The sequence below is a fragment of the Prevotella sp. 10(H) genome (assembly GCF_000711235.1).
In the GTDB taxonomy this organism is placed as follows: Bacteria; Bacteroidota; Bacteroidia; order Bacteroidales; family Dysgonomonadaceae; genus Dysgonomonas.
Map to the genome: position 1 here is coordinate 1 of NZ_JOMI01000002.1, position 230686 is coordinate 230686.

The 230686-nt window shown below is 40.0% G+C and carries 212 protein-coding genes and 1 pseudogene (1 of these 213 cut by a window edge); 130 read left to right on the forward strand and 83 right to left on the reverse strand.

The annotated features are described in order from the left end of the window. The 3 genes from K348_RS18310 to K348_RS0103425 form a co-directional block, all read right to left on the reverse strand. On the reverse strand, positions 1–711 hold a 711-nt coding region (locus tag K348_RS18310; RefSeq protein ID WP_036930169.1), incomplete at its 3' end, for a phage integrase SAM-like domain-containing protein. A 197-nt stretch (positions 712–908) separates the two neighbouring features. Further along, positions 909–2429, reverse strand: a complete 1521-nt coding sequence (gene guaA / locus K348_RS0103420) for a glutamine-hydrolyzing GMP synthase (protein ID WP_029902955.1) — start codon at positions 2427–2429, stop codon at positions 909–911. A 119-nt stretch (positions 2430–2548) separates the two neighbouring features. Next, positions 2549–3196 (reverse strand): hypothetical protein, encoded by a 648-nt coding sequence (locus tag K348_RS0103425; protein ID WP_029902956.1) that lies wholly within the window; start codon positions 3194–3196, stop codon positions 2549–2551. 526 nt (positions 3197–3722) lie between these two features. Between K348_RS0103425 and rpoN the strand changes: the two genes are divergently transcribed. The 4 genes from rpoN to purE are packed head-to-tail and all read left to right on the forward strand — an operon-like array spanning position 3723 to position 6852. Further along, positions 3723–5183, forward strand: coding sequence for an RNA polymerase factor sigma-54 (gene rpoN, locus K348_RS0103430; RefSeq protein WP_029902958.1), 1461 nt, complete (start codon positions 3723–3725; stop codon positions 5181–5183). Further along, positions 5180–5935: a hypothetical protein gene (locus K348_RS0103435; RefSeq protein ID WP_029902960.1), complete on the forward strand. Its 756-nt coding sequence runs from the start codon at positions 5180–5182 to the stop codon at positions 5933–5935. Before rpoN ends, K348_RS0103435 begins: the two co-directional genes overlap by 4 nt. A gap of 25 nt (positions 5936–5960) precedes the next feature. Continuing rightward, positions 5961–6341 (forward strand): glycine cleavage system protein GcvH, encoded by a 381-nt coding sequence (gcvH, locus tag K348_RS0103440; protein ID WP_029902962.1) that lies wholly within the window; start codon positions 5961–5963, stop codon positions 6339–6341. Between the two features lie 4 nt (positions 6342–6345). Next, on the forward strand, positions 6346–6852 hold the full coding sequence (purE, locus tag K348_RS0103445; RefSeq protein ID WP_029902963.1) for a 5-(carboxyamino)imidazole ribonucleotide mutase: 507 nt from the start codon (positions 6346–6348) through the stop codon (positions 6850–6852). 63 nt (positions 6853–6915) lie between these two features. Here purE and K348_RS0103450 read toward each other — a convergent pair whose 3' ends face one another. From K348_RS0103450 to K348_RS0103485, 8 genes are all read right to left on the reverse strand, one after another. Beyond that, a complete protein-coding gene (locus K348_RS0103450) occupies positions 6916–7647 on the reverse strand; it encodes a GIN domain-containing protein (protein ID WP_029902964.1) in 732 nt (243 codons plus the stop codon). Beyond that, positions 7625–8986 carry a hypothetical protein gene (locus K348_RS0103455; RefSeq protein ID WP_197027628.1) on the reverse strand — a complete coding sequence of 454 codons (1362 nt, stop codon included), beginning with the start codon at positions 8984–8986 and terminating at the stop codon, positions 7625–7627. Before K348_RS0103455 ends, K348_RS0103450 begins: the two co-directional genes overlap by 23 nt. 8 nt (positions 8987–8994) lie before the next feature. Beyond that, positions 8995–9543, reverse strand: a complete 549-nt coding sequence (locus tag K348_RS0103460; protein WP_029902968.1) for a hypothetical protein — start codon at positions 9541–9543, stop codon at positions 8995–8997. Positions 9544–9558: 15 nt separating this feature from the next. After that, complete coding sequence (locus K348_RS0103465) at positions 9559–10089, reverse strand: RNA polymerase sigma factor (RefSeq protein WP_029902970.1); 531 nt, start codon at positions 10087–10089, stop codon at positions 9559–9561. A gap of 443 nt (positions 10090–10532) precedes the next feature. After that, positions 10533–11039, reverse strand: coding sequence for a DNA-deoxyinosine glycosylase (locus K348_RS0103470; protein ID WP_029902972.1), 507 nt, complete (start codon positions 11037–11039; stop codon positions 10533–10535). An 82-nt stretch (positions 11040–11121) separates the two neighbouring features. Then, a complete protein-coding gene (locus K348_RS0103475) occupies positions 11122–12882 on the reverse strand; it encodes a peptide MFS transporter (RefSeq protein ID WP_029902973.1) in 1761 nt (586 codons plus the stop codon). A 64-nt stretch (positions 12883–12946) separates the two neighbouring features. Next, a complete protein-coding gene (locus tag K348_RS0103480; RefSeq protein ID WP_029902975.1) occupies positions 12947–14317 on the reverse strand; it encodes an MFS transporter in 1371 nt (456 codons plus the stop codon). A 123-nt stretch (positions 14318–14440) separates the two neighbouring features. After that, the gene (locus tag K348_RS0103485; protein ID WP_029902978.1) at positions 14441–15892 is read right to left on the reverse strand and encodes a TlpA disulfide reductase family protein; all 1452 of its coding nucleotides are present in this window, start codon (positions 15890–15892) and stop codon (positions 14441–14443) included. Between the two features lie 170 nt (positions 15893–16062). On the opposite strand from K348_RS0103485, the gene coaBC reads away from it, so the two are divergent. Together coaBC and K348_RS0103495 are read left to right on the forward strand one after the other, a co-directional pair. Continuing rightward, positions 16063–17256: a bifunctional phosphopantothenoylcysteine decarboxylase/phosphopantothenate--cysteine ligase CoaBC gene (coaBC, locus tag K348_RS0103490; RefSeq protein WP_029902980.1), complete on the forward strand. Its 1194-nt coding sequence runs from the start codon at positions 16063–16065 to the stop codon at positions 17254–17256. An 88-nt stretch (positions 17257–17344) separates the two neighbouring features. After that, a complete protein-coding gene (locus K348_RS0103495) occupies positions 17345–21250 on the forward strand; it encodes a hypothetical protein (protein WP_051697597.1) in 3906 nt (1301 codons plus the stop codon). 2 nt (positions 21251–21252) lie between these two features. Here the strand turns inward: K348_RS0103495 and K348_RS0103500 are convergent, their stop codons facing one another. The 7 genes from K348_RS0103500 to K348_RS0103530 form a co-directional block, all read right to left on the reverse strand. Continuing rightward, entirely contained in the window at positions 21253–22176 is a 924-nt protein-coding gene (locus K348_RS0103500; RefSeq protein ID WP_029902983.1) for a TIGR01212 family radical SAM protein, read from the reverse strand. Between the two features lie 1330 nt (positions 22177–23506). Continuing rightward, complete coding sequence (gene tsaE / locus K348_RS0103505; RefSeq protein WP_029902985.1) at positions 23507–23917, reverse strand: tRNA (adenosine(37)-N6)-threonylcarbamoyltransferase complex ATPase subunit type 1 TsaE; 411 nt, start codon at positions 23915–23917, stop codon at positions 23507–23509. Between the two features lie 52 nt (positions 23918–23969). After that, positions 23970–25514, reverse strand: a complete 1545-nt coding sequence (locus K348_RS0103510) for a PglZ domain-containing protein (protein ID WP_029902987.1) — start codon at positions 25512–25514, stop codon at positions 23970–23972. 134 nt (positions 25515–25648) lie between these two features. Continuing rightward, a complete protein-coding gene (locus K348_RS0103515; protein WP_029902989.1) occupies positions 25649–26776 on the reverse strand; it encodes a glycoside hydrolase family 18 protein in 1128 nt (375 codons plus the stop codon). Between the two features lie 9 nt (positions 26777–26785). Then, on the reverse strand, positions 26786–29302 hold the full coding sequence (locus K348_RS0103520; RefSeq protein ID WP_029902991.1) for a zinc-dependent metalloprotease: 2517 nt from the start codon (positions 29300–29302) through the stop codon (positions 26786–26788). A 113-nt stretch (positions 29303–29415) separates the two neighbouring features. Beyond that, on the reverse strand, positions 29416–29988 hold the full coding sequence (locus K348_RS0103525; RefSeq protein ID WP_029902993.1) for a hypothetical protein: 573 nt from the start codon (positions 29986–29988) through the stop codon (positions 29416–29418). Between the two features lie 141 nt (positions 29989–30129). Continuing rightward, entirely contained in the window at positions 30130–31590 is a 1461-nt protein-coding gene (locus tag K348_RS0103530) for a tryptophanase (RefSeq protein ID WP_029902995.1), read from the reverse strand. 224 nt (positions 31591–31814) lie between these two features. Here K348_RS0103530 and K348_RS0103535 point away from each other — a divergent pair, with 224 nt between their 5' ends. Next, positions 31815–32636, forward strand: coding sequence for an aldo/keto reductase (locus K348_RS0103535; RefSeq protein ID WP_036930192.1), 822 nt, complete (start codon positions 31815–31817; stop codon positions 32634–32636). A 71-nt stretch (positions 32637–32707) separates the two neighbouring features. Here the strand turns inward: K348_RS0103535 and K348_RS0103540 are convergent, their stop codons facing one another. Further along, the gene (locus K348_RS0103540; protein WP_029902998.1) at positions 32708–35428 is read right to left on the reverse strand and encodes a TonB-dependent receptor domain-containing protein; all 2721 of its coding nucleotides are present in this window, start codon (positions 35426–35428) and stop codon (positions 32708–32710) included. A gap of 265 nt (positions 35429–35693) precedes the next feature. Here K348_RS0103540 and K348_RS0103545 point away from each other — a divergent pair, with 265 nt between their 5' ends. Further along, complete coding sequence (locus K348_RS0103545) at positions 35694–37232, forward strand: glycine--tRNA ligase (protein WP_029903000.1); 1539 nt, start codon at positions 35694–35696, stop codon at positions 37230–37232. A 34-nt stretch (positions 37233–37266) separates the two neighbouring features. Then, positions 37267–37866 (forward strand): FKBP-type peptidyl-prolyl cis-trans isomerase, encoded by a 600-nt coding sequence (locus K348_RS0103550; protein WP_036930173.1) that lies wholly within the window; start codon positions 37267–37269, stop codon positions 37864–37866. 66 nt (positions 37867–37932) lie between these two features. Here the strand turns inward: K348_RS0103550 and K348_RS0103555 are convergent, their stop codons facing one another. From K348_RS0103555 to K348_RS0103570, 4 genes are all read right to left on the reverse strand, one after another. Further along, positions 37933–38664 (reverse strand): hypothetical protein, encoded by a 732-nt coding sequence (locus tag K348_RS0103555; protein WP_029903004.1) that lies wholly within the window; start codon positions 38662–38664, stop codon positions 37933–37935. 159 nt (positions 38665–38823) lie between these two features. Further along, a complete protein-coding gene (cdaA, locus tag K348_RS0103560; RefSeq protein ID WP_029903006.1) occupies positions 38824–39609 on the reverse strand; it encodes a diadenylate cyclase CdaA in 786 nt (261 codons plus the stop codon). A gap of 97 nt (positions 39610–39706) precedes the next feature. Continuing rightward, positions 39707–40483 (reverse strand): GNAT family N-acetyltransferase, encoded by a 777-nt coding sequence (locus tag K348_RS0103565; RefSeq protein WP_029903007.1) that lies wholly within the window; start codon positions 40481–40483, stop codon positions 39707–39709. Between the two features lie 68 nt (positions 40484–40551). Then, complete coding sequence (locus K348_RS0103570; RefSeq protein WP_029903009.1) at positions 40552–41451, reverse strand: DUF2156 domain-containing protein; 900 nt, start codon at positions 41449–41451, stop codon at positions 40552–40554. A gap of 188 nt (positions 41452–41639) precedes the next feature. On the opposite strand from K348_RS0103570, the gene K348_RS0103575 reads away from it, so the two are divergent. Further along, positions 41640–42248, forward strand: a complete 609-nt coding sequence (locus K348_RS0103575; RefSeq protein WP_029903011.1) for a response regulator transcription factor — start codon at positions 41640–41642, stop codon at positions 42246–42248. Between the two features lie 12 nt (positions 42249–42260). Beyond that, positions 42261–42959, forward strand: coding sequence for a hemerythrin domain-containing protein (locus K348_RS0103580; protein WP_029903013.1), 699 nt, complete (start codon positions 42261–42263; stop codon positions 42957–42959). Between the two features lie 6 nt (positions 42960–42965). Here K348_RS0103580 and K348_RS0103585 read toward each other — a convergent pair whose 3' ends face one another. Next, entirely contained in the window at positions 42966–44447 is a 1482-nt protein-coding gene (locus tag K348_RS0103585) for an O-antigen translocase (RefSeq protein WP_029903015.1), read from the reverse strand. A 505-nt stretch (positions 44448–44952) separates the two neighbouring features. Between K348_RS0103585 and tatA the strand changes: the two genes are divergently transcribed. From tatA to K348_RS0103605, 4 genes are all read left to right on the forward strand, one after another. Further along, positions 44953–45150: a twin-arginine translocase TatA/TatE family subunit gene (gene tatA, locus K348_RS0103590; RefSeq protein ID WP_029903017.1), complete on the forward strand. Its 198-nt coding sequence runs from the start codon at positions 44953–44955 to the stop codon at positions 45148–45150. Between the two features lie 87 nt (positions 45151–45237). Next, complete coding sequence (locus tag K348_RS0103595) at positions 45238–45717, forward strand: GNAT family N-acetyltransferase (protein WP_051697599.1); 480 nt, start codon at positions 45238–45240, stop codon at positions 45715–45717. 21 nt (positions 45718–45738) lie between these two features. Further along, positions 45739–46161, forward strand: coding sequence for a hypothetical protein (locus tag K348_RS0103600; RefSeq protein ID WP_029903022.1), 423 nt, complete (start codon positions 45739–45741; stop codon positions 46159–46161). 11 nt (positions 46162–46172) lie between these two features. Next, a complete protein-coding gene (locus K348_RS0103605) occupies positions 46173–47123 on the forward strand; it encodes an NAD(P)-dependent oxidoreductase (protein ID WP_029903024.1) in 951 nt (316 codons plus the stop codon). Here K348_RS0103605 and K348_RS0103610 read toward each other — a convergent pair whose 3' ends face one another. Beyond that, the gene (locus K348_RS0103610; RefSeq protein WP_029903026.1) at positions 47124–47603 is read right to left on the reverse strand and encodes a low molecular weight protein-tyrosine-phosphatase; all 480 of its coding nucleotides are present in this window, start codon (positions 47601–47603) and stop codon (positions 47124–47126) included. It abuts the gene before it with no gap. Between the two features lie 152 nt (positions 47604–47755). Here K348_RS0103610 and K348_RS0103615 point away from each other — a divergent pair, with 152 nt between their 5' ends. Genes K348_RS0103615 through K348_RS18320 form a run of 3 tightly spaced genes read left to right on the forward strand, consistent with a single transcriptional unit; the run spans position 47756 to position 50514 of the window. Beyond that, on the forward strand, positions 47756–49195 hold the full coding sequence (locus K348_RS0103615) for an MBOAT family protein (RefSeq protein WP_029903028.1): 1440 nt from the start codon (positions 47756–47758) through the stop codon (positions 49193–49195). A 12-nt stretch (positions 49196–49207) separates the two neighbouring features. Beyond that, complete coding sequence (locus tag K348_RS18315; RefSeq protein WP_036930175.1) at positions 49208–50134, forward strand: hypothetical protein; 927 nt, start codon at positions 49208–49210, stop codon at positions 50132–50134. Between the two features lie 14 nt (positions 50135–50148). Further along, positions 50149–50514: a DUF3795 domain-containing protein gene (locus tag K348_RS18320; RefSeq protein WP_051697601.1), complete on the forward strand. Its 366-nt coding sequence runs from the start codon at positions 50149–50151 to the stop codon at positions 50512–50514. A gap of 72 nt (positions 50515–50586) precedes the next feature. Here K348_RS18320 and K348_RS0103625 read toward each other — a convergent pair whose 3' ends face one another. Then, on the reverse strand, positions 50587–51489 hold the full coding sequence (locus K348_RS0103625; protein ID WP_029903030.1) for a DUF6268 family outer membrane beta-barrel protein: 903 nt from the start codon (positions 51487–51489) through the stop codon (positions 50587–50589). A gap of 37 nt (positions 51490–51526) precedes the next feature. Between K348_RS0103625 and K348_RS0103630 the strand changes: the two genes are divergently transcribed. Next, on the forward strand, positions 51527–52663 hold the full coding sequence (locus K348_RS0103630) for a sensor histidine kinase (RefSeq protein WP_051697603.1): 1137 nt from the start codon (positions 51527–51529) through the stop codon (positions 52661–52663). A gap of 38 nt (positions 52664–52701) precedes the next feature. Continuing rightward, the gene (locus K348_RS0103635; protein WP_029903035.1) at positions 52702–53403 is read left to right on the forward strand and encodes a LytTR family DNA-binding domain-containing protein; all 702 of its coding nucleotides are present in this window, start codon (positions 52702–52704) and stop codon (positions 53401–53403) included. A gap of 46 nt (positions 53404–53449) precedes the next feature. Here K348_RS0103635 and K348_RS0103640 read toward each other — a convergent pair whose 3' ends face one another. The 6 genes from K348_RS0103640 to K348_RS0103665 form a co-directional block, all read right to left on the reverse strand. Then, positions 53450–54058 (reverse strand): porin family protein, encoded by a 609-nt coding sequence (locus tag K348_RS0103640; protein WP_029903036.1) that lies wholly within the window; start codon positions 54056–54058, stop codon positions 53450–53452. Between the two features lie 121 nt (positions 54059–54179). After that, positions 54180–55064 carry a class A beta-lactamase, subclass A2 gene (gene bla / locus K348_RS0103645; protein WP_029903037.1) on the reverse strand — a complete coding sequence of 295 codons (885 nt, stop codon included), beginning with the start codon at positions 55062–55064 and terminating at the stop codon, positions 54180–54182. Positions 55065–55068: 4 nt separating this feature from the next. Beyond that, positions 55069–55356, reverse strand: coding sequence for a chaperone modulator CbpM (locus K348_RS0103650; RefSeq protein WP_029903038.1), 288 nt, complete (start codon positions 55354–55356; stop codon positions 55069–55071). An 18-nt stretch (positions 55357–55374) separates the two neighbouring features. Further along, the gene (locus K348_RS0103655) at positions 55375–56298 is read right to left on the reverse strand and encodes a DnaJ C-terminal domain-containing protein (RefSeq protein ID WP_029903039.1); all 924 of its coding nucleotides are present in this window, start codon (positions 56296–56298) and stop codon (positions 55375–55377) included. A gap of 105 nt (positions 56299–56403) precedes the next feature. Next, positions 56404–56988 (reverse strand): 3'-5' exonuclease, encoded by a 585-nt coding sequence (locus tag K348_RS0103660; protein WP_029903041.1) that lies wholly within the window; start codon positions 56986–56988, stop codon positions 56404–56406. Then, complete coding sequence (locus tag K348_RS0103665; RefSeq protein WP_029903043.1) at positions 56982–57557, reverse strand: DUF5063 domain-containing protein; 576 nt, start codon at positions 57555–57557, stop codon at positions 56982–56984. Before K348_RS0103665 ends, K348_RS0103660 begins: the two co-directional genes overlap by 7 nt. A 269-nt stretch (positions 57558–57826) precedes the next feature. Between K348_RS0103665 and K348_RS0103670 the strand changes: the two genes are divergently transcribed. Next, positions 57827–58423, forward strand: a complete 597-nt coding sequence (locus K348_RS0103670; protein WP_051697635.1) for a hypothetical protein — start codon at positions 57827–57829, stop codon at positions 58421–58423. Positions 58424–58633: 210 nt separating this feature from the next. After that, entirely contained in the window at positions 58634–59701 is a 1068-nt protein-coding gene (locus tag K348_RS0103675) for a glycoside hydrolase family 43 protein (protein ID WP_029903047.1), read from the forward strand. 72 nt (positions 59702–59773) lie between these two features. Here the strand turns inward: K348_RS0103675 and K348_RS0103680 are convergent, their stop codons facing one another. Continuing rightward, the gene (locus K348_RS0103680) at positions 59774–60496 is read right to left on the reverse strand and encodes a DUF5131 family protein (protein WP_029903049.1); all 723 of its coding nucleotides are present in this window, start codon (positions 60494–60496) and stop codon (positions 59774–59776) included. A gap of 119 nt (positions 60497–60615) precedes the next feature. Here K348_RS0103680 and ffh point away from each other — a divergent pair, with 119 nt between their 5' ends. Next, on the forward strand, positions 60616–61935 hold the full coding sequence (gene ffh, locus K348_RS0103685; protein WP_029903051.1) for a signal recognition particle protein: 1320 nt from the start codon (positions 60616–60618) through the stop codon (positions 61933–61935). A gap of 85 nt (positions 61936–62020) precedes the next feature. Here the strand turns inward: ffh and K348_RS0103690 are convergent, their stop codons facing one another. From K348_RS0103690 to K348_RS0103710, 5 genes are all read right to left on the reverse strand, one after another. Continuing rightward, positions 62021–63232 carry a vWA domain-containing protein gene (locus K348_RS0103690; protein ID WP_051697605.1) on the reverse strand — a complete coding sequence of 404 codons (1212 nt, stop codon included), beginning with the start codon at positions 63230–63232 and terminating at the stop codon, positions 62021–62023. Between the two features lie 187 nt (positions 63233–63419). Continuing rightward, positions 63420–64220, reverse strand: a complete 801-nt coding sequence (locus tag K348_RS0103695; RefSeq protein WP_029903054.1) for a M48 family metalloprotease — start codon at positions 64218–64220, stop codon at positions 63420–63422. 235 nt (positions 64221–64455) lie between these two features. After that, entirely contained in the window at positions 64456–65193 is a 738-nt protein-coding gene (gene ubiE, locus K348_RS0103700) for a bifunctional demethylmenaquinone methyltransferase/2-methoxy-6-polyprenyl-1,4-benzoquinol methylase UbiE (protein ID WP_029903058.1), read from the reverse strand. Positions 65194–65211: 18 nt separating this feature from the next. Beyond that, the gene (locus K348_RS0103705; protein WP_029903060.1) at positions 65212–65778 is read right to left on the reverse strand and encodes a zeta toxin family protein; all 567 of its coding nucleotides are present in this window, start codon (positions 65776–65778) and stop codon (positions 65212–65214) included. Between the two features lie 16 nt (positions 65779–65794). Beyond that, positions 65795–66736: a phosphoribosylaminoimidazolesuccinocarboxamide synthase gene (locus K348_RS0103710; protein ID WP_029903061.1), complete on the reverse strand. Its 942-nt coding sequence runs from the start codon at positions 66734–66736 to the stop codon at positions 65795–65797. A gap of 217 nt (positions 66737–66953) precedes the next feature. Between K348_RS0103710 and K348_RS0103715 the strand changes: the two genes are divergently transcribed. From K348_RS0103715 to K348_RS0103740, 6 genes are all read left to right on the forward strand, one after another. After that, a complete protein-coding gene (locus tag K348_RS0103715; RefSeq protein WP_029903063.1) occupies positions 66954–67481 on the forward strand; it encodes an O-acetyl-ADP-ribose deacetylase in 528 nt (175 codons plus the stop codon). 77 nt (positions 67482–67558) lie between these two features. Continuing rightward, positions 67559–70765, forward strand: coding sequence for a S41 family peptidase (locus K348_RS0103720; protein ID WP_029903065.1), 3207 nt, complete (start codon positions 67559–67561; stop codon positions 70763–70765). A 151-nt stretch (positions 70766–70916) separates the two neighbouring features. Then, positions 70917–71447, forward strand: coding sequence for a hypothetical protein (locus K348_RS0103725; protein ID WP_029903067.1), 531 nt, complete (start codon positions 70917–70919; stop codon positions 71445–71447). 40 nt (positions 71448–71487) lie between these two features. Beyond that, positions 71488–72375, forward strand: a complete 888-nt coding sequence (locus K348_RS0103730) for a DMT family transporter (RefSeq protein ID WP_029903069.1) — start codon at positions 71488–71490, stop codon at positions 72373–72375. Positions 72376–72506: 131 nt separating this feature from the next. Beyond that, a complete protein-coding gene (locus K348_RS0103735) occupies positions 72507–73328 on the forward strand; it encodes an enoyl-ACP reductase (protein WP_029903071.1) in 822 nt (273 codons plus the stop codon). A gap of 119 nt (positions 73329–73447) precedes the next feature. Continuing rightward, positions 73448–74056 (forward strand): L-threonylcarbamoyladenylate synthase, encoded by a 609-nt coding sequence (locus K348_RS0103740; protein WP_029903073.1) that lies wholly within the window; start codon positions 73448–73450, stop codon positions 74054–74056. Between the two features lie 91 nt (positions 74057–74147). Here K348_RS0103740 and K348_RS0103745 read toward each other — a convergent pair whose 3' ends face one another. Beyond that, positions 74148–75875, reverse strand: a complete 1728-nt coding sequence (locus K348_RS0103745) for a RagB/SusD family nutrient uptake outer membrane protein (RefSeq protein WP_029903075.1) — start codon at positions 75873–75875, stop codon at positions 74148–74150. A gap of 14 nt (positions 75876–75889) precedes the next feature. Beyond that, complete coding sequence (locus K348_RS0103750; protein ID WP_081852506.1) at positions 75890–78883, reverse strand: SusC/RagA family TonB-linked outer membrane protein; 2994 nt, start codon at positions 78881–78883, stop codon at positions 75890–75892. Positions 78884–79714: 831 nt separating this feature from the next. Here K348_RS0103750 and K348_RS0103755 point away from each other — a divergent pair. Together K348_RS0103755 and thrA are read left to right on the forward strand one after the other, a co-directional pair. After that, positions 79715–81232: a S41 family peptidase gene (locus K348_RS0103755; RefSeq protein WP_029903079.1), complete on the forward strand. Its 1518-nt coding sequence runs from the start codon at positions 79715–79717 to the stop codon at positions 81230–81232. 31 nt (positions 81233–81263) lie between these two features. Further along, positions 81264–83705 carry a bifunctional aspartate kinase/homoserine dehydrogenase I gene (gene thrA, locus K348_RS0103760; protein WP_029903081.1) on the forward strand — a complete coding sequence of 814 codons (2442 nt, stop codon included), beginning with the start codon at positions 81264–81266 and terminating at the stop codon, positions 83703–83705. A gap of 58 nt (positions 83706–83763) precedes the next feature. On the opposite strand, the gene K348_RS0103765 is transcribed toward thrA, so the two are convergent. Beyond that, on the reverse strand, positions 83764–84075 hold the full coding sequence (locus K348_RS0103765) for a PEGA domain-containing protein (RefSeq protein ID WP_029903083.1): 312 nt from the start codon (positions 84073–84075) through the stop codon (positions 83764–83766). Between the two features lie 179 nt (positions 84076–84254). Here K348_RS0103765 and K348_RS0103770 point away from each other — a divergent pair, with 179 nt between their 5' ends. The 4 genes from K348_RS0103770 (at position 84255) to K348_RS0103785 (ending at position 87923) form a co-directional block, all read left to right on the forward strand. Then, on the forward strand, positions 84255–85466 hold the full coding sequence (locus tag K348_RS0103770; protein WP_029903085.1) for a cofactor-independent phosphoglycerate mutase: 1212 nt from the start codon (positions 84255–84257) through the stop codon (positions 85464–85466). A 195-nt stretch (positions 85467–85661) separates the two neighbouring features. Continuing rightward, a complete protein-coding gene (locus tag K348_RS0103775; protein WP_029903086.1) occupies positions 85662–86069 on the forward strand; it encodes a hypothetical protein in 408 nt (135 codons plus the stop codon). 115 nt (positions 86070–86184) lie between these two features. Continuing rightward, positions 86185–86790, forward strand: a complete 606-nt coding sequence (locus tag K348_RS0103780; RefSeq protein WP_029903088.1) for an SIS domain-containing protein — start codon at positions 86185–86187, stop codon at positions 86788–86790. Between the two features lie 158 nt (positions 86791–86948). Next, the gene (locus K348_RS0103785) at positions 86949–87923 is read left to right on the forward strand and encodes a PhoH family protein (protein ID WP_029903090.1); all 975 of its coding nucleotides are present in this window, start codon (positions 86949–86951) and stop codon (positions 87921–87923) included. A 55-nt stretch (positions 87924–87978) separates the two neighbouring features. On the opposite strand, the gene dacB is transcribed toward K348_RS0103785, so the two are convergent. Then, on the reverse strand, positions 87979–89421 hold the full coding sequence (gene dacB, locus K348_RS0103790) for a D-alanyl-D-alanine carboxypeptidase/D-alanyl-D-alanine-endopeptidase (RefSeq protein ID WP_029903092.1): 1443 nt from the start codon (positions 89419–89421) through the stop codon (positions 87979–87981). Positions 89422–89499: 78 nt separating this feature from the next. Here dacB and K348_RS0103795 point away from each other — a divergent pair, with 78 nt between their 5' ends. From K348_RS0103795 to K348_RS0103825, 7 genes are all read left to right on the forward strand, one after another. Continuing rightward, the gene (locus K348_RS0103795; RefSeq protein ID WP_029903094.1) at positions 89500–90636 is read left to right on the forward strand and encodes an AI-2E family transporter; all 1137 of its coding nucleotides are present in this window, start codon (positions 89500–89502) and stop codon (positions 90634–90636) included. Positions 90637–90691: 55 nt separating this feature from the next. Beyond that, positions 90692–91063, forward strand: coding sequence for a DUF3127 domain-containing protein (locus K348_RS0103800; protein ID WP_029903096.1), 372 nt, complete (start codon positions 90692–90694; stop codon positions 91061–91063). 83 nt (positions 91064–91146) lie between these two features. Continuing rightward, positions 91147–91416 (forward strand): 30S ribosomal protein S15, encoded by a 270-nt coding sequence (gene rpsO, locus K348_RS0103805; protein ID WP_029903098.1) that lies wholly within the window; start codon positions 91147–91149, stop codon positions 91414–91416. 93 nt (positions 91417–91509) lie between these two features. Then, on the forward strand, positions 91510–92283 hold the full coding sequence (argB, locus tag K348_RS0103810) for an acetylglutamate kinase (protein WP_029903099.1): 774 nt from the start codon (positions 91510–91512) through the stop codon (positions 92281–92283). Between the two features lie 99 nt (positions 92284–92382). Then, positions 92383–93033, forward strand: coding sequence for a porin family protein (locus K348_RS0103815; RefSeq protein ID WP_036930179.1), 651 nt, complete (start codon positions 92383–92385; stop codon positions 93031–93033). Between the two features lie 199 nt (positions 93034–93232). Further along, positions 93233–93898 (forward strand): porin family protein, encoded by a 666-nt coding sequence (locus tag K348_RS0103820; RefSeq protein ID WP_029903102.1) that lies wholly within the window; start codon positions 93233–93235, stop codon positions 93896–93898. A gap of 201 nt (positions 93899–94099) precedes the next feature. Continuing rightward, on the forward strand, positions 94100–94738 hold the full coding sequence (locus tag K348_RS0103825) for a porin family protein (RefSeq protein ID WP_029903104.1): 639 nt from the start codon (positions 94100–94102) through the stop codon (positions 94736–94738). Between the two features lie 748 nt (positions 94739–95486). Here K348_RS0103825 and K348_RS0103835 read toward each other — a convergent pair. Further along, positions 95487–97010 (reverse strand): family 43 glycosylhydrolase, encoded by a 1524-nt coding sequence (locus tag K348_RS0103835; RefSeq protein ID WP_029903105.1) that lies wholly within the window; start codon positions 97008–97010, stop codon positions 95487–95489. Between the two features lie 378 nt (positions 97011–97388). Here K348_RS0103835 and K348_RS0103840 point away from each other — a divergent pair, with 378 nt between their 5' ends. Both K348_RS0103840 and K348_RS0103845 read left to right on the forward strand, forming a co-directional pair. Further along, positions 97389–98342 (forward strand): nitronate monooxygenase family protein, encoded by a 954-nt coding sequence (locus K348_RS0103840; protein ID WP_029903106.1) that lies wholly within the window; start codon positions 97389–97391, stop codon positions 98340–98342. Positions 98343–98414: 72 nt separating this feature from the next. Further along, a complete protein-coding gene (locus K348_RS0103845; protein WP_029903108.1) occupies positions 98415–99800 on the forward strand; it encodes a transporter substrate-binding domain-containing protein in 1386 nt (461 codons plus the stop codon). 47 nt (positions 99801–99847) lie between these two features. Here the strand turns inward: K348_RS0103845 and pnp are convergent, their stop codons facing one another. From pnp to K348_RS18725, 3 genes are all read right to left on the reverse strand, one after another. Further along, complete coding sequence (pnp, locus tag K348_RS0103850; protein WP_029903110.1) at positions 99848–102016, reverse strand: polyribonucleotide nucleotidyltransferase; 2169 nt, start codon at positions 102014–102016, stop codon at positions 99848–99850. A gap of 232 nt (positions 102017–102248) precedes the next feature. Beyond that, positions 102249–103241 (reverse strand): hypothetical protein, encoded by a 993-nt coding sequence (locus K348_RS0103855; protein WP_029903112.1) that lies wholly within the window; start codon positions 103239–103241, stop codon positions 102249–102251. 133 nt (positions 103242–103374) lie between these two features. Continuing rightward, on the reverse strand, positions 103375–105018 hold the full coding sequence (locus K348_RS18725) for a hypothetical protein (RefSeq protein ID WP_081852507.1): 1644 nt from the start codon (positions 105016–105018) through the stop codon (positions 103375–103377). A 202-nt stretch (positions 105019–105220) separates the two neighbouring features. Here K348_RS18725 and K348_RS0103865 point away from each other — a divergent pair, with 202 nt between their 5' ends. After that, positions 105221–105808 (forward strand): hypothetical protein, encoded by a 588-nt coding sequence (locus K348_RS0103865; RefSeq protein WP_029903116.1) that lies wholly within the window; start codon positions 105221–105223, stop codon positions 105806–105808. A 57-nt stretch (positions 105809–105865) separates the two neighbouring features. Here K348_RS0103865 and fsa read toward each other — a convergent pair whose 3' ends face one another. Then, a complete protein-coding gene (gene fsa / locus K348_RS0103870) occupies positions 105866–106522 on the reverse strand; it encodes a fructose-6-phosphate aldolase (protein ID WP_029903118.1) in 657 nt (218 codons plus the stop codon). A 128-nt stretch (positions 106523–106650) separates the two neighbouring features. Here fsa and K348_RS19275 point away from each other — a divergent pair, with 128 nt between their 5' ends. The 6 genes from K348_RS19275 to K348_RS18730 all read left to right on the forward strand — a co-directional run bounded on the left by K348_RS19275 (position 106651) and on the right by K348_RS18730 (position 111648). After that, positions 106651–106824, forward strand: a complete 174-nt coding sequence (locus K348_RS19275) for a hypothetical protein (RefSeq protein ID WP_197027629.1) — start codon at positions 106651–106653, stop codon at positions 106822–106824. Positions 106825–106926: 102 nt separating this feature from the next. Then, positions 106927–108084, forward strand: a complete 1158-nt coding sequence (locus K348_RS0103880; protein ID WP_029903120.1) for an MFS transporter — start codon at positions 106927–106929, stop codon at positions 108082–108084. Positions 108085–108362: 278 nt separating this feature from the next. Then, entirely contained in the window at positions 108363–109136 is a 774-nt protein-coding gene (locus K348_RS0103885) for a class I SAM-dependent methyltransferase (protein ID WP_029903122.1), read from the forward strand. A 95-nt stretch (positions 109137–109231) separates the two neighbouring features. Further along, complete coding sequence (locus K348_RS0103890; RefSeq protein ID WP_231496743.1) at positions 109232–109777, forward strand: GNAT family N-acetyltransferase; 546 nt, start codon at positions 109232–109234, stop codon at positions 109775–109777. A gap of 77 nt (positions 109778–109854) precedes the next feature. Beyond that, positions 109855–110760, forward strand: a complete 906-nt coding sequence (locus tag K348_RS0103895; protein WP_029903126.1) for a DMT family transporter — start codon at positions 109855–109857, stop codon at positions 110758–110760. Between the two features lie 6 nt (positions 110761–110766). Further along, entirely contained in the window at positions 110767–111648 is an 882-nt protein-coding gene (locus K348_RS18730; RefSeq protein ID WP_051697610.1) for a hypothetical protein, read from the forward strand. A 210-nt stretch (positions 111649–111858) separates the two neighbouring features. Here the strand turns inward: K348_RS18730 and K348_RS0103910 are convergent, their stop codons facing one another. From K348_RS0103910 to miaA, 8 genes are all read right to left on the reverse strand, one after another. Next, the gene (locus K348_RS0103910; RefSeq protein ID WP_029903130.1) at positions 111859–113322 is read right to left on the reverse strand and encodes a hypothetical protein; all 1464 of its coding nucleotides are present in this window, start codon (positions 113320–113322) and stop codon (positions 111859–111861) included. A gap of 3 nt (positions 113323–113325) precedes the next feature. After that, complete coding sequence (locus K348_RS0103915; RefSeq protein ID WP_029903132.1) at positions 113326–113796, reverse strand: CYTH domain-containing protein; 471 nt, start codon at positions 113794–113796, stop codon at positions 113326–113328. A 77-nt stretch (positions 113797–113873) separates the two neighbouring features. Next, positions 113874–114953 (reverse strand): DUF4831 family protein, encoded by a 1080-nt coding sequence (locus tag K348_RS0103920; protein WP_029903134.1) that lies wholly within the window; start codon positions 114951–114953, stop codon positions 113874–113876. Between the two features lie 367 nt (positions 114954–115320). Next, positions 115321–116028: a DNA alkylation repair protein gene (locus K348_RS0103925; RefSeq protein ID WP_029903137.1), complete on the reverse strand. Its 708-nt coding sequence runs from the start codon at positions 116026–116028 to the stop codon at positions 115321–115323. A gap of 9 nt (positions 116029–116037) precedes the next feature. Continuing rightward, positions 116038–117375 carry a dihydroorotase gene (locus K348_RS0103930; RefSeq protein WP_029903139.1) on the reverse strand — a complete coding sequence of 446 codons (1338 nt, stop codon included), beginning with the start codon at positions 117373–117375 and terminating at the stop codon, positions 116038–116040. A gap of 120 nt (positions 117376–117495) precedes the next feature. Continuing rightward, positions 117496–118998, reverse strand: a complete 1503-nt coding sequence (locus tag K348_RS0103935) for a glycoside hydrolase family 125 protein (RefSeq protein ID WP_029903140.1) — start codon at positions 118996–118998, stop codon at positions 117496–117498. A gap of 32 nt (positions 118999–119030) precedes the next feature. Next, on the reverse strand, positions 119031–121316 hold the full coding sequence (locus tag K348_RS0103940) for a GH92 family glycosyl hydrolase (protein WP_029903143.1): 2286 nt from the start codon (positions 121314–121316) through the stop codon (positions 119031–119033). 458 nt (positions 121317–121774) lie between these two features. Then, positions 121775–122695, reverse strand: coding sequence for a tRNA (adenosine(37)-N6)-dimethylallyltransferase MiaA (miaA, locus tag K348_RS0103945; protein WP_029903145.1), 921 nt, complete (start codon positions 122693–122695; stop codon positions 121775–121777). Between the two features lie 264 nt (positions 122696–122959). Between miaA and rsfS the strand changes: the two genes are divergently transcribed. The 3 genes from rsfS to K348_RS0103960 all read left to right on the forward strand — a co-directional run bounded on the left by rsfS (position 122960) and on the right by K348_RS0103960 (position 126394). Continuing rightward, positions 122960–123319, forward strand: a complete 360-nt coding sequence (rsfS, locus tag K348_RS0103950; protein WP_029903147.1) for a ribosome silencing factor — start codon at positions 122960–122962, stop codon at positions 123317–123319. Positions 123320–123399: 80 nt separating this feature from the next. Then, entirely contained in the window at positions 123400–125436 is a 2037-nt protein-coding gene (gene ftsH, locus K348_RS0103955) for an ATP-dependent zinc metalloprotease FtsH (RefSeq protein ID WP_029903149.1), read from the forward strand. A 130-nt stretch (positions 125437–125566) separates the two neighbouring features. After that, positions 125567–126394: a phosphatidate cytidylyltransferase gene (locus K348_RS0103960; protein ID WP_029903152.1), complete on the forward strand. Its 828-nt coding sequence runs from the start codon at positions 125567–125569 to the stop codon at positions 126392–126394. 6 nt (positions 126395–126400) lie between these two features. On the opposite strand, the gene K348_RS0103965 is transcribed toward K348_RS0103960, so the two are convergent. Beyond that, positions 126401–127372, reverse strand: a complete 972-nt coding sequence (locus K348_RS0103965; RefSeq protein WP_029903154.1) for a polyprenyl synthetase family protein — start codon at positions 127370–127372, stop codon at positions 126401–126403. A gap of 431 nt (positions 127373–127803) precedes the next feature. Between K348_RS0103965 and K348_RS0103970 the strand changes: the two genes are divergently transcribed. The 14 genes and pseudogenes from K348_RS0103970 (at position 127804) to K348_RS0104040 (ending at position 145688) form a co-directional block, all read left to right on the forward strand. After that, positions 127804–128853 (forward strand): TlpA disulfide reductase family protein, encoded by a 1050-nt coding sequence (locus K348_RS0103970; RefSeq protein ID WP_081852508.1) that lies wholly within the window; start codon positions 127804–127806, stop codon positions 128851–128853. 130 nt (positions 128854–128983) lie between these two features. Further along, on the forward strand, positions 128984–130021 hold the full coding sequence (locus tag K348_RS0103975) for a hypothetical protein (protein WP_156032765.1): 1038 nt from the start codon (positions 128984–128986) through the stop codon (positions 130019–130021). 202 nt (positions 130022–130223) lie between these two features. Then, positions 130224–133025: a DNA polymerase I gene (gene polA / locus K348_RS0103980; protein ID WP_029903160.1), complete on the forward strand. Its 2802-nt coding sequence runs from the start codon at positions 130224–130226 to the stop codon at positions 133023–133025. A 29-nt stretch (positions 133026–133054) separates the two neighbouring features. Beyond that, positions 133055–133750: a hypothetical protein gene (locus tag K348_RS0103985; RefSeq protein ID WP_029903162.1), complete on the forward strand. Its 696-nt coding sequence runs from the start codon at positions 133055–133057 to the stop codon at positions 133748–133750. A 6-nt stretch (positions 133751–133756) separates the two neighbouring features. Then, entirely contained in the window at positions 133757–134401 is a 645-nt protein-coding gene (locus K348_RS19370) for a hypothetical protein (protein WP_156032768.1), read from the forward strand. 4 nt (positions 134402–134405) lie between these two features. After that, positions 134406–135122, forward strand: a complete 717-nt coding sequence (locus K348_RS0103995; protein WP_029903166.1) for a hypothetical protein — start codon at positions 134406–134408, stop codon at positions 135120–135122. Positions 135123–135209: 87 nt separating this feature from the next. Further along, positions 135210–136919, forward strand: coding sequence for a hypothetical protein (locus K348_RS0104000; protein WP_029903168.1), 1710 nt, complete (start codon positions 135210–135212; stop codon positions 136917–136919). After that, on the forward strand, positions 136906–138594 hold the full coding sequence (locus K348_RS0104005) for a 6-pyruvoyl-tetrahydropterin synthase-related protein (protein ID WP_029903170.1): 1689 nt from the start codon (positions 136906–136908) through the stop codon (positions 138592–138594). The genes K348_RS0104000 and K348_RS0104005 overlap by 14 nt, the downstream gene beginning before the upstream one ends. Further along, entirely contained in the window at positions 138595–140286 is a 1692-nt protein-coding gene (locus K348_RS0104010; RefSeq protein ID WP_029903172.1) for a hypothetical protein, read from the forward strand. After that, positions 140279–141964 carry a hypothetical protein gene (locus K348_RS0104015; protein ID WP_029903175.1) on the forward strand — a complete coding sequence of 562 codons (1686 nt, stop codon included), beginning with the start codon at positions 140279–140281 and terminating at the stop codon, positions 141962–141964. Before K348_RS0104010 ends, K348_RS0104015 begins: the two co-directional genes overlap by 8 nt. Before the next feature lie 79 nt (positions 141965–142043). Continuing rightward, the gene (locus K348_RS0104020) at positions 142044–143633 is read left to right on the forward strand and encodes a hypothetical protein (RefSeq protein WP_156032770.1); all 1590 of its coding nucleotides are present in this window, start codon (positions 142044–142046) and stop codon (positions 143631–143633) included. Between the two features lie 4 nt (positions 143634–143637). Beyond that, positions 143638–143847 carry a hypothetical protein gene (locus K348_RS0104025; RefSeq protein ID WP_029903179.1) on the forward strand — a complete coding sequence of 70 codons (210 nt, stop codon included), beginning with the start codon at positions 143638–143640 and terminating at the stop codon, positions 143845–143847. Beyond that, positions 143848–144267: pseudogene (locus tag K348_RS19285) on the forward strand (YqaA family protein); the annotation flags it as partial. A gap of 641 nt (positions 144268–144908) precedes the next feature. Continuing rightward, the gene (locus K348_RS0104040; protein WP_029903183.1) at positions 144909–145688 is read left to right on the forward strand and encodes a radical SAM protein; all 780 of its coding nucleotides are present in this window, start codon (positions 144909–144911) and stop codon (positions 145686–145688) included. Between the two features lie 38 nt (positions 145689–145726). Here the strand turns inward: K348_RS0104040 and K348_RS0104045 are convergent, their stop codons facing one another. Continuing rightward, on the reverse strand, positions 145727–147241 hold the full coding sequence (locus tag K348_RS0104045; protein WP_197027630.1) for a TlpA disulfide reductase family protein: 1515 nt from the start codon (positions 147239–147241) through the stop codon (positions 145727–145729). 121 nt (positions 147242–147362) lie between these two features. On the opposite strand from K348_RS0104045, the gene K348_RS0104050 reads away from it, so the two are divergent. Continuing rightward, positions 147363–147917, forward strand: a complete 555-nt coding sequence (locus tag K348_RS0104050) for an NAD(P)H-dependent oxidoreductase (protein WP_029903186.1) — start codon at positions 147363–147365, stop codon at positions 147915–147917. 60 nt (positions 147918–147977) lie between these two features. Here K348_RS0104050 and K348_RS0104055 read toward each other — a convergent pair whose 3' ends face one another. The 3 genes from K348_RS0104055 to K348_RS18340 are packed head-to-tail and all read right to left on the reverse strand — an operon-like array spanning position 147978 to position 149334. Then, entirely contained in the window at positions 147978–148322 is a 345-nt protein-coding gene (locus K348_RS0104055) for a hypothetical protein (protein WP_029903188.1), read from the reverse strand. 53 nt (positions 148323–148375) lie between these two features. After that, positions 148376–148933 carry an RNA polymerase sigma factor gene (locus K348_RS0104060; protein ID WP_029903190.1) on the reverse strand — a complete coding sequence of 186 codons (558 nt, stop codon included), beginning with the start codon at positions 148931–148933 and terminating at the stop codon, positions 148376–148378. Positions 148934–148941: 8 nt separating this feature from the next. Continuing rightward, a complete protein-coding gene (locus K348_RS18340; protein ID WP_051697617.1) occupies positions 148942–149334 on the reverse strand; it encodes a DUF6249 domain-containing protein in 393 nt (130 codons plus the stop codon). A gap of 658 nt (positions 149335–149992) precedes the next feature. Between K348_RS18340 and K348_RS0104075 the strand changes: the two genes are divergently transcribed. Continuing rightward, positions 149993–150649: a helix-turn-helix domain-containing protein gene (locus tag K348_RS0104075; protein WP_036930181.1), complete on the forward strand. Its 657-nt coding sequence runs from the start codon at positions 149993–149995 to the stop codon at positions 150647–150649. A gap of 179 nt (positions 150650–150828) precedes the next feature. On the opposite strand, the gene uvrB is transcribed toward K348_RS0104075, so the two are convergent. Both uvrB and K348_RS0104085 read right to left on the reverse strand, forming a co-directional pair. Beyond that, positions 150829–152844 (reverse strand): excinuclease ABC subunit UvrB, encoded by a 2016-nt coding sequence (gene uvrB / locus K348_RS0104080; protein ID WP_029903196.1) that lies wholly within the window; start codon positions 152842–152844, stop codon positions 150829–150831. 199 nt (positions 152845–153043) lie between these two features. Further along, a complete protein-coding gene (locus tag K348_RS0104085) occupies positions 153044–153664 on the reverse strand; it encodes a porin family protein (RefSeq protein ID WP_029903198.1) in 621 nt (206 codons plus the stop codon). Between the two features lie 272 nt (positions 153665–153936). Here K348_RS0104085 and K348_RS0104090 point away from each other — a divergent pair, with 272 nt between their 5' ends. The 6 genes from K348_RS0104090 (at position 153937) to K348_RS0104115 (ending at position 158755) form a co-directional block, all read left to right on the forward strand. Next, a complete protein-coding gene (locus K348_RS0104090; RefSeq protein ID WP_029903200.1) occupies positions 153937–154668 on the forward strand; it encodes a 1-acyl-sn-glycerol-3-phosphate acyltransferase in 732 nt (243 codons plus the stop codon). A gap of 79 nt (positions 154669–154747) precedes the next feature. Next, positions 154748–156514 (forward strand): LysM peptidoglycan-binding domain-containing protein, encoded by a 1767-nt coding sequence (locus K348_RS0104095; RefSeq protein WP_029903202.1) that lies wholly within the window; start codon positions 154748–154750, stop codon positions 156512–156514. Between the two features lie 2 nt (positions 156515–156516). After that, positions 156517–157203 (forward strand): porin family protein, encoded by a 687-nt coding sequence (locus tag K348_RS0104100; protein ID WP_029903204.1) that lies wholly within the window; start codon positions 156517–156519, stop codon positions 157201–157203. Between the two features lies 1 nt (position 157204). Then, a complete protein-coding gene (locus K348_RS0104105) occupies positions 157205–157894 on the forward strand; it encodes a class I SAM-dependent methyltransferase (RefSeq protein ID WP_029903206.1) in 690 nt (229 codons plus the stop codon). 12 nt (positions 157895–157906) lie between these two features. Beyond that, positions 157907–158467, forward strand: coding sequence for a cob(I)yrinic acid a,c-diamide adenosyltransferase (locus K348_RS0104110; protein WP_029903207.1), 561 nt, complete (start codon positions 157907–157909; stop codon positions 158465–158467). Positions 158468–158533: 66 nt separating this feature from the next. Then, positions 158534–158755, forward strand: coding sequence for a DUF2795 domain-containing protein (locus K348_RS0104115; RefSeq protein WP_006800744.1), 222 nt, complete (start codon positions 158534–158536; stop codon positions 158753–158755). A gap of 145 nt (positions 158756–158900) precedes the next feature. Here K348_RS0104115 and K348_RS0104120 read toward each other — a convergent pair whose 3' ends face one another. After that, a complete protein-coding gene (locus tag K348_RS0104120; RefSeq protein WP_029903210.1) occupies positions 158901–159515 on the reverse strand; it encodes a hypothetical protein in 615 nt (204 codons plus the stop codon). Between the two features lie 472 nt (positions 159516–159987). Here K348_RS0104120 and gltX point away from each other — a divergent pair, with 472 nt between their 5' ends. The 4 genes from gltX (at position 159988) to K348_RS0104140 (ending at position 166129) form a co-directional block, all read left to right on the forward strand. Continuing rightward, entirely contained in the window at positions 159988–161505 is a 1518-nt protein-coding gene (gene gltX / locus K348_RS0104125) for a glutamate--tRNA ligase (protein WP_029903212.1), read from the forward strand. A 4-nt stretch (positions 161506–161509) separates the two neighbouring features. Continuing rightward, positions 161510–162748 carry a 3-deoxy-D-manno-octulosonic acid transferase gene (locus K348_RS0104130; protein ID WP_029903213.1) on the forward strand — a complete coding sequence of 413 codons (1239 nt, stop codon included), beginning with the start codon at positions 161510–161512 and terminating at the stop codon, positions 162746–162748. Between the two features lie 70 nt (positions 162749–162818). After that, positions 162819–164906, forward strand: coding sequence for an HD family phosphohydrolase (locus K348_RS0104135; RefSeq protein WP_029903215.1), 2088 nt, complete (start codon positions 162819–162821; stop codon positions 164904–164906). Between the two features lie 41 nt (positions 164907–164947). Then, entirely contained in the window at positions 164948–166129 is a 1182-nt protein-coding gene (locus tag K348_RS0104140; RefSeq protein WP_029903217.1) for an aminopeptidase C, read from the forward strand. 95 nt (positions 166130–166224) lie between these two features. On the opposite strand, the gene K348_RS0104145 is transcribed toward K348_RS0104140, so the two are convergent. Beyond that, positions 166225–167433, reverse strand: coding sequence for a glycoside hydrolase family 99-like domain-containing protein (locus K348_RS0104145; RefSeq protein ID WP_081852511.1), 1209 nt, complete (start codon positions 167431–167433; stop codon positions 166225–166227). 199 nt (positions 167434–167632) lie between these two features. On the opposite strand from K348_RS0104145, the gene K348_RS0104150 reads away from it, so the two are divergent. From K348_RS0104150 to trxA, 4 genes are read left to right on the forward strand one after another with little or no spacing between them, the layout of a single operon-like run. Further along, positions 167633–167992 carry a MarR family winged helix-turn-helix transcriptional regulator gene (locus K348_RS0104150; RefSeq protein WP_029903222.1) on the forward strand — a complete coding sequence of 120 codons (360 nt, stop codon included), beginning with the start codon at positions 167633–167635 and terminating at the stop codon, positions 167990–167992. A gap of 16 nt (positions 167993–168008) precedes the next feature. Then, a complete protein-coding gene (locus tag K348_RS0104155) occupies positions 168009–168233 on the forward strand; it encodes a DUF6132 family protein (protein WP_029903225.1) in 225 nt (74 codons plus the stop codon). After that, positions 168214–168387, forward strand: a complete 174-nt coding sequence (locus K348_RS19180; protein ID WP_156032774.1) for a hypothetical protein — start codon at positions 168214–168216, stop codon at positions 168385–168387. Before K348_RS0104155 ends, K348_RS19180 begins: the two co-directional genes overlap by 20 nt. After that, positions 168388–168861: a thioredoxin gene (trxA, locus tag K348_RS0104165; protein ID WP_029903227.1), complete on the forward strand. Its 474-nt coding sequence runs from the start codon at positions 168388–168390 to the stop codon at positions 168859–168861. A gap of 56 nt (positions 168862–168917) precedes the next feature. Here the strand turns inward: trxA and K348_RS0104170 are convergent, their stop codons facing one another. Continuing rightward, a complete protein-coding gene (locus tag K348_RS0104170; protein ID WP_029903229.1) occupies positions 168918–169514 on the reverse strand; it encodes a MarC family protein in 597 nt (198 codons plus the stop codon). Positions 169515–169638: 124 nt separating this feature from the next. On the opposite strand from K348_RS0104170, the gene K348_RS0104175 reads away from it, so the two are divergent. The 3 genes from K348_RS0104175 to K348_RS0104185 all read left to right on the forward strand — a co-directional run bounded on the left by K348_RS0104175 (position 169639) and on the right by K348_RS0104185 (position 172831). Further along, complete coding sequence (locus K348_RS0104175) at positions 169639–171579, forward strand: NAD(+) synthase (RefSeq protein WP_029903231.1); 1941 nt, start codon at positions 169639–169641, stop codon at positions 171577–171579. A gap of 29 nt (positions 171580–171608) precedes the next feature. Beyond that, positions 171609–172187: a DUF1444 family protein gene (locus tag K348_RS0104180; RefSeq protein ID WP_029903232.1), complete on the forward strand. Its 579-nt coding sequence runs from the start codon at positions 171609–171611 to the stop codon at positions 172185–172187. A gap of 86 nt (positions 172188–172273) precedes the next feature. Continuing rightward, entirely contained in the window at positions 172274–172831 is a 558-nt protein-coding gene (locus tag K348_RS0104185; protein ID WP_029903233.1) for an NAD(P)H-dependent oxidoreductase, read from the forward strand. 58 nt (positions 172832–172889) lie between these two features. Here K348_RS0104185 and K348_RS18345 read toward each other — a convergent pair whose 3' ends face one another. Both K348_RS18345 and K348_RS0104195 read right to left on the reverse strand, forming a co-directional pair. Next, positions 172890–173432 (reverse strand): DUF2867 domain-containing protein, encoded by a 543-nt coding sequence (locus tag K348_RS18345; protein WP_051697620.1) that lies wholly within the window; start codon positions 173430–173432, stop codon positions 172890–172892. Positions 173433–173534: 102 nt separating this feature from the next. Further along, the gene (locus K348_RS0104195) at positions 173535–174761 is read right to left on the reverse strand and encodes an MFS transporter (RefSeq protein WP_029903235.1); all 1227 of its coding nucleotides are present in this window, start codon (positions 174759–174761) and stop codon (positions 173535–173537) included. Positions 174762–175166: 405 nt separating this feature from the next. On the opposite strand from K348_RS0104195, the gene K348_RS0104200 reads away from it, so the two are divergent. From K348_RS0104200 to rplQ, 34 genes are all read left to right on the forward strand, one after another. Continuing rightward, a complete protein-coding gene (locus K348_RS0104200) occupies positions 175167–176660 on the forward strand; it encodes an aromatic hydrocarbon degradation membrane protein (RefSeq protein WP_029903236.1) in 1494 nt (497 codons plus the stop codon). A gap of 330 nt (positions 176661–176990) precedes the next feature. Next, the gene (gene rpsL, locus K348_RS0104205; RefSeq protein WP_029903238.1) at positions 176991–177401 is read left to right on the forward strand and encodes a 30S ribosomal protein S12; all 411 of its coding nucleotides are present in this window, start codon (positions 176991–176993) and stop codon (positions 177399–177401) included. 165 nt (positions 177402–177566) lie between these two features. After that, complete coding sequence (gene rpsG, locus K348_RS0104210) at positions 177567–178043, forward strand: 30S ribosomal protein S7 (protein WP_029903239.1); 477 nt, start codon at positions 177567–177569, stop codon at positions 178041–178043. A 24-nt stretch (positions 178044–178067) separates the two neighbouring features. Beyond that, complete coding sequence (fusA, locus tag K348_RS0104215; protein ID WP_029903241.1) at positions 178068–180191, forward strand: elongation factor G; 2124 nt, start codon at positions 178068–178070, stop codon at positions 180189–180191. 88 nt (positions 180192–180279) lie between these two features. Beyond that, complete coding sequence (gene rpsJ, locus K348_RS0104220; protein WP_006800262.1) at positions 180280–180585, forward strand: 30S ribosomal protein S10; 306 nt, start codon at positions 180280–180282, stop codon at positions 180583–180585. A gap of 35 nt (positions 180586–180620) precedes the next feature. Continuing rightward, on the forward strand, positions 180621–181235 hold the full coding sequence (gene rplC / locus K348_RS0104225; RefSeq protein ID WP_029903243.1) for a 50S ribosomal protein L3: 615 nt from the start codon (positions 180621–180623) through the stop codon (positions 181233–181235). Beyond that, positions 181235–181864, forward strand: coding sequence for a 50S ribosomal protein L4 (rplD, locus tag K348_RS0104230; RefSeq protein ID WP_029903245.1), 630 nt, complete (start codon positions 181235–181237; stop codon positions 181862–181864). The genes rplC and rplD overlap by 1 nt, the downstream gene beginning before the upstream one ends. A 12-nt stretch (positions 181865–181876) precedes the next feature. Then, positions 181877–182170: a 50S ribosomal protein L23 gene (gene rplW / locus K348_RS0104235; protein ID WP_029903247.1), complete on the forward strand. Its 294-nt coding sequence runs from the start codon at positions 181877–181879 to the stop codon at positions 182168–182170. A gap of 7 nt (positions 182171–182177) precedes the next feature. Next, complete coding sequence (rplB, locus tag K348_RS0104240; protein WP_029903249.1) at positions 182178–183002, forward strand: 50S ribosomal protein L2; 825 nt, start codon at positions 182178–182180, stop codon at positions 183000–183002. A 25-nt stretch (positions 183003–183027) separates the two neighbouring features. Next, the gene (gene rpsS / locus K348_RS0104245; protein WP_029903251.1) at positions 183028–183297 is read left to right on the forward strand and encodes a 30S ribosomal protein S19; all 270 of its coding nucleotides are present in this window, start codon (positions 183028–183030) and stop codon (positions 183295–183297) included. A 43-nt stretch (positions 183298–183340) separates the two neighbouring features. Further along, positions 183341–183748, forward strand: a complete 408-nt coding sequence (gene rplV, locus K348_RS0104250) for a 50S ribosomal protein L22 (RefSeq protein WP_029903253.1) — start codon at positions 183341–183343, stop codon at positions 183746–183748. Positions 183749–183755: 7 nt separating this feature from the next. Then, complete coding sequence (gene rpsC, locus K348_RS0104255; protein ID WP_029903254.1) at positions 183756–184517, forward strand: 30S ribosomal protein S3; 762 nt, start codon at positions 183756–183758, stop codon at positions 184515–184517. Between the two features lie 22 nt (positions 184518–184539). Next, positions 184540–184971: a 50S ribosomal protein L16 gene (gene rplP / locus K348_RS0104260; RefSeq protein ID WP_029903255.1), complete on the forward strand. Its 432-nt coding sequence runs from the start codon at positions 184540–184542 to the stop codon at positions 184969–184971. A gap of 5 nt (positions 184972–184976) precedes the next feature. Beyond that, a complete protein-coding gene (gene rpmC, locus K348_RS0104265; RefSeq protein WP_029903257.1) occupies positions 184977–185174 on the forward strand; it encodes a 50S ribosomal protein L29 in 198 nt (65 codons plus the stop codon). Positions 185175–185180: 6 nt separating this feature from the next. After that, positions 185181–185438 carry a 30S ribosomal protein S17 gene (gene rpsQ, locus K348_RS0104270; protein WP_029903260.1) on the forward strand — a complete coding sequence of 86 codons (258 nt, stop codon included), beginning with the start codon at positions 185181–185183 and terminating at the stop codon, positions 185436–185438. A 2-nt stretch (positions 185439–185440) separates the two neighbouring features. Then, entirely contained in the window at positions 185441–185806 is a 366-nt protein-coding gene (gene rplN, locus K348_RS0104275) for a 50S ribosomal protein L14 (protein ID WP_029903261.1), read from the forward strand. 19 nt (positions 185807–185825) lie between these two features. After that, positions 185826–186143 (forward strand): 50S ribosomal protein L24, encoded by a 318-nt coding sequence (gene rplX / locus K348_RS0104280; RefSeq protein WP_029903263.1) that lies wholly within the window; start codon positions 185826–185828, stop codon positions 186141–186143. Continuing rightward, positions 186143–186706 carry a 50S ribosomal protein L5 gene (gene rplE, locus K348_RS0104285; RefSeq protein ID WP_029903265.1) on the forward strand — a complete coding sequence of 188 codons (564 nt, stop codon included), beginning with the start codon at positions 186143–186145 and terminating at the stop codon, positions 186704–186706. Before rplX ends, rplE begins: the two co-directional genes overlap by 1 nt. Before the next feature lies 1 nt (position 186707). Then, complete coding sequence (gene rpsN / locus K348_RS0104290; RefSeq protein ID WP_029903266.1) at positions 186708–186977, forward strand: 30S ribosomal protein S14; 270 nt, start codon at positions 186708–186710, stop codon at positions 186975–186977. 148 nt (positions 186978–187125) lie between these two features. Then, a complete protein-coding gene (gene rpsH, locus K348_RS0104295; protein ID WP_029903268.1) occupies positions 187126–187521 on the forward strand; it encodes a 30S ribosomal protein S8 in 396 nt (131 codons plus the stop codon). A gap of 21 nt (positions 187522–187542) precedes the next feature. Next, positions 187543–188097 carry a 50S ribosomal protein L6 gene (gene rplF, locus K348_RS0104300; RefSeq protein WP_029903270.1) on the forward strand — a complete coding sequence of 185 codons (555 nt, stop codon included), beginning with the start codon at positions 187543–187545 and terminating at the stop codon, positions 188095–188097. Between the two features lie 18 nt (positions 188098–188115). Next, positions 188116–188460, forward strand: a complete 345-nt coding sequence (gene rplR, locus K348_RS0104305; protein ID WP_029903272.1) for a 50S ribosomal protein L18 — start codon at positions 188116–188118, stop codon at positions 188458–188460. 5 nt (positions 188461–188465) lie between these two features. After that, positions 188466–188984 (forward strand): 30S ribosomal protein S5, encoded by a 519-nt coding sequence (gene rpsE / locus K348_RS0104310; RefSeq protein ID WP_029903274.1) that lies wholly within the window; start codon positions 188466–188468, stop codon positions 188982–188984. 18 nt (positions 188985–189002) lie between these two features. After that, complete coding sequence (rpmD, locus tag K348_RS0104315) at positions 189003–189179, forward strand: 50S ribosomal protein L30 (protein WP_029903276.1); 177 nt, start codon at positions 189003–189005, stop codon at positions 189177–189179. A 31-nt stretch (positions 189180–189210) separates the two neighbouring features. Further along, on the forward strand, positions 189211–189660 hold the full coding sequence (gene rplO / locus K348_RS0104320) for a 50S ribosomal protein L15 (RefSeq protein ID WP_029903278.1): 450 nt from the start codon (positions 189211–189213) through the stop codon (positions 189658–189660). Between the two features lies 1 nt (position 189661). Beyond that, positions 189662–190978 carry a preprotein translocase subunit SecY gene (gene secY / locus K348_RS0104325; RefSeq protein WP_029903280.1) on the forward strand — a complete coding sequence of 439 codons (1317 nt, stop codon included), beginning with the start codon at positions 189662–189664 and terminating at the stop codon, positions 190976–190978. 13 nt (positions 190979–190991) lie between these two features. After that, complete coding sequence (gene map, locus K348_RS0104330; protein WP_029903282.1) at positions 190992–191774, forward strand: type I methionyl aminopeptidase; 783 nt, start codon at positions 190992–190994, stop codon at positions 191772–191774. Between the two features lie 18 nt (positions 191775–191792). Then, entirely contained in the window at positions 191793–192011 is a 219-nt protein-coding gene (gene infA, locus K348_RS0104335; protein WP_029903284.1) for a translation initiation factor IF-1, read from the forward strand. A gap of 12 nt (positions 192012–192023) precedes the next feature. Further along, a complete protein-coding gene (ykgO, locus tag K348_RS18975; RefSeq protein WP_006800238.1) occupies positions 192024–192140 on the forward strand; it encodes a type B 50S ribosomal protein L36 in 117 nt (38 codons plus the stop codon). A gap of 33 nt (positions 192141–192173) precedes the next feature. Next, entirely contained in the window at positions 192174–192554 is a 381-nt protein-coding gene (gene rpsM, locus K348_RS0104340; protein ID WP_029903287.1) for a 30S ribosomal protein S13, read from the forward strand. 10 nt (positions 192555–192564) lie between these two features. Next, positions 192565–192954 carry a 30S ribosomal protein S11 gene (gene rpsK / locus K348_RS0104345; RefSeq protein ID WP_029903289.1) on the forward strand — a complete coding sequence of 130 codons (390 nt, stop codon included), beginning with the start codon at positions 192565–192567 and terminating at the stop codon, positions 192952–192954. Between the two features lie 108 nt (positions 192955–193062). Then, positions 193063–193671: a 30S ribosomal protein S4 gene (rpsD, locus tag K348_RS0104350; RefSeq protein WP_029903291.1), complete on the forward strand. Its 609-nt coding sequence runs from the start codon at positions 193063–193065 to the stop codon at positions 193669–193671. A gap of 8 nt (positions 193672–193679) precedes the next feature. Next, complete coding sequence (locus K348_RS0104355; protein ID WP_029903292.1) at positions 193680–194672, forward strand: DNA-directed RNA polymerase subunit alpha; 993 nt, start codon at positions 193680–193682, stop codon at positions 194670–194672. A gap of 8 nt (positions 194673–194680) precedes the next feature. Continuing rightward, positions 194681–195298: a 50S ribosomal protein L17 gene (rplQ, locus tag K348_RS0104360; protein ID WP_029903294.1), complete on the forward strand. Its 618-nt coding sequence runs from the start codon at positions 194681–194683 to the stop codon at positions 195296–195298. Positions 195299–195613: 315 nt separating this feature from the next. Here the strand turns inward: rplQ and pbpC are convergent, their stop codons facing one another. After that, a complete protein-coding gene (gene pbpC / locus K348_RS0104365) occupies positions 195614–198007 on the reverse strand; it encodes a penicillin-binding protein 1C (RefSeq protein ID WP_029903296.1) in 2394 nt (797 codons plus the stop codon). Continuing rightward, positions 198004–198537 (reverse strand): GNAT family N-acetyltransferase, encoded by a 534-nt coding sequence (locus tag K348_RS0104370; protein WP_029903298.1) that lies wholly within the window; start codon positions 198535–198537, stop codon positions 198004–198006. The genes pbpC and K348_RS0104370 overlap by 4 nt, the downstream gene beginning before the upstream one ends. A 505-nt stretch (positions 198538–199042) precedes the next feature. Between K348_RS0104370 and K348_RS0104375 the strand changes: the two genes are divergently transcribed. The 5 genes from K348_RS0104375 to K348_RS0104395 are packed head-to-tail and all read left to right on the forward strand — an operon-like array spanning position 199043 to position 203267. Next, positions 199043–200074: a lysylphosphatidylglycerol synthase transmembrane domain-containing protein gene (locus tag K348_RS0104375; RefSeq protein ID WP_029903300.1), complete on the forward strand. Its 1032-nt coding sequence runs from the start codon at positions 199043–199045 to the stop codon at positions 200072–200074. Positions 200075–200084: 10 nt separating this feature from the next. After that, entirely contained in the window at positions 200085–200915 is an 831-nt protein-coding gene (locus K348_RS0104380; protein ID WP_029903302.1) for an alpha/beta hydrolase family protein, read from the forward strand. Positions 200916–200926: 11 nt separating this feature from the next. Further along, positions 200927–201757, forward strand: coding sequence for an alpha/beta hydrolase family protein (locus K348_RS0104385; RefSeq protein WP_029903304.1), 831 nt, complete (start codon positions 200927–200929; stop codon positions 201755–201757). Between the two features lie 3 nt (positions 201758–201760). After that, the gene (locus K348_RS0104390) at positions 201761–202579 is read left to right on the forward strand and encodes an alpha/beta hydrolase family protein (protein ID WP_029903306.1); all 819 of its coding nucleotides are present in this window, start codon (positions 201761–201763) and stop codon (positions 202577–202579) included. A 37-nt stretch (positions 202580–202616) separates the two neighbouring features. After that, a complete protein-coding gene (locus tag K348_RS0104395; RefSeq protein WP_029903307.1) occupies positions 202617–203267 on the forward strand; it encodes a response regulator transcription factor in 651 nt (216 codons plus the stop codon). On the opposite strand, the gene K348_RS0104400 is transcribed toward K348_RS0104395, so the two are convergent. Together K348_RS0104400 and K348_RS0104405 are read right to left on the reverse strand one after the other, a co-directional pair. Then, positions 203264–203914, reverse strand: coding sequence for a helix-hairpin-helix domain-containing protein (locus K348_RS0104400; protein WP_029903308.1), 651 nt, complete (start codon positions 203912–203914; stop codon positions 203264–203266). The two genes, K348_RS0104395 and K348_RS0104400, sit on opposite strands and share 4 nt — an antisense overlap. Before the next feature lie 152 nt (positions 203915–204066). After that, positions 204067–206064, reverse strand: coding sequence for a hypothetical protein (locus K348_RS0104405; RefSeq protein WP_231496744.1), 1998 nt, complete (start codon positions 206062–206064; stop codon positions 204067–204069). A 350-nt stretch (positions 206065–206414) separates the two neighbouring features. Here K348_RS0104405 and K348_RS0104410 point away from each other — a divergent pair, with 350 nt between their 5' ends. Then, a complete protein-coding gene (locus K348_RS0104410; RefSeq protein WP_029903312.1) occupies positions 206415–207407 on the forward strand; it encodes a helix-turn-helix domain-containing protein in 993 nt (330 codons plus the stop codon). A 58-nt stretch (positions 207408–207465) separates the two neighbouring features. Here the strand turns inward: K348_RS0104410 and trxB are convergent, their stop codons facing one another. Together trxB and K348_RS0104420 are read right to left on the reverse strand one after the other, a co-directional pair. After that, entirely contained in the window at positions 207466–208407 is a 942-nt protein-coding gene (gene trxB / locus K348_RS0104415; protein ID WP_029903314.1) for a thioredoxin-disulfide reductase, read from the reverse strand. Positions 208408–208518: 111 nt separating this feature from the next. Beyond that, positions 208519–209157, reverse strand: coding sequence for a LolA-like putative outer membrane lipoprotein chaperone (locus tag K348_RS0104420; protein ID WP_036930215.1), 639 nt, complete (start codon positions 209155–209157; stop codon positions 208519–208521). Between the two features lie 255 nt (positions 209158–209412). On the opposite strand from K348_RS0104420, the gene K348_RS18350 reads away from it, so the two are divergent. Then, on the forward strand, positions 209413–209898 hold the full coding sequence (locus tag K348_RS18350) for a hypothetical protein (protein WP_036930182.1): 486 nt from the start codon (positions 209413–209415) through the stop codon (positions 209896–209898). A gap of 98 nt (positions 209899–209996) precedes the next feature. Here the strand turns inward: K348_RS18350 and K348_RS0104435 are convergent, their stop codons facing one another. Beyond that, the gene (locus K348_RS0104435) at positions 209997–212489 is read right to left on the reverse strand and encodes a DNA translocase FtsK (protein WP_029903317.1); all 2493 of its coding nucleotides are present in this window, start codon (positions 212487–212489) and stop codon (positions 209997–209999) included. Positions 212490–212787: 298 nt separating this feature from the next. Between K348_RS0104435 and K348_RS0104440 the strand changes: the two genes are divergently transcribed. Continuing rightward, complete coding sequence (locus K348_RS0104440) at positions 212788–215529, forward strand: TonB-dependent receptor (protein ID WP_231496745.1); 2742 nt, start codon at positions 212788–212790, stop codon at positions 215527–215529. A gap of 198 nt (positions 215530–215727) precedes the next feature. Here the strand turns inward: K348_RS0104440 and K348_RS0104445 are convergent, their stop codons facing one another. The 3 genes from K348_RS0104445 to K348_RS18355 are packed head-to-tail and all read right to left on the reverse strand — an operon-like array spanning position 215728 to position 219759. Next, a complete protein-coding gene (locus K348_RS0104445; RefSeq protein ID WP_029903322.1) occupies positions 215728–217092 on the reverse strand; it encodes a putative oxidoreductase C-terminal domain-containing protein in 1365 nt (454 codons plus the stop codon). Positions 217093–217116: 24 nt separating this feature from the next. Continuing rightward, the gene (locus tag K348_RS0104450; RefSeq protein WP_029903324.1) at positions 217117–218493 is read right to left on the reverse strand and encodes a Gfo/Idh/MocA family protein; all 1377 of its coding nucleotides are present in this window, start codon (positions 218491–218493) and stop codon (positions 217117–217119) included. A 21-nt stretch (positions 218494–218514) separates the two neighbouring features. Next, entirely contained in the window at positions 218515–219759 is a 1245-nt protein-coding gene (locus K348_RS18355; protein ID WP_029903326.1) for a PmoA family protein, read from the reverse strand. A 463-nt stretch (positions 219760–220222) separates the two neighbouring features. Here K348_RS18355 and K348_RS0104460 point away from each other — a divergent pair, with 463 nt between their 5' ends. Further along, the gene (locus K348_RS0104460; RefSeq protein ID WP_051697622.1) at positions 220223–221140 is read left to right on the forward strand and encodes an AraC family transcriptional regulator; all 918 of its coding nucleotides are present in this window, start codon (positions 220223–220225) and stop codon (positions 221138–221140) included. 93 nt (positions 221141–221233) lie between these two features. Here K348_RS0104460 and uxuA read toward each other — a convergent pair whose 3' ends face one another. From uxuA to K348_RS0104490, 6 genes are all read right to left on the reverse strand, one after another. Further along, on the reverse strand, positions 221234–222445 hold the full coding sequence (gene uxuA, locus K348_RS0104465) for a mannonate dehydratase (protein ID WP_029903329.1): 1212 nt from the start codon (positions 222443–222445) through the stop codon (positions 221234–221236). A 34-nt stretch (positions 222446–222479) separates the two neighbouring features. Then, entirely contained in the window at positions 222480–223769 is a 1290-nt protein-coding gene (locus tag K348_RS0104470; protein ID WP_029903330.1) for a glycoside hydrolase family 99-like domain-containing protein, read from the reverse strand. Between the two features lie 125 nt (positions 223770–223894). Continuing rightward, the gene (locus K348_RS0104475; RefSeq protein WP_029903331.1) at positions 223895–225676 is read right to left on the reverse strand and encodes a RagB/SusD family nutrient uptake outer membrane protein; all 1782 of its coding nucleotides are present in this window, start codon (positions 225674–225676) and stop codon (positions 223895–223897) included. 29 nt (positions 225677–225705) lie between these two features. Further along, positions 225706–228771 (reverse strand): SusC/RagA family TonB-linked outer membrane protein, encoded by a 3066-nt coding sequence (locus K348_RS0104480; RefSeq protein ID WP_231496746.1) that lies wholly within the window; start codon positions 228769–228771, stop codon positions 225706–225708. A gap of 141 nt (positions 228772–228912) precedes the next feature. Next, a complete protein-coding gene (locus K348_RS0104485; protein WP_029903335.1) occupies positions 228913–229716 on the reverse strand; it encodes an SDR family oxidoreductase in 804 nt (267 codons plus the stop codon). Between the two features lie 566 nt (positions 229717–230282). After that, positions 230283–230686: the 3' portion of a DUF3836 domain-containing protein gene (locus tag K348_RS0104490; RefSeq protein WP_029903337.1), read on the reverse strand. Its footprint extends 100 nt past the window's final position; 404 of the gene's 504 nt are visible here — the last part of the coding sequence; its start codon lies off the right edge, out of view — the gene reads right to left on this strand; the stop codon is at positions 230283–230285.

Below are 230686 nucleotides of genomic sequence, written 5' to 3' on the forward strand. Positions count from 1 at the left end.
AGATTTCCAAGAGTGAAAACATCTATCAGTTATTAAACCTTCTTCTTCGGCTTTAGTAAGCCATACTTTCATAACAGACAAAGAAGCAGCAACTGTATTAGGTTCATGCTCTTTAGTTTTGTAAGACCAAAACTCAAATTTTCCCTCAAAATCCTTATCAAAAATTGAAAAGTTGTTTATCAATTTACTATCAGCTAAAAACGATTTAAACCGTTTTAAAATAATTTCATGGTGTTTCTTTGTCCTAAGATTTGTAAATGTTCCTGTTCTACGAACTACCCGTGAAGTCATATTTTCGATATAATTTTCAAAATATTCTGATGGAGTAATCTCCTTCTGTGCTATTTCCTCTCTTTGTCTATTCTCATATTGATTGATATATGATTTGACTATTTGTTTGACAGAGCTTATTATCTGATTTTCATTTTCTTTTTGGAGTTTCCATTCTGCATGTTCTTTAAGAAAAAAATCTGTCTGACTGTTCATATAACTCAGAAAATTGTTAATCTTTTTTGCGTGTTGGTTCTGTACTCTTGTAAACATCGTGCCTGTATAGCAGAGTTCATTTTCCTTATCCCACATTTTAGGTAAGACACTCTTACCAATGCTTAGCTTTATCGGCTTTATGAAATAAAACCTGATATAAATTAACTGTGGTTTATATCCTTTAGTTTCTTTCAGGTAAAAGTGAATTTTAGTATCGTTTGCCATAAGATTTCATTTTTCACAAATGAACAAAAAAAAGTGTCCCGAACCAAATAGAAGGGGACACTTTTAGGGGACTATTTTATATTTTTTACCGAGATTCCATTTTTTAGAATTTTCTTATTTCTTATCGTAAATCACTGTTTATAAATAAATTAAAATTAAAAATAAAGATAAACGTATGATAATCAAATACTGAAAATTTATTCCCACTCGATAGTTGCAGGCGGTTTTGATGAAATATCATAAACGACGCGGTTCACACCTCTTACTTTATTGATAATTTCGTTTGAAACTTTAGCAAGGAAATCATACGGAAGATGTGCCCAGTCGGCTGTCATTGCATCTGTAGAAGTTACGGCGCGGAGCGCTACCGTATTTTCGTAAGTGCGTTCATCTCCCATTACACCTACCGATTTCACCGGAAGAAGTATTGCTCCTGCCTGCCATACTTTATCATACAAGTTGTATTCACGAAGTGTACGGATAAAGATATCGTCGGCATTCTGTATAATTTCCACTTTCTCAGGAGTGATATCTCCAAGTATGCGGATACCAAGTCCGGGGCCCGGGAACGGGTGACGCTTGATAAGGCTTTCTTTCATGCCCAGTTCGAGACCTACACGGCGAACTTCGTCTTTGAAAAGCAGACGTAGCGGTTCAACCAGTTTCAGGTTCATTTTTTCGGGCAGGCCGCCTACATTGTGATGCGATTTTATCACATGTCCTGTAATGGAAAGCGACTCGATAATGTCGGGGTATATGGTACCCTGACCGAGCCATTTTATATCTTTCAGCTTATGCGCCTCTTCGTCGAAAACCTGAATGAATCCTTTACCTATGATTTTACGTTTGGTTTCGGGATCGGTAACACCTGCAAGCTCTTTGTAGAAACGTGCTTTGGCATCTACACCGATAACATTCAGACCGAGATGTTCGTAATCTTTCAGTACGGTTTCGAATTCATTTTTTCGTAACAGACCATGATCAACAAAAACACAAGTAAGATTTTTACCGATAGCCCTGTTCAGCAATACTGCTGTTACCGAAGAATCTACTCCGCCGGAAAGGGCAAGAATAACTTTATCGTTGCCTAAAGTAGCTTTTAATTCAGCTACCGTAGAATCGATGAAAGAAGCAGGGCTCCATTCTCTGTTCACTTTGCAAATATTGAGAAAGTTACTCAATAAGCGTGTGCCGTCGGTAGTGTGGAAAACTTCGGGATGGAACTGTACCGCCCACGTTTCTTCACCTTTTATTTTATATGAAGCAACCGCAACATCGGCAGTGCTTGCTATTGTTTCAAAGTTATCAGGAATTACGGTAATCGTATCTCCGTGGGACATCCATACCTGTGTGCCTTCCGATATGCCGTCAAATAAAGGTACATTCGTATTTATCTTTGAGAGATGCGCCCGTCCGTATTCACGGAAATCTCCTTTTTCTACTTTGCCTCCTGAACTGTAAGCAAGATACTGTGCGCCGTAGCAAATGCCTAGCACAGGATATTTTCTCCTTATCTGGCTGAGTTCGGGTTTGAAAGCATCGGCATCATTTACCGAAAAAGGACTTCCCGAGAGGATAACCCCTTTTACACTTTCATCGCCGAAAGGAAACTTGTTGTAAGGAACGATTTCGCAGTAGGTGTTTAATTCTCTGACTCTGCGACCAATCAGCTGGGTGGTTTGTGACCCGAAATCGAGGATAATGATTTTTTCCTGCATAAAAATAACTAGTATAGGTTATTGATTTTAATGCGCACAAAGGTACATCTTTTTTCTGATATTTTCTTTATGCATATAAGTCATTTAACATCGATAAAGCATTCACTGCCTGATGTACTTCAATATTCCTCTTCTTCGCTTTCTTCATTATCATATACGACAGAATTCTGTTCCGTCCACCTTACAGCCGGCGGCCGTGTAATATGTCCGTCGGGCAATGACCTTTCGAAACGGGAAACATATTGCCGGAAAGATTTGGTATCATTTATTTTCAGGCCTGTATAGCCGTCGCTATAGTTTTCATATACATTTTTAGCTACAAATTTCCATTCGTCCGTCAGCCTGTCGGGTAAATATAGATCTATCAACAGAGGTTTGTTGTAATCCCTTTCGGCCCATATAAAATAATAGTAGCCTTTGTACTTATTTATGTCGTGCTCTTCATTTCCTCTGAAAACAAAGGAAGTGTCGCGCGGATATTGTTTGATAATGCCGGAAATCCGGTTCTTTATACTATCGGATAATGTAAACATTAATGAATGGTATTTTTCTGTGCGGGGATTGTATCGGGTGGTTTTTATATTACAAAGTTTATCGATCTCGCTTATTCCGTTTACATAAAATTTCCATTCCGTCTCGGGAGGGGTGGGATGATTGAAACGGTATTCTACCAGATACATTTTGTTTACAGGCAATTCTTTTATTTTCTCTTTTTTGCATGCAATAAATAGAGTTGGCAGCAAGGCAAGTAATAATAGTTTCTTCATAGTAAAGTCATGCTTGTTTGAATTAGCGTTTAAAACTACAATTTATTTTTTAGATACATATTTTGAGGGGGTGGAAAATGAATAAATTGGTTATAAGTTTATCTATGTTATTTTTAGACGTTAGCTATTAGCGGATGGCTGTTAGCTCTTTGGCATAGGTTTTTAGTTACAAGTTACTGCGCCCTGCGGCCAGTGACAAGTTACGGGATTATTAATTGTTCATTTTTAATTATTAATTAGTTCCTGTTACTTTTGTTACCTTTTGCGGCTTGGCGTCTTTTCGAGAGATCAGAACATTTTATGCTAAGGGCTAAAAGCTATCAGCTAATAGCTATAAATTCGTTACTTTTGTTACCTTTTAACTATTTATGGTTAAAAAATGTAAATATGATTTCATTAAGGGTTATTAAATATATTAGGTAAAAATTAAAAGGATATTTTCGTTTATCGCAATATGGTTGTTGAACCATTGGGATGAAATATTGTTTTTATTATTATCTTTGCCTTAGTAGAAATTCATTATCATATGGCTCTTAAACAGTCCCTACAACTCAAACAGCAACAGAAGCTCTCGCCTCTTCAGATGCAGGTTATTAAGTTAACCGAACTGCCTGTTGTGGAATTGGAAGACCGTATAAAACAGGAACTAGAGGATAATCCGGCGCTCGAAGAAGGGCTGGATCCGACCGATAGTACTTCCGAATTCGATGATGACTACAGTTCGGAAGATGAGGGGAATATTTCACAGGAAGAACTGACCTTGGGCGATTATCTGAACGAGGACGAGATACCCGATTACCAACTTCGGGATAATAACAAACAGGCAACGACTAAGCATGAAGAAATACCATTTTCGGTAGCTGCTTCGCTTCACGAATATCTTATAGAACAGTTGGGGGAAAGCGAACTGGAAGGTGACGATGAAAAAGTAGCAGAATACATAATCGGTAATATCGATGAAAACGGCTATTTAGACAGGTCCTTATCTGCCATATCGGATGACCTTGTTTTCCAGCAGAATATAGATGTACCTGTATCGCGGCTAGAAGAGATACTGAAAATAATTCAGGAGTTTGAGCCTGCCGGGATTGGTGCACGTAATCTTCAGGAATGCCTGTTGCTACAATTGGAGCGTAGGGAGAAATCTGATGCTGTAGTCCATGCAACCCGTATAATTGCCGATTATTTCGAAGAATTTTCGAAAAGGCACTATGAAAAGATTATCAGGCAACTGGGAATCGATGAAACGGAGTTAAAAACAGTTATTCAGGAGATCACTACCCTAAATCCCAAGCCGGGGAATAATTGGGGCGATTCTTTATCTCTTACTCTAAGTACCATTATACCCGATTTCATCGTAGAGTCATACAACGGAGAACTTATTCTCAGCATGAATAACCGCAATATTCCTGATTTGCGTGTCAACCGGGAGTATTCCGACCTGCTGAGAGGATATGCCGACAATAAAGACAGCATGTCTTCGGATAGTAAGAATGCGGTACTTTTTGTAAAGCAAAAACTGGATTCGGCGCGCTGGTTTATTGATGCTATAAAGCAACGGCAGGATACACTTCAACGCACTATGCAGGCCATTATGGATATGCAATACGATTTCTTCCTTACCGGAGACGAAACGCAGTTGAGGCCCATGATATTGAAAGATGTTGCTGAGCGTACAGGTTATGATATATCGACTATCTCGCGCGTAAGCAACAGTAAATATGTGCAGACTAATTTTGGGGTCTATTCGCTAAAATACTTCTTCTCAGAATCGATGCAGATGGATACGGGCGAAGAAATATCTTCCCGCGAGGTAAAGGCTATACTTAAAGACTGTATTGAGAACGAAGATAAAAAAAGACCACTCACAGACGACAGGCTTTCTGAGATACTGAAAGAGAAAGGATATATTATTGCCCGCCGCACTGTAGCAAAATACCGGGAGCAGATGAACCTGCCTGTTGCCCGTTTAAGAAAGGAAATATGATAGAAGAAATAGACAATGCACTGGATGCGGTCAATAACCTGAGTAGTATAAGCGGAGATTCCGGATCGGGCAAATCTTCATTTTCATATGAGCCCCCGAAGAAAAAGGAGCCGGTTCTTGCAAAAATAGTATCGGTTGTTCTTCATCCTCTGCTAATGGGTGTATATTGCATTGCTCTTCTGTTCTTGTATACGGATTTCAGCCTGTTGTTTTCAGGTCAATTTATCCGTTTCATTACTCCTGTATTTTTCCTTACATGTGTTGTGCCGGCAAGCAGTATATACTTTCTGAGAAAGGGTGGGTTGATAAAAGATTATGATCTTAAAGACCGTGACGACAGGTTAATTCCCTTTATCGCACTCTTTCTTTCTTATAGTTTGCTGGTCTATTACTTTGCTGCAGCTGGCCTTTACGCATGGTTTATCGGAGTACTGGCTGCCCCGCTCATTTTGATAGTGATAGCTGCTATTGTAACAAAGCGTTGGAAGATAAGCCTTCATATGATGGGGATTGGAGCCCTTATCGGTAGCACATTGTCAATATGCTATAATGTAAAAGGGCTGAATCCTTTCATTTTGTTCATCATTTTATTTATCTTAGCAGGGTGCCTGGGAGTTTCACGTCTGGTGCTTCAGCGACATACTCCTGCTCAGGTATATTTAGGTTTCGTTGTAGGCTTGTTAGTTTCATATATCAGTGTATTTATAGGAACATATTGGGCGTTTATAGTATTCTACTTCAAGAACTTATAATTTAATAACATATAATAAAAAGATTATGAATTTTCCTGAAAATCTGAAGTATTCAAAAGATCACGAATGGATCAAAGTTGAAGGCGACAATGCAGTGGTTGGTATTACAGAGTTTGCACAAAGCGAACTGGGTGAAATCGTCTATGTGGATGTTACCACCGAAGGTGAAACGATCGATAAAGACGGAGTGTTCGGCAGTGTAGAAGCTGTGAAAACCGTATCCGACCTTTTAATGCCTGTAACCGGAGAAGTGCTTGAAGTAAATGCCGAGCTGGAAGATAAGCCGGAACTGATAAACGAAGATCCTTACGGTAAGGGATGGATTATCAAAGTTGCCGTTAGCGATGCTTCACAACTCGATGCTTTGCTATCAGCTGCAGATTACAAGAAACTAATCGGTAAATAATCAGATGAGACCTATTGTCAGCATAATTATGGGGAGTACATCTGATCTCCCCGTAATGGAAAAGGCCGCCAAGTTCTTCGATGAAATGGAGATTCCATTTGAGATTAACGCTTTGTCGGCTCACCGCACTCCCGAACGTGTGGAAGCTTTCGCTAAAGCAGCACACAAAAGAGGTATAAAAGTAATCATCGCCGCAGCAGGCATGGCTGCACATCTTCCGGGAGTTATTGCATCTATGACCTCAATACCTGTTATCGGAGTGCCTATCGATGCATCTCTCGATGGAATGGATGCCTTACTAGCCATTGTACAGATGCCTCCGGGAATTCCTGTTGCCACTGTAGGCATCAACGGATCACTGAATGCTGCCATCCTTGCCCTTCAGATGATAGCTACAGGAGATGAGGAACTGCAAAAGAAACTCATTGCCTATAAAGAAAGCCTCAAAAGTAAGATTGAGAAAGCGAACGAAGATCTGGCAAAAGTGCAGTACAAATTCAAGACAAACTAAGAGGATTAAGATATTACAGAATGGAGAGATGTAATTGTACATCCTCCATTCTATTTTAGTCTATTACTTCTTAATACTGGATTCTCCTGAACTATGAGAATCTATGTCATCTCCTGTCAATCCTGATATATCACCTTTTGAGCCGCCGCTGCAATTAATTGACGCTTCCTTAACCTTTCCCTTAACTATTAGCTTTGAGCCAGCACTTGCATTTATCTCGGCCTCGTCTACATTATTCAACGTTACATCAGCATTACTTCCGGCCGACAAGTCCAGATCAAGTGATTCTGCCTTTAGATTTTTGATTCTACAATTTGAACCGCTAGAAATCGAAAGGTCGATTTCAGATGCTTCGAGTTTGTCAATATCTAAATTTCCTCCGGCGTGGGCAGATATGGAAAAGTCACCTTTGTATTTTACTGAGCCTGATTCAAACCGACCACCAGTATCTAGCATTATTTCATCCAGAGTGGGTGCCGATACATAGGCAGTAATTGTAGAATTGCGGATATGAGCGTCTTGTTTCAGCGTTATTATAAACGTGTCGTCTTCTACTTTGAAGTCAACCTTCGAGATATTCTCTTGTTGGGCTTCTATTTCCAGTGAATGAGAATTTCCTTGTGTAAATTTGACTACTATTCCCAAACTGGATGAGATCTTAGTGAAGGGGCTTACGGATTTTTTCTCCTTAACTATCTGTGCTGAGGCTCCTAAATAGGAAATACAGCATAAAACAAGCACAATAATATTCTTCTTTTTCATAATATAATATTTATCTGAATTGTATATCTGCATAACGGTTAGACACTTCTATCTTAGCTGTAGGGTTTCCCTTACCAATCTGTCCACGCATAATCACTCTGTTATTTTTTTCAGATGATTCGGTAAACTTTGTAGTATAAGATCGTGGGATATTGAGGTCTCCATAAATTATGTTTGCATCGAGTGTTGCAGACAAGCCGGATGGCAAACCTATCTCTACATCGCAATAGCTGCCCTTTATATAGATATTCTTAACTTTAGACGATACCGATTTTATTGTAATATCCCCATAATTACTGGTTACATTGATATCGGACAAAAGATTTTCTATAACGAGATCAGCATAATATATCTTTCCGCTAAAGCTATTTATTGTTCCTATCTCAAGGTCACCGTATGTGCTTTTTTCATCTATAGTCAAAGTATTTATCTCGTCGAATTGACAGTCGTTATAATCTCCCGATGATATAACATTGCGAACTTTTGTGATTGTATAATCCGAATATGCTCCCGAAAGGTTCATATCCTGAGCTTCCGCAATTTCGACATCACTGTAACGGGCTTTTATAGTAGCGTTTGAAATTTTTTGAGCTGATAAATTACTATAAGACAGATTCGCATTTAGCGCTCCATTGAAATTATCTATCATCTTCACATCACCGTAGTTTATGTTCACATCGAAGGCTGTTCCACGAGGGATACTTATAATATAATTAATTTTGGCATTCGATCTTTTGCCTCCGGTCTTTACGGTTAATATAGATAATTGCCCGCCTGTGTTTGAGATCTGGCATTCTCCGATACTACCGTCTTTTTCGAAATACTGTATTTCCACTTCAACCTGCTTGGAGGAAGACTCACGGGTAACAATATTACCATATTTATGAGTAACATCTATCGCTGAAATATTAGAAAAAGTTTTCTTATCAGTCTTTGCCGGCTTATCGGACGATTTGTCATTTTTTCCGGATGATGAGCGGGTATTAAAAACAAATTTCTTTTTCTGATTATTATTAGTAACAATTTCTAATTCAGTATAATTCCTCAACTCTGCCAGATTCTTCACCTCTTCCAAAGACTCGAAAGATTCCGGAGAACTAAGATCCAAATCATTCAGAAGATCCAAAGAACTTAGATTTAAATCCTGCAAAGATTGCAGCGAATTTAAACTGTTCAGGGAATCGAAAGACAATAGATCCCCGTCTATTGATTGAATATCGGAATAGTAGATCCTTTCTCCCTTTTGGCCGATTTCCAATTTCTTTTTGATTATCCTTACCGAGTCCTGTAATTGATAATCTGTCCTATCATCTGCTTTGCCATAAGATGATGTAAGGACGATGGCTAGTAATAATATAATTTTTTTCATCATATCCTTGTTTAACATTTTGTGTATTTACCTAGTTTCTGATTTATATTCTCTAATCTTTGAATATTCGTTTTATAATTTTTTACGAGATAGCGTATAGCCACTTCCTGATTCTCATTTCTTGCCATTTCTTCGACAAAAGCCTTATTCCTTTCGATAATCTCCTGAATATCGGTTGTAAGTTGCGCCTGATTATTAGTATCTGTATAAGCCAACTTACACATGATGTCTGCGATTTGCTCTTCCATCTGCTGACTGTAATAATCATTGGTTGCCTGAAATTCTCCGGTAGAAATCGCATTTTCATTAGCAGGAGCAGGCGCGACTTCGATGCTTTGCGGTGCATAGAGTGTAACCGCAACTCCAATTAAAATTGCTACAGTGGCAGCCACAGAGATAATATTAAAAATCTTTATCTTTTTCGGCTCCTTTTCCTCAACGGGTCCGGTCTTTTCCTGTTCTTTCAGCAATGCTTCAAAACGTTCCATATGGCCTGCCGATGGTTCCTTTTCATCGAATAAATCCCTATTTTCAGCTATAAATTTTCTTATATCCTTCATTTCTAACTCCTCCTTTCAGATAAGTTCGACTAATTTTTGTTTCGCTCTCATATATTGTATACGGGCTGTACCCGGTGCTATATTCAGTATTTCGGCGATCTCTTCATGATCGTATCCTTCTATAAGGTATAAATTGACAATCAAACGACTCGATTCGGGCAATCTTTCTATTGCTTCTTTCACCTTGCCAACTTTTTCCAATACGTTTTCCCAATCTTCATTGTCATCGTTGTCGATAACATCATAATTAAAATTATCAAAGAGTTCCATTGTTTCCAGATTTTTCTTTCTCAGTTTATCAATGGACGCATTGATTGCTATTCTCACCAGCCACGCTTCGAAAGGTATATTGATATTATAACTATCAAGGCTCGAAAATGCCTTCAAAAAAGCTTCCTGCATGACATCTTCAGCCTCGCCCGAATCGTGAAGGATACGAAGACAGGTATTGTAAACTCTCTTGTAGAAAGTTTTATACAGCTGCATCTGGGCCCTACGATCGCTCTTCTTGCATTGCTCTATTATACCGGTGTCGAAGCTTATCATTTACTGTTTTTGATTAACCCTTCAATTATATATACGTACCTTAAATCAGGGTGTTACAAAAAGAATAAAATATTTTTTTAAAAACTAAAATTAATAATAAAAGAGATAGAACATAACCCTGCTTAAAGTTTTATTTGTTTACATTTTTTAACAATATATAGTTAAAAGGTAACAAAAGTAACGATTTTATAGCTATTAGCTGATAGCTTTTAGCCCTTAGCATAAAATGTTCTGATCTCTCGAAAAGACGCCAAGCCGCAAAAGGTAACAAAAGTAACAGGAACTAATTAATAATTAAAAATGAACAATTAATAATCCCGTAACTTGTCACTGGCCGCAGGGCGCAGTAACTTGTAACTAAAAACCTATGCCAAAGAGCTAACAGTCATCTGCTAATAGCTAACGGCTAAAAACAATATAGATAAAGTTTTAAAGAACTTGTCTTACGGCTTATCCCTATAAAAATCAACGGTTTCTAAAAGGATTTTCCATTTCTCGGTTTTCTCAGCTAGCGACATTCGGGCATTGGCTGGACTGGGGGAAGGGAGTGTGATAAATATCCTGTTTTCGTCGAACCCGACGTACTTCTTATAGAATTCTTCGGCTTTCTTACTTGTAAAAAAGACATGCTTTATTTGTGGATATTTCTTGAAGAATTTTTTGAAATCGTTTGCTTTTTCGTTTTTAATACAACTATCGAGACTGCCTTTTCCTTCACAGGATTCAAGCACATCCCATATAGCTATGTTATTCTCTGCAAGCAAAGCATTTTTTTCGGAATAATCTTCCGGCAGCGGCTTATCGAAAAGAGCAAAAAGGATTTTCCAAAACTGATTGCTTTTATGCCCGTAACGCTCCTGTTTTCGCAAAGATTCTTCGCTGGGCATCGTTCCCAGTATCAGAATGCGGGATTTATCATTTGCAATCGGCTCAAAAGCTATTTTTCTCATGATGTCAGTTACAAGTTACTTCGCCCTATGGGCAGTTACGAGTTACATTATTAATTGTTCATTTTTAATTATTAATTGACAGCTATCTTATTCCGTGCATCATTTTCATCAGACGTTTCAACAAAAAGAATAGTATAACAGAAGCGGCTCCAGCCATGAATACAAAGAGCATAAAGAAATCGTACAGGTTTGAAATCTGATAACCCAGAAATGATTTGGGATTTTCCATTTGCTGCTTTTCCAGTTCGCTCTGAACAGTGGTCTTTAATTCTTTATTTTCTATTTTTCCGAATGCAATCTGTCCGAAAGGAATAACTTCCGTTCCTTCTTTCAAAGATACCGATTCTTTAAAATTCTCCGGTAAAAGTGTTAACTGGTTCTCTTCCTCTGCCGATTGCACGGCCGACAGTTCGATCAATGGCTCCGGATAATAACCGCTCAAGGTTCCTGAGAACTTATTTGCTGCCGAAGTGCTCATATACCATGTTGCCATAAGCAGTGAGGCAAAGCGGATAGGCGCCAGTTTATTTACCATCGACAAGCCGATAGGAGACAGGCATAATTCCCCGAAAGTATGAATCGTATAAAGGCTAATCAGCCATAGCATACTCACTTTCACGCCCGGTGCAAGGCCTCTCACACCAAAAGCGATAATGAGGTAACCCATTGCAAGCAAGAAAAGGCCTATCGATTGCTTATAAGGCGAAGCGGGTTCTTTTCCTTTCCTGCTGAGCTTCGTCCATATAGCTACGAATATTGGAGCAAATATAATAATGGCAACAGCATTCACAGACTGAAAATAAGATGTAGGAATCGTCCAATTGAAAATGCCGATATGCCTGTTTGTTTGCTCTTCGGCAAAATAGGTCAGCGATGCACCTGCCTGTTCAAATGCCGCCCAGAAGAATATGACGAAAAACGCGATAATGTATATTACCCAGATGCGTGAACGTTCGATTTTAGTAAGTGAAGGGTCGGAAATAATATATCCCGGCGCGGCGATAGCCATAGAGAATATAATAGCGCCGATAATATCGGTATCGAACACCTTATAAAGGAGAAAAAACAGTCCTATCCACACAGCGCCCCATATAGCCGCAAGTCTGAAGCCTGCATTCTTATGTTCTGTTTTGGGCGTTTCTTCTTTCTCTTCTTTTTCCATCCTCGCAGTATCCTTACTGTTTGGAATTACGCCTATGGCTTCCCCTGCAGGAGTTACCAGATACTTATCTTTGAGCATGGTGAAAACAACGACCCCGAACAGCATACCGACACATGCCGCCAAGAATCCCCATTTAAAATCGGCAGGATGACCTGTATCGCCAAGTATACCACAGACTAGAGGTGCAAAGAACGAGCCTGTATTTACACCCATATAGAATATTGTATATGCAGAGTCTTTACGAGTGTCTTCCGGCTTATATAATTGTCCTACCATAGTAGAAATATTCGGCTTGAAAAAACCGTTGCCTAAAATAAGAAATCCGAGTCCGGAGAACATCAGAGTAGTGGCCAAATCGACATTTTCGAAGAAATGACCCGAAAGAAACATCAGAAACTGTCCCAAAGCCATTAACAGACCGCCTACAATAATGGAACGGCGGTTGCCCCAATAGCGGTCGGCAATATATCCGCCGATAAGTGGTGTGAGATAGACAAGTCCGGTATAACTACCGTATATCTGTGAACTGTAAGCTTTATCGAATAGCAGGGCTTTCGTCATATATAGAACAAAAAGCGCACGCATACCGTAATAGCTGAATCTTTCCCACATCTCGGTGGCAAAAATCAAATAGAGGCCTGTAGGATGTCCTTTTTGAACAATTTCTTTTTCGTTAGTCATTTATCAAAAATCTCTGAATATAGAAAAATGAAAAAATCCGGCCTTTGAGAACCGGATTTATATATTATTTCTTAATGTTCGGTAGTTCCAAACCGTAGCCTTTTTTCTTATCTTCCGCTTTCAGTAGCAGGGCTACAACAAGGGCGAGGATGCCGAAGCAGGTGAATATTATCATTGGTAATGTATAATCATACATATTAACGGCTTTTCCATCTACCATGCGTTGACCTGTAATACAATATTTTTCCAGAACGAGGCCGATTACATATGGTACACCCATTAGCCCCCAGTTTTGTACCCAGAAGATAAGAGCGTATGCTGTACCGAGCTTGTTCTCAGGAATGATTTTAGGCACAGAAGGCCACATTGCCGAAGGAACAAGTGAAAATCCGATACCGAGAAGCACCATCAAGCCTGTTGCAAACCACCAGTAGTTTAGCACAGGAGCTGCAAATAAAGAATGTACAATTATTAATAATACTGCTCCTATTATCATTATAGTGGCGCCTTTTCCTTTCTTATCGTATATTCCTCCGAAGAGCGGGGTTAATAATATCGCTCCGAAAGGTAGTATTGCCGGGATATTTCCCGCAAATTCAGGTTCGATATTGTATTTGTTTATCATTAAATCCACTGCATATTTAAGGAATGGAAATACAGCAGAATAGAACAATACGCAAAGGAATGCTATTAGCCAAAACCCTCTGTTTTTCACAATGAAAAGAATATCCGATACTTTAAACGGCTCTTCTTTTTCTTCATTTGTTTCTGTCATAGATGCATCCAGCTTCTTATCCATTACAGAGAATACAAGGAAAGCGATCAATCCGATGCAAAGTAATACAAGCCCAAACAGTATAGGCGCCGATACACTATTGAAATGCTTTGCAATAGGGAATGATGCAGATAAAGCAAGGGTGGTACCGATACGGGCAACCGAAACCTGTAAACCCATCGCTAAAGCCATCTCATGTCCTTTAAACCACCGTACAATCACTTTTGTCACCGTTATACCTGCTATCTCGACTCCCATTCCGAAAATAGCAAATCCGACACTCGCCAGCATTACCTGTGTATTAACACCGAGTATGGTCCCCTCAAAACCCGAACCATATGCTATAGCATAGTATTTCAGGGAACAGCCTGCCACCATCAGTATACATGCTCCTAATCCGGTGAAGCGAACGCCCATTTTATCAAGGATAATTCCCCCTAAAATAAGCATCACAAGAAATACATTGAACCAGCCGTAGGCGCTGGTGAAAAATCCGTAATCGGAACTTTGCCAGCCGAATTCGCTTTCGAGCATTGGTTTTAACGGTGCCATGACGTCTGTGATGTAGTATCCACAGAACATCGTCAGTGCAACAACCCCCAGCACCATGAATCGGGCAGCCTTAGAGTCGCTTAGTTTTTGCCTTAGTATTTCGGTCATTTCTGTTTAATAATTAAATGTTTGTTTGAATTTTGAATGCAAAAGTATGGAAAAGAATTAGAAATCTATAATCCAATGCTTTAAAACATAGCTATCCGGCAGATTAAATATCACTCAAGTGGGTTATAATAAACTGTCTATCTTCTTTCTGACTGACTCCGGTTCATCGGGTCCCGATACCGATGTGTGTACTTTCTTGTCTTTGTCAATTATAATATATGAAGGGTATCCCGGAAGATTGTTTTCCGATCTGAATAATAGCGATGCATTAGTATCTAAATAGTAATTTTCCCCTCCGATATTATGCTTCTTTATTGTTTTTGGCCAGTTTTCTGCTGAAGATTCTACACACAAATTGATGAATACAACGTCTTTTTCTTTATAATAATTATGTAGTTCCGGTACAAACTTCATTGCTTCTATACAAGGCCCGCACCATGTCGCCCACACATCGATATACAGGACTTTATTTCCATATTTTTCGGATAGATAATTCAGCAGTTTTACATCGCGCAGAGTATCTGTTTCATTATCATTAATCATATAAACCAACTCGTTCAATGGTTTTTCTGTTTCCGGCAGTTCCTGTATTTGTTCGGCTTGTCTGATTTTCTCTAATTTATCCACAAATAGCCTTTGTGAAAAGGCTGTTCTTATTTCAGGTACAGAATCATATAAATTAGAATCTTTGCTCACTACTTCTTTCAGAAAATTATATAGCATGACATCTCTGACTACACCTTCGGGCGCTTTTTCCGATAATCGTTTAATTATTAGTGGTATAGCATGAGGGAAGTCTTCTTCTTTTAACAATCGCGAGATTTCGGGTTCGCCTTCAATTACTGTTCTCAAACAAGAACTCAGGTGATACTGGAAATACATTGTCTGGAAATTACTTTCATTAAACACATCGAATATAGAATCTGTAAAGACATCCCATTTATCCGCTTCGTTGGCATTATAATCCATAATGTAATTCGCTGCAATGTATTTATAATCGGTAAATGCCCACTGCCTTAGAAAGTCGCTTGAATTATTCCTATCCGAATATGCATCGATAGAATCCTTGCCTATGTTGAACTGCTGTTTGAGATGCGTTAAAAATTCTTGGGGAGGAGCGTCATTGTCAAAATTGAATGAAAGAATCTGATATGAATAATTTGTCCATAGAAATATTTCCCTGTTGAGTTCCGGATTGTCACCTGAAAAAGTAACGCTATTATCCAAATCAGGCCCGATCTTATCCGCATCGATATTTACAAATACAGAATCTCCCGGATGCACAAACAGATTAATAAACCTGTTGGCGATACGGATAGTCAGGTTTTGAGCAAAAGTGTATTCATGCTCAGTGTGAAAAGAGCCGTTTGTTTCGGATAGAATCTGGGCCGATTGACGGTCATTATCCAATGGGTCACAGAAGTTTACCACTATAAGGCTTGATTTATCGGAATAATTATTCACAATGCCCGCAATAACTGTTCTTTTGGGCTTTAATTCGTTGTTTTTGGAAGAACAGGAGATAATGCAAACAGATGTCAGTAGAATGTAAAGGGCATTTATAAGATTTTTCATAATGATATAGATTATAGGTTATTTAGCCTGATTACCTTAGTGTTAAAAACTACGAATATATGGATTTTTTATAAATGCAGGTCATCAAAAAGTACTTAATTAGTAATTTTTAGATACATTAAGTCACTAATATTTCGATTAGATGTATCTTTGCGTAAAATATCGAAATTATGACATTGAAAGATAAGCATATCGTATTGGGAATCACGGGTAGTATAGCCGCTTATAAAGCAGCTTCACTGGCAAGGTTATTGATCAAAGCAGGTGCGGAAGTACAGATCGTAATGACTCCGTCCGGTAAAGAATTTATTACCCCCGTTACCCTTTCGGCATTGACAGGCAAACCCGTAGTCAGCGAGTTTTTCACTGCTAACGACGGCACATGGCACAGTCATGTAGACCTCGGGCAGTGGGCAGACCTGATGCTGATAGCTCCCGCAACAGCCGCTACAATTGGTAAAATGGCAAACGGTATAGCCGATAATATGCTTATCACGACCTATCTGTCGATGAAATCGCCTGTAATGATTGCTCCGGCGATGGACCTGGATATGTTTGCACATCCTTCTACCACACGGAATATCGAATTGTTGAGATCGTATGGCAATATTATTATAGAGCCTGCTGCGGGTGAACTTGCCAGCCACCTCATAGGAAAGGGGCGGATGGAAGAACCGGAAAAAATACTCACAGTTGTCGAGGATTTCTTTGCAGGAGAGGAATCTCTTTCAAAAAAAAAAGTACTGATAACGGCAGGGCCTACTTATGAGCGTATAGACCCTGTACGTTTTATCGGCAATTACTCTTCCGGTAAAATGGGCTTTGCTCTTGCTGAAGAATGCGCTCGTCGCGGCGCACAGGTGACTTTGGTTGCAGGGCCTGTATCATTGAAAATAAATCATCCGAACATAACCCGTATAGATGTGGAGTCGGCAGAGGAGATGTATAATGCTTCTGTCAAAGCTTTCCCCGAAATGGATGCTGCTTTATTGTGCGCGGCCGTTGCCGATTTTCGTCCTGCGGAACAGTATAAGGAAAAAGTAAAGAGGGGAGAGGATATATTAAATATTTCGCTTGTGCCGAATAAAGATATTGCTGCATCGCTTGGTAAAATGAAAAAATCAAGCCAGATTCTTATCGGTTTTGCGCTGGAAACCAATGATGAAGAAACTAATGCCCTGAAAAAAATGGCTAAGAAAAATCTCGATTTCATCGTACTTAATTCACTGAATGATGCAGGAGCGGGCTTTAAATATGATACCAATAAAATAGCGATACTAACCAGCAGTGGAGAGAGGAAAGATTTTGCCTTGAAATCGAAAAAAGACGTTGCAACGGATATAATAAACGAGACATTGGGATAAAAGCGCTATTGTCTGTTTTATATACAGAAAACAAAAGATATTTTTATTTGTTAATAACAATGCAGCTAAACAAAACCGCATTGTTTAAATGGATAGAAAAGGAAAAAAAGCGCTAAAAATCATATTTACCGTACTTGCGTTGGTGATCGTAGGAGGTTTTGCCTTGAACTGGTACCTCAGATACCGGCTCGAAAACAGCTTGCGGGAAAAATTCAGGGAAGAAATTTCTAAAGCTACAGACGGTTTCTACACTTTTTCTTACGATAAATTATCTGTCGGCCTTTTCAGCGGTGAACTCGCTCTTAACGGAGTAGTGCTCAATCCCGACTCTGCCGTTTATGAAAAATGGAAGAAAGGCGACAGCCTGCCTGATCTTTATTACAAAATCAAGCTCGAAGAAATACGTTTCAGAGGAATAAATCTGACATGGCGCAGGGATTTTAAGAATCTGGACTTTAGCTTGTTCGAAATTAAAACGCCTGATATACAGATTTTTCAGCCTGTACTGAATTCTTCATTAAAGTCTCCGTTGGATAAGGAAGAAACTAAAGAGTCGAAAACCTTGTATCAACTAATCTCGACTTATATCGACGAACTTACCGTAAAGGAAATAAATCTGGAAAATGCAAAGATTCATTACACCATACAAGACCCTTATTCTGCTGTGGTTTATTCTCTGATCGATGCGAATTTCAGGGCTTACGGCTTTCTACTCAATAAAGACTCCTATTCATCGGGAAAATTGCTGTATTGCGACGACTTTGAATTTATAGCTAATACACCTCAGAATCTGCTATATAGTGATCAGTTGATTCTGAATACAAACAATATTAAACTCAGCACAATAGACGAATTGATTCAGATAGAAGGTGTGCGTTTGCATCCTTCTGATGAATATTTGCAGGATAAAGAAGAAAAAACCGGTGCTTATGTGAATGCCGAGATAGAATCTGTCTTGGTAAAAGGAGTGAAATTCGAACGGAAAGATGCCAAGAATTTCCTTGATGCGGATTCATTCGATATTTCTTCCACTGCCATAGAATACTATAATGTTTCAGGAAGTGATGTAGCGCAATCGAAAGATACGACACAGAATAAAGATAGCATTAATAAAGGCCAGCCGTGGTCGCTGTATACTATTGTCTCACCTCTGCTTCAACGCGTATCTATCGGAAAAATCGGGATTGAAAAGACACGGTTCGATTACACAAATATTCAAAATGGTAAAACGGATGTTTACAAACTCGATCAGTTCGATTTTCATGCCAATAGTTTTCTTATCGATTCATTGTCTCAATACAAGCGAAAATTCTGGTATGTAGATAATTTTGCGATGAAGGCTACAGATATAAACGGAGAGATAGAAAGTAATAATGCGAATGTAAATATTGAAAGTCTTTATCTGGATACAGAAGAGAAGCATTTTAATATATCGGATATAAAAATACGCCCGATAAAGACGAGGGGTGTCTCGGATGATTATTTATCCGGGAATATAGACAGCATTTTTATAGAAGGATTGAATTATGATACCGGTATTTCGGCTGATGAATTAAGGATAGAAAATCCTAATATACAGTATTATAAAATAACCAAAGGAAAAAAGAATTCTTCCGGTGGAAAGGACGGAATAGAGGCTTCAAAAGATGCATTGAATGTTTTTAATCCTTATGCCAATTATCTTTCGGTAAAAGATATAAAGCTGGTAAATGCAAATGTTATTGTACATGATTTTAGTATGAAAAGTACATACCGTCTGAATAAGCTGAACTTCTATGCCGTTAATTTTTTGATTGATGAGGAAACGAGAAAAACAGCGAGATATCTCTTTACTTATGATGATATCGGTTTATCGTTCCGGAATTTCGATAATCTACTGGACGATAATAATTACAGGTTACAAATCAAAAGCCTCGATTTGTCTACTTTGAAAGGCTCCCTCCTTATGGAAGGAATCAGGCTTATACCTCAGACTGTATCTTGGTCGAAAGCTCCGGCTACGTATTATGATATAAATATTCCTTCGATAAAATTGAGAGGATTCGATAATCTCAGCTATCTTAATCAAAAGAATTTGAAAATAAAATCACTGGATATTGCTTCTCCTCATATAAGCATGGTGAAAACGGCGGATTCACCGAAAAAAACGAAATCAGAGAATAATGATATGTCTTCTGTATTCAGTAATATTATAGCAGATGCAGTGAATATTAATGATGCGGAATTTAAATATGTGGACGAGGTTACCGCTGATAGTCTGACTACTACTCTCGATGCTTTCAGATTGAATACGCTACAATGGGCTACAGGTAAGAATTTTAAAATCGGAGAGTTTATTTTACAATCTCCGAAAGTGGATTATATATCCCGACATATAGCACCCAAATCACAGCCACAAGGTAATACTAGTACTAAAGGTACTGACGGAATAATAAAACTTTTAGGTCAAAAAATCAATATAGGAAAGTTCAGTATAACTCACGGAGAATTTGATATTCAGCAGCCGGATAAAAAATTTAACACACAGCTTCCGGATTTTACACTTGCGGGGATCAACTGGGATCGGAATAAATCTTTTCTGGAACTTTCCTCTTTGGATATAATGAATCCGGTAATTAGTCTATCGCAGCAACGAAAAGAAGAAGTATCAAGAGCAGACACAACAAAATCTTCAAAAAGCGATATTTATACTATACTTAATCCATATGCAGACATAGCCTCTATAAAAGGAGTAAATATCTCAAATGCTAAAATAAATCATACATATCCGTCTATTATAGTTCCGGTACAGAATGAAATGAATAATACGACCAATCTGGCTATCGAAGGTCTGCAAATAAATACTGTGGACAGGAAGGTAAGGATGGATGATATGAATTTTAATACCAAAGATTTATCGCTTCCTATTATTGATGGCTATTATACACTTGGCTTCGGTGAGATCGATGTAAATAAAAATGCAGGCACACTGAAACTTTCCGATATTAGGATGGAATCGGCATATCCCAAAATGGAGTTTTCATATCGACATCCCACACACATGGACTGGTTCGACGTAACTGTAGGGAATGTTTCCTTGTTCGGTGTCGATTATGATACATATTTTTCTGATGATATACTCCATGCAAAGCAGTTCCTGTTGAAGGATGTGGTATTGCTAAATTTAAAAAATAAGAAGATTTATACACCGCCGAAACTTCAACCGCTGATTTATACAAAATTGTATGATATTCCGTTCGGAGTATCTTTCGATTCTACCGAAATCTCTAATTTTTCGGTTGTATATGAAGAATTGCCGAAGAAGGGAACAGTTACAGGCAAACTGGCATTTATGGGAATGAATGCTACTGTCGGCGGCTTAACCAACAGGGCATCTCATCCACAACAAATGATGCGGTTGAAAGCCGAAGGTAAGCTTATGGGGGCAGGTTATTTCAATGCAGTATGGGATATGCCTGTCACACCCGATTATGATTGCTTTGTACTTGAGGGACATGTATACAGGTTTGATCTGAGAGACCTCAATCATATGGTGACTCCATTGGCAAATGCTAAGGTGAAGAATGGTATACTCAATGATCTGTGGTTCAGGACAGAGGCTTCGAGTATGAATGCTGCAGTTGATATGAGATTCTTGTATAATGGATTGGAGGTAAATCTTCTGAAAAATGATGAAGAGCAGTCTACCAAGAAATTTATGAGTGATATTGCCAATTTGATTATACGCTCTAACAATCCCAATAAAGCAAAAGATAAGCCGAGAGAACCGTCTCTTCATATCACAAGGGACCCTTATCATTCCACTTTCAATTACTTCTGGCAGATATTGCAGCCTGCAATAGTAGAATCTGTAGGTGTTTCGCAGGGTAAACAGAATTTTGCAAAGAAAGTATCCGGTTTCTTCACCAAAGTAAAGAATTTTTTCACAGGTAAGAAAGAAGATAAAAAGCCCCCTATACCTGTATTGGGTGTTGAACCTCCGGTTGAAAAATAATATTACTCTTTGAAAAGCCTCCCCTGAAAGGTCTCTCTTTCAGCAAATCTTTTCAGTACTTTAGCGGTGAATTCGAAGTTTTTCAATCCCCAGTCGGGTGCTATAAGTAGCTCTTTTGGAGATTGGGATACAAAACGTTCTAAAATAAATTCAGGATTGAGCCGTTCTGCAAAATCAACGATCAAATCGATGTATTCATCTACTTCAAATAAATTAAACCATTCGGGATTTTCACGATATTGCTTTGCCATTACCGTGCCTTTTATCAGTTGCAGTTGATGTAGCTTTACGGTAGTTAGCGGTAGTTTTGATATCTTATCAGCATGGGCAAGTACTTGTTCGCGGCTTTCGTGTGGTAATCCTAATATGAGATGTGCTCCTGTATAAATGCCTTTCGAAGCAGTCTTATTAATAGCTTCTACACTTTCGGCATATGTATGTCCCCTGTTTATAAATTCCAAAGTAGAGTCGAGCGTAGATTCCAATCCGTATTCTATTATCAAAAACGTGCGCTTACTTAAATCACTGAAATAATCGAGCAAATCATCAGGCATGCAATCAGGCCTTGTACCTATAATTAAACCGACAACATTAGGGTAGGATAGTGCTTCTTCGTACAATGCTATCAGCTTGTCAATATCATCGTACGTATTAGTATAAGATTGGAAGTAAGCCAGATACTTCATCTCGGGATACTTTCTTGAAAAGAAAGCTATGCCATCTGTCAGCTGATCGGTGACAGAACGTTGTTTCCCGCTATAGCCCGGACTGAAACTTTGGTTGTTACAATATGTACAGCCTCCAACAGCTTTGAGGCCATCTCTGTTGGGACAAGTAAAACCTGCATTGATTGATATTTTCTGAACCTTATACGGAAAGTGCCTGTATAACAATTCGCCAAATTCTCTGTAATATTTATTCTGCATTTATTGACAATATTGACAACACAAAGGTAATAATTCACTTAATCAATCGATTATATATTTAGTCATTTAATAATCTTTAAGTTAGTTAGGGATGATAACATAGGATAAATAAAAATTTTCTTGGCTAAATAGGTATTTTTCAATTATTAGCAGAAATATTTTTTAATGAAAAATTTGATAGACTAAATATATAGTTTTCTATTATGAAAACTAGGATTTATTTTTTTATAATAATTCTTCGAATTTGAATTATTAATAAGGTGACCCCCGTAATTTATTTCCTTAGAAATTAGCTGATATATATTACAGTTGGCTGTGTATATTGTTAGTAATTAATATATAAACTTTAATTTAATAAATTCTGATAATGCATTTTCTTATATATTTTTCTTTTTTGAATTATAATATTAAATATGATAACAATTAATACTAAATTTTTAATCTCTTAGTAAATATATAATAATTATGAAATCATACTCGGAATAAATAAATTATATATTCATCAATAAAATTGGTATATTCTATTGATAAAATCTTTTACAGAAATATAATTTATAAATTCTTTTCAAATAATTCTACTTTAAAAAATTATTTCCTGAAAATTATCAGATAGACATTTTTTCAATTTATTATCCATTCGGGAAACTAAATCTTATAAGTTTAATTTTATTGTTGTCAGATACGTATCTATCTAACTTATATACAGATATTCATTCGCGTTTTTATGTGTCTTATTATTAATATATTATGGATAATATTAAATACTTATATCTTAAATGTTAAATAATTATTTTATTAATTATGAAAATTATATAATTCTTGCTGATGTATGATTGTTGAATATTTATTCTATCTCTCTAGTTAATTAATAAATATCAATTAGAATTTTGAGGTTGCTATCAATTGCTTATTAACATATAAATCATGAAATTATTTCAAGTAATAACTAAAAATAATTTTTAATTATACTATAACTTATCGTTAAAGTTTTTTCTAAAATATGAAGTATTATTTTTATGAGCTTGCACGATATGTATTATATAGATACATATTTATAAATAAGATGAAAGTCTCTTTTCTAATTTAATGGTCTGAAATGGTATTTCTAATACATATATTGTATTATGAATTATATAAAATATGCATCTGTAATAATTTTGAGAGATTATCTGATTCTTTTTATGTACAGCAATAAAATAATTACTTTAAACTATTTATTAGTGAAAATCATAATATTATATAAAAAATTCTGAAGTCGTCAAAACTTCAGGAAATAATTATAAATCAATTCTCTATAATTTAAATGATTATTATAAGATGACTTCCTTTTTCAAAAAGTCACAATCCGGCTATTGTCATGCAATGCGCTGATTTTTATATTTACAGTATCATTCGGCAATAAACTCTCAACTTTTTCCGGCCATTCTATAAAGCATAGGCTTCCACTATAAAAATAATCTTCATACCCGAAATCGAAAGCTTCTTCTACTTTATTGATGCGATAGAAGTCGAAATGATAGATTAATTCTCCACTATCCGAACGGTACTCGTTCACAATAGCAAATGTAGGACTATTGATAGTATCCGATACTCCGAGATTCTCACATATAGCTTTGATGAATGTTGTTTTACCTGCTCCCATTTCACCGCGAAAAGCGAAGACGGTATTATCGCCCATTTGCCGGATAAATTCCTTTGCCGCTTCGTTTATTGTATCGAGCGATTCTATTCTTATTTCCATATCGAGTGAATTAATTCCGCTGCAAAGATAAAGTTTATTCTATTTACCGCTATTATTTGCCTGTTAAAGTAATTACGGGCACAATCATTTCTTCCATTGAAATGCCTCCGTGCTGGAATGTCTCCGTATAGTAAGATACATAATGGTTGTAGTTGTTCGGATAAGCAAAAAAGTCTTCTCCGGTGGCAAATATGTACTTTGTACTGATATTCGGTGCGGGCAACCCTACCTTTTCCGGTGAGTGGATATCATATACTTTTTTGCGGTCGTATTCGAGGTTTCTTCCGAGTTTGTAGCGGATATTAGAGTTTACGCTTTTGTCGCCTATTACTTTAACAGGATTTTTAACGCGTATAGTTCCGTGGTCGGTGGTTAATATTATTTTGTATCCCATATCCTTTGCTTTCCTCAGGATATCCATTGTGCTGGAATGCCTGAACCACGAACGGGTAAGTGAGCGGTACGCCGCTTCATCCGATGCCAGTTCGCGTATCATCTTTGAATCGGTACGGGCATGCGAAAGCATATCCACAAAGTTAATCACTACTACATTCAGCGGTTTATTGCTCATTGCACTCATATTTTGAACAAGCTTTTCTCCCGATGAAGAGGACAGAATCTTAGTATATGAAAAATCATATTTCAAATGATTTCTTTCAATTTGTTTTCGTAAAAAAGCCTCTTCATTTTGGTTTTTGCTTTCATCTTCATCTTCTTCAACCCACAGATCAGGATAAGATTTTACAATTTGCGACGGCATAAGACCTGAAAAGATTGTATTCCGTGCATATTGGGTAGCAGTTGGTAATATGCTGAAATATTCTTCTTCCGTGATATTGAAATCATTTGCCAACAGGTCTTTTACCTCCCACCATTGATCGAGCCGGAAATTATCGATAAGGATAAAAAATACCTTTTCATCGCTGTTTAATAGCGGAAAAACTTTTTTCGGGAATAGCTCAGGGCTTATTAACGGCCTGCCTTCTATACTATTAATCCACGACTCATAATTTTGTTTGATGTATTTGCAAAAACCTTGATTAGCTTCCTGCTTTTGCATCCGTAACAATTCTATCAATGGATTTTGGGAAGCTGTCAGTTCGGTTTCCCAATAGATGAGTTTTTTGTAGATGTCAATCCAGTCCTTATAATCGGTAGATTCGTTGATCCGTGCACTAATCTTTGTGTATTCTTCCCGATAGCTTTCCAATGTCATTTCGGAAACGATATCGTCTTTATGCAGGTTTTTCTTTATCGAAAGTAGTATCTGATTCGGATTCACGGGCTTGATAAGATAATCGGCTATCTTTTTTCCTATGGCATGCGTCATAATTCCCTCGTCTTCACTTTTGGTAATCATGATGACGGGAATATTCGGATCGATTTCTTTTATAATACTTAATGTTTCCAGTCCTGCCAGTCCCGGCATGTTTTCATCGAGGAAAACGATATCGAACGATTCGCTTTTTATGCTGTCTATAGCGTCATGTCCGCTGTTCACAGGAGTTACTTCATAGCCCTTTTCCTGCAAAAAGAGAATATGTGCGCGCAGAATGTCTATTTCGTCATCTGCCCATAGTATCCGTTTTTTTCTCATTCAAAACTGTGGTTTATATAACACAAGCCACATTTATTCCTCATAAAGTGGCTTGTTATATCGTTATGCACTCTAGTTATTATCAAAAGTACAAACAGAAGTGCAATAAGTAAAACGGGCAGGGTTAAAAATTATTATTTAAGCGCTGCGTTTATAGCATTCAAAAGATACTCTTTCGGGTCTGAACTGTATTCCCAGAACATAACTCCCGCCATTCCGTTAGTTTTCACATACTCACATTTTGCTGTTACCGATTCTTCATCGTCGTATGTGAGGAATGTTCCTTTATAGAAGTTGAAGAGGAACGGAGCTTGTGCTGCCTCATCCCAATAGCGGTAATATTCATTCTTGTTGACAAGGCTGTCTTTAATGAAAGTATATCCTTTTCCTTCTATTTGCTTATCCACTGCATCGCCTATTCCTTCCGAAGCACCTTTCTTCAACTGATACATTCTTCCATAGAAAGCAATTCCCATAACCAGTTTTTCCATTGGTACGCCTGCCTTATTGAACGCTTTCACCGCTAAATCTGCACTGTTCGACGGACTGTATTTGTCAGAAGCTAAGAGATTAGTGTGGTGAACCGCCGTATCTGACGATTGCGTATCGTAACTCATTATGTTTATATAATCCAGGTATTGTTGTGCTTTATCCATTTCGGTATTGTCTACAAACTTCTGGAATCCGCCGACTGCCGTTGTTAGCAGATATTTTTTCTCAGTTGTCTTTTCAAGTGCGTCAAGCTCAGCCTTTATCGCAGCAAACATCAGCGTATAATTTTGTTTGTCTTCAGGACGGAAAACATTTCCTGCATCACCTTCAATAGCAGGATATTCCCAGTCAATATCTACTCCATCGAGATTGTATTTATGCATGATTTCAACGGCCGATTTGGCAAATGTCTTTTGCCCTTCTGCTGTGAGTACTGCATCGGAAAAGTTCTTGCTCCATGTCCAGCCTCCTACTGATATAAAGATCTTGAGGTCAGGATTTACTTTCTTCAACTCGTTTAATTTTCTGAAATTAACGGTATCAGTCGCCTCATTGGTGAGAAAAGCTTTTCCCCCCTGTACATCTACAAAGGCATAATTAATATGGGTAATTTTGTCCGGAGATATTTTACTCACGTCCACTAATCCGTTAAATCCGGCTACATAAGCTATGATGACGGGCTTTGCTTTTTCCGGCTCTTTTTTACCTCCCGAACACGATGAGAAAATCGCAAGGAGTATTAAAGCTGATAAAATAAAATTCTTTTTCATATAATTCAATTATTTGGTGGTGTCTAATGCTATCTCTATCTGCGCGAGCAAGTCCTGTAAATGGCTTCGTTTCAATCCCGATGCCGAATTTGCAGCACTTCTGATGCTTTGGCGCAAATCCATTAACTGTGTGCGGGCGATGCCTGTCGCATCCGATGCCCGTGCACCCATTTGCGGATTGTTATTTTTCGGGTCGATTATATTTATCAATGCATTTACGTAATTTTTCTGCAGGTTGCGACGGTATATATCGATTTGTTTGCCGTTTGTCAGTTCCGACCAGATGCTTTTCTTCAGGTCGCTGAACATATTAAGCGCCGTGTATGCACTATTCCCGTTAAAGGCTTCGTCGCGCAACATCTTATCTATTGTATGTTTACTTATCAGACGGTCAATTGTTCTTTTCTGCACATTTCCTATAGCGCTGATTGGGTCTACACTTGCTTTTGTAATCAGTGTTTTGTCTATCAGCCATTCAGGTGTAGTAAATAGTTGTATATCCAGGAATTTCATCGCTTCTTTCTGTATACTTGCCGGAACAAATTCCTCCGAATTTCCGGATTCTTCTACCATAACAGGCGTGCGGTAGATACCGGCGATATTTTTAGTCACATGTCCCATATATCTACCATATTGGGTGACTACTTCTCCGTAAATAGATGTTGCCATGGCATATCCTTTATTCGGTTCTCTTGTCCAATCGAGTATCTGAGGAACCATGCGTTGCAGGTTCTTTATACCATATGTGCTGGCAAGCATGGCATCGTCGCCAAGGTCTTCGCTCTGGTTACGCGGGTCGTCATAATCGGTTTCGGTACCGAATGTGAAACGTTTGTCGCTCTGCAATTTCTCCATTATAGTTTTATTGGAGAACGGAACTTCATCTTCCGGTGTTGCAAATTGAGGGAGGTATCTGTATCCCCATTCTATCGACCAGTCATCGTATATACCGATGCGCGGGAAAAGGCCTTTCTCCGAAATATTATCTTCCGGTTGTGCAATATAGTTGAATCGGGCATAATCCATAATGGACGGTGTATGTCCGTTTGCTTCTACCCATTCCTTATTTCTCAGGTTCTCAACAGGAACAGTCGCCGACGAGCCGAAGTTATGCCTCAGTCCTAATGTGTGACCTACTTCATGCGATGACACAAAACGTATTAGCTCACCCATAAGTGCATCATCGAAAGTCAGTTTCTGTGCGCGCTTGTCCACAGTTCCGGCCTGTATCATATACCAGTTGCGAAGCAGCAGCATTACATTGTGGTACCAGTTGATGTGTGTTTCTATAATTTCACCACTGCGTGGGTCGTGTACATGCGGTCCGCTTGCGTTCGGTATATCAGACGGTTTGTATACAATGGCTGAATGACGTGCATCATCGAGGCTCCAAGTTGAATCTTTGGGAGCTTCAAGTCCGATAATTGCATTTTTGAATCCGGCTTTTTCAAATGATTTCTGCCAGTCGTTCACTCCCTGAATCAGGTAAGGAACCCATTTTTTAGGAGTGGCAGGGTCTATATAGAATACAATTTGCTTTTTAGGTTCTACCAATTCGCCGTTCAGGTATTTCTGAAGTTCGCCGTCCTTTGGTTCCAATCGCCAGCGGGTAATCTTCGATTTGTAATCTATTCCCTGCGGGTTGGAATCAAAGTCTGTATACCGGACTGCAAAATAGGCAACACGCGGGTCGAATAACCGCGGTTTCATCGGCACTTTCGGAAGTAATACCATCGAACTGTTCAATTCATAAGTCATCGGGTCGGTAGGGTAGTACTGTGCAGCCTGTGGCGGATATCCCTGCGGTGCAGTCTGTGCGTAAGTCTTCACCGTTCTGATTTCGACATTGATAGGATAGGCTTTTATGGTATCGATATAGCCTCTGTCGGCAAAATGATTTCCGATTCCCCGGTATTTCTTCATGTTACCATCGAAGAAGAAAACACTATTGTCTCCGTTCAGGAAGTCCGTTACGTCGATCACTGCCGTCGAAGTATTCTTAACAGAATCTTTGTTATATGCCTGTACGGCAAATGAGGCGAAAATCGGTTGTATATTTGAATTCTTCACAGACTGATACATACCGAGTGTATCGTTCGCCTGTTCGAGATAAGAAATATTGCGGATAAAGACTTTATTATTCGGGCCTTTTTCGAAACGAATTACATTTTCGCCTATCTGGTCACCCGGATAGCCTACCTGCGATTTGTATCTGTTAACCGGAGCTTTCGATATTCTGTTTACTACGAGAATATCCCTCTCCATAATAGAGTCGGGTAGCTCAAAGAAGTATTTTTCCTTTACTTTATGTACTTTAAAGAAACCTGTATTTGTCCGTGCTTCTTTGGTAATCACTTCTCCGTATTTTTTCGGTTCGGACGGAGATGCTGCCGGTTTAGCTGCAGGGGCTGCTGCTTCTTTTTTGTCTTCTTTCTTCTTCTTTTTGAAAGGATTTTTGATCTGTGCGTCGACGCTTACAATCCCGAAGGAAAGGAATAATACCAGAATAAGGTTTTTTACGGACATGGTGGAAAGGTGTTAGGTGAATAATCTTTAGATACAAAACTAAAAAAAATAAATGGATAAATAATTTGATTACTCGATATATGTTTAGATATAAAGTAATATAAAAGGCCTAATCAATATTTGCTATTTAATATGCTTATACGAATAGGCTTTTTGTTTTGGGGAAATTTCTTCAAAAATTTTTCCATTGTATTGTTATCCATCCTTACATCCGCTGGTATTGCAGGAACCCTTTCCCGCAAGGGTTTTTCTATTTTGAAAGTGATTTTATCGGTCTGATAATTGCTGTCAGGCGACCATTTAAGGTTAATATCACCGATATAATATACTTCATCTGTTTTTGCAATATCAGCAAATGTATATTCAGTCGGTATGCTGTATGATTTCATCCGCTTTATATTATTATATTCTAAAAAATCCAGATAAAATTTTCCTAATGGAGCTTTAGTATAGAAATACCCGCCTTTGTCCAATTGTGCGACTATAGGACTTCCATTTTCAGAATATAAATGGGCAGTCATATATTGGTAATTAATATCTTTTTCACCTGTTATTATAACACGGCCGAATATAACCGCCTCATTACTGTTTGTTTCGGTGTTTTTTACTTGAGTAGTAACACAACCTGAGAGAAAGATTGCAAGAAAAACGGAGGTTATAACAACCCTTATCTTAAATATTAACATATAATTTTAATGTCAGAGAATATTACCATAAAATGAAGATACGAAAAAATCGAATGTCTATGCGAAATGCAAAACTTCACCCGTACATATTTAAAAGCGGCATAAACTAATATAATTTATGCCGCATATTTTAAATTTTTATTACAAGCTGTCGCCGAAATCTTCCTTGAATTTTTCAAGTAATCGTTGTGGCCAGTCGCTGACAGGTTCCAGTCCTCCCATGAAGAAACGAAGTACCGGCGGTTCGTATACAAAGCGAAGTCCTCCGATCAATTCGCGATTTTCGTACAACCATGTCATGCGGTCTTCTACGTATTTGATTTGAGATAAAGTGAATACACGGCGCGGAACAGCCAAACGCAAAAGCTCCATGTCGGCATATGTTTCGTTTCCGTATTCGTCGCGCTGGTTAGATACCGAACCGCGTTCCATACCCCTCACGCCGGAGATGAGGAAAAATGCTGCAGCAAGCGAACCTGCCGGATATTCTGTCTGCGGAATGTGCGAGCAGATTTCCATTGCATTAACGTGTGCACCCAATACTCCCGCAGGCGTTACTACAGGAATACCTTTTTTGTCGAGTGAGTTAACAAGATATTCGATGAATTGGGGGCTTTGGCAAATCATGCTCTCGTCCAGCGTTTCGTATAATCCTACGGCAATAGCCTCGATTTCGCGTACCGACATGCCTCCGTAAGTAAGGAATCCTTCGAAAAGAGGTACAAGCGGTTCCAGTTCTTTAAATATGGCTTGGTTGTTGGTACAGATACCTCCTCCACGAGATGAGCTCAGTTTGCGCGCAGAGAAGTAAACCAGATCGGCCAGGCCTGTCATCGTAAGGATGATATCAGCCATCGAACTGTCTTTGAATTCTTCTTCACGCTGTTTTACAAGCCATGCGTTTTCCCCGAGTAAACTGGCATCCAATACCAGTCTGATTCCGTATTTATCGGCAATGGAACGCACGCCGCGCAGGTTTTCTATCGAAAATGGTTGTCCGCCTATCAGGTTGGTAGATGCTTCCATACGGATGTATGGTATATTTGCGGCACCATGTTTATTTATACATTTTTCAAGCTTTTCGAGATTCATATTCCCCTTGAAAGGATGCTTGCTGTTTATCACATAGGCTTCGTCGTAGAGTAATTCTTCTATTTTACCGCCATATTGGGTGATATGAGCCATTGCTGTAGTAAAGTGGTAGTTCATCGGAACTATACTCCCTTTACGTATATATGCGTTGGAAATAATATTTTCGGCAGCGCGCCCCTGATGTACAGGCAGCAAATACTTTTTGCCCAGTACTTCCTCGACGGCTTTCTGATATCTTACAAAACTTTGTGAGCCAGCATATGCGTCGTCGGCTATCATCATGGCGCCCATCTGGCGGTCGCTCATTGCGTTGGTGCCACTGTCGGTAAGCATATCGAGGAATACATCTTTGGTATCGAGCCTGAATGTATTGAACCCTGCTTCGTATAATGCTTCCAAACGACGTTCGATAGGAACTAAATGCAGTTTTTGTACAATACGTACTTTGTGTAATTCCAGAGGAATATTTTCTCCACTGTAGAATTTAATGTTAGCGGAACTTTCTGACATGATATTAGTTTAGTTTATAGTATGTTAAAATAGACGGCGCAAGATATAAATAAATATTCAATTAGCAATGAAAAGGCGTATTATATAATATTTAATATATATAAAATGTCTATTTGGTTTCTTTTTGTAAAGACGATGCCTGTCTTGAATAATAAAGACAAAACAAAGCGTTGAAATTTATTGTTAATTTAGTACGATTAAATATCAATATAAATATGTTAAGTATGGAAAAGGTGAAATTGAATAATGGCGTGGAAATGCCATGTATTGGTTTAGGAGTGTTTCGCATAGAGGATAATAACGAAGCTCAACGTGTGGTAGAAACTGCGCTCAAGGTAGGATACAGGCATATCGACACTGCCATGTATTACCACAATGAAGAAGCGGTAGGTAAAGGCATCAAAAATTCGGGCATTCCGCGTGAAGAGATTTTTGTAACAACCAAAATGTGGAATGCCGACCAGCGCAGCGGAAAGGTGAAAGAGGCTTTTGAAGCCAGCCTGAAAAAGCTAGGTTTGGAATATATCGACCTTTATCTTATTCACTGGCCTGTGGAAGGGAAATTTATAGATACATGGAAAAAGTTTGAAGAAATATACCATAGTGGAAAGGTAAAAGCGATAGGGGTGAGCAATTTCAAACCGCATCATCTCGAAGCCCTTGCTAAAGAGCAAACTATTGTTCCTGCTGTGAACCAGATAGAACTGCATCCTTACCTTATACAAGAGGATACACTCGACTACTGCAAAAAAGCAGGCATTCAGGTAGAAGCATGGAGCCAGTTCGCTGCCAATCAGTTGGGATTGTTCGATGAAAAGGTATTGAAAGACTTATCAGATAAATACTCGAAATCTCCGGCTCAGATTATACTACGCTGGGATTATCAGCGAGGAGTGGTTACTATTCCGAAATCGGCGAATGAAGAAAGGATGAAACAGAATCTGGATATTTTCGATTTTAGCCTGACAGAGGAAGAAATCACGGCTATCAATTCTTTGAATAAAAATAAACGGGTAGGGCCTGATCCCGATCATGTAGATTTTTAAAAATATGATATCTTTGTTATACTGAACGGAATAAATGCCTGTTCCGTTCAGTATCAACTGATTTCATATCCTTAATAATACATAGACAATCCGGGGTTCCCCATTTCGTCATCTGACTCATTCTCATTACTTTTCTTTCCCCTGATAATATTGAATTTATAAGAGAAGCTGACAAGGAAATACCGGTTGATTGAATTTGTACGGCTATCAGACAGGTAATTGCCGTTGACATTACGGTAGACATTATTCCTATCGTTCAGTATATCGAAGAACTGAGCTTTTAATGTCCCTTTTTTCTTTTTTAGGAATTGCTTCGATACGGAGGCATTCCACAATATCTCGCTCTTTTTAAAATCATCTTCATAGCCAGTATTATATGAGTAATTGAGATTGCTCGTAATCGTAAAATCATGCGGAAGCCTCCATATGGCATAATGGTTCAGCGTATAATTTGTGCTGTTCCGGTCTTGCTGATTAGTCAGGTTATTCCGTGTCATATTGTAGGTAATACCGGCCCGCAGATTGGTTTCGAATTTTTCAATTTTAAATTTGAACATTGCCTGCTCGCCGAGTATGCCATTATGAGTAATGGCCTTATCTCCATTAGTGAAGCCGATACTTTTATTGTAATTGACGTATGTTCCGTTGTTAATAGAGAACTTCTTATTTTTTAGGGGTGTGTCGTACATTACGTGAATATTGGCGCCCATATTTCCGTTCACATTCCTGAATGTATTTGTAGTATTACCCAAGTCGTCGATTGTAGAATAACTGACAACATTATTTAATGTATAATTGAAGCCTCCCATTATCATGAAGAAACGGCTTTTTTCATAATCCGACTTCTGATAATACATATTGATGTAATTGCTGTAGCTGGGTTTCAAATCAGGATTACCAAAATGTTTCGACAATGCACTTACTATCACCGTGTCTGCCGACAACTGACCTATGCTCGGATGACTGGTAGAGCCGGAATAATTGAAGTCGAAACTCGTGTTCTGATTCGGATTATATGAGAAATTTATATGGGGGGAGAAATTGACTACATTTTGTTTCAGGTCTTCGATTATCGAATCGCCAAGGCTTATTTTACTTTTCGAATACGACGGGTCGATGCTTATACCTATCGTATACCTGTACTTTTCTTTTGTAGTCTGAAAGTTCAGCCCGATATTCTGGTTGACAAATTTATTCTCTGTATTACGGGTATAGGCCGTATCCAGAATAGTGTAGTTTCCATTCGGGTCTTTCCGGCGCACATCGCGTATACGCTCAGAGTTGTTTACGCCGTACGAATAAGTGAATTGCAGCCTGTGCTCTTTACCGAAAGGTTCTACATACGACATAGATATATTGTGATTATTTTCGTTGCTTTCGGTACTACTCCGCTGGTCGATAATTTTGTCTTCTATACCGCTGCTATATACAGTTTTCGAATAATTTGTTCCTTTACTGTCATCTTTGCGGAACGTATTACTGTAACCAAGACTGATAACACGTCCTTTATTATTAAGCCGACGCCCAATATTGATGGAATTATTCATGTTATGCCCATTTCCTTTATTCAGGGATTGTGAATTTCCCGAAGTGGTATCTTGGCCTGCTACGTATGAGAAAGTTGAAGAATTATTTTCATTCTTTGAATCATTTAAGCTAACAGTTGAACGGGCATATATCGTAGTCATCGAATCGGGTTTCCACTCCAGGTTGATCCCGAAATTGGTATTTTCCCTCCTGTTGGTATAGATCATATCATTTTTCGACATACGGTCGCCCGTAGTAAGGAATGTTTGCGTGTTGGTTCTCGTTTCAGCCAGATTCTCATTATTGGAATAACGTATATTTCCCCCTACTTTCAATTCCTTAGTAGCTTGTATATTTGCATTCCCCCCTATAATTTTATGCTTATCTATACCATCACCGCCCCCCCACGAGCGGTCGTCATCGTTTACATTATTCATATCGCCTACGAATGATATCTGATTCTCGTTGCGCATATAGTTTGCCAAAGCCTTATGGGAATATTTGTCGTCGCTACCGTATCCGGCTTTTACTTCCCCGAAAACACTTTGCTTCAATTCTTCCTTCACAACCAGATTCAGTACCTGATCGGGGTTCTTATCTTTAAATCCGGTTATCTTGGCACTTTCCGACTCTTCTTTATATAGCTGGAGTTTCTTGATCATATTGGCCGGAAGGTTGGCCAAAGCCATAGGTATGTCGTTACCGAAGAATTCTTTCCCGTCTACAAGGATTTTAGTTACAGGCTTGCCATTTGCTTTTATATTACCGTCGGCATCGATTTCTATGCCGGGTATATTTCTTACCATATCCTGCAGCATATCGCTTTCCTGCGAACTGTAGGATGCAGCGTTGTATTCGATCGTATCGCCTTTTACTACAATGTTGGGTACCTGTGCTTCTACTACTGCGGCTCCCAGTTCTACTGTTTTTTCCTCTAAGTAAATATCTCCTGCCGAAAAGTCCGGTTTGGAAAAAGTAGTCGCAATATCCTGAAAGATTGTTTTATATCCGAGAAAGGTGATTTCGAGTATATATTTGCCGGGAGAAGCCGAAAGGCGGAACTTACCCTTCTCATCGCTGGCTATTCCTTTGATGTAAGTACTGTCGGCTTGTGTGAGCAGGCGGATAGTGGCTGATTCTATAACTTCCTTAGTCTTGCCGTCATATACAGTTCCCTGTATATAGCCTCTGACATCTTTCTTCTCTGATTGGGCTACAGCAGAAAGACTGACTATTAATAAAAGAAGTATACATAAATGCCTCATCAGCTATGCTCTTTTTATCGGAAACGAAGATAACGCTTTTTTTATTATTTCTTTATAGAGTATAAAAAGGGTAATATTCGTTAAGGTTAATAAAAAATAATTTTTGTAATGCCTCTATAATTTAACGAAAAACAAGGGAAATCCTTATTCAATTACCTGATAAGTAATATCTCAAGACTGACAATATCAAAAAAAAGTGTTTACTTTGTGCAACTTATTTCGAATATAAAACAAAACATATAATAATCAACGAATCGAAGGTAATATGTCAGAAGATGTTTTCAAGAAGATAGTTTCACACTGTAAGGAGTATGGTTTTGTATTTCAGTCCAGCGAGATATACGACGGGCTGAGTGCTGTATACGACTACGGGCAAATGGGTGTGGAACTGAAAAACAATATCAAGAAATACTGGTGGGATAGTATGGTGCTGCTGAACGAAAATGTAGTGGGCATCGACTCGGCTATCTTTATGCACCCTACCATATGGAAAGCTTCGGGGCATGTGGATGCTTTCAACGATCCGTTGATAGACAACAAAGACAGTAAGAAACGTTATCGCGCCGATGTATTGATCGAAGAATACATGGCAAAGATAGACGACAAAATAAACAAGGAAGTAGAAAAGGCTGCCAAAAAGTTCGGCGACAGCTTCGATGAAACGATGTATCGCCAGACAAACCCGCGCGTACTCGAAAACCAGAAAAAGCGTGACGAGGTGCATACCCGTTTTGCCAAGGCGCTGAACGATGGTAATCTTGACGAACTCCGCCAGATCATTATAGATTGCGAAATTGCAGACCCTATCAGCGGTACACGCAACTGGACGGATGTACGTCAGTTCAACCTGATGTTTGCTACTGAAATGGGTTCTACTGCCGATGGTGCTATGAAAGTTTACCTGCGCCCCGAAACGGCTCAGGGTATTTTCGTCAACTTCCTGAATGTGCAGAAAACAGGACGTATGAAGATTCCTTTCGGTATTGCACAGATCGGTAAGGCTTTCCGTAACGAAATTGTTGCCCGTCAGTTTATCTTCCGTATGCGTGAGTTCGAACAGATGGAGATGCAGTTCTTCGTTCGTCCGGGTGAAGAACTCGGCTGGTTTGCCAAATGGAAGGAAACCCGTATGAAGTGGCATAAGTCACTCGGATTCGGTGACAACAAATACCGTTTCCACGATCACGACAAGCTGGCTCATTATGCAAATGCGGCTACAGATATCGAATTTGAGATGCCGTTCGGCTTCAAGGAAGTGGAAGGTATTCATTCGCGTACCGACTTCGACCTGAGCAGCCACGAGAAGTTTTCGGGTAAAAAACTGCAATATTTCGATCCCGAACTCAATAAATCATACACTCCTTACGTTATTGAAACGTCTATCGGTGTCGACCGTATGTTCTTGTCGACCGTTTCGGCTGCTTATGCAGAAGAGGAGCTCGAAGGCGGCGAAACCCGCGTGGTATTGAAGTTGCCGGCAGCGCTTGCCCCTATTAAACTGGCGGTATTGCCATTGGTAAAGAAAGACGGCCTGCCTGAGAAAGCGCGCGAAATAATCGATGCATTGAAGTTCGACTTCAAATGCCAGTATGATGAGAAAGACAGTATCGGTAAGCGTTACCGCCGTCAGGATGCTATAGGTACTCCTTATTGCGTGACAGTCGACCATCAGTCGCTCGAAGATAATACGGTGACTATCCGCTATCGCGATACGATGCAGCAGGAGAGGGTAGCGATAGGCAGACTGTCGGATATTATCGCCGATAAAGTGAGTATGAAAAACCTGTTGAAAACAATAGGCTGATTGATAAGATTTTGATTATAAAAACAGATATACAATGAATAAAAAACTCTTTGCTTTCATCTTTTTATTTTGCTCGCTGGCATTGTTTGTAGCCTGCGGCGACGATGACGACGATAATAGTGGCATCGATCAGGAGTGGAAGTCATATAATGAAAAACAGATTTCTGAGGTTTCCGTAGCAGGTTCCGGATATCAATCTATTACATCGCAAAGTAAGAACGGAGCAGTATATTATAAGAAAATAAATTACTTTGAAGAAATAGATGCTAAATCAACACCTTCAACTAAGATAACAGAAGCCGGAACGCCTTATTATACGGATAGTATTGCTATGCGGTATGAAGGCTATTTCTTTGAAAAAGACGGGCGGAAAATTATATTTGAAAGAGATAATAATAATGGGGTAGTCACACGGGCTAGAGTATCATCAAATTTTGTTGATGGTTTTTCTACCATGCTTCAAAATATGAAGAAAGGAGATCAGGTAGAGGTTGTTATTCCTCAACAATTGGGATATGGAGTAAATGCGCTAAAGGATGCTGCTGGCAATATAAAAATTCCTGCATATACTACAATAAGATTTAAATTATATCTTGTAGATATCTATCCTGATAATCCGGGAGAGTTTGATTAATATAATAAAAAATGGTAAATAACAAAAGGAACCAATCTTTATTAGATTGGTTCCTTTTATTTAATTCTAGAGGCGCTGATATACTTTAAAAGATGATATTCTATCGTCCCAATTGAAAAGTGGTACAGGACGCCCAAAGATATCAGTAGTATATGTATGTTCATTTACCAAATGAGAACAATAATAATATTGTTGAGATCCTCCGTCAAAGCCTATAGCTTGTCCTCCGAAATCTCGATTAGCATAAAAAACCACACCTGCTCCATAGAGCTCAAAGGAACTTATCTTGTTGTTCATTTTATCTCCGACATATGAACAGCAACCACCATTTACACCTTCCCATGATGTGACTCCAAATCTTGCTTCAAATCCCATCCAGTAACCTTTTCTGTCAGGGTCATTCCAGATACTTAAAAATCCTCCTACAGGTGTTGAAGCCTTTGTTGTCTTTTTAGTCTTTTCCATATGCTCTTCTAAAAGATTTGAATTATCAAAATATTCTAAGCTTCCATCTTCTTTAACAAGGAGTGATAAAGTAGAATCTCCGGCAAGTTTCATTATTAATTTCTCAACTTCCTTATTTGCAAAAATACAAACAGAATCATCTTTTAGAGTATAATCCGAATAATATTCCTTCCCTTTATATTTAAAAGAAATAGATTGCATATCAGAGACAGATTTTACATCGGTTTTTTCATCAGGAACATTTACAGTTTCGGGCATTACTACATCGGCTTCCTCATTGCTGCAGGAAAACAATGCACAAGCGAGAAAGAATAGAATAGCTACTTTCTTCATGTTTTTAAGATTTTTAAATTGTTAATTAATAAGTAAAGGTGATTGTTAACATATCTCCGTCAGTGAAGTTATATAAACTTAATTAACAATTAACACAAAATCACAATCGAATTTATGTTAAATTTAATTAATTGTTTGTTCCCTGATTTTAATTGGATTTTACCTCTTCCCTTTCTTCCGTCTCCGCATGCTTCCCACAAGAAACTCCTGCAATCTTTCGGGCGTGATATTGGCTTCTATCTTGCCTTGGCTGGCAAAAGATATCTTGCCTCTCTCTTCAGATATCACGATTACTTTGGCGTCAGTTTCCTGTGATATACCTAAAGCCGCCCTGTGGCGCAGTCCGAACGATTTCGGTATATCCTGATTTTGTGAAACCGGAAGTATACAACCCGCCGCCTTGATCTTGTTGCCGGCAATAATCATTGCCCCGTCGTGTAAAGGTGTGTTTTTGAAGAATATATTTTCTATGAGGCGCGTACTGATGTCGGCATCGAGCACCTCTCCTGTGGCCTCGTAGTTGCCCAGCTTTATTTCCTGTTCTATTACAATCAGCGCCCCTGTATAGGTTTTAGCCATGTTCATGCATGCCACTACCAGCGAGGTAACCACGGCATCATTGAGTTCACCCGAATCCTTCGACCTGAATATTCTGGATATAAAGCGAAATGTGCGGTTGGAACCGAGCGACATAAGGAACCGCTTTATCTCATCCTGAAATATGATGATAATCACAAATAATCCGAGATCCTTAAACAGGTCGAGGATAGCACCCATAAGCCGCATCTGCAATACCTGCGAGATAAGCACCCATAAGACGATAAATGCCAATACTCCCTTAAAGATAGTGCCAGTACCCGATTTTGATACAATGCGGTATAATTGATACATCACTGCAGCAACCAACAGGATATCAATAACATCTTTAATTGTAAAATTTTCCATTCTACGGGGCTATAAGCATTTTGTTCGAATATCAAAGATAATGGATTTCTTTCAGAATAGGCTTAAAAAGTAATTCTACTCTTATTAAAAATAACTTTTATTCAAGCATTTGGTTCATTACCGGGTGATGAACGGGGAACAAACTCCGGTAAGGCTCTTCCAGTTCATCGGTCTTATATCCGAAGAGCAAACGGCAAAGCAGGCGTTCATCTTCTACTTCAATCTTTTCTTTATCCGGATTCTTTTTTGAATATAATCCCAGTAAAAACTCCCTGTCCATAATGCGTGCCATGCCTGCAATGTCGTATTTCTCGGGGAATCCATCTAAGATTTGTTCTTCCACTATCGCTTTGAAATCGCAAAAAGTCTTTTGGACGCAGAAATCTTTTTCCCTGAACATAGCATCATATACTGTATAGGCTTCTTCGAGGTCAGGATGCTGTATGAGTATTTTTTTCAAAGGATACAAAGGAGTATTGCCATTTTCAAAAACTTTTTCATATCCGTACTTTTCATAGAAGCCATATAGCCAGTCTTCGGCAGGAACGAGTATAGAGAGTGGAATTTCTCTTTGTCTCATTATTTCATGCGCCCGGTGTATAAGCTTTGCCATAAAGCCTTTTTTTCGGTATTCGGGCAATGTACACAATCCTGCAAGATAGGCAAAAGGAATCTCTTCGCCGTAAAAAGTAATCGTATAGGGAAGCATTTGTAATGAGGCAACAGCTATCCCGTCTTCAAAATATATCAGTGTATTTTCGTTCCTGTATTTATATTTGAAAAGTATATCCAGAAAATCGTCGTCGTCGCCAAAGCAGGTTTTCCACATCTGGCGGACAAGCGGCATTGTATGTTGGTTTGCAAATTGTATCATTTTTCAGTTAACAGTTAGCAGTCAACAGTTATCAACCATCATTGTTAATTATTAATTCTTAATTGCTTTTACACTTTCGGTATCAGCATAGCCTCTTCCAATAGTATATCCGGATAATAGGACATTTTTGCCTTACGCAGATTATTCAATCCCATATCTTCTTCCCTGTTTATATATTTAAATTCGGATGCTTCGTGTTCAATAAACTGTTGGTTGATGATCGTGTAAGCGCCGTTCATATCGCCGAAAGCTTTTTCGACATGCACCACGAATGAATCTTCTGTCAACGGCTCACCTATAGTAAATGCCACGATTTTACCGTTTACGCGTACAGCACCGCCACGTAGCTGGAGATAATCGAAATGCTCAAGCATAAGCCTTGTTGCGATGTAGTCGTACCGTTGCGATATATTAATGGCAGAAGTCGATTTTTCCTCCCATTCATCGAGCATTTTAGTACATTCATCCAGTTCTTTTTTCGATGTCAGCGGGAAATATTGCCAATCGGGATTATCGGCTTTAAAGCGGTTTATATGATTGCGTTTACTTTGCAGCTTTTTTCCTGAGAGTTTAATCAGTTTTTCCGACAGATAAATATACTCATCGTTATTACGGTCGGGCAGGTAGCGGAATTTCTCAGGCATTTCCTTTTGTATATTCTCCCACATTCGCAGCGTGATACCTTTCATCTGGAACGGGATTTTATTATCGGCGGCATCTTTCATTATCAGGCTGAATGCATCTTTCAAAGGCATTTTGCCGATAGGCATCATATAATAAAGCTGTCCGTCGGAATCCTGAAAACGAAGGAATACGGTACGGTGTTCTATGGCAAACATTGTTTTGAATTTTGCATTCCAGGCAAAAAGATTGGCAAAACAAAAGTCGCAGGCACGGTATATGTTGCCCTCAAAACAGGCATCGATATCTTTTTTATCTGATAGTGTAATTTGTTTAAAGTTGATCATAAAATGATTTGATAATTTTCATTTGCTAAACAAAGCTACTACAAATATTGTTTTCATTAGTATTGATAAAGATATTATATTTTGATGTACGATTAATATCACCTGCAACATTTGCTTATAAGATAATTTATAACGTAATTTGTGACTTATAAAGAATCATTCTATATAAGAAACTATCACGAAGAAAGATGTCGAATACGAAAAAAGTATTAGCAGTAGCAGAAACATCATATATAATACGTAAGGGACTGGTGTATGTTTTATCCCAATTGTCGAGCGTAGGAAAGGTTGTCGAGTTGAAGGAAATGGAAGATATAAACTACCAGATCGCTATACTGAATCCCGATGCCGTACTTATCAATCCGATGTTGCTGGGGCATACCTCGCGGCAGGATATACGGCAGCAATTGAATCTCGACAAGAAGACGGCGATCATCGCACTGGTGTATAACATTATCGATGAGCAGTTCTATAAGTCCTACGATGCTGTTATAAAGATAAACGATTCGGAGTCGAAGATAGAAGAAATACTGCTCAACTGCCTGAATAAGGAGCAAAGCGCCCAGAGTGATCAGGAAGAACTGAGCGATCGCGAGAAGGAGATTCTTATCAGCGTGGTGAAAGGAATGAGTAATAAAGAGATTGCTGAACATCATAGTATCTCTATACATACAGCGATCACGCACCGCCGCAATATTACACGAAAACTGAAGGTGCACAGCATATCGGGACTGACTATATATGCGATCATTAATAAACTTGTGGATATATCAGAAATAAAGTATCAGGACGAATAAAACATTGCCAACATGCAAAATATAACCATCATTTTTAACAAGACAATGAAGATGTCGGAACTCATCGATGCCGACTACCATCTTCTGCAACTCTTCAACAGGCTCAATATATCGTTAGGCTTCGGAGAGAAGAATGTCGATACCGTTTGTAAGGAGAACGGGTTCGATACCGATTGTTTTCTTTTCCTGGCCAACTATCAATCCAATAAGTCAATTACCGATATACAACAAGCTTTCATGGCATTGCCGTTATCGCCGTTCCTGCAATATCTGAAAAGTTCGCACAGCTACTTCCTTGAAAGACGGCTGCCTAATATCCGCCGCAAGCTCGAACTGGTGTTCAATTTGTCGGAAAAGGGTCTGAAAGCTGCTGTCCTTAACTTCTTCGATAATTATACCCGCGAAGTTTCCGAGCATATGCAGTATGAAGATGAGGTCGTATTCCCTTATGTATATTCCCTTATCCACAAATCTAACGATCAAAAGTACTCGATCAATATTTTTGAAGAGCGCCACAATGATATAGAAGGCAAGATGAACGACCTGAAGCAAATACTCTTGAAGTATGTTCCGGGTTCTACCGACCAGATGCTTATGGTAAATGTTCTGACCGAACTATATATGTCAGAAGAAGAACTCGAAGCCCATACATTTATCGAGGACAGCCTTGTTATTCCTCGCGTAAAAGAAATAGAGAAGAGCAAGAGCTAAAAGTTCTTATCTCTTTCTGAACCAGTCTTTCAGGTCTGCAAAATTGAATACTCTTTTCAATTTGAAATAAGCATATATCAGTGTAATAATCAGAATTATTGCACCGGGAATCAAAGCGTATTCTTCGGTATAGTAAAGGCGGGCAGTAAAAAACGCCGCTGTTATTAACACGGCATTTATGAGTGCCATTCTTATAATATCTTTTCTCCATACAAAATCAGAGATATTTCTACTGAATATAAACACCATTGGCAAATAAATGATATAAGCAATCAGATAGCCGATACCTGTAGCATCCAGCCCGTACGACGGGAACAGGAGATAAGCCGATAACAGATAGACAGCATAGAATATCACTTCCGTAAACAAGAATGCAGACCCTTTATTCTTTGCCAGCATAATGAAAGCCATCGGCCAGCTCAGCACTTTGAAGAAAGTTCCTAATATCTGCCATCTAAGTACATCGCTTGCATATTCGAATTTCGAAGTATATAGTACCGATAAGGCAAAATCCGAGAATAGCAGCATGGTAACAATAGCGGGCGAAGCTACAACAAGGATGATGTATGTTTGCTCGTTTACCAATTGTTTAATTTTATCCTTTTCACCGGCAATAGCAGACAACCGCGGGAAGAAATCCGTTCCCATTGAGCGTAAGATAAGGCTCAGATAAATGTTGGTAATAACCCATGCCGACTGGAACAATCCTGCAGCATCGATATCTATACTCCGTGAAAGATATGTCCTTACCAGAAACATACTTATAGTACCGATAAATCCGGCAATAACAATATAGATACCAAGTTTGAGAGTATTTAATCCCGATTGAAAAGCTTCTTTATTCGATAATGCTACTTTTGGTATTCGTTGCCTGCGATAGTAATATTCGACACAAAAGAATGAAATAAGACCTGTGCCGATAAATGCCGGAACAATACTCTGTATTCCGAATATAAAATAGAGCGGTGCAGTAAACAGCAATCCGAAGAAACTGCCTAAAACGGCAGACTTCGCCATTTCGGGAATCCTTCGCATCCCCTGCAGGATAGTCGATCGTCCTGTCGTAATGATACTCAGAAGTACGGCTACTGACAGGCCCGCGATCCGCAATGCATATTCATCGTCGCCTGAAGCCCAAATACTGATCGGGTAGCAGAAAATTATACAGGCTATTGCACCTGCTATTGCCGAAACTTTAAACCACTTATTAAAGCGGGCAATAGTCCTATAAAGCGCTTGTTTATTCTCTGAATTGTTCGCTTCCGCAATTTCCTTTACCCCTGCCGTATCCATTCCCAGCCCGCATCCGGCACGGAAAGTATCTATTATTGAATAGCAAATTCCAATAAACCCGACACCCGCAGGCCCCAGCAACACAGCTATAATCTTGCTTCGTACAATACCTATAAGGATAATTATAACCTGAGAGCCGCCAAAAATGGAGGTCGATTTTAGTATCTGGTTATATGATGAATTATCTTTTTTCAAGGCAAATTTATTGTATTACAAATCTATCACTTTTTAACGATTATGTTAGTCTTTTTTATTTTTCATTTCACTAAAAAATCACATCTGTTATTTTTCATTTGTTAACAATATTGTGTTAAAAAGTAACAAAAGTAACGATTTTATAGCTATTAGCTGATAGCATAAAATGTTCTGATCTCTCGCAAAGACGCCAAGTCGCAAAAAGTAACAAAAGTAACAGGAACTAATTAATAATTAAAAATGAACAATTAATAATCCCGTAACTTGTAACTGCCCGCAGGGTGGAGTAACTTGTAGCTATTATTTATGTCAAAGAGCTAACAGCTATAAAACAATATAGATAAACTTCTCCCAACTAAACAAAACCATAATTCTGCCCATATCAAATGTTAGATTTTCGCGATATGAATATAAAAAATGCAAAAAGATGATAGTTATTCCCTATATTCTGCCTACTTTAGCAGAACGAAAAAAAATGAGTATATACTAAATTAAAATAATCCAGATGAACACATTACTATTTTTAGGAAATCTCGGAACCGGTGAGATTATCATTATTGCTATCGTTGTTTTACTCCTTTTTGGAGGAAAAAAAATTCCGGAATTGATGAAAGGTATCGGTAAAGGCGTTAGAAACTTCAAAGACGGAGTTAATGGCCTTGAAGATGATATAAAAGGAAATACAGAGATAGACAACAAATAAGTTCGTCATATCTTATGAAATATAGGGAAACCCGGGCTTGAAAGTCTGGGTTTTTATTTATATATATAATTCAAATTCAAGAAGTTTATGCCGAATTCATTTTCTTCGCGTCAAGAAACTGCTCATAATATTGAAATAACAGAGATCGGGGAATTTTCCAAACAGGCTTTCGAAGCGGTTCGTAAACTGACCGCTACCCTTATTCCCGATGCGGAAACATTTTTTACCGAATCGTATTTTAAAGAAATATTACAATCCGATAACAGCCATCTTTTTCTCATTCTTGTAAATAAGGATATAGCCGGAATGCTTACGCTGGGGATTTATAACAGCCCTACAGGCAAAAAAGCATGGATAGAAGATGTTGTTGTTGATGAGTCCTTTCAGGGTAAAGGATTGGGAAGATCAATTGTGCAGTATGCTGTAAAATTTGCGGAAGAAGCAGGAGTGGACACACTTATGCTTACCTCGAGACCGTCGCGGGTTGCTGCTAATAAACTGTATCAGTCGTTGGATTTTGTCATGAAAGAAACAAATGTCTACAGAATTGTGTTTAACAATAAATAATAAATCTCAACTACAACATCTATGGATATATGCATTGATTTCGACGGAACATGCGTAGCGCATGAATTTCCTCAGATAGGAAAAGATATTGGAGCAATACCGGTTCTGAAAGAATTGACTGATAACGGTCACCGGCTGATTCTTTTTACGATCCGCAGCGATCGGAGGAAGAAAAAGAAAGTAGGCGGCCTGGAAGTAATGGTGGAAGAGAATGTACTGACCGAAGCCGTAAAATGGTTCGAAAATAATGATATACCTTTATACGGGATACAGAAAAACCCTACTCAGCGGTTCTGGACATCATCGCCGAAAGCCTATGGTCAATTATATATAGACGATGCTGCTCTGGGCTGTCCACTTATATCAGATGATCCGGAGGCAGAACGGCCTTATGCCGACTGGGCGAAAATAAGGGAAATGCTTGTAGAAAAAGGAATCTTATAAACGTTTACGCAATGAAGAAAGTATTAATGGGGCATAATTTCGTAAAGGAAGGATTTGCTTCTCTCGAAGGAAAATTCGAACTTATTTATCCCGAGGATAAGTTATTTAAAAAAGAGGAGATAATAGAGCGCATCTCTGATGTGGATGCTTTTGTTCCGAATTTTTCTTTCCGCACCGATGCCGAGATTATAGATGCTGCGCATAATCTGAAATTGATAGCTAATTACGGGGTAGGGTATGACAATATAGATGTGGAATATGCAGCGGAAAAAGGAATTACCGTAACAAATGCTCCGCAATCTGTATTAGAGCCGACCGCCGAATTATGTTTTGCCATTATGATAGCGACAGCGCGTAAGGTTGCTTATTATAATCATAAACTGCATAATGGCATAAGGCTTGACTGGGGTTTATATGGCGATCTGGGTGTTCCTCTTTATGGACAAACACTTGGTATATACGGTATGGGCCGGATAGGACAGGCGGTTGCTCGACGTGCGGTTGCTTCGGGTATGAAGATAATCTATCACAATAGGCATGCATTGCCAAAGGAAATCGAAGATAAATATGATGCCCGATTCGTGGACTTCGATACATTATTGAAAGAGTCGGATGTGCTGTCACTACACGCTCCTTCTACAGACGAGACATACCATCTAATCGGGGAAACCGAGTTTGGGAAAATGAAAGAAACGGCAATATTAATAAACACAGCGAGAGGCACTCTTGTCGATACACAAGCTTTGGTAAAGGCATTAAAGACCGGACAAATATATGCCGCCGGACTGGATGTTTACGAGAATGAGCCTAAGATACCACAAGAGTTAATAGAATTAGATAATGTAGTATTATCTCCCCATGCCGGGACAAAGACATATGCCGCCCGGTTGGACATGCAGCATGAAGTGGCAAAAAATATTATTAACTTCTTTGAAGGAGGAAAAATAGATAAGGTGAACTGATCAGAGTTCACCTTTTTTTATCTTATCCAGCAAGCCTTCGCAGGCATCTTCCAGTAAATCGAGGACAAGTTCGAATCCGTCGGCACCCGAATAATAAGGATCGGGTATATGATCGTGTCCGAATCGTTTCGAAAATTCTACCATGCGGTACAACTTCCTTTCCGATTCCGGATCGGGAGCCATGCGCATTATATTATGGTAATTATTGTCGTCCATAGCAATAATGATATCGAAATTGTAGAAATCATCGGTAGTAAACCGTCGCGAAAGCGAGTCGAACTTATATCCTCTCCGTGACCCGTGCTGGCGCATGCGCGAATCAGGAAGTTCTCCGTCGTGATATCCGGATGTCCCTGCCGAGTCGACGGATATCTTATCTTCCAGTCCCTGTTCTTTAATCATTCTTTTCAGTATACCCTCCGCAGCTGGGGAACGGCATATATTTCCGAGACAGACAAATAGTATTTTATAATTTTTCATTGGGTCAATATTTTTTTTGAATGACAAAGATAACTACTTTTGTAAGAGATAAAGTCAGAATAAATTAACGGGTACCCGGATTGGTGATTAATTATAATCGAAATACGATGAAAATGTATACCCTTAGTAAGTCAACACCTTATTAGGTAATAATGTTATTTGACTCCTTAACATTCCTGAAATTCCTTCCCATTGTATTTTTACTACATTGGTTTATTTTCAGTAAAACAAAATCGAGGCAGAACATTTTTTTGTTGCTTGCCAGTTTTTATTTTTATGCCTGTTGGGACTGGCGCTTTTTGTTTTTGCTATCGTTTTCTATACTGATAAATTATGTTGCTGCCCTCGGGATGAGCAACTCTCCCCATAAGAAGAAAGCTATACTTATAGTCAGCCTGGTGATAAATATAGGCTTGCTTGCATTCTTCAAATATTACAACTTCTTTATAGACTCATTCAATGACCTGTTGTCGTCGTTCGGTGTAAATCAGAGCCTGCATTCGTTGTATATAATATTGCCGGTAGGTATTTCTTTCTACACATTCCATGGGATGTCATATATCATCGATGTATACAAAGACAAGATAAAACCGACAGGTAATCTGATCGATTACTCATTGTTCGTCAGTTACTTTCCGTTGCTTGTTGCAGGGCCTATAGAACGGGCGCATCATCTCCTCCCGCAATTGAAAGTAAAACGTCAGTTCAATTACTTACAGGCCGCCGAAGGATTGAAGCAGATATTATGGGGCTTGTTCAAGAAAATGGCAATAGCCGATTTCTGTGCTTATCCGGCAAATCATATTTTTGACAATTTTGCGACATCTTCAGCCAGTACATTGTTGTTAGGTGCTTTTTTCTTTACGATACAGATTTATTGTGATTTTTCAGGGTATTCGGATATTGCTTTGGGTGTATCTAAACTATTCGGTATCAATCTTCTGAAAAATTTTAATTATCCCTATTTCTCCAGAGATATTGCAGAATTCTGGCGCAGGTGGCACATTTCCCTCTCCTCATGGTTTAAAGACTATCTGTATATCCCGCTCGGAGGCAGCCGCGGAGGAACATGGATGAGAGTGCGCAATACTTTTATTATATTCCTTGTCAGTGGCTTCTGGCATGGCGCCAACTGGACTTTTATCGTATGGGGAGGACTTAATGCGCTGTTTATAATGCCGTCTATAATAATGCGGAGCAACCGTAAATCACTCAATACAGTTGCCGAAGGACGGATACTTCCATCAGTAAAAGAAGTATCACAGATGCTACTCACCTTTGTTTTGGCGTTACTGGCATGGATTGTTTTCCGAGCTGAGAATATGACGGATGCGGTTAACTATATCGTTAATTTGTTCGATGTTTCCCTGTTTTCCCCTCCCGAATATCATCAACATACATTTATTTTTGTACAAATAATCTTTTTGTTTGTAGTCGAATGGTTTGGAAGAGAGAAGAATTTTGCTCTGGAGCAGTTTGGCAAAGATAAGCCGAGGTATGTCAGATGGGCTTTCTATCTGATATTAATTGCTATGATTGTATCTAATATGCCCGAAAGTGGTAGTCAGGGATTTATTTATTTTCAATTTTAGAACGATGCAGATATGAAGAAATTTCTTACCGATATAATGAGATTTGCAGTTCTGATACTCATTGCCGGAGTTATTATCATCTTCCTACCTGCAACGCCACGATCAAAAGAATCGTTACTTTTCTCGGGGGTGCAGAAAGATTCTATGATGCAATATACATCCTCGCCCAGATTTATTATGATAGGGGGATCGAATATCGGAATGGGTATAAATAGCCAGATGATAAAGGATTCTTTACAGATGAATCCTATAAATACAGGCATAAATGCAATCATAGGATTAAAGTTTATGTTGGATCGTAATCAAAGATATATAAAGGCAGGAGATGTAGTTGTAGTTATTCCCGAATACAGCCAGTTTATGGGAGATTTTGCCTATGGTAATGAAGACCTGCTACGTATGATTTTCGACGTGTCTCTCTCTGATATTAAACTATTAGATAGCAGGCAATGGGATAGAATAATAGATGATATACCGAATTATATAAGGACTAAACTCCGCATTTCGAGTTATAAATATCCGCCCGGCAGTATTTCTCCGATATATTCCAATAAGGCATATAATCAATATGGAGATGCTGCTGCTCACTGGTATGAAGACGTGGAAAAAGAAAGAGAAATTATCTTACATCCTTTCGATCAGGAAATCAATCTACAGATAGTAGACTATATTCTTGAGTTTGCTAAAATAGTTGAGGCTAAAGGAGCGAAAGTGTATGTTTCTTATCCGGGGCTGAACGAATCCTCGTATAATGTTGAATGGACAACAAAATTAGACAGTATATTCCGGTCAAAGAAACTTAAAGTATTAGGAACACCGGAAGAATTTATTTTTCCCGATTCCCTGATTTACGACTATCCGTATCATTTTGTGAAAGAAGGAGTTGATCTGCGCACTAACGAATTGATAGAAGAATACAAAAAAAGTATAGCAGAATAGATTAACTTCGCTATATGGATGAAGAAGTTGATAAATCTCAACATGTAACACATAAATCTTATGAAGGCCGTGTCCCTGCATGCGGTGTATTCTGTGGCGGATGCCCGATTTATGTAAGGGAAAAGAAACCTTGTCCGGGAGCAGATGTCAACAAAGCCCGATGTGAGAACTGCAGGACATTTCATCTCTGCTGTCAGGCTAGGGGAATAAACCATTGTCATCAATGCGAAATATTTCCCTGTGCAAAATTTAGAGGTTTTGCCAAGCGGTGGCTGAAGTACGGACAGGATTTTATAGCTAACCAGAAACTATTGAAGAATATAGGAGAGGAATCATTCCTCAGATATTATAACGCAAAAGTGAATGAAATAAAAGAATGAAGCTTTGCGGCTACTGAAGGGACTACCGCAAAGCTTCGGGGGTACATATAGTTAAAGGAAATTACAGTGTAGTTAGAATGTGTATCTTATTGCTGTGGAAACATAAAATGACTGTGAAAAACGAGGATCTTCCTCTCTATTCATCGATTTGAAAAAGGCTTTCAGGCTTCTTTCCGTATAGTAGGCCGGACGATAGCTCGACATACCGACAGTGACCGGAATGGAAAATGATTTGTTTATTTTGAATTCAGTACGAAGGCCATAGGTCAGATACTGATGGGAAAATATCATGTCTTTCCCGTCTATTTTTTCCATTGCAGCCGAACCTCCCATTTCACCCACAACGCTTAACTCTATATTCTTATGCACCTGCATGCCTGCCGATACCTCAAGGGCATCCATCATCGAAACATTTACTTTATAACGGCCGCTCAGCCGCCAGTTGAAGTAAAATGCGGGGAAGGCCATAGGATAACCAAACGAAGTATTTATTGCAAGCCCTCCCCCCAAGTCAAGATTATCTTTCAGGTGCCATATAAGTATAGCGCCTCCGTGACCTAGCACGTTTTTCATTCCTATCCTAGAGATGTCGGCGTGGGCAGTATAGGTTCCGACACCTAATGTGGCAAGGATAGACAGCTTTTCACGTATGGGCCGTATGTGCATTAATGATACTTGGGCATTCATTATCTCCGACGGACACAGGTTTCTGGGTAGATCTTTATTGTCGAAAGAGGTATAAGATCCTCCTATGCCGATTCTCCATGCTGTTGGCCTGTTGTTTTCATTCAGTTTCATCGAAAGCGGTATCATCACTCCTCCCGATATAACCTTTGCATCTCCCTTTCCTCCTGTTTTGTTGCCATCGATGTCTTTGTAGTTGGAACGGCCTATGTATTCTGCTTTCAGATAGGCCTGGGCATTTATTCCGATATTTACCGACGTTAAAAATAAAAAAGTAAATATAAATCTCATATGTTAGTATAATTAGGTTATAGCTTAATTACGCTTTATGGATACAAATATTGTGGAACAGGAGGGCTTTTTCGAAATGCGTTTGACGAACGGCAGTTTCCTTATGACGAACGGTGAGTCACTTCTATTTTTTATCTTTTATATTTGTGTTATGAAAAGTACTGCTTATAGAAATTACTTATATTATTATATCCTGCTTTGGGTGATGCTGGCTTCATTATTCTTCTTCCAGTATATCAATCAGGTCTCGTGGACGGAATCCATAATATTTTCGGTTATTTTGTTTACACCGACTGCCGTTGTTACGAATTATCTGAGCAATAATTTATTGCCTAAGGCTGTACAGAACAGGAATATGAAGCGGTTTGTATTTCAGTTCATCATCATATCGTTGCTACAGGCATTTTTTCATTTCATTATGTTTATAACATTTGAGAAACTGGAGCAAATGGGAGTATTTGAACAATCCGAATTAATGCGAACGCATTTTCATCCTATTATAGAATATGTGATGTCCGTTCCTGCTGTAGTTACCATTAATATCGGATTTTGCGGAATACGTTTTTATTTTGAACACACCCAACTGCAGGAGGTGCATCTCAAAACTCAATTGCAGGTGCTTCAGCAACAGATCAATCCTCATTTTATGTTTAATGTTCTGAACCATATTTATATTCTGATGCAGAAGGATGTGAACAAATCTTCCGAACTATTGGTAAAATATTCCGAAATACTCCGTTACCAACTCTATAACGGCAAAGAGGAACTTGTTCCGTTGGGGCAGGAAATACAGTTCCTGAAAGATGTAATAGCCGTGGAAAAGATGCGATGGGGAGACGAACTGAAAGTACGGGAATTTTGGGATATTGAGGATCAAGAAAGAAAAATTCAACCTCTATTACTTATATCATTTGTAGAAAATGCCTTCAAGCATGTATCCCGTTCGATATCCGAAACCGGATATATCAATATACTTTTAAGGCAAAAAGGAAACGACCTTAGGATAGAGGTAGAAAATTCCAAATCTGTGCGGCAGCCCAAAAAGAATAAGAGTTCGGGCATGGGACTGACCAATATAAAAGAACGCTTGGGGATACTCTATCCACACAAACACAAATTATTAATAGAAGAATCGGAGATGATTTATATTATCCGGCTCAATATTACGTTATAAGTTTTGATAAGACTTTAACCTTGTAAAACTATTTTTTGATGAAATGTCTGATCGTTGACGACGAACCTATAGCCCGCGAAGGAATAATTGATTACATAAACACAGTCGATTTTCTGGAAGTTGCAGGAGTATGCTCTTCGGCAATAGAAGCGGCTGAAATGCTGAAAAGCATAGATATCGACCTTATGTTTCTGGATATACAGATGCCGCATCTTACCGGACTTGAATTTCTGGAAGCATTGGACAATCCGCCGCTGACTATTCTTACTACTGCTTATTCTGAATATGCACTTGAAGGGTTCCGGCTGCAGGTAGCCGATTATCTGATGAAACCGATTACATTCCAGCGGTTTTTTCAGGCAGCCATGAAAGCGCAGGAAATTTTCCTGTTGAAACAGAAAGAAAATGATATAAGCCGCGATATGTATGTACGTCAGGGAGATTCTTTTGTGAAAATTACATGGAGCGATATTCTTTATATAGAAAGTATGCAGAACTATCTGAAACTTCATTTTGCCGATAAAACACTGACTATTCATCAGACTATGGTGTCTATCGAAGAAATGCTTCCGAAAGAATATTTTTTTCGTATACACAAATCATTTCTGGTCAATATCTCGCATATAGGGATGATAAACGGCGGTCGTCTTTTTGTTAACGGGAGGGAGTTGCCTATTTCGCGGCAGCGGAGAGATGAGTTATTGAATACAGTAGTATATAAAAAGCTGATAAGTAAATAAACAAAGCCTGATTGTTAGTCAGGCTTTGCAGTTTTTATGGCATCGTTCAGAATTTCAGCCCAAGTGAAGCGTATGCATTACGGTTTCTCACTTTGACGCCTTTCATATCATTGATGTTTAATAATCCGAAGTCATAACCGAGATTGAATGCAATCTTACCCACTTCTACACCTGCTCCACCACCGATACCAAAATCGAAGCGTTTGAAACGATTATCACCGAAAATATTCACCTTTTCACCGTCGGTTTTCATCTTTCCACCTAAACCGTATGCTGCATACGGGCCTGCATTGATTACAAGTTTTACGTCGGATGCAACATCAAATTTGTATGCTGCATGTACTGGTATCTGCAGATATATAGGATTATATCTTGTTTGTGCTCCTTTCTTAGGCTTATGCTTTGCTCCTTTGGTAACGAATTCAAGGCCTGTCAATACATATACGTTCTCAGTAAGGGCAATGTCGAAAGTGATACCTGCCTGATATTTGATAGCAGATTTCATATCTTTTATATCCCCGCCGAAGTCCGACAGATTTATTCCTCCTTTTATTCCGATAGTCACCGGAGGTGTTTGTGCATTGGCGTTGAAGCCTGTCTGCAATAATAATACAAGAGCTATAACAAGTACCCAGATAAATCCGATTTTGTTCATAATGTCAATAGTTTGAGTTTGTAATTAATAAATTATGAACGCAAATATCCGCTTGTTTACTCCCGATGCAAAATCTATTTGATGAACGGGTACTTACTTATGATAAACGGTAAATAGGGCATTATTTTACCAGCGAATCGTATACTGCCTTTGATATATCGGCTATCATTTTACAGTTTACATAGGAGCTTTCCATAGAGTCGGCGACAAATACAGCCAGTGAGTAACAACGTCCGTCGGGCAGTTGAACAATAGCAATATCGTTCTCCGCAGCATTCAGTCCTTCGTCATTCCTGAACGAAGAGCCTGTCTTATGGGCGACAACTGTTCCTTCAGGCAGCAATGCCTTTATCTTGTTCTTTCCTGTCGGAGAATCAGTCATTATACTCCATAGAAAATCGTGGAATGGCTGGGGCAGAATATTTCCGGTTCTGAATTTTTCGAGTACCAGTGTTGCGGTGTATGGTGTACTCCAGTTGGTATATTGTACTTCCCACGGGCCGTGCATTTCTTCTTCGGTAGCGGCTATGGCAAAGTCCGTCATGCCGAGGTTTCTTATATATTTATCTGCTACATCTGTACCTCCGATAAAACGGAAAAGTATATCACAGCCGTTATTATCGCTTAACGATACGGTATATCTTAAGATTTCACCGACCGATAATTCCACATTCCCTTCCGGATAATCATCCCTTAACGGACTATGTGTATTTGGCAATAAATCGCTTTTCTTTACTGATATTTTGTGGTCGAGCGTCATATTATTCTTATCCAGATAATCGAGGACTGCCAGTGCCAGATGAAATTTATAAACGCTCTGTGTAGGATAATGGAAATTATTATTGACAGTCAGGGTATCTTTTCCATCCACTATCAACGCAACACCAACTTTAGCATCCTTTCCACCGATGATTCCGGATATTTCTTTTCTTAACTTATCGCCTTGTGAAAAAAGACATGAGGTTACCGCAAAGGCAGTGATAAGCAGTAAAATGAAGCGCCTCATATTTTCAATCTATTAATCTTAATTGCTCTTTCAGCCGATGTATCTCGTCCTGCATCACATCTATTTTATCCAGCAGGTTCTGTATTACGTCTATGCCCGCTACATTGATTGACAGGTCGTAGTACCAGCGCACATACTGGTCGAGATTTTTTAGTTGCGAAATATGAATATATCGCTCGTTTTCTATACTGCTTATCTGTATCAGTCCTTCGTTTTCGAGTTGTACGATAAAGTCAGGCTCCACCTGATTCTGTATGCAATATTCGCGTATGATGATTAATTCTGATGTCATAACTGTGGTGCTTTAGGGTTAAGACTTTGCTAACTTTTCGAACAACTCCTTCTGTTCATCTGTCAGGCTGGTAGGAATCTCTACCGAATAGGTAATAATAAGGTCGCCGTGCTGGCCGTCTTTTTTATAGACAGGGAATCCTTTTCCTTTCAATCTTACTTTAGTGCCGTTCTGGGTACCCGGTGCTACTTTCAGTTTCACCTTTCCGGTAAATGTGTTAACGGTTTGTTCGCCGCCAAGAACCGCAGTATAGAGGTTCAGATTTGCATTTGTATATAAATCGTTCCCTACCCGTTTAAAGTCAGGATCTTCTTCTATAATGAAAGTGATATACAGGTCGCCGTTAGGGCCTCCGTTCTTACCCGGTGAACCCTGTCCGGCAAGTTTTATCACCTGCCCGTCAGAAACTCCGGCCGGAATAGTGATACGCAGGTTTTTACCATCTAGGGTGAGCATACGTTTATGAGTTTCTGCCGCATCGCGCAGGCTGAGGTGAAGTTCGGAAGTATAATCCTGCCCTCTGTACCCTCTGCTGCGGCTACTCCCTGCCGATGAGCGTCTGCCACCGAACAAGGATTCGAAGAAATCGGAAAAACCACCTTCCTCATCCCCGTCGAAACTGAATGAGCCTCCGCTGCCAAATCCTCCAAAACTGCCGTAGTCGGCAAATCCTCCGTTGCGGGATTGCTGCTGTCTTGCTTTTTCGTATTCTTCGGCATGCTTCCAGTTTTCCCCGTATTCATCGTATTTCTTACGTTTTTCGGGGTCGGAGAGTACTTCGTTCGCTTCGTTTATCTGTTGGAATTTCTTCTTCGCTTCTTCATCATTCGGGTTAATGTCCGGATGATATTTGCGGGCCAGTTTACGGTAGGCTTTTTTTATGTCATCCGCACTGGCTGTCTTGGATATTCCTAATATGCTGTAATAGTCTATGAATGCCATTGTATTTAGTTGTTAAAGCCCCTCCAACCTCCCCTAAGGGGAGGCTTAAGCAGGCCACAAGTATAATTAATTTTTCATATACTCTCTAAAAGTTCCCCATGAAGATTAGGGGGCTACTTTTTCTCTATTTATCAGTTCATCATATATTCTCAGGCACGCCCATGCATCTATCGCTGCATACATCTTCTGAGCATCAGATAATATCTCGGCTTCCCAGTTCGACAGGCGCTGCCCTTTCGAAATTCTTTTTCCAAAAAGTATGCCATATATACGCTGCAAACCGTTATCTTCAATACCGTAACTCTTTACAAACGACTGAAGTTCGATAAAGTTTGTCGGTACTATCGCTTTTCGTTTGTGAATAGCCGAAAAATCGTCTTTGAGTGAAAGTCCTATTTTTTTTATAGCAGGATTTATCAGTATGTCGGCCAGACAATCCGGCAGTCCTATCATATTGAGCCGAAAAAGAAAACCGGTATCTTCTGTCGCCAGCTGCATCAATGCAATCTGATGCGATACCCCTTTACGGAAAGCGGGTCGCGTTTCGGTATCGAACCCGATAGTCGTCTGCTTTTTCAGGTAGGCCGATGCCTTTTCGGCTTCGCTTTCTGTCTGTATTACAATTATCCTCCCATCGAATCGCTCCATTGGCATCACGGATAATTCTTCTTTTGAAATTGTCTTTACCATAATTCTTCTGCATCATTCGGTTCTATGTCTTCATCGCCGAATGCATCAGGGTCTGCCGAATATTTTAAAGAATGCAGTGCGCGTAATACGTTTACGAGTTTTTGTCCCCAGTATGTCTTAAAGTTTTCCATACATACATATAGGGCATCATTCATATTTTCGGTGATTCCCCGTTCAAATACGGTAATAAAGTTTTTTGTGTCTTGGTATATATCGGTCAGGTCTTCGCTGATACTTGCCGATATGGGTGTTTCGCTATACTTCATATCCTGAAGGAAAACTTCGAGATATGTATCGTTATTTACATATACATTATACAGTTTCGATGAAATGTGATTATAAATATCTTCCGTCACGGTTATTTCCGTCTCCTCATCATTCACCGAGTCTGTCTCGGGCACAAGGGAAGCCTTCAGATATAACAGGGGAAGTATTTTAGTTAATTTGTCGGTCAGTTCGCTTTCTGTTATTTCTTCGAAGTTTTCGAGAAAAGCACAGTACTGGACGGCTACCGTAACAAATTCTATCGAATCGCGGGAATATACTATTTCTTTAATCTGGTCTGTCATATCCTGTATTAATTGCAATAAGTTATTGACAATTGTTTATTGATGTTATATAAATAACAAATTTAGGGGATTATTTGTTAACTAACGAAAAGGATAAGATATTTTAAGGGTAAAATATGTGCGTTGTTTTCCTGCCCGGTAACCGATAAATTAATATATCTTATAAGTAATCAATATTTTATCATTTTTCTTTTTTATTAAAACTTCGTGGCATATTTATTGTTTTATAGGTAGGAGCGGAGAGAATATTAACTCTAAATGAATTGAATATGAAGAAAATAATTTTAGCAACAATTATATCCCTGTTTTTTTTCGTTTCCTGTGCTACTTACAAGTCACTCGACTTGGGTAAGTTGACTACAGGTATGACTAAAGCAGAGGTAGAATCAGCCATCGGCCGGCCCGACCGCGTGTTGGCTGTGAACGATAAGAAAGAAGGGTATCAGGAAGTACTCGAATACCGTACTTCGAGGGACGAAGTATATGCCCTTGAGTTTTGGAACGATTATCTGACAGGTTATGAGTTTTTATACGATGATGTAAATTATGTGGCATCAGTAATGCCTCCTACAATTTTTCCACCATACGGAAGACCGATTTACATTATTCACGAAAACAACAGGCCTAACCGTCCTAACAGACCGACGTATCCGAATCGTCCTAATCCGCCGAGACCAACACCAACTCCGGACAGATCGGGTCTCACAAAACCGACTCCGGGTGTAGGACCGTCTACAAGCAGACCGTCTACAAACAGACCATCAACCGGCACACGTCCGTCTACTAACAGCAGACCGTCCTACAATACCAATAACTCCGGTTCAGGTAGTTCAACAACTGTTGACAGGTCGAAACTGGCAAGATAAGAGTATAATAGTATTTTTAGAAAGCTGATTCATTTATTGAATCGGCTTTTTTTGTCTTGTCCTAGAATAATTTGACACTTTATTTAACCATTGAATGGATTTGCCTGATATCACTATAAGTATCTGATATTTTATTTATAGTTTTGTAATCTGTAATATTTACTATTAATCAGCATTATAAATACTTCTAAAACTGAGAAGCACTCTATTATGAAAAGTTATAAATACATTTTGTTGTTCTTCATCTTATCATGCCTCGTGTCATGTGAAAAAAAAGCAGAGAAAACCAGTGGAAACCCTTTTGTGAAAGGTTGGTATGCCGACCCTGAGGCTATTGTGTTTGGCGATGAATATTGGGTGTACGCCACTCTTTCGGATATATATTTTCCAAACAATCCGGATTCTGTTGCCACTTATCCTGTCAGAGAACCTAAGACAGTTCATGCGGTTTATACTATCCAACATTATATGGATGCTTTCTCATCAAAAGATTTGGTTAATTGGACTAAACATCCGAAAGTAATCTCTGTAGAAAACGTTAAGTGGGTTGAATATGCTTTGTGGGCACCTTCTATCATTGCGGCAAACGGAAAGTATTATCTTTTCTTTGGTGGTAACGATATCCAGAATGATAACGAACTCGGAGGCATTGGGGTTGCGGTATCGGATAGCCCGGCCGGTCCGTTTATCGATCCATTAGGAAAGCCATTAATCGATAAATTCCACAACGGCGCACAACCAATCGACCAGTTTGTCTACCGCGATGATGACGGACAATTTTATATGTATTACGGAGGATGGGGACATTGCAATGTGGTTAAACTGAGTGATGATTTGCTTAGTCTTGTTCCTTTCGATGACGGAAGTTACTACAAAGAGATAACACCAGAGAATTTTACTGAAGGCGCATTTGTACTTAAACGCAATGGCAAGTATTATATGATGTGGTCGGAAGGCGCATGGGAAAGTGAGGGCTACTGCGTTTCTTACGGCATAGCCGATACTGCACTCGGACCATTTAAAAAGATGGGTAAGATATTACAGTCGGATAAGGAAATCGGAACCGGAGCGGGCCACAACTCTGTTGTTAATGTTCCGGGTACTGATGAATGGTATATATTTTATCATCGTCATCCGCTTGGCGACTCTAACGGATTTCATAGGGAGATATGCGTTGACCGTATGTACTTCAATAATGATGGTACAATAATGCCTGTAAAGATGACTAATGAAGGGGTTGCGGCTGTGAAAATTAATAAAGAAAACATCAAAAAATGATTTTCTGAAAAAATGTAAGCATCGAACAGAATAAAATATAAAAGGCTGATTCATTTATTGAGTCGGCCTTTCTTATCTTTTATAGTTTATTCCTGCTTTACGCGCCTGTGCATGCTGCATACGCCTCGGTATATTGTACAGTTTGCCTTCTTTTACAAATCTTGCCCCGGTTTGTTTAAACCAGAACGAAATATCATTATCCACGCAAATCTGCCTAATCTCCATTATCCAGTCGAAATTACATATACGGGCTTCCGGCCCCGATTCGCCACCGGCTGTGATATGCTCTACCCATGAACCTATATCGTAGGGTGTCAGATCGATCCTTTCCAGAAGCGGCTCACAGATAATTATCTTATGCTTTATAGGGGCGGCTTTATAGATTGGCAGGCGGTAATCCGCCCTGTCCTGATTTTCAACAGTGCAGCATATCGTCACATTGTCGTAGCCGTCCCCCCAGTCTTCGGGTAAACCTACATGCAATCTGTCGATACGTTTAGTTATCATCAAAAATTTGAGGTCGCTGCGCTCGCGTATCATCTGCCATGCTTCGGGGCGCCATTCGTCAGCATCGGCATGTAGAAAATCAGATGTAAAACAGGTAAAGACTTCATTACCCGGTTTAATCTTATATTCTCCGTTACGCTTTTTACGGACAGGCACATCGAAATTCTTGGTTTGCTTCACTATGGAACTGTCCACACCGCGTCTTGCATCGCCACGATACATGTAGCAATTGAGGCAACCTGCGCTTATTTTGTGACAGCCGTGCCACGGATTCCAGAGAGATGACATAAAATAACCGATAGTGAGGTTGCAAATATAAGAAATTGACAGTCAGTTTTTCACTTTATACCAAAAGTTTATATCTTTGTGCTCCTTTATATACTTGATAATAAAATAAGAATAATAATATGTTTGAAAGTCTAAGTAATAGATTAGAACGCTCATTTAAGATTCTGAAAGGTGAAGGTAAAATCACCGAGATAAATGTTGCCGAAACGCTGAAAGACGTACGCCGTGCATTACTCGATGCCGACGTAAACTATAAAACGGCAAAGCAATTTACCGAAACCGTTAAGGAAAAGGCTTTAGGACAGAATGTACTTACAGCCGTTAAGCCTGAGCAGTTGATGGTGAAAATCGTCCATGACGAGCTTGCTTCTCTTATGGGAGGTACAGCTACCGATATAAACCTGAAAAGCTCGCCTGCCATTATCCTGATGTCAGGATTGCAAGGTTCGGGTAAGACGACTTTCTCGGGTAAGCTGGCTAAATTGCTGAAATCGAAAAGAGGAAAAAATCCGTTACTCGTTGCAGGCGACGTATACCGTCCGGCTGCTATCGAACAATTGAAGATATTGGGTACACAGATAGAAGTTCCCGTATATTCGGAAGATGATAATAAAAATCCTGTACAGATTGCACTCAATGCAATCAAGCTGGCTAAGCAGAACGGGCATGACCTTGTCATTATAGATACTGCCGGACGCCTTGCTATCGATGAAGAAATGATGAAGGAGATTACAGCTATAAAAGATGCTGTGAAACCTGACGAAATCCTCTTCGTAGTAGACTCTATGACCGGACAGGATGCCGTAAATACTGCCAAGGAATTTAACGACAGGTTGAATTTCGACGGGGTAGTGCTTACCAAACTCGACGGCGATACCCGTGGTGGAGCTGCGCTTTCTATCCGCTCGGTAGTAGACAAGCCGATTAAGTTTGTAGGTACGGGAGAGAAAATGGATGCACTCGATGTATTCCACCCTGAACGTATGGCTGACCGTATTCTCGGAATGGGTGACATCGTTTCACTCGTTGAGCGCGCACAGGAGCAATATGATGAAGAAGAAGCCCGCCGACTGCAGAAGAAAATCGCTAAGAATCAGTTTGATTTCAACGATTTCATCGGGCAGATACAGCAGATTAAAAAGATGGGTAATCTGAAAGACTTGGCATCGATGATTCCGGGTGTAGGTAAAGCGATTAAGGATCTTGATATAGATGACGATGCATTCAAAAGCATTGAAGCTATTATCTATTCGATGACCCCGAAAGAAAGATCGGCTCCGGAAATTCTTAACGGAAGCCGCCGCCAACGCATCGCCAAAGGTAGCGGAACATCTATACAGGAAGTAAACAAGCTGATAAAGCAGTTTGACGAAACCCGTAAGATGATGAAGATGATGACCCAGATGAAAGGCGGCAAAATGCCGAAAATGAGAAGATAATCAGATTAAATTGATATAAGTAAACCCCGTCTGCATCTAACAGGCGGGGTTTATTATTGTATAGTTTGTAAAGATGTTATTTTATTTATCGCTTGGCTTTGCCTTCCAGTTTTATATCTTTCTGTAATGCTTGTTCCTGTACAGCCCTGTAGATAACGTCGTCGAAAGATTCTTCTACTTTTTCCTTATCCATTTTAGAAAGTTCTTCATCTATATGTTTCTGGCGTTGTTTACTCAGGTCTTTTATTTCCTGTTCTAGTTTTTTGCGTTTAGCTAAAAGATCTTTCAAATAAGTTTCTCGTTCCTCCGTTGACATTTTCTTCATATTTTCCGGTAAATCTTTTTCCGGTATTTCTGTCAATGCTTTCCCGTGTGCAACGACATTTACCAGTTCTTCGGCACCATAATAGGCATCTTTATTTGCTGCTGACAGGTTGTATTCTGCCCTGCGTGCATTAATCGCGGCATCACCTGCCACGACTTTAGAACTTTGCGCCCTTTTTGTTTCTGTGAGCGCTGATGATTTGCCGTAATAGATGCGGGTATTATCGAGTTCATATTGCAATTTATTGATACGGTCGTCATAAGGTGTCCTTATCGCAATGTTATTTACATTCATGTCCGTCTGGATATATTCACCTTTCGTTTTATCGGCGATTTCTCTCCATATGCGTGCGGCAGTCGGTTCATTTCCCATAAGGATTGTGTTAATAACGATTCCTTTCTTTATGGCTTCCGAACAGCTTTCAGGATAATGTACATCATCTCTGTAATCCATATGCGGCGGATAATCGCCTACTAAGAATATCGAGCGGTAGGTATTCGGTCGGTCGTCCCATTGCATTTTATTTACACCTTCATATAATGCCTGATTTACGCTTTCAGGGCCGTCTCCACCGCCGCTTGCGTTCATTGCCATAAGCTGCTCATAGAGATTATCCATGTCCGTACCGAGAGGGATCATTTTTGTTATGAAACTGTCACCACGGTCGCGGTAAAACAGCATACCCACTTCAATATCCGGAGCTGGTTCGGTTTGTGTCAGGCTGCTTGCTATCGACCATATTTTTTCTTTTGCGGCGCCTATCAGGCCTGACATGCTTCCCGTAGCATCGAGCAGGAAGACTACCTGCATCTTAGGCTTGGCAACCCTGTCTGTAGTTTCTGATATACCTGCTGTTATCATTTCCGGTTCATCCAATGATATTCCTCCTTTGTTAGTAAAGGCAAAAGTTGTTGCATAAATGAATACACTTGCCGGAAGTATCCAAAATAATGTATAAAGTCTCTTTTTCATATGCTTTAGGTTTTAAATAATTATCATTTTTAACTAAAGCAAATATATAATGTGTAAAATATATAAATCGGCCGGAATGGGTGAACGGGGTATTTAAAATGGTGAACCGATATTATGAATATTTTGCAAAAGAAAAAGCCTGCCGGAAATTATCCCGACAGGCTCATATAATAATAAAAAATTATTCTTACTTAGAAGATATGATAGAAGCGCGCAGAGAGTTATTAGAGTTAACTCCGATAAATTTAGATGCAGCGCTCAATTCTGCAGTGTCGTCTCCCTCTGCAGCTTTGTCTGCAGTTTCCATTTCAGCGAATTTATTCAAAGCTGAAACAAGTGCATCTTTTGATACATTGTTTTTTGTCAACAGGTCAAATGCATAACTGTCTGCTTTTTTGTTCTGTTCATCTGTGTATGGAATCTGTATAAGTTCATTCACCACTGTTCCCATTTTGTCTCCTGAGAACGAAAGAAGTTTTTCCAGCTGTGCGCTTCCGGCTTTAGTCGCATTGTCTTCCGAAGCAACTTTCAGCAGGGAGTCACGAACATCTTTATTGGCAATATGCCCTATCTGCGTGGAAATAACAGCCAGCAATTCTTCATCCGAAAGCAAATCCATCATACCTGTATAAATACGGATGCTACCGTCGGCAGTGGCCAAAATATTCACTTCAGGATTTACATAGATTTTGTAGTTGAGACTGAGTCCGTCTACGGAGATGTAGTCAGTTGCTACCAGTCCGACAAGTCTTTTGTAGTATTCAGTTTCTTCTGTAGCAATAGTATTGTTAGCATCCATAAACTCTACTATCTTAACCGATACTTTGTTAGCTACTACATCAGAAGCCAGTTCGCCCGCTACATTCCCTGCCGCCTTCGTTACGGATTTACCTACGTTTTTGAGAGCTTTTCCAAATTGTGCGTTCATAGGAAGAGTTAAAGCACACATTACGGCAATCAGTGCCGGAATAAATAATTTTTTAGTCATAGTCTTGAGTTTGTTATAAAAAATAATGATTCATATGTAGTTCTCAATCTTAAAAATGTAAAGTCTTTATTTGCCTATTGTATTGTGTTAAGTTTGCACAATGTTAAGGGGAGCAAATATATTAATAATATGCAATATAAAAAGTTAAAATTCAGATTTTAACCCTTTGTGTCAAATTTGACATAAGTAGGCTGGTATTGAAAAACCAGTGAGGGGAGTCTTAAATGTAGTCTTATTATTTCGAAGCCAGATACATAGAGCATGTACCCATGGTGTATGTTTTACATAGAGCCTCTGTGAAACCGTTTTTGAGAAGAGTATTAATCATATCTTTTCCCTGTATAAATGCTTCGATAGATTTGGGGAGATATGAATATGCAGCCTTGTCTTTCGAGATAATGCGGCCAATGGTAGGGATAAACAATCGCGAATAAAGCCAGTATCCCTGTTTCATCGGGAAATGTTGAGGTGTGGAAAGTTCCAGAATCATTAGTTGCCCTCCGGGTTTTAATACGCGGAGTATTTCTTGCAGGCCTTTATCAAGGTCTTCGAAGTTGCGGATGCCGTATGCTACCATAGCGGCATCGTAAGAATTATCTTCGAGTTGCAGGTTCATACAATCCTGTTTATCAAAGGAGATAATGTCGGATAAGCCAGCTTTTGCAACCTTTTGTCTACCGACATCCATCATTCCTTCCGAGATATCGATGCCCAGTATCGTTTTCGGATTGAGAATACTGCAAGCCTGTATGGCAAGGTCGCCCGTGCCTGTTGCAATATCCAGAATGGATTGCGGATTGAGTTTTTTAAGCATTGAAAGACCTTTTTTGCGCCAGCTGATATCGATACCCATCGACATGGTACGGTTGAGCGTATCGTAATTTTCGGCGATAGAATCGAACATCCGTTCTACCTGTGCTCCTTTATTTTCGTTGCTGGAGTAGGGGACAATCTTTTCGGCGTCGTAGGTCATTTTTTATATTTATATTAATTATATACTGCGGAGATAATAGAATATATCTTCATCATAGATATCTATGATTTTGGTCTTGTTTCCTTCGGCAATTATCTGGAAAGGATCGGTCGAATTATCCACCAGAAGCCAGTAGTCAGCAATAGGTACGAACATTGAGAAAAGATTCTTCATACCTGCATAATAACGCCTTACTACCACATCGTCGTCTACATGATGCCCACCGAAACGTACGCGTTGCTCTACACGTCTTATCGCAAGTTCGGGAGATTCGAGCCAGAAATAAATAAGCGTTACAAAATATCCTTCCTTTTGCGCACGGCGTATAAAATTAGCGTATGACTTGGTCGCAAGGGTAGTTTCTATGGCAAAGTCTTCCTGCATGCGCATCAGTTCGTTCATGCGCATGATCATAAGGCGGCCTGCATCGATAGCTACTGTTTCGGGCTGAAAAGGAGATAAGCCTTTGGCTATTTCATCGGCATTGATGAACTCCTTACAGTCGAGCATTTCGGGAAACATGGCATACGACGCAGTTGTTTTTCCCGCGCCGTTACAGCCTGATATGATGTAGAGATTCGGCATTCTTATTCTAACCTCTTTATTTTAAATATTCGCTGATATTTTTTTCGATGCGGGTTGCTACATGTGCAGCTTCTGCCTTGACGAATTTTTCACCGACTATTTTTTCATATAGTTCGATGTATCTTTCCGATACGCTGTTGCAATATTCTTCGGTCATTTCAGGTACCTGTTGTCCTTCCTTGCCTTGGAATCCGTTTTCCATAAGCCATTTGCGGACAAATTCTTTGGATAACTGGCGCTGTTCTTCTCCTGTGTCGAACAATTCCTGATATGTATCGGCATAAAAATAACGTGACGAATCCGGTGTATGGATCTCATCGATCAGGTAAATCTTTCCGTCTTTCTTTCCGAATTCATATTTCGTATCTACAAGAATCAGATTCTTTTGTGCCGCCATTTCAGTTCCCCGTTGGAATAGGGCATAGGTATATTTTTCCAGCTGCTCGTATTCTTCTTTGCTTACAAGCCCTTGTGCGATAATTTCTTCTTTCGAAATATTTTCGTCATGCCCTACATCTTCTTTTGTGGTAGGAGTAATAATCGGTGTAGGAAACTTTTGATTTTCTTTCATTCCCTCGGGTAGCGGCACTCCGCAAAGCGTTCTTGCGCCTGCCTTATATTCGCGCCATGCACTACCTGTAAGATACCCGCGTATCACCATTTCCACTTTGTATTGTTCGCAGCGAAGTCCGGCGGTTACCATAGGGTCGGGAGTCGCCAGTTTCCAATTGGGAACGATATCGGATGTCGCATCCAGAAATTTGGCTGCAATCTGGTTCAGTACCTGACCTTTATACGGGATACCTTGCGGTAACACCACATCGAATGCAGATATGCGGTCGGTTGCTATCATTACCAGTAAATCGTCACCTATAGAATATACATCCCTTACTTTGCCGTGGTATACGTTTGTCTGGCCGGGAAAATTAAAATCTGTTCTTACTAAAGTATTCTTCATTTGTTTTTAATCTGATTTGTTCTGTCTTATAACAAAAAAGCACGCCCAAAGTTACGCGAAAGTTGTTTAAAAAGCAATAAAGATTATGTTTATAAAGAGTATCGCCCGATTCTTACTTCGTTTGTTTAACCTTTTGTAATAGTATGCATCTTTTTTACCTGTATTTGTTAACTTTAGGCTTTTGAAGAACCAGAACTGTATTTTTAATTATTTAAAAATGGAAACCACGATAAAATTAATCAAAGGAGATATTACAACTATTGAAGCGGATGCTATTGTCAATGCGGCCAATTCCTCATTGCTTGGCGGTGGTGGAGTAGACGGCGCGATACATCGCAAAGGAGGCAGCCAAATATTGGAAGAATGCAAAGCTATCCGCAACAGGCAGGGCAAATGCGCAACGGGTCAGGCGGTATATACATCTGCAGGATTGCTTCCGGCCAGATATGTTATTCATACAGTGGGGCCGGTGTGGAACGGTGGCTCGGCTAACGAGAGGCGGTTATTAGGTGAATGTTATACCAGTTCGTTGAAGCTGGCGAATGAACTTAATGTGCATTCTATTGCCTTTCCGAATATCAGTACCGGAGTATACCGATTTCCGAAACGGGAAGCGGCGGAAATTGCTATTCATACTGTGACAGAATTTTTAGAAAAAGATAACAATACTATAAGCGAAGTGATATTTGTCTGCTTCGATGATGAAAACTACTTATTGTATAAAGAGATGCTCGGTTTGGAATAAATATTTGAGAAAAATAACGTGTTATTCATTCTAAGATTTTAATTTTGTTTTAACAAAAAACAACTCATATCCATGCTATGAAAAAAAGATTAGTTTTATTTCTTATATCGGTAGTAACTTTACTTCCGGTACTTTCACAGGAAGCGAGATTGCTTCGTTTTCCTTCGACAAACGGTCAGGAAGTTGTATTTTCCTATGCCGGCGATTTATACAAGGTATCCATAAATGGTGGAGAAGCCCAACGTCTTACATCCCATGTAGGATACGAAATGTTCCCGAAATTCTCCCCCGATGGCAAAACTATCGCTTTCACCGGACAGTATGACGGTAATACCGAAGTGTATACAATCCCGTCTACAGGAGGTGAGCCTCTCCGTGTAACTTATACTCCTACCAATAGTCGCGACGATATAGGCGACCGCATGGGTCCTAACAACATAGTAATGGGGTGGAAGCCCGACGGAAAAGAGATTGTTTACCGTAACCGTATTAGCGGCGGATTTAGCGGAAAGCTTTATCTGGTAAATAACGAAGGTGGTTTGTCCAACGTTATTCCTTTGCCCGAAGGCGGTTTCTGCAGCTATTCACCTGACGGAAAGAAATTAGCGTATAATCGTGTGATGCGCGAATTCCGTACATGGAAATATTATAAAGGCGGTATGGCCGATGATATATGGATATACGACCCTGCAGCAAAATCGGTAACGAATATAACCAACAACGATGCACAGGATATTATGCCTATGTGGATAGGCGATGATATTTATTTCATATCCGACCGTGACCGTACAATGAATCTTTTCGTTTATAATACGAAGACTCAGCAGACAAGTAAGGTGACTAACTTTACGGAATACGATATCAAATTTCCGAGTCATCATGGCAACACAATTGTCTTTGAAAACGGCGGATACATCTATAAACTGGACGCCTCTACCCGTCAACCTCAGAAAATAAACATAACGCTTTCTTCGGATAATATTTATGCCCGCAGCGAAATCAAAAACGGTGATAAATATGTGAGAGCAGCATCCGTATCTCCTGACGGCGAGCGTCTGGTAGTGACTGCCCGCGGCGAGGTATTCAATGTTCCTGCAGAGAAAGGTGTGACTAAAAATATGACCCGTTCGCCCGGTGTTCATGAAAGGGAAGCACAATGGTCGCCCGACGGAAAATGGATAGCATATATCTCCGATGCTACAGGCGAAACAGAGTTATATCTGCAGGAGGCAACTGGCTCGGAACCTGTGCAGCTTACACGAAATAACGATACATATATCCGCGACTTCGAATGGAGTCCAGATGCAAAATCGATAGTATATACTGACAGAAAAAACCGTATTAATCTGTTGAATGTATCTTCGAAGCAGAAAACAATGCTGCTTCAAGACCCTGCCGGAGAACCGAGAGGTGTAACATTCTCCCCCGATAGCAAATGGCTGACCTATACCCGTATGGAATCGAATGACTTTAATGTGGTGTATGTTTTTGATATCGCTGCCAAGAAAGAGTATCCGATAACCGATAAATGGTATCAGTCGTCTGCTCCGGCTTTTAGTAAGGACGGTAAATATCTGGTACTGTCTTCATCCCGTGATTTTAATCCGATGTACGGTTCGAAAGAATGGAACCATATTTATCAGAGTTCGAATGGAATCTATCTTGCTCTCCTTTCTAAAGATACACCTTCGCCTTTCATTGAAAAGGATGCCGAAGTAAAGACCTCAGATTCTAAGAAGCCGGAAGCTGCTAAGAAAGATTCGCTGAATACGGTGAAAATAGATTTTGACGGCATAAGCGAACGAATCGTAAAACTTCCGGTGAATGCGTCATATTACTGGGGTTTCTATTGCGACGGGGAAAAGGTATATTATAACCGTCCGGGTGCTGCCATGATGTTCGACCTGAAAAAACAGAAAGAAGAAACGATTGCAGACGGTGCTTCTGTTTATATCGGTTTCAATGATAAGAAAGCGACATTCTATAAGAATAACCAGTTCTTTGTAACTAATATTCCATCCGGAAAGACCGAACTGAAAGACCCTGTGAATATGAGCAACATGAAGATAACGACAGATTATCAGTTGGAATGGGCTCAGATATTCGACGAAGCATGGCGCGTATACCGCGACGGTTTCTATGTGGAAAATATGCACGGAGTGGACTGGAAAGCGATGAAAGCGAAATATGCCGTACTACTGCCGTATGTAAAGAATCGTCTTGACCTTAATTATATTATAGGTGAAATGATCGGTGAGCTCAATTGTGGACATGCTTATGTCAATCCGGGAGAGGTCGACCGTGCCGAACGAATCAATACGGGGTTGCTGGGTGCTGAAATATCGAGGGATAAGAGCGGGTTCTTCCGTATAGAAAAGATACTGCAAGGCGCTTCCTGGGATAAAGGACTGCGCTCACCTCTTACCGAAGCGGGTATAGATGCTAAAGTAGGTGATTTTATTGTTGCAATCGACGGTGTAGCCACCAATAGTGTGAAAGATATGTATTCTCTCCTTGTAGGAAAAGCTGGCGTACCGACGGAAATATCGCTTAATAATAAAACACAGCTGGCAGGTGCCCGCAAGATAGTAATCAGCCCGCTGGCTGAGGAAGCTACCCTTTATCAATATGAATGGGTACAGAATAACCTGAAAAAAGTAGAAAAAGCATCGAACGGAAAAATCGGCTATATATACATACCTGATATGGGAGTGGAGGGGCTGAATGAGTTTGCACGCTATTTCTACCCTCAACTCGATAAAGAAGGTTTGATTATCGATGACCGTGCCAATGGCGGCGGAAATGTATCTCCTATGATACTCGAACGTCTTTCACGCGAACCTTACCGTCTGACAATGCGCCGCGGGTCTACCCGTGTAGGTACAGTGCCCGATGCAGTACAGGTTGGCCCTAAAGTATGTCTGATAAACAAATATTCGGCATCGGACGGAGACTTGTTTCCGTGGGGATTCCGCGCTCTCGGACTGGGTAAACTTATAGGTACACGCACATGGGGAGGTATAGTCGGTATCTCGGGATCTATGCCGTATATGGACGGAACGGATATCCGTGTGCCTTTCTTTACCAGTTTCGATGCCAAAACAGGTGATTGGATTATCGAAAATCACGGTGTCGATCCTGATATCCTCATCGATAATGACCCTATTAAGGAATGGAACGGTGAAGACCAGCAACTCGACAGGGCTATAGAAGAAGTAATGAAAGAACTGAAAAACCGTCAACCGTTGAAAACAGTACCGTCTCCACGGGTATGGAATAAATAAGAGATAGAAGATATTAATATATAGCAAGGCTTGCAGAAAGGCAGGCCTTGTTAATTAATACATATAATCTCGCCAAGGCGCTAAGGAAACTTTTTGCGGCTCTGCGTCTTTGCGTGAAAATTACTTTTTGTATTAAATTCTTATTTAAATTATGAATAAACTTAAGAAACTAACTATTGCGATTTTATTGTCATCATTTAGTCTATGCTATTTATCATGCGGAAAAAATCCTGATAAAGAACTTAATTATGAGGGCATATCATTTAAATATCCTTCCTACTGGAATATGACAACTGAGAAATCGGAGAGTAATTCTGTTTATATAAATGGAGAAGAGAAGTTTCACAAGGAAACAATATTAATGATTGCGGTTTCTCCAGCCGAAGTTGAGCCTAAATATTTTCTGGATGGTATTATTTCAAAAATGGAAAGAGAATATGAGGTGAGTAAAGAACCTTTAGAGGAAGGCGAATATGGGAAATACAAAGCTTTATCTATAAAGTATAAGGCCGAGGGAAAGCTGGATAAAGTCTATGGTATTGCATATGCATTCAATGTAGACGGAAAAACTTTACTTATTGTAAAACAGAGCGATAAGGACTACGAACTGAAACATCAAAAATACAAGCTTATAGAAAATAGTTTTAACATAGAAAAACCGGCACAAGACAGTATCCCGTAAATATTAATAGATACCTTTGCCCGACTTTTTACTATATAATATGAATAAAACCAAAGGTATTGTTTTTGCCCTTATCTCATCGGGTACATTCGGCCTGATAGCCTTCTTTTCTATTCCACTGATGAAAGCGGGTATGCAAGCGCCCTCAATCCTACTTTTCCGATGCATATTGTCGGTATTAATGATTGGTGCTGTATGTCTGATAAGAAAAAAAGATATAAAAATATCACCTAAAGCTGCTGTTCAACTACTCTTTCTGGGGTTGCTGTATACTATGACGGCCATGGGATTGTTATATGCCTATAATTACATATCGAGCGGGGTGGTTACAACTATTCATTTTCTGTATCCGATTTCGGTAGCATGCATGATGATTATATTCTTCAAAGAAAAATTATCGCGTAATCTTCTTTTTGCTGCTTTACTGTCGCTATTGGGTGTCGGCCTTTTGTCGTGGAATGATGAAGGATTTATTAATACCCGCGGATTACTCGCAGTATTGATGATTGTTTTTACTTACTCCATATATATAGTATGGCTCAATAGTCCTGAGATAAAGAAGCTGGAATCGGAGGTCGTTACATTCTACGTCATGCTGTTTGGCGGCTTTATCTTTGCCGTGCTTGCATATTCCACTACCGGAATTCAGTTAGTGACCGATGTACCCTCTATACTCAATCTACTTGGGCTTTCCCTTTTTGCGACAGTGATATCTAATCTTACACTGGTTTTGGCAGTTAAATATGCCGGTTCCACTATCACATCCATACTCGGATCGCTCGAACCGGTAGTCGCTACAGTTGTTGGAGTGTTCCATTTTGGCGAACCGTTCGGCTGGAATAGTTTATTCGGACTGTTGATTATTATAGGAGCGGTGTTATTAGTCGTTCTTACGGGTAAGAAGAAACAAAATATTCAGGTAAATTAATGCCTCACAGTATTATTTTGAATGGATTGCTATCCTTTATTGCACATTTTTACTATTTTTGTGCGATGTAAGAATTAACTAAAGCTATCCAATATTTATAACTAGCTAATAATCATCAAATAAATATAGAAATGAGTAATAATTTATTAAAAGGCAAAAGAGGAATCGTTTTCGGTGCTTTGAACGAAAAATCAATTGCATGGAAAGTTGCCGAAAAAGCTGTTGAGCAGGGAGCAATAATTACATTATCAAATACTCCTGTGGCAGTAAGAATGGGCGAAACTAATGCCTTAAGCGAAAAACTGAATGCAAAAGTTATTGCTGCAGATGCAACAAGCCTTGAAGACCTTGAGCAGGTATTTGTTCAGTCTATGGAAACACTTGGAGGAAAAATAGATTTTGTTCTTCACTCTATCGGTATGTCTCCAAACCTGCGTAAAGGAAGAGAATACGATGACCTCGATTACGGATTGTTAGGCAAGACATTAGATATTTCTGCTATCTCATTCCACAAAATGATGCAGGTAGCAAAAAAACTCGATGCAATCTCAGAGGGAGGTTCTGTGCTAGCCCTAACTCATATAGCTGCTCAGCGTACATTTACTGGATACAACGATATGGCAGATGCCAAGGCATTGCTCGAATCATTTGGCCGTAGCTTCGGATATATTTACGGACGAGATAAGAAAGTGCGTGTAAATACTATTTCACAGTCTCCGACTATGACTACTGCCGGACAGGGTATTGGCAGCGGAATGAACGCTTTCTTCGACTTTGCAGAAAAAATGTCTCCGCTGGGTAATGCCAGTGCAGAATCATGTGCCGACTACTGTATTGTAATGTTCTCAGACCTTACACGTATGGTAACCATGCAGAACCTGTTCCACGACGGAGGATTCTCCAGTATGGGTCTTACATCTGCGGTTGTTGAAGATTATATAGACAAAAAATAAATTAGCAAACAATATTGCCGACGGTTCATAAATATTATTTTATGAACCGTTTTTCATTTAAAAGCGTTAGTTTTGTATTGTCTTCTTATTCAGTAAAATACATTTAGAATAGAAAAGCCATGCTAGTCAAATTATATGAAGAGAATCCGAATCCAAAAGAGATCGACAAGATTGTAAAGGTTTTGCAGGATGGAGGTATTATTATTTATCCTACCGATACAGTCTATGCTATAGGTTGTGATGCATTGAATGTGCGTGCTGTAGAGCAGATATGCAGGATGAAAGATATCAACCCTGCGAAAAGTCATCTTTCTATTATTTGTAATGATCTGAGTAATATAAGCGAATATGCGCGGGTAGATAACAATACTTTTAAGGTGATGAAGAAAAACCTGCCCGGACCCTTTACCTTCATATTGAATACAACATCGTCGCTTCCGAAGATTTATAAGAACAGGAAGACAGTAGGCATACGCATTCCTGCCAATAATATAATCCGCGAACTCGTCTATAATCTGGGTAACCCAATAATGACTACTTCGGTAAAAGATGACGATGAAGTGATTGAATATACTACCGACCCTGAACTGATATATGAGCGTTATCAGGATATGGTAGATATAGTCATCGATGGTGGGTATGGTGGTATGGAAGCATCTACTATTGTCGATTGCACCGAAGGGGAACCGGAGATAATCAGGCAAGGGAAGGGGGAATTAATCATATAATTGCAAATAGCTTAAAATAAAATCGGGGAAGATGAAAAACATCTTCCCCGATAATTTTATAACTACTCTCTATTAAGAATTTGTCTGAAAATTAATAACCTGGATTTTGTTTCAGCAATGGATTTGCCGACATGTTTCTTTCATCTATAGGGAAACGATTTTTATTCGGGTCTTCTGACGCTACGTGATCCCACCAGTTTGCGTTGACATACATATCCCAACGTATCAGATCGGTACGGCGGCGGCCTTCGAGTAAGAACTCAATTTTCCATTCGTTCAGCATTCTGTATTCGTCCAGGTTGGCAGCTGTTACCGGATTTGGATCGTTTCCATTCTCGAAATAACGGGCACGTACCTGATTGATCAGTTCTGCAGCTTTGGCTTTATTACCTGCTCTCATTTCACATTCGGCCAATGTGTAATAGAATTCTGTAAGTCTCATTACAGGAATATTAGGTTCATATAATTTATCTCGTTCCGCATAGGTAGGAACAGGGCTTAACTTCATTAAGCGGATTCCTGAATTTTCTTCTGCTGTAGCAATTGTAGAAGGCAGATCGTTGACAGTTGGATATTCTGCTGTTCCCAGTTTCTTCATATAGGTTATTTGGTCTACTAAAGTGATAACCTCATTCAAATACTCTCTTGCACCTGTACAAACAGAACCATCCAACGGATTTTCCTGTCTTCCCATCATAAACATTCCTCTGTATTTGCCTCCACCGAGATAGACATATTGCTGCTTGCGCACATCAGTATCTTCAAACAGGCTGAACGGTCCTGCCAGTTCGTAACTATATTTCTGGCCATTAGGTTTAAGAGACGGAACCAAACACATTCCGTTATTTCGGTGTAATCCGTCAATACCTCCAAGTATAACATTTGAATTGTAATGCTGCATGTCTGAAAAATAACCTGCATCTGTTGTTCCTCCTGTCCTTGTGCTTGGAATAGCCCACATGATTTCGTTACTTTTGGCATTTTCGAAACCAAAGGTCATAGTCCAGTCTTGGTCTAATTCATAGGCTCCGTATTTACCTGCAATAATATCCCTGCATATCTGCGCAGCTTCTTCATACATCGGTTTTTTGATATAGGCTTCGGCATTGAAGTAGAGCTGGGCTTTCAGTCCCATTGCTACGGCTTGAGATATGTTGCCGATTTCTTCTTTGCCGTCTTTATCGCCCGATAATATTGTTTTCTTAGGGAGTGAATTGATAATCGACATATCGAGTAAGGATTCGATATAGTTAAACGTTTCGACATCAGTGTTTCTTTCTTTCAACATCATTTCTCCACGGTGATAAATCGGAACGCCACCGAAAAGATCCAACCCTTCTTTATAAAAGAAAGCGATAAGTACCTGCTGTTGATTCAACATAGATTCTTTAGTGCCTTCAGGAAAACCTAAAGCCTCAAAATCTACATATTTGTCAATATCGTCCAAAGCATCATAAGCCAAGCTGATACCCATGCCGAAACCGTACCAGCCGTTGTATAGTCCGTCCGTAGTTATTGAAAACTCGTGATGATGCAACTTCTGAAACACACCTCCATTATACCAGTCGCTACCGCGGGTAGGAAAGCAGAGTTCATCTGTCCCCAGTTCCTGTAACCTGAATCGGGAAGCATCAGAAGCTCTATACCATCGCCAGTGAGTAAAAGGTCTGTTGAAACGTTGCCATACGGCATCTTGAGTAGTGAAAAAAGTTTCCGGGTCAGCCTGTGTGTAAAATTCCGCATCGATATTACAAGCAGTAAAAGAGAATGTAAATATCGACAAGGCGGCGCCTATTATTAATTGTTTTATTTTTTTCATTATTGTATCAGTTTTTAGAATGACAATTGAACTCCTAGTATATAACTGCGCGTTTGCGGATAAAAGCCTAACCATTCAATACCGTTATTTTCAACACCATTTATATTAACTTCCGGATTTATTCCGCTATAGCCTGTAATGGTAGCAACATTCGTCATCGTAAGATAGAAGCGGGCACGATTGAACAGGTTCTTCGTATATTTCTTCAGATCAAGATTGTAACCAATGTTTATTGCATCGATTTTCAGGAAAGTACCATCTTCAAGGAAGTAATCACATAGTTGCTTTTCTCCTTTAATGTGAGCATTTTTATCATAAGCTTTCTTAAGAAGATTTGTTTTCTGTCCATCATTAGGTAAAGCATAATACATATCGATAGCGTTGAATACATCAAAGTCTATCCAACTTCTTAGATTTACTGTCATATCCCAGTTTTTGTAGCTGAGAGTATGATTCCAGCCCACAACTAATGCCGGATTGAAATTACCTATATGTTGCTTGTCTTCTTGTCTTATGTCGTCTGGAATAACTGCTTCACCGGCTTTGTTATATAACAGGAATTGCCCGTTTTCATCAAAACCCGCAAATTTATAAAGATAAAAGCTTCCTACTTTTGAATTTTGCATTACACGAAGTACATCTCCCGGACTTCCCGGAGAAGGCAAACCTCCTGAAGAAATCCAGCTGATATCACCCAAATCGAGCAACTTGGTCGTATTGTGACTTAGATTTATATTGGTCGAATAATTCCAGTCTTTGCCTCTTACTATATCAGCCCCAATTTCTATTTCCCACCCGGTATTCTGAAGGCTTCCGATATTCTTAAATATTACTCGGTCTGCATATGGAGGGGTCGGAGCATTTACTTCAAAAAGCATGTCCTTTATTTTACGCTTATATGTATCGAATTTTCCATAAAGCCTGTTGTCGAATAACGAAAAGTCCAATCCGACATTCCACTCTGATTTTTCTTCCCATTTCAGATCCGGATTGGGAGTCTTAGACTTACCGTACGACATCAGCCAATCATAGGCATTTTGCGAGGCTACCGGCCACCTTTGGTCCGAACCATAAGTGATTTTTGAATATTCGGCGCTAAAGCCATCGTTACCGGTAACTCCGTATCCAAAACGTAGCTTAAGGTCGTTTACAAAACTTACATCTTTCATAAAGTCTTCATTGGAAATACGCCATCCTCCTGAGAGTGCCCAGAATAAACCCCACTTGTTGGCATCGGAGAATTTAGAAGAGCCTTCGCGGCGTATTGTAGCCATAGCCATATACTTATCGTCATAGGAGTAGTTTGCTCTTGCAAATAATGCAAATAATTTCTCTCTGATCGATTTGCCTGAGCTCATTTTGGCGGCATTGTCATCGGTACCACCTTTACCCAACTGTGTTCCTTCACCTATATTCCAAAATTCAGTCCCATCTACAGAAAAGTCATAGTTTTTCATATTGAAACCTTCCTGATCATGCTGGAAGTAGCTATAACCTCCTACTGCGTTAATAGAGTGTTTATCGAATTGTTTAATATAAGTCATGTAGCCTTCAATATTGACATTCTCAGTCTTATCGAAGCCCAGATAAGCTTCACCTCTTCTATTTTTCTCTATCTCTTCTCTGTGCTTCATCGATCTGTACCTGTGCTGCTCCCACTGCCGGCGTTCAAATCCTAAAGTCTGTTGGTATGACAAACCTTCAATTGGCAATACATTCAGTTTGAAAGTAAAATCGGGTTTAAACCACTGATCCAGACCTTCGTCTTTGTACAAGTTGGCATCAGCTACTACATTATAGTCTTCTGTATCATGCAGCCAAATATTGTAACCGGTTTCACTAGTAGCATCATAAGGCGAGCGAGTAGGGTTGTTACGCAAAGCCTGTCTGAAGTCAGGACGTCCCTGCCTCCTTTTGGTCTGTCTGTAGTCTGCGCGCATCATAACGTCTACCCATCCGTCCAGCAGCTTGAAGTTTGTATTTATTCTGCCTCCATAGTCATTTCGGCTGTCATTGATAGGCAATCCTTTATTTTCGCCGTAGAAAAGAGATGCATAAATCTGTGCATTTTTTACTCCTCCGCTTAGGGTAATTACATGTCTTTGCGAAATAGGATTATCATTCATCAGTTCTTCATACCAATCGGTACTAGACCCGAAATTTTCACCTCTTCCATGTTCTACATATTCTTCAGCTGTAAGTACTCTGGGTTTATTATAGTCTTGTCTCATCGTGAGTTCTCCGGTATATGTCGCATTTACTTTACCGTTTGTATCACCTCCTTTTTTGGTGGTTATCAAAATAACTCCTCCTGTTGCGCGTGTACCATAGATAGCTCCGGCAGAAGCATCTTTTAGTACATCGATAGATACAATGTCTTCCTGAAGTACTGAGCGGATATCCCCTCCGGGCATCCCATCGATAACCACAAGCGGCTGTTGTCCCGATTTTGCCGAAGCAACACCCCTCAACTGAAACGAATTACTCGAGTTAGGTCCTCCATCAGGTGATACAACAAGCCCTGCGATCTTTCCCTGTAGGGAGTTGGCTATGGAAGTACTACCGGTACCTTGTACAAGTTGCTTATCGGAGATAGAAGTAATGGAACTGGTTACCTGTTTCTTTTCCAGTGTTCCGTAGCCGACTACTACTACTTCCTGCAACAGACTTTCGTCTTCTTCCATCTGTACATCGAGACGTGTCTGGTTGTTTACATTTTTTTCTAATTGCTTGTATCCAACATAGCTGAATACTAGTACGGCATTAGAGGGTGCATTAAGTGTAAAGTTCCCGTCTACATCTGTCATAGTTGCATTCTGGGTATTCTTTACCTGCACGGTGGCTCCGGCCAGTGGTTCGCTATTAACGTCTGTTACTGTACCTTGCACCGTCCTTGAAGTTTGGGCAAACCCGCAAACAGGCAATGTAAGTAAAGCGAACAGCACTAAACGGAGTAGATGTTCTCTGGAAAAACATCTGACAAAAACATTTTGGCGTGTTTTTTTCATAAGATTTACATTTAAATAATTATTTGTTTATAAAAAAGGGGTTGATTATGAAGCATTGTGATTTGCAATACAACGAATTGTACTGATACTGATTTTCCTTGTCATTAGAAGGTGAAATATGAAAAGGCTTAAAAAAATAGAGCCACATAAAATGCAAAACGCATTTTATATGACTCTTCTTTGCAATGTATAATAATGAATGTTTTTGGTAGGAATAGTATAAGGATGTGAAATGTTTACGGGCTTTGCTTTTCTGAAGGAAAAGGCTTATTTTCTTGATGTGTAAAATGAGAGAATAAGGTACACAAAAACGACCTGCTTTAATTAAGTAAAACAGGTGACAAGCTTTTACGTATATTACGTATAAAGATGAATGTGTGTTACGTGTTAGTCTCTCTCTCTCTCTCTCTCTCTCTCTCTCTCTCTCTCTCTCTCTAATAAACAAGCTGTAACTACCAAATAATCAGTAGTTAAAAAAGGAAAAAATAATGATATTATTTTTGTGAAATTAGCTTTAAATCTTAGATAGAGCACACACATCGTTAACAAATTTTCATACAAAAAAACAACTTTTCATTGAATAAAGCAAATAGAATTGAATTATTATTTGCAAAATTGAACGGAAAGGTAAATTTTCGCGTTATATAAGTGAAATAAAGCCGATGAAAAATCAAGAAGGAAAGCGTAAGATATTGGAAAAAGCAGATTATAATATACCTTTTTTATTTTCTCATCTTTAAATTCCTTTAGAATCAGTATATTTGCAAATGTCTGTGTTATTTGCAATATCATGAACAGTTTATTGTAACATGCACACTAAGTACGATATATATGAAAGCAAAAATTATACTTTTATTTTTTATTGCTGTTGCGGCATTGCTTTTCAGTAGTTGTAGCGATAGCGATAATGGCGGTAAGCAGGATGTAGAAGAGAGTGACGAAATCTATACCAATAAATGGATTTTTGAAAGGATGAGGGCTCTTTACTTGTGGAACGATAAATTGCCAACAAAGACTAATTATGATTATCCTACCGAGTCGTTTTTTTACGGTCTACTGTATAAATGGCGCGACAGGGAAGGTGACAGGTTTTCGTGGATAGAGGAAGATGATTCTAATAAAACGAAGACTTTGTATGCGAAGGTTGATCTCGGCTTCGATTATTACCCGTTTTCGTATTTCCCTGATGAAAATACACAGAACAGTTCTTTAGGATTCTTTGTTACCTCTGTCAATAAAGGTTCGGATGCCGAAGCAAAAGGTGTGAGAAGGGGGCAGATAATATATAAGGTGAATAATGTTGATGTTAATTACGATAATTATCTGGCTATATTAAACGACCTTTCGTCCTTTACCTTATCCGTTTATAACAATGAGACAGGAAAAAAGGAAACACTCCCTTTAATGCAAGCTAATGGTAAGAAAATATCTCCTGTCGCTATAAGTAAGGTAATAGAATCATCAGCAGGTAAGATCGGCTATATATTATATAATAATTTTGACCGGGGTGTCGATGACGAAGGCAGCACTTTCGAATACGATATCGAGCTGATGGAAAGTATAAGGGCACTTGGAGATGTGAAGGAATTTATACTCGACCTTCGCTACAATCCCGGCGGCTATCTTACCTCTGCTATAAATCTTGCGAGCGCATTGGTGCCTAACAGGGACACAAAAAAACTCTTTATCAAAGAGGAATATAACAGTTACTTTCAGGATTCTATTATCAAGAGATGGGGCCCGGATGCTGTAAACAGCTATTTCCTTGATAAAGCTTACGAAACAAATGTCGATATACCTCGTTTGAATTTATCCCGTTTACATATTATTGCATCAGAAAATACAGCTTCGGCTAGCGAAGTAATCATAAACGGGTTGGAGCCTTACATGAAAATAAACATATTGGGACAAACAACCAAGGGAAAGGATAAAGCCTCAATGACCGTCAAAGCAAATGATGAGCGTATTAAATATAAATTGCAGCCGCTAATTTCTCGACTTTCTAACTCGAAAGGGGAGGGCAACTATATTTACGGCTATAAGCCTACACAGGGTTATGAATTTTCCGAATTAGAGGAACTCTTCTATACTGTATATGCTGACAGCTATGATGAATATGGTAAGCCGATTACTGTAAAATGTCCTGTTTTAGATAGGTGGAAAGCTCCGATACCTTCTTTAGGAGATGCCTCCGAGCCTTTACTGGCTGCAACTATAGCCAGAATAATACATTTGCCACGTAAGAAAAGCGAGGAGGCTGTAGGTAGGAAATCGGTACTTGTTCCCCGTATAAAACAGGATGAGAGCCGGTTCAGAACAATTGTGGATCAGGACAGATTTATAAAATAAGACCTAAAATAAGTAAAACGACACTATACTAATGAAAGTAATGAAATTTGGCGGAACATCCGTAGGTTCCGCTGCTAATATAGCGAATGTAAAAAAAATAATCGGCGGGGTTAACGAGCCCATAATTGTAGTAGTTTCAGCTTTCAAAGGTATCACGGATAAATTGTTGATGACTTCCGAACTTGCGGCGGCAGGCGATTATTCGTATGAAAGAGAATTCAGGGAAATTGTAGAACAGCATGTAACGGTTGTCTGCAAACTGGATATTTCGGAAACTCAACGTGAGCAACTGGCGGTAGAGGTGAATAAATTGTTGGACGAACTAAGGAATATCTTTAAAGGAGTATTCCTTATCAACGACCTTTCGCAAAAGACCTCCGATAAGATTGTCAGCTATGGAGAGCGGCTCTCTACACTGATTATCAGTTATGCATTTCCAGATTTTGAGGTACTGGATGCAACTCAGCTGATAAAGACGGATTGCGCTTTTGGGAAGCATACTCCCGATATGGAACTATCGAATAAGCTGATAAGGAATGCATTCGATAATTCTTCGAAGAAAGTTTTGGTTTCCGGCTTTATCTCATCATGCAAGACAACGAACGAGATAACCAATCTTGGTCGTGGCGGCTCCGACTATACAGCTGCCATTTTCGCTTCCGCGCTCGATGCCAATATTCTCGAAATCTGGTCGGATGTCGACGGCTTTATGTCAGCCGACCCGAAAGTAATAAATAATGCGCACGTTATAGAAAATCTTTCATTCACCGAGGCTACCGAATTATGTAACTTCGGGGCTAAAGTGATTTATCCGCCTACCATATTCCCCGTATATCACAAGAATATACCTATCCGCATAAAGAATACCTTTAAACCTGATGCTCCCGGAACGTATATATCGCATGACGGTGATCCGAAAAAGAGCAAGGCAATGATCAAGGGAATTTCTTCTATATCCGATTCCTGCCTTATTACGGTACAGGGGCTTGGTATGGTAGGTATTATCGGGGTCAACTTCCGGATATTCCGTGCACTGGCGAAAAACGGTATCAGTGTATTCCTCGTTTCGCAGGCTTCTTCCGAAAACAGTACCTCGATAGGTGTGCGCTCCGTGGATGCCAATTTGGCTGTGCATGTACTGGAAGAAGAATTTGCAAAGGAAATTACTCTCGGTAGTATTAACCGCGTACTGCTGGAAACAGAATTAGCGACTGTGGCCATTGTAGGAGAAGATATGAAATATACCCCGGGTATTGCCGGCAAGCTTTTCGAAACGTTGGGCAGGAGCGGTATCAGTGTGATTGCCTGTGCGCAGGGAGCATCGGAGGTAAATATATCCTTTGTTATCAAAAATAAATATCTACGTAAGGCACTCAACTCTATTCACGATTCTTTCTTCCTCTCGGAATATAAAGCTTTGAACCTTTTCATTGTCGGAATAGGAACAGTGGGAGGAAACCTTATAGAACAGATACGGCATCAGCAGCCGAAGCTAATGGAGCAATATGCTTTGAAGTTGAATGTGGTGGGAATTGCCAGAGGCCGTAAGGCATTATTCTGTCGCGAGGGTATCAATCTCGATAATTACAAGGCTGATCTGGAAGAAAAGGGCATTGCCAGTTCGCCCGAGATTCTGAGAAATAACATCATCGACATGAATATATTTAACGCTGTCTTTGTCGACTGTACAGCCAGCGATCAGGTGTCACAGATATATCAGGAACTAATGGCTCATAATATATCGGTTGTTACAGCAAATAAAGTTGCAGCGTCTTCGGCTTATGACAGCTATATAAAGTTGAAAAATACTGCCCGCGAGCGTAATATTAAGTTCCTTTTCGAAACGAATGTAGGAGCAGGTCTTCCTATCATAAACACGATGAATTCGCTTATCAACTCGGGAGATAAAATCATAAAAATAGAAGCAGTTCTTTCGGGCACATTAAATTTTATATTCAATACTATAAGCAAGGATGTGCCTTTCAGCAAAGCTATTTATCTGGCTAAAGAAAGCGGTTATTCCGAACCTGACCCGCGTATCGACCTTAGCGGAATGGATGTAGTCCGCAAGCTGGTTATCCTGACGCGTGAGGCCGGCTATCGTGTAGAACAGCCGGAAGTTGAGAAAAACCTTTTTGTTCCGCAGGAGTATTTCGACGGAACAATCGAGGAATTCTGGTCAAATATCCGCCAGCTAGACCAGCAGTTCGAAGATCGCCGTCGCAAGTTACAGGACGAATGTAAGCGTTTACGATTCGTAGCTAAATATGAAAACGGGAAATGTGAAGTCGGATTGCAGGAAGTCGGACAGAATCATCCTTTCTACGACCTTGAAGGAAGCAATAATATTATCCAGATAACAACCGAACGCTACAACGAATACCCGATGATTATAAAAGGCTACGGAGCGGGGGCAAGCGTCACTGCTGCCGGGGTATTCTCTGATATTATCAGTATTGCAAATGTAAGATAAATATCATTTCAGATCTTCTTATCGAAGAAGGCCTGAGATTTTCATAGTTATCTTTTTGTCATTCTGCTTTCTTTAGCGCACGGGTGCCTAGATTCATTTTCTTTAATTTCAGAGTGCTCTCATTTCCTTTGAGTACCCTTGTCTTTTCGTATCCGTCTTTTGTAAGGAATATCGTATAATCTCCTTCCGGCATATACTTAGATTCTACTTTTGCCGGAGTTTTTACGGTATAAAGAACTTCTCCATAACTGTTTTCAATAGTCAAATCTGCTCCCGGCGGATTACTGTCTACAAAAAATGCATAAGAAGAGCAACCGGTAAGTGCACTGCAAAGAATAATAGTGAATGCTACATATAAGATCTTTTTCATAGTATCCCTTTTTGTTGAAAATTAGTGGTGAACAGCTATAAAGTTATAAAATAAAAATTAATTTTTTCTGCAATAAATTCAGTCAATTTGAAAACGATAATTTATTAATGCTTTCTAAAAGTTGCTTTTAAGGGAATTTATCTTCAATTTTGTATCCTAATTACAGATATAATGTCAATATGAAAACAATAATAATATTAGCCGATGGCGCAGCCGATGAGCCGATTGCTGCCTTAGGAAATAAAACACCTCTACAGGCAGCGAAGAAACCATATATAGATATGCTGGCTGCGAAAGGTAAAAGCGGCGAACTGGATACCATTCCTCCGGGATTTAAACCTGGTAGTGAGATTGCCAATCTTTCGGTATTGGGATATGATGTGCCAAAAGTATTCGAGGGTAGGGGTTCGCTCGAGGCTGCCAGTATGGGCGTGGATATACTGCCCGGTGAAATGGCTATGCGCTGCAACCTTATTTGTATAGAAGACGGGAAGATAAAGAATCATTCAGCTGGTCATATTTCCAGCGAGGAAGCTGCAGAGCTTATCCTTTTTATCGATAAAGAATTAAATGATGGAAAGGTTAGTTTCTATCCCGGGGTATCATATCGTCATTTGCTAAAACTTAAAGGCGGAAACAAAAATCTGGATTGTACGGCACCGCATGATGTAATGGGAGTGCCATTCAGGGATGTGTTGATTAAGCCCGAGATTCCCGAAGCGAAGGAAACAGCCGACTATCTCAATGATCTGATAATCAAATCACAGGAATTGCTTAAAGATCATCCGGTAAATAAAAAACGTATCACAGAAGGGAAAGACCCTGCGAACAGTATCTGGCCGTGGTCGCCGGGATATCGTCCACAGATGCAGACCTTACAGGAATTGTATGGTATAAAGAGCGGTTCGGTAATCTCTGCCGTAGATTTAATAATGGGAATCGGAGTATATGCCGGGCTAAAGCTTATTCATGTGGAGGGAGCCACAGGCCTTTACGATACTAATTATGAAGGAAAAGCGCAGGCTGCTATCGATGCACTCAGGGAGCAAGATTTCGTTTATCTGCATATTGAAGCCAGTGACGAAGCGGGGCATGAAGGAGATTATGAGTTGAAAACAAAAACTATAGAATATCTTGATAATCGGGTTGTAAGACTTATCTATGAAGCTGTCAAAAATTGGGATGAACCCGTTACAATTGCAATTCTTCCCGATCATCCTACACCATGCGCTACGAAAACGCATACCAATAAGCCTGTTCCCTTTCTTATTTACCGTTCTAACGGAAGTTCCGATAATTTGCAAGTTTATGATGAATTCGAATCGCCGAAAGGAGAATACGGATTGATAAGAGGTAAAGAATTTATGGAGCTGTTGTTCAGCGATAAATAATATTGCAAATAGATAATTTAAAGTCCGGTTGGTTTACAGCCGGACTTTTTTTCGTACAGGATGTCCGTTATCGAACAAGAAAAATTTTAGTTAATTAGTTGTAAGTGTTTGATATTTATGTTGTTGTTTGTTTTGGCATAATGCTTGGTAATACGTTGTCAGATAATTAAAATAAAAACCACAAATAATTAAATTATGAAACTGAAGACAATTATATTATCGGTTATGATTGCCTTATTGGCAGGCAATGTTTATTCGCAGGATAAAAAAGATGCGGAAATTGTATCATATTACCGCACAAGGAGTGGGCATAATATGAAAACAGTGCGTTATCAGAATGAAGATGGCAAATGCACTCAGATGATTACATATGTAAGGAAGAGTAAAGACAATTGGGAGCCGGTGAAAAAGTATGTATACGATTATGATAAAGAAGGTAATTTAATCAATATGACATATTCAGAATGGAACCAAAGATCAGGTAGATGGTCTGAAGCGAAAAGTCAATTGGTATATAATTACGATTCACAGGGGGAGCTTATCGCAATGAAACAAGTGAACATTTATAATAGATGTAATAAAGAGGTTGACTTACTTCACTAAGAAAATAAGGGTTCTTTAGTGATTTTTGTAGCAGGCATATATAAACGTGTATATGCCTGTTTTTTTCTGTAAAGTGAGATAAAAGTTATATCTTTGGCCTAGAAAAAATACACTCATGAATACAGAAGAAATACGTTGTTTGCTACAGGCAGAAGCCTCTGCCATACTCAATATTCCGATTACCGATGCCTATACGGAAGCAATCGCCCTAATTGTTGAACAAGTGAACCGTAAGAAAGGCAAGCTTGTAACCAGCGGTATGGGAAAGGCAGGACAGATTGCACAGAATATGGCAACTACATTCAGTTCCACAGGTACTCCTTCGGTATTTCTTCATCCGAGCGAAGCCCAGCACGGCGATCTTGGTATTTTGCAGGAAAATGATATTGTACTGGCAATATCCAATTCGGGTAAGACACGCGAGATAGTCGAGCTGATTTCTCTGGCAAAGAACCTTGTTCCCCAAATTAAGTTCATTGTAATCACCAGCGACCCTGACAGCCTGTTGGCGCAAAAGGCTGATGTCTGCATCCTCACAGGCCGCCCTGATGAAGTATGTAATCTCGGACTGACGCCTACTACTTCCACTACTGTAATGACAGCTATAGGAGATATACTGGTAGTAGGAACCATGAAAGAAATAAACTTTACTGCTGCAGACTATGCAAAACGTCACCACGGCGGATATCTGGGAGATAAATCGAGAGAAATGAGCAAGTAATATTCCTCCCCGTATTGAAGCATTCAGAATAATAATTAATGATGATGTAAATATATTATCGAATATACTTATCTTTGCATACCATTACTAAAACCATTACATACCACTACCCGACAAAATTTTAAAAATCATGTGACAGACAATTCATATTAAATTGAATGATAGAACAAATAATTATTTTAGAACACATAGACCCGGTGGTCTTTTTCGGGATAAACAACGCAAATATACAATTATTAAAAACCCTTTTTCCAAAGCTGCGCATCGTAGCCCGCGGTAATGCGATAAAAGTTAGTGGTAATGCCGAAGATGTTCCTTTGTTTGAGGAAAAAATCCGCGAACTGGAAAAATATTCGAACGACAGGAATAAACTCACGGAAGAAGATATTCTGGATATCGTAAAGGGTAAATCACCTAATGTTGTAAAACAGGATAACCTTATTATATACGGAGTAAACGGGAAACCGATATTCGCCCGTACTCCTAATCAGCAAAGTTTTGTAGAAAGTTTTTACAAAAACGATATGGTATTCGGAATCGGTCCTGCCGGTTCGGGAAAAACTTATACGGCAATTGCGCTGGCGGTAAAAGCGCTGAAGAATAAGGAGGTAAAGAAAATAATCCTGAGTCGTCCGGCTGTGGAAGCAGGGGAGAAGCTTGGCTTTCTCCCGGGGGATATGAAAGATAAGATCGATCCGTATTTGCAGCCCTTGTATGATGCACTGGAAGATATGATAGCGCCTGCAAAGCTGAAAGACTATATCGAAAATAAGACAATACAGATAGCTCCGCTTGCCTTTATGCGCGGGCGTACACTGAGTGATGCGGTTATTATCCTCGATGAGGCGCAAAATACGACTACTCATCAGATAAAGATGTTCCTTACCCGTCTGGGTATGAATGCCAAAATGATAATCACGGGGGATATTACACAGATAGACCTTCCGCCTTCGCAACTATCGGGATTGAAGCATGCGCTGCGTGTACTCAAAGATGTGAAAGGAATAGGGCGTATCGAGTTCAATAAGACCGATATTGTCCGTCATAAATTGGTGCAGAGCATTGTGGATGCTTACGAGAAAGAAGATAAACGCAGAAAGTCGGAAGAGGAAAAAGTAAAAACAATAAAATAGAAAGTATATTGAAAGAATAGATAAAGGCCGGAAAATCTTTTTCCGGCTTTTCTATTTAGAATAATGAAAGCAAAAGATTATCGATAGCCTTAGTTATCTGGCTGCGCGACCCTGTAAACTTATTTACCATGACAGTGAATGCGTATTTTTTCTCTCCACTGATATAATATCCTGCGAAGCATTGCACACCGAGAATGCTTCCGCTTTTCATCCATATTTTCCCGTCCAGCCTTGTTCCTTTCAACCGGTTGCGTACAGTTCCGTCCTTGCCTGCCCGCGGCAACGATTCGAGGAAGCTGTCTGAATACTTGCTTTTTGTCTGCATATATACGAGCAAGTCGCACATAAATGCAGGGCTTACGGCATTTGAGGGTGCCAGTCCACTACCATCAAACATTACAAGTGCTTTTGTATCCAGCCCCCTGAATTTCCACAATTCTTCCGTTTTGTCTATTCCGGCATTTAGAGGGGATGAGTAAATATCCGCTTTTTTTGTCCGGCCTATAGTTCTGATAAGATGTTCTGCATAATGGTTGTTACTCTTCACATTCGTCTCTTTTATAATGTCGCTCAATGGAAATGAATAGTGTGTATAGAAGATGCTTTCTTTATATGGCTCTTTTACTTTACGGTACATCTGCTCATTATACTTATCATAAGCGGTTCCGATTTTTCCCGTTAAAAACCCTTTCTCCTTAAGTTGCTGTGCTACTGTCTGTCCTAACAGCAATCCCGGATTAGGGATATCGCCTTTTATGCTGAAACCGGACCGTCCTCCGGGAATGTTTCCGGTTATCAATCTATCTGTGGATAAAGGCTGCCCGTGAATATATGCATTATCCTGACCTGTACTGTTAAGGGTCAGTGTGTTGCGAAATGTAATATTTACTTCGGGTTCGGTTCTTATTATTTCGGGGCAGGTATCACGGCGTGTTGTATTGAAAAAAAGCTTATAAGTATTATCGTACAGACTGATACCATAGTTTGCCGCAGCGTAATAACTGCCCATATCCTGATATATCCACCGTTGTGAAACGCCCTCATATCCGAAATAATCGTCGATAACAGTGATATCGATTTTTTTAGTCGAATCGAATTTTTGCTTTATCTGGTCTGTCCACAGGGATAGGAAAGCATTCGGTGTATTATCAAGATGTTCGGTTCCTAATGTAGGGTCTCCGTATCCGTGGATAAAAAGCCTTTGGGGATTATCCCTGTCTATGGCCAGTGTTGTAGGATATTTATAATCGGGGCCGAGTACTTCCAGGGCCGTTGCGGTAGTTACCACTTTGAGTATAGATGCGGGAGTATACGATTTATCGGCATTGTGTCCTGCAAGTTGGTTGCCCGATAAGTCTTTTACGCAGATGCCGACAGATGCATGCTTCAACCCGGCATTATTGAGAAAAGTCTGTATGCCTGCCTGTTTTACCTGAGCGTTAACTATATAGGGGGTTAGAATCAAGAACGTTAATAAAAAGCGCTGCATTACTTTCATCTTGCTACAATTCTTATAGAAAATCGAAAAAATAAAATATCTTTGTAAAGATAATAATTTCAAACGGCATCTACATATATGGCAATGGGACAACCATTCGAAAAACCTTTCACTTTCGACCGTACTATCCGCTTGGTGATAAGTGTGCTGGCTCTGGGAGCCGGACTTTATTTCCTCTATGTGCTGAAAGATGTATTACTTCCGTTTCTTATTGCATGGCTTCTGGCTTATATGCTCAATCCGTTGGTGCGCTTTTATAAAAGAAAACTTAGTCTGCCGCATTCCATAGCAGTGATACTCACTTTGCTCTCTGTGGCGGCTGTAATGACTTTATTGGGGTTCATACTGGTTCCGCTTATTCAAAATGAAATATGGCAGATAAATAACCTTATAGCCAACTATGAGTTTTCTTCCATAAGTAAGGACGGTATTCCGCTGAGTCTGGCTGATGTGCTCGGCAGGTATGTGAATTATAGAGAATTGCAGGAAAGTTTATCGAAAGAAAACCTTGTAGAGATTATTCAATATGTAAGTCCGGCGGTGGAATCGTTATTTTCAAGTACTATCTCTTTCTTATTAGGACTTACGGTCATTTTTATTGTGATACTTTATCTGATATTCATTTTGCTCGATTATGACAAAATAAATGAACTCTGGCGCTACCTTATCCCTCCGAAATACCGCCCGGTGGTAGGCCGTATCACATTGGATGTAGAAGGTAGTATGAATAAGTATTTCCGTCATCAGGCATTTATCTGCTGTATTCTTGCGGTGTTGTATGCCACAGGTTTTCAGATTATAGGACTGCCTATGGCTATACTTTTCGGAATAGTAGTCGGGCTGGTGCATATGATACCTTATCTTCAGGTAATCACTTTTCCACCTGCCATACTGCTTTGCTGGCTCAGGGCATCGCAGACCGACGACAGTTTTTGGGTCATGCTGGGGCTGACAGCGTTGATATATGTAATTGTGCAATGTATAATGGATTTATTCCTTGTGCCAAAGATTATGGGTAAGGCAATGGGACTAAATCCTGCGATTATTCTCCTTTCACTATCCGTTTGGGGTTCGTTACTAGGTATTGTGGGTATGATCATTGCTATTCCGCTTACTACACTTTTATTATCATATTATAAAGAATTTATCGCTTCTGCAGAAAGAATGCAGGCGGCCGAAGAGGCGCAGGCGAAGATTCCGTTTGATGAGAGTTGAGGAATTTTTTGTACCTTTACACCTCATTTTTAGAAAACAGAAATATTAAAATACAATGCAACTAACAGCTAAACTGATTCAGGTACTTCCCGTGCAAACAGGTATGGGTAAAAATGGAGAATGGAGAAAACAAAGTGTAATACTGGAAACAGACGGGATGTATCCTAAAAAAGTCTGCATGACTTTCTGGGGAGATAAAATTAACGAATCCGTACTTCAGATAGGCAATATCCTCGACGTATCTTTCGATATTGAAAGCCGCGAATACAACGGCAACTGGTATACCGACCTGCGCGCATGGAAAGTAGAGCCTGCAGGCACAAGCGCTCCTGCCCCTCAGGCGGGTTACGGACAAGCCGGGCAACCTGCTCCGTCGGCGCCTCCCGTAGATTTCAGCAGTGACAGCGGCGACGACCTTCCGTTTTGATAATCAGATTTATCATGTAAATGTTTGTGTGTCAAAAAATAAGTTTTATCTTTGCACCTCATTTAATTAATTAAATATTAACTATGTATTTAGATTCAGCTAAAAAGCAGGAAATCTTCGCAAAACACGGAAAGTCTAACACTGATACTGGCTCACCTGAGGCTCAGATAGCATTGTTTTCCTACCGTATTTCGCATTTGACTGAACACTTGAAGTCAAATAAGAAAGATTATAACACAGAAAGATCATTGAGACGCCTTGTGGGTAAACGTCGTCGTTTGCTCGATTACCTTATCGATAACGATATCGAAAGATACCGTGCTATCATCAAGGAATTAGGCATCAGAAAGTAATCTTTCGGGAAAAAGAATTATTAAGGGATTGTTTCAGCAGGAACAATCTCTTTTTTTGTTTTATCTTTATGCACATTCATTTTATTAGCGGATATGGATAAACTGACTTTGATAAAAGTAGGCGGTAAGATTGTAGAAGAAGAGCAATCGCTGAAAAAATTACTTGAAGACTTTTCACAGGTAAAAGGCAATAAAATACTTGTTCACGGCGGCGGCCGTTCGGCTACAAAGCTGGCGGAACGCCTCGGTATCGAAAGCCGTATGGTAAACGGACGCCGTATTACCGACAAAGATACATTACAGATAGTGACCATGGTCTATGGCGGTCTGGTAAATAAGAATATAGTAGCCGGACTTCAGGCATTGGGAGTGAATGCGCTTGGACTTACAGGAGCGGATATGAACCTTATGCGTTCGGATAAAAGGCCGGTAAAAGATATAAATTACGGCTTTGTAGGTGATGTGGCAGAAGTTAATATAGAAATATTATCCTCGCTTATAGCACAGGGGGTAGTTCCTGTTCTTGCCCCGTTGACTCATGATAAAAAAGGCAATATATTGAATACAAATGCCGATACTATTGCCGGAGAAACGGCCAAGGCATTGGCAAAAGTATTTGACGTCAGCCTTGTATACTGCTTCGAAAAGAAAGGAGTACTCATGAATGAGAATGACGATGATAGTGTAATACCTTCCCTGACCGAGGCAGAATTTAAGGACTTGGTACAAAAAGGAGTGATTCAGGGAGGAATGATTCCGAAATTGGAGAATACCTTTGCTGCAATTGAATCAGGCGTAAAAGAAGTGATTATTACACGGGCGGATAAAATTAACACAGATTCCGGTACTCATATCGGACGTTTATAAACCATATTTCTCTCATTTTTTTTAAAACTGGCTGTGAATACCGAAAAAAGGGTCTATATTTGCCGCCGGTTAATTTATTTTTAATTTAAAAAAACAATTATGAAGAGATTTTTTAGCACAAACGCACTTGTCCTTATTCTATTAATGTTATCTGCAAATCTTAGCGCACAGGATAAACCGCTTACGTTCGGAGTAAAAGCAGGGGTTAATCTTTCCAATTTTACAGGAAAAGGAGCGAAAGGCACGGATTCCAGAGTTGGCTTTAATGCGGGCGTTACCTTAGACTACCAGTTTACACAGGAATTATACTTGCTTACCGGATTGGAATTCACGATGAAGGGATCACAGTTTGAATTACTATCGATAGAAGGTGAATATAGCGGCAAGTTGAAAGAAAATCCTATGTATCTTCAGATACCGATTCACCTAGGTTATAAATTAGCTGTCACTGATGCTACGAAGATTGTATTTCATGCCGGACCATATATCGCCTATGGTATTGGGGGAAAGACTAAATTAAGTAATCAGGAAAAGTTCGAATATGACGGGCTGGAGTTTAACTCATCTAATTTATTTGGAAAAGACCGGTATAAAAGATTTGATATGGGTCTTGGTCTTGGTGTCGGTGCAGAATTCGGTAAAATCTGTGCAGACCTAGGCTTTGATTATGGTTTTCTTAATATGTCGAGACATAGCGATTATAAAGTAAGAAATATGAATGCTTATCTTACTTTGGGATATAAATTTTGATTTGTAAATGGAAGAAATAGAAAGTGCCCGATTTTCGGGCACTTTTTTTGTGTCTTTAGTTCATTCGTTCTGATAATTTATTGATAGATAATATAATGTATATTGATATTCAAATTTGTTTGCAATTTGTAATTAAATTGAGAAAAAGAATATATATTTGTCGCTAGCTATTTTAGTTATTAACCTAAAAAAAATGTTTATGAAGACGACATTTAAATCGTGTTTGGTAATTATTACTTTATTACTTTTCGTAACCAGTGCCAATGCACAGGACAAACCCCTTACTTTTGGTGTAAAGGCAGGTATGAATCTTTCTAATTTTAGTGGAGATGGAGCCGACGGCATGGATGCAAAGATTGGTTTTAATGTGGGAGTTACGGTAGACTATCAGTTGACACAAGAGTTATATTTACTCACCGGATTGGAATTTACCATGAAGGGTGGAAAGGATAAAGGAACTCTTTCTCTACCGGGTTACGATTATACATATACAGGCGAAGAAAAAGATAACCCTATGTATCTGCAGATACCGATTCACCTAGGTTATAAATTGGCTGTGGCAGATGCTACGAATATAGTCTTTCATGCCGGTCCTTATATTGCATATGGTGTAGGCGGAAAATCTAAAATCAAGGGATCATATGCTTCTGCAGGTGAAAATGCATATGTTGATACTGATATCGATTTCTTTGGTAAAGACAGGGCAAAGAAATTTGATATGGGACTTGGTCTTGGTGCTACTGTAGAATTTGGTAAAATTGGCGTAGGCTTAGGCTATGATTTTGGATTGCTAAATATGTCAAGAAGCAGTGAACTTAAAGTAAGAAATATGAATGCTTATCTTACTTTGGGATATAAATTCTAAATCTGCTATATATAAAATATGAAATGTCCGGAAATTTCCGGGCATTTTTTTTGCATATTTACTCCATTCGTTCTGATAATTTATTGATAGATAGTATAATGTATATTGATATTCAAATTTGTTTGCAATTTGCAATTAAATTAAGAAAAAGAATATATATTTGTCGCTAGCTATTTTAGTTATTAACCTAAAAAAATGTTTATGAAAACGACATTTAAATCATGTTTGGTAATTATTACTTTATTACTTTTCGTAACCAGTGCCAATGCACAAGACAAACCCCTTACTTTTGGTGTAAAGGCTGGTATGAATCTTTCTAATTTTAGTGGAGATCTGAGTGGAGATGCAAAAATTGGTTTTAATGTAGGCCTTACAATGGATTATTCTCTTGCACAGGATATATATTTGATGACGGAATTGAAATATTCGCTTGAAGGATCAAAAGATGACGGAACTAAGATAAATATGTCATATCTCAAATTGCCTGTACATATAGGATACAAGCTTGCTATTACTGATAATACAAGGATTGTCTTTCAGGGAGGGCCTTATATTGGATATGCTCTTAGCGGGAAGTACAAAGCGGGCCCTATAAGTGTGGATGCTTTTGATCAGGATTTGGCCGATGTTGTAGGATATAAGATGAAGAGGTTCGATTTTGGTTTGGGTCTCGGTGTCGGTGCAGAGTTTGATAAGATATGCGTAGGCCTTGGATATGATTTCGGTCTTATAAACGTATTAGACGTACAAGACAAATCGGCTATCGGGGAACTTACGGGAATTTCCGACCCAAGCGGAAAAAATATGAATGGTTATCTGACGGTAGGCTACAAATTTTAAATCTTAATTTAAATAAGAATATAAAATGCCCGGGAATCTCTCGGGCATTTTTTTATATTACTCTTAAATCTTTATCTATATTATTTTTAGCCATTAGCCATTAGCCATTAGCCATTAGCCATTAGCCATTAGCCGATAGCTTATAGCTTATAGCTATTTTAATTGACAGTTGACAGTGGGCAGTTGGCAGCGTTCCTGCTTTATCTTGAAGTCGTCTTGACTTTTTTAAAATGTAGTAAAAAATAAGGAAGCGTTAATTTTGTAATCGCTAAAAAACAATAAAAACACTTCCTATGTACAAAGTACTGAACAAAGATATAATAGAAGATGAGATATTACCTTATCCAGTTCTGACATTGATGGAAGCCATACTCCTGCCTTAAGAGAAAGGGGATATGTTGGTTATCAGGTGCTAAAAAGCAGAGAGACCACCCATACTTTGTATTTTGTGGATCATCAAGGTATTCCTTTAGCTATTTCCAATCCTAGGTAATCATCATGACTTATACAATATCGAATGCACATTGAATGAGTTATTTGCGACATTGACTTCGACTAATAAAGCTAGATGGATTATTTATTAATGCAGATTCGGGCTTTGACTCAAAAGAATTTCGTAACACCTGTTCTGTTAAAGAAAAATGGTAAAACCAAAAAGTCAAGATGACTTCATGTATTACTAATAAAGGACGAAGTGCTATAGAATGTAAAATTTCGTCAAATAATTATCATATTTTTGATAAATGAACTACTCCAGAATCGTAAAATTGAAATTGCTGAATTTTGCTTCTCCGTCTCCATACACAAATATTCCGGGGAGTAAGCTTAAGAAATCGGATAAAGTATTGTGGTTATATCCTGATATCTCATCTCCCCAATCCTCTTTATTCCAGTTGATACCGTCCTGGCTGAAATATCCGGTAATTACGTTATTGTCATTTTTCAACTTAAACCACATTTTATTGCCGTTTTTGTGAGAGCTGCTGCCGTTACCTCCACCCCGGCGCCACCCATATCTGGATTCTTTATCGAAGCCGTTTCCTACATAAAATTTAGCGTTATAATAAAGAATTAATCCCGCAGTGGCATTTCCTGTTAGTTCAATATGGGTGCTAAATTCATAACCACGGGTACCTGCTACAAACATCAAAGGAGCAGATTCTGCCGGATTTGTCCCCTGTGCTTTCATAGTTAATACACCATTATTTACCTGGGTACGCTGAGCATCGTAATTCTTAAAATATTTCCAGTCCAATCCTATTCTGAATTGATTTAGTGAAACCCTTCTGTCGTCTTCTTTTTGGGAAACGATCGGTTTACGGATCGGCGATTCAATTCTGGTTCCTAAAGGTGCTTTTAGCCAACCGTCAGTTGTGATTTCGACAGGTTCGAGCAATGTTTGCCTTCCTAAATTGGTGAACTGGTTTTCATAAGCATGATAGAATATCCACCATTTTCCGTCAGGAGTATCGATTAGTGAACCATGTCCCTTCGACCACCATCTTTCGTTATTATTATAAGTGTGAATAAGAGGATTCCCGGGATCGTTTTTCCATGGCCCGTTAATGGATTTTGAACGGGCAACTACTACCATGTGGCTTGTCGGAGGCCCTGCAGTTCCCCCTTGTGCATTTAAGTAATAATAGTAATCTCCTATTTTTTTTATCTTCGGGCCTTCGAGGTGGAATCCTTCGGTAACCCAATCTTCGGGGTATTGCCATCCATTGTAAACCTTTTCGAATGTTTCCGGTATTATCGAAAGTCCGTCATCTGCTAATTTAACACGGTTTCCGGCACTTAAAAACAGCCATCTGCTTCCGTCCTCGCCAGTAGCCGGGCAAGGATCTATATTGCCTATCTTCAGATCGATGGGCTCACTCCATGGTCCATACGGAGAATCGGACCATACCACAAAATTACTGAATCCGAAGCTTCCGGCGACAGTAAAATAAATGTAAAATTTATCGTTGAACTTGCATATGTCGGGTGCCCATACGGAGCCCAGATAAGTCTGTAATCCATAACTTATAGGTTGCCAGTTTACAAGATCCTTGGAGTGAAAAACTACCAGTCCGGGAACGTACTCAAAAGCCGAATGCGTCATATAATAGTCATCTCCATCCCGCAGAACCGTGGGGTCGGGATAATCACCACCCAAAATGGGGTTGATAAAGGTATTGTTCCCTAAGTCGCCTTGGAGATTTTGTGCGTACGTTGTCGAAGCAAGACTAAAAAGAATAGATATAACTGTCAGAAAAATGATGTTTCTCATTTCCATTTGATTTTATTGAGTAGGTGTAAAATTATAAAATTTTGACAGGAACAAAATTAAAATTATTCTAATTAATGATATTATCCGATCTCATTTTTCGATTAGAAAATTACTTAATTTTAACCATTAAGTCAACTTTTTATCTTGAAGTTGTCTTGAATTTCTGGAAATATAGTAAAAAAAATAGTTCTGTTAAAGAAAAATGGTAAAATCAAAAAGTCAAGATGACTTCATTATCAATTAAATATTGAAATGAGTTACTTTCGTTACTTTTGAACCACATTCTGTTAATAAACATTAAATATATATATTGAATGGAATACTTTGTTTAGTCCCTATTTTTAATAAATTTGTATACATCAAAATATTAAACATAATATGGCAAACAGAATAACATCCTTATTTGGAATAAAGTATCCGGTAATATCGGGCGGTATGGTATGGTGCAGTGGTTGGAAGCTGGCTTCGGCAGTAAGTAATGCAGGTGGGCTCGGTCTTATAGGCGCAGGATCTATGTATCCGGACGTACTTCGCGAGCATATCCAAAAATGTAAAGCTGCTACCGATAAACCTTTCGGCGTGAATGTACCATTGATGTATCCTGATATCGAAACCATTATGGATATCATCATAGCAGAAGGTGTGAAGATTGTATTTACATCGGCCGGAAATCCTAAGTTGTGGACAAAGAAACTGCAGGATAATGGAATCACTGTAGCCCATGTTGTTTCCAGTTCTAAGTTTGCCCTGAAGTGTCAGGAAGCAGGAGTCGATGTCGTAGTTGCCGAAGGATTCGAAGCAGGAGGACATAACGGACGAGAAGAGACTTCTACGATGGTACTTATTCCGCAAGTGAGACAAAGTATACATATCCCGCTTATCGCTGCGGGCGGAATTGGTACAGGAAATGCAATGCTTGCTGCTTTTGCATTAGGTGCCGAAGGAATACAAATGGGTACACGCTTTGCCCTGACGCAGGAAAGTTCGGCATCGCAGGAATTTAAGGAATTATGTATCGGGCTGAAAGAGGGCGATACGATTCTTTCCCTGAAAAAACTCAGCCCTACCCGTCTTATAAAGAACGAGTTTTACAACAATGTACAGGAAGCCGAAGACAGAGGTGCATCGGTAGAGGAAATGCGCGAATTGTTAGGTCGCGGACGTTCCAAAAAAGGGATATTCGAAGGTAATCTTGTAGAGGGAGAACTTGAAATAGGACAGGTAAGTTCATTGATCGATAGTATTCCTACGGCCGAAGAAGTTGTGAATAGTGTAATTACAGAATACAATATCAGATTAGAGGAGATGACCTCGAACAATATGAAGTTCTAAACATTTTATCTATATAGTGATATATCGGCGGATTCTTTCCTGCGGATTAAGTATAACTTGTTTGAGAATATTATGAGATTTAGTATTGCTTTCTTTTTAGTTTGCTTCTGCCTGTTTTTTTCATGTAAAAAAAAGCAGGAGGTACCGGTTTATGATTTCGAACAGATAAAAGAAAAGGGAGAGCTTACAATTATTACTCTCAACAGTTCCACATCATACTTTATCTACAAGGAAGAAGCCATGGGATATGACTATGATCTGGCACAGGATTTCTGCGATCATCACGGACTGAAACTTAATGTTAAAGTTGCAGAGAATACAAGCAAACTGATAGAGATGCTCAAAAGAGGAGAGGGCGACCTGATTGCTTATGCCGTGCCTGTTCAGAACGAACTGAAAGATTCACTTAGATATTCCGGACTTCAGCAGATTACGCGTCAGGTGCTTGTTCAGCAGGCAAATAAAGGTGATACACTGATTCAGGATGTTACCGGACTCATAGGTAAAGATGTCTATGTAGAAGGAGGGACGAAATATCACCAGCGGCTTGTCAATCTCGATTCGGAACTTGGTGGCGGCATTCAAATACATACAGTAAATGAGGACACCATTACCAGCGAAGACCTGATAGAAATGGTTGCTATAGGCAAAATAAAATATACGGTATGCGACGAATATATAGCGAAGCTTAACCGGACTTATTACCGGAATATAGACATCTCTCTGCCAATAAGTTTCGAACAGCGCGCTTCATGGGCGGTACGCAAAGATACCCCCGAACTGGCAAAGGCTCTGGATGAATGGTTTATTGAGAATGATAATACTCCTGTCTATCAAAGTATCATAAAGAAATACTTCGAACTTAGCAAGCAGCCTTTCGACGGGGATTATACTATACCTAAAAACCTGCCTAAAGGTGCGGTATCTCCTTATGATGACCTGTTCAAGAAACATGCAAGCGGTACTAAATACGAATGGCAGTTTCTTGCTGCAATTTGTTATCATGAATCGCGTTTCCAAAATAATCTTACTTCATGGGCAGGCGCTGCAGGTATTATGGGTTTGATGCCTAAGACTGCCGCATCATTAGGCCTGACCAGCGAAGACCGTATGAATCCTGACTTGAGTATCGGCGCTGCCGTGGAATTGCTGGACAGGCTGGATAAGATATTCAGAAAAATTCAGGATATTAAGGAGCGGGAAAAATTTATACTTGCTGCTTATAATGCGGGTAACGGACACATAAATGACGCGCAGGCTCTTGCCGAGAAGTATGGGGCTAACCCTTATGTATGGGAAGGAAATGTACAAAAATATCTGGAACTGAAAAGTAATCCGGAATACTATAACGACCCTGTATGTAAGAGTGGATATTTCAGGGGAGGGGAAACAATGAAGTACGTCACCAGTGTAATCTCTACAATGGAACGCTTCGAGAGGATAAGCGGAAAAAAGTAAGGGCGACCCACTTAAGTAGCCGCCCCTGTTTTCATATAAGTAGAAGATTAATTATTCTCTCTGTTCTCATCATTCCTTTTCTGAGGTTTGTCAGGTCTTGGAGGACGAGGAAGAAGCACTTTGCGCGATAGTTTGAATTTACCTGATTTAGGGTCGATATCGATTAGCTTCACATCTATTTCATCGCCTTCTTTCAGTCCGGCTTTTTCCATATCTTCTATTCTATCCCATGAGATTTCAGATATATGCAGCAAACCGTCCTTGCCCGGAAGGAATTCACAGAATGCACCGTAAGGCATTACCGAACGAACCTTAGCTGTGTATACTTCGCCAACTTCAGGAACGGCTACGATACCTTTAATCTTGGCAACGGCAGCTTCGATAGACTGCCTGTTAGTAGCTGAAACTTCAACGCGTCCGTAACCGTCGATTTCTTCGATAGTGACAGTAGCGCCTGTTTCTTCCTGAATGCCTTGTATGATTTTACCGCCGGGTCCGATAACGGCACCGATGAATTCTTTATTGATGATGATAACCTCGATGCGTGGAGCATTATCTTTCAAGTCAGGACGAGGCTCAGCAAGTGTTTCGAGTATTTTACCCATAATATGAAGGCGTCCTTCTTTTGCCTGATTTAATGCTTTCTCCAGAATCTCGTATGAAAGGCCGTCTACCTTGATATCCATTTGGGTAGCAGTGATACCGTCTTTTGTTCCGGTAACTTTAAAGTCCATATCGCCTAAGTGGTCTTCATCTCCGAGGATATCGGAAAGTACGGCATAATTAGTGCCTTTATTCTCTGAGATAAGTCCCATGGCAATACCTGTTACAGGTTTCTTGATCTGTACCCCAGCATCCATAAGAGCAAGAGTTCCGGCACAAACTGTAGCCATTGAAGATGATCCGTTAGATTCCAATATGTCCGAAACCACGCGGATTACATATGGATAATTTGCAGGGATCATTGGTTTCAATGCACGGTGTGCAAGATTACCATGTCCGATTTCGCGGCGTCCTACACCTCTCGATGGTCTTGCATCTCCTGTAGAGAATGGAGGGAAATTGTAGTGTAATAGGAACCTGTCTTTTCCATTGTTCAGAACGTCGTCGATGATCTTTTCATCCAGTTTGGTACCTAGTGTAACAGTAGTTATAGATTGAGTTTCACCACGGGTAAATACGGCAGAACCGTGTGCTCCCGGAAGATAATCTACTTCACTCCATATAGGGCGGATTTCAGTTGTCGAGCGTCCGTCGAGGCGTTTACCCTCATCCAAGATAGAACGACGCATGGCTTCTTTTTCTACATCGTGATAGTAACGGGAAATCAGAGTAGCTTTTTCTGCCAGTTCTTCTTCGGTTAATCCGGCTTTATATTCGTCTACGATTGCAGCAAAATTATCGCTACGCTCGTGTTTGTTAGTATTGCATGAAGTTGCAACAGCATAGGCTTTGTCGTAACATTTAGCCCATACATCTTTACGTAGTTCTTCGTCGTTTGTTTCGTGGCTATATTCGCGTTTAACTGTTTTGCCAACCGCTTCCATCAATTCTATTTGTGCCTGGCATTGTACCTTGATAGCTTCGTGTGCAAATTTGATAGCATCCAGCATTTCTTCTTCAGAAACCTCTTTGAATTCGCCTTCTACCATCATGATATTATCAAGGGTAGCTCCTACCATAATATCCATATCAGCTTGTTCGAGCTGTTCGAAAGTAGGATTGATAACGAATTGTCCTTCGATACGGGCAACTCTCACTTCCGAAATCGGTCCGTTGAAAGGAACATCCGAAACTGCAAGTGCAGCGGAAGCAGCAAGACCTGCCAATGCATCCGGCATATCTTTACCATCGGATGAAAACAGAATAACATTCACAAAAACTTCAGCATGGTAATCGTCCGGAAACAGAGGACGAAGCGCGCGGTCAATCAAACGGCTGACCAGAATTTCATAATCTGAAGGACGGCCTTCTCTTCTTTGAAAGCCTCCGGGAAAACGGCCGAAAGCGGCAAATTTTTCCTTATAATCCACTGAAAGTGGCATAAAATCAACGTCCGGCTTAGCGTCTTTTGCAGCTGTAATGGTAGCTAACAATACAGTATTACCCATACGTAATTCTACTGCTCCGTCTGCTTGCTTTGCTAATTTTCCGGTTTCAATGGTGATAGTCCTTCCATCACCTAAATCGATACTCTTTGTAATCGGATTCATCATAAATATTTTTTTCTAAACTTCTTAAAATCGGTCAAAGGTACGTAAAGTTTTTGAGAATTAGGGATATGGCAGCCGAAAAGACAAGGTCTCAAACTAAATATATATGATAAAAATTAACAAATCATAAATTTAAGATTGTGCCTGTCGTTTATTACAAAGAACTATAAGCTAAGGGCTAACAGCTACCAGCTAAAATAATATAGATAAAGTTATAATGAATTTATACTATGATTTATGATTTCAGTTTTTCCAGTTGCTCATCAGTGAGATATATGACTTTCTTTCCTCTCATTTTTGCATCACTGACAGCAGATTGCACTTCGTACTCTAAGAATTTGCCACGTGAGTAGTCTTCTATTTCGGATAGTGATACTTCTATTTTTCCGTCTGCATCTTTGACCGGTTTTTTTTCAATAGGTGTGTTATTTAGTATCTCTATCGGTTGTATCGGTTCGGAGATATATTCCGGAATATCGGCAGATGTGTTTTCTTCGATTATTTCAGGTATTTCTGTTTCATGTTCTATTATTATGACCTCTTCCTGAATATCTTCTGATATTTCGTTTTTAGTATCCTGAACAGATGTAATTACATCCATGATGTTAATTGTTGTGGATGTTGTTTCCGGCTCGTATTCTTCTACTTTTACTTCCTCTTCTTTTTGTATATAAGGAGGAGGCACAGGAACATCATTAATGGATATTTCTTTGCCTTCTTCCAATATTGTTTGAAGGATATCTTCTATATCGTCTACTTTATCCCGCTCCAATTCGTAAAGGCTGTCTACGTCATTCTGCCTGTATTGAAGTTGTGGCATTTTCATAAGAAGCTTGTCTTTGTTGAAGCATTCTATTGAAAGGTAAGGTTGGTCGGGTGCAGTAGTTTTCAGATCTATATTGATTTTATAGTCTTTGTTTTCCCTGACCCTGTATTCCAGCAGGTTTTTATACGAGAGCCAGTGGATAGTACCCTTATCTTCAATGAAAATAAATTCCTTCCTGTCGTTGTCGTAACTGAACAGGTAAAACCCTACGGCGCTGTCGATAATTTCATCTTCATCAAATCCTTCACAACTTTTGAGTATCGAACGCAGCCTTTGAGAATATGAACTTTCCCAGTCATTATGCGGAGTAGAGCTTGTCGTTTCTTTCTGGCTTTGCTTTATAAAATAGCTGGCAAGCTTGATAATTATAAATATAACAATGAAATAGCCGAATATGGACATTAGACAGATGTTTTAGTTATGAATATGAACAAACTTACAAAAAAACAGGTAGAAATTAATATCCTATATCACAAAACAATATAAAAGGGAGGCATTTTTACAGAAATGCCTCCCTTTTATATTACTTATATTATTAATTGGTTTTTACGCAACGTACAGATGCTCCTATCGATCGAGGGAATTCACTTTCTAAAATATAATCATAATAAGGATCACCTTCCATAATTTCTTTATTGATAAAGCCTAGTTTGGCACTTGCCTTTGTTGTACTGGCATTAGCTGTCCAATAGAATCCTTGATTTTCGACTGCCCAATTATCTCCCAGTATCCAGAATGAGCCCCCCGGATGTGTAGATACACTCCCTCCTACAGGAGCATGGTTGTAATTTTCCCGCGGTTCTCTCTGTAATCCGAATGGGAAAAATCCGAGTGGTGTAACATTTGGTGGATTGGCATTCAGATTTATCCCGTTTCCTGAAGGATCGGTATTGACAAATGATACATTTGATGCAGCCCATCCCATATCCTCAGAGAGAAATCGTGCAAACGGCGATTTTGTGGAACTGTATGCAGGAACCCGCCAGCCTTTAGGACATGGGTCGAACGCAGACTTGGTTGAAGATCCACCCCATAATTCATTATCTCCGGCTGTCTCATCATCGGCAGGAGTATACCAGTCAAAAGGTGTTATCGGCGTATCTACAGGTCCGTAATAAAAAGTTGTAGGGTTTTTAATCGAATAGCCAAGATTGGAGGCCTTATCGCCGGGTGCTAATGCATGGACGATTCCGCTACTTCCCGGTAAGAAGTTTTCATCTAATTGTTGATTGCTGATATTATACAAAGGACGGTGATCGTATGTCTTAAATGATTTTGCTGCCGTAAACGGATCTTTCCTTCCCCATTGATATAATAATCCCATAATATTGGGATCCGTTTTCTTATCTGTGGTAGCACCTAAGTTACGATCCATAAATACATAATTCCCGTCCGCGTCACCGTTATTATGAGTATATGTGGTTCCGTTAGCATTCTTATCCGGATTATAATCGGTTACCCATATATGCCATGACCATGCCACCGGGTCATAATCAGGATCGCCTGTACTGCCTACATGGACTGCTACCAGTGCATTTCCCGTATATCCGGCATTGGTTTCGACTGAAATAAATGAATATATGCCTTTATCTTCATCATTTAATAATCCTACTTTCTTAATCAGGTTTTGTGTATCCTGCCACAGCAAACTCACTGTAACCTTATCTTTTCTGTTGAGTTCTTCCAGATCTGAACGCGTTTCACTTACTAGATAAGCTTTGGCAACAGGAATGCTGTCGAATTTTTGTCCGACATTTACTATATAGCAGTTTGGGGAATAGAGTAATTCCGGATCGACTGGGGGCCCTGCACATGGTTCAGGCAATCTGATCCACCGGATTCCTTCCCAAACATACAGGCCGGGACATAATTCAACTTCAAGGCTGTCGGTGAGATTATAGACCATCAATCCGATATGCTTTTCTTTATCTCCTGCCTGAAGTTCGGATTTTGGAATGCAAGGATCGAGTTCGAAAGCTGTTAATAGATTTACTCTTGAACTGAGCAGTCCTTTTTTTGAATTTACACCTACGTTATTATCTTCTTTCAAATCGAGAAGGCTTCCCGGATTTGGGGTAAGATCTGCGCCTACCGTAATTTGCGCCTGTGTTATCATGCTAAAGGATGAAAGTATTGCTAAAACGAATAGCAAACCCGGTTTTAAGGATAGTAGTTTCATGTAATTTTAATTAAAGTCGTCTGTGAAATGCAAGTTAGGTATAACTCTTTATTGAAGATTAGCCCTAAACTTCAATTATATGAGTTTTCTATTTGCCTTATTTTATTTTGTCTTTCTATATGTAATTTCAACGCAAATGTAATAATTTTTTTATGAAAAAAGTACATATTTTTAAATATCTTTGTTTTTCATTAAAAGATGTATGCATTCATATTCAGATATTTCCTTTAGAAATCAGGAGAAAGCTTATAAAATAATTGAAAAGACAGGCGTTATCGATGCATGGAAATCGATAGGCGCCGAGATAAATCTTGTGGGTTCTCTTAAGATGGGCTTACTAGTGACACGCAAGGATATAGATTTTCACATCTATACTCCATCAATCGTTATATCAGATAGTTTCAGAGCCATGGCAAAACTGGCGGAAGATAATGATTTCGTCCGTGTTGAATATATAAATGCTATCGATACCGAGGAAAAGTGTATCGAATGGCATGCTTGGTACCGTGATGATGAAAATGAATTGTGGCAGCTTGACATGATTCATATACTTGCAGGGTCGAAGTATGACGGTTATTTTGAACGGATGGCTCAACGGATAAATGAAGTGATAACATCTGAACAACGCAATATCATATTGAAACTGAAATATGAGACGCCCGAATCAGAGAAAATAATCGGCGTAGAATACTACAAGGCAGTTATAAAAGACGGAGTGAAGACTTTTCAGGAATTCAGGGAATGGAGAAAAGATAATCCATCTAACGGAATTATTGAATGGATCCCATAAAAAGGATGCGCAAATCATTATTGATCTGCGCTTTCTCATTATATAATATAAATTTCTTTACCCGTTTACTTTTTTATAATCGGCAAGGAACGTCGCCAGTCCGCTATCGGTGAGAGGATGTTTTAATAATCCTTTTATTGCTGCCAATGGGCAGGTGGCTACATCGGCGCCTACCTCAATACACTGTATAATGTGTTGTGTGCTGCGGATTGAAGCCGCTAATACCTGCGTTTCCATATCGTAGGTAGTATACATATCCACGATTTTACCGACAAGTTCGATTCCATCGCTTGAAATATCATCGAGCCGTCCTACAAATGGCGATACGTATGTGGCTCCTGCTTTGGCAGCCAGAAGTGCCTGACCTACCGAGAATATAAGCGTACAGTTTGTACGGATACCTTTTTTACTGAAGTATTTGATTGCTTTTATTCCCGCATCTATACATGGAACCTTCACAACAATATTTTTGTGGAGGGCGGCCAGTTCTTCTCCTTCGCGGATCATACCGTCGTAATCGGTTGCGATGACTTCCGCACTTACATCGCCATCTACGATTTTACAGATGTCCACATAATGCTTGTGCTGGTTTTCCACTCCTTTGATACCTTCCTTTGCCATCAGCGAAGGGTTAGTCGTTACTCCGTCTAAAACTCCCATGTCATTCGCTTCACGAATCTGGTCTAAATTGGCTGTGTCGATAAAAAACTTCATATTATTTTATTTTAATGGGTTATTATCTGTTCCTCTAAGTTCAGAATATATTTTATTAAAAACAATTCCTGAACACGGATTGTTTTTAATTTATATTATTCAGAGAATTAACAATAAAACAGAAGATTATGAGTCGCCGCACAGAACTTGAAAAAGAAATAGAAATTGCTAAAAAGCGAATGGACGATGCTCCGAAGGACACGCCCGAAGATGTGAAGGAACAATGGATTAAAGAATTGGATAGTTTGTCGGTCGAATTGAATAATTTGTACGATGACAACGAAAACGACTTTCCAAATTAGGTAACTGTATACAATTTAACTCTCTCATAGATAATAAAGAATGGTAATTTTCTTTATTATCACTATCTTTGTGCCTTTTTTAAGGCATATTAGAGAGAAACTATGAATAACAAACCTTTAACACTGGCCATATTATCCATATCGATGATAACCGTAATGGCCAGCGCGGCAGTATCTCCTGCATTAGCGAATATAAGCAATGCTTTTCCGGGGGCGAGCATCAACCTTATCAAGACTGTTTTAACCTTACCTTCCCTTTTTATTATTCCGTTCAGTATAATTTCGGGACATCTCGTTCACAAGTTTGGCAATAAACGGGTATTGATTACGGGTATACTCATTTATCTTTTTGGCGGAGTAGCACCTGTATTTGCCGATTCTATCGCCGAACTTCTTATATTTCGTGCTATTCTAGGATGTGGCTGCGGGCTTATCATGCCGGTATCGCAGGCGCTGATAGCCATAAATTACGAGGGGACGCTGCGGACAAAGATTACGGGCTACTCGGGTGCCGCGTCTTATCTTATGGGTGTGATCGCGTCGTTTGTAGTGGCTCCTGTATCATCGATAGACTGGCATTACAGTTTCTATATTTATCTGATAGCAATTGTTGTTCTTGTGCTGAATATAATATCGTTGCCTGCGGACAAGCCGGAAAGAAATGATGAAGTAAAACACAGCAAAAAATTCCCAGGTGTAGTATGGTGGATTATTGCGGGTATGTTTCTGGTGAATGTAGCCTTCTATGCTGTTCCTGCAAATGTCGCCTTATTTATGAAAGAGCAGCATATCGGTGTGGCACAATCGGCCGGAACGGTAATATCGGCTTTTATGATTTCCGGATTTATTGCAGGAGTTATATTGTCTTATATCCAACGTTTTTTGAAACGTTATACTGTCGTATTCGGGGTAGGGGTGATGGCTTTAGGGTATGTAATTCTGTCCTTGTCATATAATCTTTTCTTTGTAATTGCGGGAGCGGCATTTGTCGGTTTCAGTTTTGGTGTACTGTTCCCGTCCTTTATCATACTGATTACAGGTAAATGTTCTACAAATAGTTGTGTATTGGCCTTATCATTCAGTAGTTGTGCTCAATTTCTAGGTCAATTCGCATCACCTTATATTCTGCAACTGATAAAAACGGTCTTCGGACTGAAATCGTTAAGGAGCGATTTCATTATCCTTGCTGTATGTCTTACAACCGCGACTGTAGCATATGCCGGAATAAAACAGGTAATGAAATATAAGCTTACTCACTGACGCTATTCAAATGATTTGCAGATTTCGATATTAGTCATATCTTTGCATCAACATTAAAACAATTTATGTTTATTAGACCTAAGAATATATTGGTGCTGTAAATAGCCCGTAAATCGTAAAAAATTCCTCTTACTTTTACCGGCTATCCCTTCGTTTTATCCTGAATAATTCTTTTTCGGGATATATTCTATTGTATTTATTAAATAACATTCAGGTTGTCTTACACCGGGGTTTACTATATTCCATGTCATGACATCTTGTATTAAAAATGAACAATCATGAACGAAGAAAAAAAACTAGTTGAGGGTTTCGACTACCAAATGATAATCGATTTTTATAAAATGGTAAGCCGTCAGGGGCCGGGCAGTGCCGAGGTTACAAAAAAAGCACTGGGATTTATCCCTGATTTATCGGATTCATCGAAGATTGCCGACATTGGTTGCGGTACGGGTGGACAGACAATGACCCTTGCCCGTAATACCGGAGGACATATTACAGCTGTCGATCTCGGCAAAGGGTTTATTGATCTGCTAAAAGAAAATGCAGAGAAAGAAGGCTTGGGTAACAGAATTACTACCCTTATCGAATCAATGGATAACCTGCCTTTTTCGGAAAATGGATTTGATCTGATATGGAGTGAAGGCGCTATATATATCATGGGATATGAAAATGGTTTACGCGAATGGAGGAGATTCCTTAAGCAGGGAGGCTATATTGCAGTATCGGAAGTCTCATGGATAACCAAAGAACGTCCGCAGGAAATAGAAGAATTCTGGAACCGTAATTATGCGGATATCAATACTGTTTCCAACAAAATCGAGGTAATGCAAAATGCAGGTTATCTACCTGTCGCTCATTTTATCCAACCGGAGAATTGCTGGCTGGAACACTTTTATGACCTTATGGACGATATAGTGGAGCCGTTTTTACAGAAATATGATTACAATCAGGAAGCGAAGGATTTTGTAGAAAGCCAGATGAGAGAAATCGCTCTGTATAAAAAATATAAGGATTACTACAGTTATGTATTTTATATCGGACAGAAAATATGAAACCGATAGTTTTAGAAACTCAAAATTTGCGAATAGTTCCACATTGAGTGGAACTATTCAATCTTCTGTTGCAGATAAGACGGGAAGAGACTAAAATGAAAATATTAGATAATACATACATGGGGATAATTAAAATAAGACAAATAACAGATAAAGACCGTTTTGAAGTATATAATCTGATAAAAACCGCTTTTGAAACAGCGGATGTAAAAGGCGGCGACGAACAGGACTATGCCGAAGAATTGCGCGAAGGGAAGAATTATATTCCGCAACTGGACCTCGTTGCCGAAAAGGATGGTAAAATTGTAGGTCAGGTCATGTTTACAGAAACCTATATATCAGGACTAGATGGAAAAATGACAAAGGCTCTTTTGCTATCTCCGATTTCCGTCCTTTTGGAATATCGTTGTCAGGGAATAGGGGCGGCACTTATTCATGAGGGATTTAGATTAGCCGGTGAAATCGGATATAAGTCTGTATTCCTGTGTGGTGATCCTGCTTATTACCAACGTTTTGGCTTTAAGCGTACAACAGCATACGGAATAAGGCATGCATTGGGTTATCCTGAAGAAAATGTGATGTGCAGGGAGTTGGAAGAAGGAGTGTTAAATGGTATAAGAGGAACAGTAGATATATGTTGAAAATGAAAAAAATTAGAATGAATTTTAGAAAATAATCCTTAATAATTGAGTATTTTTGTGTTCATATTTCCAACACTATGATCACTTCCAAAAGATACTGGTTTCATATTATTGCCATTCTTACGGTAATAGTATGGGGAACGACTTTCGTTTCTACAAAAGTGCTGATCGAATACGGTCTGTCGCCGGTAGAGATATTTCTTTACCGTTTCTCTTTGGCATATGTGGGTATCTGGTTTTTCTGTACGCGAAAACTCTTTGCCGATAGTGTGAAGGATGAGTTTTTATGCCTTTTGGCCGGATTGTGCGGAGGGGCGTTCTACTTTGTTTTCGAAAATACGGCTCTGGGTATAACGTTGGCGTCGAATGTTTCGCTGATTGTATGCACATCGCCGTTATTCACGGCCTTGCTTAGTTTTCTCATTTACCGGAAAGAGAAAATGAAATCTACTCTTATTTTCGGTTCTCTCATTGCTCTTGTGGGGATGGCTCTTGTTGTCTTTAACGGAAGCTTTATTCTGCAAATAAATCCATTAGGTGATTTTCTTACTGTACTTGCCGCATTGTCGTGGGCGTTCTACGGAATTATACTAAAGCAACTGAATGGTAAATATTCTACATCATTTATTACGCGCAAAGTATTCTTTTACGGTATCGTCACGATGTTGCCGTTTCTTGCGATGGATTCGGCGACATTCACACCCTCGCTATTGACTGATCCTTTAATTTTGTCCAATTTACTATTTCTCGGATTGATTGCATCATTACTTTGCTTCGTCTCTTGGAACATGGCAGTAAAAGAGTTGGGTGTAGTGCAAACTTCAAATTATATTTATTTCGTGCCGTTAGTCACTTTGCTCACTTCTTCTATTGTTATCGATGAGCATATTACGCCTGTCGCCCTGCTTGGATCTGTGTTTATATTGTCTGGAGTGTATGTTGCTGAAAGAGGATTTAAGTTCAGATTGAAAAAAGCACAATAATCTATTATGGATAAATATAAAGAAATAATCGATAATCAGATAGGGCAGAACATGGGCACTAATCTTTTCCATGAGGACGGCTTTTCGCTTGAGTTTTCTAAAGAGTATTTGCAGGAGATAGAAGGCATAAAATATTTAGATAATTCATCTTTGGATTTATTGACAAACTATGCTGTTTCTAGATGCCTGGAAGAGTTTTATAGGATTAATCAATATTATAATTTTGATGATCGGGCAAAAGAAGAATTGAAAGAAATCTATGATAATCTCTTTATACGAATAAAAGAAAAATCCGTTCCTTATGAAGAAATATTCCGGCTACATTCTTCCAATCTGAAACGCTGGCTGGAAAAATCGAATACATTTGCCAAAGAAATATATAAAACAGAAGCTGAAATATTGGAACCTGTAGCATGTGCCGAGTACAGTGCCGATATGCAATTGGATATTCTGCAACTGGATATTTCAGTCCTTCATACTCCCGTTTTGGATATTGGTTGCGGAAAGGCTGCCAATCTGGTAAAGTATTTACGTGAAAATTGTATCGAGGCTTTCGGTATCGACCGTTTCCCGAATGATTCACCTTATATAGAAAATGCGAATTGGCTGGATTATGACTACGTAGTAAATAAATGGGGTGCTATTATAAGTAATCTCGGCTTTTCGAATCATTTCCGTCATCATCACCTGCGCGAAGACGGCAACTATATCGGCTATGCAAAAAAGTATATGCAAATTCTCTACTCGCTGAAAATCGACGGTTCTTTCCATTATGCGCCCAACCTGCCTTTTATTGAACAGTATCTGGATATTAATACTTATCGTATTGAGAAGAAAGATATCGGATGCAACGGATTATGCTCGGTAAAAGTCACACGCCTGATCTGAAAGAAAATATTTCGCAACCTTCCTGTAATTTTATTCCGAATTTTGTTATTATCTTTACTATAACTTAATAAAATTGAATAAAAAACTTAACGATATGACGAAAAAAGTAATAGCCGTGACTCTGGTAGCTGCCGTAACAAGTGTTGCTGTATATGCTTACGTTCAGAATAAGAAAAAGAAAAGACGCAGAAACTTGCCGCTAAATTTTATTTAATTGAGTTCGCTCACGTCTGCAATCCCATCCCGATTGAATAACACGCGGTATTTCCTGTAATATTCATCTTCATCTGAGGTACATTGTACAATAAAGTATAGTGAGTATACTTTATTGCCCTCGATACTCACATATCCGTTTTCTTCATCCGACATATATAGCGGTATAAACGGATTGTCCATCTTTTGTGTATAGTTCATCAGGCTGAAGCGTGTAATATCGTTTATGCCCGACAAGCGGTATTCCTTATATTTCTCCAAATCTTCACCCGACAGACTTACCCATTTTCGGTATAATACCACCTTTTCATCGTAGAATTGGTTTTCTGCTTCTACCAGTGGCGAACGAGCCCGTATGTTTTTTACCTCTTCCGGAATCTTACTTTCTTCAATAAAGTCGAACGCTTCTTTTACCCAGCCTATTTCCTGTTTACGGATACTGAGTTTATATTTCAGGTCGAAGTATTTTTTTCCTAATTTGGATGAGAAATAATAGCGCATCACTTCCTTTATCCTGTCTTTAAACATGTAGCTGAACACAAGTATCAGAAACAGGTCGGTTGTGAAATTGCCGAATCTCTGTGTAGCAAAGAAAGATATTACCGTAGCAAATATCATGGCTACGCCGGCGGCTATACTGTAGTAAAACTGTTCAGCCAGTGCCCCGTCTTTTTTCTTTAACGTTTGTAAGAAAAGGTCGCTTTCAACGAATTTTTTCAGAACATTACGTTGTGTGATAACGAGGCTATTATGTTTTTCATCGTTCTTTTTTATGAGTCTGAATCCCCGTTTCTTGCGGTGATGGATTTCGTCGTTTACAAGTTTATACAGACTTGGCTTTACTGTATCGAATACAGGCTTGTATTCCAACAAGCGCATTATCTGGAATGTGTATTGTTCTATGATATTCCCAAGGAAGTCATCCCCGAAAAGATAGTAATCACGTTGCTGATTTGTTATATCCGGCTTATTCAGCTCATCCCACATTTCGCGGTATCGCAGCGATATTTCCCGTACACTTCGTATATATTCCTCGACAAGGGAAATCGCTTTTTCTTCGCTATTCGTGTTTTTTACAATCAGTGCATGTCTACGCAAAGCGCTTTTTAGTATACACAGGAACATCTTTACCTGATACACAAAGCTTTCGGCCTTTACTTCATCCGTCGGGTCAACAGCCAGATTATCCAGCGCTTTTTGCAGACGGGGGAGAGGTCCTCTGCCGGTCTTTAGTATTTCTTCGAGAGAATAAACAGGAGTGATGAGGCGGATGTTTGTTTTTACATCGCGGTAAAAATCGGTTTTCTTATAAGTAGAGCGATTGATATCTAGGCTGTTGGGTATAAAAATCCATGTGTTGATTTTAAAATCATTCACTTCCCTTGTTTCCTTGCTGGTAATGAAGCCTATTTTAAATTCAAGGGCAAATTTGTCATGTATTTTTACTTCCGTATCAATCATCGGTTATTTCCAATTCTTATAAGGATATTTGACTAATGACGAATTATAATAGCGTTTATCTCCTGTCACTTCTTGCCCGAGCCATTCCGGCTTATCGAAATACTCTTCTTTATCGCCCAGTTCTATTTCGGCGACTATCAATCCTTCGTTCTCACCGGAGAATTCATCAACCTCGAATGTCCGTTTGCCGTTTTTTATATAGTGACGTACTTTATCGATGATTCCCGGCTCGCAGATCTTTATCAGTTCATTGGCTTCTTCCACAGGTATTTCTTTTTCCCATTCATAGCGGGAAATTCCTGCATCGTCGCCTATGCCTTTCACTGTAATATATGCTTTATCTCCTTTTATGCGGATACGCACCGTGCGTTCAGGTACCGAAGACAGAAAGCCTTGCACGATATGCTCCTGCGAATCGGCATATTGCTTAAAATCGCCTTTAACCAAAAATTTCCGTTCTATCTCCTGTGCCATACTATTATAAATGTCATATGCCAACGGGCAGAGTACCTGTCCTCCATCCCGTTGGCATATAATTGTATCTTGTTATTTTATTGAATAATCTGCTTAATCGCGCCCATATCAGGATAGAAAATCACTTTGATAGGTTGCTTGTTATTGTCGAACATTTTAGGTACAAGTACATCCTGCACACCGTATTGCACGATGTCGCATTCTTTCTGTACATAGTTTTGTCCGTTATAAGATATCTGCAGGCTGGCCTTATTCGGGATATTGTAAATTATTCCGGCCGAGAATTTCTTCTCCATTTCCTTTTCTTCTTTCGGAGTCAGAATCAAAGCCTCCCGCGGGTCTTTATTCTTAAGAGTTAACGTAACAGGCGCTCCTGAAAGGTCTCCCGCATCTACAATACCCAGTTTGGATGAAAAACGAAAAATAATTTTATTATTAATATCTTTTTCATCCGGAATAATTGTAAACTCTCTGGAATCTGTTTCTACACTTTCTGTTCCGGTAAACATGGCAGTCAGTGCTTTTTCCTGATCGTCCAGTTGTTGCATTACAAGTTTGTAAGCATTTCCGTCGGGTGGCATATTGTCAGCTTCACCTGTGAGAATATTATTGCGGCTTTCGCGCAGGCGGTATATTTGCTTGGCTATCAGTTCGGCTTGTTTTGCTGTAGAGCCCGCCCGTAATATCTCTTCCGATAGGAAGTTACGCGGATTAAGCAACTCTACTTTCGCTTCTTTTGCTCCGAGAGGAACTTCTTCTTTTGTGAAAGTATAGTCATCGTTAATGGCACAGATAAGCCCGTCTTTTGTCAGCGTAACAAAAGGCGCTGTTGTATTCGACCTGAATTCTACCAGATAAGATTTATCCTTGTCGACGATTCCTTTGGTGGTTGCATCTATTTTGTCTACCGTGTAAGTTGTCGTATTTTCGGTAATAGGGTTCGATATGCTCAGATAGCGTTCGGCATACTGGAAAAATTCTCCGGCCTTGCGGGTTTTCTTTGTATATTCTACTGTAACGATCAATGATGTTTTTGGCAATGAATAGGCAACACCGTAATCATTCCCTTTTACAGCGCTCATTTTTACCGTGTTTTGTGCTGAGGCGCAATTAATCCCGATAAAGAGGGATACCAACAAACTTATTTTATATTTCATAAGTCCTTCATTTAAAAATGTTAGAGTCACAAAGCTAATTATTTTTTGTGAAATACTGATAACGGAAACAGGTGCTTTGATATTCCTTAGTTTAAAAAGCTTATTAATAAAGAAATTACTAAGTTGAAAACATTCTATTTTTATTCATTTTGCCTGAATGTGAGACGAAGCAAAAATCAATTCTCTTGTTGTGCGTCAGCTTCCCGCGCATTAGTTGTGCAGCCGTTATCCGAACGGCGAAGTTGCCGTGAAATCAAATTTTGCCGATAGGCAAGTTTATTTTATTTAGGCAACAAGACGATTTCGGATAGGCGAACAACGAAGCGCTAGCCTTTTGGTTCGTTTTGGGCAATGCCAAAATGAACATTTATTTAGCCATTGCCCTAGCTTTCAAACCTGCCGGCATTTTTTCGATAGCGTAGCGCAGCGATGTACGTGGCATTACATCCTTTTTTGACATTACATAATCGAATACCTTATCCTGATAGGCCTGACTGGCAGCTTTCAGCATCCAGCCGTAACCTTTCTGTACCATGTCGTCCTTATCGAGTAGTAGGATATCGGCAATCTCAAAAATATCATTCAGGAATAATCCTTTACGTGCCGGAAGAATAAGAGTAACAGCAGCAGAGCGTTTTACCCAGCGGTTATCCGACAGGGCCCATTTCTTAAGCTCGGCAATGTATTCGGGATACATTTCTACGAATGTGCCGACGGCATGGTTGCAGAGAGTATCGCAGGATGCCCAGTTGGTGACATAATTTTTCACCCATCTGTCGAATACGGCAAAGTCGGCAGGCTCATATTGCTTATGCAGATATTCCGCCACTTTGCCCGCTATGAACGATTCTTCGAGGTAGCCCGATTGCCAGAGTTCTTCACATAAGCCGAATACTTCACTTTTTGGATAATCTTTTATCTGATTGTAAAGCTCTTTGCTCAGTTTGCTTACAGTCGTGGTTTTTACTCCGTATGGTTTTACTTCTTCTTTAAAGTAATTTTTACCTGAGTTCAAGGTCTTTTCATCGATATTATCAATCAATGTCTGACGAAGATCTTTAATTATCTCTTTCATATCTGTGTATTAGCGGTCGAATGTCAGCATTTCACCCCTGACGTTATTTACTACTCCGTTTTCAAAAGCGATTTTACCGTTCAGGAATGTTTTTTCTATTGTTGTCGACAGGGTTTCGCATTCCAGTGGCGACCATTTACATTTATAGAGGATGTTATCCTGCGTAATGGTATATGGTTTATTTGGATTTACCAGTACCAGATCGGCAAAATAACCCTGACGTATATATCCCCGTTTGTTAATATGGTACATGATAGCAGGTGCATGGCACATTTTGGTAACTACCTGTTCCTTTGTTATCTTTCCTTTCTTCGATAATTCGAGCATCATCTGTAGCGAATGCTGTACCAACGGGCCTCCCGATGCTGCTTTAAGCGCTCCGCCCAGTTTTTCTTCCAGTAAGTGCGGTGCATGGTCGGTAGCGATTACATCCAGTTTATTCTTAAGAAGGCCCTGCATCAATGCACCTCTGTCCTGCCTTGTTTTCACAGCTGGGTTCCATTTTATGCGCGAGCCGTATCTCGAATAGTCTTCATCTGAAAACCAAAGGTGATGCACGCAGACTTCCCCGGTAATTTTCTTCTCTGCCAGCGGTTTTATATCGAACAGGCTGACTTCTTTTTCTGTAGACAGATGCAGGATGTGCAGCCGTGTCTGATATTTATCTGCCAGTTCGACAGCCTCTGCCGAGGAACGGTAGCAAGCTTCGGCGCTCCGTATCAGCGGATGATACTGGATAGGTACATCCTCTCCGAACTGAGCCTTATATTTAGCCATATTGTGACGGATAATTTCTTCTTTCTCACAGTGTACGGCAATCAGCATATCCACTTCGGCAAAGATAGTCTGCAATACTTTCTTATCATCCACCAGCATGTCGCCCGTAGATGAACCCATAAATACTTTCACTCCGCAGACTTCTTTCGGATTCACTTTTTTCAGTTCGGCTATGTTTTCGTTTGTCGCACCCATATAGAAGGAATAGTTGGCAAACGATTTTTCTGCTCCCAGTTCGTACTTTTGTTCCAGTAACTCTATGGTTGTGGTCTGCGGCTTCGTATTCGGCATTTCCATGAAAGAGGTAACGCCTCCCGCAATAGCTGCGCGGCTTTCACTGGCTATGTCGCCTTTGTGGGTTAAACCCGGTTCGCGGAAGTGTACCTGATCGTCTATTACGCCGGGCAATAGCCACAGGTCTTTGGCATCGATTACCTGCGCTTTGTGGAGTATAGCCTCGGGTACTTCGTCTGTCTTGAATATCTCTGAAATTATATTGTTTTCAATCAACACGGAACCGATAAAAGAGATTCCTTCATTGATGATTGTCGCTCTGTGTATAAGTATCATAACTGATTATATAAATGATTTCATGCAAAGTTAGCAAAAAGAGTGTTGCAGTGTATATGAAATAAAAAAATCGTACAACCTTGCGATTGTACGATTCTCTTATTATTGGGATTTCAGTTTTTATTTGATATCGTTCAATAAACCTACTTTACCTTCATTTACAAGTTTAAGAATCAATTCACCGAACAATGTGTTCTGCCATGCAAACCATGAACGGGTGAAATTCTCAGGATTATTCTTGTTGAAAGATTCATGCATAAAACCTGTACCTGCATCCGTATTCATCAGCATTCTCACGCAAGACTGAATTTCTTCGTCGCTCTGGCTGGTAAATGCTTTCATCATGATGCTCATAGGCCATACCATATCGTAACCGATGTGCGGGCCTCCGATACCTTCGCCGGCCGTGCCTCTGAAGAAATACGGATTATCCAGACTCCATACGAAATTGCGGGTACTCTGATAGATAGGGTCTTTTACATCCACATCGCACAGGTAAGCCAGTGACAGAAGGCTCGGTGCATTGGCATCGTCCATCAGGTACTGGTTGCCGAATCCATCTACTTCGAATGCGTATATCTTACCATATTTAGGATGATCGTTGATCGCATATTTCTTCAATGCGGCATCTACTTCCTGAGCAAGGTCTGTACATTGCTTAGCCATTGCTGTGTTCTTGTTTACTGTAGTCAGTATTTCTGCTGCTTTCTTCAATACCGATACGGCAAAGAAATTAGACGGCACAAGGAACTGGAATGTAGTGGCATCATCGGAAGGACGGAAACAAGATACGATAAGTCCGACAGGATTCACAGGATTTCCCCATCCGTCGTTGTTCATTGTATCCAGCTGGCGTTCTGTTTTACGTTGAAACTTATAAGGTCCAAGGTTTTCCTTGCGTTGTTGTTCTTTGAATGTCTGCAATATCAAAGTCATTGCCTGCAACCACTCTTCATCGAATATAGAGGTGTCGCCTGTGGTTTTCCAGTAATGATATGCCAGACGGATAGGATAGCAAAGCGAGTCGATTTCCCATTTACGTTCGTGCAGTTCAGGCTTCATGTCTGTAAGGTCGGACATCCACTGATGATCGGGATTAGGATCGTGCGGATCGAGGAATGCGTTTGCATACGGATCGATAATGATGCATTTAAACTGGCGGCGGATTGTTCCTGCAAGCATCGCTTTCAGTTCTTTATCCTTGTTAGCCAGCTGGACATATGGCCAAACCTGTGCACCGGAGTCGCGCAGCCACATCGCATGAATATCACCTGTGTATACTACAGTATCGTCCTTTCCATCGGTTTTTCTGTAACGCACTGTTGTGTCCAGTGTGTTCGGGAAACAGTTTTCGAACATCCATGCCAGCTTGGCATTTTTCAATAACTTCTTGATGCGTACGATTTCACTTTCAACAGCCTTAGAGGTGAAGAAACGTTTCGATTTGTCAGGACGGTTAGTCTTTGTGTAGTCTACCGGCGGCGTAATAGCCGTATTATCCTGTGCAAATGTCAGGTTGTCGTTCGATAAAGGATTATCAGCCTTTACCTCGTTGACAAAGAATGTGGAACCGAGCACAAACAGGCCCAGTATTCCTTTTCTCAGATTGCTTTTTGTGTACATACTTTTTACTTTTTCTTATTTTCTTAAGGGTCTTATTTCTTCAGTTCGTTAGAGAAAGAATAAGGGAAATCGCTTTCTTTATTACCTCTGTTCTCGTTAGCTACAGGCGACATCTGGAAATTGATATTACCGCCTTTCATAAATACATCGTGTGTCAGATAGTTCTTGGTATGATTTTTACCGTTGACTGTCATCGATTGTATATATCTGTTGGCTTTATTGTTATTAGGCGCAGTGATAACCACTTTCTTGCCGTTTTCCATATTCAGTGTTACTTTCTTGAATAACGGCGATCCTAAGATATATTCGTTGGTTCCCGGACATACAGGATAGAATCCCATAGCAGAGAATACATACCATGCCGAAGTCTGTCCGTTGTCTTCGTCACCGCAATAACCGTCAGGATTGGCAGTATATAGCTTATCCATTACTTCGCGGTTCCAGTACTGTGCTTTCCACGGCTGGCCCGAATAGTTGTACATATATATCATATGTTGTATCGGCTGATTACCATGTGCATAATTACCCATATTCATAATCTGCATTTCGCGGATTTCGTGGATTACACCGCCATAGTAGCTGTCGTCATACAATGGCGGTACGCTAAATACCGAGTCCATCATCTGGTTGAAGCCTGCTTTACCTCCCATCAGGTCGATAAGCCCCTGCGGATCGTGGAATACAGACCATGTATAGTGCCAGCTGTTACCTTCGGTGAATGCATCTCCCCACTTCAACGGGTTGAACGGGGACTGGAATTTACCATCCTGATTTTTACCACGCATCAGTTTGTGTTCCGGGTCATAAAGGTTTTTATAATTCATCGCACGTTTAGCGAAAATATCTATTTCGCTGGCAGGTTTACCGAGTTTCTTGCCGAACTGATAGATACACCAGTCGTCATATGCATATTCGAGAGTACGCGCTGCATTTTCATTGATTTTCACATCGTAAGGAACATACCCTAGCTTGTTATAATATTCCCAGCCAAGGCGTCCTGTAGAACTCACAGTAGGATGTACGGCATTGGCTCCGTGTACAACAGCCTGCCAAAGTGTTTCCGCATCGTATCCGCGCAGCCCTTTCAGATAAGCGTCAGCTACAACAGATGCCGAGTTGTTACCCACCATACAGCCACGGTGACCCGGACTCGCCCATTCAGGCAGGAATCCGCTTTCTTTATACGTATTTACCAGACCTTCCTGCATCTTTACATTCATATCCGGATACATCAGGTTCAGGAATGGGAACAGGCAGCGGAATGTATCCCAGAAACCTGTATCTGTAAACATATATCCCGGAAGAACTTCCCCGTTATACGGGCTATAGTGAACTGTTTTACCCTGTGCGTCTATTTCAAAGAATGAGCGAGGGAAAAGTACCGAACGGTAAAGACAAGAATAAAATGTGCGCAGATTGTCGATATTATCGTCTTCAACTACAATTCGTCCGAGTACTTTGTTCCATTGATCTTTACCTTTTTCTACGATTTGATCGAAAGAATTGCTTCCCAGTTCTTTCAGGTTCGACTCAGCCTGCTCAGGGCTAATAAATGAAGAAGCTACACGCGCATGTACTTTCTCGCCTTTCTTTGTTGCAAAACCGATAATACCGCCCGCATGGTTATCTTTTGATTCAAGTCCGCCTTCGGTGATATTACCACCGGCAACAGATGCTTTATAAGTAAACGGCTTGTCGAAAACCACAACAAAATAGTTTTTGAAATTTTCAGGAACTCCGCCACTGTTACGTGTTGTATAACCGATTATTTTATTTTCAGACGGGATAATCTTAACATACGACCCTCTGTCGAATGCATCTACTACCACATAAGAATTATCGTTCTCAGGGAAAGTGAAGCGAAACATCACGGCGCGTTCGGTCGGAGCCAATTCGGTTACCACATCATGGTCGGCCAGATAAACCTTATAATAATATGGTTTTGCTATCTCCGCCTTATGAGAGAACCAGCTGGCGCGCTCGTCCTGGTCGAACATGGCTTTGCCTGTTACCGGCATAATGGCAAATTGTCCGTAGTCGTTGATCCACGGGCTCGGCTGATGTGTCTGCTTAAATCCGCGTATTTTATCTGCATCGTATGTATAAGCCCATCCATCGCCCATTTTGCCTGTTTGCGGCATCCAGAAGTTCATACCCCAAGGCATGGCTATGGCAGGATATGTGTTTCCTGTAGAGAGGGAAAATTTTGATTGGGTGCCCACCAGAGGGCTCACGTAGTCGACAAGTTGCGGCTTTTGGGCATTTACCGTAACCAGTACGCTGAGAATAGTTAGGAATAATAATCCTATTTTTTTCATTTTTCTTGTTGTTTTTAAATTAATGATCAGGTATTTTGGGTGTATTTTCAATTTATTCTTTTAACAAATGCAGTATTCTTTACAAAAAGTACTGTCTCAGGAACTCATCTTTAATTTTTCCGTCCGCGAATATAACAAGCAATTTCTTCTTATGCAACCTCGATGTAAATCGTTCTTGATTAGCAAATATTTAACCGAAACGGATTACAATAAGTATGCTTGAGCGGGAATGGCAGGATAATAAACAATGATAATCGGTTATGTTTATTATCACCAGCCATTTTTATATTTTATGTGTATACATTCCTGTCAGTTAGTTTCGGGTTAATAAGTCCATATTTATTTTCAATCAACTCAACACCTCTTACAGCTTTTATAGAAATATTAACATTTTAGCCTTTCGCATACATGTTACTTTACCAATACCGAATAAAATCTATTACTAAAATTTATTCTGTTTATCCGCCATTTATCCGCTTTATTACTTTCTCCACTTTTTCGGGCATAGGCAGCGATGCATCTATCCATTCTATCTTTGTACCTCTTTTTTCCATTCCCCTGAACCATGTCATCTGTCGTTTGGCAAACTGGTGAATGGCAATTTCGAGTTGCGAGAACATCTCTTCATACGAAAGTTTATCCAGCAGAAAGAGCGTGACATATTTATATTCCAGCCCGTAATAAATAAGGTCGTCAGGATGTATTCCCTTTTCCAGTATGTTTTTGATTTCTTCTATCATTCCTTCATCCAGACGCGATTTAAGGCGGTTGGTTATCTTTTGCCTGCGCAACTCCCTGTCGATATTCACGCCGATAACAAGACTGTTGAGGGGTGGAAATTCATTTTGCTCCAGCGGATACTCTTTTTTATACTCTTCTATTTCGATGGCGCGAATGGCTCGTTGGGCGGTATCTACATCTGTCGTATTATGCAGTGTTTTATATGTGGCCAGTATTGCGGTTAACTCTTCGAGTGTATAATCCTGATATTTTTTTCTTAATTCTTTATTTTCGGGTACATTTACCAGTGAATAGCCTCTCAACACCGATTCGATATATAGTCCCGACCCCCCGCAAAGTATCGGAAGCTTCTTGCGGTTTTTTATGTCGGAATAAGCCTCGTGAAAATCGTGCTGGTATTCGAAGATATTATATTTTTCACCCGCTTCGCGTACGTCTATCAGATGATAAGGAATGTTTTTGCCGTTTACGACATAGTCTGCAAGGTCTTTTCCTGTACCTATATCCATCGATTTGTATACCTGACGCGAATCTCCGCTGATAATCTCCGCATCGAGCGCATACGCCAGATGACACGCAAATTCTGTTTTGCCTGAAGCGGTAGGGCCTAAAATGGTAAGGATGTCGAAACTACTCATCCTACAAATTTAAGCCGAAATTTATATTCCTCAAAGAAATACACTTTTATTATTTAACATTTTATTTTAAAGGGGTAAATTTTGTTCATAATCATTAAAACCTTGTCTTAATGTGGTCTTATGGAAGAAAATAAAGATATTAAATGTTAATTATTAAATTATTTTTTTATTAATTGCCTGCTCTTCCTGCCATAAAGGCTGATAGTTCCGAAAATCGGTTTATATTTGTAGGTTCTAATAGATTTATATACTTTAAAATTACGAATGAAAGAAGGAAAAAGTTTAGCAAACAGCGTTGTAGCTGCATGCCAGGATAAAAAAGCGAAGAATATTGTAATAGTAGACATGACAGAACTACCGGGAACAATTTGCCAATATTTTGTTATCTGTGAAGGTAATACTCCTACACAAGTCGGTGCTATTTCAGATGAAATCGTAGACCAGCTGAAGAAAAAGAAGAAAGAGCGTCCTATCACTATAGACGGTTTGCGTGAAGCTCGTTGGGTAGGTATAGATTATGGTACAGTTATTGTACACGTTTTCTTGCCTGAGTTGCGCGAATTTTACAACATTGAAAATTTATGGGCCGATGCCAAACTGGAATCTATACCGGATATCGATTGACAACAATCTATCTTTATCGGTTGTTATATTTTCGCGAACTAAGAAAAAATAAAATAAGAGATCACGTATCAATATAATATATGGATAATTACAACAAAGGAGAAAGTAACAAACCTAAAATACCGGGAACGAAGGGGCCGAAGATGCCTTTCAACCTCTATTGGGTGTACCTGATCGTGTTTGCGGCTATTGTAGGAATGTATATACTCAACGAAAACACAAGCGGAATTCAAAAAGAAATCTCATGGTCGGAATTTCAGATCTATGTTGAGGATAACAATATAAGTCAGATAGTAGTAGACAATAAAAACAATACACTCAAAGCTTTTGTACGTAAAGATGCTGTGAGTAGTGTTTTTAAAGGTGACGCCGATAAGGCCGGCGATAATCCGTCGATACTGGTAAAAATCCCTTCTGCTGATAAATTTTCAGATTTTTATGATAAGATAAAATCCGAAAAGAACTACGATATCAAAGTTAATTACGATCCGAATACTACCAGTGCATGGGAGGTATTGGTTAGTTTTCTGCCTATCATATTGATATTCGGTCTGTTTATCTATATGATGCGCCGTATGTCGGGCGGTGGTTCCGGCGGTGGCGGAGGAGTATTCAGTGTAGGTAAATCGAAAGCACAATTATATGACAAAGGTTCCGACCTGCGTGTTACATTTAAAGATGTAGCCGGATTGTCGGAGGCCAAAGAAGAAATAGAAGAAATAGTAGAGTTTCTTAAAAACCCGTCGAGATACACCGAAATAGGGGGTAAAATACCAAAAGGTGCTTTACTTGTAGGCCCTCCGGGAACAGGTAAGACATTGCTGGCAAAGGCTGTAGCCGGAGAAGCAAATGTGCCGTTTTTCTCATTGTCGGGTTCCGACTTTGTGGAAATGTTTGTCGGAGTGGGAGCATCCCGCGTTCGGGACTTGTTCAAACAGGCAAAGGAAAAATCTCCGTGTATCATATTTATTGATGAAATCGATGCTATCGGGCGTGCCCGCGGACGTAATGTGAATATGGGTTCGAACGATGAGCGCGAAAATACATTGAACCAATTGCTTACAGAAATGGACGGTTTCGGTACCAACAGCGGTATAATCATACTTGCTGCAACCAACCGCGCCGACATTCTGGATAAGGCATTGCTTCGTGCCGGACGTTTCGACCGCCAGATCACTGTTGACCTGCCGGATGTGAACGACCGTAAAGAGATATTCAAAGTACATCTTCGTCCTGTAAAAATAGACGATACGGTAGATGTGGAATTCCTTGCCCGTCAGACACCGGGATTTTCAGGGGCCGATATTGCCAATGTATGTAACGAGGCTGCCCTTATTGCTGCCCGTAAAGGCAAGAAGGTGGTTCAGAAAGATGATTTCACCAATGCAGTCGACCGTATAATCGGTGGTCTTGAAAAGAAAAATAAAGTGACTACGCTCGATGAGCGTAAGACTATTGCCATACATGAGGCCGGACATGCTACATTGAGCTGGTTCCTGCAATATGCCAATCCGTTGGTGAAGGTTACCATCGTGCCGCGCGGCAAGGCGTTGGGTGCTGCATGGTATCTGCCGGAAGAAAGACAGATCACAACCAAAGAGCAGATGCTGGACGAAATGTGTGCATTACTCGGTGGACGTGCTGCCGAAGAAGTATTTGTAGGACATATATCTTCCGGTGCGGCAAACGACCTTGAGAGGGTAACAAAGCAGGCTTACGCGATGATATCATTCCTCGGTATGAGTGATAAATTGCCGAATATAAGCTATTACGATTCGTCGGGTGAGGCTTACGGCTTTACCAAACCATATAGTGAAGAAACCGCTCTGTTGATAGATAAAGAAGTACAGGTAATGATAAGCGAGCAGTACGAACGGGCAAAAGACCTGTTGCGTAAACATGCCGAAGGTCATGAAAAGCTGGCTAACCTGCTGGTAACAGAAGAGGTAATATTTGCCGAAGACCTGAAGAAAGTATTCGGTGAACGCCAATGGGTTTCACGCTCGGAAGAGATTTTGAAAGAAACGGAAGAATTACCAAAAGATGTTGAAATAGAAACCATAAAGAAAGAGGACGCTCCCGGCTTATTAGGCGGTACAGACCAATCGGGGGAATAAATTCCATATTCTGATATAATATATGATAAAGGTATAGTTTTCACCGGACTATACCTTTTTTATTTTCTTTTCACAGAGGGGTATGTTTTATTTTTACTATTTTTGTCGCATATAATAAAAATAGACTGCCTTGAAATTACCTAATATTGTTGTCCGTATTCTTGCCGGAGCCGTGTTTGTCGGGGTTATACTCGGAGGAATGCTAATAAACGAATATTCATTCGTCATCGTATTTTCACTTCTGACAGTATTGTGTTTATATGAATTTTACGGGCTTATCGAAAAAGACGCTAAAGTCCCGGTTATCCGTTCGTGGAATGTATTGGGCGGTTTTTTTCTTTTTCTGGGTGGTTTTTATTACTGCACCCTTACTCCCTCGGTTGTAGCCTTTACTCCTTATATTATTTATCTGATCGTACTGTTTCTCAGTGAACTGTATCTCAAACGTCAGAATCCGATACAATCTTTGGCTTATTCGCTGCTTGGACAAGTTTATATTGCAGGGCCACTGGCTCTGACAAATTATCTTGTATTTGCCTACGAGCCGGGAAGCTATCATTGGGTATATATCCTAGCGCTTCTGGTAATTATTTGGGTAAACGATACATTTGCATATCTCACGGGCATGGCATTCGGGAAGCATCGCCTTTTTGAACGCATTTCTCCTAAAAAATCATGGGAAGGCTTTTTCGGCGGGGCTGCGGTAGCAATCGGGGCATCGCTTATATTTGCACACTTTTTCCCGAATCTTTCTACATTAGGATGGATGGGATTTGCAGTTGTTGTCGTAATATTCGGAACATGGGGAGACCTGTTCGAATCACTTATCAAACGTACATTGGGAGTGAAAGATTCCGGTAATATGATTCCGGGGCATGGTGGTATTCTCGACCGTTTCGATAGTACAATACTGGCTATCCCGGCTGTATTTGTATACCTCCTATTTGTTAATCTCTAAGCCAATTTAATAAGCCCTTTCTACGATATAATCCACGGCGGCTTCTAGTGCCTCGCGCACTTCTGCATCAGCAATCGTTTGGATTATTTCTTCTGCCATATTTTTATGCTCTTCTATTTTTTGGTAAGCATAGTCTATTCCGCCATGCTCTTTGGCATAGGTAATCAGGCTGTGAATATTTTCTTCGGTATAGTTGTATGAAAAGATAATAGATAACAGTTCCTTTTTCTCACTTTCCGGCGCTGTTCTCAATGCATACAGCAGCGGCAGGGTAATCTTGCCCTCGCGGATATCATTTCCTGTAGGTTTACCGATAGCATTCGTGAAATAATCGAATATATCGTCTCTCAGCTGGAAGCAGATACCGAGTATTTCGCCCAGTCGTGTAAATTTGGCAACATCTTCGGCCGAAGCATTCACAGACATAGCCCCTGTGCGCATGCAAACCGACATGAGCGAAGCTGTCTTTTTCTTTATTACTTCGAAATATTCATCTTCGTCTATAATCAGCTCTTTGACAAGCGACAACTGGTTTAGTTCGCCTTCCGCCAGATTACGCCCTAAGTCGGATATATTGGAGATTATCTCTATATTTCCGGTTAGTACGCTTTTTATCAGAGCAGTTGACAGAAAATAATCTCCCGTTAATACAGCCATCTTATTATCATAAATAGCATTCAGCGATGCTTTGCCCCTACGTATTTTAGACTCGTCCACCACATCGTCGTGTATAAGGGAAGCGGTATGAAGCAACTCTACAGTTATGGCTGTATGATAAGTGATTTCGTTGATTTCACCGCATGCTTTTGCCGCAAGTAACAATAAAATCGGGCGGATTTTCTTACCATCCGATTTCATGATATAATCTATAATTTCCTGAATCCGGGTATTATTGCAAAAAACGGATTCTTTATATAAACTATTGAACTTTTTTAATTCTTCCGCTACAGGTTTAGCTATGAGAAGCTTCTTATCCATATAATGATTTAGTTGAACTACAAATTTAGAAATAATTCGGTGTTTAGCCTTATAATATTCAGAACTTTGCACACATATAATGAAATATTCAATAAAAAAACGCATTTACAGTAGATAAATTTTACATCTGTGCGTTAAAATTAGATGTTCGTAAAAAACTGACATATTATTAAACCGGATTTATCATTTATAAACGGCTTTTTGACTGTGTATATACTTTTATTTAACAAGGTTTTATGAGATAAGTTTAATTTTGCTACTTATATTTTTTATTTTATATTTGTATGATACTGAGAAAGATAAAAACAGCAAATCTTTACACAAAAACTGAAAGCGCAACCGGGGCAGGATCCTCGGATTGAGCAGAAGTTTCTTTGCCCGCAACCCCGACTGGGAACAGAAACTCAAGTAAAAACTAAAAAATAAATGCCATGAAAAAACTATTTCAGATCATAGCCTTAGCAACTATGTGTACATCCGGATTTGCACAGCAAGCGTATAAAATAACAGGAACAATAGAAAACCTTCAGGACTCGATAACGCTCCTTGTAGAACAGGAACCTGTGCAGACAGTGGCTGTGCATAACGGAGCATTTGCGATTGAGGGGCATACAGTAACACCGTTATTGGCGACGCTCGCGACCCCGGGACGCACTATTGCACGCTTCATATTGACGAACGATAATATCAATATTGAGACACACCCCGAAACCGGAATCGTCTTGACCGGGTCGTCCATGACCGACAATTACAACAAGCTTAAGCACGATCTCAGAGTATTGTATGGTGTAATCGACGAACGGCTGTCGCAACATGCCCGTGCAGAAGACTGGGATGCCTACGACAAGGCGGGCCAAGACCGTTCTGAGGAATTGAAACGCGTAATAAAGGAGAATAACGATAATATTGTAGGCGCCCTTCTTCTGCATGAAAATGTCGCAATGTTGGAGTCTCAAGAAGTTCTTGGCCTTATTGCCGGATTTGCACCCGAAATGAAATCGGATGAAAGACTGCGTGTCTTGACTCAAAATATCAGAACACAAATGGCCTTGAAAGAAGGTGAGAAATGCGTCGACATCACTTTACCCGATGCAGACGGTAAACTGCACTCTCTGACCGACTATCTGGCAGAGGGAAAGTATGTGATACTGGAATTTTGGGCTACATGGTGTTGGTCATGCATGCAGAAAGTTCCAAAACTGAAAAGTATATATGATATCTACAAGGACAAGGGCCTCGAAATATTCGGTGTGTCCATGGATACAGACCCGAGAATATGGCAAAAGATTTACACCGAAAGAAATATGAATTGGATTCAGGTATCTAATCTGAAAGAATGGCATAAAAATCCGGTGATTAAGGACTATGGTATAGACAGTATCCCTGTTATTCTGCTTATTGCTCCCGACGGAACTATCCTGTTTCGCGGACAAACGGATGTCATAAGTATAGAATATTTGCTGGCTGAGATATTCGAGTGACCGGAATAACTTTAATTATTTCACAGTAAAATGCAGAATTATCTACAAGCTAAGGATTTAAGATTAATTCTGTATCGTTTTGTTGCTTTTGTTTTTTTATTCTGTATTTTTATGTGAAATAATGAATGTTATGAAAAGAGTATTATTTGCGGTGTTGCCGGTACTTCTTTCGCTGCAACTGTATGCACAGAAGAAAAGTGATTTCAATATCGTTATTCCCGAATCGAAAGTGGAGAACAGCAAGTATAATGCTTTGCAGTATATCGAATCCCGCCCCGATTCTTACAGTCTGGGTATTGTATATGTGAATGCATGGAACGGAATACAGGAGGTGACATTATCCGCTTCGCTTGAATCGCAATTGGAATCGCTGATAAAGTCTGTCGCTTCTTCCGCAGATGATGCAAAAACAATGGCAGTGCAGATGAGGGCTCTCTTTTTCGATTTCGGTAAGAAAGGCAAGGATGATAAGGCTATCTGTAGCCTGCGCATGTCTCTTTACGAAAAGGACGAAAATAACAGCTATTATTTCCTGAATACAATCGATACTGTATTGACTACTGAGAAGAAAGAAATCAGACAGGCAGCAAGCGATATGATTACTTCTTTTATCACCGATAATATGGTTGCACTTACTCAGGAAGATGAAAAGGCTTTGACCATGGACGAAGTAATGGATATCGACTTTTACGAAAAGAACAGCATACCTTTCTACACACAAGATCTGATACCCGACGGTGTGTATAAAACATACAGGTCGCTGATGTCGCTCAATCCCGATATTGCTTCCGGCATTACTATCGGAAAACAGGACGGAGACGATATAAAGGATGTGAAGATACCGGATGAAAAGAAGCCGGGAAAAACTAAAACTCTTAAGGCGAAAGAAGCATATGCAATTGTCGTAGACGGAGTTCCTTATATCGGCTTCGACAACGATTTCCACAAAGCTTATAAACAAGATGATGACTGGCGGTTTGTCATTACACAGAAGGTTGCCGGAAGCGGTTTTTCATTGGGCGTCGGTGTTGGTGTCGGCGGTCGGAATGCATCGGGTGGAGTAGGATTGGGAATTCCTATAGGCGGGAAAAAAGAGAATATAGAAATATTTATCGACCAGCTGAACGGTGCCTTTATATGGGGAGAGGCAATTAAGAAAGAAAAATAATTTAGACTTTATACCACAGAGTAAAATGAGTATAAAGAGTTGCTTTTTGAAGATAAAGAATTTTAATTTATTATAATCTCTTTTTACTCATTTTACTCTGTGTTTATAAGTTCGAAAGCAATCAGTGAAGTCTCACTGTCTTTTTCTCCTTTGTAGTTCCCTGCTTTTTCCTTAACTTGGCAGATATTTTTAATTTACCCCGATGAAATTATTTCTTTTAGACGCCTACGCATTGATATACCGTTCATATTATGCGTTCATCAAAAGCCCCAGAGTCAATTCAAAAGGTCAGAATACATCTGCTGTTTTCGGATTTGTAAATACACTTGAGGAACTTCTCCGCAAAGAGAATCCCACCCATATAGCCGTGGCTTTCGACCCTCCCGGAGGCACATTTCGACATGAAGCCTACGAGCACTACAAAGCACAACGGTTGGAAACACCGGAAGATATAAAGGCTGCCGTTCCACTCATAAAGCAAATCATTGATGCTTACAATATAAAAGAGCTGGAAGTATCCCGCTACGAAGCAGATGATGTGATAGGGACAATAGCCAAACAGGCCGAAAAAGAAAACTTCGATGTCTATATGATGACCCCCGATAAGGATTACGGTCAGCTTACCAGCGATCATATCTTTATGTATAAGCCGAAGTTTGCAGGTACGGGATTCGATGTACTCGATTCAAAGGCTATTATGGAGAAGTACGAATTGTCTTCACCTTGCCAGATGATAGATTTGCTCGGGCTGATGGGTGATGCCTCCGATAATATTCCGGGATGTCCCGGTGTAGGGCCTAAAACGGCACAAAAATTACTTCAGGAATACGGCACTATTGAAAACCTGCTTGAACATACATCCGATCTGAAAGGTACTTTAAAAATACGTTTGGAGGAAAATAAGGAGCAGATCATATTTTCTAAATTTCTGGCGACAATAAAGACAGATGTACCTATTCAGTTTAAAAAAGAAGAATATAAACGGCAGGAAATAAATGCCGAGAAATTATCTGCCCTCTTCGAAGAATTGGAATTCAGGACACTGATCAACCGTGTATTGAAAAAAGACGGTACTCCTGCGAATCCGGTAAGAATAACAACTACTCACGAGGCTATACAGGGAGACTTGTTTGCCGAACTTTTACCTGCAGCAAGTACGCAGGAAATTGACGGGGATGTTAATTATTCGGGTTTGGTGCAATTGAAAGATATTCCGCATAACTATCACCTTGTGGATAAAGAAGATGAAATAGCGCAGCTGGCAAAAAAACTTGCAGAGCAAAAGTCCTGCTGCTTCGATACGGAGACTACTGGCCTCGACCCGAATGTGAGCGAACTGGTCGGTATATCTTTTGCATTTGAAGAAGGGGAAGCCTATTATGTGCCTGTACCCGAAGATTTTGAAAGTACGAAAGCTATTGTGGAACAATTCCGTCCGTTCTTCGAGAATGAAGCAATTGAGAAGGTAGGGCAGAATATCAAGTACGATATTATTGTTCTGAAAAAGTACGGTATAAATGTGCGTGGAAAGCTTTTCGATACAATGATCGCCCATTACCTTATCAATCCTGAGCTTCGGCATAATATGGATTATATGGCCGAAACATATCTTAAGTACAGGACTATCCATATCGATGAACTTATAGGGGCAAGAGGTAAGAACCAACTGAATATGCGTAGCCTTACTCCCGCGCAGATAAAAGATTATGCCTGTGAAGATGCCGACATAACCCTGAAACTGAAAGCTATATTGGAAAAAGCTATCGAAAAGCAGGATTTGAGCAAGTTGCTTTACGAAATAGAATTGCCGCTGATCTATGTACTTGCCGATATGGAATATACGGGAGTTAGCCTCGATAAAGCAGCATTGGGCGAATATTCCAAAACGCTTACAAAGAATTTACAGGATATAGAATCGGAAATTTATACTGCTGCCGGACAGGAATTTAATGTGAACTCGGCTAAACAGGTCGGCGAAATCCTCTTCGACAAACTAAAGATAGTAGAGAAACCCAAGAAGACAAAAACAGGGCAATATGTTACCAGTGAAGAAACACTGGAAAGCATCAGAGATACGCATCCGATTGTAGGTAAGATACTGGAATACCGCGGTTTAAAGAAGCTATTAAGCACATATATCGATGCATTGCCATTGCTTTTAAGCCCGCTCGACGATAAATTGCATACATCTTATAATCAGACGGTAACGGCTACGGGGCGCCTCAGTTCGAGCAACCCCAATCTGCAAAATATACCTATCCGCGATGCACAGGGTAAGGAGATCCGCAAGGCATTTATTGCCGATGAAGGATGTGTTTTCTTCTCGGCCGACTATTCGCAGATCGAACTCCGTATTATGGCGCATCTGAGTCAGGATCCTACAATGATCGAGGCCTTCAACAGCGGGGAAGACATCCATGCGGCTACTGCTGCCAAAATATATAAACTGCCTATAAATGAGGTTACAGGCGATATGCGCCGCAAGGCAAAGACTGCCAACTTCGGCATTATTTACGGAATTTCTGTCTTCGGGCTGGCTGAGCGTCTGACTATTCCGCGTGGAGAAGCGAAGGAACTTATCGACGGCTATTTTGCCACTTATCCGAAAGTAAAAGAATATATGGATCAGAGTATTGCCGTAGCACGTACCAACAATTATGTGGAGACTGTTTTCGGGCGTAAACGCTACCTGCCGGATATTAATTCTCGGAATACAACCGTGCGGGGTTATGCCGAACGAAATGCGATTAACGCACCGATACAGGGGAGTGCTGCCGATATTATCAAAGTAGCGATGAATCGCATTTTTGACCGCTTCGACCGGGAGAATATCAGATCGAAAATGATTCTTCAGGTACATGATGAATTGAATTTCAATGTGCTGGAAAATGAACTTGAGAAAGTTCGCGAAATAGTAATAGAAGAAATGGAGAATGCATATAAATTAGCTGTACCTTTGCGCGCCGATTGCGGAAAAGGTAAGAACTGGCTGGAGGCACACTAGACAAATATATAATTAATTAAATTATTACTATGAAAAAAATATTTTTACTTGTAGGGACACTGTTCCTGACAGGCTTATTGTCTGCACAGGATCAGGTGATTAATGGCAATCAAATATTTGTGGGAGATATAACAATAAGGTCGGAGCAGGTTCCTACACCTTTTGGAGAATGGGGTAAGAAGTTGCATTTTGGTATTGAGAATGGAGATGCGTTATATTTTTCTCGGGTTAATATCAGGAAGGATCATTCAGAGTTGAGGCTGGTATTAGGTGACGATTCAACGGAAAAGTTTGCTATAGGTTACAAATATTATCTTGATGGTCTTTGGAAAGAAGGAATAGTTTTAAGGGCAAATGGATTTGTAGGAATTAAGGTTTCAGATCCTACTTGCGAATTGGATGTTAACGGGAGAATAAAATCTACAAATATAGATGTAACGGGCCTTATTCGCGCTAAAGAGGTAAAGATTCAGCTTCCTGCTGAGTGGGCGGATTTCGTTTTTGACAAAGACTATAACCTCCCCAGCCTTTCAGAAGTAGAAAAGCATATTAAGGAAAAACAACATCTGCCCGATATCCCATCAGAAAAAGAAGTAAAAGAGAACGGTATAGATTTAGGAGAGATGCAGGCAAAACTTCTTCAGAAGATAGAAGAGTTAACCTTATATGTCATTGAACAGGATAAGAAAATCAAAGATTTAGAGAACACACTCTCTGATAAATAATACATTATGAAAAAAAATATTGTTTTAATTATATTTTTTGTGAGAGGATTATTATCCATGTTTGCACAGGATCAAGATATTAAAGGAAGTTTATATGTTGGGACAAATAGCACTGATTCGGATACTAAGATTGTATTAAGAGGCCCTAATCATCCTAAAATGGAAGAGAGTAAAAGAGATATTTTATTTCAATACGCTTCAGCCGGTACCTCGGGGATCAGAGCTTTCAGAGGAGGGAGTTGGGGAAACTATCTACAATTTCTTACAACCTCTGATTCCGGTCCTGACCTTAAAGTAAGAATGCATATCGATAAAACCGGAAAGATAGGCATTGGGACAACCAATCCCACTAATTTGCTAGATGTTAATGGTACCATCCGCTCTAAAAAGGTACTAATAGAAGCAACAGGATGGTCCGATTTTGTTTTCGATAAAGATTATAAACTTCCGACATTATCAGAAGTGGAAAAACATATCAAAGAAAAGCAACATCTGCCCGATATACCGTCTGAAAAAGAAGTAAAAGAAAACGGCATCGATCTGGGCGAGATGCAGGCAAAGCTATTACAGAAGATTGAAGAATTGACTCTGTATGTTATAGAGCAGGATAAGCAAATAAAAGAACTGAAAGAACAACTAAATGAAAAATGATAATATGAAAAAGAGTATAATATACGTGTTTTCTTTTTTTATTGCATTAAATATTGCAGCGCAGGAACAAGTTATAGATGCAAATCTGAAAGTTACGGGCACCATATTAAGTCGTAGTGATATTTACGTAGGGGCGCATGTGGAACAGACCGGATTAGGTAATCGTATACATTTGAGGGGAACGGCTAGTAATACAGATCAGCTATGGCTGGCAAAGTTTGTAAGAGGAACCGATTTGACAGATCTTCGTATAAATATTGGTGATTATTCTAATGGAGACAGGCTGGTCGTAGGAACAACATATCCTTATTATTGGCGGGAGGCTTTTGTGGTTTCGGCATTAGATAACGGCAGAGTAGGTATAGGCGTGTCTTATCCGACATCTGCTCTCGATGTTAACGGTGAGATAAGATGCAATGATCTTATTCGTGCTAAAGAAGTTAAAATTCAAATTCCTGATTGGTCGGATTTTGTCTTCGCCAAAGACTATAATCTCCCCAGCCTTTCAGAAGTAGAGAAACATATTAAAGAAAAACAACATCTGCCTGATATCCCATCAGAAAAAGAAGTAAAAGAAAATGGTATTGATCTAGGTCAGATGCAGGCAAAGCTTTTGCAGAAGATAGAAGAGTTAACCTTATATGTCATTGAGTTGAAGAAAGAAAATGAATCGCAGAATAAACTGATAGAAGAGCTTCGTCAGGAAAAAACTATGCGGTAAATCTTTCCTTTAGCTATAATTTGCTTGTATACAAGGCCTGAATAAATCTTTCTGATTATCTTTGTTCCATGCATGCATAGCTGACAGATGGAACACTTTCAGAATAAGATACAACAAATTAAGAAAAACCAATACCTCATATTTTTAGGAGTTTTGGTTTTTCTTGCATTGTTTATGATGTTCTGTTTCGGTTCGTCATCGTCTTATTCGGGCTTCGATTTCAATTTTCATTATAGGCGTCTTTTCACCCTTATAGATGCTTTGCAGCATGGAGTATATCCCTCTTTCTATGTCGATTTTGCAAATGTGGACGGATACGGTTACTTCACTAAAGGCTTCTATTCCGATATTATTATGGTACCTTTCGCTGCGGTCGGTATTTTCACAAGTGTCTACTTTGCCTACGACCTGATGATATTTACGATGACCGTTTTGTGCGGCGTATTTATGTATCATACGGTGAATGTGATTTATAAAAGCAGATATGCAGCTTCACTGAGTGCTGTACTTTATACCTTTGCCGTTTACCGTCTTTATGACATTTATCAACGGGGAGCATTGGGCGAAGCACTCTCTTTTACCTTTCTTCCTCTTGTTTTTCTGGGAGCGTATTATATTATTAAAGGTGATTACAAAAAGTGGTATGTGCTTGCAATAGGCTACAGCCTACTGATATATACGCATGTTATTGCATCGGTGTTAATGTTTGTCACCCTGTTGATACTGATGATTGTTTATAACCGTTCATTGGTAAAAGAGCCTAAACGCCTGCTATATCTTGTTCTTGCGGGATTAGTAACTATTTTGTTGACGGCTTACTACACATTCCCGATGCTGGAACAACTTTCATCCAATTCTTTTTATCTCGATACGCATAGCCCCGGGGGAGGGGCTGGCTATGGAAAAGTTGGACTCGATTATATCCTATGGGGATTTGTCAGTGGTATTGCATATCCCGAAAATCTGCTTTGGACAGGGATTGGTATTATCCTCACTTTATTATTGTTTTTCCGTTTCTTTATCAAAGGAAAGGATAATCAGAAATTGAAGAGTGTCGATATAGTTGTCATTATCGGAATCTGTTTTATTATAGCTACTTCCCATATTTTTCCGTGGGGAAAATTTCCTTTCAATTTATTGTCTTTCATTCAGTATCCGTGGCGTTTGTATGAATTCGTAACATTTTTCTTCGCCGTGGCGGGTGCTTATTATATTTCGTTATTGTTTGTCAGCAATAGGCAACGCATTTGTATGGCAATAATAGTCGTTTTGGCTACAATGGCTACTGTGTATATCCATAGTGAAAACTATAAATCACTGGATTCATCGGTAAATTTGCCGGAAGAAGAAAGGCTACAGGCCGTCCTTCCGACTTACGAAAACGGTTACAATCTCATAGGCAGAGAATATTTGCCGTCTAAACTGGTGGATATATATTATGTACATACCCGGGGAGAAAAAGTAGAAAGTAAAAATGAAGATACCCGTATCTCGGATTTAAGGCGTGACTATAACGCCACTGTATTCAATGTTTCGCTGGATAAACCGGATACACTAGCCCTGCCACTTGTGTATTATTATGGGTACTCGGCTGTTATGGATGGTGAAAAACTACCTGTAAACCAGAATGATATGGGTCTTGTGAATGTAGTTGCTGATAAGTCGGGTGAAATAAAAGCATGGTATGCCGGTACAACAGTTCAGAAGGCAAGCCTGTATATATCTGTAATAAGTATATTATCTTTGTGCCTGTATGTAACTTTATCAATCAGGAGAAAAAAGAATGAACAGCCTTAATACCATTCTCGATAAGATAGCTTCGAATAAGCGGAGTCATTTTTGGCTTTTCTTTATTGTGTTGCTATTCCTTTCTTTTATAATGGTTCACCTCTATCAGCCTTTATGCCCGGGGCAGGATTTCTTTTTTCACTACAGGCGCCTGCAGGCATTAATGGACGGGATGAAGGAAAGCCCGTTACTGATTTATCTCGATTATAATGCTATCGACGGCTACGGCTATTTTACAAAAGCTTTTTATCCCGATTTTGTCCTGATACCTTTTGCTTTCATCGGTAATCTCACCAGCATCAGTTTTGCCTATCAGTTTATGATATTTACCATGACCGTTTTGTGCGGGGTGTTTACATATATCACGGTGAATATAATATACAGGAAATCCTTTGCTGCGGCAATAGCGGCATTACTGTATACATTCTGTGTATACCGGCTTCTCGATCTTTATCACAGGGCGGCATTGGGCGAAACATTGACTTTTACATTTATTCCCCTTGTCTTTCTCGGGTTGTATCACATAATAAAAGGCGATTATAGAAAATGGTATATTTTGGCGGTTGGATTCAGCCTTATGATTTTTACCCACCTGATATCATCGGTACTGATGTTCCTTACATTGGTAATATTCCTTATAATCTATTATAAGCCTTTGAAAAAAGAGCCTAAGCGCTTGCTCTATCTTCTTGTAGCAGGAATTGCCACACTAATAATAACCGCTTATTATATATTCCCGATGTTGGAACAAATGTCGTCAGGTACTTTCTATTATGAAAGCAGAAACCTGATGGCAAAGACGCAAGATTCAGCCCTTGATTTTCACTGGCTTATCTGGGGCATGTTTTCGGGTATTGTGGAACCCGGACAAGCTTTTATTCCGGGAGTCGGCTTTATGCTTACCGGAGTAGTTGCGCTGAGGCTGTTTGTATATGAGCGGTCGGAAGGGTTAAAAAGTGTAGATATAGCTGTTGTTATCGGTTTGTTTTTTATCTTTGCGTCATCTCCGTTGTTCCCTTGGTCGGTTTTCCCGTTCAATAAACTGAATTTTATACAAATGGCATGGAGATTATTCGAATTCTCGAGTTTCTTTTTTGCCGTTGCCGGAGGATATTATTTATCCCTGATACTGAAAACGAGAGGGCGTCGTCTCACTATAATTTTTATAATATCTGTTATGCAAATTTTTGTGTTGGTGAGCGATGCCCAATCGTACAGGAAATACCGCTGTGGCCGTCCGGTAACACAAATTGCAACTTTCACTAACGATTATCATTTGGGCGGAATGGAATATCTTCCGTCGAAAGTTCCTTCCCTTGAATATTTACACCAGCGTGGAGATAATATAACGGTTACGGCATCCGGAACAGCAAGTAATCAGGTTCGCGAGAATAGAAAGTTATCTTTCGACATATTCATAAATAGAAGCCAATCAGTCGAATTACCATTAATCTATTACAAAGGATACACAGCTAAACTAAATGATAAATCACTGATTGTTGATGAAAGCGATAACGGCCTCGTCCAAATAACTGCCGATGAATCGGGGCATATAGAAGTATACTACGGAGGAACTTCTATACAGAAAGTAAGCTATTTTATAACCCTTGCCGCTATTTTTGCATTTTGTATTTATATATTTTTGCAAAGAAGACAACAAAGAAAGATTAACACAAACATATAAATGAATCTCTTAAGAATAATAACAGATAGAATAGCCTTCAACAGGAAAAGCCATTTCTGGATATTCTTTTTTGTGCTGATCCTTCTTTCATTGGCGATGACTTACCTTTATCTGCCTTTCATTCCGGGTCACGATTCTTATTTTCATTTCAGAAGATTACAAGCATTAATGGATAGTATCGGGGAAAGCCCGTTTCTTATTTATATGGATTACACGGCGATAGAGGGTTACGGCTACTTTACTAAAGGATTCTATCCCGACTTCGTACTCATACCGTTTGCCATAATAGGCAAAATTACCAATCTGGACTTTGCCTATCATTTTATGATATTTACTATGACGGTTCTCTGCGGTGTATTTACTTATATTGCTGTTAACCGTATGTATAAAAGTACATATGCAGCATCGGTTTCAGCTATATTATACACTTTTGCGCTCTACCGTCTGCTCGACCTTTTTCACCGGGGAGCATTGGGTGAAGCCGTTTCCTTTACCTTCGTACCTTTGGCCATACTGGGCATTTATGAGATAATAAAAGGCAATTATAAAAAATGGTATATACTTACCATTGCTTTCAGCTTATTGATTTTCAATCATGCGCTATCATCATTACTAATGTTTATTACGATTATAATACTCGTATTGGTTTATTATAAATCGATCCTGAATGAGCCTAAACGGATACTATATTTGGTTATCTCCGGAATCATAACAATCCCTATAGTCAGCTATGCCATATTTCCGATGATGGAACAGCTGGCATCCAACTCGTTCTATTATGAGATCAATCCTCTGACTTCGGTAACGGAAAACACTCTGGCTGCATCGGTTATCATTCCCGGTATGTTTATGGGTATTATTTATCCTATGCGAACATTCGCTCCGGCGATAGGACTGCTGCTTACCTGCGGAATATTTTTGAGATTGTTTGTTTATGGTAAATCACCGCGGTTGAGGAGTGTAGATATAGGCGTAATTATTGGATTGATATATGTCTGTGCATCTTCTTACTGGTTCCCATGGACGATTTTTCCATTCAATAAGCTGGGAATTATTCAAATACCTTGGCGACTGTATGAGTTTTCATCTTATTTCTTTGCCGTTGCCGGAGGATATTATCTGGCTTTGTTGCTAAAATCGAGCCTGCGCAAGTTTGTTGCCGGAGGATTTCTTGTCATCTGTACCTTATTGGTATTGGCCAACGATGCTAAATTATATCACGATGTGAGGATTACGGCCGGAATAGAACGGGAGGCCAGCCTTGAGAACCTCTATCATCTGATAGGCCTCGAGTATCTTCCTGTAAAAGTACCTTCGGTAGGATATCTCGTGGAAAGAGGGGATTCGATAAAAAGTAATAAAGGAGAAGTAAACATCAGCAACTTCCAAAGGGATAAAGGAACACTGACTTTTAAGATAGAACAAACGGCAGATGCAGAACTCGAACTGCCGCTTATCTACTATAAGGGATATACCGCAAAACTCGATGGAACCGACTTATCAGTTTCCGAAAGTGACGACGGACTGGTACAGATTTATGCTGATAAGCCGGGCGAAGTAAAAGTATATTACGGAGGAACATTTACACAGAAAGCAAGTTGGATTGTTACATTAATCAGCATTGTTGCCCTGTGTGTCTATATATTTCTGTTTAAAAGAAAGAGTAAAACCGGATTGAGAGAGAATGAATAGTGTAGCCGGAATAGAGAGGAATAATAAACGGGATTACCTTATCTTCCTGTTTATATTATTCGCCTTATCGCTGTTTATGGTGTGCTGGCTCGGGCCGGTATCGACCTATGCAGGGCACGACTATTTTTTTAATATACGGCGGTTCGATGTGCTTATTCACGCGTTGAAATCGGGAAATTATCCCATTTATATAGATTATTCCGCACTGGAAGGCTACGGCTATTTCACCAAAGGATTTTACCCCGACCTCGTTATTCTGCCTTTTGCCGTACCGGGCATTATTATCGGCACGGTTGCGGCATATAACGTGATGATATTTACGATGACATTCCTCTGCGGATTGTTTATGTATAAGGCGGTCAATACGGTTTTCATGAATACGTTTGTAGCTTCTGTCTCTGCCATACTGTATACGTTTTCGGCCTATCATCTTTTCGACTGGTACAACAGGGCGGCGCTCGGCGAATCGCTTTCGTTTACTTTCCTGCCGGTTATCTTTTTAGGGGCTTATCATATTATCAAAGGAGATTACCGTAAATGGTATCTGCTGACAATCGGGTATAGCCTGCTGATTTACACTCACCTGTTATCTTCGTTTCTTGCCTTTGTTTCATTGGCGCTGGTCTTCATTCTCAGTTATAAACCGTTGATGAAGGAGCCGAAACGCATTGCTTTTCTTCTCCTTGCCGCCATTGTGACTATACCGCTTACAGGCAGCTATATATTTACACTACTCGAACAAATGGATAGCAATACTTTCTACTATAGTATCAAAGAAAATATAACCGGACAAACCAAACTCGGACTTGCAGACCTCGGCTGGGGTGCACTCAGCGGTATTATGTATCCGAAGACGGAAAATATGGCAGGCATAGGTCCTTTGCTTATCATTTTCGTTATCCTGCGCTTGTTTATAAAAGAAAAAACCGCAGCGTTGAAAATAGCAGATTTCTGCCTTTTTACCGGAGTAATCCTGCTTATTATTGCATCGGCTGTTTTTCCGTGGGGGCGGTTGCCGTTGGGATTTATACAATTCCCGTGGCGGCTGTATGAGTTTATTATCTTCTTTATGGCTGTCAGCGGCGCTTATTATCTTTCGCTTCTGCTGAAAACAAGGAAGCAGCAATATATTGCGGGAGCGTTTATAATTGCTTTCACATGTGTAGTTTTTGTTGTCAATAACAATAATTACAAATACTGGCAGACGCTAGCAAAAAGCGAGGCTCCACACTGGTTTACGGGAGTTGCTTCTGTGGATAACGAATACTATCTTGGCGGGCTCGAATATCTTCCCGTAAAAGTACCTTCGCATAATTATATTCACGAAAGAGGAGACAGTATCGGAACCGGTAATGCCGATACGCGGCTTTCTAATTTTTCCCGTAAGAAAGGCACTACTAAAGTAAATGTAATGACCGAGACAACCGATAAAATCGAACTTCCACTCATATATTACAAAGGCTACAAGGCCTATCTGAATGATGAAGAACTGGCCGTATCGGAAAGCGCTAACGGTCTGATAGAAGTTTCAGTCGGTAAATCGGGGCAAATCCGTGCTTATTATTCATGGACAACCGTGCAGCAATATAGCTGGTATCTGTCTATCATTACTGCTATCGGTGTGATTATATATATCTTTGTATCGGAAAGAAGAAGGAGGAAATCGCATGCCGGATAATCTGATAAATAGGATAACAGAAAATAAAAGATATCACTTCCGGATATTTTTTGCGGTGTTGGTTCTTCTGGCCGTTTATATGATATTGGTTTTCGGCCCTGCATACAATCATCCCGGTTACGACTACTATTTTCATCTGAAACGGTTCGAAGCCATGATAACTGCCATGCAGGAAGGCACTTTCCCGTTTTATATCGATTATGCTGCCGCTTTGAAATATGGTTACCTCAGCCGCGTGTTCTATTCGGATGTGATATTTCTGCCCTTTGCTGCTTTAGGTACCCTTATCGGTTCATACGAAGCCTACGAAGTGATGCTGTTTACGATGACTGTTCTTTGCGGCGTGTTTATGTATATTGCAGTTGATAAAATCTATAAAAGTTCATATGCTGCCTTTCTCGCAGGGATCTTATATACTTTTTCGGTCTACCGTTTTTATGATATTTACAATCGCGGTGCATTGGGTGAAGTCTTTGCTTTTACATTTATCCCGATTGTTTTTCTCGGCTTGTACTATATAATTAAAGGCGATTACAGAAAATGGTATATTATCGCTGCCGGATTCAGCCTGTTGATATTTTCACATGTCATATCCACAGTACTTACATTTATTTCGGTTGTTATCATCCTGATTTTCTACTGTAAATCAATGATTAAAGAGCCAAAGAGGATTTATTACCTCCTACTTGCCGGAGTGGTTACCCTGCTTATTACGGCAGCCTTTATTTTTCCGTTATTGGAACAGATGCAGGCGAACCATTACCGATATGAAACAAATGACTGGACATTGCCTGCCAATGCTAAAATACCACTCGATTATGTATTTTGGGGATTAATCAGCGGATTTTATTATCCGAAAGATATTTCAATTGTCGGAATCGGTATTCAGCTGACATCGGTTATCCTGCTCAGAATCTTTGTAAAAGATAAGTCTGCTGCTCTGAAAAGCGTGGATATCGGCCTTTTAATCGGAATATTCTACATTTTTGCTTCCTCAAAGTTATTTCCATGGGGGCGTTTCCCGTTCACCTTATTATCTTTTATCCAATATCCGGGGCGGCTCTATTTGCTGGTGACTTTCTTTTTTGCCGTCGGCGGGGGCTATTATCTTTCTAAAATCGTAACAAAGCAGAAAACAAGGCTTATTGTTGCGGCATTTGTTATTATCTGTACGGGAACAGTCATATATATGCACAACCAGAATTTCAGATTGCTGCATGTCCATATCGGGCAAACCAATAAAGAACCCAACCCCAGTAACTTTTTTTACCTCAACGGTGCCGAATATGTACCCGACAGGATAGAATCCGCTTATCATATACTATTCAGAGGAGATACGATTGTCAGCATAGACGGAAAAGCGAAAGCAGAGAACCAACAAAGGGAGAAAAGTGTTTTAAATATCAACGTAAATACGCAAGATGCCGATTCGTTGGAACTTCCGCTTTTCTATTACAAAGGATATACGGCAGAAATAGATAACGAAACATTGCCTGTAAGGCAGAGTAAAAACGGGTTGGTGCAGATTCCGGTCGATAAATCCGAAGATGTGAAAGTATATTATAAGGGTACAATTATTCAAAAAGTGAGTTACTGTATTTCCATTCTCGCTATATTTGCGTTGTGTATTTATATCATTATTCAAAGAAAGAGAACATCTAAAACATAACGGTATGCTTTATTCTAACTGGGATTTTATTTATCCTGTTTTCATGCTTATTTTCGGTATTGTCATGATACTCAGTCCGCGGACATTTATGCGCAAGGCTAAGTATGACGAAGATAGCGTAAAAGCCGAATCGTGGGTTAAGAAAGCAGGGATAGGTCTTGCTATCATGGCGCCGCTACTGGCCTTTTTTATATATTATAAGATGAATATGTAAATGCTTGACGGCTTTGTCGAATATGGCTATATAGGCCTTTTTATTGCGTCATTTCTTGCGGCGACTATTCTTCCTTTCGGTTCTGAGTTTGTCTTTGCCGGACTGCTGGCAATGGGTCTGAATGCATGGGGCTGCGTCATTGTGGCTTCGGTAGGCAACTGGCTGGGCGGCATGACCAACTATTTTCTCGGACGCCTTGGTAAAGTAGAATGGATAGAAAAATACCTGAAAGTCGACAGAGGCAAGATTGATAAGATGCAGAAATGGCTGGAAGGGAAGGGGGCGATTATGGCCTTTTTCAGTTTTATGCCTATAGTGGGAGATATTATAGCATTGGCGCTCGGTTTTATGCGGGCGAATGTATATATCGTAAATATTGCGATGTTTGCGGGAAAACTGTTGCGTTATGTATTGATAATGTACGGTGTAGGTTGGATATTCTTATCACCGCATTCTGTGCCGGATAAAGATAAACAAAGTTCTGATATCGAGTGGAAAAAAGAGTTGCAAGGTGATTTCTCTTTTACCGAAGAATGGAGTTATCCCGAAAATATCTTTAAAAATGAATACGGGCAACTCGTATGTGACGGATTCTGTGAACCCGAACTTGATAAAATGCGCGATGAAAGCGGGAAAATTATAGATGATTCCATTACCCGCTATTATCAGTTGGTAGATACAACTCATTATCATCATACCATTAGTAGCGAAGCAAAAAGTTATGAATGGATTGGAACGGATTTTGCAGATGCATATGAGGCGGATAATGATACAATAAAATGTAAGACAAGATGTGGCGTGGCCACTCATTCCAGCTTGCAATTATCCATAATAGGTGATATGTGCATTCCGCAGATTGAGTTGAATAGTGTCAGTATGTCAGGTGTACAACATTTTAAATATAAAAGCGGATCTATAAAGATAGATAAGCCGCTTTTTGAGAAAGGTATTCTAAAAGCCGAATTCGATTATACATTCGATGATCCCACCGATCCGAAAAACCCTTTGTGGTGGAAAGGTAGGATTTATACAACGATAAAAGAAAAGGAAAATATATAATTATGTCGACTATATTATTTCACGAAATAGTTTTCGGGCCGCTTCATAGCCGTCGTCTGGGTGCATCATTAGGAATTAACCTTCTGCCTTATGACGGTAAACTTTGCTCGTTCGACTGTATTTATTGTGAATGTGGTTATAATAAGGATTTCAGAACGAAGACAAAATTACCCGACCGCGACAATGTACGTGCAGCTTTAGAAGATAAGCTGATACAGCTGCAACAGGAGGGTACAAATATTGATGTCATTACCTTTGCCGGAAATGGTGAACCGACGATGCATCCGCAGTTTGCTGAAATAATAGACGATACAATTGCATTGCGTGATATTTATTTCCCTGCGGCTAAGATCAGTGTATTGTCCAATGCGATGCATTTAGGTAAGCAAAAGGTATTCGATGCATTGAAGAAAGTAGATAATAATATATTGAAACTGGATTCTGCCATTCTGGATACCGTGAAGCTAATCGATCGTCCGAATTCACCGGGTTATAGCATCGACAAGCAACTAGAGCTTTTCAAACTTTTCAATGGCGATTTCATTATGCAGACCATGTTCGTAAAAGGCAGCCACAACGGCAGGATAGTGGATAATACGACCGAAGAAGAAATATCGGCATGGCTCGAAGCTGTAAAGGAAACGCGCCCGAAAGAGGTAATGATATATACTATCGACCGTGAAACGCCGGAAAAGAATCTTGAAAAAGTTTCTGTTGAAAAACTCAGGGAGATAGGCAAGAGAGTAGAGGAGCTCGGAATAAAAGTAAATATAGCAGGATAAAAAAACGGCTTCAGTTATTGAAGCCGTTTCTGTTTGTATTATTTCTGTTCCCTGATAAACTTATCGAATTTGGAATGCTCGCCGCTCCTTAATATCGCCGACGGCCTTTCGCATTTCGCGTCCACTATCTTTCCTTCCTTATCTATGAGTACATACTGAGGAATACCCTGCACATTATAGGCTTTGCATACCGGATTCTTTTCCCAGCCTTCCGCCATAAGGTTTACACCTTCCAGTTTATAGTCGTTTATCAGTTTTCTCCATTGCTCGTCACTTCCGTCTACGCATACATAAACATATGTGATATCATAGTCTTTATATTTTTCATGGAACTTATCCTTAAAGTTTTTGAACTCATGGATACACGGGCCGCACCATGGCGCCCAAAAATCCATATATACGACTTTGCCTCTCAAGTCAGCCAGCCGCACCGTTTTCCCCTCTGTATCTATCAGTTCGAAGTCAGGGGCAGGCTTACCCGGCTGTAATTTGGCGGCAGCCTGATAACGTTCTTCAACAATATCCAGATAATCCTTATTCCGGCATATCTTTTTGAATTCATCATATACAAAACAAGCCTCGTCAAAACTGAAATAGGTGAATGCAGAGTTAAGCAGATCGGCAATATACCAGTCGCGTATAGCCGGAACCTTAAGAGAGGCCATAGCAAAATAGTAGCCGTCTTTTGCAGGTGTAAAGTCTTCAAATTTTTCCTCTTCATCGGAACTGGCAGTATAGGAGAATCTTACTTTAGACCCGTTCATATAAGAGGAGATAAAGTTCCGGTAATCGCTGCTGCTTCTGAACATGTCGTAGTTCAGTTCGCTATACGGCAGAATCGGTGTTTTTTTTACATTGCCGTCATCTTCCGTTTTTTCATTATAACCTATCGGATAATTACAGTGTACTTCCGATATCAATTTCATCCTATAGCAAATAGTGCTTGCAGCCTTGTAGTAAGCCTCATCCCTAAATTTTTTAATTAGCTTAAGGCTGCCGTTCTCCTTTTCATACGAATCTACAGTATTTATTAAAGCGTCATAGTAATCATTAATTTTTTTCAGCATCTCGTCATCTGAGATAGTCCGGTCATAACCCAGACCACTAGTTTCAAGAAAAGCCTTGCGGTGTTGCCTGAAAATGAGCATCGACAAATCCAGTTCTTTTTGTCTTTCTGCATTTTTACCCTTTAGTACTACCGATTCTTTTGGGTTATTAGCATCGAAAGTTACTTCGATAGTATCTCCCGGATAAGAAAATATTGTAATGGCATCGCCCAGATAGAGGTAAATGTCCTGAATATCCTGTATAGGAAATGATTCCATAAAGCTGCCGTCATCGGCTACATTTACCCTGTGTCCTTTGTTTGTGATGTAATCTGTAATGGCCATTTCCCAGTAATTCATTTTTTCGGGCTTGTTCAGCGCTTTACCTTTTATAACTACATGGCCTTTACCATAGTGAACTTTGAAAGGATTTTCTGTATCCGCAGGCGTTTGTGAAAAAAGCATGGATGAACAGAGAAATAAAACAACAATAGTGAAGTTTCTCATAAGAGGCATTATTTTAAGGTAATTAAATGAGCATTTCCCAAAAGTAATTAAATTTTTGATTTATAGGCATAAAGTTGCCTATCTTTAGGCCACAAATTAAAAAATAACGAATTATAAGACAATGGTAACGATAGTTTTCAGCCATCCATGGCATGGTAGTTTCAATAAGGCGATTCTGGATACGATTACAGCAAAACTGGCTCAAGTGAACAGGCCTTATCAGGTAATCGACCTTTATAAAGATAATTTCAATCCTGTATTTACGGAAGAAGAGCTCGCCGTATATAATCAGGGAAAAGCCTTAGACCCGTTAATTACTAAATATCACGAATACATCGCTAAATCCGATGAAATGGTATTTATTTTTCCCAACTGGTGGAATACAATGCCTGCCATACTGAAAGGTTTTTTCGATAAAGTGCTGCTCAAAGATTTTGCCTTTAACTATGAAGGTGGTTTCAACCCATTACTCAAAATAGATAAGGCGCTGGTAATAACCACGTCGGAGAAGCCAAGCCCCAACTTCAAGAATGCCATAGAAAACGGATTTATCGGCGATATGCTCAATCCGGTAGGAATACGGAATGCCAAATGGCTGACTTGTGAAGGTACATCGAAAGGTACGGATGAGGACAGGCTAAATTTTCTGGAAAAGGTAGAGAAAGCATTCGAGTAATTATATAATAAAAAAGCAGGGCTCAATTTCTTAAGCCCTGCTTTTCTTATTTATGGTTTATCATTTCATTTTCATTTTGCTGCGGCGTCGGTCGTCATATACCGATATCATCCAGAAGACGCTGCATACACAGGATACCAGAATCACCATTATGTAGAAACCGGGTGATTTCAACGCTTCGATTCCCGATGTGAAATACATACCCAGACCGATTGCTGCAATGATGGCATACATTATCCCGAAAATAGAGAACATGCTTCCAAGTACAGGACGACTTTTCACTTTCTTCTTCGGAATGAGGGCCTGTTCTGCTTCCAGCTGGTGCATAATCCTGAATTTCAGATTTTCACTGGCTTTTATCTTTGTGCCCGACAACAATTCATTTATTTTATCATCTTTTTTCATTATATCTTCCTTTTCTGTTTCGAATATATAAAAATTCCCGTAAGCGCGAAAAGCTAAGTCGTTTCATGCTTCATCAGCAGGTTTATGGCATCGGCAAACCGCTTGCGTGCCCTGTATAATTTCACTTTCACATTTGCATCGGTCAGGCCTGTTATCTTTACAATCTCTTTTACCGGATTATCTTCAAGATAATAGAGCGTGAGAATAACCGCTTCATCCTTGGGCATTCGCTCCATCGCCTGATTTACAAGTTCCTTTCGTTCTTTTTCTTCTACCTGCGTCATTGTATCCATATCGGAATATGAATCGTTCAGATCGATCACCTTGTAGTCCACAAACTCGGTATTATGCGTACTTCCGCGGATTTCCGTTATCGCCTGATTATATACGATGCGGTAAAACCAAGTAGAGAATTTGCTGTCCAACCTGAATGAATGAAGATTATGAAAAGCTTTCACAAAGGCATTCTGTACGATATCTTCTGCATCCTGTCTGTTGCCGCAGACGCGGAAAGCTATTGTAACAGCCATGTCCTGATATGTGTCTACAAAGTAGCCGAAGGCAGAAGTATCCCCCTTCAGCACTTTTTGTATTTGTTGCTTTTCATTCATCTATACTTCTATTCAGCGTCGTCGTCAAATTCTTTTTTGTTTTTGACCAGCATAAAGAAGCTGACATAGGCAATACCGAGGAACAGTAACACACCCGCTCCAATTACCCAGAAGGCTTCATCTGCCCCTAAATCCATTACTCTTGCTATTATCAGTGCAACGATAAATCCAATAGCTATACCTATACACAGGATACCATTGCGCAATGAGCGGTATTTATTAGGCGTCGGTTTGGTTTTTTCGGGCGGAATGATGCCTTGTCTTATCAGTTCCATCCGCTCGGAGTGTTTTGCATTTATAGACTTCAATCCCAGATACATGCCAAAAGCTATCGGTAGGGCTACACTACAGATAATTGCTACTATAGGGATTAAGCTCCCCAAAAAATCTGCGTCATACATAATGTTCAATATTTATGTTGTTAATAATCTGCTTTCGAATATATGACTACATGTGGTCATATTTGGTTACAGATTTATTGAAATATTTTTTAATTGGCTTTTATAGATACAAATATAGGTGATAATGGGTAAGGTTTTTGAATATAAATAAGGAATTTTTATGCTCGGCTGAAAATCTGTTTTGTAATTCTCACTACCGCGCCTATCGGCTTGTTCTTCATTTTGCCTTGATGCAAAACGAAGCAAAAAATCAAGGCTTTATCCCTCAGCGACCCGTCAACGGCTTGCCGGCTGAAAGTGACACACGGGCTATCGCCCCGTCCCTTTCCACGCCGTCTGTACCGGACGGGTGCCCCGCTTGCGGGAAAGAGGCCGGAATCGCAATGCGACGACAAGAATTAAAGAAGACCTGAGACCAGTTTGTAATTCTTGACATGCGTCAGCCAATGCGCATTAGTCGCGCAGCCGTTATCCGAACGGTGCAGTTGCCGTTAAAAACCAAATTTTGCCAATAGGCAAGTTTATTTGGTTTAGGAAACAAGACGAATTCGGATAGGCGAGCAACGAAGCGCTAGCCTTTTGGTTCGTTTTGGGCAATGCCAAAATGAACATTAAAAAGATTTATCTATACAAGAAAACCCTTTAAAACATTATCATCATGTCAAAATTCAACAACAAACTCGCAGCCCGTATCATAGAAATGATAGAACAAGACCTATTCGGCATCTCCGAAATCTGTAAAATACTCCACATCGCCCCGAAAACATTCTACGAATGGAGAAAAACAAAGCCCGAATTTAACGAAGCGGTAGAAGCCGCTATCGACCACCGCGAAGAATCACTGGTGTCATCCGCCCGTATGGGATTGAAACAGCTGCTCGAAGGTTATATACAGAAAGAAGAACGGATAACCTATGTTCCCGATAAAAATAATCCTACCGAGGATATTGAAAAAAACAGGGTAGTAAAGAAAAAACACTGTGCCCCGAGCATCCGCGCTATCAGGTATGTACTCGAACGCAACGATAAGATGAAAGAAAAGAAAGCAGAACAACCCTCACAGCAACGCCCGTTAATAATAGAAGTACCCGACGAAGAAACAAAACGACAACTTATGATTTTTCGCAAGAATGATTTCCGTACAGGCGGAGCAGAAGATGCAGAGATAGTTGCAGCAGTAGATGAAGAGTTGAAAATGGAACGTGAGAAAAAAGCGCAAATGAATAGGATAGAATCGAAGAAACAGGAAAGATCGGAAATATTGCCTTCATCCATCGATTGCTGTTTACCTCCGGGATATACCAGAAGAGGATGATTTTAATCATTGGCATATTGGCACATTAAGAAATTATTACATTGATATCTGTTACTTTCGTTACTTTTTAACAATATATAGTTAATAAATGTAAGAATGATTGAATGTTATTAATTATGAGTAACTCTTTATTCCATTGACATATCGGCACATTTGCTAATTTACAAATTGATTTTTCGTTACTGCTTCGATTTCAGTTCGTCTTCCAGTCTGATAATCTGATCGCGAAACTGTGCCGCTTCGAGGAACTCGAGTCTTTTAGCAGCAGCGCTCATTTGCTTACGGGCTTTTTCGATAGCCTTTTTCAGATCATCTTTAGACATATATTGTATCTTATCTTCGGAGGCAATAGCGATTGCACTTTCCTGACTATAATTACGGACAGATACCTCTTCCATTTTTCGGAGACTGAATACCGAAGTCTGAGCCTTGCGTATTTGTTGAGGCGTGATACCGTGCTCTTCGTTGTATTCCATTTGTATCTCGCGGCGACGGTTGGTTTCATTGATCGTCTTTTCCATACTATCTGTAATCTTGTCGGCATAAAAGATTACCTTGCCGTTTACATTACGGGCAGCACGTCCAACAGTCTGGGTTAGCGAACGGTGCGAACGCAGAAAACCTTCCTTATCGGCATCGAGGATAGCAACAAGAGATACTTCGGGCAGGTCGAGGCCTTCACGCAAGAGGTTGACTCCGACCAGTACATCGAAAGTACCTGTGCGCAGGTCATCCATAATCTGCACGCGGTCGAGGGTATCCACATCGGAGTGAATGTAGCTGCACTTGATATCGTTATTAGAGAGGTAAGTCGTCAGTTCCTCGGCCATGCGCTTGGTAAGAGTAGTCACGAGGGTACGCTCGTTCTTTTCCACCCGCATCTGTATTTCTTCCATGAGGTCGTCTATCTGGTTGAGGCTCGGGCGCACATCGATAGGAGGATCGAGTAGTCCTGTAGGACGGATCAGCTGTTCTACAACAATACCTTCCGACTTCATCAGTTCATAATCAGCAGGCGTAGCGCTCACATATATAGTTTGCGGAACCAGCGATTCGAATTCTTCGAACTTCAACGGCCTGTTGTCGAGCGCTGCCGGAAGCCGGAAACCGTATTCGACAAGGTTTTCCTTACGGGAATGGTCGCCTCCGTACATCGCCCTTATCTGCGGGATGGTAACATGGCTTTCGTCTATTACCAGCATAAAGTCGTCGGGGAAGAAGTCGAGCAGGCAGAACGGACGAGTACCCGGTTTACGGTTGTCGAAGTAACGGGAATAGTTTTCTATACCTGAACAATGCCCCACTTCGCGGATCATCTCCAGATCGTAAGTCACGCGCTCATAAAGCCGCTTTGCTTCGAGGGGTTTCCCTACCGACTGGAAGAAGTCGACCTGACGTCCGAGGTCTATATCTATTTCCGAGATGGCTCTCACCATACGGTCTTTGGTAGTCACGAAGAGGTTGGCAGGATAAATGCGGAAGTCCTTATACTCGTCTATCTTTACACCGCTCAACGGATCGAGGCACTCGATGCTCTCTATCTCATCGCCCCAGAACACTACACGTACTACGGGGTCGCCATAGGCAAGAAAGACATCGACCGTATCGCCTTTCACCCGGAAGTTCCCGGCTTTGGGATCAACTTCATTGCGGGAATATAGTGCACTGACGAGTGCTCTGAGAAATACATCGCGAACCAACTTTTGTCCGACATGGATAGCTATAGTGGAGTTCTCAAAGTCTTCGGGGTTACCCATACCGTAAAGGCACGAAACGGATGATACAACTATCACATCGCGCCTGCCCGACAAGAGAGAAGTGGTAGTTGCCAGACGCAACTTTTCTATCTCTTCGTTTATCGAGAGGTCTTTCTCTATATAGGTGTTGGTAGACGGTATGTAAGCCTCGGGCTGGTAGTAGTCGTAGTAAGATACGAAGTATTCAACCGCATTATCGGGGAAGAATGTCTTGAACTCACTATACAACTGTGCTGCCAGCGTCTTGTTGTGGCTGAGTACCAAGGTAGGTTTCTTCACATTCTGGATGACATTGGCTACGGTAAATGTTTTACCCGAACCGGTTACACCGAGCAATGTTTGTGAAGGAACATTCTGTAAAATACCTTCCGAAAGAGCAGCGATTGCAGCAGGCTGGTCTCCGGTAGGGCTGTAGTTAGACGTTAATTTGAAATCCATTGTAGTTTACCCTTTCGTAAGCCAAAGATAATAAGATTTGCGTACTTTCTTTTTATAATGATTACTATTAACTCTTTATATACAAATAAGATGCCAGAACACTGATTATTAGAGCGAATATAAGACATATTAGGCATTTATTAAACAAAGCAGGGATAAACCGAAGCTTATCCCTGCCGTTAAGTTAGTAATGTGTTGGCTAGAAGAAGTATCCTACAGATAGTGAAATATTGCCTGACTTCATTTTCGCATCTTTGGCGCCGTTGATATCGGCAAGTCCTATCTGATTATTCAGGCTCACGACAAACTGTTTTACTTCCATACCTACTCCGATACCTACACCGTAATCCCAGCGTTTCATGTTCGAGCCTTTGGTGAATATCTCTGTGTCTTCGGTTTTACCGTTTATTTTGCCTTTGGCTTTTCCATAGAGGTTATATCCTACATAAGGGCCGGCGTAAACAAATAGCTTATTATTGCCGAGAGGAAAAGAAGCTTTCAGGTTAACGGGAAGTTGAAGAGTATTGATCGTTATATGTCCGTCTGTCATTCCGAAAGAGTTGTCGCTCTTAAGGTTTGCTCCTGCATTTGTGTACATGAATTCGGGTTGTATGGCAAACATTTCAGAAAGGGAATATTCCATCATTCCGCCGAAGTGGTAACTAACGCGGCCTTTATACTGCTCTGCATTTATGCCCTGTCTTTCACCGCTAACATATAGTTGGGATAGATTAGTTCCTGCTTTTACGCCAAAACGGATTTGTGCACTGATAGTTGATACTAAACAAAGAACTGCTGATAATAAGATTAGCTTTTTCATAATGGTAAATTTTTATTGTTTATAATTTGTTATTTGTTTTATGATTATACTGCGAAGATATAGCAGGGAAAGAAGCGGATTTTTGAGAGTGGACGAAATGCCGTATTTAGTATACCAAAGCATTTATTTAGTATACGAGGTAAATAAAGGAGGAAAACTTTATCTATACATTAAGTATTAGATTTCAGAATGTGAATAACTTCATATGATATTTTTAAATATACTTTTAATTAAAAATGTATTTTTGCATATCGAACCGGAATATCATGAATATGAAGAAAGTAGTTTTTTTTCTTTATCAGCTGTTTATATTTGCTCCCATATTTATTTTGGCCACAATAGCTACGGCAATTACAGTCATGATAGGATGCCTTGTCAGCAAAAACTCATTCTGGAGATACAATCCGCCAAGATACTGGTCTAAACTGGCCTGTAGATTAACATTGAGCAAGATAAAAGTGACAAGGAAAGGCACAATCGATCCGAAACAGTCCTATGTTTTTGTTGCCAATCATCAGGGAGCTTTCGATATATTCCTTATTTACGGTTATCTGGGGCAAAATATCAAATGGATGCAGAAGCAGGAACTGCGTAAAATACCTTTTGTAGGAAAAGCATCGGAAATAGCAGGTCATATATTTGTCGATCATTCGAGCCTGAGATCTATGCTTAATTCTATCGACAAAGCAAAATCGGAACTGACAGACGGCGCATCGGTTACCATATTTCCTGAAGGGGCAAGGACACGTACCGGGAAAATGGACAGCTTTAAGAAAGGCGCTTTTGTAATAGCAAAGCAAATGGGACTTCCTATTGTACCAATCACTGTAAACGGGCCGTATGATGTAATGAAAATAAATACATATCTTATAAATCCTTCAAAAATGGAACTGGTAATACATGACCTCATTCCTGCCGAAACAGTAGAAAAAGAGTCTATGAACGTGCTGATGGATAAGTGTCAAAGTATCATCTATTCAGGATTGTGGGAGAAATATAAATAACAAAGACTAATTAAAAACGTTATAACTTAATACAAACTCATTTTTTTGTACTTTTGTGCCTTACTTAACAACAATCGACATGAAGTTAAAGAACATCTTTTTTCTATCATTTATACTGTCGGCGACAATGTTTTGCAATTTGTCAGCTGCCGGTAATTGTGATATGATTGCAGCCGGAATTGAAAATACGACACAGAATCCAAACAACAATATTATATTACATACGGTAGCGCAGGGGGAAAATGTATATTCTATTGCTAATAAATACAGTACTACCGTAAAGGAAATATACAGGCTTAACCCGAAAGCCGAGAATGGTATCAGAACAGGAGAAAAGCTTAATGTACCTGCGGCAAATGCAATGCAGTACAGCGATCACCGCATCGAAGCAAAAGAAACATTATACTCGGTAGCGAAAATGTATAATGTGTCGGAGAATGATATCAAAAAAGCTAATCCGGGAATCGATGAGAATAATTTCCGTTCGGGAAGGCTGATCAGAATACCTAAATCGAAAGGAACATCTTCCTCTTCGGGGCCGAATATCGGATATGCCTCTAAAGATATAGAATACAAGGTACAGAAAAAGGAAACGCTTTACGGTATAGCCAGAAAACATAATATATCGGAACAAGCGATACTTAATGCAAATCCGTCTTTGGCCCAAAAAGGGCTGAAAGAAGGAATGACTATTTTTATCCCTCGAAAACAAATTTCGGAGCCGGTTGTAATAGCATCCGGACAAAATACATCGATTAGGGAAACTCCATATGCACAGAAAGGCGAAATGGTGAGAGTAGGAGTTCTTCTTCCGTTTCTCGATAAAAGCGGAAGTGTAACTAAAGATAAGCTTGCCGAATATTATCAGGGATTTTTAATAGCTTTAAAAGAAATGAAGAGCAAGGGGTTGAATGCAGAAGTCTATGCTTTCGATATAGGCCCTGAAAGAAATACAAAGAAACTGGAGAGCCTTTTGGATACATACGAGATGCAGAACCTGCACCTTATAATAGGTGGAGTGTCTAAGCAACAAATCGACGTGTTGACAAAATTTTCTAAGAAAACAGGTATTAAATATGCCATACCTTTCGGCACGGCTGACGGTATGCAGTCTTCACCTACATTGTATCAACTGACAACATCTCACTCGGCCTTATACAGCGAAGTGATTTCTGCGTTTAAAGACCAGTATGAGGGCTACAATATCATATTTGTAAATGAGGCAGGTTCAAATAATGATAAATCGGACTTTACCAACGAACTGAAAAAGGAACTGACAAAAGCCGGTATACAATACAAGACAACAGCAAGTACGGCCAGCCTTGTAGATGATGTCAGAAATGAAATAGAAGGCATCAAAAGAAATGTGCTTGTACCTACTTCTTCATCCGAGGCTACTTTGCGTAAAGTGCTCTGGTCGATGAATTCACTGACCACCGAGGCTGTTACTTTATTCGGGTATCCTGAGTGGCAGACATATACGCAATATACTGCTAATTTGCATAAATACGATTCCGAGATTTATAGTATATTCTTTTTGGACGAACAACAAAATGATGTCAAAGAGTTCGTTACCGAATATAAATTATGGTATAACAAAAATCTGGTAAATTCTTTCCCTAAATACGGCTATCTGGGTTACGATACGGGGCTTTACTTTCTGACGGCATTGAGCCGCTTTGGAAGCAACTTCGAAAGCAATATCCCGAACGTCAGCGTAAAGACGTTACAGTCTGCCATACATATGGAGCAGTCGGGCAATAACGGAGGTTATGTCAATAAGGGAATTTATCTGATCAGATATAAAACAGATTCTACAATCGAAAAAATAGATATAAGCAGATAATAATGACAAGCAAGCATATCGTTTTACTACTGTTATCAACGCTTTTTGCAATTATTGTAAACGGTCAGAATAAAAAATTTGAGGCCGAATGGAATGTCGGTGTCGGATTCGGGCCTACGTTTTCTTCTGTAAGCTTTGACCCTGGTGTAAGTACGAAAAACAAGCAGCAGTTTCACGGCGGGCTTGCCATACGCTATATTTCGGAAAAGAATCTCGGACTGATTGCCGAGTTGAATTATACTCAACAGGGGTGGGAGCAAAACTGGAAAGAAAATCCGTTGATGCTGGAGCATTCGCATCAGTTGAATTATATAGAATTGCCTATACTGACACATATTTATTTCGGAAACAAAGTGCGTTTCTTTGTCAATCTGGGGCCTAAGATCGGCTACCTGATAAGCGACAGCGAGAAAATGAATCAGGCTTTGACTGATCTGCTCCAAAGCGGTAACCTTCCGGCCAACGAGATGACGCACCAATACTACCGTATGGCGGAACGTAAACTCGATTATTCGCTTATGGGAGGTATGGGGCTCGAGTTCAGGACGGGTATCGGTTATTTTGCGCTGGAAGGGCGTTATACATTTGGATTAGGAGACATATATAATAATAAAAAATCAGATTTTTTCAATCGTTCTGCCAACAGAGTGATTTCAGCTAAATTGACCTATTACGTTAAGCTATTCTGATATGCCGCGTATATACAAGCTTTCGAAGACTGGACTAAAATTATTATATAAGATACGCCACCACCGTGGACATGGTATTCATTCTCCTTTCGTATTCGACCTTATCACAAAGGTGATAGAAGACAAGACGCCCTATCAGGCTTATAAGAACATAAAATCAATCTTAGACAACTCCCAGACAGAAAAGAGTTTCAGGCTGGATAAATTGAATAAGCTGACATATAGGTTGGCCAATCATTTTGAAGTAAAACATGTACTTGATATAGGTGCCGGCTATGGAATAAATACTGTTTGTATGACAGCACCGTTTCCGGATAGTACCTGTACAAGTGTGGAGATGTCGGATCGAAAATATACCTTAGCCCGGAAAATAATCGATAACTGCGACAGGAAAATAGATCTGTATACCGGTGCCGGATTACCTGCTTTGAAAGAGAAACAGGATTGTATATTTATCGATTTGAATAATTATAGTGATTTTCTACCTGACATAAACAACTATTTATCTGAACTTTCACATCAGAAGACATTTATTATTGTGAAAGGCATCCGAACAAATAAACGTTATCAAATGTTATGGAGGAATATTATAAGCATGGAGTCGAGAACGGCAGTGCTGGATTTATTTAACGTTGGCATTATCTTTTTCGACAAACGGCTGTACAGATGGGATTATCAGATCAGTTTCTAAAATAATCGAAAGATGAAAAAAAGCTTAGTTTATACTAAAACAGGAGACAAAGGGTTGACTTCCCTTGTCGGCGGAAAACGTGTGCCTAAAGCCCATATAAGGCTCGAAGCGTATGGAACGACCGACGAACTGAATTCTTTTATAGGATTTCTGATGGCGGAAATCGATGAAGGACATGATATGGAAGTATTGTTATACATCCAGAATAAACTATTTAATGTGGGATCGTATCTCGCCACCGATACCGAAACTACGCCGCCTAAAGAAGCAAGCATTATAACAGATCGAGATATCGCTTTGCTGGAAACAGAAATGGACAGAATGGACAGCGAGTTGCCGCCTTTGAGCCAATTTGTACTTCCGGGAGGAAGTGAGTCTGCTGCGAGAGCACATATTTGTCGTACGGTGTGTCGCAGGACCGAACGTTGCATATACAGAGTGAAGGAAGTATTTCCTGTTGACGATCAGATTCTTATGTTTGTAAATCGTCTTTCCGACTACTTTTTTCTGCTGGCAAGAAAGGAAAGTAATAAGAAAGGAAAAGAAATATTTTGGAATCAGTCTTTGATATAAGAAATATTGTTCTATTTTTGCGAAAAATTATAACCAAACTGACAATCAAATAAAACTAAAATAACTATGTACTGGACTTTAGAACTCGCATCGAAATTGGAAGATGCACCGTGGCCTGCAACAAAGGAAGAGTTGATTGACTATGCTCAACGTTCAGGCGCTCCTTTAGAGGTTATAGAAAACTTACAGGAGATTGAGGATGAAGATGAGATCTTTGATACTATCGAAGATATCTGGCCCGATTATCCGAGCAAAGAAGACTTTTTCTTTAACGAGGACGAATATTAATCTTTAATCTGTTTAAAGAATAATAACAGATATACACAAATTGGAGTAACATAAGGCGTTACTCCAATTGTTGTTTTTATTCGATAACATTTCTCACAACAGTGCCCAGAAAGTAAAGCTACATTGGCGAACTATCAATGTGAACTTATTTGACATATTTAAAAATAATCTTTTCAAAGTTTTTAATTGCCCTTTCTTCCCATTCAGCATATTCGGGCTGACCTGATTGTAGAATTATATTATTGGGACTATAATTTACTTTTTTCGATGTAGATGTGGTCAATTGAGAAACATCAAGATCTGCTTTTTGAAAATCACCTCTAGATATATCTGTATTAGAGTTTACCAATCTGATTATGGTTGTATTCTCATCCTTTCTGATGATCTGGATATCCATCGTCTTTTGTAAAAAATCGGCAGCTCGTGTAAAACCAATTATCCTGATAGTGTCACCTTTTTTATAGTGTTCTGGAAATGCCGGAACAATTTTTTCACCAAATGAAGAGTAAAAGGATTTAGATTCTTCGTGGTAGTAGCCACTAGGCTTAATTTTCCTAAACACCTCCCTCAAATTATTGATTTGAATATTACCAATTATCTCTAAAACTTTATCATATGGTTTATTGCTTTCATATTCCTTATTTATCGATTGAAAATTAATTCCGATTTTTTTAGGTAATTTTATGTCACCTCTTGGAAAGCCAAATATTAGACATGGGATGATAGATAAAAAAAGAAACAAGACAATAAATTTTTTCATAAAGTATTAATTTAGAGTTTTTAGCACAAATATAACCTTTAATATAGAAAAATAAAAAAAATAATTAGTAATCACATTATACCAGTTAATAAGTTACACTAAATACTCATCTAAAAGAATTAATACATTGATAATAAACAGACTAATCATTGAAATAGATTTTTCAACGAAGATAAATACTGACATTCTTATTCAAAAAGAATAACAGGCTACCGGAAAAGATTCGGGCAGCCTGTTTTTTTATTCAGAAACTTTATCTTTATATAAAGTAAGGGAAAGAATATTCTTTTTAATTGCTGATAAGTTTGTTATTATATTTTAGTTTTAAAAAATAATGAAAACTTATATCCAATCTTACTTCTTAATTTGAACAGAATATTAAATTGAGCAAAACAGATGGGTATTTTAAGCGATGACTTACTATTTCGGGATATTTTATATACTTTTGTAGCCTTGATTTAAACAAAATGTTATGGCTCAAAAAGTGAGGGTGCGTTTTGCACCGAGCCCTACAGGACCTCTGCACATTGGCGGAGTACGTACGGCGCTATATAATTACCTGTTTGCAAAGAAACATGGCGGAGATTTTGTCCTGCGTATCGAAGATACCGATTCGCAGCGTTTTGTGCCGGGTGCCGAAGAATATATTATAGAATCTCTTACATGGCTTGGCCTTCAATTCGATGAAGGAACCCATTTGGGAGGAGCTTATGCTCCGTACCGCCAGTCGGACAGAAAAGAGATATACAGAAAATATGTAGATATGCTCGTCGAAAAAGGGGCTGCTTATATAGCATTCGATACGCCTCAGGAGTTGGAAGCGAAGCGCGCTGCAGTTCCAAATTTTCAATATGATGCTTCTACACGCGGAGAAATGCGCAATTCGCTGACAATGGATAAAGAGGAGGTGAAAAACCTTATAGATGCCGGTAATCAGTATGTAGTGCGTTTCAGAATAGAAGCTGAACAGGAAGTAACAGTAAATGATGTAATCCGTGGCGAAGTGAAGTACAATTCGTCGGTTCTCGATGATAAAGTATTGTATAAATCGGCCGATAATTTACCGACTTACCATCTTGCCAATATCGTAGATGATCATCTGATGGAAATAACCCACGTTATTCGTGGTGAAGAATGGCTTCCCTCTGCACCATTGCATGTATTGCTGTATAAAGCATTCGGATGGGAAGAAACGATGCCGCAGTTTGCGCATCTTCCTTTGTTGCTTAAGCCAGAGGGGAATGGCAAACTGAGCAAGCGTGACGGCGATCGTCTTGGATTTCCTGTATTTCCCTTGGAATGGAAAGATCCGAAGACAGGAGAAATATCTTCCGGTTATCGCGAAAGCGGTTATTTACCCGAAGCAGTTATCAATTTCTTAGCCTTGTTAGGCTGGAATCCGGGTAACGATCAGGAGATAATGTCGATGGATGAACTTATCCAACTCTTTTCTCTCGAAAAGTGCAGCAAGAGTGGGGCTAAGTTCGATTATGAAAAAGGTAAATGGTTCAACCACCAATATATACAATTAAGGCCCGATTCTGAAATCGCAAATATTTATTATCCTATCCTAGAAGAAAAAGGGGTGGATGTAAATATCGGCTATGTGGAAACTGTAGTCGGTCTGGTTAAGGAACGTGTCAGTTTTGTTAAGGAATTGTGGGATCAGTCGTCTTTCTTTTTTATTGCCCCTACATCCTATGATGAAAAGGTTGTGAAGAAACGTTGGAAAGAAGACTCTCCTGCACAAATGACGGAATTGGTCGAAGTGCTAAAAGGAATTGAGGACTTTTCTTCCCATAATCAGGAAGAAATTGTAAAGGCATGGATAGAATCGAAAGGCTATCATTTAGGTAATGTGATGAATGCATTCCGTCTTGCTATCGTTGGTGAATCTAAGGGGCCGCATATGTTCGATATCACTGCAGTTATCGGTAAGGACGAAACAATCGCACGCCTTGAGAAAGCCGTAAAGGAAATCAAAAATTAAAGGGATGTTTTTTTATAATCTGGCCATATATCTGTATGCGTTTGTCGTTCGCATTATCTCGCCCTTCCACAAGAAAGCGCGGAAAATGATAAAAGGACATAAGCAAACATACAAATTGCTTAGGGAGAATGTAGACCCTAAAGCAAAATATATATGGTTTCATGCAGCTTCGCTCGGAGAATTTGAACAGGGACGCCCGATTATTGAAGAGGTGAAAAGCAGGCATCCGGAATATAAGATTTTGCTTACATTTTTCTCCCCGTCGGGATATGAGGTTCGCAAAGATTACTCGTTGGCAGATATTGTTTGTTACCTCCCGTTCGATAAGAAACGTAACGTAAAGAAATTCCTCAGATTGGTACAGCCTGAGATGGCTATCTTTATTAAGTATGAGTTCTGGTACAATTTTGTAAATACGTTATATAAGAAAGGCATTCCGGTATATATGGTTTCTGCTATTTTCCGTTCATCACAGATATTCTTCAAATGGTACGGAATGGATATGAGGAAGCTTCTAAAGAAATATACCTGTATTTGTGTACAGGATACCGTATCGGCAGAGTTGCTGAAAGGCATCAATGTAACCAATGTAGCTGTTTGCGGCGATACCCGTTTCGACAGGGTATTGGATATACAGAAACAGGCAAAACAACTCAATGTAGTAGAGGCAATGGTGAAAAAAGCCAAAGCCGAAAATGAAAAGATATTTGTTGTCGGCAGTTCGTGGCCGAAAGATGAGGATGTAATCATTCCTTACTTCAACATGACCACCGACTTGAAAATGATAATTGCTCCCCATGAAATAAACGAGGCTCATCTGAAGTATATCGAAAGTAATCTGCAACGTCCGCATATCCGCTATTCAAATGCAATTCCCGAAATGATGGACGATTACGACTGCCTGATTATCGATAGCATAGGGTTGCTTTCATCCGCTTATCGCTACGGGCAGATAGCATATGTTGGCGGGGGATTCGGTGTAGGGATACACAATCTTCTCGAAGCTGCCGTATATGATATTCCGGTTATTTTCGGGCCTAACTTCAAGAAGTTCCGCGAAGCACACCAGCTTATAGAGAAAGGCGGAGGATATTCTGTCTCTGACTCTGAGTCTTTCAGAGGCCTTATGGATGAGTTTCTTCAATATGACGAAAGTCTTCGCGCGGCCGGAAATCATGCAGGCGACTATGTTCGTTCTAACGGTGGTGTTGTAGACAGGGTGATGCAAGTTCTTAAGCTATAACTCCTTTTAGGATTTATTTATAGTTATAATAAAAATATTCTTGTAGATTTGTATTCTAAACCATAGTATTATGGCTCAAATAGATAAGATATTCAATTCAAGGATTAAGATACCAACCCCAGTATTTTTTATAGTCACTATCCTGATTATTATGTACTTTTTGCCTCGCGAGGGCAAATACAAATATTCCTATGCCGAAAACAGACCTTGGCAGTACGGATTACTGACTGCACCATTTAATTTCCATGTACATAAATCCGATGCACAGGTAGAGGCCGAAAAGGATAGTATACTAAAGTCTTACCAACCTTATTACTTTCCTGATCTCACTGTTTCTAAACAGGCAGTATCCCAGTTTTCGAAGGATGCATCAGCCAAAAGTATTCCAGCCGAATATATAAATTATGTAAACCGGAAGCTGAATGAGGTATATAAGGCAGGTATCATACCGGCGGAAGACTATGACAAAATACAGCTGTTGACGAAGAAACAGATACAACTACGAAATGATAATAACAACATATCTTCCACCCGTCATCTGGCATCTTTCTATACTCCTAAGCAGGCTTATGAAAAGATAATAACAGATGCTCCTTCGCATGTAGATATAAATCATCTGAAAGCTATTAACCTGAATGATTATCTTCTTCCCAATATTATGTTCGACGAAAAGATGTCGACCAATATGAAAGAAGAACTGCTTAAGCAGGTGGCTTTATACGATGGAGAAGTTCAATCGGGAGAGAAGATAATCGACCGGGGAGAAATTGTTGACTCCCGTACGAAAAATATTCTCGATTCGTACAATAAGGAAGTTGAAAGCAAGGTCGGTACAAAGGCAAAACCCGGCTGGCTGATATTGGGAGAACTGGTTATGATCACATTGCTGATAATGGCATTGATGATATACCTGAAATTCTACCGCTTGCATGAATATAATAACCGCAAGAATGTTATATTCATACTTATCATGGTCGGCATATTCCCTATAATAACGGGACTGATGGCTGATGTCAAGATGTTCAGCCTGATGTATCTGGTACCTTTTGCCATACCTACTATTCTGATCCGTACATTTATCGATTCACGAACGGCAATGACCACACACATGGTCACTGTCCTTATATGTGCATTGATGCTGCCTTTGGCACAAATGGCACAGTTTATCGTTATTCAGGTAATGATAGGCTATATGTGTATATTCAGTCTGAGAAATCTGTCGGAAAGGTCGCAACTTGTCTATTGCTCACTGCTTATATTGGTAACATATATCGTTACATATACGGCATGGGTGTTATGCACCGAAGGTGACCCGTCTCTGATTATTGAGAACGGCAGGCTATATATATATTTCTGTATCAATTTCGTATTTGTATCCTTTGCCTATCTTTTGGTATATGTTTGCGAGAAGGTCTTTGGTTTCATTTCCGAGGTAAGTATGATAGAACTATCGAATACCAACAGGCCGTTGTTGCAGGAACTTTCGGAAGTAGCTCCCGGCACATTCCAGCATTCCATGCAGGTGTCTACACTGGTTGTCTCGGTTGCGCAGCGCATCGGTGCAAATGCAACGCTTGTACGTACAGGAGCATTGTATCATGACATAGGTAAAATGGTAAATCCTATCTTTTTTACCGAAAACCAGATTGAAGGGATTAATCCGCATGCAGGCCTTACAGAGAAAGAAAGCGCACAGGTTATTATAGGCCATGTCGCCGAAGGTGTGAAAATAGCGAAGAAGCATAATCTGCCTCAGCAAATAATAGACTTTATAGAAACTCATCACGGAAAAGGCAAGGCAAAATACTTCTATAATTCTTATGTAAACAGTCATCCCGAAGAAGTGGTGGATGAAGAAGATTTCACATATCCCGGCCCTAATCCATTTACCCGTGAAACAGCTATACTGATGATGGCCGACACGGTAGAAGCGGCATCCCGCAGTCTTAAGGACAATAGTAAAGAGGCTATTACCGAAATGGTGAACCGGCTTATCGATGCACAGCTGACAGACGGACTTTTCAAGAACGCACCCATAACCTTTAAGGATATTGAGATTGCCAAGGAAGTCTTTTGCGAACGGCTTATAAGTATGCGCCATATGCGTGTTGCTTATCCGGAGCTCAAGAAAAGCGATGAAACGGAAACCGAACAATGAAATTATGTAGTGTTAATACCATATAAAACTAAAATGTATTTATGAAGAAATTATTTTTATTGTCAGCTTTAGTATTGCTGACTTTGGGCATCGGAGCTCAGAATACCGGCTACCAGTTTTCGGTAGTTAAAGAAAACCCTATTACTTCTATCAAAAATCAGGGAAACAGCGGTACTTGCTGGAGCTTTTCGGGAGTCGCTTTCCTCGAATCGGAAGTTATCCGTATGGGTAAAGGCGAACATGATCTATCTGAAATGTATATTGTACGCCGCAACTATGCAGATAAAGCAGATAAGTTTGTAAGGGTAGGAGGTAATCTCAATTTTGCACAGGGCGGTTCATTTGCCGATGTTGTAGAAACACTTAACGAATATGGCGTAATTCCAAATGATACCTATGCCGGACTTAATTACGGAGAAACTATGCACAAGCATGGTGAAGTTGAAGCAGGACTGGCAGGTTATGTAAAAGGCATCAACGAAAACAAAAACAGACGTCTGTCTCCGGTATGGAAATCAGGATTGAACGGTATCCTCGATGCTTATTTCGGAGCTGTTCCTGCTACTTTCCAGTATCAGGGAAAATCTTACACAGCAGAGTCTTTGCGTCAGTCTTTAGGATTGGATGCTAATAATTATATCTCATTGACTTCGTTCACACATCATCCGTTCTATACTCCTTTTGCACTGGAAATACCTGACAACTGGCGTTGGTCTTTATCTTATAATTTACCTATCGACGAGATGATGCAGGCAATCGATAATGCTCTTAACAACGGTTACACAGTAGCATGGGCATCGGATGTGAGCGAAATAGGTTTTACACGCAACGGAATTGCAGTTATCCCTGATGAAGATGCTCCTGAAAATATCGGTTCGGATCAGGCACATTGGCTGGGCCTTTCTCAGAATGAGAAAAACAACCGTATCAGAACTAAAATCGAGCAGGGTCCTGTAAAAGAAAAGACTATAACTCAGGAAATGCGCCAGATCGCTTATGATAATCAAGAGACTACCGATGACCATGGTATGCAGATATATGGTATTGTTAAAGATCAAAATGGAAGCAAATACTATCTTGTGAAAAACTCATGGGGTGAAGCCGGTGCTTATAAGGGTATATGGTATGCATCGGAAGCATTTGTAAAATACAAAACTATGAGTGTGATGATTCATAAAGATGCGTTGCCGAAAGCTATGGCTAATAAGATGAACATTAAATAAAATTATATCTCAGTATTAAAAAGCCTGACAATTAATTTGTCAGGCTTTTCTTTTCTGACAGAATCATTCTGGCAGAATGCACAAACATCTAATGTTTACTTATTTTCGTCAATAAATACTTTCTTTATTGCTTCCAGATAGCCATAGCCAAATACATTGCATGGCTGCAGATAGCTGGTTTCTGTCCATTCGTTCCAGCTGTTAATAGTAATCAGTGGAGCCTGGTTCGGATGATTGTCGACATACTCTTTCGCTATTTCCAACGCTTTTCCGAAATTCTCGGGAGTATTATTCTTTACTACTGCACTGCGCTCTATGCGCGGACTGTTATCCCAGCCAACACTTACATGCGGATAGTACTTAAGGTCGAAAGTCTTATCTATACGGTCATACTCTTTCTTTACATCCTGCATAATCTCCATATAATCACGGTTGACATTCGTAAAGTGAGCAAACTGGTAATGAGTAGCACTTGTAAAGCCCATTTTCCTTACAAAGTCGCGTTGGGGATTTTCTGTTTTATTCCCGTCAAGACCACTGTAATTTACATTAATAGACCACATGGTGAGTTGTAAATCAAGTCCCGGGAATCCGGCTTTCTTCGCTTCCTTTTCGAACCAGCTCAATGCATCGAGGGTTTTATCCAGTCCGCCAAGTCCTTCTATCAGTTGAGGAATATCATAGATCATAAACACTGGCTTGCCGTCTATTTTATAATACTGCGGATGCTTGAAATACTTATCGATGTTTCGCCTGCAAATCTTTTCAAATTCTTCCCTGTCTACTTTGCCTGTCCAGATCACATTCGGTTCATTCAATCTGGATATGCGTGTATCCCATGTATTGTTAACCTCGTGGTTTGCCCACATCAGGTAGAATTTCATCTTTTCCACATTATCGGCTTTGAGGAATCCGTTATTGAGTGTTGTTTCCATAAACGGGCGCCCGTCATACCAGTACCAGTCGAAAATGAATACATTTACACCATGCTTTGTAGCTACATCGATTTCCATAGCCATAACGGATGGGTCGGCTTCATTTATGCAGCCCCAGACAGGTTTCCTGTTCCAGTAATGACCCGGATAGCGTTGCTGTACGGATTCTACAGTTTCCCATTCTCCGATACCTTTAGGCCAGAAAGGTCGCAGCCGCGGATCGTCAAAAGCGTAGGCAGGATACAGGAATGCTGCTATATCATATTTTTTCTTGGTATTGCTTTCTTTATTTTGGGCATTTGATTGGTTAAAACCGATGAGTTGAAAAACAAATAGTGCAAGGAAATAAATGTTGAATTTACTTTTCATAGTTGTTAATAATTGGTCAAACTGTGTCAAAGATACAAAACGATTGATTGTCAATATTTTGTTTTTTGATATAATTGTTTTGAAAATTGATTAAGCAAATTTCTGATTTATAGATGTAGAATATAATAAAGCCTAAATTATTTGTCACTAGCAAATAGTTTGTTTAACTTTGTAAATATTTTGTATTAGCAAATAATTTATGGAACAGATTTGTAAACTAAAAGATATGTATAAAGCTCTTTATAACTTTGAGAAAGAGTTTTCCGAAAAGAACGGGATTACGATCAATGAGGGCATGTTACTTTGCTGCTTGAAAAATGGAGAGCGTAAATCTGCGAATGAGTTGTGCGAATTTGTAGGGTTATCCAATTCGAGGGTGTCACGTGTAATAAATACAGTGGAAGAAAAAGGCTATATTTCCCGTGAAATGGGCTCTAATGATAAACGGCAGATGATATTCACGCTGACTGAATCAGGAAAGAAGAAAACGGAAGAAATGCAAATAGAGAAAATAGATTTTTCACAACTGATTTCCCTAATTTCAAAATTGCAAGAATAAATAATGAGGATTTAAAATGGATAAACTGATAATCATATTAAAGCGAAACTGGACATACTTTGCCGGAGCATTAGTCGGAGCAATAACAGGCTGGTTGTATTGGTACTTTATCGGATGCGAAAGCGGAACCTGCCCGATTACAGCCTCGCCTATGAATAGTATGCTGTGGGGTGCGGTAATGGGTAGCCTCTTGTTCAGCTTATTTAAAAAAGAATCCAAGAATGAGAAAGATACTGAATAATATCAGGCAACTGCCGTTTATCGTAAAGGGCATGGTATTTGCACTGATTGTAATGTATTCTTTTTCATCGTGCTGCATTACCGGATATTGTCAGGTCGCAGAACCGGAAAATACGCAGCAAGAAGAAACTAACAATAATAATATAAAGAATTAAATGAAACAGATCTTACTGATGTTACTTGTTGCCGGAATGGCATTCACTTCATGTAACGCACAAACGAAAAATAATAAATCAAACGAAATAAACGGAAAGGAGAATAAAATGAAAACAATACATCTGAATAAAACAGATTTTCTAAAGAAAGTAGCTAATTATGAAGCAAATCCCGGAGAATTCAAATATTTGGGAGATAAACCCGCTTTAATAGACTTTTATGCCGACTGGTGCGGCCCTTGCAAAGCTATTGCACCTGTATTGGAAGAATTGGCTGCTGAATACGACGGTGAGATTTATATCTACAAAATAAATACCGAAGAAGAGCAGGAACTTGCCGCATTGTTTGGCATCCGAAACATACCTAGTTTGCTGTTTGTGCCTATGGGCGGAGAACAGCCGCAAATGGCGCAGGGAGCATTGCCTAAGCCAAATTTAAAAGAAGCTATCGATAAAGTATTATTGAAGAAATAATATATACAGATAAAGAAAAAGTCCGGTTTCAATCTGATACCGGACTTTTTTATTTCTTATTGTTGCAGACTTTCTAATAGTGCACTGAAGTTTGCCGTAAACAACCGCACGGCAATGGCCATTACTATGACCCCGAAAAATTTTCGAAGTACATATACACCGCCTATACCCAGCAACTTTTCTACGACATTCAGGTATTTGAGTACAAGGAATACGATTATCATATTCAGGAATAGTGCTATAATAATATTTGATACATCATATTCTGCCCGCATGGAAAGCAATACGGTAAAGGTTCCGGGCCCGGCTATAAGCGGAAAAACGATAGGGACAAGAGTCTTCGATCCGCCCGGAGCGTCATTTTTGAAAACTTCCACACCGAATATCATTTCTATAGATATAATAAAGATTACTAAAGCACCGGCAACGGCAAATGACGACACATCCACATTAAACAAATTCAATACCCATTTGCCGACAAAAAGAAAAGCCCCCATTATCAGGAATGAGTAGACCGAAGCCTGTAGTGGATTTATATCTCGTCCCTCTCCTTTAAAGCTAAGGAATATAGGAATCGACCCCGATACATCGATTAAGACAAACAGCACCACAAAAGCACTTAATATCTGTGTAAGATTGATACCTAATTCCATAATATTTACTTTTTTTAAGATATAACAAAGGTATATATTTTTGGTTCACTAAAAAAACTGATAAATAACATAAAAAACTTTCGTAAGTTTGTATACGTTTATTTAGTAACAAGCTGAAACATATATGAATAATTACGGATTCGTTCGCGTGGCTGCTGCCACTCCTTCTCTTAAGGTTGCCGATTGCGGTTATAATACGGGTGAAATATTAAAACAGATAGAGGATGCCGAACGCAAAGGCGTCTCGGTGATTGTATTTCCTGAACTCTGTATAACTGCCTATACCTGTGGAGATTTGTTTCTGCAAAGATTACTGTTGGAGGAAGCGGAAAAATCGCTTCAGGACATTTGCGATGCAACAAGAGAACGGGCGGTGACCGCTATTGTCGGACTACCTGTTGAAATTTCAAATAAGCTTTATAATATGGCTGTCGTAATCGGTGGGGGACGTATATACGGGGCAGTACCGAAAACATTCCTACCTAATTATAATGAGTTTTATGAAATGCGCTGGTTTTATCCTTCTGATGAATTAAAGGATAAATATACATATATCTGCGGGCAGTATATTCCTGTAGGCATCGACCTGATTTTTAAAACTGTAGATTTCAATTTTGCCATAGATATTTGTGAAGATTTATGGACACCTATACCGCCGTCTTGCTTTACTTCGTTGAGTGGGGCGGATATTATCTTTAATCTTTCGGCCAGCAATGAAACTACAGGGAAAGATGCTTACCGCAAATCACTGATCAGCCAGCAATCGGCACGATGCATAGCCGGGTATGTATATGCTGCATCGGGTAACGGGGAATCGACTACCGATATCATATTTGCCGGAAGCAGCATGATAGCCGAGAATGGTTCTATATTAGCCGAAGGAGAGCGCTTTTCGTTCGATAGCACATTGATAACTGCCGATATTGATATTGAACGGTTAAGGAATGACAGATACAGGAATAAATCATTTTCAATGTCGGAATACCGTGAACTGGATAATCTGGAATTTCGTCATATAGAAATAAATCCGGTGGATTCGGATAATGAGTTTATTTTGAATCGTTACATATCGCCTGCACCATTTGTTCCGCTACAAGATGCAACCTTAGGTGAAAGATGCAACGAAATATTTTCTATACAGGTAGGTGGTCTTGCAAAAAGGTTACTACATACAAATAGTAAAACTGCAGTGATAGGTGTATCCGGCGGCCTCGATTCTACTCTTGCCTTACTTGTAATGGTAAAGACATTCGATAAGTTAAATCTTCCCCGCGAAGGAATATACGGAATTACCATGCCGGGCTTCGGCACTACTGACCGTACTTACAATAATGCTATGAAGTTGATGCAGTCGTTAGGAGTAACGATAAAGGAAATATCCATAAAGGATGCAGTCATACAGCATTTCAAAGATATAGAACACGATATAAATGTACATGACATTACATACGAAAATTCACAGGCGCGTGAGCGTACCCAAATACTCATGGATTACGCCAATAAAGTCAACGGACTTGTAATCGGTACAGGCGACTTGTCCGAACTGGCACTCGGCTGGTGTACATATAATGGTGACCACATGTCGATGTATGCCGTGAATACCGGAATACCAAAAACACTGGTACGCACACTTGTATCTTGGGTCGCATCCACTCAGATGGATGATAATTCCAAAGAGATTCTAAATGACGTGGTAGATACTCCTGTCAGCCCTGAGCTTTTACCTGCAGCAAAAGATGGTACAATTGCACAGAAGACAGAAGACGTTGTAGGGCCTTATATTCTGCATGATTTCTTTCTTTATTATGTACTTCGTTTCGGCTTTTCTCCTGCTAAGATTTATTATCTGGCAAAACATGCATTTAAAGGGCAATTTAGAAATGAAGAGATATTGAAATGGCTGAAGACATTTTTCCGCCGTTTCTTCTCACAACAGTTCAAGCGTTCATGTATGCCAGATGGACCGAAAGTGGGTTCCGTCAATCTCTCGCCGCGTGGCGATTGGCGCATGCCGAGCGATGCATCTGTAACGATGTGGATGAATCAACTGGATACACTAAGCTGAAAAGATTATTAACCATAAACCGATATACTATGATTGATTTGAAAAAAGTGTTTCCGAGATTAAAGGAAACTTATCCTGACGATGCTCCGGTTATGCTTGAATTACAGGAAGGGAAAAATATAACATTATCGCAGGAAGACAGTCCGGTAATGAAACCATTTGCCGACAACCTGACAATATCTTATGCCATAGATAAAGGTACTCATTACGAGTTTATCCCCAATCGCGATTTATCGGATGAACTAACTATCGATATGATGCATGACGCAGCGATGGAAAACATGATAGATGAAATAGCCGATAATATACAGGCACATGGCGACCCCGCAGATGTACTGATGATAACCAACGGTGGAAATTATGAAGCCGCTATGCTGATATGGGATGGTATATGGCCGCAAATAGAATCTATTGTAGGCGGCGAATTGTATGCTGCCGTGCCTGCCCGCGATGTACTGTATGTTGCTCCCAAAAGTAATTCCCAAGCAATTGAACGCCTGAGTGAATTGATAAAAGAATTGTTTGATACACCGAATGCGCAGGGTCTGATGGTAAGGCATATCTACCAGAGGGGAGAAAACGGCTGGGAAGTAGTAGTTACTGCCTGAGTATTTGAACTTTATTTAATATAGTTTGTTAAAAAGGATATATATTTGTAAAATAGAACTTCATATTCTCATTCTAAAAACTGCATATGGAACTAGAAAATAAAAACGAAAAAAATAAAATTGTTATCTTGCTGGCACATCCTGATTATAATGAGTCGGAAGCTAACAAAGCATTGATTGAAGCCGTTTACAATCCTATCGATGTAGACTTGTATAATCTGTATAGTGAAAAGCAATACACGGTTACAGAATGGGCAAATATTCTGGCGAAAGCTTCTTTCGTCATCTTTCAATTCCCTTTTTACTGGATGTCGGCACCTGCCAAACTTAAGGAGTGGCAGGATGATGTACTAAATTCCTTAGCAAGAACTCCTGCTATTGCGGGTAAACCGTTTATGGTGGCGACCACAACCGGATGGAGTCAGGATGCATACAGAAGCGGTGGAAAGATAGGCTTTACAATGGATGAACTTTTACGTCCTTTTCAGGCAGGGATTACCTATGCCGGTATGATTTGGAAAACACCATTGGTTGTATATGGAATCGGGACTGCCAACTCGGCTAAGAATATTTCTATCGGGGTCGACCAATACAGGAATATTGTAAATCATTATATAGAGACATCACAAGAAAGTGCATGGTGATCTTTCCTGAACTGAACATATACTAAGAAAGGCTATTCTCTTCAAAGAATAGCCTTTCTTATTGCTCCTTATGCTGTTCTAATTTATAGATAATATCCTTCAGGGAACTTCGTAAGATCATTTTATGAAAGGGTTTCACAGGCAAGAAGTATAATCTGCCAAAGAAATTATTGAAATGTACAGCCGTCGTTATAGATAACTTCTTTTTATCCGGATCATCCGCAACCGGCTCTAGTAGCATAGAAACTTTAAAATTCAGGTGCTTGTCCTCTTCGCCTAATATGATTTCGTTTTCAGCTTTATCCAGCAATTTGAAAATTCCGATTTGCTCTCCCGCCTCATATTTAATTTCATCAGCGTGTACTACCGGCATATCGTCCCCGGTTTTAAGTCCGAACGGCTTCATAAGTATATTTCTGAGTTTCAATAAAGATTCTGCCCATTTCGGGCCACCCGATGCGAATATTCTCACCACATCTGTCAGCCCGATCTTTTGATCTTTATCGGAGAAAAAGCTTTGGAATGAATCGATGTAATCGAATGATTTCTCTTCATTTTTAATAATTGACACTTCCGGGATGTCTGCTCTTTTTATTACCATTTCTCTAATCTTTTGATTATGTTATATATAGGTTACGATAATAGAGCTTAGTATTCAGTATTAAAGATACTGAATATTTAGTATAAAAACCTTTCCGGAACATTATTCTTTCACCCCTTTTGTCGAATATCCCAGCCTTTTTATTGCGGGTATAAATGATGCGATTATTCCGATCGCAAGCGTTGCGATTCCGGCAATAATAAATGCATTCAGCAGTCCTATTCTTTCGGCAATAAATCCTGTAGCGAGTAAACCCGGTATGGTCGGTAATAAGCTTACACTATCGTATATGGAGAATACCCGTCCAAGCGCTGCCGGATCTATTTTGGTTTGAAGAATCACTGTAAAAGAACTCCAATAGATAGAGCCTGCCACACCGCTTAGGGCAGTAAGGAATACATACAATACAAATCCTGATGTAGGCAGCACACCCATCGCCCAATAAGTAATACCTAAACCTATTGCTACAATATTCATACAAAGAACCTTATTTGCCGTCTTCATAAATTTAAGGCTAAGGAGTGCTCCTCCGACAAGCATACCTATTCCCCATGCCATTTCTACCAGTCCCATCTGGTAAGCGTTCCCGCCGAAATAACTGGTTGTCATCAACGGATAGAGGGCGGCGATAGGCACAATAAAGAAAGTAATACCGATGACAGATATCATAAGGTAGGTTATTCCACGGTCGATAAACATATGTCTTATGCCTTCCTTTACTTCGAGCCATACATTCGGCTCTGCATTTTCTTTCTTTTCCGGATTAGGAATCTTAACAAAAAGCAAGGACGTACATGCTATGGCCGCGCCCAATACGTCGAACATCATTACATATGTCATATTGAGTAATGATATAAGCACGGCACCCAACGCGGGCCCTGCAATATTACTGATCGACTGTATCATCTGGTTGATTCCCGCAACCCGCATGAGTTCGCTTTCGGGAGCTAGCAACGGCACGGATGCCTGCATGGCGGGCATATGAAAAGCACTTCCTGCCGAACGGAGAGCTAGTAAGAAGTAAATCAGCCATAAAGGAGTTATATCAAGATAAAAGAGTATACCCAATACAGCAGAGCAAACAGCGACAAAGCTGTCGGCAAGTATCATCGTGCGTTTTCTGTCCCAGCGGTCTACATATACTCCGGTGAAAAGCCCTAGTACAATGAAAGGAAGCAGGGTAGCTATCATGGCAGTGGCCAAAACTTCGGCTGATTCTGTCTTTATACTGAGCCAGAATACAACGGCGAAGCCTACAATAGAGCTACTGAGGGTGGAGAAGAGCTGCCCGCTCCATATTATGGCGAATGTTCGTTTCCAATTATTCATAAATGTATTTATCCTGATACAGGAATTCGGGTATTAAACAAATCCGTACTAAATACGATTTGTTGATTATTAAACAAATGTGCGTGAAAATCGATTTTGCCTTAATTATAATTAAGGATTGGGAGGAATCGGGAATTCCTCAATGGTAAAAGGCCGAGAAGAGAAGTATAAGCTTCATAATAGTATGCTTTAGAGGTGCAAAAATACAATTTTGTTTTGAAATTATAAAAATTATTTATGTATATGTTCGTTTGTTAATGACTTTCGCTTAGAAAATATTAGTTGCATAGACAACAAATATTTGATTTTCAATAAGATAAAAATGTTATTTTCGCATAGTTTCTTTTGAAACTAATATAATACTCATATCTTTGTGCCTCATTTAACTAATTTTATTTTATCAGAATGAAGAAGAGATCAATACTGGTTGCGGTTCTGTCCCTTTGCCAGATTACATTTATTTTTGCCGGAGGGATTCTGACAAATACGAATCAGAGTGCACATTTTATACGTATGGTGGCGCGCGATGCATCATTGCAGATCGATGCGGCGTATACCAATCCTGCCGGACTGGTAAAACTCAAAGACGGTTTTCACTTCTCGTTCACAAATCAGAGTGCATTCCAGACAAGGACTATAACTTCCACATATGCGCCTTTTGCAGGTTTTGGAGGAAATGCCACTAAAGAATTTGAAGGTAAAGCTTCGGCACCTATAATTCCTAGTTTACAGGCTGCTTACAAGACAGGCAAATGGGTGCTTTCCGGTAATATTGCAGTAACAGGCGGTGGCGGTAAAGCCACATTTAACAGAGGGCTTCCTTCTTTCGAGGCTCAACTGGCAGTGCTTCCCGGAGGGATAAATAAATTGGGTCCTTTGGTGGGGCAGGTAATTCCCGGGGCAACACTGACTGCCGATAAATACTCTGTGGATGCTTATATGAGAGGTTCATCTTTTATCTACGGCGCCCAATTGGGAGGCTCGTACGAAATAAATGATATGTTTTCTGTATATGGCGGTTTCCGCCTGAATATAGTAAACAACAAGTATGAAGGTCATTTGCGGAATATTATGATAAATCCTACATCTAATGTTCCGGCATTAGGCACAGGTGCTATGGTTTCTGCCCCGCAATATTTTAGTACACTTGCGCAGAACCCGCAAATGCCAGCACAATATAAAGCTTTGCTGGAAGGTTATGCGGCTAGTACTGCTGATAAATACCTTGAATCTTCACAGTCAGGTTGGGGAATATCGCCGATACTCGGATTCAATTTTAATTACAAAAATCTGAATGTTGGAATGAAGTTCGAGTTTAAAACCCCGTTGAATGTGGAAAATAAAACGAAAGTAGATAATACAGGACAGTTTGGTGACGGTGTAAATACCGCTCATGATATTCCTGCTTTATTTACGGTGGGAGCATCTTATCAGATAACTCCGAAATTGCTGGCTAGCGTAGGTTATCATCATTTTTTCGACTCTTCTGCCGGAATGGCTGCGGTATCTAATCCTGCAAACCCTGCCGAAAAAATAGAAAAGCAAAATTTTATCAATGGCGGTACAAATGAGTATCTTGCCGGAATTGAATATCGTATAGACAGGATGTTTTTGATCAGTGCCGGAGGGCAGATAACCCGTTACGGTTCAACTGATGCATACCAGCAAGACCTGAGCTTTTCTTGTAATTCTTATTCAGTAGGTTTGGGGGGTGAAGTGACAGTCGCAAAGAATGTAGCCATTAATGTAGGTTATTTTTGGACAACATATTCAGACTGGACAAAGAAATGGGATAATTACAATTATTTAACCCCTGCGGATCAAACGCCGGTTCCGGGAACAGATGTATTCTCACGTACAAATAAAGTATTCGCAGCAGGAGTCGATTTTTCATTCTGAAAAAGACTCTAAGTACAATAGATTTTTTCTATAAAACATATGGTAAAGCAGGAAAGAAATATTCTTTTCTGCTTTCTGTATTATTATCATTATTTAGGGCTAACGGCTTATTTGGCTTACAGTCTGCATTTTTCTTGTTTTTTTCTGATAAATATTTGTGTAATTAGCTGATAATGTCTACATTTGCAACCCGAATAACGCATGAAAAGAAGCTTATTTTGGTGGTAAATATTTGATTGCCATTAAAATAGCTTTCGTTTATTGTGTTTTTCGATAAAGTAAATATGTATAACAAAAATTGAATTTAAAAGTTCTAAAGATTAAAACAAGATGCCTACGATTCAACAATTAGTAAGAAAAGGACGTACTGTTTTGGTTGAAAAGAGTAAATCACGTGCATTGGATTCTTGCCCTCAACGCAGAGGTGTTTGTATCCGCGTGTACACAACTACTCCTAAGAAACCTAACTCAGCGATGCGTAAAGTAGCACGTGTGCGCTTGACAAACACAAAAGAGGTAAATGCTTATATTCCTGGAGAAGGACACAACTTGCAGGAGCACTCGATTGTACTTGTTAGAGGTGGCCGTGTGAAAGACCTTCCGGGTGTTCGTTATCACATTGTTCGCGGAACATTGGATACTGCCGGTGTGAATGGTCGCACACAACGTCGCTCTAAGTACGGAGCAAAACGTCCTAAACCGGGAGCAGCAGCTGCAGCAGCTAAGGGTAAAAAGAAATAATCCCTGACGGCAATCCCTTTAACCGAGATTTTTAATTAAGTATTAAAACGGTTTAAGTTTATTGGATAGGCTATACATATGGGTTGAGTAAATGGTTCGGCGGAACCGTTGAAGACATCAGAAAATTGGCAACCAAAAACAAGAACAAAATTTTTTTAAGCAAAAATGAGAAAAGCAAAACCAAAGAAAAGACAGATCCTTCCGGATCCTGTTTTCGGTGATGTAAAGGTTACAAAGTTTGTTAACCACTTAATGTACGATGGTAAAAAATCGACTGCGTTCGATATTTTCTATACAGCATTGGAGATTGTAAAGAAAAAACTACCAAACGAAGAAAAGTCTGCTTTGGAAATATGGAAAGCAGCATTAGATAATGTAACTCCACAAGTAGAAGTGAAGTCACGCCGTGTAGGTGGTGCAACATTTCAGGTTCCTACCGAAATTCGCCCAGACCGCAAAGAATCAATCTGCATGAAGAATCTTATTCTATACGCTCGCAAGAGAGGTGGAAAAACCATGGCTGATAAGTTGGGTGCAGAAATTACAGATGCATTCAATAGCCAGGGAGGCGCATACAAAAGAAAAGAGGATATGCACAAAATGGCAGAAGCTAACCGTGCGTTCGCTCATTTCAGATTTTAATTAAAAGAGAGTTATTTAAAACCGATGGCAAAAGTTATTGACAATTTAAGACTTACAAGAAATATAGGCATCATGGCTCACATCGATGCCGGTAAAACCACTACCTCAGAACGTATCTTGTTCTATACCGGTCTTACCCATAAGATAGGAGAAGTGCACGATGGTGCAGCTACTATGGACTGGATGGCGCAGGAGCAGGAACGTGGTATCACTATTACATCTGCTGCGACAACAGCGAGTTGGAAGTATAACAATGAGATTTTTAAGATCAATTTGATAGATACACCCGGACACGTTGACTTTACAGTAGAGGTAGAGCGCTCGCTTCGTATCCTCGACGGTGCTATTGCTGCTTACGATGCTGTAAGTGGAGTAGAACCTCAGTCGGAAACAGTATGGCGTCAGGCTGACAAATACGACGTGCCTCGTATGTGTTATGTAAACAAGATGGACCGTTCGGGTGCAGACTTCTTTGAAGTGGTTCGCCAGATCAAAGAAATGCTCAACGGTAACCCTTGTCCTGTTCAGATTCCTATCGGAGCTGAAGAAAACTTCAAAGGTATTATCGACCTTGTGAAAATGAAGGCGATGTACTGGCACGATGAAACTATGGGCGCTGACTATGAATTGGCTGATATTCCTGCCGAATATATGGACGAAGCTCAGGAGTGGAGAGAAAAAATGCTTGAAAAAGCTGCTGAATGCGATGAAACCTTAATGGAGAAATTCTTCGATGACCCTTCTACTATTACAGAAGACGAAATTCTTGCAGCGCTTCGTATCGGTACTCTGTCTATGCAGATCAATCCGATGCTTTGCGGTTCTTCATTTAAGAATAAAGGTGTTCAACCGCTTTTGGATGCAGTTTGTAAATTCCTGCCTAGTCCTACTGATACTTTAGCTATCGAAGGTACAGACCCTAGAAACGGAAATACAATTGTACGTCATCCAAGCCCGGATGAGCCGATGTGTGCTTTGGCATTTAAGATTGCTACCGACCCGTTTGTAGGCCGTTTGTGCTTCTTCCGTGTTTACTCGGGAGAACTGGCTGCCGGATCGTATGTATATAATACTCGTTCTGAAAAGAAAGAGCGTATTTCACGTCTGTTTCAGATGCACTCAAACAAGCAGAATCCTAAGGATGTGATCGGTACAGGTGATATAGGTGCAGGTGTCGGTTTCAAAGATATCCGTACAGGAGATACATTATGCGATGAGAATAATCCGATTGTTCTGGAATCTATGGACTTCCCTGAACCGGTTATCGGAATCTCTATCGAGCCTATCACTCAGAAAGATGTGGATAAACTTTCTAACGGCCTGGCTAAACTGGCTGAAGAAGATCCTACATTCCGTGTACACACAGACGAAGATTCAGGTCAGACAATTATCGAAGGTATGGGTGAGCTTCACCTCGAAATTATCATCGACCGTCTGAAACGCGAATTTAAAGTTGAATGTAACCAAGGCCGTCCTCAGGTATCTTATAAAGAAGCGATTTCTCAGACAGTTGAGCTTCGCGAAGTTTATAAGAAACAATCAGGAGGTCGCGGTAAGTTTGCCGATATCATTGTTAAGGTGGGTCCTACCGATGCAGGCTTCGAAGGTGATCTTCAGTTCATCGATGAAGTAAAAGGTGGTAATGTTCCTAAAGAATTTATCCCTTCTGTACAAAAAGGTTTCCTTGCTGCAATGAAGAATGGTGTACTTGCAGGATATGCGCTTGATAAACTGAAAGTAGTTCTTGTAGATGGTTCTTACCATACAGTGGACTCCGACCAGTTGTCTTTCGAACTTTGTGCTAAGTTTGCATTCAAGAATGCTTGTGAAAAAGCAAGCCCGGTATTACAGGAGCCTATCATGAAACTTGAGGTGGTTACACCTGAAGAAAGCATGGGTGATGTGATCTCCGACCTTAACAAACGTCGCGGACAAGTTGAAGGTATGGAATCGAGCCGTTCAGGTGCACGTATCGTGAAAGCGAAAGTGCCTTTGGCAGAAATGTTCGGTTATGTAACATCGCTTCGTACTATTACATCGGGTAGAGCAACATCAGCAATGACATTCTCTCACTACGAAGTAGTATCGCCGTCGATTGCCCGTCAGGTACTGACAGAAGTTAAAGGACGTGTCGATCTGATCAAATAAAAATTCAGGCTGCGGTTAGTAAATGACTCTTAACCGCAGTCTTCAAATTTTATATAACAATTATTGAATAACTAATTAAAAAAAGACAATGAGTCAAAAGATTAGAATTAAACTAAAATCTTACGATTACATGCTGGTAGACAAGTCTGCCGAAAAAATCGTTAAAACAGTAAAAGCAACAGGTGCAGTAGTAAGCGGTCCAATTCCGTTGCCGACACACAAACGTATATTTACTGTTAACCGTTCAACTTTCGTTAACAAGAAATCGCGCGAGCAGTTCGAACTGTCTTCTTATAAAAGACTGATCGACATCTACAGCTCTACAGCCAAAACAGTAGATGCACTGATGAAACTTGAATTGCCAAGCGGTGTCGAAGTTGAAATTAAAGTTTGATGAAATTTATAGTTTTAAATAAATAATTAAGAGAAATGCCAGGATTATTAGGAAAAAAAATCGGAATGACATCCGTTTTCAGTGCCGAGGGAAAAAATATTCCATGCACTGTTATCGAAGTGGGTCCTTGTGTTGTTACTCAGGTAAAAACAGTTGATAAAGACGGTTACGAAGCTGTGCAACTGGGGTTTGTTGAAAAGAAAGACAAACACACCAGCAAGCCGCTTGCCGGACATTTCAAAAAAGCCGGAGTAGCACCTCAAAGACACTTGGCCGAGTTCAAAGGAATTGAAGGTCGCAAAGCAGGCGATGTACTTACTGTAGACTTCTTCGAAGACGCACAGTATGTAGATATTATCGGAACATCGAAAGGTAAAGGATTTCAGGGAGTTGTTAAACGCCACAATTTCGGTGGGGTAGGACAGGCTACACTGGGTCAGCACAACCGTCTTCGTGCTCCGGGTTCTATCGGTGCTTGTTCTTATCCTGCGAAAGTATTCAAGGGAACAAGAATGGGCGGACAGATGGGTAACGAACGTGTTACTATCCAAAACCTTGAAGTAATTAAGTTGATTCCGGAACACAATCTTTTGTTGATTAAAGGCTCTGTACCGGGAAGTAAAGGTTCAATCGTATTAATAGAGAAATAATGGAACTGAGTATATTAGATAAAAGCGGTAAAGATACCGGCAAAAAAATAGCGTTGAACGATGCTATTTATGGAATTGAGCCTAATGAACACGTTCTTTGGTTAGATGTAAAACAGTATCTGGCTAACCAGCGTCAGGGTACTCACAAAACAAAGGAAAGAAGCGAAATGTCAGGTAGTACACGCAAACTTATCCGCCAGAAAGGTGGAGGCGGTGCACGTCGCGGTGACATTAATTCTCCTGTATTAGTGGGTGGTGCACGTGTATTCGGCCCTAAACCGAGAGATTATAGCTTCAAACTGAATAAGAAGGTTAAACAACTTGCCCGCAGATCGGCTCTTTCTATGAAAGCTAAAGACAGCCAGATTGTAATAGTTGAAGACCTTTCGTTCGATGCACCGAAAACAAAAGATTTCGTAGCACTGACTAAGAGCCTGCAAGTAGCTGATAAAAAGATACTTCTTGTTTTGCCGGATCAAAATAAAAATGTATATTTGTCGGCTCGTAATTTAGAGAGAGTAAAAGTGGTAAGAGCTTCTGACCTAAATACTTACTCAATACTTAACTGCACAAGTCTGGTATTGGCTGAGTCATCGGTTGCTGTTATCGATAACCTTTTAAAAGCATAAGGAGGTAATACTATGGGAATTATTATAAAACCAATATTGACAGAAAAACAAACAGCGATTTCGGAAAAGTTCCCTAATCGTTATGGTTTTCGCGTAGCTCCAAGTGCAAACAAAGTGGAGATTAAGAAAGCGATCGAAGAGCTTTACGGCGTAAAGGTTGAGTCTGTAAACACAATCAACTATGCCGGAAAGCGTAAAAGCCGTTACACCAAAGCAGGTGTTATCAGTGGTAAGACTTCAGCTTTCAAAAAAGCAATAATCACCCTCAAAGACGGTGACAGTATAGACTTTTTTAGTAATATCTAAATAAAAAATGGCAGTACGTAAACTAAAGCCCACAACACCGGGGCAAAGACACAAAATTATTGGTACATTCGAAGAGATCACTGCAAGTGTACCAGAGAAATCTCTTGTAGTCGGTAAAAAAGCGTCTGGAGGCCGTAACAACCAAGGAAAGATGACCATGCGTTATCTTGGTGGTGGTCACAAAAGAAGCTTCAGGCTTATCGATTTCAAGAGAACAAAAGACGGAATACCAGCCACTGTAAAATCAGTAGAATACGATCCGAACCGTTCGGCTCGTATCGCTTTGTTGTATTACGCTGACGGAGCAAAGACATATATCCTCGCTCCTCAGGGATTGGTAGTAGGTCAGACAGTGATGTCGGGAGCCGATGCTGCTCCTGAAGTTGGGAATGCATTGCCGCTGGCAAAAATTCCAATCGGTACAGTTATTCATAATATCGAATTACGCCCGGGTCAGGGTGCTAAGATGATTCGCTCGGCAGGTACATTTGCTCAGTTGACTTCACGCGAAGGAAACTATGCGATTATCAGAATGCCTTCAGGTGAAACACGTAAAATCCTTTTAGCTTGTAAAGCTACTATCGGTAGCGTAGGTAATTCGGATCATGCTCTTGAAAAATCAGGTAAAGCCGGACGCTCTCGCTGGCTTGGACGTCGCCCTCACAACCGTGGTGTAGTAATGAACCCTGTCGATCACCCAATGGGTGGTGGTGAAGGTCGCGCTTCGGGAGGACACCCAAGATCACGTAAAGGATTGTACGCTAAGGGTCTTAAAACTAGGGCTCCTAAGAAACATTCTTCTAAGTACATAATCGAAAGAAGAAAGAAATAATAACCTGATTAATCAATAAGAAATTATGAGTCGTTCGTTAAAAAAAGGCCCGTATATTAATGTTAAGCTTGAGAAAAAAGTCTTGGCCATGAATGAGTCAGGTAAGAAAGCTGTAGTTAAGACATGGGCAAGAGCTTCGATGATATCACCCGACTTTGTAGGTCACACTATCGCTGTTCACAACGGAAATAAATTTATTCCTGTATATGTAACAGAAAATATGGTAGGCCACAAACTTGGAGAATTTGCTCTGACACGTACATTCCGTGGACATGGTGGTAACAAGAAAAGATAAGAAGCAGCCAGTAATTAATTAAAAAAAGAAAACATTAAAAATAATGGGTAAAAGAAAACGTATAGCAGCTGAAGCAAGAAAGGAAGCTTTGAAGACCATTTCTTTTGCTAAGTTGAACGATGTACCGACTTCGCCTCGAAAAATGCGCCTTGTGGCCGACATGATTCGCGGTATGGAAGCGTTCCGTGCACTTGGCGTACTGAAATACTCTAATAAAGAAGCAGCTGCTAGAATAGAAAAACTATTACGTTCAGCTATCGCAAACTGGGAAGCTAAGAATGAGCGTAAAGCCGAAAGCGGTGAATTATATGTGTCGTTGATAAATGTAGACGGTGGCGCCATGCTGAAAAGAATGCGCCCTGCTCCACAGGGAAGAGGTTACAGAATACGCAAGCGTTCAAACCATGTAACCCTCCACGTAGATACACTTAATAAAGAAATTCAAAATTAATTAGCAGATGGGACAAAAAGTAAATCCAATAGCAAATCGTCTAGGAATCATCCGTGGATGGGATTCTAACTGGTATGGAGGCAAAAAATATGGCAACACACTGTTGGAAGACAGCAAAATCCGTAAATACCTCAATGCCCGTCTGGCTAAGGCAAGTGTGTCGCGCATCGTTATCGAGCGCACACTAAAACTGGTAACTATTACAGTTTGTACTGCACGTCCGGGTATCATCATCGGTAAAGGCGGACAGGAAGTAGACAAACTGAAAGAAGAGTTGAAGAAAATTACAGATAAAGATATTCAGATCAACATTTTCGAAATCAAGAAGCCGGAATTGGATGCAGTCATTGTAGCCAACAACGTAGCCCGTCAGCTGGAAGGTAAGATCGCTTACCGCCGCGCTATCAAGATGGCTATCGCTTCAACGATGAGAATGGGTGCCGAAGGTATTAAGATTCAGATATCAGGCCGTCTTAACGGAGCCGAAATGGCCCGTTCAGAAATGTATAAAGAAGGACGTACTCCGCTTCATACATTCCGTGCCGATATCGACTATGCACATGCCGAAGCGCTTACAAAAGTTGGTTTGATAGGTATCAAAGTATGGATTTGCCGTGGAGAAATATACGGCAAGAAAGACCTAGCCCCTTCGTTCGTATCGTCTAAAGAAGGCGGACACTCCAACAACAGAGGTGGTGGTGACCGTCGCAACAATAGAGGCGACAGAGACGATCAGGGAAAAGGTTTCAAGAGAAATAAGAGAAAGTAATTAAAAAAACGTTTGAAGTAAAATGTTACAACCGAAGAAAACAAAATTCAGAAGACAGCAAAAAGGTCGTATGAAAGGTAATGCCCAGAGAGGGCATGAGCTGGCTTTCGGTTCATTTGGTATCAAAACGCTTGAAAACAAATGGATCACAGGACGCCAGATAGAAGCGGCCCGTATTGCAGTAACTCGTTACATGCAGCGTCAAGGACAAGTTTGGGTTAGAATTTTCCCTGACAAACCTATCACTAAGAAACCTGCCGAAGTACGTATGGGTAAAGGTAAAGGTTCTCCGGAAGGTTTCGTTGCACCGGTAACACCAGGTAGAATCATTTTCGAAATCGAAGGTGTCTCTTTCGATGTGGCAAAAGAAGCATTGCGCCTTGCAGCACAAAAGCTTCCTGTGACTACAAAATTTGTAGTGCGCAGAGATTATGACTTAACTCAAAACGCTTAAGAAGTATGAAAATTGCAGAAGTAAGAGAACTTTCGGACAAAGAATTGAAAGAAAGATTAGATGCTGAAAGAATAGCATTAAACCAATTGGTGTTAAACCACAGTGTATCTCCATTGGATAACCCGACTAAGATCAAAGAAAAACGTCGCGACATCGCACGTTTCATGACTGAGTTGCGCCAAAGAGAACTAAAAAACAAATAAGAGCTGATGGAAACGAGAAATTTAAGAAAAGAAAGATTCGGGGTCGTTTTCAGTAATAAGATGGACAAGACTATCACAGTTGCTGTAAAATGGAAAGAAAAACACCCTATTTATGGAAAATTCGTTAACAAAACGAAGAAATATCATGCTCACGATGAAAAGAACGAGTGCAACATCGGCGACACAGTGCGCATCATGGAAACTCGTCCGTTGAGTAAAACAAAAAGATGGAGATTAGTAGAAATAATCGAAAGGGCTAAATAATTATGATACAACAAGAATCAAGACTGGTAGTTACTGATAACAGTGGAGCCAGAGAATGCTTATGTATCCGCGTATTGGGCGGAACAAGAAGACGTTATGCGTCGGTAGGGGATGTGATTGTGGTTGCTGTCAAAAATGTGATCCCTTCGAGTGATATAAAGAAAGGTGCTGTAACAAAAGCTATTATCGTACGTACAAAGAAAGAAATCCGCCGTCAGGACGGTTCTTATATCCGTTTCGACGATAATGCTTGTGTATTGCTAAATGCAGCAGGTGAAATCAGAGGAAGCCGTATTTTCGGACCGGTTGCACGTGAACTTCGCGCAACTAACATGAAAATCGTTTCGTTGGCACCAGAGGTACTTTAATCCATAAAACTAAAAAGCAATGAGTAAATTACATATCAAAAAAGGCGATATAGTTTATGTGAATACCGGTGTCGACAAAGGTAAGACAGGCCGCGTACTGAAGGTGCTTGTTGAAAAACAACGCGCTATAGTAGAAGGTCTCAACATGGTATCAAAAGCTACTAAGCCTAACGCGAAAAATACGCAGGGAGGAATAGAGAAAAAAGAAGCTCCTATCCACATCTCGAACCTTAACGTGGTAGACCCTAAATCAGGTAAACCTACACGTATCGGCCGCAAAGAAGTGAATGGAAAGCTAGTACGTTACGCTAAAAAATCAGGGGAGGAAATTAAATAATGAGCAATACAACAACTCTTAGGACAGATTATAAAGACCGTATTGTAGCTTCTTTGATGAAAGAATTCGGTTATAAATCGACAATGCAGGTTCCTGTATTGAAAAAAATAGTTGTCAACCAAGGTCTTGGTATTGCAGTTGCAGATAAAAAAATTATCGAAACAGCGATCAACGAAGTTTCAACTATTACAGGACAAAAAGCGGTAGCGACATTCTCTAAAAAAGATATTTCGAACTTCAAATTGCGTAAGAAAATGCCTATCGGTGTGATGGTTACGCTGCGTCACGATAAAATGTACGAGTTCCTTGAAAGACTTGTACGTGTTGCATTGCCTCGTATCCGCGACTTCAAGGGTATCGAAAGCAAGCTGGACGGGCGTGGAAACTATACACTGGGTATACAGGAACAGATCATCTTCCCTGAAATAAATATCGACAATATTAGCCGTATTTTGGGAATGAATATTACCTTTGTAACTTCCGCAAAAACGGATGAAGAAGGGTATGCCCTACTGAGAGAGTTCGGATTACCATTTAAGAACGCAAAAAAAGAATCGATATAAGATGGCAAAAGAATCAATGAAAGCTCGTGAGGTAAAAAGAGCTAAAATGGTTGCTAAATATGCAGCTAAAAGAGCGCAACTGAAAGCTGATGGCGATTACGAAGCGCTACAGGCTCTACCTAAGAATGCTTCACCTGTACGCCTGCACAACCGTTGCAGCATCACAGGACGTCCGAAAGGCTTTATCCGCCAGTTCGGAATTTCGCGTATTCAATTCCGCGAAATGGCATCCAAAGGTCTGATACCGGGAGTGAAAAAAGCGAGCTGGTAAACACAGAAATTATAAGTTATAAATTATAATGATGAATGAGCGGCCGATGCTATCCGAAAATTCATACCTTATAATTTATAACTCGTAACTATAATAACAGTTTTTAAATATTGTCCCGGAGTCGGGATTAATTTAAATCATTTTAAACATGACAGATCCAATAGCAGATTATTTGACGCGTGTAAGAAACGCCATCATGGCTGGACACAGAGTTGTAGAAATTCCGGCGTCAAATTTGAAAAAAGAGATTACTAAAATTCTCTTGGAAAAAGGCTACATTCTTAACTATAAGTTTGTAGAAGAAGGACCTCAGGGCTCTATCAAGATAGCCTTGAAATACGATCCTGTAAATAAAGTAAATGCAATAAAGAAACTTATCCGCATTTCTACACCGGGACTTCGTAAATATGTAGGGTATAAAGACATGCCCCGTGTTCTTAACGGACTAGGGATAGCTGTAGTATCTACCTCTAAAGGAGTGATGACAGACAAGGAAGCTCGCGAACTCAAAGTTGGTGGCGAAGTAATGTGTTATGTTTATTAATTAAGAGGAGGATAACAAATTATGTCTAGAATAGGAAAATTACCCGTAAACCTTCCCGCAGGCGTTACAGTTACTGTTGGTAAGGATAACGTAGTTACAGTGAAAGGCCCTAAAGGAGAACTTACACAAGAAGTGAATCCTGATATTAAAGTATCTGTAGAAGATGGAGTGTTATCAGTAACACGTCCGTCCGACGATAAAGCTCATCGCTCACTACATGGATTGTACAGATCGTTGATCAACAACATGGTTGTAGGAGTTTCTGAAGGATATCGCAAAGAAATGGAATTGATCGGAGTTGGTTACCGTGCTTCTAACACAGGCCAGCTACTCGAGCTTTCTTTAGGTTACACGCACAATATCTTTTTGCAGTTGCCTAACGAAGTAAAGCTTGAAACTAAATCGGAAAGAAACAAAGCTCCGCTAATCATTCTCGAATCTTGTGATAAACAACTGATCGGTCAGGTTTGCTCAAAAATTCGCTCATTCCGTAAACCGGAGCCTTACAAAGGAAAAGGTATACGTTTTGTAGGTGAAGTTATCCGTCGCAAGTCTGGTAAAACCGCAGGTAAATAATTCTAAACTGTAGCAATCATGATGACAAAGACAGATAAAAGAAATAAAATAAAATTACGCGTACGTGGTAAGATTTCAGGAACTTCCGAACGTCCGCGTCTGACAGTATTCAGAAGCAACAAGCAAATATACGCTCAGGTTATCGACGATTTGACAGGTAAAACTCTGGCGGCAGCTTCGTCTCTTAAACTAACAGACAAAGCTCCTAAAAAAGAAATCGCTGCAAAAGTCGGTGAGCTTATTGCTAAAACTGCTCAGGAAGCTGGTGTAACAGCTGTGGTATTCGACCGTAACGGTTACCTGTACCATGGTAGAATTAAAGAATTGGCAGATGCTGCCCGTAAAGGTGGACTTAAATTTTAATAGACATGGCAGGAGTTAACAATAGAGTAAAATCGACCAACGATATCGAATTAAAAGACAGACTAGTTGCGATCAACCGTGTTACAAAAGTGACCAAAGGGGGTCGTACATTCAGCTTCGCTGCTATCGTAGTTGTAGGAAATGAAGACGGTATAGTAGGCTGGGGTCTGGGTAAAGCTGGTGAAGTAACAACAGCCATAGCTAAAGGTGTTGAAGCTGCTAAGAAAAACCTTATCAAGGTTCCGGTACTAAAAGGAACTGTTCCTCACGAGCAAATCGCACGTTTCGGAGGTTCTGAAGTAATGCTTCGTCCGGCTGCTCCCGGTACAGGGGTGAAAGCAGGAGGTGCGATGCGCGCCGTACTTGAAAGCGTCGGAGTAACAGACGTATTGGCAAAATCGAAAGGTTCATCCAATCCTCACAACCTTGTGAAAGCAACGATTGAGGCTTTAGGAGAACTCAGAGATGCATATACTGTAGCTCAGAACAGAGGTATTTCAATGGAAAAAGTGTTTAAAGGTTAATTTGCAAAGAAAATTATTATGGCAAAAATTAAAGTTAAACAAACAAAAAGCAGAATCAATTGTCCTAAAGACCAGAAACAGACTTTAGACGCTCTCGGGCTGAGAAAGATGAACCGTGTCGTAGAACATGAAGATACACCTGCTATCAGAGGAATGATCAACAAAGTACACCATCTGGTGACTATTGTAGAGTAATTTAGTTTAAAAGATAAAAAAACATTAAGATATGAGTTTATCAAATTTGAAACCTGCAGCAGGCGCTACCAAAACCGCAAAAAGAATCGGACGTGGTCCGGGTTCGGGTCTGGGTGGTACTTCTACTAGAGGTCATAAAGGAGCTAAGTCCAGATCAGGATATTCTAAGAAAATCGGTTTTGAAGGAGGTCAGATGCCAATCCAGCGTCGTCTTCCTAAATACGGATTCAAGAATATCAACCGCGTTGAATACAAAGCGATCAATCTGGATGTATTACAGCGTTTAGCTGAAGCGAAGAAACTTTCAAAGATCGATGTTCAATCATTAGTCGATGCAGGTTTTATTTCATCAAATCAATTAGTGAAAATACTTGGAAACGGAGCCATCACTACTAAAGTAGATGTAGAAGCTCACGCGTTTTCAAAAACAGCAGAAGCTGCAATTCAGGCAATAGGTGGAACCGTAACAAAACTGAAGTAAGATGGGATTAGTAAAAACACTGGAAAATATATGGAAGATTGAGGACCTTAGAAAAAGGCTCATGATTACCTTCTTTTTCGTGGTGATCTATCGCTTCGGTGTGCATATTGTTCTTCCGGGTGTTGATCCTGCCGCTCTTGATGCCCTTCAGGCAAAAACATCGGGAGGTATACTCGACATCTTGAACATGTTCTCGGGAGGTGCATTTGCCAATGCATCGATTTTTGCATTAGGTATTATGCCTTATATATCTGCTTCCATCGTTATGCAGCTGTTGGGTATGGCAGTGCCATATTTCCAAAAACTGCAGCGTGAAGGAGAAAGCGGGCGTACGAAGATGAACCAGTATACACGTTACCTTACAGTAGCTATCCTGTTATTCCAGGGGCCTGCATATTTGCTGGGCGCATTGGGACAGGCGGCTCCTACAACATGGGACTTCCTTATTCCTTCTACCATCATATTGGCCGGAGGTAGTATGTTTGTTCTTTGGCTTGGAGAGCGTATTACGGATAAAGGTGTAGGAAACGGTGTATCTTTCATTATCCTTGTAGGTATCATTGCACGACTTCCGCATGCGCTGATCGGTGAATTCTCTTCACGATTGGCAAGTCAGGCCGGAGGTTTGGTAATGTTCCTTGCCGAAATCGTATTCCTGTTGCTTATTATCTGTGGCGCTATCTTGTTGGTACAAGGTACCCGCCGTATACCGGTACAATATGCAAAAAGAGTAGTTGGTAACAAACAATATGGGGGTGCGCGCCAGTATATACCGTTGAAGGTAAATGCTGCTAACGTGATGCCTATCATCTTTGCTCAGGCAATCATGTTTGTGCCTATCACTATTGCAGGGTTCTCTACCGAAAGAGACGGATTCTGGGGATCGTTTATGGACCATACCAGTGTGGCTTATAATCTTGTGTTTGCATTCCTTATTATTGCTTTCACATGGTTCTACACTGCGGTGACTATAAATCCTGTGCAGATGGCCGATGAGCTGAAACGTAACAATGGCTTTATACCGGGAATCAAACCGGGTAAGAAGACAGCAGACTATATAGACCAGATCATGTCCCGTATTACATTTCCGGGTTCATTGTTCTTGGCTATAGTGGCTATCCTTCCTGCATTTGCAAGTTATTTCGGTGTGAGCCGTGAATTCTCGCAATTCTTCGGAGGTACGTCGTTGCTGATTCTTGTAGGGGTTGTGCTGGATACGCTTCAGCAGATCGAAAGCCACTTATTGATGAGGCATTATGACGGTTTATTGAAATCGGGTAGAATCAAAGGACGTTCCGGTTCAATTGCAGCATATTAAGGAGGATATTTAAATGATATTTCTAAAAACAGACGAAGAGATTGAGTTGATGCGTGAAGCTAACCACCTTGTAGGAATGACTCAGGGTGAATTAGCAAAACACATCAAGCCGGGGGTAACGACTTTATATCTGGATAAGATTGCAGAAGAATTTATTCGCGATCATGGTGCTATACCATCCTTTCTCGGATATAACGACTTTCCGAATTCACTTTGTATTTCTGTGAATGAAAACGTAGTGCATGGTATTCCATCCGACTATGTTTTGAAAGATGGAGATATTATTTCTGTTGACTGCGGTACTGAAAAGAACGGATTCTGCGGCGACTCTGCTTACACATTTTGTGTAGGAGAAGTAGCAGAAGATGTGAAAGCATTACTGAGAGCAACAAAAGAATCTCTTTATCTGGGTATAGAAAAAGCTGTGGAAGGTAACCGTGTAGGCGATATCGGCGACGCAGTTCAGACATATTGCGAAAAACGGGGTTATTCTGTTGTTCGCGAATTGGTAGGACATGGTATAGGACGTAAGATGCACGAAGCGCCTGAAGTCCCTAACTATGGTAAGCGCGGCACAGGTCCCTTATTGAAGAAGGGAATGTGTATCGCTATCGAACCGATGATAAATATGGGAAGCAAGAATGTTGTCTTCGAAAGCGACGGCTGGACTGTAAGAACACGTGACCGTAAACCTTCAGCTCATTTCGAGCACACAGTAGCTATACGTCAGGGAAAAGCAGATATCTTATCGACATTCGAATATGTAGAAGCTGTTTTAGGGAATAACGCAATTTAAAAATCTTTAAAAATTTATATGGCTAAACAGGCAGCAATAGAACAAGACGGAGTGATAATAGAAGCACTATCCAATGCAATGTTTCGTGTCGAACTCGAAAACGGACACGAAATTACTGCACACATCTCGGGAAAGATGCGTATGCATTATATCAAAATACTTCCGGGAGACAGGGTACGTGTGGAAATGTCACCTTATGATTTATCAAAAGGACGGATTTCATTCAGATACAAATAAAAAAACAAAGATATGAAAGTAAGAGCATCATTGAAGAAGCGCACCGCTGATTGTAAGATTGTCAGAAGAAAAGGTCGCTTATACGTAATTAACAAAAAAAATCCTAAGTACAAACAACGTCAAGGATAATTTATTAATTTTGCAAATTAATCGAAAAAATATATGGCTATAAGAATAGTTGGAGTCGATTTACCACAAAATAAGAGAGGCGAAGTAGCCTTGACATACATTTTTGGTATCGGACGTAGTTCTGCTAACAAAATCCTTGCTGAAGCAGGAATAGATAGAGATATCAAAGTGAAGGACTGGAACGATGAGCAGGCAGGTAAAGTGCGTGAAATCATCGCTTCGGAGTACAAAGTAGAAGGGGACTTACGTTCAGAAGTACAGCTTAACATCAAGCGATTGATGGATATCGGCTGTTACAGAGGTATCCGTCATCGTATCGGCTTACCTTTGAGAGGTCAGAGTACTAAAAACAATGCCCGTACACGTAAGGGCAGAAAGAAAACTGTTGCTAACAAGAAAAAAGCTACAAAATAATTAATTTGATATGGCAAAGAAAACAGTCGCAGCGAAAAAGAGAAATGTTAAAGTGGATGCTATCGGACAAGTTCATGTGCATTCATCTTTCAACAATATCATTATTTCGATTACAAACGGCGATGGCCAGGTTATTAGCTGGTCTTCGGCAGGGAAAATGGGTTTCAGAAGTTCAAAGAAGAACACCCCGTACGCAGCGCAAATGGCAGCATCAGATTGCGCCAAAGTTGCATTTGACTTAGGATTGAGAAAAGTAAAAGTGTATGTAAAGGGCCCGGGCAACGGACGTGAGTCTGCAATCCGTACCATCCATGCAGCAGGCATCGAAGTAACAGAAATCGTTGACGTTACTCCACTTCCTCACAATGGATGTCGTCCTCCTAAACACAGAAGAGTTTAATCAAAATTTAAAATTGGAACTTAAATTGTGATTTTGATTGCAAGTCAACCCTCTCTGTAATCGCGGCTGCACAATTTCAGCTTTCATCAATTATTAATTAGAAAAGAAATGGCAAGATATACTGGACCAAAATCAAAAATCGCCCGTAAATTCGGAGAGCCAATATTCGGACCTGACAAAGTTCTTTCTAAGAAGAACTACCCTCCCGGCCAGCACGGTAACGGAAGGAAGAAGAAATCGTCGGAGTACGGTATTCAATTGCGTGAAAAGCAAAAAGCAAAATACACTTATGGTGTGCTTGAAAGACAATTCCGTAATATGTTTGACAAAGCCCTTTCATCACGTGGTATCACGGGTGAAGTGCTTCTTCAGATGTTGGAATCGAGACTGGACAATGTAGTGTTCCGTCTGGGGATAGCGCCTACACGAGCAGCTGCACGTCAGCTTGTTTCTCACCGCCACATTACTGTGGACGGTAAGGTGGTAAATATTCCGTCTTATTCAATCAAGCCCGGACAATTAATCGGCGTACGCGAGAAATCAAAATCTCTTGAAGTTGTCAGCGAAGCATTGTCAGGTTTTAACCATAGTAAATACCCTTGGATCGAGTGGGATGCATCATCTATGACAGGAAAATATCTTCATATTCCTGAAAGAGCGGATATCCCTGAAAACATTAAAGAACAGTTGATCGTAGAGTTGTATTCTAAAAATTAATTAAATTCATGGCTATATTAGCATTTCAAAAACCGGATAAAGTATTGATGTTAGAAGCGGATGATTTCTTCGGGAAATTCGAATTTCGTCCGTTAGAACCCGGATATGGTATTACCGTTGGTAATGCTCTGCGCCGTATTCTGCTTTCATCTCTTGAAGGTTTTGCTATCACTTCTATAAAAATCGACGGGGTTGAGCATGAATTTGCTACCGTACCGGGTGTTATAGAAGATGTTACAAATATCATTCTGAACCTGAAACAAGTACGTTTCAAGCAGATAGTAGAAGAGATTGAAAACGAGAAGGTAAGTATTACCGTTTCAGGTGCCGAAGTATTCAAAGCCGGTGATATCGGAAAGCATCTGTCAGGATTTGAAGTATTGAACCCTGATCTGGAAATTTGTCACCTAGACAAGAATGCAAGCTTTCTTATCGAATTGAATATTAACAAAGGCCGCGGGTATGTACCTGCTGATGAAAATCGCAATCTGTCCGACGATGTTAATGTTATAGCTATTGACTCTATTTATACTCCTATCCGCAATGTAAAATACTCGATAGAAAACTATCGTGTGGAGCAAAAAACGGACTACGAGAAACTTGTAATAGAAATAGCGACCGACGGGTCTATTCATCCTAAGGATGCTTTGAAAGAAGCAGCTAAAATCCTTATCCATCACTTTATGCTGTTCTCTGATGAGAAGATCCTCCTTGAGCAGAGCGAAGTCGACGGTAATGAAGAATTCGATGAAGAAATCCTGCATATGCGTCAGCTGCTGAAAACTAAGTTATCGGATATGAACCTTTCTGTTCGTGCCCTTAACTGTTTGAAGTCGGCGGAAGTAGAAACATTAGGCGAGCTTGTGCAATTTAATAAGAACGACCTTCTTAAGTTTAGAAACTTTGGTAAGAAATCACTTACCGAGCTCGATGAACTATTGGATAGCCTGAGCCTGTCATTCGGTATGGATATTTCTAAATATAAATTAGATAAAGATTAGTAAGCGACATGAGACATAATAAGAAATTTAACCACTTAGGACGTACAAGCTCACACAGAAACGCTATGTTGTCGAATATGTGTGCCTCATTGATCCTGAGTCCTAATAAGAGAATCTTTACAACGGTTGCCAAAGCGAAAGCATTGAAGAAAGTTGTAGAGCCTATCATTACAAAATCGAAAGAAGATACTACTCAGTCAAGACGTTTAGTGTTTCAGGATCTTCAGAATAAAGCAGCTGTAACAGAATTGTTCCAGAATGTTTCTCAGAAGATAGCTGACCGTCCGGGAGGATATACTCGTATCCTTAAAACAGGAAACCGTCTTGGAGATAACGCAGCAATGTGTTTTATCGAACTGGTAGACTACAATGAAAACATGCTGAAAGAGAAGAAAGCTGCATCGAAAGGTAGAACACGCCGCTCTAAAAAGGCAGCTGATCAACCTGTAGCTGCTAAAGAGACTTCTAAGAAAGCAAAAGCTGAAAAGGTAGAGAAAGCAGAAGAGGCTGAAGTAGAAGCTTTGGAAGCTGCTCCGACTTCTTTGCCGATAGTTGAAGAAGAAACTGCTTCTACATCGGAAGCTGAAGCACCTGCAGCAGAAGAGAAGCCAAAGACTGAAGAATAATACTCTATTCTTAGTTATATAAAAAGAAAGTATCCTGAATCTCAGGATACTTTTTTTTGCTTGATAAGTTAGTTCTGATTGAACTGTTATCCTCCCGGCTGCATAAATAGCAATGCCATGTAAGTTTGTAATAATCCGTGATAAGGTTGGGAAGTCTTTCTTACGCAAGCAATCTTTTTTACTTACTACTTAGATGACGGAATATGGTAAACGTTGCATGATTTATCAAATATTTGGCATAAAAAGTGTTCTTTTTATGAATTTATCCTATAAGTTGCTGTTATACATTGTTTTAAGTTTATGTTAAAAGTGAGTCTATTTTATCGTGAATTTTACAGACAGGCTTACTCCCGTTTCATCCACCACAGTTAACCTATGCTCACCCTTATCCGGCTTATAGTCTTTTTTGTGAAAGCCTTTCGTTTCGCCTATATATTTCCCGTCGAGATGCCAATATACTCGGTTCTGCGGTGAACGGTGTGCTAATTCGAAGACAACGTTACCTAATGTTCCGTCCAGTTGTTTAGGCAGGCTGATTACTGCATTCGGGAACGGGTAGATGAATTCCATCAATTTTACTTCCGAATCTTCCCTGCATTCGGGTGAATAAGGCGGTAAAGAGCGATAGCTTGGATGCTGTTCCTTATAATACCATTCCCATGACGGTGGCAGGATAAACCACGATGTATGCATAATGCCCCTTTTTCCGGCGCAATCTTCATACACCTGATATTTCATATCTTCAGACAGATGCACTAATTTGTGATAGGAGCATACCGCACCGTTCAGTCCCCTTTTGCTTATCCATAGAGTATCTGTTTCTGCTTCGGGGCAGTTCATGCTTTTGAGGCAACCGCTTTCATGGCAAATCTCTGTTCTTACAAGGTCATTCTCAGGTCGGGCAAACCAGCGGCTTTGAGGCAATGCATTGTATATATCAAACATCACCATACCCGCCGTACGAGCACCTGTAAGTCCCGGACGCCCTTCACCATCAGAATTGCCGACCCACACCCCCACAACATAACGTGGATTTACACCTACAGCCCAGCCATCGCGAAAACCGAAGCTTGTACCTGTTTTCCATGCAATCTTCTGTATCGAAGGAATCGAGCGCCAGTCTATTTCCTCGGGACGGTTGACATTTGTCAGTGCTTCGAATGTCTGCCATATAGCGCCTGCCGAGAATAGTGGATTACGGATTCTTTCACCTTTCTTATTATTATCCTCGTGGAGAATATAAGAGGGCTGTTCCATTTCGTAATAACGGGCATCTTCGTTATATATATTGAGTTGTTGCGCCATTCGCAGGTACATATAACTAATATCCCATAGCTTGCCTTCTGCACCCCCCAGAATAAGAGATAGCCCGTAATTGTCGGCCGAGCGGTTAAGTGTCGTCATTCCTGCTCTTTTCAATAGATTATAGAACTTCGGTACGCTATACTTACGCAGCGAAACTACAAAAGGCACATTAAGCGAACGGGCAAGTGCTTCCGATGCATGCACTGCTCCATCGTATTGCAGACTAAAATTCTTCGGTGCAAAACCGTTGAGATTTATTGGCACATCAGGCAGTATTTGCTCGGGCAACAATTCTCCTTCCTGTACCATGGCGCAATAGAGAAAAGGTTTCAGAATGCTTCCCGTACTTCTCGGCGCCTGTATGATATCTACCTGATTTGCCGACGTGCTCTTCTCGAAGTCGACATTTCCACAATAAGCTATCACTTCATTTTTCTGTACATCGAGGACTATCGCCGCGATATTTTTTATACCGTTCTGCGAAAATTCGGCATTCCATCGGCTGAGTATCGATTCTATGCGTTCCTGTCGAGATTTGTCAATAGTTGAGGTGATATGCCTGCCGCCTTGTTCTTTATACAGGCGGGTAACAAGATGAGGAGCTACCTGTGGTAGCGGGTGCGGTTGAAACGGTAACGGTTCGCCTATGGCTAGTTCATAATCTACTTCATCCAGTATTTCACGGTCGTAAAGCTGTTTAAGCAATCTGTTTCGTTTCGTCAATAACTTGTCACGGTTGCGCCCGAAGTGCATCAGTGTAGGGGAATTGGGTAATACGGCCAGTGTTGCAGCTTCTGCCCACGAAAGGGTTGCCGCCTGATGTCCGAAATACCGCCATGAGGCGGCTTCTATTCCTACAACATTTCCGCCCATAGGGGCATGTGAGGCATATAAGGCCAGTATTTCGTCCTTCGAGTATGAGAACTCCAGACGTGTGGCAAGAATCATTTCGATGAATTTCTCGCCAAATGTACGGTTTTCTTTACGTGAAAGGCGGATTGTCTGCATCGTGATAGTACTAGCCCCGCTGACGATTTTGCCGTCACTGATATTCTGCTTTATGGCGCGGGCAATTGCAAGCGGGTTTACTCCCCAATGGGAGTTGTAATACCTGTCTTCGAATTCTATCAGGCAGGTCTTATATTTTTCGGGAATAGAGTCGGATGTGGGAAAACGCCACTGCTGGTCATCGGCTATACGTGCGCCAAGTAGCTCTTCATGCCTGTCGGAAACGACGGTGCTGTACGGAACATGGAAGAGGGGAGAGGGCAGGCAAAAGATATACCATATAAGCAGGACAAGACATACGGGAATGCCTATCCGGTATTTCAACTTGCTCTTTTTGTATCTATTAAAAAGACTGATAAAGAATGTGTTAATTGTATTCAGGTAGTTTTTAATCATTCATGTTTATTCTTCCAGTTTATTCTCTTAAGTTTATATTTATATTCAATACTCAATTTTCCTTTACACATTACCTCATTCACAAAGTCTTCATCTTTAATCATCCCCACTGATTCGAGCAGCCGTATAGATGCTATATTCTCCGAATCGGTGATACCGATAATTTCTTCTATATTATCATTCTTAAACAGGCGGTTTATCAATAGGGTCAACGCCTCTTTAGCCAGCCCCTGTCCCTGATATTCCGGCGAAATATTACAGCCGACTTCGGCAGTAATACCTTCAATCTTAAATGCGCAATCTCCCGCAAGAATACCGTCTTTTTCTATCGCTAGCCCCATCCATTTACCTTCTTCTACGGGTGCTTCCTGTTGTTTTGCGAAGGCTGTTGCCTGTTCCCTTGTAAAAGGCTCCCAGTATTGATATCTAGCTATGTCCTCAAGCGAACGGTATTTATATATGGCCTCTGCATCGGTTTCTCGGATACTCCGTAATACAATACGTTTCAGTCGAGTATAATACTTATTCATTTTTATATTTATTAACTATATATTGTTAAAAAGTAACAAAAGTAACGGAAATTTAAGTTGACAAGTAAACAAGATACCAGATACGAGTTGAAAGGCTCGTCTACTTGTTTACCCGTTTACTTGTATCTGATTGAAGAATTCACATTCGTTAACTCTATTTAGTTAAAAGGTAACGAAAGTAACGAATTTTTCAGCTGATAGTTTTACCGATAACTCCAATATTCTAAAATTAATTAAGAACTAAAAATCACCATAATCCACAACTTTTTTCATACTATTATCAGTTACGACCCCAGTTGCTTTCAACTGAGAAATATATATAGTAGTTTGCTTCGATATATAGATAAATAGTTTCTTAAATCTTATCTTATTACACTTATTCAAAAATAATACTTATCTGCGTATTTTTTAACTAATACTTCAATTATTTATCGGTTATCCTGCAAATACGGGAACAGAATGATGAAATGTTTTGTTATTTTTGTACGATTGCCTCAAAAACAGAATGGAAAAAGAATCTTCGGGCTTCAGTATTTGGAAAATTCTCCTGCCTACATTTATCGGTATGGGGGTTATAATCTATATGTTCAGTCGCGAATTTAATGTTGCCGACCTGAAACAAATATCCGTCACAGGGCATACCGTTTTCTGGATAGCGATTGCATTCTGTTTTATGCTGGGGCGCGATGTCGGCTTTGTAATCCGTTACCGTTATCTTACCGAAAAACAATTATCGTGGAAGCAGTGTATAAAAGTTACACTGTTGGCCGAATTCGGTACGGCTATAACACCATCTTCGGTAGGCGGCTCCAGTATGGCTGTATTATTTCTGGCAAAGGAAAATATACCTGTGGGCAGAAGTACGGCGATGGTATTCGTTACCTTATTGCTCGATGAAATGTTTTTTGTGGTGACGTTTCCTATTCTGCTCTTGTTTCTTCCCTTTCATACATTGTTTGCCGACAATACGGCTTTAGGCTCGGGAGTATTGGTGCTTTTTATTGTGGCCTATATCATAAAGATGTTATTATGTACTATTTTAATAATAGGATTATTTTTCAAACCTCAGGCTATTCGCTGGTTGATAATAAAAATATTCAGGCTGCCTTTTCTCCGTCGCTGGCACAAGGGTGCCGCAAAAGCAGGCGATGATATTATCATAAGTTCGAAAGAAATCAGGGGAAAAACTTTTTCTTATTGGTTCCCTCTAATAACGGCTACTATCCTGTCGTGGAGTTCGCGCTATTTGGTAGTAAATGCAATATTTATTGCATTCTTTGAGGTACATGACAATCTGCTGATATTTGCACGTCAGTTTGTAATGTGGGTGGTAATGGTTGTTAGCCCTACTCCCGGTGGAAGCGGTTTTACCGAATTTATTTTTAAGCAATATCTGAGTGAATTTATCCCGTTAGCCGGTGTTGTTCCGGTCATTATTTTGCTATGGCGTTTGCTTACATATTATAATTACCTCTTTGTAGGAGCATTGATAGTGCCGGGTTGGGTGAAAAAGTCATTCGGGAAAAAGGAAGATTAACAGACGGGATATGAGGAAAATATTTTACATATTGTTCTTATCTTTAATTGCCGTAACAGGTATGTATGCCCAGCAGGTAGATACGGTCGATGTATTCAGCACAAAGATGAGCCGTTCATTAAAAGCGATTGTAGTTCTTCCGGACGGATACGATAAAAATAGTGCAAAAAAATATCCTGTACTTTATCTGCTTCATGGAGTGCAGTCGGGTTATAGGGCATGGACAAAAGTGATTAGACCTGCATTACCCGAAGATGCATCACGTTTGGGAATGATACTTGTTTGCCCCGAAGGAGAAAACAGCTGGTATATAGACAGTCCTGTTAATCCTGCTTCACAATTTGAAACTTATATATCAAAGGAACTGGTGAGTTTTATCGATAGTAATTACAATACATTGGCAAGTCGCGAATCGAGGGCAATATCCGGATTTAGTATGGGTGGCTATGGCGCTTTGCGATTAGCAATCAATCATCCCGATGTATTCGGTGCATGCGGTTCTATGAGCGGAGCGGTAGATTTTCGTCCGTTTCCAAGGGTATATAAATTAAGTACTCAATTAGGCACATATGCGGCAAACAAAGAACGCTGGGATAAGTATGTAATAGTAAATATACTCGATAAGATAAAGCCGGATTCATTGTCTATCATTATCGATTGCGGTCGTGATGACGAGTTCTTTAAGGTAAATGAAGAACTTCATAAGGCTATGTTAGATAAGGGTATTGTTCATAAGTATGTAATAGATGAGGGAAAACATAACCGTACGTATTGGAATAAAGCGGTTATAGAACAATTAAATTTTTTCTCCTGCTATTTTAGTAAAAGTAAGAGTAATTAAATCTGATAATAATGAAAAAATTATTTACAACCTTATGCTTACTATGCATCATTGTTTGCACTCCTCTCTTTTCACAGACTGTGGATACTGTGGAGGTATTCAGTTCGAAGATGAATAAAACGATAAAAAATGTAGTCGTATTGCCCGAAAATTATAATAAATCGGATACACAGAAATATCCGGTTCTTTACCTGCTCCATGGCCATGGCGGCAAATTTGACGAATGGGTTTTGAGAACTAAAAAAAGTCTGCCACAGGATGCAACTAGGTGGCAGATGATTATCGTTTGTCCTGACGGGCAAAATAGCTGGTATTGGGATAGTCCGGTCGATCCGGCTTCTCAGTTCGATACGTACATAAGCAAGGAACTGGTTAAATATATTGACAATAAATACCGGACTATTGTTTCACCTCAGGGAAGAGGTATTACAGGGTTTAGCATGGGAGGACATGGTGGTCTCTGGTTGGGAATTAATCATCCCGATGTTTTCGGTGCATGCGGAGGTATGAGCGGAGGTGTAGATCTTCGTGCTTTTCCCGGCAGTTTTGAAATAGTACCCAAAATAGGGAAGAGGTATAAAGATGATGCCGGATTGTGGGATGAGCATACTATTTTGAATCAACTTCATAAAATAGAACCGAATACATTGAAAATTATAATTGATTGTGGTATAAATGATTTCTTTTACAATGTGAACAAAAGGCTGCATGAGGAAATGATTTACATGAACATACCTCATGATTATATAGAACGCCCGGGCGAACATAGTGCAGAATACCTGCACAATTCGATAGATTATCAAATGATGTTTTTTTATAAACTCTTTAATGCTCATAAATAAGATATGAAGAAATTGAATATTGCATTTTTATTATCATTATTTTTCACCGCACTTCATGCCCAGACAGTCGATACTGTAGAAGTTTTCAGTGCTAAAATGAACCGTGCCATTAAGAATGTCGTCGTACTTCCCGAAGGATATAATAAAAACAATTCGCAGAAATATCCTGTCATATATCTGCTTCACGGATATGGGGGGAATTATAGCACATGGGTAGGCCAAACGAAAAAAAGTTTGCCGCAGGATGCTAACCAATGGCAGACTATCTTCGTATGCCCCGACGGGCAGGATAGCTGGTATTGGGATAGTCCGGTAGATCCGTCTTTCCAGTTCGAAACATATATAAGTTCAGAACTGGTTCAATACATAGATAATAAATATAATACAGTTGCCTCTCCGAAAGGACGTGCGATAACAGGCTTCAGTATGGGCGGCCACGGCAGTCTGTGGCTTGGAATTAATCATCCTGATATCTTCGGTGCATGCGGTTCTATGAGTGGGGGAGTAGATATACGTCCTTTTCCGAATAACTGGGATATGAGCAAACGGCTCGGGAAATATTCTGAGAACAACGAGCGCTGGGATAATCATACAATTATCACTCAACTATATAAAATAGAACCTTATAAGCTTGCTATCATTATCGATTGCGGCACAAGTGATTTTTTCTACAAAGTAAACGAACAGTTGCATAAGGAGATGCTTTACAGGAATATCCGGCATGAATATATCACCCGTCCGGGTGCACATAATCATGAGTATTGGGGTAATGCCGTAGATTATCAACTGATGTTCTTCTCCAAGTTTTTCAACCGGAAATAGTTATCTTTGAAATCAAATCATATAATCAGCAAAAAGAATGAAAGACGTTATTATTTCCGACAGACAGGATATTACCCGCATCGGGATTGAAACGCTTGCAGGCAGGACAAATAAAATGTCTTCCATCCTTTTTGCCGATACAAAAGCCGATTTGATAAAACAACTGGTTTCATATCCCGAAGCTATTGTAATACTGGATTATACTTTGTCGGATTTTACAAGTGTGGACGAATTGTTGAATGTCGGCTACCGTTTTTCCCTATCCCGCTGGCTATTGTTTTCCGATGAACTGAGTTATGATTTTCTGCGGCGTGTAACAATGAGCAGCGAAGCATACAGTATAGTTCTGAAATCGTGCGAAGTGGAAGAAATAAATATGGGGCTAGCCCATGTATTGCGCGGAGAACGTTATATCTGTGGGCGGATAACAAACCAGCTTTTGCAATCTCAAAAGCCTGTATCCGACTCGTTAGATCATATTCTGACTGCTACCGAGAAAGAGATACTAAAAGAAATTGCTTTGGGACGTACTACGAAAGAGATAGCATCGAACCGCAACCTGAGTTTTCATACGATTATCACTCACCGTAAGAATATTTTCCGCAAACTGGAAGTAAATAATGTACATGAAGCTATAAAGTATGCTATGCGTGCAGGCTTGGTCGATCTGGCGGAATATTATATTTAATCGAAAGAAAGGTAGGGATTAAGCCTTTTAATATCTTCTTCACAGAATTCATCCAATAAGGATAATCTGTTTACGGATTCTATTTTACCTTTCCGTTCGCGTATATCTGCAATGGCTTTCGCCTGTTTATAATCGATGTACGGATGCCTCATAAGTTCTTTAATACTTAAATGATTTATCCTTATCGTATTTGTTTTCGGTTCTATTGTCAGATATGGAGTGATTTTGTTATATAATCCTTCATCTATTCCCCATACTTCTTGTAGCTGTGTAATATCTGCATATCCACCCAGTAAATTCCGGTATTTGACGATTCTGCTGGCATAAGCGGTTCCTATACCCGGTATCTTTTTTAAGGCGGTGGTATCTGCGGAGTTTAATTCGATTGTTTCTCCTGTTTTCAGCTTTTCCTGATAGGAATATGCTAAGGGCTTTTGGGTATTCTGTATCTTTCTATTTGCAGTCTTTGTATTTTCCTTTTTGGTATTGATGAAAGAAGCCTCTTGTGTTTCTGTTAAATTGTCCTCTGCTTTTGGTGCAGGTTTTGTAAGGATATATATTATGCCGGAAAGAACAATGAGGATAAGCAATAATAGTATTGCAAGCCTGTCCCGCTTTTGGAAATAAAAGTAGTCTTTCAAGCACATCTTATATCGCTTTTTTTAACGTATAACAAATATTCGCAAAGCTATGAAAACAAAAGCTATTCACAATAAAAAATAAAGGTCGGATTTTCTTCCGGCCTTTATTTAATGAGAATAGATTAGTCTTTCAGATTGAAAGCCCCCAGTATTAGATATTAAGGTTTATTATTTATTCCGTTAAACTGAGCTTGTCTTATAGCCCATGCAAATACATTAAAGAATGCAACCGAGTTGTATACATCATACGAAACCCCCGACCCATAGTTCGGTTTTGCTTTAGGCTTTTTTGTAACCGGATCAAATGCGAACGGACATATCGTTTTACTTGAATAGTAACCGTTACCATTCGTTAATGCCGAATTGTGGGCGGAAATGAAACCACCATCACCGGCATAAAATAGGTTCATTGTTTTGTGTTTGAAAACTAGCGGGTTGCCTGTAATATCATAACTTCCACCTGACAAATTTGAATAATCATCTCCATAAGAATATATATCCAGTTCGCTCAGTGGCAAGTTAGTTAAAGACATTGCCCACGAAGCATCTTCACCCCAATATTTGCTTCTGATATCGCCGAAAGGCCCGTTCATTATCTCATCATCTGTATTCGTAAATTTATAGATAGAACCTGTTCCTTGTCCGCGATATTGCTTAATAGCCGAAACATTGAACAAATACCTGAAAAATAGGGCGGCACTACCATTCACACCATTAGGATTAGCTTCCCAAAGCAGGAGCATTACTCCTTTATTATTAAGATACTCAACAAAGGCATCCAACAATCTGGCTCTATCGCTTGCATCCGTAGGAATATAAAAATCCTGCGTAACAAGTACAATATCCGGTTTGTTATTTCTCAATTCATTTAAAATAGCAGTGACTTGTGAAGTTGTGGGAATTCCGGTGTAACTGGTTACAACGAAATCATAATTCGGCATATCGGTTTTTACAATACTGTTTTCCAGCACCCCGAAATTAGTGGGCGTTGTCAGAATCGTTCTTGCGGTAGAACCAGAAGACAGGTTATATCCATAATCGGCATCGTGCCCTAATGTATACACCCTCTTTTTAGGAATAACCACTATAACAGTCGCATTACATGTGGCAACAGATTTCTGGCTGTTAGAGGTGATTGTCATATATTTATCCGCCAGACTGGTCGGAGTTCCCGAGCCTCTTAATTTTATATTCATTGTGGTACCGGTCAGAAGCCCTTCATCCCTGAATGTGATGCCATCCACCGTATTAGTTTCGATAATATAAGTGGAGCCGACTGCAGAAAGGTCTACATTTAATGTCATTTCTATATAATTCTCATTCGGCTTCAACGGGACGTCTATTTTATAAACACCTCGTACCTTTACCGAACTACAGTCCATTGTATATAAAGGTTTTATAGACGAGTCCTCCACTTTTATATACAAAGGATCACAAGCATCCAGTTGTTTGTTGTTGAAAGTAATGGTGATGAGGTCACCGTTATTACCCGTAGGAGTAAATTTGAGCGGCGTTCCTGCTCCCGGTACCGAAATAAAATAATATCCCGGCGTCATAAACACTCCTGTTTGCGTGAAATAATACCCGTTGTCTATGCTATGATCGGCAGAATATGCCGCGCGGGCTGTGATAGTGTATGCCCCGGGTTTCTTTACATGCAAGGGTACGGTCATATAGTTCGATCCGTTTAATAACACTTTATCCTGATATTGACCGGCAAATTTAATTGAATCACAATCACCTAATTCCGCAATAGCATTCCCCAATTTAGTTTGAAAACAGTTCCATTGTTCCCCATCCCATTGGTTCAATCCCAGACAAAGCTCTTCATTGTCGTCTTCTTTAATGTTATACACAATAAGGCCTGTGTGTGATTTCTTTGCATCCAGATAGCTTTGTGGCTGAGGATTTGCATTTACTTCTGCCGGAGTTGCAAACGGTAGAAGTTCCTTTTTCATTTTCAGTGCTACACGGGGTAATAGTAAACCCCCGTTTTGTGCTGTTAAATCATCTAATGAATCAATAGCGTTGATGTCTTTTATCTGCAAAGTGGCATACTTTTCCGGTGGCTCCCCACTCCCTATTGTAACTTGTGAATACAGCATTAAATTGGTTATGAGTATGCCCATAGCCAACAATAGAAATTTTTTCCCCATTTTTCTGTAGTAAAATAAAGTTTTAGATTTTAACGTAAAGCTTCATCGATAAATATTTTTAAAAAAACATATTTGCCGATGAAAAATAACTACCCAATAATTTTTTTTGTTTATGTTTGTCTTTCATTTGTCATTTCTGAAACATAAATCACCTTTACAAAATAAATTATATATTTTTTGATAATCATTGATTTGTTTATCAAAAAAGTGTTTGTAATCTAACTGTTGAAAGGAAAAATATTCAGTATTTGAAATATAAAAAATATTCGATACAGGATTATTTCACAAAAACGATTGCGATACGCGGATTATTAACAATTATTTATTTATAAAGATTATTTATTTAAGATATGAAAAGTAAAAATGAGATAAGAAATGCAATAATATCTAAAATCAGAGACTGTGCGCCTGCTCATATAAATTTAACCGATTACGTTCAGGGGATACTGGGTCTTAGCCGGGTTTCTGTGTTTCGCCGGCTCAAAGGAGAGATATCTTTTACCTATGAAGAAATAGTCATTCTTGCAAAAGAAATGAATTTCTCGGTAGACGAACTTATTTATCTTAATTCAAAAAATAAACATCTTTTTGAAATGAATGGTCATGTTGAAGATAACATGGAATCAATTATTTTGAAAACATTGCAGCTGCACTATGAGGAATTAGAGGAAGAGAAGTCGGCCAATCAAAGAAGTACTATTATCATTTCAAATCATCTCTGGTTTGTGTATACACTTCACTTTGAAAATTTATTCAAGTTTTATTATTATAAGTTTATTTATCAGTGGCATCCCGAACGTATAAAAGATAGGATGAAAGATATAGAAGTGTTGCCTGAAATAAAAGACATCAAAAATAAGGTCAAGGATATGCGGCATAATCTCAGTCAGGGAGTCTGGGAATATATTATCGATCGTTACATATTCCTGAATACTATGCAGGAAATACAATATTATTACAGGCGTGGGCTCTTAGATGAAAACGAACTGACAGATATTGCGATGGATTTAAAACAACTGCTGAAATATATCGAATCTGAGATCGGACAAAACAAATCCTATGCAAGAAGGCACCAATATTACATTAGCGACAGGAAAATATATATCAATTCTGCTTCCGTAGAAAATGACGATAAAATCTATGGATTGATTTTCCCGAATGAATTACACCCGACCATATGTCGCGACCAAAATCTTTGCACCTTACACAGACATTATCTCGAAACATATAAGAGGCAAAGTAAATTTATTTCGGGAACTAATGAAGAATTGCAAATAAGTTTTTTTGAAAAGCAATATGCCTATGTTGAAGATTTGATGGCAAACAAAGACCTGATTAATTGATAACAGCGGCAGGAATCTCTTCCGGCCGCTGCTACATCGTTTATTATATGAATATTTCTTACAGTCCTTGTTCGCTCAAATATCTCTCAGCCTCTATTGCTGCCTGACATCCGCTTCCGGCAGCCGTTATTGCCTGACGATAGTGAGGGTCGGCAACATCACCCGCTGCAAATACACCGTCCAGTTCGGTTCTTGGTGTACCCGGAGCAGTAATGATATATCCTGTAGAATCGAGATTCAATTGTCCTTTAAATATATCGGTATTCGGTTTGTGGCCTATTGCAAGAAAGAAACCGTCTATATTGATATCGAATTTTTCTTCGTTAGGTTCCCCCAAATGCTTTACGATATGAGCGCCTTCTACACCGTTCTCCCCGAATAATCCTACAGCATTGCATTCGAACAAAATTTCTATTTTCGGGTTCTGCATCGTCCTGTCCTGCATCACTTTCGAAGCACGCAGATAAGGTTTACGCACAATCAGGTAAACTTTTTCTGCCAGTCCGGCAAGATAAATAGCTTCTTCGCAGGCAGTATCTCCGCCGCCTACTACGGCTACAACCTTTTTACGATAGAAAAAACCGTCGCATGTCGCGCAGGCAGATACACCCATTCCGGCATATTTGGCTTCATCCGGTAAGCCTAGATATTTAGCAGTGGCACCGGTTGCTATGATTACAGTATCTGTTTCTATTGTTTTTTCGCCATCGATGATAACTTTACGCGGATAGCTGGTAAAGTCTACTGCTGTGGCTATCCCGAAACGGATATCCGCTCCGAAGCGTGTAGCCTGTTTGCGCAGGTCTTCCATTAGTTCGGTACCTGTAACGCCTTCCGGATATCCCGGAAAGTTTTCTACGTCGGTAGTAGTTGTCAATTGTCCACCCGGCTGTATTCCTTCATAAAGTACAGGAAATAAATTGGCCCGCGATGCATAGATTGCAGCGGTATATCCTGCGGGGCCTGACCCGATAATCAGGCAACGTACTTTTTCGTTCATGTTTTAAGATTTATATGTTTTGTTTATATTTTATGCAAAGATATAGAAAATGCTTATTCATTCAAAATGTATGTCTTTCCAATTATTTATACATTCATAAACAAAATCTATCTATCGCAGGTCTACGATTTCGGCTCTCGGATATTCTTTCTTATCGAACTGAAATACAGCGTCCGGCAAGTTTGCACCGCTTTGGTAACTCTTTATGCTCAGTATATTTTCGATGCCGTTCTTGTCAGTTACGGTTATTTTTGAGAATATGTTGCTGGCTTTATCGATAAGTACAAGGATTTTAGTGAATTCGCCATTTTTTTTCTGAGGAATAAGTTCCACTTCGTTTAAAGATTTTCCGCCCGATCTCTTCTCCCCTTTATAAGACAAATTAAATCCCTTTTTATATATATTGAAAAGCACCGACGGGCTGATAGCCTGCAATTCTTCTCCGGTAGGACTGGTGATATTTACCTCTTCGGTATCTTTTACATATACCCACTGGGTAATGCCGTCGAACCATGTGATTGCATCCGGTATTTCAATCTTGAATTTATTGCCTTTCATAGATGCCTTACCGTCGTAGCTATATACCGAGTTGGACTTGGTATCTTTCGAATCGAGCGTGAAAGTAGCTGTTACGGCACCCGCTTTATTGTATGCATCCGATGCTTTATCCAATATATCACGGGCATTTTGAGCCCACAGTCCGGTGGCGAATGTGAAGAGTACGAATAATATAAAAAGTTTGCTTTTCATTTTCATTTTCTGATTTGTATACAAATATAGACAATTAATTGACTGAAAAGTTTAAAAACCCAAAGCTAAATACTCTCATTATTAGGATTATTTGTATTAACCTCTTATCCGATTAAGAATCTGTTTTTATATATAAATAATACTTACTATTCTATAAAACCCCACATCGCTTAAAATATTTTTTTACCCAGTTCGTCTACACTAATAGAGGTACCTAAGTAACAAATTATTAATTAGAATAAAACAAAAACAAATATGAGAAATTTTGGTATGGGCTTCTTCGGAAGAGGCCATTTCGATATGGACGCAAAAAAAGATCTTATGGAAAAATGGTCAGCAATGACTATGGAAGAGAAAGTTGAGTGCATGAATAAGAAAATGGAAAAAGCAGGCAAAGAGGGTTGCGGTCATCGCGGACACTTCGGTGGCTGGGGCTTCGCAGCCGGTATTTTCGACCATTTCCGCAAAAGCTGGGAGAAAATGACCCAAGAGGAAAAAGAAGCGTTTATAAAAGAAAGGGAAGATGCAATGAAGAACAGGGATTTTTCACATCACGGTCATTTCAGCGTCGAAGCTATCGATAAATTGTGTGAAGAATGGATGAGTAAGACATCCGAAGAAAAAGAGCAATTTATCAAAAATAAAAAAGAAGCTATCCTTAACAGGCATTTTGCTATGCATGGACATGGATTCGGCGGACACGGCGGGTTCGGCTTCGGAGAAGAATGTAATCACAGATAATGCGGGAGGCAGCGATAAACAATATTCAAAAGTTTCTACTAAAAAAGAGGTATTGCATTAGGATACCTCTTTTTCTATTATATATAAACCGATAATTTCTAAAAAGAATTGAGCCTTTGCTCCAGACTGTATTCATCCGCAATAAGCACATCACGCGCCTTGCTGCCCTGTGTCGGGCCTACAATGCCTGCCGCTTCAAGTTGATCCATCAGCCGTCCGGCACGGTTGTACCCTATCGAGAATTTACGCTGGATAAGCGATGTCGACCCTTGCTGATGCACTACAATGAGTCGGGCAGCCTCGTCGAAGAGCGGGTCTCGGTCGTTGAGGTCGATGTTTCCTATTTTATCTTCGCTGGCATCGCCGACATATTCAGGCAGTTCGAATGCATGGGAATATCCCTGCTGATTACCAATGTATTGTGCTATGCCTTCCACTTCAGGAGTATCTACGAATGCACACTGTATACGCACAAGATCGCTACCCTGAGAGAATAATAAATCTCCCCGTCCTATCAACTGGTTAGCTCCCGACATATCGAGAATTGTACGCGAGTCTATCTGCGAAGTTACACGGAAAGCCATACGTGCAGGGAAGTTAGCCTTTATCGTACCCGTAATGATATTTGTAGTCGGGCGCTGCGTGGCGATAACCATATGCATACCTACCGCACGTGCTTTTTGCGCAATACGCGCTATCGGCATTTCTATTTCTTTTCCGGCGGTCATTATCAGGTCGCCGAACTCGTCTATTATAATAACAAGGTATGGAAGGAACCTGTGCCCTTTCAATGGGTTAAGGCGGCGCTTCCTGAATTTTTCGTTGTATTCTTTAATATTACGCACACCTGCATTCATCAGCAGTTCGTAACGGTCATCCATTTCCTTAGTCAGTGAATTCAGGGTCTGGGTTACCTTTGTTACATCTGTAATAATGGCTTTTTCAGCATCGGGCAGTTTAGCCAGATAATGCTTTTCAATTGTAGAATAGATGTTGAATTCCACCATTTTAGGGTCAACAAGCACCATCTTCATTTCGGCAGGATGCTTCTTATATAATAATGATGTGATAATTGCATTCAATCCTACCGATTTACCCTGTCCTGTGGCTCCTGCTACAAGTAAGTGAGGCATCTTGCACAGGTCGAACATAAATATTTCGTTCGTAATTGTTTTACCCAATGCCACCGGCAGGTCGTAGGTACACTCCTGAAATCTGCGCGAGGCTATTACCGACTGCATGGATACAATCTGCGGGTCTTGGTTAGGAACCTCTATACCGATCGTTCCCTTACCCGGCATAGGTGCAATAATACGGATACCGAGTGCTGAAAGACTCAGTGCTATATCGTCTTCCAGATTACGGATCTTAGAAATGCGTACTCCGGCTTTCGGTACTATTTCATATAGTGTGATTGTAGGGCCGACGGTTGCCTTAATGGAAGTAATTTCAATACCGTAATTTTGCAGGGTAGTAATAATTTTGCTCTTATTGGCATTCTGTTCATCCATATCCACCCCTTTTCCGGTAGTGTCATATACTTTCAACAGAGCAGTAGAAGGGAAGTTGAAATTAGACAGGTCTTTTGTCGGGTCGTATTCTTCCATTTCTTCACCTTCGGGCAGAATATCGTCGGGCATATCGGTTTTTTTCACCAATGGAATTACAGGTTCTGTCTTCGGAGTATTTTTTACCGGCTGAACAAATTCTTCATCTTTAGGCACAACCACCTCGAATTCGTTATCCACTTTCACCGTGGTTGCCTTTTGCGGCTTCACCTTCTCGATCGGCAAAACTTTTTTATCAGGTATAATAACGTCTGCCTCATCCTCATTTTCTGAGATATCATTCTTATCTTTTTTCCTTCTCAGGAATGCAAACCAGCTTTTCTTTTCTTTCACCGGCTCTTCTTCCACTTCTTCTTCATAGAAATTGCTGACTTCCGGATCGAAACTGTCCGATGAATTGTTTTTCAACGGATTTTTGAACAGTCCGCGGAAAAACTCCATAGATGCTTTCTTTGTAATGATGAGGAATATAATCAGCAATAAAAGAATGATCATTATTACTCCCGGAATGCCGAGTGCAGCTTCCAGCTTATCCTCTATAAACTGCCCGTGCGCCCCGCCCCATATTATATGGCTGTCGCTAAATAGTGAAGAAAGCACAAAAGCGCTTGTTATCGATCCCCAGATCATGGCGAAAGCAATGAGCAGGAAAGACCGTATGGCCGATATTTTTATTACCCGCATCAGTTTCAGTCCCATCAGGATGAAATAAACAGGAATAAGCATAGAAAATATCCCGAACCATTTATTGATAAATATTTCAGCTATAAATGCCCCTGCAACTCCTGTCCAGTTGCTGATCTGTTGCTTTTGGGTGAGCAGGTCGAGGAAGTATCTGTTTTCAACTTTGCTTTGGTCGGCAGCTCCCGTTCCGAAGAACGATATCTCTGCCAGGAGGATGTATGCGCCTATGAAAGCAAGGCACACACCCAGTAAAAATCTGGTACGTTCCTTTTTTATGAACTCTAAAAACAAAGAGCCTTTATTTGGTGTTTTCTTTTTCTGAACAGTTTTTTTTGCCATATGATGGTGAAGCGAAAAGGATAATCTAAGTTTGGTTTATTATTCAAAAATCTAACTACAAATATAACGCTTTTTTAAATAGGAATGCTGCGGAGTTTTCTTCTTTTACAATAGCCCTAAAATCATAAATTATATAAAATTTGCAGGTCGTGGAGATTTTTTTACTAAAAAAAACAATTTAAATTAAACCTTTTCTAATTTTTTCAGTCACACATGTCAAGGTAAATAAAAAATCATATATACAGGAATAATGGAAAGGAATAGTGTCCTACTTATTTTTTTGTGCTTATTTTTTCAATTGACTGCGCAATCTCAGACAGTAAATATTACAGGTACAGTATTTGACGATGCTACCAAGGAAGGCATAGAACTTGCCAGTATAAGAGTAATGAATCAAAAAGATAGTGCCTATGTAACAGGTGCGGCCACAAATGCAACAGGTAAGTTCAGCGTGGCTGTAAAGCCTGGCAACTATCTTGTCCATGTATCTTTTTTGGGTTATGTTGAACAATATTTCAATGTGAATACAAGGGAAAAAAGAACCATTGGTGATGTATATCTGAAAGAAGACGGGATATTGTTGGGAGAAGCCGTAGTAGAGGCCAAAGCTCCCGAAATCATTATAAAGGGGGATACAACCGAATACAATGCCGATTCGTATAAGGTTCAGGAAAGTGCTGTGCTCGAAGACCTGATCAAGAAGATACCCGGAGCAGAGATCGATGCCGACGGAAAGATTACAGTAAACGGAAAGGATATAACCAAAATACTTGTAGACGGCAAGGAATTTTTTAGTGACGACCCTAAAACTGCATCACAGAATCTTCCTGCCAAAATGGTGGAAAAACTGCAGGTGCTGGATAAGAAATCCGATATGGCTCAACTAACAGGCTTCGACGATGGGGAAGAACAGACTGTTATCAATCTGGTCGTAAAGCCAGATATGAAACAGGGAACACTGGCTAATTTACTTACCGGATACGGGAATAAAGACCGATACGAAGGAAACGGCTTTGTAAACCATGCCAGAGGAGATACCCGAATTTCGGTGCTGGGGAATATAAATAATAACAATAATGAGAATGCTAATTCACGCGGTGGGGGCAGAGGTCTTACCGAAACAAAAGAAGTGGGGTTGAATATTGCTTCCGAGACATCCGAGAAATTTAAATTCGACGGAGATATTTATTACAGCCATACCGACAATGACCTCACCTCTACGACCAGCAGAGAGTATTCATCGCGCAATATGACCGAAAACGGTATGTCGGAATCTAATAATAAAAACGGTCGTTTTCGCTCGCGTTTCCGTTTCGAATGGACACCTGATACGTTGACAAAAATTATTTTTACTCCAAATATTTCATTTAACAAGACAGATAATTCATCATTGAGTACATCATTGAGGGAGAATTTCGATGCACCGAATCAGAATATGTCTTCTACCAGCACTTCTTCTTCGGATGGCAATACTTTCAGCTTGAATGGCAACTTGTTAATAAACAGAAAACTGAATAATAAAGGACGTTCGATTACCTTCGAATTATCAGGTGGACTTAGTGACGGAGACACTGACGGCACAAACTATTCCCTTACCGATTATGTAAATACCGGAGAACAGAAGCTATTAGACCAGATTTCGGATCAGAAAAACAACAGCAATAACTGGCGTGCACGTGTTTCATATCTGGAGCCGATAGGGCGTGGTAATTTTTTGGAGCTGGCATATAATATCCGGAATAATCATTCCGAAACGGATAAAAAAACGTATGAAAACGACGGAACAGGAAACTACAATAAGGTAGCGGAAGACTATACACGTAATACCCAGAATGACTTCCTGAACCAGAACATATCACTCAGTTTTCAGGCGCGCAGGCAAAAATACAATTATACAATCGGTGCAGGGCTGGAACCGTCGAGTTCGAAGACAAAGGTTACACAACCGAATATGGAAGAAAGAAACGATCCGCGCAGGAATTTCCTTAATTTTGCACCGCGAATGGAATTCAACTATTTGTGGGACAGAAGGCATAATCTGCGTATACGGTATGACGGATCCACCAGTCAGGCAAGTACAAACCAGTTATACGACGGTATTATCAGCCAGAATGCTACGGATACCACAAGAGGTAATCCTAACCTGAAACCGAGTTTCCGTCATAATGTAAACCTGCGTTACCAGAAGTATATACCCGAGAATGCTTCTTCTATCATGGCCTTTGCAAGATTCCAATATATAACGAACGATATCGTGAGTGTATCCAGTTGGGCAGACAATGGTGGGAGGACAAGCACGTATGAAAATATATCCGGTAATATGAACGGATTCTTCCGCTTCATGTACAATACTCCGCTAAAAAATAAAAGTTTTTCTATCAATACGGGTACATTCGGTAATTATACACGGGATAATACCTTTATTTCGAGTAAAGATACAGACCCTCAGAAAAATACGGCGAATATATACCGTATAGGTGAAGATCTGCGCCTGAAATTTAACTCCGACAAACTGCAGTTTAATATCGGTGGTAATATTACCTATGAAGATACGAAACACAGTTTGTCTAAAGATAGGAACCAGGCTATTTACAATTACGGAGGCTTCGGTGATTTCACATGGTACTTACCCTATAATTTCACATTGGAGAGCAATTTGAATTATTCATCCAATTCGGGTTACGAATCAGGATATCAACAAAATTCATGGCTGTGGAATGCCTCTTTATCGAAGCAGTTTAATATAAGTTTCAATTCGGGCGATTCGAAGACAACGCTTCCTACCACGCTTCGTTTCAAAATTTACGACATATTACAGGACAGAAGTAATATATCGCGTTCATCGAATGCTGAAAGTATAACATATTCAACAACGAATACTATCACCAGCTATTTTATGGTCAACCTTATCATTCGCTTCCAGTCTTTCAAAGGTGGTGCGAAGAGGGCTGATATGCCTGAAGAAGGAGGCCGCCGTTATGGTCCTCCGGGTGGAGGCCCTCCGGGAGGCGGACGCAGAGGTGGAGGCCCTATGTTCTAAGAGATATAGCAGAATCCGTAACGTTGAGTTGCGGATTTTTTTATTTATAATCGGAAAAAAATAAGGACGTCTTCACAGACAGCCTTATCGAGAATCGTTGCTCTATTTAAACTCTTATTTTGGATGATAATATTTCTTTTATAAACAGCCTCCGTATCTAATTCACAGATTACTTACAGAGGCTGCAGTCGTAGGAAATTAATCAGACATCTGAGATAATTCGAGTGCTTTGGTTGTGATATAATATTTTGTCAGCATATTGGGCACTTCCCACTCCGGAAGTTTACCGTCTTTCAAATATTGCAGATAGTTGGCGGCAACCTGTCCGAAATGAGCTTCGTGTCCGACTTTATAGGATTCCGGTATAATAACTTCGCTTCTGTTATCTCCGTGCTTGAGAGATATTCCCGGATATTTTTTCAGTAGTGTAGGTAAATATTTATCGAGGGCTGCTTTAAGAACTTCATAATTTTTGCCTTTTACAGGTTCGATATAAAGCGTCGGTTTATATTCCTGTTCCTTGCCTTGCAATATAATAAGGTTGCATAAGGATCCCCGCATAATAGAGTAATGGGTATCCCCTGTTCCGGCCGGCGCCTGATAGTTCCATATCACACTGATCTTGGCATGGATGTCATTTATCGTATAATTGAATGCACCATTTGATAACACATATAATGAATCTCCTTTTACATCTTTCTGCAGATAAGACGGGTATTTGTCCATTGCCGTTGCCATTTTGAACTGCTCTTTAGAGAGGACTGTCGGCCATTGTTTCGATTGATATATATTTACCTTATTACGGTCTATAATCTGCTCAGGAAAGCATTCCCATTGTACAAGATCGACAAGATGTGTGGTAACGTCCACAATTCCGTTGCCTTCCTGTTCCACATCGAAGAACCATGCCGGCCTTTTCAGTACGCTTCCTGCAACATCCTTGTAGAAATGGTGTACACTTTCTTTCACAATGGCAGGCTCTTCGGCCGAACCTTTCTGCATGGTTCCGAATAGTTCCGGTACCATTGAGAATTCTTTTTGCAGTATGGTCGTTATTTCGAAACGTTCGGTCATTACATCGTAAAGCAATACGCCTTTTTCTTCTGCCAGCTTAAAAGCATCTTCCAGTAATTTAAAGTTTTCGGTATTTATCGCCATGGGTTTATCTGCCAGAACATTCAGACCTGCCTCTATCGACTTGAATATATATTCGGTCTTTTTCTTATTATTCCCTGCCAGAACAACCACGTTTCCTGGTTTCTGTTCCAGCATTTTCTCTAAGAAATCGTTGCCGAGATAAACATTTTTTTTCCAATGAGTTGGTTCTTCGCTTCTGGCATTGAATCCTTCTATCTTGGATAAATATTCATTCACTTCATCTCCTTCCGGTGCATATACATGGAATCCTTCATCGATTTGCGGATTATGCGTCTTTTGCAGCAGGGCAGCATGGAAATGCCCCGGATCGAGGATAATAAGCGTCACCTTGTCGGATTTCCCGCTGTCTTTTGTACATGCAGCAAACAACAATCCTATCAGAAATATTGTATAATACTTTATCATATATGTTCGTTTTATAGATGAGTTTTAACGAATCTCGAACCCTGCGCGTTGAGGTCTCGATATCATGCTGTTTGCTTCATCATCGTTTTTGAAACGTTCCCTGATAGGATCCCAGTATAATTTCCGTTGCAGCTTCATAGCTATATGCTGCAACAGGCAGGCTGTACACGAACGATGTGCCACCTCTGCCGGGGCTATCGGCTGGGTACGGTTCTTTACTGCTTCGAGCCAGTTGCCGTGATGGTCTTTACTTTCAGGCACTCTCCATGCTCCATCGCCTAGAGGGGCCAGTATCTTAGGGTCGCTTGCATCTATTGCTTTCGATTTTTTTGTAGGAGATGTCGGATCGCTTGTTGTAATTTGCTGGTCGCCACGGCTGACAAATATCCAGCCCTTGGTGCCTTTAAATAATATTCCGTTTGGCTTGTCGGTATTGTTTTCGGTTAAGCCGTATACTTTTACTCCGTTCGGATATAGAAGTTCCGTTTCGAAATTTCCGTGCACATCCCATAGCCCCGAAGTAGGGAATGTTGCTTTTCCGCTTATTTCTACAGGCCCCGAATGTTCGAGATTCATCGCCCAGTGTACAATGTCGAAATGGTGGGTGCCCCAACCCGTAATCATTCCGGCACCGAACTGTTCGCATCTCAGCCAGCCCGGCCTTCCGTAGCCTGTTGGCGGATGAACACGGTCTTCTGTATAGTAAACATATGGGGTAGGCCCTATCCACAAGTCATAATTCAACTGCTTTGGAACAGGCATCTCGTTTGTCTTGCCTCCGGCCGGGTCCCCGGGCAGTCTTACCTCACATGAGATAAGATCGCCAATCCTGCCGTTGCGGACAAATTCGACTGCTTCACGGAACTGTTTCCACGAACGCTGCTGGCTACCGATCTGAAATATACGTCCTGTCCTGTTCACTGCATCACTCATGAGGCGCCCTTCCTCAATTGTTAATGATGCAGGTTTCTGCAGGTATACATCTTTTCCGGCATATACAGCGTCTATAGCCTGTTTCGCGTGCCAATGGTCGGGAGTACTGATTACTACAGCATCGATATCCTTATTGTTGAGCATATCGAGATAGTTTTCGTAAGTAGCTACTCCATTATACGCTTTGCCCGTCTTTTTTGCATAATAATTATTTATCAGTTCTTTACCCTGTTCCAGCCTTACACTGTCTACATCGCATGCTGCCATTATCTTTGTGAAATCATATTTCCATATACCCGGCAAGTCGTGTCCCCGTGATATACGGCCTACCCCAATGGCCCCTACATTTATCTTATTGCTCGGCGCATCTTTTCCCAGTACACTTGCCGGAATGATAGTCGGCATTATGAAAGAACCTGCGCCTAAGGCTGCCGCTCTTTTTATAAAGTCTCTTCTGGATGTTGTCATATCGTGTTTTTTATAGTATTATTATTTGGTCATAGTTACTGTTATACGTGGAGGACTAGCATAGTCCAGCCAGTACTGTTCTGCCCTTTCGGCTGTCATTTCACCGCTGTAAACTACCACCCTATACTGCAATGTATAGTCTTTCCCCGGCATCAGTGGCCAGTCTTTAGTTTTCGCCGGATTGAAGTTCATATATACATCCTTATCTCTTTCTGGCCATACACGTATAGGTTCCGGAAAATTGAAGTTAGTAGGATAGCTTAGGAAGAGTATTCCCGACTGATTTCCTCCGGCCTTTCCGTTACAAAACATCCAGCGGGCGACGGTATTGTCGGCATCCTTCCTTGTTTTACCTTCCGATGTAAGGATAGTGCTTGTAGACGTATTCCATTCGGGAGTTGCCCGTATGCTGAATCCGGCATAACGGTAAGCATTGATAATAAACGGAGATTCGGAAGCGCAATTCATTGTAGAGGAGAAATCCCACAGCCATACTTTGCGGTTCTGTTCATCTTTTACATCCCATAATCTGATTGCAAAAGTTTCGTTCATGGCTACCTTTTCATATCCCGGTTTGAATACAACATGTTCCTGAATACCTTTCAGCCCTCCGTATACCGTGCCTCCTGTCATAGAGTTGAAAGCTTTAAACCTTACAGTTCCCTGCCCGTCGGCAAGATTCCAGAAATCGACGGATTTTCCCTCGAATGTTACCCGTGTCCATGGATTCCATATGCCGTAATGATGATAATGGTCGCGAGGCTGTATGTTTGTCAGTACTTCGCCGGTAGGCGACCAAAGGGGATGTATAAATCCACTGCGGCGGTATTCATATTTTGCGCCTTTGGGCGGAAGTTTTACTCCGTAATGGTATTCCATTACTTTATTCTCACTCGAAGATATCAGTATGGCATCTTCCGATTTCTTTATGTTTATCACATTGTCGAAATTTTCCGGCTTGCCGTTTTCAATTATATACCTGCGTTTGCTTTTTGCTTTGGTATGGGAGGATATTATCCACGATAGTATACGGCCGCTTTGTGATTGCTCGATCTGGTACTTTACAGGAACCTTTTCTTTATTTATCATTTCATACAAAACCAGACTTGAATCGGCTTCGAGCGTTATAGCATCGAGCGATATATTGACGGGGGTCTCATATCTGTCTGAAGCTCCGGCATCGACCACAATTGTAGCTATTTCTTTTCCGCTTATATAATAGGTGGAGAGCAGAAATAAGGAAGCGATAATGATTATTTTTTTCATATTGGATAGTATCAAAATTTAGCGGTTAGTACATTCTTATTTACAATAACAAATATCGAAATTAAAACAAATCCCTTCAAATACTAAATTCGCAAATGCTTATACAATAATTGCATTAACTATAGACTCTGAGCAAATAAAGGTAAAAGATAAAATAAGTGTGATAATTCTCATAAAAGTTTAAGTTAATACAACTAAACGGAGTAGTAAAAAACATTTAAATTTTTGGGAGACATTTAAAGTATTATTATATTTACAGGTAATAAACCTAAATCAGTTCGATATTTTTTAAGCCTTAAGAGGGACACATTATTGCGGGAGACAGAGCACGTCTTCGCTCGTAATTATTCAATCCGTAATTCGTTATACTTATCCTTGTTCGGATAGGATATCTATATGAAAAGAGATAGCACTATCTCCGGATTATAATCAACAGAAACATATATGCCTTGAAAATAATATTATGAAAACTACAGTGAAAATAATGCATGAGCAGCTTGGGCTTGTTTCCGGCTCTCCGGTTAAAATAAAGTGGTGCGATTACGACTACTTCAAGTATCCGTGGCATTTCCATAATGAATATGAAATAGTGTATGTCATTAAAAGCTCGGGCACACGCTTTGTAGGGAATAACATAGAGCCGTTCACCGATGGAGACTTGGTGCTGTTCGGAAGCTATCTTCCGCATATGTACCGCAATGATGATAAATATTATGAGGGCAATCCCGAGCTGCGTGTGCATGCTATTACAATACAATTTTCAAAAGATTTTTTCAACCATGCCATTCAGTATTATCCCGAATTCCAGAAAATAAAAGGGATGCTGGATATGGCGAAGAAAGGAATCTATTTCGAAAAACGGGAGAATGATATTATCCGCAAACGCATAAAAAAGTTGCTGAATATGTCGGGTCTGGAAAGGCTACTCGAATGTATCAAAATTCTTTCCCTAATGAGCAAAACGTCATATAAACGGGTGCTTAGCAGTGATAGCATCGACCCGGATCCGCTGCTGTATGGAGACTCACGCATCACAAAGGTATTAAGTAAGCTGAACCGTGATTATCACAAGCCTGTTATATTATCAGAAATTTCGGATATATCTGGTATGAATAAAAGTGCTTTCTGCCGCTATTTTAAAGAAAAAACAGGGAAGCCGATGATGTTGTATATAAATGAATTGCGAATTAAATATGCCTGCAACCTGTTGCTGGGCGGCGATATGTCTATTTCGCAGATTTGCTACGAATGCGGGTATAATAATATTTCTAATTTTAACAGGCATTTCAAGAAAATAACGGGCTTTACTCCATCGGAATATATAGAAGAATTTAAGCGGGATATGCGTCCGGTCATTGTAGAAGAACCGGAGGAAATATAAAAAATCCCTCTTCCTACGGTTGAATGAGGAAGAGGGATTCGCATAATAAGCATCATTGGTTAGCAGTGCAATGATGCAAATCAGAACGGAATCTTAAAAACATGCTTTATCAGCCTTTTCTATACCCATTTCCAAACCGCATATTTCGGCCATCCCTTTCATCCGTCCGATGAGGGGATAGCCCGGATTTGCCTTACGGTTGTAATCATCTAATATTCTTAACCCATGATCGGGACGAAACGGCATCCGAACATCTTTTCGCCCTTTTCTTATTCTTCTTTTCTGTTCTTCGAGCAAGGCTTTCACTACTTCGTACATATCTATAGATCCCTCGAGATGTCCCGATTCGTAAAAACTTCTACCGTTCAGCCTTTGTGTATTGCGCAGATGAACAAAATGTATCTTTTCTCCCAGTTGTTTCACAAACTCTACAAGGTCGTTGTCTTCCCTAGCCGATAGCGAGCCTGTACATAAAGTGATACCGTTCGCAATGGAATCGTATTGTTCCACTATCCACTTGAAGTCGTCTATTGTGCTGGCAATACGCGGTAGCCCGAGTAAAGGAAAAGGAGGGTCGTCAGGGTGAATAGCCATATTGACGCCCCATTTTTCGGCTACCGGCAGCACATCCGATAGGAAAGCAGAGAGATTTTTCCGCAGTTGTCCCGAATCGATATCTTTATATTGTTCCAGATATTTCAGGAACAATTGTTTGTAATCTTCCACATCTCCCACAGTGCCGTTGATAAAGCCCTGTGTAACTACAATTATGTTGTGTGCCAGTTTTTCCTTTTCTTCGTCAGTCATATTTTCTGCCAGTACACGTGCTCTTTCCCTCACATCCTGCGGATAATCATCTGCTGCAGACGGGCGCTTAAGTATATGAATATCGAAAGCGGTAAAAACAAGATAATCGAACAGCATCGATTCGGCGCCGTTTTTATCTTTATAATGAAGGTCGGTTCGTGCCCAGTCGAGTACCGGCATAAAATTGTAGCAGACAGTATCAATGCCGCATTCTCCTAAATTGCGAATCGACCTCTTATAATTTTCTATCAGCCTGCACCTATCTGCTGAACAAGTCTTTATTCCTTCCGACACGGGCAAACTCTCTACTACACTCCAGCGCATACCCCACGACTCGATTTCGCATTTTACTTTCATTATCTCCTCTTTTGTCCATACTTCCCCGTTCGGAATATGATGCAAGGAGGTTACAATGCCCTCTATTCCTATTTGTTTTAGTTGTGACAACGTTACCGAATCGTTAACTCCAAACCAGCGCCATGTTTTTTCTAATGCCATATTACCTAATTAATGATTGTTTTCTTTATCGATTTTATTTCTGATGCATTGTGTGTAAGTTTTCTTTGCCTAATGCTTCGCCAAGCGCATTGAGCATGCCATATCCGAATCTGTTGTCGGGTAATAGGTAATGCCCTTCCGACCATTCGTTGAAACAGGCAATGGTTATGAACCTCGGAATTTCAGGATTTTTATTCAGATATGAGAATGAAGACATGACAAAGGCTTTGAATGCTGCCGGACTTTCATTCCTGAATATGGTACATCCCGGCCATTGATCTTTATTCGGTTTTGACGGACGTTGATCAGGTGCGATATAGCGGGGTGTCGAATCCCAGCCTGCACCCAGAGACGGAATATACGGTATGTCGAATTCCATACGGTGTTCGTCCCATAACTTAAAGGCTACATCTGCAGCGGCAATTCCGTAGTCGGGCAATTCGATGTCCTTCGGTTGAAAACGTCCCGCTATCCAGTCCAGCGGATTGTAAGAACCGACCGTATTGTATCCTGCTCCAGCCATATTCTTGGTACTGAATCCTGTAACATGGAAATGCAGATCCGGATGTCCCAGATGTCGGGCATACTCCCGCAGGTCGGTAAATAATTTTTTTACCCCATCGAGTGAGAGCTTGGCTTCAAGCCGGCGTGCATCCCAGATGCATATAACAGGTTTCTTATCTATTTTCCAGTAGTTTTCGAGATTACAGTATCGTGAGATAATGTATGTAAGGCTTCGGAAAGCCTCTTCGTATGAAAAATCCGGTGCATCATAGCTGGGTGGATAAGCATTCTGTCCGTCGGTTTTCTTGGTAGGGTAGAGGATATACCACGGGTGGTTTGTCCACATGCAGGCAAATTTTACATCGTTTGTATTTTTTGCTTCCAGAAACCCATTTTCAAGAGCTTCGTGCAGGCATGGTTTCCCCCCATACCAATACCAGTCCCAGATGAGGACATCTACGCCGCTTTTTTTGCAAAGGTCGTTATATACTTCCCACGTAGACGGCAGGCTTTCATCCAATTCTCCGAGTAAAGGTGTTCTCGGTTGCTGATGCCCGTCGAACCATGGGCGTGCACTCCTTATCAGGTTATATTCTGTCCACCCCGGTGCATAGAGCTTGTTGTGAAGAGCCGATGCATGATAATTTGGGAAAACATAGGATGCTACCGTTAATCCGTCGGGTTTTTTCAAATATTGCGTGCCTCCTGCCAAAGTTTCGAGGTCATCCGGCAGACGGCTGACTTTGGCTTCTGTCTTTTTCTGAGCAGTAATAGAAAAAGATACTATAATGAAGGACAGTAACAGAAAATAGTTTTTCATATAAATTAAAATTGAGTGACTAATCTATCATTCTGAAGTCCGGACATAATTATTGAGGAAATCTTCCGGCTTCAGAATGATAAATATCTAAATAACTCTATCTATATACATTAACCCATATATTTTTACTCCACAGGAATATTATTCTCAGCACCCGGATAACCTATATTCTGATTGATGCGCCCCATGGTATTGGCTGTAATGGCTGTATGAGGAACCGGCCAAAGTACATGATAAGGTCTTATCACAAACGGATTTGTAGAATAAAAATATTCTTTTCTGTAGAAATTATTCTTTAAAATAACCCTGTCGTAATACCAGTTCTTTTTGCTGAAGTCTTTCAGGTTGTATCCGTCTTTGCCCAGTTGTGCCATAATGAATGCGATGCGGGTAAGTTCTGTCTTACGATGCTCTTCTATAAAGAGTTCGCGTGCCCGTTCATCCAATATATCATCCAGAGTAACTGCCGATAATTTCGGTGCCTTTGCCCTGTCGCGCACTTCGTTTACATCACTTGTCGCTTTAGATATATTGTTGAGCCAGTAATAGGCTTCGGCTCTCATCAGATACGTTTCTGCCAGACGGAATACATATTGATCGGTAAATCCACCCGAAGGAGTTTTTCCCTTATTGATGTCATCTTTATATATCAATACCTTTACTCTCGGGAATGAATAGTAGCACCGCATGGTATCGGTTACATATTGTCTTTGTACAGGTTTTCCGAACCATTCTGCACTACCTCCCTTAGACGCAGGCCTGTTATATTTCAACGTTGATATATCATACCAGTTATTGTTATTGCGGCGCATATCACTACCGCAGTTTTTCCATATCTCGTATTGGTGATAGTTGCTTGGGCGTATTTTGGATATGCCGCGTCCGAGCTCTGCCAATTGTTCGTATCCGTCATAAGGGCCTGTATCGTAGGTCGTCCCTTGTTTTCCGTCCGGCGTTCTTACTGCGGCTCCGTTGCTCCAGTAAGGAACATAATTACGCATACGCTGTGAGCCGTTTCCTTGTACATTCCCCAACAAGCCGTATCGTTCCTGTAATACGAAAATTGCCTCTTTGTTGGCATTGTCACTGATGTTTACTTCGCCGAAAAGGTCGTTGAAAACATCGAGGCTTGCATTGCTTGCATTTGTTCCGAAGCGGGTTTTCATTAGCGACAAGCCGTTATCGTTGATACAGCGTGTAGCCGAATCGACAGCTTTCTGGAATTCACCTACAGCCAGATAGAGCTTCGTTAGCAGATGTTCCCCTGCCGCTCTGTTTACTCCTCCGCGGACTACCTCTTTAGGGAGCCATTGTACGGCAAATTCCATATCGGATTTCATTTGATGAAGAATTTTTAATCTGGATGAAGAAACGAAATCGATTTTTGGTTCTGCTACCTCTTCCAGTACTAACGGCACATCACCCCACTGATGAGTCAGGAGATAGTACCAGTATGATCTGTGGAAATAGGCTTCCGATAGCAGGGCATTCTTATCCTGTTCGGATATGCCTTCTACTGTTTCTACCCGGGTGACAATGGTATTGGCATACTTGATGCCGTTCCAGCAATATTCCCAATACCGTAAGTACGCATCGATACTGGATTCGGGAGTCAATTGTATTTCCAGATTATGTATTTCTTTGGTTTCGGGAGAGCCCATCACCGACATATCTGAATATGCGTATTCAGATACCAAGGGATTCATATTGCTGAAAGCATCGCCGAACCACTCCCATTTTATCTGTTTGCGGCATGTATTGAGTCCGGCTTCCAATCCTTCTTTTGTATTGTAAGTATTTTCGGGAGCATAGAAAGATAATGGCTTCGGATCGAGGTCAACACACGATACCATAGTGATAAGGCCAATCGCTATGATAGAACTTTTTACTATATTTAAAGTATTCATCTTACTTATTTGTTTAATAATTGTTCTTCTTAAAATGTGATATCTATGCCGAGAGTGAACATACGGGGAGATGTCCCTATATTTTCAGGATCATAGTATTTCCAGTCTGTAATTACAAAAGCATTGTCTACATTAAGGCTTACTTTGAGATTTTCGATAGAAGCCTTTTTGAGAAGTTTTTTAGGGAAGATATATCCTAAAGATGCATTTTGCAAGCGTATGTAGTCTCTTTTCTTCCATATTCTTACACTAGGATTGGCACTGTTCGATCCCAGCCGTGCATATTCATTAGACGGGTTGTCCGGTGTCCAGTACTCGGTCCATATCGAGTTGAACCTGTCGTAATAACGGCCGTCGTAATTGCGCGGCATGCTGTCTTCGCCCCAGTAGTTAAATTCTCCTCTGAATACGAATGACAGATTAATACAGTTCAGGAAGGTAAAATCATTACGCAGCGACATATGATAGCGAGGTATTCTCGAGCCCATAAACAGTTTGTCTCTTTCGTCGAGTACGCCGTCTTCATTAACGTCCAGAAGCCTCGGGTCACCGGGTTGTTTCCCGTATTTCTTCGCCTCTTCTTCCTCTCCGAGCTGCCATATGCCTATCATCTTGTAATCCCTCAGCGTATATATGCCATGACCGATATACCATCCGTTTGTCAGGTCGTCGCCTTCTCTTTGGCCTATTACGTTGCCGTCATTGTCGAGCACATCTACCATGTCGCCATACAGGTGCTTGATCTTATTGTTGTTGGCGCTGTATATAAAGGTTGTAGACCAATGCACTTTTTTAGGAATATTGAGGTTTACACTGCTTAGAGTAAGTTCTATACCTTTGTTGTTTACCTCTCCCAGATTGGAGATAACAGTTCTGAAGCCTGTTATATTCGGTAATGCCCTGTCTAATATGAGATCTGTAGTTTTGTTGGAATATATATCTACTACCCCGCTCAGCCGTCCGTTGAAAAAGCCGAAATCGAGGCCTAAGTTAAAGGCTTGTGTTCTCTCCCATTTCAGCGATTTATTGGCCATATTATCAGTCCATAGTCCTGATACGGTTTCTCCTCCCTGAATATGGTCGGTAAGATTAAGTTTCGAAAGTGCTTTGTAGCGGCCAAAATCCCTGTTTCCATTTTCGCCCCACGAGAATCGTAGCTTCAGGTTGTCCAGTGCTCTGTTTTTAATAAAGCTTTCTTCTGATAATCGCCATGCAACTGCGAATGCGGGATATGTGCCATGCGGGTTTCTTGCTCCGAAAGCAGAAAATCCGTCGCGGCGTACCGAGGCCGTAAAGAGGTATTTATCCATTAGTCCGTAGTTGACTCTGCCCAATAAAGTTGTACCGGTCTGAATTTCATCGGATGCACCTGTATTTGGTAATACACCTCCGTCGAGATTATGGTATCCCAGATTTCCATTAGGTTTGAATCCCTGATTAGAAGCTGTTGTTGTCCAGAACTGGTACTTTTCGGAACCTGCTACGAATGTAAGGTCAATATTATGTATTTTATTGAAAGTATAATTCCATCTCAATATATTATCTACCAACCATTCATAGTCCGAAAACTCTTCTCTGTTTGTTTTGCCTCCTTTTGGTGTAGACGGTATAATTTCGGAAGTATAGTTATAACTTTTTCTCCAGCCGTAGCGGTTAGTGAAATTTGTCCTGAATGTCACTCCATATGGCAATGTCAGCATACCGTAGATAGTTGCATTCAGCGTCTGGGCTTTATGGAATTTATCATTAACATAGTGTGCCAGCAAAGGATTCGATGAACGCCCGTCATTGTAGGGAAAATTATTCAGTGTGCCGTCATCATTGTATGCCATTAGATAGGGGCTCATAGTATCGGCTTGACCTGTATCGGCTACTATACCTTCATTCGCCCTGTCTGAAAATTGAGCATTTATACCAAACTTGAACCATTTCTGAATATCTGCGTCGAGATTGACACGCGCTCTGGTAGCTTTAAATTCATCTCCTTCCTTGAAGCCTTCATTATCAGTTCTTCCCAGAGAAATAAAATAGTTGACCCGGGAGGATTTGCCCGATATGGAAGCATTATAGTTTTGGCGAAATCCTGTACGGTATACCGCATCTCTCCAGTCGGTAGTCCTACCTGCCTTATAATTGTTTATTTCGTCAGGAATAAAACTGAGGCGGGTCAGCCAAGTTTCTATATAATCGCCCGAGAAGCCTCCTTCATATGCTGCCCAGTCTTCCATCGTTACACCTGATGGCAAGTTATATGGATCGTTGTAATATCCCAGTGGTTTTTTATCTTTTTCGGGAGCAAAATAATCATTTGTTATAAAGTAATCGGCACGACGTTGCAAATACTGTTCGGGTGTAGGCATTGCTGGCATTGTGCGCGATTTGGTTGTCCCGAATTTTGCACTTACATTTATTATCGGTTTTTCGCTGGTTCCCCTTTTTGTTGTGATCATTATAGCGCCTGCCGATGCTTTCGATCCGAAAATAGCGGCAGAACTGGCATCCTTCAACACGTCGATGCTTTCTATATCATTGGGGTTTATATCAGATATATTACCATAGTAAATATTTCCGTCGAGTACAACCAGCGGGCTTGTTGAAGCTTTGAGAGATGCCGGACCCCTGATCTGCATAGAGCCTCCTCCGGCTGCTGTATTATCTACAGTAACCCTCAGGCCGGCAACACTACCCTTGAGATAGTCTACAAAATTGGTTGCAACTTTGTTTTCCATTATCTCCTTGCCTATATGAGAAACAGAACCGGTAAGGTCTTTCTTCTTTACGGTTCCGTATCCTACTACCACCACTTCTTCCAGTTGCTCTGCAGTTTCGTATAATACCACGCTCAGAGGGCCGGTCTTATCTGTAACATTGATTTCTTCGGTCTGGAAACCGATAAATCTGAATACTAACACCGTCTCATCTTGAGCCATGTGGATGCGAAAGTTTCCTTCGAGGTCTGTCATGGTACCTTTTGTAGTACCTTGGATGCTAACGCTGACGCCTGCTATAGGCGCTCCGCTGTTATCACTGACAGTTCCCGTTACCATTCCTGCCGCTTGCTGCGAATACAATAAATTGCTTCCTGCAATCAGCATTATACTAAGTAATAATATACACTTAACCTTTAGGTTAGATATGTTATTCCTAAAAAATAGCTGTGTGTCTAACATAAGATTTCAGATTAAAGTTTTGTTTTAGATTTATTAGATTATAAAGGCTGTCTGTTATGCAGATAACTATACACCACTAAAAGAACTGAAACCGCCATCGACAGGTATAACCGCCCCTGTTATGAATCCGGCTTCGTCGGAACATAAAAATTTTACAATACCGTTAAGTTCGCTTATGTCTCCGAAACGCTTCATCGGGGTCCGGCCTAATACCTTAATGCTGCGGTTCGTATACGAGCCGTCAGGATTTATCAAAACACCCCTGTTTTGGTCCCCGATGAAGAATCCCGGAGCAATTGCATTGACCCGGATTTTGTCGCTGAATTTCAATGCCATTTCCATAGCCATCCACTGTGTGAAAATGTTTATGGCTGTTTTTGCCATCGAATAGCCCGGTACACGTGTAATTGCCGAATATGTCGCCATTGACGATACGTTGACGATGCTACCGTACTTTTGGTCGGCCATCACCTTGCCAAACACCAAGCAGGGATAAACCGAACCATACATATTAAGATCGATAACGCGATTCAGATCCGAAACTTTCATGTCGAAGACATCCTGATCTTCCGCCAGTGTAGCGCCCGGTAAATTGCCACCGGCGGCATTGATCAGCATGTCTATCTTTCCCCATTTTTCTACTATCTTATCTTTTACACCGTTGAGACTGTCGATATCCAGAACATTACAAATGAATCCCGAGATTTCGCCCAAACTCTTCAATTCATCTATCCGTTTGTCTATATTTTCCTGCCGTACATCGAGTATTATTACCCTGACGCCGGCTTCTACAAGGCTTTTAGATATATTTCCACCAAGGACGCCTCCGCCTCCGGTGACGATTGCTACCTTACCATTCAAGTTGCTCATAAGTCTTTATATGTTTATTTTAGTTTATATGCGTCTTCTGATTGTTTTTTTGGAATGTTACAATAAACTTGTATCTGCATGTAGTAGTACATGAGAAATTTTAGTGTTTTGTGAGTAAGCATAATCCGTTACGGGGCGATTAGATTATTGCTTCGGATCTTTTCCGGCCGTTTATCTCCTGCCGGGTTTATGTGGAATATCGGGGGCGTTTTTCATATGTATATTCCTGTAATGTAAAAGTATAGTTTGTGCCATTCACGGACAAACTAAAAATTTGCAATTGCTTATATTATATTTGCGGATTGTTGTGAGTAATTTGTTTTATTACATCAAATTATACATTATATGCGAGAAGTAACAACTTTTTTTGGTTAAAAATTTATCCGGATAGGAAAGCAGACAGTATCGGTTATAGAAATAAAATAAGGCCGTCTTCACAGACAGCCTAATCTCAGTTGTTTAATTGAACCTTTTCAATGGAAAAATAAAGTAATTATTTCAATGTGTTTTTATTTTCTGTATATAATGAATATCAGTGGAGGGCTTTTTCCCGGTTTCGTTTACTGTTACAACTGTGCATAGAGAGAGTAATCTTTTTCACTGTTGTCGATACTGAATGGTACGATTGAAAGAGTTTCATTCTCATAGTTATAAGCGTGAACCAATATATCGGATTTTTCCGACCAGTTGTTAGTCTGGTTATCCCATTTAGTATAAGCTACGTAAAGCAATGAATTATCATCTCCGTATTGATAAGTATAGTTGTAACGGCTTTCCCATCCTTTTTCATTATTCCATACGCTTGTTGTTCTTTCCTGCAGGTTACCTGCTGCGTCGTAGAAATAATATACTTTAGATATCGGAGCATGAGTTGCTTCGTCTACGGTGATGTATTCTTTTGCTGTTCCTTTTTCTGTTTCAGATACGTTACTCAGGGTCATTGTACCTTGTGCGCTAACATTCATTATTG

Excerpts from the sequence above, each read along its gene's own strand:
- K348_RS0104420 (WP_036930215.1), bottom strand. The coding sequence starts at position 209,157 with ATGAAAAGCAAACTTTTTATATTATTCGTACTCTTCACATTCGCCACC.
- K348_RS0104010 (WP_029903172.1), top strand. The coding sequence starts at position 138,595 with ATGAATCTCTTAAGAATAATAACAGATAGAATAGCCTTCAACAGGAAA.
- miaA (WP_029903145.1), bottom strand. The coding sequence starts at position 122,695 with ATGAGTAGTTTCGACATCCTTACCATTTTAGGCCCTACCGCTTCAGGC.
- K348_RS0103855 (WP_029903112.1), bottom strand. The coding sequence starts at position 103,241 with ATGTCCATATTCGGCTATTTCATTGTTATATTTATAATTATCAAGCTT.
- K348_RS0103495 (WP_051697597.1), top strand. The coding sequence starts at position 17,345 with ATGGATAGAAAAGGAAAAAAAGCGCTAAAAATCATATTTACCGTACTT.
- K348_RS0103510 (WP_029902987.1), bottom strand. The coding sequence starts at position 25,514 with ATGAGAAAAAAACGGATACTATGGGCAGATGACGAAATAGACATTCTG.
- pbpC (WP_029903296.1), bottom strand. The coding sequence starts at position 198,007 with ATGATTAAAAACTACCTGAATACAATTAACACATTCTTTATCAGTCTT.
- K348_RS0103835 (WP_029903105.1), bottom strand. The coding sequence starts at position 97,010 with ATGAGAAACATCATTTTTCTGACAGTTATATCTATTCTTTTTAGTCTT.
- K348_RS0103665 (WP_029903043.1), bottom strand. The coding sequence starts at position 57,557 with ATGACAGACCAGATTAAAGAAATAGTATATTCCCGCGATTCGATAGAA.
- rpmD (WP_029903276.1), top strand. The coding sequence starts at position 189,003 with ATGGCAAAAATTAAAGTTAAACAAACAAAAAGCAGAATCAATTGTCCT.
- rplR (WP_029903272.1), top strand. The coding sequence starts at position 188,116 with ATGATGACAAAGACAGATAAAAGAAATAAAATAAAATTACGCGTACGT.
- K348_RS0103925 (WP_029903137.1), bottom strand. The coding sequence starts at position 116,028 with ATGAAAGAGATAATTAAAGATCTTCGTCAGACATTGATTGATAATATC.
- thrA (WP_029903081.1), top strand. The coding sequence starts at position 81,264 with ATGAAAGTAATGAAATTTGGCGGAACATCCGTAGGTTCCGCTGCTAAT.
- K348_RS0104395 (WP_029903307.1), top strand. The coding sequence starts at position 202,617 with ATGAAAGACGTTATTATTTCCGACAGACAGGATATTACCCGCATCGGG.
- K348_RS0103985 (WP_029903162.1), top strand. The coding sequence starts at position 133,055 with ATGAAAAAAATATTTTTACTTGTAGGGACACTGTTCCTGACAGGCTTA.
- K348_RS0103725 (WP_029903067.1), top strand. The coding sequence starts at position 70,917 with ATGAATAAACTTAAGAAACTAACTATTGCGATTTTATTGTCATCATTT.
- K348_RS18730 (WP_051697610.1), top strand. The coding sequence starts at position 110,767 with ATGGATAAATATAAAGAAATAATCGATAATCAGATAGGGCAGAACATG.
- K348_RS0103970 (WP_081852508.1), top strand. The coding sequence starts at position 127,804 with ATGAAAAAACTATTTCAGATCATAGCCTTAGCAACTATGTGTACATCC.
- rpsL (WP_029903238.1), top strand. The coding sequence starts at position 176,991 with ATGCCTACGATTCAACAATTAGTAAGAAAAGGACGTACTGTTTTGGTT.
- pnp (WP_029903110.1), bottom strand. The coding sequence starts at position 102,016 with ATGATGAATCCGATTACAAAGAGTATCGATTTAGGTGATGGAAGGACT.
- K348_RS0104405 (WP_231496744.1), bottom strand. The coding sequence starts at position 206,064 with ATGGGGAAAAAATTTCTATTGTTGGCTATGGGCATACTCATAACCAAT.
- K348_RS0103475 (WP_029902973.1), bottom strand. The coding sequence starts at position 12,882 with ATGACTAACGAAAAAGAAATTGTTCAAAAAGGACATCCTACAGGCCTC.
- ftsH (WP_029903149.1), top strand. The coding sequence starts at position 123,400 with ATGGATAATTACAACAAAGGAGAAAGTAACAAACCTAAAATACCGGGA.
- K348_RS0104150 (WP_029903222.1), top strand. The coding sequence starts at position 167,633 with ATGGAACAGATTTGTAAACTAAAAGATATGTATAAAGCTCTTTATAAC.
- K348_RS0103840 (WP_029903106.1), top strand. The coding sequence starts at position 97,389 with ATGGCAAACAGAATAACATCCTTATTTGGAATAAAGTATCCGGTAATA.
- K348_RS0103545 (WP_029903000.1), top strand. The coding sequence starts at position 35,694 with ATGTCAGAAGATGTTTTCAAGAAGATAGTTTCACACTGTAAGGAGTAT.
- argB (WP_029903099.1), top strand. The coding sequence starts at position 91,510 with ATGGATAAACTGACTTTGATAAAAGTAGGCGGTAAGATTGTAGAAGAA.
- uvrB (WP_029903196.1), bottom strand. The coding sequence starts at position 152,844 with ATGGATTTCAAATTAACGTCTAACTACAGCCCTACCGGAGACCAGCCT.
- K348_RS0103910 (WP_029903130.1), bottom strand. The coding sequence starts at position 113,322 with ATGATTGATACGGAAGTAAAAATACATGACAAATTTGCCCTTGAATTT.
- K348_RS0104180 (WP_029903232.1), top strand. The coding sequence starts at position 171,609 with ATGATTGATTTGAAAAAAGTGTTTCCGAGATTAAAGGAAACTTATCCT.
- K348_RS0103780 (WP_029903088.1), top strand. The coding sequence starts at position 86,185 with ATGAATACAGAAGAAATACGTTGTTTGCTACAGGCAGAAGCCTCTGCC.
- K348_RS19180 (WP_156032774.1), top strand. The coding sequence starts at position 168,214 with ATGAGAAAGATACTGAATAATATCAGGCAACTGCCGTTTATCGTAAAG.
- K348_RS0103930 (WP_029903139.1), bottom strand. The coding sequence starts at position 117,375 with ATGATACTTATACACAGAGCGACAATCATCAATGAAGGAATCTCTTTT.
- K348_RS0104385 (WP_029903304.1), top strand. The coding sequence starts at position 200,927 with ATGAAAAAATTATTTACAACCTTATGCTTACTATGCATCATTGTTTGC.
- K348_RS0103520 (WP_029902991.1), bottom strand. The coding sequence starts at position 29,302 with ATGTCCGTAAAAAACCTTATTCTGGTATTATTCCTTTCCTTCGGGATT.
- gcvH (WP_029902962.1), top strand. The coding sequence starts at position 5,961 with ATGAATTTTCCTGAAAATCTGAAGTATTCAAAAGATCACGAATGGATC.
- K348_RS0104085 (WP_029903198.1), bottom strand. The coding sequence starts at position 153,664 with ATGAAAAAGCTAATCTTATTATCAGCAGTTCTTTGTTTAGTATCAACT.
- polA (WP_029903160.1), top strand. The coding sequence starts at position 130,224 with ATGAAATTATTTCTTTTAGACGCCTACGCATTGATATACCGTTCATAT.
- K348_RS0103730 (WP_029903069.1), top strand. The coding sequence starts at position 71,488 with ATGAATAAAACCAAAGGTATTGTTTTTGCCCTTATCTCATCGGGTACA.
- K348_RS0103595 (WP_051697599.1), top strand. The coding sequence starts at position 45,238 with ATGCCGAATTCATTTTCTTCGCGTCAAGAAACTGCTCATAATATTGAA.
- rplV (WP_029903253.1), top strand. The coding sequence starts at position 183,341 with ATGGGTAAAAGAAAACGTATAGCAGCTGAAGCAAGAAAGGAAGCTTTG.
- K348_RS0104005 (WP_029903170.1), top strand. The coding sequence starts at position 136,906 with ATGAACAGCCTTAATACCATTCTCGATAAGATAGCTTCGAATAAGCGG.
- tsaE (WP_029902985.1), bottom strand. The coding sequence starts at position 23,917 with ATGGAAATAAGAATAGAATCGCTCGATACAATAAACGAAGCGGCAAAG.
- K348_RS0104060 (WP_029903190.1), bottom strand. The coding sequence starts at position 148,933 with ATGAATGAAAAGCAACAAATACAAAAAGTGCTGAAGGGGGATACTTCT.
- fusA (WP_029903241.1), top strand. The coding sequence starts at position 178,068 with ATGGCAAAAGTTATTGACAATTTAAGACTTACAAGAAATATAGGCATC.
- gltX (WP_029903212.1), top strand. The coding sequence starts at position 159,988 with ATGGCTCAAAAAGTGAGGGTGCGTTTTGCACCGAGCCCTACAGGACCT.
- K348_RS0103460 (WP_029902968.1), bottom strand. The coding sequence starts at position 9,543 with ATGAAGGATATAAGAAAATTTATAGCTGAAAATAGGGATTTATTCGAT.
- map (WP_029903282.1), top strand. The coding sequence starts at position 190,992 with ATGATATTTCTAAAAACAGACGAAGAGATTGAGTTGATGCGTGAAGCT.
- rplW (WP_029903247.1), top strand. The coding sequence starts at position 181,877 with ATGGGAATTATTATAAAACCAATATTGACAGAAAAACAAACAGCGATT.
- rplD (WP_029903245.1), top strand. The coding sequence starts at position 181,235 with ATGGAACTGAGTATATTAGATAAAAGCGGTAAAGATACCGGCAAAAAA.
- K348_RS0103600 (WP_029903022.1), top strand. The coding sequence starts at position 45,739 with ATGGATATATGCATTGATTTCGACGGAACATGCGTAGCGCATGAATTT.
- K348_RS0104075 (WP_036930181.1), top strand. The coding sequence starts at position 149,993 with ATGTCAAAATTCAACAACAAACTCGCAGCCCGTATCATAGAAATGATA.
- K348_RS0104000 (WP_029903168.1), top strand. The coding sequence starts at position 135,210 with ATGGAACACTTTCAGAATAAGATACAACAAATTAAGAAAAACCAATAC.
- K348_RS0103720 (WP_029903065.1), top strand. The coding sequence starts at position 67,559 with ATGAAAAAAAGATTAGTTTTATTTCTTATATCGGTAGTAACTTTACTT.
- K348_RS0104380 (WP_029903302.1), top strand. The coding sequence starts at position 200,085 with ATGAGGAAAATATTTTACATATTGTTCTTATCTTTAATTGCCGTAACA.
- K348_RS0104135 (WP_029903215.1), top strand. The coding sequence starts at position 162,819 with ATGGCTCAAATAGATAAGATATTCAATTCAAGGATTAAGATACCAACC.
- K348_RS0103655 (WP_029903039.1), bottom strand. The coding sequence starts at position 56,298 with ATGGCATTCATAGACTATTACAGCATATTAGGAATATCCAAGACAGCC.
- K348_RS0104145 (WP_081852511.1), bottom strand. The coding sequence starts at position 167,433 with ATGAAAAGTAAATTCAACATTTATTTCCTTGCACTATTTGTTTTTCAA.
- rpsG (WP_029903239.1), top strand. The coding sequence starts at position 177,567 with ATGAGAAAAGCAAAACCAAAGAAAAGACAGATCCTTCCGGATCCTGTT.
- K348_RS0104390 (WP_029903306.1), top strand. The coding sequence starts at position 201,761 with ATGAAGAAATTGAATATTGCATTTTTATTATCATTATTTTTCACCGCA.
- K348_RS18355 (WP_029903326.1), bottom strand. The coding sequence starts at position 219,759 with ATGAAAAAAATAATCATTATCGCTTCCTTATTTCTGCTCTCCACCTAT.
- K348_RS0103820 (WP_029903102.1), top strand. The coding sequence starts at position 93,233 with ATGAAGACGACATTTAAATCGTGTTTGGTAATTATTACTTTATTACTT.
- K348_RS0104375 (WP_029903300.1), top strand. The coding sequence starts at position 199,043 with ATGGAAAAAGAATCTTCGGGCTTCAGTATTTGGAAAATTCTCCTGCCT.
- K348_RS0104095 (WP_029903202.1), top strand. The coding sequence starts at position 154,748 with ATGAAGTTAAAGAACATCTTTTTTCTATCATTTATACTGTCGGCGACA.
- rplF (WP_029903270.1), top strand. The coding sequence starts at position 187,543 with ATGTCTAGAATAGGAAAATTACCCGTAAACCTTCCCGCAGGCGTTACA.
- K348_RS0104485 (WP_029903335.1), bottom strand. The coding sequence starts at position 229,716 with ATGAGCAACTTGAATGGTAAGGTAGCAATCGTCACCGGAGGCGGAGGC.
- K348_RS0103975 (WP_156032765.1), top strand. The coding sequence starts at position 128,984 with ATGAAAAGAGTATTATTTGCGGTGTTGCCGGTACTTCTTTCGCTGCAA.
- K348_RS0104445 (WP_029903322.1), bottom strand. The coding sequence starts at position 217,092 with ATGATAAAGTATTATACAATATTTCTGATAGGATTGTTGTTTGCTGCA.
- K348_RS0103995 (WP_029903166.1), top strand. The coding sequence starts at position 134,406 with ATGAAAAAGAGTATAATATACGTGTTTTCTTTTTTTATTGCATTAAAT.
- rpsQ (WP_029903260.1), top strand. The coding sequence starts at position 185,181 with ATGGAAACGAGAAATTTAAGAAAAGAAAGATTCGGGGTCGTTTTCAGT.
- K348_RS0103580 (WP_029903013.1), top strand. The coding sequence starts at position 42,261 with ATGCAAAATATAACCATCATTTTTAACAAGACAATGAAGATGTCGGAA.
- K348_RS0103565 (WP_029903007.1), bottom strand. The coding sequence starts at position 40,483 with ATGATACAATTTGCAAACCAACATACAATGCCGCTTGTCCGCCAGATG.
- rpsO (WP_029903098.1), top strand. The coding sequence starts at position 91,147 with ATGTATTTAGATTCAGCTAAAAAGCAGGAAATCTTCGCAAAACACGGA.
- K348_RS0103680 (WP_029903049.1), bottom strand. The coding sequence starts at position 60,496 with ATGTCATCTCTCTGGAATCCGTGGCACGGCTGTCACAAAATAAGCGCA.
- K348_RS18350 (WP_036930182.1), top strand. The coding sequence starts at position 209,413 with ATGAGAAATTTTGGTATGGGCTTCTTCGGAAGAGGCCATTTCGATATG.
- K348_RS0103795 (WP_029903094.1), top strand. The coding sequence starts at position 89,500 with ATGGCAATGGGACAACCATTCGAAAAACCTTTCACTTTCGACCGTACT.
- K348_RS0104115 (WP_006800744.1), top strand. The coding sequence starts at position 158,534 with ATGTACTGGACTTTAGAACTCGCATCGAAATTGGAAGATGCACCGTGG.
- K348_RS18315 (WP_036930175.1), top strand. The coding sequence starts at position 49,208 with ATGAAGAAATTTCTTACCGATATAATGAGATTTGCAGTTCTGATACTC.
- K348_RS0103435 (WP_029902960.1), top strand. The coding sequence starts at position 5,180 with ATGATAGAAGAAATAGACAATGCACTGGATGCGGTCAATAACCTGAGT.
- K348_RS0103525 (WP_029902993.1), bottom strand. The coding sequence starts at position 29,988 with ATGTTAATATTTAAGATAAGGGTTGTTATAACCTCCGTTTTTCTTGCA.
- rplB (WP_029903249.1), top strand. The coding sequence starts at position 182,178 with ATGGCAGTACGTAAACTAAAGCCCACAACACCGGGGCAAAGACACAAA.
- K348_RS0104090 (WP_029903200.1), top strand. The coding sequence starts at position 153,937 with ATGAAGAAAGTAGTTTTTTTTCTTTATCAGCTGTTTATATTTGCTCCC.
- K348_RS0104015 (WP_029903175.1), top strand. The coding sequence starts at position 140,279 with ATGAATAGTGTAGCCGGAATAGAGAGGAATAATAAACGGGATTACCTT.
- dacB (WP_029903092.1), bottom strand. The coding sequence starts at position 89,421 with ATGAAAGTAATGCAGCGCTTTTTATTAACGTTCTTGATTCTAACCCCC.
- K348_RS0103535 (WP_036930192.1), top strand. The coding sequence starts at position 31,815 with ATGGAAAAGGTGAAATTGAATAATGGCGTGGAAATGCCATGTATTGGT.
- trxB (WP_029903314.1), bottom strand. The coding sequence starts at position 208,407 with ATGAACGAAAAAGTACGTTGCCTGATTATCGGGTCAGGCCCCGCAGGA.
- K348_RS0104055 (WP_029903188.1), bottom strand. The coding sequence starts at position 148,322 with ATGAAAAAAGATGATAAAATAAATGAATTGTTGTCGGGCACAAAGATA.
- K348_RS0103845 (WP_029903108.1), top strand. The coding sequence starts at position 98,415 with ATGAGATTTAGTATTGCTTTCTTTTTAGTTTGCTTCTGCCTGTTTTTT.
- K348_RS0103605 (WP_029903024.1), top strand. The coding sequence starts at position 46,173 with ATGAAGAAAGTATTAATGGGGCATAATTTCGTAAAGGAAGGATTTGCT.
- rpmC (WP_029903257.1), top strand. The coding sequence starts at position 184,977 with ATGAAAATTGCAGAAGTAAGAGAACTTTCGGACAAAGAATTGAAAGAA.
- rplX (WP_029903263.1), top strand. The coding sequence starts at position 185,826 with ATGAGTAAATTACATATCAAAAAAGGCGATATAGTTTATGTGAATACC.
- K348_RS0103540 (WP_029902998.1), bottom strand. The coding sequence starts at position 35,428 with ATGAGGCATTTATGTATACTTCTTTTATTAATAGTCAGTCTTTCTGCT.
- K348_RS0103940 (WP_029903143.1), bottom strand. The coding sequence starts at position 121,316 with ATGAAAAAAATAGGATTATTATTCCTAACTATTCTCAGCGTACTGGTT.
- guaA (WP_029902955.1), bottom strand. The coding sequence starts at position 2,429 with ATGCAGGAAAAAATCATTATCCTCGATTTCGGGTCACAAACCACCCAG.
- rplQ (WP_029903294.1), top strand. The coding sequence starts at position 194,681 with ATGAGACATAATAAGAAATTTAACCACTTAGGACGTACAAGCTCACAC.
- bla (WP_029903037.1), bottom strand. The coding sequence starts at position 55,064 with ATGAGGCGCTTCATTTTACTGCTTATCACTGCCTTTGCGGTAACCTCA.
- K348_RS0103425 (WP_029902956.1), bottom strand. The coding sequence starts at position 3,196 with ATGAAGAAACTATTATTACTTGCCTTGCTGCCAACTCTATTTATTGCA.
- K348_RS0104175 (WP_029903231.1), top strand. The coding sequence starts at position 169,639 with ATGAATAATTACGGATTCGTTCGCGTGGCTGCTGCCACTCCTTCTCTT.
- K348_RS0103935 (WP_029903140.1), bottom strand. The coding sequence starts at position 118,998 with ATGTACACAAAAAGCAATCTGAGAAAAGGAATACTGGGCCTGTTTGTG.
- K348_RS0103825 (WP_029903104.1), top strand. The coding sequence starts at position 94,100 with ATGAAAACGACATTTAAATCATGTTTGGTAATTATTACTTTATTACTT.
- K348_RS0103920 (WP_029903134.1), bottom strand. The coding sequence starts at position 114,953 with ATGAAATATAAAATAAGTTTGTTGGTATCCCTCTTTATCGGGATTAAT.
- K348_RS0103550 (WP_036930173.1), top strand. The coding sequence starts at position 37,267 with ATGAATAAAAAACTCTTTGCTTTCATCTTTTTATTTTGCTCGCTGGCA.
- uxuA (WP_029903329.1), bottom strand. The coding sequence starts at position 222,445 with ATGGCATTAGAAAAAACATGGCGCTGGTTTGGAGTTAACGATTCGGTA.
- K348_RS0103865 (WP_029903116.1), top strand. The coding sequence starts at position 105,221 with ATGCATTCATATTCAGATATTTCCTTTAGAAATCAGGAGAAAGCTTAT.
- K348_RS18725 (WP_081852507.1), bottom strand. The coding sequence starts at position 105,018 with ATGAAACTACTATCCTTAAAACCGGGTTTGCTATTCGTTTTAGCAATA.
- K348_RS0104435 (WP_029903317.1), bottom strand. The coding sequence starts at position 212,489 with ATGGCAAAAAAAACTGTTCAGAAAAAGAAAACACCAAATAAAGGCTCT.
- K348_RS0103775 (WP_029903086.1), top strand. The coding sequence starts at position 85,662 with ATGAAACTGAAGACAATTATATTATCGGTTATGATTGCCTTATTGGCA.
- K348_RS0103660 (WP_029903041.1), bottom strand. The coding sequence starts at position 56,988 with ATGGTAAAGACAATTTCAAAAGAAGAATTATCCGTGATGCCAATGGAG.
- rpsC (WP_029903254.1), top strand. The coding sequence starts at position 183,756 with ATGGGACAAAAAGTAAATCCAATAGCAAATCGTCTAGGAATCATCCGT.
- K348_RS0103465 (WP_029902970.1), bottom strand. The coding sequence starts at position 10,089 with ATGATAAGCTTCGACACCGGTATAATAGAGCAATGCAAGAAGAGCGAT.
- K348_RS0103610 (WP_029903026.1), bottom strand. The coding sequence starts at position 47,603 with ATGAAAAATTATAAAATACTATTTGTCTGTCTCGGAAATATATGCCGT.
- infA (WP_029903284.1), top strand. The coding sequence starts at position 191,793 with ATGGCTAAACAGGCAGCAATAGAACAAGACGGAGTGATAATAGAAGCA.
- K348_RS0103455 (WP_197027628.1), bottom strand. The coding sequence starts at position 8,986 with ATGATGAAAAAAATTATATTATTACTAGCCATCGTCCTTACATCATCT.
- ykgO (WP_006800238.1), top strand. The coding sequence starts at position 192,024 with ATGAAAGTAAGAGCATCATTGAAGAAGCGCACCGCTGATTGTAAGATT.
- K348_RS0103965 (WP_029903154.1), bottom strand. The coding sequence starts at position 127,372 with ATGGATAAGAAGCTTCTCATAGCTAAACCTGTAGCGGAAGAATTAAAA.
- K348_RS0104470 (WP_029903330.1), bottom strand. The coding sequence starts at position 223,769 with ATGAAAAACTATTTTCTGTTACTGTCCTTCATTATAGTATCTTTTTCT.
- K348_RS0103815 (WP_036930179.1), top strand. The coding sequence starts at position 92,383 with ATGAAGAGATTTTTTAGCACAAACGCACTTGTCCTTATTCTATTAATG.
- K348_RS0103915 (WP_029903132.1), bottom strand. The coding sequence starts at position 113,796 with ATGGCACAGGAGATAGAACGGAAATTTTTGGTTAAAGGCGATTTTAAG.
- K348_RS19370 (WP_156032768.1), top strand. The coding sequence starts at position 133,757 with ATGAAAAAAAATATTGTTTTAATTATATTTTTTGTGAGAGGATTATTA.
- K348_RS0103750 (WP_081852506.1), bottom strand. The coding sequence starts at position 78,883 with ATGAAAAAAACACGCCAAAATGTTTTTGTCAGATGTTTTTCCAGAGAA.
- K348_RS0104185 (WP_029903233.1), top strand. The coding sequence starts at position 172,274 with ATGGAACTAGAAAATAAAAACGAAAAAAATAAAATTGTTATCTTGCTG.
- K348_RS0104480 (WP_231496746.1), bottom strand. The coding sequence starts at position 228,771 with ATGCTGATTGCAGGAAGCAATTTATTGTATTCGCAGCAAGCGGCAGGA.
- K348_RS0103740 (WP_029903073.1), top strand. The coding sequence starts at position 73,448 with ATGCTAGTCAAATTATATGAAGAGAATCCGAATCCAAAAGAGATCGAC.
- K348_RS0103885 (WP_029903122.1), top strand. The coding sequence starts at position 108,363 with ATGAACGAAGAAAAAAAACTAGTTGAGGGTTTCGACTACCAAATGATA.
- K348_RS0104355 (WP_029903292.1), top strand. The coding sequence starts at position 193,680 with ATGGCTATATTAGCATTTCAAAAACCGGATAAAGTATTGATGTTAGAA.
- K348_RS0103615 (WP_029903028.1), top strand. The coding sequence starts at position 47,756 with ATGTTATTTGACTCCTTAACATTCCTGAAATTCCTTCCCATTGTATTT.
- K348_RS18345 (WP_051697620.1), bottom strand. The coding sequence starts at position 173,432 with ATGGTAATAAAAAGAGCAGACATCCCGGAAGTGTCAATTATTAAAAAT.
- K348_RS18340 (WP_051697617.1), bottom strand. The coding sequence starts at position 149,334 with ATGTATGACGCAGATTTTTTGGGGAGCTTAATCCCTATAGTAGCAATT.
- K348_RS0104410 (WP_029903312.1), top strand. The coding sequence starts at position 206,415 with ATGAAAAGTAAAAATGAGATAAGAAATGCAATAATATCTAAAATCAGA.
- K348_RS0103485 (WP_029902978.1), bottom strand. The coding sequence starts at position 15,892 with ATGAAAAATCTTATAAATGCCCTTTACATTCTACTGACATCTGTTTGC.
- rpsH (WP_029903268.1), top strand. The coding sequence starts at position 187,126 with ATGACAGATCCAATAGCAGATTATTTGACGCGTGTAAGAAACGCCATC.
- cdaA (WP_029903006.1), bottom strand. The coding sequence starts at position 39,609 with ATGGAAAATTTTACAATTAAAGATGTTATTGATATCCTGTTGGTTGCT.
- K348_RS0103890 (WP_231496743.1), top strand. The coding sequence starts at position 109,232 with ATGAAAATATTAGATAATACATACATGGGGATAATTAAAATAAGACAA.
- K348_RS0103555 (WP_029903004.1), bottom strand. The coding sequence starts at position 38,664 with ATGAAGAAAGTAGCTATTCTATTCTTTCTCGCTTGTGCATTGTTTTCC.
- rplP (WP_029903255.1), top strand. The coding sequence starts at position 184,540 with ATGTTACAACCGAAGAAAACAAAATTCAGAAGACAGCAAAAAGGTCGT.
- K348_RS0104040 (WP_029903183.1), top strand. The coding sequence starts at position 144,909 with ATGTCGACTATATTATTTCACGAAATAGTTTTCGGGCCGCTTCATAGC.
- rpsK (WP_029903289.1), top strand. The coding sequence starts at position 192,565 with ATGGCAAAGAAAACAGTCGCAGCGAAAAAGAGAAATGTTAAAGTGGAT.
- K348_RS0103770 (WP_029903085.1), top strand. The coding sequence starts at position 84,255 with ATGAAAACAATAATAATATTAGCCGATGGCGCAGCCGATGAGCCGATT.
- K348_RS0103800 (WP_029903096.1), top strand. The coding sequence starts at position 90,692 with ATGCAACTAACAGCTAAACTGATTCAGGTACTTCCCGTGCAAACAGGT.
- rpsN (WP_029903266.1), top strand. The coding sequence starts at position 186,708 with ATGGCAAAAGAATCAATGAAAGCTCGTGAGGTAAAAAGAGCTAAAATG.
- K348_RS0104045 (WP_197027630.1), bottom strand. The coding sequence starts at position 147,241 with ATGAGAAACTTCACTATTGTTGTTTTATTTCTCTGTTCATCCATGCTT.
- K348_RS0104475 (WP_029903331.1), bottom strand. The coding sequence starts at position 225,676 with ATGAATACTTTAAATATAGTAAAAAGTTCTATCATAGCGATTGGCCTT.
- K348_RS0104400 (WP_029903308.1), bottom strand. The coding sequence starts at position 203,914 with ATGTGCTTGAAAGACTACTTTTATTTCCAAAAGCGGGACAGGCTTGCA.
- K348_RS0104170 (WP_029903229.1), bottom strand. The coding sequence starts at position 169,514 with ATGGAATTAGGTATCAATCTTACACAGATATTAAGTGCTTTTGTGGTG.
- rpsD (WP_029903291.1), top strand. The coding sequence starts at position 193,063 with ATGGCAAGATATACTGGACCAAAATCAAAAATCGCCCGTAAATTCGGA.
- K348_RS0103675 (WP_029903047.1), top strand. The coding sequence starts at position 58,634 with ATGAAAAGTTATAAATACATTTTGTTGTTCTTCATCTTATCATGCCTC.
- K348_RS0104200 (WP_029903236.1), top strand. The coding sequence starts at position 175,167 with ATGAAGAAGAGATCAATACTGGTTGCGGTTCTGTCCCTTTGCCAGATT.
- K348_RS0104130 (WP_029903213.1), top strand. The coding sequence starts at position 161,510 with ATGTTTTTTTATAATCTGGCCATATATCTGTATGCGTTTGTCGTTCGC.
- K348_RS0104140 (WP_029903217.1), top strand. The coding sequence starts at position 164,948 with ATGAAGAAATTATTTTTATTGTCAGCTTTAGTATTGCTGACTTTGGGC.
- K348_RS0103650 (WP_029903038.1), bottom strand. The coding sequence starts at position 55,356 with ATGACATCAGAATTAATCATCATACGCGAATATTGCATACAGAATCAG.
- K348_RS0103625 (WP_029903030.1), bottom strand. The coding sequence starts at position 51,489 with ATGAGATTTATATTTACTTTTTTATTTTTAACGTCGGTAAATATCGGA.
- K348_RS0104110 (WP_029903207.1), top strand. The coding sequence starts at position 157,907 with ATGAAAAAAAGCTTAGTTTATACTAAAACAGGAGACAAAGGGTTGACT.
- K348_RS0103670 (WP_051697635.1), top strand. The coding sequence starts at position 57,827 with ATGAAGAAAATAATTTTAGCAACAATTATATCCCTGTTTTTTTTCGTT.
- K348_RS0103705 (WP_029903060.1), bottom strand. The coding sequence starts at position 65,778 with ATGCCGAATCTCTACATCATATCAGGCTGTAACGGCGCGGGAAAAACA.
- tatA (WP_029903017.1), top strand. The coding sequence starts at position 44,953 with ATGAACACATTACTATTTTTAGGAAATCTCGGAACCGGTGAGATTATC.
- fsa (WP_029903118.1), bottom strand. The coding sequence starts at position 106,522 with ATGAAGTTTTTTATCGACACAGCCAATTTAGACCAGATTCGTGAAGCG.
- K348_RS0104370 (WP_029903298.1), bottom strand. The coding sequence starts at position 198,537 with ATGAATAAGTATTATACTCGACTGAAACGTATTGTATTACGGAGTATC.
- K348_RS0103640 (WP_029903036.1), bottom strand. The coding sequence starts at position 54,058 with ATGAACAAAATCGGATTTATCTGGGTACTTGTTATAGCTCTTGTATTA.
- K348_RS0103530 (WP_029902995.1), bottom strand. The coding sequence starts at position 31,590 with ATGTCAGAAAGTTCCGCTAACATTAAATTCTACAGTGGAGAAAATATT.
- rplC (WP_029903243.1), top strand. The coding sequence starts at position 180,621 with ATGCCAGGATTATTAGGAAAAAAAATCGGAATGACATCCGTTTTCAGT.
- K348_RS0103575 (WP_029903011.1), top strand. The coding sequence starts at position 41,640 with ATGTCGAATACGAAAAAAGTATTAGCAGTAGCAGAAACATCATATATA.
- trxA (WP_029903227.1), top strand. The coding sequence starts at position 168,388 with ATGAAACAGATCTTACTGATGTTACTTGTTGCCGGAATGGCATTCACT.
- K348_RS0104120 (WP_029903210.1), bottom strand. The coding sequence starts at position 159,515 with ATGAAAAAATTTATTGTCTTGTTTCTTTTTTTATCTATCATCCCATGT.
- rsfS (WP_029903147.1), top strand. The coding sequence starts at position 122,960 with ATGAAAGAAGGAAAAAGTTTAGCAAACAGCGTTGTAGCTGCATGCCAG.
- purE (WP_029902963.1), top strand. The coding sequence starts at position 6,346 with ATGAGACCTATTGTCAGCATAATTATGGGGAGTACATCTGATCTCCCC.
- K348_RS0103690 (WP_051697605.1), bottom strand. The coding sequence starts at position 63,232 with ATGAAAAAGAGACTTTATACATTATTTTGGATACTTCCGGCAAGTGTA.
- K348_RS0103735 (WP_029903071.1), top strand. The coding sequence starts at position 72,507 with ATGAGTAATAATTTATTAAAAGGCAAAAGAGGAATCGTTTTCGGTGCT.
- K348_RS0104105 (WP_029903206.1), top strand. The coding sequence starts at position 157,205 with ATGCCGCGTATATACAAGCTTTCGAAGACTGGACTAAAATTATTATAT.
- ubiE (WP_029903058.1), bottom strand. The coding sequence starts at position 65,193 with ATGACCTACGACGCCGAAAAGATTGTCCCCTACTCCAGCAACGAAAAT.
- K348_RS0104025 (WP_029903179.1), top strand. The coding sequence starts at position 143,638 with ATGCTTTATTCTAACTGGGATTTTATTTATCCTGTTTTCATGCTTATT.
- K348_RS0104050 (WP_029903186.1), top strand. The coding sequence starts at position 147,363 with ATGGTAACGATAGTTTTCAGCCATCCATGGCATGGTAGTTTCAATAAG.
- K348_RS18320 (WP_051697601.1), top strand. The coding sequence starts at position 50,149 with ATGGATGAAGAAGTTGATAAATCTCAACATGTAACACATAAATCTTAT.
- K348_RS0103695 (WP_029903054.1), bottom strand. The coding sequence starts at position 64,220 with ATGACTAAAAAATTATTTATTCCGGCACTGATTGCCGTAATGTGTGCT.
- ffh (WP_029903051.1), top strand. The coding sequence starts at position 60,616 with ATGTTTGAAAGTCTAAGTAATAGATTAGAACGCTCATTTAAGATTCTG.
- K348_RS0104020 (WP_156032770.1), top strand. The coding sequence starts at position 142,044 with ATGATATTGGTTTTCGGCCCTGCATACAATCATCCCGGTTACGACTAC.
- rplN (WP_029903261.1), top strand. The coding sequence starts at position 185,441 with ATGATACAACAAGAATCAAGACTGGTAGTTACTGATAACAGTGGAGCC.
- K348_RS0103785 (WP_029903090.1), top strand. The coding sequence starts at position 86,949 with ATGATAGAACAAATAATTATTTTAGAACACATAGACCCGGTGGTCTTT.
- K348_RS19275 (WP_197027629.1), top strand. The coding sequence starts at position 106,651 with ATGAGTCGCCGCACAGAACTTGAAAAAGAAATAGAAATTGCTAAAAAG.
- K348_RS0103765 (WP_029903083.1), bottom strand. The coding sequence starts at position 84,075 with ATGAAAAAGATCTTATATGTAGCATTCACTATTATTCTTTGCAGTGCA.
- K348_RS0103630 (WP_051697603.1), top strand. The coding sequence starts at position 51,527 with ATGGATACAAATATTGTGGAACAGGAGGGCTTTTTCGAAATGCGTTTG.
- K348_RS0103515 (WP_029902989.1), bottom strand. The coding sequence starts at position 26,776 with ATGAAAAAGAATTTTATTTTATCAGCTTTAATACTCCTTGCGATTTTC.
- rpsM (WP_029903287.1), top strand. The coding sequence starts at position 192,174 with ATGGCTATAAGAATAGTTGGAGTCGATTTACCACAAAATAAGAGAGGC.
- coaBC (WP_029902980.1), top strand. The coding sequence starts at position 16,063 with ATGACATTGAAAGATAAGCATATCGTATTGGGAATCACGGGTAGTATA.
- K348_RS0104460 (WP_051697622.1), top strand. The coding sequence starts at position 220,223 with ATGAAAACTACAGTGAAAATAATGCATGAGCAGCTTGGGCTTGTTTCC.
- K348_RS0103745 (WP_029903075.1), bottom strand. The coding sequence starts at position 75,875 with ATGAAAAAAATAAAACAATTAATAATAGGCGCCGCCTTGTCGATATTT.
- K348_RS0103500 (WP_029902983.1), bottom strand. The coding sequence starts at position 22,176 with ATGCAGAATAAATATTACAGAGAATTTGGCGAATTGTTATACAGGCAC.
- K348_RS0103895 (WP_029903126.1), top strand. The coding sequence starts at position 109,855 with ATGATCACTTCCAAAAGATACTGGTTTCATATTATTGCCATTCTTACG.
- rplE (WP_029903265.1), top strand. The coding sequence starts at position 186,143 with ATGAGCAATACAACAACTCTTAGGACAGATTATAAAGACCGTATTGTA.
- rpsJ (WP_006800262.1), top strand. The coding sequence starts at position 180,280 with ATGAGTCAAAAGATTAGAATTAAACTAAAATCTTACGATTACATGCTG.
- K348_RS0104100 (WP_029903204.1), top strand. The coding sequence starts at position 156,517 with ATGACAAGCAAGCATATCGTTTTACTACTGTTATCAACGCTTTTTGCA.
- K348_RS0103470 (WP_029902972.1), bottom strand. The coding sequence starts at position 11,039 with ATGAGAAAAATAGCTTTTGAGCCGATTGCAAATGATAAATCCCGCATT.
- K348_RS0104155 (WP_029903225.1), top strand. The coding sequence starts at position 168,009 with ATGGATAAACTGATAATCATATTAAAGCGAAACTGGACATACTTTGCC.
- K348_RS0103880 (WP_029903120.1), top strand. The coding sequence starts at position 106,927 with ATGAATAACAAACCTTTAACACTGGCCATATTATCCATATCGATGATA.
- K348_RS0103450 (WP_029902964.1), bottom strand. The coding sequence starts at position 7,647 with ATGCAGATATACAATTCAGATAAATATTATATTATGAAAAAGAAGAAT.
- K348_RS0103755 (WP_029903079.1), top strand. The coding sequence starts at position 79,715 with ATGAAAGCAAAAATTATACTTTTATTTTTTATTGCTGTTGCGGCATTG.
- rpsE (WP_029903274.1), top strand. The coding sequence starts at position 188,466 with ATGGCAGGAGTTAACAATAGAGTAAAATCGACCAACGATATCGAATTA.
- rpoN (WP_029902958.1), top strand. The coding sequence starts at position 3,723 with ATGGCTCTTAAACAGTCCCTACAACTCAAACAGCAACAGAAGCTCTCG.
- rpsS (WP_029903251.1), top strand. The coding sequence starts at position 183,028 with ATGAGTCGTTCGTTAAAAAAAGGCCCGTATATTAATGTTAAGCTTGAG.
- rplO (WP_029903278.1), top strand. The coding sequence starts at position 189,211 with ATGAGTTTATCAAATTTGAAACCTGCAGCAGGCGCTACCAAAACCGCA.
- K348_RS0103635 (WP_029903035.1), top strand. The coding sequence starts at position 52,702 with ATGAAATGTCTGATCGTTGACGACGAACCTATAGCCCGCGAAGGAATA.
- K348_RS0103710 (WP_029903061.1), bottom strand. The coding sequence starts at position 66,736 with ATGAAGAATACTTTAGTAAGAACAGATTTTAATTTTCCCGGCCAGACA.
- K348_RS0104450 (WP_029903324.1), bottom strand. The coding sequence starts at position 218,493 with ATGACAACATCCAGAAGAGACTTTATAAAAAGAGCGGCAGCCTTAGGC.
- K348_RS0103480 (WP_029902975.1), bottom strand. The coding sequence starts at position 14,317 with ATGACCGAAATACTAAGGCAAAAACTAAGCGACTCTAAGGCTGCCCGA.
- K348_RS0103570 (WP_029903009.1), bottom strand. The coding sequence starts at position 41,451 with ATGATCAACTTTAAACAAATTACACTATCAGATAAAAAAGATATCGAT.
- secY (WP_029903280.1), top strand. The coding sequence starts at position 189,662 with ATGGGATTAGTAAAAACACTGGAAAATATATGGAAGATTGAGGACCTT.
- K348_RS0103715 (WP_029903063.1), top strand. The coding sequence starts at position 66,954 with ATGGAAACCACGATAAAATTAATCAAAGGAGATATTACAACTATTGAA.
- K348_RS0104195 (WP_029903235.1), bottom strand. The coding sequence starts at position 174,761 with ATGAATAATTGGAAACGAACATTCGCCATAATATGGAGCGGGCAGCTC.